This window comes from Streptomyces sp. NPDC052023 (assembly GCF_044548465.1).
Lineage (GTDB): Bacteria > Actinomycetota > Actinomycetes > Streptomycetales > Streptomycetaceae > Streptomyces.
This window is the reverse complement of the sequence record NZ_JBIUBW010000003.1, coordinates 1-223,787: the sequence shown is the minus strand read 5'-3', so window position 1 is coordinate 223,787 and position 223,787 is coordinate 1. Positions and strand designations below refer to the sequence as shown.

At 72.8% G+C, this 223,787-nt stretch carries 201 protein-coding genes, 3 tRNA genes, 4 pseudogenes and 1 riboswitch (1 of these 209 running past the window's edge); of the genes and pseudogenes, 85 read left to right on the top strand and 123 right to left on the bottom strand.

Translation table 11 applies throughout. The features are described from left to right. Positions 1–722, bottom strand: partial view of a CapA family protein gene (locus ACIHCM_RS08545; protein ID WP_399891184.1) — the 5' portion only. Its footprint begins 385 nt before the window's first position; only the first 722 of its 1,107 coding nucleotides appear in the window; its start codon is at positions 720–722; its stop codon lies beyond the left edge, outside the window. Between the two features lie 62 nt (positions 723–784). Here ACIHCM_RS08545 and ACIHCM_RS08540 point away from each other — a divergent pair, with 62 nt between their 5' ends. Further along, positions 785–1,750: a pirin family protein gene (locus tag ACIHCM_RS08540; RefSeq protein ID WP_399891181.1), complete on the top strand. Its 966-nt coding sequence runs from the start codon at positions 785–787 to the stop codon at positions 1,748–1,750. Between the two features lie 49 nt (positions 1,751–1,799). Further along, entirely contained in the window at positions 1,800–2,150 is a 351-nt protein-coding gene (locus ACIHCM_RS08535) for a tetratricopeptide repeat protein (protein ID WP_399891178.1), read from the top strand. Between the two features lie 80 nt (positions 2,151–2,230). Here the strand turns inward: ACIHCM_RS08535 and ACIHCM_RS08530 are convergent, their stop codons facing one another. Then, positions 2,231–3,661, bottom strand: a complete 1,431-nt coding sequence (locus tag ACIHCM_RS08530) for a PepSY-associated TM helix domain-containing protein (protein WP_399891176.1) — start codon at positions 3,659–3,661, stop codon at positions 2,231–2,233. 129 nt (positions 3,662–3,790) lie between these two features. Here ACIHCM_RS08530 and ACIHCM_RS08525 point away from each other — a divergent pair, with 129 nt between their 5' ends. Next, positions 3,791–4,438, top strand: a complete 648-nt coding sequence (locus tag ACIHCM_RS08525; RefSeq protein ID WP_399891173.1) for a peptide deformylase — start codon at positions 3,791–3,793, stop codon at positions 4,436–4,438. 10 nt (positions 4,439–4,448) lie between these two features. Here ACIHCM_RS08525 and ACIHCM_RS08520 read toward each other — a convergent pair whose 3' ends face one another. Continuing rightward, entirely contained in the window at positions 4,449–5,882 is a 1,434-nt protein-coding gene (locus tag ACIHCM_RS08520; RefSeq protein WP_399891170.1) for a dihydrolipoyl dehydrogenase family protein, read from the bottom strand. A 146-nt stretch (positions 5,883–6,028) separates the two neighbouring features. On the opposite strand from ACIHCM_RS08520, the gene trxA reads away from it, so the two are divergent. Beyond that, a complete protein-coding gene (trxA, locus tag ACIHCM_RS08515; RefSeq protein WP_399891167.1) occupies positions 6,029–6,412 on the top strand; it encodes a thioredoxin in 384 nt (127 codons plus the stop codon). A gap of 215 nt (positions 6,413–6,627) precedes the next feature. On the opposite strand, the gene ACIHCM_RS08510 is transcribed toward trxA, so the two are convergent. Beyond that, on the bottom strand, positions 6,628–7,662 hold the full coding sequence (locus ACIHCM_RS08510; protein ID WP_399891164.1) for a LacI family DNA-binding transcriptional regulator: 1,035 nt from the start codon (positions 7,660–7,662) through the stop codon (positions 6,628–6,630). A 136-nt stretch (positions 7,663–7,798) separates the two neighbouring features. Further along, complete coding sequence (locus ACIHCM_RS08505; protein WP_399891162.1) at positions 7,799–8,506, bottom strand: TetR/AcrR family transcriptional regulator; 708 nt, start codon at positions 8,504–8,506, stop codon at positions 7,799–7,801. Between the two features lie 117 nt (positions 8,507–8,623). Between ACIHCM_RS08505 and ACIHCM_RS08500 the strand changes: the two genes are divergently transcribed. The 4 genes from ACIHCM_RS08500 (at position 8,624) to ACIHCM_RS08485 (ending at position 12,775) form a co-directional block, all read left to right on the top strand. Continuing rightward, on the top strand, positions 8,624–9,184 hold the full coding sequence (locus ACIHCM_RS08500) for an NAD(P)H-dependent oxidoreductase (RefSeq protein ID WP_399891159.1): 561 nt from the start codon (positions 8,624–8,626) through the stop codon (positions 9,182–9,184). 341 nt (positions 9,185–9,525) lie between these two features. Beyond that, the gene (locus tag ACIHCM_RS08495) at positions 9,526–10,668 is read left to right on the top strand and encodes a glycoside hydrolase family 19 protein (RefSeq protein WP_399891156.1); all 1,143 of its coding nucleotides are present in this window, start codon (positions 9,526–9,528) and stop codon (positions 10,666–10,668) included. 166 nt (positions 10,669–10,834) lie between these two features. Then, positions 10,835–12,259: an amidase gene (locus ACIHCM_RS08490; protein WP_399891153.1), complete on the top strand. Its 1,425-nt coding sequence runs from the start codon at positions 10,835–10,837 to the stop codon at positions 12,257–12,259. 69 nt (positions 12,260–12,328) lie between these two features. After that, positions 12,329–12,775, top strand: coding sequence for a type II toxin-antitoxin system PemK/MazF family toxin (locus tag ACIHCM_RS08485; RefSeq protein WP_399891150.1), 447 nt, complete (start codon positions 12,329–12,331; stop codon positions 12,773–12,775). Here the strand turns inward: ACIHCM_RS08485 and ACIHCM_RS08480 are convergent. Continuing rightward, a complete protein-coding gene (locus ACIHCM_RS08480; RefSeq protein WP_399891147.1) occupies positions 12,760–13,581 on the bottom strand; it encodes a TIGR02452 family protein in 822 nt (273 codons plus the stop codon). The genes ACIHCM_RS08485 and ACIHCM_RS08480 overlap by 16 nt on opposite strands. Positions 13,582–13,837: 256 nt before the next feature. Here ACIHCM_RS08480 and egtA point away from each other — a divergent pair, with 256 nt between their 5' ends. From egtA to egtD, 4 genes are read left to right on the top strand one after another with little or no spacing between them, the layout of a single operon-like run. After that, positions 13,838–15,139: an ergothioneine biosynthesis glutamate--cysteine ligase EgtA gene (egtA, locus tag ACIHCM_RS08475; RefSeq protein WP_399891144.1), complete on the top strand. Its 1,302-nt coding sequence runs from the start codon at positions 13,838–13,840 to the stop codon at positions 15,137–15,139. Then, entirely contained in the window at positions 15,136–16,476 is a 1,341-nt protein-coding gene (egtB, locus tag ACIHCM_RS08470) for an ergothioneine biosynthesis protein EgtB (protein ID WP_399891141.1), read from the top strand. Before egtA ends, egtB begins: the two co-directional genes overlap by 4 nt. After that, complete coding sequence (egtC, locus tag ACIHCM_RS08465; protein WP_399891138.1) at positions 16,476–17,267, top strand: ergothioneine biosynthesis protein EgtC; 792 nt, start codon at positions 16,476–16,478, stop codon at positions 17,265–17,267. Before egtB ends, egtC begins: the two co-directional genes overlap by 1 nt. Beyond that, on the top strand, positions 17,264–18,229 hold the full coding sequence (gene egtD, locus ACIHCM_RS08460) for an L-histidine N(alpha)-methyltransferase (RefSeq protein WP_399891135.1): 966 nt from the start codon (positions 17,264–17,266) through the stop codon (positions 18,227–18,229). The genes egtC and egtD overlap by 4 nt, the downstream gene beginning before the upstream one ends. Here the strand turns inward: egtD and ACIHCM_RS08455 are convergent, their stop codons facing one another. Further along, a complete protein-coding gene (locus ACIHCM_RS08455) occupies positions 18,230–19,489 on the bottom strand; it encodes an extracellular solute-binding protein (RefSeq protein WP_399891132.1) in 1,260 nt (419 codons plus the stop codon). A gap of 220 nt (positions 19,490–19,709) precedes the next feature. Between ACIHCM_RS08455 and ACIHCM_RS08450 the strand changes: the two genes are divergently transcribed. Beyond that, complete coding sequence (locus ACIHCM_RS08450; protein ID WP_393108189.1) at positions 19,710–19,925, top strand: dodecin; 216 nt, start codon at positions 19,710–19,712, stop codon at positions 19,923–19,925. A 12-nt stretch (positions 19,926–19,937) separates the two neighbouring features. Here the strand turns inward: ACIHCM_RS08450 and ACIHCM_RS08445 are convergent, their stop codons facing one another. Further along, entirely contained in the window at positions 19,938–20,429 is a 492-nt protein-coding gene (locus tag ACIHCM_RS08445; protein WP_399891129.1) for a hypothetical protein, read from the bottom strand. Positions 20,430–20,588: 159 nt separating this feature from the next. On the opposite strand from ACIHCM_RS08445, the gene ACIHCM_RS08440 reads away from it, so the two are divergent. Further along, on the top strand, positions 20,589–21,587 hold the full coding sequence (locus ACIHCM_RS08440) for an LLM class flavin-dependent oxidoreductase (RefSeq protein WP_399891126.1): 999 nt from the start codon (positions 20,589–20,591) through the stop codon (positions 21,585–21,587). On the opposite strand, the gene ACIHCM_RS08435 is transcribed toward ACIHCM_RS08440, so the two are convergent. Then, positions 21,582–24,053 (bottom strand): ATP-dependent Clp protease ATP-binding subunit, encoded by a 2,472-nt coding sequence (locus ACIHCM_RS08435; protein WP_399891122.1) that lies wholly within the window; start codon positions 24,051–24,053, stop codon positions 21,582–21,584. The two genes, ACIHCM_RS08440 and ACIHCM_RS08435, sit on opposite strands and share 6 nt — an antisense overlap. 163 nt (positions 24,054–24,216) lie before the next feature. Here ACIHCM_RS08435 and ACIHCM_RS08430 point away from each other — a divergent pair, with 163 nt between their 5' ends. Beyond that, positions 24,217–26,577 carry an ATP-binding cassette domain-containing protein gene (locus ACIHCM_RS08430; protein WP_399891119.1) on the top strand — a complete coding sequence of 787 codons (2,361 nt, stop codon included), beginning with the start codon at positions 24,217–24,219 and terminating at the stop codon, positions 26,575–26,577. 33 nt (positions 26,578–26,610) lie between these two features. On the opposite strand, the gene ACIHCM_RS08425 is transcribed toward ACIHCM_RS08430, so the two are convergent. From ACIHCM_RS08425 to ACIHCM_RS08405, 5 genes are all read right to left on the bottom strand, one after another. After that, entirely contained in the window at positions 26,611–27,420 is an 810-nt protein-coding gene (locus ACIHCM_RS08425) for a lysophospholipid acyltransferase family protein (RefSeq protein ID WP_399891116.1), read from the bottom strand. After that, the gene (locus ACIHCM_RS08420; RefSeq protein WP_399891113.1) at positions 27,420–28,193 is read right to left on the bottom strand and encodes a GNAT family N-acetyltransferase; all 774 of its coding nucleotides are present in this window, start codon (positions 28,191–28,193) and stop codon (positions 27,420–27,422) included. The genes ACIHCM_RS08425 and ACIHCM_RS08420 overlap by 1 nt, the downstream gene beginning before the upstream one ends. Positions 28,194–28,433: 240 nt before the next feature. Further along, the gene (locus ACIHCM_RS08415; protein WP_399891110.1) at positions 28,434–29,183 is read right to left on the bottom strand and encodes a succinate dehydrogenase/fumarate reductase iron-sulfur subunit; all 750 of its coding nucleotides are present in this window, start codon (positions 29,181–29,183) and stop codon (positions 28,434–28,436) included. Continuing rightward, on the bottom strand, positions 29,180–31,126 hold the full coding sequence (locus tag ACIHCM_RS08410) for a fumarate reductase/succinate dehydrogenase flavoprotein subunit (protein ID WP_399891107.1): 1,947 nt from the start codon (positions 31,124–31,126) through the stop codon (positions 29,180–29,182). The genes ACIHCM_RS08415 and ACIHCM_RS08410 overlap by 4 nt, the downstream gene beginning before the upstream one ends. A gap of 1 nt (position 31,127) precedes the next feature. Next, positions 31,128–31,799: a succinate dehydrogenase gene (locus ACIHCM_RS08405; RefSeq protein ID WP_399892181.1), complete on the bottom strand. Its 672-nt coding sequence runs from the start codon at positions 31,797–31,799 to the stop codon at positions 31,128–31,130. A gap of 119 nt (positions 31,800–31,918) precedes the next feature. On the opposite strand from ACIHCM_RS08405, the gene ACIHCM_RS08400 reads away from it, so the two are divergent. Beyond that, complete coding sequence (locus ACIHCM_RS08400) at positions 31,919–32,803, top strand: LysR family transcriptional regulator (RefSeq protein ID WP_399891104.1); 885 nt, start codon at positions 31,919–31,921, stop codon at positions 32,801–32,803. A gap of 344 nt (positions 32,804–33,147) precedes the next feature. Here ACIHCM_RS08400 and ACIHCM_RS08395 read toward each other — a convergent pair whose 3' ends face one another. The 3 genes from ACIHCM_RS08395 to ACIHCM_RS08385 all read right to left on the bottom strand — a co-directional run bounded on the left by ACIHCM_RS08395 (position 33,148) and on the right by ACIHCM_RS08385 (position 37,392). Then, positions 33,148–35,289, bottom strand: a complete 2,142-nt coding sequence (locus ACIHCM_RS08395) for a putative bifunctional diguanylate cyclase/phosphodiesterase (protein ID WP_399891101.1) — start codon at positions 35,287–35,289, stop codon at positions 33,148–33,150. Continuing rightward, positions 35,286–36,098 (bottom strand): SAM-dependent methyltransferase, encoded by an 813-nt coding sequence (locus ACIHCM_RS08390; RefSeq protein WP_399891098.1) that lies wholly within the window; start codon positions 36,096–36,098, stop codon positions 35,286–35,288. The genes ACIHCM_RS08395 and ACIHCM_RS08390 overlap by 4 nt, the downstream gene beginning before the upstream one ends. 322 nt (positions 36,099–36,420) lie before the next feature. Next, positions 36,421–37,392: an SCO0930 family lipoprotein gene (locus tag ACIHCM_RS08385; protein ID WP_399891095.1), complete on the bottom strand. Its 972-nt coding sequence runs from the start codon at positions 37,390–37,392 to the stop codon at positions 36,421–36,423. A gap of 813 nt (positions 37,393–38,205) precedes the next feature. Between ACIHCM_RS08385 and ACIHCM_RS08380 the strand changes: the two genes are divergently transcribed. Together ACIHCM_RS08380 and ACIHCM_RS08375 are read left to right on the top strand one after the other, a co-directional pair. Continuing rightward, positions 38,206–38,334, top strand: coding sequence for a hypothetical protein (locus ACIHCM_RS08380; protein WP_393108168.1), 129 nt, complete (start codon positions 38,206–38,208; stop codon positions 38,332–38,334). Between the two features lie 16 nt (positions 38,335–38,350). After that, the gene (locus ACIHCM_RS08375) at positions 38,351–39,115 is read left to right on the top strand and encodes a DUF4239 domain-containing protein (protein WP_399891092.1); all 765 of its coding nucleotides are present in this window, start codon (positions 38,351–38,353) and stop codon (positions 39,113–39,115) included. A gap of 424 nt (positions 39,116–39,539) precedes the next feature. Here the strand turns inward: ACIHCM_RS08375 and ACIHCM_RS08370 are convergent, their stop codons facing one another. Beyond that, positions 39,540–40,028 (bottom strand): hypothetical protein, encoded by a 489-nt coding sequence (locus ACIHCM_RS08370; protein ID WP_399891089.1) that lies wholly within the window; start codon positions 40,026–40,028, stop codon positions 39,540–39,542. Positions 40,029–40,362: 334 nt separating this feature from the next. Here ACIHCM_RS08370 and ACIHCM_RS08365 point away from each other — a divergent pair, with 334 nt between their 5' ends. Next, the gene (locus ACIHCM_RS08365; RefSeq protein WP_399891086.1) at positions 40,363–41,031 is read left to right on the top strand and encodes a class F sortase; all 669 of its coding nucleotides are present in this window, start codon (positions 40,363–40,365) and stop codon (positions 41,029–41,031) included. 30 nt (positions 41,032–41,061) lie between these two features. Here ACIHCM_RS08365 and ACIHCM_RS08360 read toward each other — a convergent pair whose 3' ends face one another. Together ACIHCM_RS08360 and lysX are read right to left on the bottom strand one after the other, a co-directional pair. Then, complete coding sequence (locus ACIHCM_RS08360; protein ID WP_399891083.1) at positions 41,062–41,895, bottom strand: polysaccharide deacetylase family protein; 834 nt, start codon at positions 41,893–41,895, stop codon at positions 41,062–41,064. A gap of 104 nt (positions 41,896–41,999) precedes the next feature. Further along, positions 42,000–45,284 carry a bifunctional lysylphosphatidylglycerol synthetase/lysine--tRNA ligase LysX gene (lysX, locus tag ACIHCM_RS08355; RefSeq protein ID WP_399891080.1) on the bottom strand — a complete coding sequence of 1,095 codons (3,285 nt, stop codon included), beginning with the start codon at positions 45,282–45,284 and terminating at the stop codon, positions 42,000–42,002. A gap of 89 nt (positions 45,285–45,373) precedes the next feature. On the opposite strand from lysX, the gene ACIHCM_RS08350 reads away from it, so the two are divergent. Both ACIHCM_RS08350 and ACIHCM_RS08345 read left to right on the top strand, forming a co-directional pair. After that, entirely contained in the window at positions 45,374–45,835 is a 462-nt protein-coding gene (locus ACIHCM_RS08350) for a universal stress protein (RefSeq protein WP_399891077.1), read from the top strand. Between the two features lie 86 nt (positions 45,836–45,921). Then, positions 45,922–47,334, top strand: coding sequence for an amino acid permease (locus ACIHCM_RS08345; protein WP_399891072.1), 1,413 nt, complete (start codon positions 45,922–45,924; stop codon positions 47,332–47,334). Here ACIHCM_RS08345 and ACIHCM_RS08340 read toward each other — a convergent pair. Together ACIHCM_RS08340 and ACIHCM_RS08335 are read right to left on the bottom strand one after the other, a co-directional pair. After that, positions 47,331–47,891: an alpha/beta fold hydrolase gene (locus ACIHCM_RS08340; RefSeq protein WP_399891069.1), complete on the bottom strand. Its 561-nt coding sequence runs from the start codon at positions 47,889–47,891 to the stop codon at positions 47,331–47,333. The two genes, ACIHCM_RS08345 and ACIHCM_RS08340, sit on opposite strands and share 4 nt — an antisense overlap. A 22-nt stretch (positions 47,892–47,913) precedes the next feature. Then, complete coding sequence (locus ACIHCM_RS08335) at positions 47,914–49,074, bottom strand: CapA family protein (protein ID WP_399891066.1); 1,161 nt, start codon at positions 49,072–49,074, stop codon at positions 47,914–47,916. 212 nt (positions 49,075–49,286) lie between these two features. Here ACIHCM_RS08335 and ACIHCM_RS08330 point away from each other — a divergent pair, with 212 nt between their 5' ends. From ACIHCM_RS08330 to ACIHCM_RS08320, 3 genes are all read left to right on the top strand, one after another. Beyond that, the gene (locus ACIHCM_RS08330) at positions 49,287–49,832 is read left to right on the top strand and encodes a sigma-70 family RNA polymerase sigma factor (protein ID WP_399891063.1); all 546 of its coding nucleotides are present in this window, start codon (positions 49,287–49,289) and stop codon (positions 49,830–49,832) included. A 134-nt stretch (positions 49,833–49,966) separates the two neighbouring features. Continuing rightward, a complete protein-coding gene (locus tag ACIHCM_RS08325) occupies positions 49,967–50,482 on the top strand; it encodes a hypothetical protein (RefSeq protein ID WP_399891060.1) in 516 nt (171 codons plus the stop codon). 169 nt (positions 50,483–50,651) lie between these two features. Further along, positions 50,652–51,302, top strand: a complete 651-nt coding sequence (locus tag ACIHCM_RS08320; protein WP_399891058.1) for a zf-HC2 domain-containing protein — start codon at positions 50,652–50,654, stop codon at positions 51,300–51,302. A 3-nt stretch (positions 51,303–51,305) separates the two neighbouring features. On the opposite strand, the gene ACIHCM_RS08315 is transcribed toward ACIHCM_RS08320, so the two are convergent. Then, the gene (locus ACIHCM_RS08315) at positions 51,306–52,169 is read right to left on the bottom strand and encodes a SigB/SigF/SigG family RNA polymerase sigma factor (RefSeq protein WP_399891055.1); all 864 of its coding nucleotides are present in this window, start codon (positions 52,167–52,169) and stop codon (positions 51,306–51,308) included. Between the two features lie 195 nt (positions 52,170–52,364). Here ACIHCM_RS08315 and ACIHCM_RS08310 point away from each other — a divergent pair. Then, positions 52,365–52,758: pseudogene (locus tag ACIHCM_RS08310) on the top strand (PP2C family protein-serine/threonine phosphatase); the annotation flags it as partial. Between the two features lie 3 nt (positions 52,759–52,761). On the opposite strand, the gene ACIHCM_RS08305 reads toward ACIHCM_RS08310, so the two are convergent. The 3 genes from ACIHCM_RS08305 to ACIHCM_RS08295 all read right to left on the bottom strand — a co-directional run bounded on the left by ACIHCM_RS08305 (position 52,762) and on the right by ACIHCM_RS08295 (position 57,110). Beyond that, positions 52,762–53,625 carry an Fpg/Nei family DNA glycosylase gene (locus tag ACIHCM_RS08305; protein ID WP_399891052.1) on the bottom strand — a complete coding sequence of 288 codons (864 nt, stop codon included), beginning with the start codon at positions 53,623–53,625 and terminating at the stop codon, positions 52,762–52,764. A 63-nt stretch (positions 53,626–53,688) separates the two neighbouring features. Then, positions 53,689–55,767: a SpoIIE family protein phosphatase gene (locus ACIHCM_RS08300; RefSeq protein ID WP_399891050.1), complete on the bottom strand. Its 2,079-nt coding sequence runs from the start codon at positions 55,765–55,767 to the stop codon at positions 53,689–53,691. Positions 55,768–55,844: 77 nt separating this feature from the next. Next, entirely contained in the window at positions 55,845–57,110 is a 1,266-nt protein-coding gene (locus ACIHCM_RS08295; RefSeq protein ID WP_399891047.1) for a DUF6777 domain-containing protein, read from the bottom strand. A gap of 148 nt (positions 57,111–57,258) precedes the next feature. On the opposite strand from ACIHCM_RS08295, the gene ACIHCM_RS08290 reads away from it, so the two are divergent. After that, a complete protein-coding gene (locus tag ACIHCM_RS08290; RefSeq protein ID WP_399891045.1) occupies positions 57,259–58,680 on the top strand; it encodes a lipase maturation factor family protein in 1,422 nt (473 codons plus the stop codon). On the opposite strand, the gene ACIHCM_RS08285 is transcribed toward ACIHCM_RS08290, so the two are convergent. The 8 genes and pseudogenes from ACIHCM_RS08285 to ACIHCM_RS08250 all read right to left on the bottom strand — a co-directional run bounded on the left by ACIHCM_RS08285 (position 58,668) and on the right by ACIHCM_RS08250 (position 66,384). After that, positions 58,668–59,522: an amidohydrolase family protein gene (locus ACIHCM_RS08285; RefSeq protein WP_399891042.1), complete on the bottom strand. Its 855-nt coding sequence runs from the start codon at positions 59,520–59,522 to the stop codon at positions 58,668–58,670. The genes ACIHCM_RS08290 and ACIHCM_RS08285 overlap by 13 nt on opposite strands. Before the next feature lie 11 nt (positions 59,523–59,533). Beyond that, positions 59,534–59,716 (bottom strand): annotated as a pseudogene (locus tag ACIHCM_RS08280) (L-rhamnose mutarotase); the annotation flags it as partial. Continuing rightward, positions 59,716–60,660 (bottom strand): aldo/keto reductase, encoded by a 945-nt coding sequence (locus tag ACIHCM_RS08275; RefSeq protein WP_399891039.1) that lies wholly within the window; start codon positions 60,658–60,660, stop codon positions 59,716–59,718. The gene ACIHCM_RS08275 and the pseudogene ACIHCM_RS08280, both read right to left, overlap by 1 nt. Next, positions 60,657–61,406, bottom strand: coding sequence for an SDR family NAD(P)-dependent oxidoreductase (locus ACIHCM_RS08270; protein WP_399891036.1), 750 nt, complete (start codon positions 61,404–61,406; stop codon positions 60,657–60,659). Before ACIHCM_RS08270 ends, ACIHCM_RS08275 begins: the two co-directional genes overlap by 4 nt. Next, the gene (locus ACIHCM_RS08265) at positions 61,403–62,752 is read right to left on the bottom strand and encodes an enolase C-terminal domain-like protein (protein WP_399891033.1); all 1,350 of its coding nucleotides are present in this window, start codon (positions 62,750–62,752) and stop codon (positions 61,403–61,405) included. The genes ACIHCM_RS08270 and ACIHCM_RS08265 overlap by 4 nt, the downstream gene beginning before the upstream one ends. A 38-nt stretch (positions 62,753–62,790) precedes the next feature. After that, the gene (locus ACIHCM_RS08260; protein WP_399891030.1) at positions 62,791–63,822 is read right to left on the bottom strand and encodes an ABC transporter permease; all 1,032 of its coding nucleotides are present in this window, start codon (positions 63,820–63,822) and stop codon (positions 62,791–62,793) included. Beyond that, the gene (locus ACIHCM_RS08255; RefSeq protein ID WP_399891027.1) at positions 63,815–65,311 is read right to left on the bottom strand and encodes a sugar ABC transporter ATP-binding protein; all 1,497 of its coding nucleotides are present in this window, start codon (positions 65,309–65,311) and stop codon (positions 63,815–63,817) included. The genes ACIHCM_RS08260 and ACIHCM_RS08255 overlap by 8 nt, the downstream gene beginning before the upstream one ends. After that, positions 65,308–66,384 carry a sugar ABC transporter substrate-binding protein gene (locus ACIHCM_RS08250; protein ID WP_399891024.1) on the bottom strand — a complete coding sequence of 359 codons (1,077 nt, stop codon included), beginning with the start codon at positions 66,382–66,384 and terminating at the stop codon, positions 65,308–65,310. The genes ACIHCM_RS08255 and ACIHCM_RS08250 overlap by 4 nt, the downstream gene beginning before the upstream one ends. 172 nt (positions 66,385–66,556) lie before the next feature. On the opposite strand from ACIHCM_RS08250, the gene ACIHCM_RS08245 reads away from it, so the two are divergent. Beyond that, positions 66,557–67,315: a FadR/GntR family transcriptional regulator gene (locus tag ACIHCM_RS08245; RefSeq protein ID WP_399891021.1), complete on the top strand. Its 759-nt coding sequence runs from the start codon at positions 66,557–66,559 to the stop codon at positions 67,313–67,315. A 31-nt stretch (positions 67,316–67,346) separates the two neighbouring features. Here ACIHCM_RS08245 and ACIHCM_RS08240 read toward each other — a convergent pair whose 3' ends face one another. Genes ACIHCM_RS08240 through ACIHCM_RS08215 form a run of 6 tightly spaced genes read right to left on the bottom strand, consistent with a single transcriptional unit; the run spans position 67,347 to position 76,812 of the window. Continuing rightward, complete coding sequence (locus ACIHCM_RS08240; RefSeq protein ID WP_399891017.1) at positions 67,347–70,367, bottom strand: alpha-mannosidase; 3,021 nt, start codon at positions 70,365–70,367, stop codon at positions 67,347–67,349. Positions 70,368–70,398: 31 nt separating this feature from the next. Continuing rightward, the gene (locus tag ACIHCM_RS08235; RefSeq protein WP_399891014.1) at positions 70,399–72,414 is read right to left on the bottom strand and encodes an endo-beta-N-acetylglucosaminidase; all 2,016 of its coding nucleotides are present in this window, start codon (positions 72,412–72,414) and stop codon (positions 70,399–70,401) included. Further along, positions 72,411–73,676 carry a glycosyl hydrolase gene (locus tag ACIHCM_RS08230; RefSeq protein ID WP_399891011.1) on the bottom strand — a complete coding sequence of 422 codons (1,266 nt, stop codon included), beginning with the start codon at positions 73,674–73,676 and terminating at the stop codon, positions 72,411–72,413. Before ACIHCM_RS08230 ends, ACIHCM_RS08235 begins: the two co-directional genes overlap by 4 nt. 38 nt (positions 73,677–73,714) lie before the next feature. Next, positions 73,715–74,635: a carbohydrate ABC transporter permease gene (locus ACIHCM_RS08225; protein ID WP_399891008.1), complete on the bottom strand. Its 921-nt coding sequence runs from the start codon at positions 74,633–74,635 to the stop codon at positions 73,715–73,717. Further along, a complete protein-coding gene (locus ACIHCM_RS08220; RefSeq protein WP_399891005.1) occupies positions 74,632–75,519 on the bottom strand; it encodes a carbohydrate ABC transporter permease in 888 nt (295 codons plus the stop codon). The genes ACIHCM_RS08225 and ACIHCM_RS08220 overlap by 4 nt, the downstream gene beginning before the upstream one ends. A 3-nt stretch (positions 75,520–75,522) precedes the next feature. Then, positions 75,523–76,812 carry an ABC transporter substrate-binding protein gene (locus ACIHCM_RS08215; protein WP_399891002.1) on the bottom strand — a complete coding sequence of 430 codons (1,290 nt, stop codon included), beginning with the start codon at positions 76,810–76,812 and terminating at the stop codon, positions 75,523–75,525. A gap of 276 nt (positions 76,813–77,088) precedes the next feature. On the opposite strand from ACIHCM_RS08215, the gene ACIHCM_RS08210 reads away from it, so the two are divergent. Then, the gene (locus ACIHCM_RS08210) at positions 77,089–78,096 is read left to right on the top strand and encodes a LacI family DNA-binding transcriptional regulator (RefSeq protein WP_399890999.1); all 1,008 of its coding nucleotides are present in this window, start codon (positions 77,089–77,091) and stop codon (positions 78,094–78,096) included. A gap of 614 nt (positions 78,097–78,710) precedes the next feature. Next, positions 78,711–80,093, top strand: coding sequence for an amidase (locus tag ACIHCM_RS08205; RefSeq protein WP_399890996.1), 1,383 nt, complete (start codon positions 78,711–78,713; stop codon positions 80,091–80,093). On the opposite strand, the gene ACIHCM_RS08200 is transcribed toward ACIHCM_RS08205, so the two are convergent. Continuing rightward, positions 80,090–80,572, bottom strand: coding sequence for a GNAT family N-acetyltransferase (locus tag ACIHCM_RS08200; protein WP_399890993.1), 483 nt, complete (start codon positions 80,570–80,572; stop codon positions 80,090–80,092). The genes ACIHCM_RS08205 and ACIHCM_RS08200 overlap by 4 nt on opposite strands. 54 nt (positions 80,573–80,626) lie before the next feature. Beyond that, positions 80,627–80,800 carry a hypothetical protein gene (locus tag ACIHCM_RS08195; RefSeq protein WP_103782545.1) on the bottom strand — a complete coding sequence of 58 codons (174 nt, stop codon included), beginning with the start codon at positions 80,798–80,800 and terminating at the stop codon, positions 80,627–80,629. A 476-nt stretch (positions 80,801–81,276) separates the two neighbouring features. Here ACIHCM_RS08195 and ACIHCM_RS08190 point away from each other — a divergent pair, with 476 nt between their 5' ends. Both ACIHCM_RS08190 and ACIHCM_RS08185 read left to right on the top strand, forming a co-directional pair. Beyond that, complete coding sequence (locus ACIHCM_RS08190) at positions 81,277–81,837, top strand: HD domain-containing protein (RefSeq protein ID WP_399890989.1); 561 nt, start codon at positions 81,277–81,279, stop codon at positions 81,835–81,837. Between the two features lie 420 nt (positions 81,838–82,257). Then, positions 82,258–82,428: a lytic transglycosylase domain-containing protein gene (locus ACIHCM_RS08185; protein WP_399890986.1), complete on the top strand. Its 171-nt coding sequence runs from the start codon at positions 82,258–82,260 to the stop codon at positions 82,426–82,428. A 16-nt stretch (positions 82,429–82,444) separates the two neighbouring features. On the opposite strand, the gene ACIHCM_RS08180 is transcribed toward ACIHCM_RS08185, so the two are convergent. The 5 genes from ACIHCM_RS08180 to ACIHCM_RS08160 all read right to left on the bottom strand — a co-directional run bounded on the left by ACIHCM_RS08180 (position 82,445) and on the right by ACIHCM_RS08160 (position 88,946). Beyond that, positions 82,445–83,938: an SDR family NAD(P)-dependent oxidoreductase gene (locus ACIHCM_RS08180; RefSeq protein ID WP_399890983.1), complete on the bottom strand. Its 1,494-nt coding sequence runs from the start codon at positions 83,936–83,938 to the stop codon at positions 82,445–82,447. A gap of 104 nt (positions 83,939–84,042) precedes the next feature. Then, a complete protein-coding gene (locus ACIHCM_RS08175) occupies positions 84,043–85,383 on the bottom strand; it encodes a wax ester/triacylglycerol synthase family O-acyltransferase (RefSeq protein WP_399890980.1) in 1,341 nt (446 codons plus the stop codon). Positions 85,384–85,686: 303 nt separating this feature from the next. Continuing rightward, positions 85,687–86,907 carry a glucose-1-phosphate adenylyltransferase gene (glgC, locus tag ACIHCM_RS08170; protein ID WP_399890977.1) on the bottom strand — a complete coding sequence of 407 codons (1,221 nt, stop codon included), beginning with the start codon at positions 86,905–86,907 and terminating at the stop codon, positions 85,687–85,689. Positions 86,908–86,964: 57 nt separating this feature from the next. Continuing rightward, entirely contained in the window at positions 86,965–88,116 is a 1,152-nt protein-coding gene (gene glgA / locus ACIHCM_RS08165) for a glycogen synthase (RefSeq protein ID WP_399890973.1), read from the bottom strand. An 83-nt stretch (positions 88,117–88,199) separates the two neighbouring features. Next, on the bottom strand, positions 88,200–88,946 hold the full coding sequence (locus tag ACIHCM_RS08160) for a (2Fe-2S)-binding protein (protein ID WP_399890970.1): 747 nt from the start codon (positions 88,944–88,946) through the stop codon (positions 88,200–88,202). Positions 88,947–89,156: 210 nt separating this feature from the next. Here ACIHCM_RS08160 and ACIHCM_RS08155 point away from each other — a divergent pair, with 210 nt between their 5' ends. After that, a complete protein-coding gene (locus tag ACIHCM_RS08155) occupies positions 89,157–90,248 on the top strand; it encodes a DMT family transporter (protein ID WP_399890967.1) in 1,092 nt (363 codons plus the stop codon). Here the strand turns inward: ACIHCM_RS08155 and ACIHCM_RS08150 are convergent. Further along, on the bottom strand, positions 90,238–91,437 hold the full coding sequence (locus tag ACIHCM_RS08150; RefSeq protein WP_399890964.1) for a transglycosylase family protein: 1,200 nt from the start codon (positions 91,435–91,437) through the stop codon (positions 90,238–90,240). The two genes, ACIHCM_RS08155 and ACIHCM_RS08150, sit on opposite strands and share 11 nt — an antisense overlap. Before the next feature lie 330 nt (positions 91,438–91,767). Between ACIHCM_RS08150 and gndA the strand changes: the two genes are divergently transcribed. Further along, positions 91,768–93,207: an NADP-dependent phosphogluconate dehydrogenase gene (gndA, locus tag ACIHCM_RS08145; RefSeq protein WP_399890961.1), complete on the top strand. Its 1,440-nt coding sequence runs from the start codon at positions 91,768–91,770 to the stop codon at positions 93,205–93,207. 410 nt (positions 93,208–93,617) lie between these two features. On the opposite strand, the gene ACIHCM_RS08140 is transcribed toward gndA, so the two are convergent. From ACIHCM_RS08140 to panD, 3 genes are read right to left on the bottom strand one after another with little or no spacing between them, the layout of a single operon-like run. Then, positions 93,618–94,286: an aspartate/glutamate racemase family protein gene (locus ACIHCM_RS08140; RefSeq protein ID WP_399890958.1), complete on the bottom strand. Its 669-nt coding sequence runs from the start codon at positions 94,284–94,286 to the stop codon at positions 93,618–93,620. Positions 94,287–94,288: 2 nt separating this feature from the next. Continuing rightward, positions 94,289–94,633, bottom strand: coding sequence for a GNAT family N-acetyltransferase (locus tag ACIHCM_RS08135; protein WP_399890955.1), 345 nt, complete (start codon positions 94,631–94,633; stop codon positions 94,289–94,291). 21 nt (positions 94,634–94,654) lie between these two features. Then, a complete protein-coding gene (panD, locus tag ACIHCM_RS08130; protein WP_399890952.1) occupies positions 94,655–95,074 on the bottom strand; it encodes an aspartate 1-decarboxylase in 420 nt (139 codons plus the stop codon). A 211-nt stretch (positions 95,075–95,285) separates the two neighbouring features. Between panD and rpmF the strand changes: the two genes are divergently transcribed. Both rpmF and ACIHCM_RS08120 read left to right on the top strand, forming a co-directional pair. Next, positions 95,286–95,456 carry a 50S ribosomal protein L32 gene (gene rpmF, locus ACIHCM_RS08125; RefSeq protein WP_007387878.1) on the top strand — a complete coding sequence of 57 codons (171 nt, stop codon included), beginning with the start codon at positions 95,286–95,288 and terminating at the stop codon, positions 95,454–95,456. A 7-nt stretch (positions 95,457–95,463) separates the two neighbouring features. Continuing rightward, a complete protein-coding gene (locus ACIHCM_RS08120) occupies positions 95,464–96,651 on the top strand; it encodes a GTP-binding protein (protein WP_399890948.1) in 1,188 nt (395 codons plus the stop codon). Between the two features lie 542 nt (positions 96,652–97,193). On the opposite strand, the gene rpsN is transcribed toward ACIHCM_RS08120, so the two are convergent. Further along, positions 97,194–97,499, bottom strand: a complete 306-nt coding sequence (rpsN, locus tag ACIHCM_RS08115) for a 30S ribosomal protein S14 (protein WP_399890944.1) — start codon at positions 97,497–97,499, stop codon at positions 97,194–97,196. Then, positions 97,499–97,735, bottom strand: a complete 237-nt coding sequence (gene rpmB / locus ACIHCM_RS08110; protein ID WP_004936751.1) for a 50S ribosomal protein L28 — start codon at positions 97,733–97,735, stop codon at positions 97,499–97,501. The genes rpsN and rpmB overlap by 1 nt, the downstream gene beginning before the upstream one ends. Positions 97,736–97,802: 67 nt before the next feature. Here rpmB and rpmG point away from each other — a divergent pair, with 67 nt between their 5' ends. Genes rpmG through rpsR form a run of 4 tightly spaced genes read left to right on the top strand, consistent with a single transcriptional unit; the run spans position 97,803 to position 99,696 of the window. Beyond that, positions 97,803–97,967, top strand: coding sequence for a 50S ribosomal protein L33 (rpmG, locus tag ACIHCM_RS08105; RefSeq protein WP_269726976.1), 165 nt, complete (start codon positions 97,803–97,805; stop codon positions 97,965–97,967). A gap of 46 nt (positions 97,968–98,013) precedes the next feature. Further along, on the top strand, positions 98,014–98,268 hold the full coding sequence (locus ACIHCM_RS08100) for a type B 50S ribosomal protein L31 (protein WP_399890939.1): 255 nt from the start codon (positions 98,014–98,016) through the stop codon (positions 98,266–98,268). Continuing rightward, entirely contained in the window at positions 98,268–99,422 is a 1,155-nt protein-coding gene (locus ACIHCM_RS08095; protein WP_399890936.1) for a CobW family GTP-binding protein, read from the top strand. The genes ACIHCM_RS08100 and ACIHCM_RS08095 overlap by 1 nt, the downstream gene beginning before the upstream one ends. Before the next feature lie 37 nt (positions 99,423–99,459). Continuing rightward, positions 99,460–99,696: a 30S ribosomal protein S18 gene (gene rpsR / locus ACIHCM_RS08090; RefSeq protein ID WP_393113168.1), complete on the top strand. Its 237-nt coding sequence runs from the start codon at positions 99,460–99,462 to the stop codon at positions 99,694–99,696. A gap of 193 nt (positions 99,697–99,889) precedes the next feature. On the opposite strand, the gene aztD is transcribed toward rpsR, so the two are convergent. From aztD to aztB, 4 genes are all read right to left on the bottom strand, one after another. Next, positions 99,890–101,089, bottom strand: a complete 1,200-nt coding sequence (aztD, locus tag ACIHCM_RS08085; RefSeq protein ID WP_399890932.1) for a zinc metallochaperone AztD — start codon at positions 101,087–101,089, stop codon at positions 99,890–99,892. An 89-nt stretch (positions 101,090–101,178) separates the two neighbouring features. Next, the gene (gene aztC, locus ACIHCM_RS08080) at positions 101,179–102,138 is read right to left on the bottom strand and encodes a zinc ABC transporter substrate-binding protein AztC (protein ID WP_399890929.1); all 960 of its coding nucleotides are present in this window, start codon (positions 102,136–102,138) and stop codon (positions 101,179–101,181) included. Further along, positions 102,135–103,361 (bottom strand): hypothetical protein, encoded by a 1,227-nt coding sequence (locus ACIHCM_RS08075; protein WP_399890926.1) that lies wholly within the window; start codon positions 103,359–103,361, stop codon positions 102,135–102,137. Before ACIHCM_RS08075 ends, aztC begins: the two co-directional genes overlap by 4 nt. 10 nt (positions 103,362–103,371) lie before the next feature. After that, positions 103,372–104,268 carry a zinc ABC transporter permease AztB gene (gene aztB / locus ACIHCM_RS08070; protein ID WP_399890923.1) on the bottom strand — a complete coding sequence of 299 codons (897 nt, stop codon included), beginning with the start codon at positions 104,266–104,268 and terminating at the stop codon, positions 103,372–103,374. Positions 104,269–104,282: 14 nt separating this feature from the next. On the opposite strand from aztB, the gene aztA reads away from it, so the two are divergent. Further along, positions 104,283–105,071 carry a zinc ABC transporter ATP-binding protein AztA gene (gene aztA, locus ACIHCM_RS08065; RefSeq protein ID WP_399890919.1) on the top strand — a complete coding sequence of 263 codons (789 nt, stop codon included), beginning with the start codon at positions 104,283–104,285 and terminating at the stop codon, positions 105,069–105,071. Positions 105,072–105,189: 118 nt separating this feature from the next. Here the strand turns inward: aztA and ACIHCM_RS08060 are convergent, their stop codons facing one another. Further along, positions 105,190–105,648, bottom strand: coding sequence for a hypothetical protein (locus tag ACIHCM_RS08060; RefSeq protein WP_399890916.1), 459 nt, complete (start codon positions 105,646–105,648; stop codon positions 105,190–105,192). Between the two features lie 355 nt (positions 105,649–106,003). Here ACIHCM_RS08060 and ACIHCM_RS08055 point away from each other — a divergent pair, with 355 nt between their 5' ends. Then, on the top strand, positions 106,004–107,065 hold the full coding sequence (locus tag ACIHCM_RS08055; protein ID WP_399890913.1) for a helix-turn-helix domain-containing protein: 1,062 nt from the start codon (positions 106,004–106,006) through the stop codon (positions 107,063–107,065). 31 nt (positions 107,066–107,096) lie between these two features. Then, complete coding sequence (locus tag ACIHCM_RS08050) at positions 107,097–109,847, top strand: ATP-binding protein (protein WP_399890911.1); 2,751 nt, start codon at positions 107,097–107,099, stop codon at positions 109,845–109,847. Positions 109,848–109,959: 112 nt separating this feature from the next. Here ACIHCM_RS08050 and ACIHCM_RS08045 read toward each other — a convergent pair whose 3' ends face one another. The 4 genes from ACIHCM_RS08045 to ACIHCM_RS08030 all read right to left on the bottom strand — a co-directional run bounded on the left by ACIHCM_RS08045 (position 109,960) and on the right by ACIHCM_RS08030 (position 113,837). Beyond that, positions 109,960–110,802 carry an alpha/beta hydrolase gene (locus tag ACIHCM_RS08045; protein ID WP_399890908.1) on the bottom strand — a complete coding sequence of 281 codons (843 nt, stop codon included), beginning with the start codon at positions 110,800–110,802 and terminating at the stop codon, positions 109,960–109,962. 25 nt (positions 110,803–110,827) lie between these two features. Then, positions 110,828–111,667, bottom strand: a complete 840-nt coding sequence (locus ACIHCM_RS08040) for an alpha/beta hydrolase (RefSeq protein WP_399890906.1) — start codon at positions 111,665–111,667, stop codon at positions 110,828–110,830. A gap of 236 nt (positions 111,668–111,903) precedes the next feature. Continuing rightward, positions 111,904–112,746 carry a helix-turn-helix domain-containing protein gene (locus ACIHCM_RS08035; RefSeq protein ID WP_399890903.1) on the bottom strand — a complete coding sequence of 281 codons (843 nt, stop codon included), beginning with the start codon at positions 112,744–112,746 and terminating at the stop codon, positions 111,904–111,906. Between the two features lie 38 nt (positions 112,747–112,784). Continuing rightward, complete coding sequence (locus ACIHCM_RS08030) at positions 112,785–113,837, bottom strand: helix-turn-helix domain-containing protein (protein WP_399890900.1); 1,053 nt, start codon at positions 113,835–113,837, stop codon at positions 112,785–112,787. Between the two features lie 220 nt (positions 113,838–114,057). Between ACIHCM_RS08030 and ACIHCM_RS08025 the strand changes: the two genes are divergently transcribed. Continuing rightward, entirely contained in the window at positions 114,058–116,808 is a 2,751-nt protein-coding gene (locus ACIHCM_RS08025) for an ATP-binding protein (protein WP_399890897.1), read from the top strand. A 133-nt stretch (positions 116,809–116,941) separates the two neighbouring features. After that, positions 116,942–117,922 carry an AraC family transcriptional regulator gene (locus ACIHCM_RS08020; protein ID WP_399890893.1) on the top strand — a complete coding sequence of 327 codons (981 nt, stop codon included), beginning with the start codon at positions 116,942–116,944 and terminating at the stop codon, positions 117,920–117,922. Between the two features lie 27 nt (positions 117,923–117,949). On the opposite strand, the gene ACIHCM_RS08015 is transcribed toward ACIHCM_RS08020, so the two are convergent. Both ACIHCM_RS08015 and ACIHCM_RS08010 read right to left on the bottom strand, forming a co-directional pair. Continuing rightward, positions 117,950–120,703 carry an AAA family ATPase gene (locus ACIHCM_RS08015; RefSeq protein ID WP_399890890.1) on the bottom strand — a complete coding sequence of 918 codons (2,754 nt, stop codon included), beginning with the start codon at positions 120,701–120,703 and terminating at the stop codon, positions 117,950–117,952. A gap of 211 nt (positions 120,704–120,914) precedes the next feature. Beyond that, positions 120,915–122,807, bottom strand: coding sequence for an ABC transporter ATP-binding protein (locus tag ACIHCM_RS08010; RefSeq protein ID WP_399890888.1), 1,893 nt, complete (start codon positions 122,805–122,807; stop codon positions 120,915–120,917). Positions 122,808–122,957: 150 nt separating this feature from the next. Here ACIHCM_RS08010 and ACIHCM_RS08005 point away from each other — a divergent pair, with 150 nt between their 5' ends. Both ACIHCM_RS08005 and ACIHCM_RS08000 read left to right on the top strand, forming a co-directional pair. Beyond that, positions 122,958–123,923, top strand: a complete 966-nt coding sequence (locus tag ACIHCM_RS08005; RefSeq protein ID WP_399890885.1) for a YbhN family protein — start codon at positions 122,958–122,960, stop codon at positions 123,921–123,923. Between the two features lie 67 nt (positions 123,924–123,990). Continuing rightward, on the top strand, positions 123,991–124,755 hold the full coding sequence (locus ACIHCM_RS08000) for a crotonase/enoyl-CoA hydratase family protein (protein ID WP_399890882.1): 765 nt from the start codon (positions 123,991–123,993) through the stop codon (positions 124,753–124,755). Positions 124,756–125,001: 246 nt separating this feature from the next. On the opposite strand, the pseudogene ACIHCM_RS07995 reads toward ACIHCM_RS08000, so the two are convergent. The 3 genes and pseudogenes from ACIHCM_RS07995 to ACIHCM_RS07985 form a co-directional block, all read right to left on the bottom strand. Then, positions 125,002–125,943: pseudogene (locus ACIHCM_RS07995) on the bottom strand (NAD(P)/FAD-dependent oxidoreductase); the annotation flags it as partial. After that, the gene (locus ACIHCM_RS07990) at positions 125,940–127,319 is read right to left on the bottom strand and encodes an FAD-dependent oxidoreductase (RefSeq protein WP_399890879.1); all 1,380 of its coding nucleotides are present in this window, start codon (positions 127,317–127,319) and stop codon (positions 125,940–125,942) included. The pseudogene ACIHCM_RS07995 and the gene ACIHCM_RS07990, both read right to left, overlap by 4 nt. Further along, positions 127,316–128,755, bottom strand: a complete 1,440-nt coding sequence (locus ACIHCM_RS07985; protein WP_399890876.1) for an FGGY family carbohydrate kinase — start codon at positions 128,753–128,755, stop codon at positions 127,316–127,318. The genes ACIHCM_RS07990 and ACIHCM_RS07985 overlap by 4 nt, the downstream gene beginning before the upstream one ends. 276 nt (positions 128,756–129,031) lie before the next feature. Between ACIHCM_RS07985 and ACIHCM_RS07980 the strand changes: the two genes are divergently transcribed. The 5 genes from ACIHCM_RS07980 (at position 129,032) to ACIHCM_RS07960 (ending at position 136,215) form a co-directional block, all read left to right on the top strand. Continuing rightward, complete coding sequence (locus ACIHCM_RS07980; protein WP_399892178.1) at positions 129,032–130,012, top strand: hypothetical protein; 981 nt, start codon at positions 129,032–129,034, stop codon at positions 130,010–130,012. Positions 130,013–130,037: 25 nt separating this feature from the next. Then, entirely contained in the window at positions 130,038–131,555 is a 1,518-nt protein-coding gene (locus ACIHCM_RS07975; protein WP_399890872.1) for an amino acid permease, read from the top strand. Positions 131,556–131,733: 178 nt separating this feature from the next. Then, positions 131,734–132,828 (top strand): mechanosensitive ion channel family protein, encoded by a 1,095-nt coding sequence (locus tag ACIHCM_RS07970; protein ID WP_399890869.1) that lies wholly within the window; start codon positions 131,734–131,736, stop codon positions 132,826–132,828. Positions 132,829–133,053: 225 nt separating this feature from the next. Further along, on the top strand, positions 133,054–135,273 hold the full coding sequence (locus ACIHCM_RS07965; RefSeq protein WP_399890866.1) for an NADP-dependent isocitrate dehydrogenase: 2,220 nt from the start codon (positions 133,054–133,056) through the stop codon (positions 135,271–135,273). A gap of 141 nt (positions 135,274–135,414) precedes the next feature. Continuing rightward, a complete protein-coding gene (locus ACIHCM_RS07960; RefSeq protein WP_399890864.1) occupies positions 135,415–136,215 on the top strand; it encodes an N-formylglutamate amidohydrolase in 801 nt (266 codons plus the stop codon). Between the two features lie 71 nt (positions 136,216–136,286). On the opposite strand, the gene ACIHCM_RS07955 is transcribed toward ACIHCM_RS07960, so the two are convergent. From ACIHCM_RS07955 to ACIHCM_RS07945, 3 genes are read right to left on the bottom strand one after another with little or no spacing between them, the layout of a single operon-like run. Next, positions 136,287–136,784, bottom strand: a complete 498-nt coding sequence (locus ACIHCM_RS07955) for a hypothetical protein (protein WP_399890861.1) — start codon at positions 136,782–136,784, stop codon at positions 136,287–136,289. Continuing rightward, positions 136,781–137,356: an RNA polymerase sigma factor gene (locus ACIHCM_RS07950; RefSeq protein ID WP_399890858.1), complete on the bottom strand. Its 576-nt coding sequence runs from the start codon at positions 137,354–137,356 to the stop codon at positions 136,781–136,783. The genes ACIHCM_RS07955 and ACIHCM_RS07950 overlap by 4 nt, the downstream gene beginning before the upstream one ends. Positions 137,357–137,415: 59 nt before the next feature. Continuing rightward, the gene (locus ACIHCM_RS07945) at positions 137,416–138,846 is read right to left on the bottom strand and encodes a S8/S53 family peptidase (RefSeq protein ID WP_399890855.1); all 1,431 of its coding nucleotides are present in this window, start codon (positions 138,844–138,846) and stop codon (positions 137,416–137,418) included. A gap of 110 nt (positions 138,847–138,956) precedes the next feature. Between ACIHCM_RS07945 and ACIHCM_RS07940 the strand changes: the two genes are divergently transcribed. Then, the gene (locus tag ACIHCM_RS07940) at positions 138,957–141,560 is read left to right on the top strand and encodes a CHAT domain-containing protein (protein WP_399890852.1); all 2,604 of its coding nucleotides are present in this window, start codon (positions 138,957–138,959) and stop codon (positions 141,558–141,560) included. A 16-nt stretch (positions 141,561–141,576) separates the two neighbouring features. On the opposite strand, the gene ACIHCM_RS07935 is transcribed toward ACIHCM_RS07940, so the two are convergent. Continuing rightward, a complete protein-coding gene (locus tag ACIHCM_RS07935; protein ID WP_399890849.1) occupies positions 141,577–143,382 on the bottom strand; it encodes a LuxR C-terminal-related transcriptional regulator in 1,806 nt (601 codons plus the stop codon). 95 nt (positions 143,383–143,477) lie between these two features. Here ACIHCM_RS07935 and ACIHCM_RS07930 point away from each other — a divergent pair, with 95 nt between their 5' ends. Beyond that, positions 143,478–144,563 (top strand): M12 family metallopeptidase, encoded by a 1,086-nt coding sequence (locus ACIHCM_RS07930; protein WP_399890846.1) that lies wholly within the window; start codon positions 143,478–143,480, stop codon positions 144,561–144,563. A gap of 214 nt (positions 144,564–144,777) precedes the next feature. Then, positions 144,778–145,071: an SCO4225 family membrane protein gene (locus ACIHCM_RS07925; RefSeq protein WP_399890843.1), complete on the top strand. Its 294-nt coding sequence runs from the start codon at positions 144,778–144,780 to the stop codon at positions 145,069–145,071. Between the two features lie 52 nt (positions 145,072–145,123). On the opposite strand, the gene ACIHCM_RS07920 is transcribed toward ACIHCM_RS07925, so the two are convergent. Both ACIHCM_RS07920 and ACIHCM_RS07915 read right to left on the bottom strand, forming a co-directional pair. Further along, positions 145,124–145,197, bottom strand: a tRNA-Pro gene (locus ACIHCM_RS07920). 122 nt (positions 145,198–145,319) lie between these two features. Beyond that, positions 145,320–146,041 (bottom strand): annotated as a pseudogene (locus ACIHCM_RS07915) (LysR substrate-binding domain-containing protein); the annotation flags it as partial. 128 nt (positions 146,042–146,169) lie between these two features. Here ACIHCM_RS07915 and ACIHCM_RS07910 point away from each other — a divergent pair. Further along, on the top strand, positions 146,170–146,970 hold the full coding sequence (locus ACIHCM_RS07910) for an EamA family transporter (protein ID WP_399890840.1): 801 nt from the start codon (positions 146,170–146,172) through the stop codon (positions 146,968–146,970). Positions 146,971–147,098: 128 nt separating this feature from the next. After that, entirely contained in the window at positions 147,099–147,443 is a 345-nt protein-coding gene (locus ACIHCM_RS07905) for a cupin domain-containing protein (protein WP_399890837.1), read from the top strand. Here the strand turns inward: ACIHCM_RS07905 and ACIHCM_RS07900 are convergent. Beyond that, positions 147,433–148,437: a LacI family DNA-binding transcriptional regulator gene (locus ACIHCM_RS07900; protein WP_399890835.1), complete on the bottom strand. Its 1,005-nt coding sequence runs from the start codon at positions 148,435–148,437 to the stop codon at positions 147,433–147,435. The genes ACIHCM_RS07905 and ACIHCM_RS07900 overlap by 11 nt on opposite strands. 114 nt (positions 148,438–148,551) lie before the next feature. Between ACIHCM_RS07900 and ACIHCM_RS07895 the strand changes: the two genes are divergently transcribed. Then, positions 148,552–149,715 carry a Gfo/Idh/MocA family protein gene (locus ACIHCM_RS07895; protein ID WP_399890832.1) on the top strand — a complete coding sequence of 388 codons (1,164 nt, stop codon included), beginning with the start codon at positions 148,552–148,554 and terminating at the stop codon, positions 149,713–149,715. A gap of 10 nt (positions 149,716–149,725) precedes the next feature. Here the strand turns inward: ACIHCM_RS07895 and ACIHCM_RS07890 are convergent, their stop codons facing one another. Further along, positions 149,726–150,337 (bottom strand): TMEM175 family protein, encoded by a 612-nt coding sequence (locus ACIHCM_RS07890; RefSeq protein WP_399890829.1) that lies wholly within the window; start codon positions 150,335–150,337, stop codon positions 149,726–149,728. 74 nt (positions 150,338–150,411) lie between these two features. Beyond that, on the bottom strand, positions 150,412–151,446 hold the full coding sequence (locus ACIHCM_RS07885; protein ID WP_399890825.1) for a LacI family DNA-binding transcriptional regulator: 1,035 nt from the start codon (positions 151,444–151,446) through the stop codon (positions 150,412–150,414). A gap of 153 nt (positions 151,447–151,599) precedes the next feature. Between ACIHCM_RS07885 and ACIHCM_RS07880 the strand changes: the two genes are divergently transcribed. Beyond that, a complete protein-coding gene (locus ACIHCM_RS07880) occupies positions 151,600–152,604 on the top strand; it encodes a Gfo/Idh/MocA family oxidoreductase (protein ID WP_399890822.1) in 1,005 nt (334 codons plus the stop codon). A 139-nt stretch (positions 152,605–152,743) separates the two neighbouring features. On the opposite strand, the gene ACIHCM_RS07875 is transcribed toward ACIHCM_RS07880, so the two are convergent. Further along, positions 152,744–153,286 carry a DapH/DapD/GlmU-related protein gene (locus tag ACIHCM_RS07875; RefSeq protein ID WP_399890819.1) on the bottom strand — a complete coding sequence of 181 codons (543 nt, stop codon included), beginning with the start codon at positions 153,284–153,286 and terminating at the stop codon, positions 152,744–152,746. A gap of 109 nt (positions 153,287–153,395) precedes the next feature. Between ACIHCM_RS07875 and ACIHCM_RS07870 the strand changes: the two genes are divergently transcribed. Then, on the top strand, positions 153,396–154,310 hold the full coding sequence (locus tag ACIHCM_RS07870; protein ID WP_399890815.1) for an IS982 family transposase: 915 nt from the start codon (positions 153,396–153,398) through the stop codon (positions 154,308–154,310). Positions 154,311–154,329: 19 nt separating this feature from the next. Here ACIHCM_RS07870 and ACIHCM_RS07865 read toward each other — a convergent pair whose 3' ends face one another. Beyond that, a complete protein-coding gene (locus ACIHCM_RS07865; RefSeq protein WP_399890812.1) occupies positions 154,330–155,712 on the bottom strand; it encodes a glutamate decarboxylase in 1,383 nt (460 codons plus the stop codon). A 426-nt stretch (positions 155,713–156,138) separates the two neighbouring features. Beyond that, complete coding sequence (locus ACIHCM_RS07860) at positions 156,139–157,071, bottom strand: GNAT family N-acetyltransferase (protein WP_399890809.1); 933 nt, start codon at positions 157,069–157,071, stop codon at positions 156,139–156,141. Positions 157,072–157,215: 144 nt separating this feature from the next. Here ACIHCM_RS07860 and ACIHCM_RS07855 point away from each other — a divergent pair, with 144 nt between their 5' ends. Then, complete coding sequence (locus ACIHCM_RS07855) at positions 157,216–158,169, top strand: DUF3068 domain-containing protein (protein WP_399890806.1); 954 nt, start codon at positions 157,216–157,218, stop codon at positions 158,167–158,169. Positions 158,170–158,203: 34 nt separating this feature from the next. On the opposite strand, the gene ACIHCM_RS07850 is transcribed toward ACIHCM_RS07855, so the two are convergent. The 4 genes from ACIHCM_RS07850 to ACIHCM_RS07835 are packed head-to-tail and all read right to left on the bottom strand — an operon-like array spanning position 158,204 to position 162,135. Next, entirely contained in the window at positions 158,204–159,112 is a 909-nt protein-coding gene (locus ACIHCM_RS07850; RefSeq protein WP_399890803.1) for a sugar phosphate isomerase/epimerase family protein, read from the bottom strand. Position 159,113: 1 nt separating this feature from the next. Beyond that, positions 159,114–160,046, bottom strand: a complete 933-nt coding sequence (locus ACIHCM_RS07845) for an ATP-binding cassette domain-containing protein (RefSeq protein WP_399890800.1) — start codon at positions 160,044–160,046, stop codon at positions 159,114–159,116. 5 nt (positions 160,047–160,051) lie between these two features. Next, positions 160,052–161,131 (bottom strand): ABC transporter permease, encoded by a 1,080-nt coding sequence (locus ACIHCM_RS07840; protein WP_399890797.1) that lies wholly within the window; start codon positions 161,129–161,131, stop codon positions 160,052–160,054. Beyond that, complete coding sequence (locus ACIHCM_RS07835; protein ID WP_399890794.1) at positions 161,131–162,135, bottom strand: sugar ABC transporter substrate-binding protein; 1,005 nt, start codon at positions 162,133–162,135, stop codon at positions 161,131–161,133. The genes ACIHCM_RS07840 and ACIHCM_RS07835 overlap by 1 nt, the downstream gene beginning before the upstream one ends. Before the next feature lie 157 nt (positions 162,136–162,292). Here ACIHCM_RS07835 and ACIHCM_RS07830 point away from each other — a divergent pair, with 157 nt between their 5' ends. Next, complete coding sequence (locus ACIHCM_RS07830; RefSeq protein ID WP_399890790.1) at positions 162,293–163,054, top strand: GntR family transcriptional regulator; 762 nt, start codon at positions 162,293–162,295, stop codon at positions 163,052–163,054. 2 nt (positions 163,055–163,056) lie between these two features. Here the strand turns inward: ACIHCM_RS07830 and ACIHCM_RS07825 are convergent, their stop codons facing one another. The 3 genes from ACIHCM_RS07825 to ACIHCM_RS07815 all read right to left on the bottom strand — a co-directional run bounded on the left by ACIHCM_RS07825 (position 163,057) and on the right by ACIHCM_RS07815 (position 165,016). Beyond that, on the bottom strand, positions 163,057–164,043 hold the full coding sequence (locus tag ACIHCM_RS07825) for an aldo/keto reductase (protein WP_399890787.1): 987 nt from the start codon (positions 164,041–164,043) through the stop codon (positions 163,057–163,059). 87 nt (positions 164,044–164,130) lie between these two features. Next, positions 164,131–164,796, bottom strand: coding sequence for an NUDIX domain-containing protein (locus tag ACIHCM_RS07820; RefSeq protein WP_399890784.1), 666 nt, complete (start codon positions 164,794–164,796; stop codon positions 164,131–164,133). 146 nt (positions 164,797–164,942) lie between these two features. Continuing rightward, a tRNA-Pro gene (locus ACIHCM_RS07815) sits at positions 164,943–165,016 on the bottom strand. 99 nt (positions 165,017–165,115) lie between these two features. Here ACIHCM_RS07815 and ACIHCM_RS07810 point away from each other — a divergent pair. The 3 genes from ACIHCM_RS07810 to ACIHCM_RS07800 all read left to right on the top strand — a co-directional run bounded on the left by ACIHCM_RS07810 (position 165,116) and on the right by ACIHCM_RS07800 (position 167,720). Next, positions 165,116–165,631 (top strand): DUF309 domain-containing protein, encoded by a 516-nt coding sequence (locus ACIHCM_RS07810; RefSeq protein WP_399890781.1) that lies wholly within the window; start codon positions 165,116–165,118, stop codon positions 165,629–165,631. A gap of 77 nt (positions 165,632–165,708) precedes the next feature. Further along, positions 165,709–166,482 carry a precorrin-6A synthase (deacetylating) gene (gene cobF, locus ACIHCM_RS07805; protein ID WP_399890778.1) on the top strand — a complete coding sequence of 258 codons (774 nt, stop codon included), beginning with the start codon at positions 165,709–165,711 and terminating at the stop codon, positions 166,480–166,482. A 224-nt stretch (positions 166,483–166,706) separates the two neighbouring features. Next, positions 166,707–167,720, top strand: coding sequence for a YbhN family protein (locus tag ACIHCM_RS07800; protein ID WP_399890775.1), 1,014 nt, complete (start codon positions 166,707–166,709; stop codon positions 167,718–167,720). A gap of 18 nt (positions 167,721–167,738) precedes the next feature. Here ACIHCM_RS07800 and ACIHCM_RS07795 read toward each other — a convergent pair whose 3' ends face one another. Next, on the bottom strand, positions 167,739–168,473 hold the full coding sequence (locus ACIHCM_RS07795) for a cobalt-precorrin-6A reductase (RefSeq protein WP_399890771.1): 735 nt from the start codon (positions 168,471–168,473) through the stop codon (positions 167,739–167,741). A gap of 72 nt (positions 168,474–168,545) precedes the next feature. After that, positions 168,546–168,902 carry a VOC family protein gene (locus ACIHCM_RS07790; RefSeq protein ID WP_399890768.1) on the bottom strand — a complete coding sequence of 119 codons (357 nt, stop codon included), beginning with the start codon at positions 168,900–168,902 and terminating at the stop codon, positions 168,546–168,548. A 111-nt stretch (positions 168,903–169,013) separates the two neighbouring features. On the opposite strand from ACIHCM_RS07790, the gene ACIHCM_RS07785 reads away from it, so the two are divergent. Further along, entirely contained in the window at positions 169,014–169,820 is an 807-nt protein-coding gene (locus ACIHCM_RS07785) for an HAD-IIA family hydrolase (protein WP_399890764.1), read from the top strand. Here the strand turns inward: ACIHCM_RS07785 and ACIHCM_RS07780 are convergent. The 3 genes from ACIHCM_RS07780 to ACIHCM_RS07770 form a co-directional block, all read right to left on the bottom strand. Continuing rightward, positions 169,817–170,593, bottom strand: coding sequence for a sulfite exporter TauE/SafE family protein (locus ACIHCM_RS07780; RefSeq protein ID WP_399890761.1), 777 nt, complete (start codon positions 170,591–170,593; stop codon positions 169,817–169,819). The genes ACIHCM_RS07785 and ACIHCM_RS07780 overlap by 4 nt on opposite strands. A gap of 90 nt (positions 170,594–170,683) precedes the next feature. After that, on the bottom strand, positions 170,684–172,192 hold the full coding sequence (locus tag ACIHCM_RS07775; protein WP_399890758.1) for a long-chain fatty acid--CoA ligase: 1,509 nt from the start codon (positions 172,190–172,192) through the stop codon (positions 170,684–170,686). Positions 172,193–172,287: 95 nt separating this feature from the next. After that, the gene (locus ACIHCM_RS07770; protein WP_399890755.1) at positions 172,288–173,475 is read right to left on the bottom strand and encodes a thiolase family protein; all 1,188 of its coding nucleotides are present in this window, start codon (positions 173,473–173,475) and stop codon (positions 172,288–172,290) included. 156 nt (positions 173,476–173,631) lie between these two features. On the opposite strand from ACIHCM_RS07770, the gene ACIHCM_RS07765 reads away from it, so the two are divergent. The 5 genes from ACIHCM_RS07765 (at position 173,632) to ACIHCM_RS07745 (ending at position 176,268) form a co-directional block, all read left to right on the top strand. Beyond that, positions 173,632–174,441 (top strand): lysophospholipase, encoded by an 810-nt coding sequence (locus ACIHCM_RS07765; RefSeq protein WP_399890751.1) that lies wholly within the window; start codon positions 173,632–173,634, stop codon positions 174,439–174,441. Between the two features lie 43 nt (positions 174,442–174,484). Next, entirely contained in the window at positions 174,485–174,748 is a 264-nt protein-coding gene (locus ACIHCM_RS07760; protein ID WP_365453377.1) for a WhiB family transcriptional regulator, read from the top strand. Then, positions 174,745–175,224 (top strand): Dps family protein, encoded by a 480-nt coding sequence (locus ACIHCM_RS07755; protein ID WP_399890747.1) that lies wholly within the window; start codon positions 174,745–174,747, stop codon positions 175,222–175,224. Before ACIHCM_RS07760 ends, ACIHCM_RS07755 begins: the two co-directional genes overlap by 4 nt. 64 nt (positions 175,225–175,288) lie before the next feature. Then, positions 175,289–175,621 carry a DUF3140 domain-containing protein gene (locus ACIHCM_RS07750; RefSeq protein ID WP_399890744.1) on the top strand — a complete coding sequence of 111 codons (333 nt, stop codon included), beginning with the start codon at positions 175,289–175,291 and terminating at the stop codon, positions 175,619–175,621. Further along, entirely contained in the window at positions 175,618–176,268 is a 651-nt protein-coding gene (locus tag ACIHCM_RS07745) for an endonuclease (protein WP_399890741.1), read from the top strand. Before ACIHCM_RS07750 ends, ACIHCM_RS07745 begins: the two co-directional genes overlap by 4 nt. A 31-nt stretch (positions 176,269–176,299) precedes the next feature. On the opposite strand, the gene htpG is transcribed toward ACIHCM_RS07745, so the two are convergent. Both htpG and ACIHCM_RS07735 read right to left on the bottom strand, forming a co-directional pair. Beyond that, complete coding sequence (htpG, locus tag ACIHCM_RS07740) at positions 176,300–178,129, bottom strand: molecular chaperone HtpG (protein ID WP_399890737.1); 1,830 nt, start codon at positions 178,127–178,129, stop codon at positions 176,300–176,302. A 93-nt stretch (positions 178,130–178,222) separates the two neighbouring features. Continuing rightward, positions 178,223–179,464: an amidohydrolase gene (locus tag ACIHCM_RS07735; protein ID WP_399890734.1), complete on the bottom strand. Its 1,242-nt coding sequence runs from the start codon at positions 179,462–179,464 to the stop codon at positions 178,223–178,225. Between the two features lie 245 nt (positions 179,465–179,709). Between ACIHCM_RS07735 and ACIHCM_RS07730 the strand changes: the two genes are divergently transcribed. Further along, positions 179,710–181,005, top strand: a complete 1,296-nt coding sequence (locus ACIHCM_RS07730; protein WP_399890731.1) for a serine/threonine-protein kinase — start codon at positions 179,710–179,712, stop codon at positions 181,003–181,005. Between the two features lie 262 nt (positions 181,006–181,267). Beyond that, positions 181,268–182,278 (top strand): PucR family transcriptional regulator, encoded by a 1,011-nt coding sequence (locus ACIHCM_RS07725; protein WP_399892173.1) that lies wholly within the window; start codon positions 181,268–181,270, stop codon positions 182,276–182,278. Positions 182,279–182,306: 28 nt separating this feature from the next. Here the strand turns inward: ACIHCM_RS07725 and ACIHCM_RS07720 are convergent, their stop codons facing one another. The 3 genes from ACIHCM_RS07720 to ACIHCM_RS07710 all read right to left on the bottom strand — a co-directional run bounded on the left by ACIHCM_RS07720 (position 182,307) and on the right by ACIHCM_RS07710 (position 185,331). After that, positions 182,307–183,806, bottom strand: a complete 1,500-nt coding sequence (locus tag ACIHCM_RS07720) for an SPFH domain-containing protein (protein ID WP_399890728.1) — start codon at positions 183,804–183,806, stop codon at positions 182,307–182,309. Positions 183,807–183,863: 57 nt separating this feature from the next. Next, complete coding sequence (locus ACIHCM_RS07715) at positions 183,864–184,346, bottom strand: hypothetical protein (RefSeq protein ID WP_399890725.1); 483 nt, start codon at positions 184,344–184,346, stop codon at positions 183,864–183,866. Between the two features lie 106 nt (positions 184,347–184,452). Next, positions 184,453–185,331, bottom strand: a complete 879-nt coding sequence (locus tag ACIHCM_RS07710) for a Cof-type HAD-IIB family hydrolase (protein ID WP_399890722.1) — start codon at positions 185,329–185,331, stop codon at positions 184,453–184,455. A 220-nt stretch (positions 185,332–185,551) separates the two neighbouring features. Here ACIHCM_RS07710 and ACIHCM_RS07705 point away from each other — a divergent pair, with 220 nt between their 5' ends. From ACIHCM_RS07705 to ACIHCM_RS07690, 4 genes are read left to right on the top strand one after another with little or no spacing between them, the layout of a single operon-like run. After that, entirely contained in the window at positions 185,552–186,364 is an 813-nt protein-coding gene (locus tag ACIHCM_RS07705; protein WP_399890719.1) for an SAM-dependent methyltransferase, read from the top strand. A 36-nt stretch (positions 186,365–186,400) separates the two neighbouring features. Further along, a complete protein-coding gene (locus tag ACIHCM_RS07700) occupies positions 186,401–187,801 on the top strand; it encodes a glutamine synthetase family protein (RefSeq protein ID WP_399890716.1) in 1,401 nt (466 codons plus the stop codon). A gap of 1 nt (position 187,802) precedes the next feature. Then, complete coding sequence (locus ACIHCM_RS07695) at positions 187,803–188,945, top strand: amidohydrolase family protein (protein ID WP_399890713.1); 1,143 nt, start codon at positions 187,803–187,805, stop codon at positions 188,943–188,945. A gap of 15 nt (positions 188,946–188,960) precedes the next feature. Further along, the gene (locus ACIHCM_RS07690; protein ID WP_399890710.1) at positions 188,961–189,497 is read left to right on the top strand and encodes an NUDIX hydrolase family protein; all 537 of its coding nucleotides are present in this window, start codon (positions 188,961–188,963) and stop codon (positions 189,495–189,497) included. 109 nt (positions 189,498–189,606) lie between these two features. Here ACIHCM_RS07690 and ACIHCM_RS07685 read toward each other — a convergent pair whose 3' ends face one another. Beyond that, the gene (locus tag ACIHCM_RS07685) at positions 189,607–190,263 is read right to left on the bottom strand and encodes a sigma-70 family RNA polymerase sigma factor (RefSeq protein WP_399890707.1); all 657 of its coding nucleotides are present in this window, start codon (positions 190,261–190,263) and stop codon (positions 189,607–189,609) included. A 179-nt stretch (positions 190,264–190,442) separates the two neighbouring features. Next, entirely contained in the window at positions 190,443–191,123 is a 681-nt protein-coding gene (locus ACIHCM_RS07680) for a hypothetical protein (protein ID WP_399890704.1), read from the bottom strand. A gap of 191 nt (positions 191,124–191,314) precedes the next feature. Between ACIHCM_RS07680 and ACIHCM_RS07675 the strand changes: the two genes are divergently transcribed. Next, entirely contained in the window at positions 191,315–192,076 is a 762-nt protein-coding gene (locus tag ACIHCM_RS07675; protein WP_399890701.1) for a YqjF family protein, read from the top strand. A 2-nt stretch (positions 192,077–192,078) separates the two neighbouring features. Here ACIHCM_RS07675 and ACIHCM_RS07670 read toward each other — a convergent pair whose 3' ends face one another. From ACIHCM_RS07670 to ACIHCM_RS07660, 3 genes are read right to left on the bottom strand one after another with little or no spacing between them, the layout of a single operon-like run. Beyond that, positions 192,079–192,567: a copper chaperone PCu(A)C gene (locus ACIHCM_RS07670; RefSeq protein ID WP_399890698.1), complete on the bottom strand. Its 489-nt coding sequence runs from the start codon at positions 192,565–192,567 to the stop codon at positions 192,079–192,081. After that, entirely contained in the window at positions 192,564–194,738 is a 2,175-nt protein-coding gene (locus ACIHCM_RS07665; RefSeq protein WP_399892170.1) for a heavy metal translocating P-type ATPase, read from the bottom strand. The genes ACIHCM_RS07670 and ACIHCM_RS07665 overlap by 4 nt, the downstream gene beginning before the upstream one ends. Before the next feature lie 50 nt (positions 194,739–194,788). Next, positions 194,789–195,046 (bottom strand): hypothetical protein, encoded by a 258-nt coding sequence (locus ACIHCM_RS07660; protein ID WP_399890695.1) that lies wholly within the window; start codon positions 195,044–195,046, stop codon positions 194,789–194,791. A gap of 181 nt (positions 195,047–195,227) precedes the next feature. On the opposite strand from ACIHCM_RS07660, the gene ACIHCM_RS07655 reads away from it, so the two are divergent. The 3 genes from ACIHCM_RS07655 (at position 195,228) to katG (ending at position 198,706) form a co-directional block, all read left to right on the top strand. Next, on the top strand, positions 195,228–195,647 hold the full coding sequence (locus ACIHCM_RS07655; RefSeq protein WP_399890692.1) for a molybdopterin-binding protein: 420 nt from the start codon (positions 195,228–195,230) through the stop codon (positions 195,645–195,647). 371 nt (positions 195,648–196,018) lie between these two features. Continuing rightward, complete coding sequence (locus ACIHCM_RS07650; RefSeq protein ID WP_399890689.1) at positions 196,019–196,453, top strand: Fur family transcriptional regulator; 435 nt, start codon at positions 196,019–196,021, stop codon at positions 196,451–196,453. 33 nt (positions 196,454–196,486) lie between these two features. Continuing rightward, positions 196,487–198,706, top strand: coding sequence for a catalase/peroxidase HPI (gene katG / locus ACIHCM_RS07645; RefSeq protein ID WP_399890685.1), 2,220 nt, complete (start codon positions 196,487–196,489; stop codon positions 198,704–198,706). Between the two features lie 154 nt (positions 198,707–198,860). Here katG and ACIHCM_RS07640 read toward each other — a convergent pair. The 14 genes from ACIHCM_RS07640 to ACIHCM_RS07575 form a co-directional block, all read right to left on the bottom strand. Further along, positions 198,861–198,937, bottom strand: a tRNA-Pro gene (locus ACIHCM_RS07640). Positions 198,938–199,017: 80 nt separating this feature from the next. Further along, positions 199,018–200,346, bottom strand: coding sequence for an MFS transporter (locus tag ACIHCM_RS07635; RefSeq protein ID WP_399890682.1), 1,329 nt, complete (start codon positions 200,344–200,346; stop codon positions 199,018–199,020). A 158-nt stretch (positions 200,347–200,504) separates the two neighbouring features. After that, positions 200,505–200,864, bottom strand: coding sequence for an MmcQ/YjbR family DNA-binding protein (locus ACIHCM_RS07630; RefSeq protein WP_399890679.1), 360 nt, complete (start codon positions 200,862–200,864; stop codon positions 200,505–200,507). Between the two features lie 30 nt (positions 200,865–200,894). Next, positions 200,895–201,428 carry a GNAT family N-acetyltransferase gene (locus ACIHCM_RS07625; RefSeq protein WP_399890676.1) on the bottom strand — a complete coding sequence of 178 codons (534 nt, stop codon included), beginning with the start codon at positions 201,426–201,428 and terminating at the stop codon, positions 200,895–200,897. Then, positions 201,425–202,021, bottom strand: coding sequence for a helix-turn-helix domain-containing protein (locus tag ACIHCM_RS07620; protein ID WP_399890672.1), 597 nt, complete (start codon positions 202,019–202,021; stop codon positions 201,425–201,427). The genes ACIHCM_RS07625 and ACIHCM_RS07620 overlap by 4 nt, the downstream gene beginning before the upstream one ends. A 46-nt stretch (positions 202,022–202,067) precedes the next feature. After that, the gene (locus tag ACIHCM_RS07615; protein WP_399890669.1) at positions 202,068–202,970 is read right to left on the bottom strand and encodes a LysR family transcriptional regulator; all 903 of its coding nucleotides are present in this window, start codon (positions 202,968–202,970) and stop codon (positions 202,068–202,070) included. A 17-nt stretch (positions 202,971–202,987) separates the two neighbouring features. Further along, positions 202,988–204,181, bottom strand: a complete 1,194-nt coding sequence (locus ACIHCM_RS07610; RefSeq protein WP_399890666.1) for a glycine C-acetyltransferase — start codon at positions 204,179–204,181, stop codon at positions 202,988–202,990. A 29-nt stretch (positions 204,182–204,210) separates the two neighbouring features. Continuing rightward, positions 204,211–205,239: an L-threonine 3-dehydrogenase gene (gene tdh / locus ACIHCM_RS07605; protein WP_399890663.1), complete on the bottom strand. Its 1,029-nt coding sequence runs from the start codon at positions 205,237–205,239 to the stop codon at positions 204,211–204,213. Positions 205,240–205,413: 174 nt separating this feature from the next. Further along, positions 205,414–205,989, bottom strand: a complete 576-nt coding sequence (locus tag ACIHCM_RS07600) for a GAF domain-containing protein (protein ID WP_399890660.1) — start codon at positions 205,987–205,989, stop codon at positions 205,414–205,416. A 61-nt stretch (positions 205,990–206,050) separates the two neighbouring features. Next, complete coding sequence (locus ACIHCM_RS07595; protein ID WP_399890657.1) at positions 206,051–206,713, bottom strand: GTP-binding protein; 663 nt, start codon at positions 206,711–206,713, stop codon at positions 206,051–206,053. Beyond that, positions 206,691–207,062: a DUF742 domain-containing protein gene (locus ACIHCM_RS07590; protein ID WP_399892167.1), complete on the bottom strand. Its 372-nt coding sequence runs from the start codon at positions 207,060–207,062 to the stop codon at positions 206,691–206,693. Before ACIHCM_RS07590 ends, ACIHCM_RS07595 begins: the two co-directional genes overlap by 23 nt. Positions 207,063–207,064: 2 nt before the next feature. Then, positions 207,065–207,499 (bottom strand): roadblock/LC7 domain-containing protein, encoded by a 435-nt coding sequence (locus ACIHCM_RS07585; protein ID WP_399890654.1) that lies wholly within the window; start codon positions 207,497–207,499, stop codon positions 207,065–207,067. Positions 207,500–207,600: 101 nt separating this feature from the next. Next, positions 207,601–209,844: an ATP-binding protein gene (locus ACIHCM_RS07580; protein ID WP_399890651.1), complete on the bottom strand. Its 2,244-nt coding sequence runs from the start codon at positions 209,842–209,844 to the stop codon at positions 207,601–207,603. Between the two features lie 406 nt (positions 209,845–210,250). Beyond that, positions 210,251–211,222, bottom strand: coding sequence for an alpha/beta hydrolase (locus ACIHCM_RS07575; RefSeq protein WP_399890648.1), 972 nt, complete (start codon positions 211,220–211,222; stop codon positions 210,251–210,253). Positions 211,223–211,569: 347 nt separating this feature from the next. Between ACIHCM_RS07575 and ACIHCM_RS07570 the strand changes: the two genes are divergently transcribed. Next, complete coding sequence (locus ACIHCM_RS07570; protein WP_399890645.1) at positions 211,570–212,007, top strand: DoxX family protein; 438 nt, start codon at positions 211,570–211,572, stop codon at positions 212,005–212,007. Positions 212,008–212,215: 208 nt separating this feature from the next. Further along, entirely contained in the window at positions 212,216–212,425 is a 210-nt protein-coding gene (locus ACIHCM_RS07565) for a hypothetical protein (RefSeq protein ID WP_399890642.1), read from the top strand. Between the two features lie 43 nt (positions 212,426–212,468). Here ACIHCM_RS07565 and ACIHCM_RS07560 read toward each other — a convergent pair whose 3' ends face one another. Continuing rightward, complete coding sequence (locus ACIHCM_RS07560) at positions 212,469–213,662, bottom strand: MBL fold metallo-hydrolase (protein ID WP_399890639.1); 1,194 nt, start codon at positions 213,660–213,662, stop codon at positions 212,469–212,471. Between the two features lie 144 nt (positions 213,663–213,806). On the opposite strand from ACIHCM_RS07560, the gene ACIHCM_RS07555 reads away from it, so the two are divergent. Further along, positions 213,807–214,985: a Glu/Leu/Phe/Val dehydrogenase dimerization domain-containing protein gene (locus ACIHCM_RS07555; RefSeq protein WP_399890636.1), complete on the top strand. Its 1,179-nt coding sequence runs from the start codon at positions 213,807–213,809 to the stop codon at positions 214,983–214,985. 53 nt (positions 214,986–215,038) lie between these two features. Beyond that, entirely contained in the window at positions 215,039–215,656 is a 618-nt protein-coding gene (locus tag ACIHCM_RS07550) for a TetR family transcriptional regulator C-terminal domain-containing protein (protein WP_399890633.1), read from the top strand. A 36-nt stretch (positions 215,657–215,692) separates the two neighbouring features. Here the strand turns inward: ACIHCM_RS07550 and ACIHCM_RS07545 are convergent, their stop codons facing one another. Both ACIHCM_RS07545 and ACIHCM_RS07540 read right to left on the bottom strand, forming a co-directional pair. Next, a complete protein-coding gene (locus ACIHCM_RS07545) occupies positions 215,693–216,478 on the bottom strand; it encodes an SGNH/GDSL hydrolase family protein (protein WP_399892164.1) in 786 nt (261 codons plus the stop codon). A gap of 232 nt (positions 216,479–216,710) precedes the next feature. Further along, entirely contained in the window at positions 216,711–217,685 is a 975-nt protein-coding gene (locus tag ACIHCM_RS07540; RefSeq protein ID WP_399890630.1) for a LysM peptidoglycan-binding domain-containing M23 family metallopeptidase, read from the bottom strand. Between the two features lie 4 nt (positions 217,686–217,689). Next, a riboswitch (cyclic di-AMP (ydaO/yuaA leader) is annotated at positions 217,690–217,845 on the bottom strand. Positions 217,846–218,405: 560 nt separating this feature from the next. Here ACIHCM_RS07540 and ACIHCM_RS07535 point away from each other — a divergent pair. Beyond that, entirely contained in the window at positions 218,406–219,203 is a 798-nt protein-coding gene (locus tag ACIHCM_RS07535) for a tyrosine-protein phosphatase (protein ID WP_399890628.1), read from the top strand. Positions 219,204–219,206: 3 nt separating this feature from the next. Here ACIHCM_RS07535 and ACIHCM_RS07530 read toward each other — a convergent pair whose 3' ends face one another. The 5 genes from ACIHCM_RS07530 to ACIHCM_RS07510 form a co-directional block, all read right to left on the bottom strand. Then, positions 219,207–219,326 (bottom strand): DUF6126 family protein, encoded by a 120-nt coding sequence (locus ACIHCM_RS07530; protein ID WP_399890625.1) that lies wholly within the window; start codon positions 219,324–219,326, stop codon positions 219,207–219,209. Further along, on the bottom strand, positions 219,323–219,943 hold the full coding sequence (locus ACIHCM_RS07525) for a helix-turn-helix domain-containing protein (protein ID WP_399890622.1): 621 nt from the start codon (positions 219,941–219,943) through the stop codon (positions 219,323–219,325). Before ACIHCM_RS07525 ends, ACIHCM_RS07530 begins: the two co-directional genes overlap by 4 nt. A 76-nt stretch (positions 219,944–220,019) precedes the next feature. After that, a complete protein-coding gene (locus tag ACIHCM_RS07520; RefSeq protein ID WP_399890619.1) occupies positions 220,020–221,447 on the bottom strand; it encodes an aspartate aminotransferase family protein in 1,428 nt (475 codons plus the stop codon). Next, positions 221,444–223,456 (bottom strand): 1-deoxy-D-xylulose-5-phosphate synthase, encoded by a 2,013-nt coding sequence (gene dxs, locus ACIHCM_RS07515; protein WP_399890616.1) that lies wholly within the window; start codon positions 223,454–223,456, stop codon positions 221,444–221,446. Before dxs ends, ACIHCM_RS07520 begins: the two co-directional genes overlap by 4 nt. A 31-nt stretch (positions 223,457–223,487) precedes the next feature. Next, the coding region (locus ACIHCM_RS07510; protein WP_399890613.1) for a flavodoxin-dependent (E)-4-hydroxy-3-methylbut-2-enyl-diphosphate synthase at positions 223,488–223,787 on the bottom strand (300 nt) is incomplete at its 5' end.

Sequence of the window (223,787 nt, the reverse complement as noted above, 5' to 3'; positions counted from 1 at the left end):
GGGACGAGATAGCCCCAGTTCGAACCCCAGTGCACGGAGACGACCACGAGGTCGCCGGGCCGCTTGAACCGCCGGACGCGCTGGACGACGGCGTCCGCCGCGCCGGACGAGAGGCCCGGGACGTACGCGACACCGCAGGTCGCGTCGCCGCTCGCCGCCCAGCCCGGCGGGATGCCGCTGGAACGGGTACCGAGGGCGAAGACCAGGACCCGCCCGCCGGTACGGAGCGGCACCACGGCCGGCGCGTACGCACCGGCGGCGTCGTGTCCCGCGCCGGCCGTCCGCAGGCCGGCCGCGCCCAGCACGTCCAGGGTCTGACGCAGACCGGGACGTCCGAAGTCCAGGACGTGGTTGTTGGCGAGCACGCAGACGTCCGGACGGGCCACGGTCAGGGCAGGCAGGTTGGCCGGGTGCATGCGGTAGTGCACCTCCTTGCCGGGCGCGAAGGAACGGCAACTCGTCACGGCCGTCTCCAGGTTCACGATCCTGACGTCCGGCGTGGCCTCGTCCAGCACGCGCAACGCCTCGCCCCACGGCCACGCGGGGCCGACCGGCGCGGGGATCGGGCCGCTGACCGCCTCGGCCAGCGCGACGTAGTCGCGGGCGTCCGTGACGTAGCCCTCCCGCAGCCCCGGATCGGCGGGGTGCGCGAGGATCTGGTCGACGCCGCGCCCGAGCATCACGTCCCCGCACAGGAACAGCGTCACGACACCGCCGCCCACGCCTCCACCCTAGGCCTGAACGACGCGTGATCCGGGCCACGGTCCCCGCTAGGTTGTGCCGCATGAGCAACCTTGACCGCGCGCCCCTGCCCGGCGTGTGCGGCGGACGCGGCTTCGTCGTCGCCGAACCCGTCCGCGAATTGCTGAGTCCCCGGCACGTACGGCTCGGGGAGACGACCGAAGTGCGCCGGCTGCTGCCCAACCTCGGCCGGCGCATGATCGGCGCATGGGCCTTCGTCGACCACTACGGCCCCGACGACATCGCCGGCGAGCCCGGCATGCAGGTGCCACCGCATCCGCACATGGGACTGCAGACGGTCAGCTGGCTGCACGCGGGCGAGGTACTGCACCGCGACTCGACCGGCAGCCTGCAGACCATCGGGCCGAAGGAGCTCGGGCTGATGACCTCGGGCCGGGCCATCAGCCACTCCGAGGAGAGCCCGAGGTCCCACGCCCGGTTCCTGCACGGCGCGCAGCTCTGGGTCGCCCTGCCCGACGCGCACCGTCACACCGACCCGGCGTTCGAGCACCACGCCGAGCTGCCCACGGTCACGGCGCCCGGCCTCACGGCGACCGTGATCCTCGGTGAGGTGGACGGCGTGACCTCGCCCGGCACCACGTACACCCCCCTCGTGGGCGCCGACCTCGCGCTTGCCCGCGGTGCGGACGTGCGGCTGCCGCTCGTACCCGACTTCGAGTACGGGGTGCTGTCGATGTCCGGCGAGGTGCACGTCGACGGCGTGCCGGTGCTGCCGGGTTCCCTGCTCTACCTCGGCTGCGGACGGGACGAACTGCCGCTGCGCGCCGAGTCGGACGCGGGTGTGATGCTGCTCGGCGGCGAGCCGTTCGCGGAGGAGCTGATCATGTGGTGGAACTTCGTCGGGCGTACGCATGCGGAGATCGCGCAGGCCCGTGCCGACTGGACGGCGGGCGACAGGTTCGGCGAGGTGAAGGGGTACGACGGTGCGCCGCTCGCCGCCCCCGAGATGCCGGCGGCACCCCTCAGGCCGCGTGGCCGCGTCAGGTAGTGAAATATTCGATCACTCGTGCCGGTTGACCGGGCAAAGGAGGTCACGAGTGGACACGACGTACTACGACCACGGAACGGCGGCCGAGCGCTGGGACCGCGCGCTGAAGTTCTTCGACGCCAAGGACTACACGGCCGCGGCGCGCGTCCTGGGCGGACTGGTCGAGGAGGTGCCGGAGCAGACGGGCCCGCGGCTGCTGCTGGCCCGCGCCTACTACCACTCGGCCCAGCTGCGGCGCGCGGAGGACGAGTTGCGCGTCATAGTAGAACGCGACCCCGTCGAGCAGTACGCCCGGCTGATGCTCGGCCGTACGCTCGAGCGTCAGGGCCGGCAGGAGGAGGCGGAGCCGCATCTGCGGATCGCCTCCGCCCTCGCCGGTGACTTCGGCGAGCGCGACTGAGACACGCGCCCCAGCGGCGACGGCACCGGCCCGGCCTCCCCCAGGCCTGTCTGACAGGCCCGAGGAGGCCGGGCCGGTGCTCATCCGGCGGTCGTCCCGCCGGCAGCCCCTCCCCCGGTGCCGTACGTCCGCCGCCCCCGGCGGTGCGCGATCTCGCCCAGGATCACGTCCACCACGACGAACGCGGCCAGCGGAATGCCGAGCAGCGGCACGAAGTAGCCGACCACGGCGACCACCGCCATCAGCGGCACCAGGATGTGCGGCGGCACCTGCGCCCACGCGCCGCGCGGGATCGGGCGGCCGAAGGCGGACCCGCGGCCGCGCTGCCACCACATGCGGTAGCCGAGCACGATCAGCACGATCAGGGACAGCGCGAGCAGCATCAGGGCGATCTGGTTCACCAGCCCGAACAGCAGGCCGGTGTGCAGGTCGATGCCCCATCGGGTCAGCTTCGCGAGCAGCGGATGATCGGCGAACCGCAGCACGTCGACGACCTCGCCGGTGCCCGGGTCGACCGCGACCGAGTCGGCCTTCCCGGGCCATTCGCGCTGCACCTGCTTCACCACGTAGGCCGAGCCCGCTTCGGCCGGCGGGACGATCTCCACCGGGTCGCCGAGCCCCTCCGACCGGGCGGAGGCCAGCACCTTGTCGAGGCCGGCACCGTGCTCGCCGGTACCGCCGGGGGCCGCGGCGGCGCCGTGCCCGCCGTGGTCGCCACCCACCGAGGCCGACACGGAGGGTGTGGAGTGGCCGAGCGAGGTGCGCAGTTCGTCGATGTTCGCACCGGCGTACGTCGACCAGGTCAGGCCGGTCGCGGACAGGAAGAAGAAGCCGATGCCGGCCCAGACGCCGATGGTGCCGTGCAGGCCGAGGCTGCGGCGCCGTCCGCTGGTGCCGCGCACCTTGCGCAGGGCGCGACGGCGGGAGAACCACAGCACGAGGCCGCCCCCCGCGATCACCCACAGCCAGCTCGCGGCCAGTTCGCTGTAGAGGCGGCCCGTTTCCCCGAGGTGCAGATCGCGGTGGAACTCGTCGATCCAGGTGCGCAGCGGCAGCGCCCCGCTGGAGCCGTACTGCTCCAGGGCGCCGCGCACCTTCCCGGTGTACGGGTCGACGAACACGGCGAGGGTGTGGTCCTCGTCGATGCCGGGCACGCCGGACAGCATGACGCGCGTGGTGGCGTCGTCCTGCGGGGCGGGCCGCACGGCCGAAACCGATCCCTGGGGATGGGCCTCCCGGGCGGCGGCCACCTGCTGGGATATGGGCAGTTCGGCGTCCCCGACCTCGGGGACGGTCAGCTGCTCGGCGTACACGATCTTCTCGGCCTGGAACGAACCGGCGTACAGAAAACCGGTGGTGGCCGCGACCAGCAGGAACGGGGCGACGAGCAGCCCGGCGTAGAAGTGCAGGCGCAGGACGAGCGGGCGCAGGGGCGCCCACCGGCCGGAGCGCGGCGGCGGCGTGGCGGGTTGTGCTGACGCGTCCGTGCTGGTCGGGGGAGCGGTGGTCATGGGCGGGTCTCCGGGGAGGGGGGCGATTTTCGGCCGTAGTGGTGCAGTAGTCGGGGCGGGCGCGCAGGGAGTTCCCGGAGTTTTCAGTGGCCTGCGTCACATGACAGAGGGTCATGGCATCCTGGCCCCATGTCCGCACCCCGTGACCGTGTGCCGCTTGCCGAGCGTGTCGAGCAACTCCTCGCCACGGACGGCCCGTTGCCGATCGTCGCGGCCGGCGACCCGGTGCTGCGTCAGCCCGCGGAGCCGTTCGACGGCCAGCTGGACGCGGGGCTGCTGGCCCGCTTCGTCGAGGCGCTGCGCGTCACCATGCACGCGGCCCCGGGAGTGGGTCTGGCGGCCCCGCAGGTCGGCGTGGGGCTGCGGATCGCCGTGATCGAGGACCCGGCGCCGGTGCCGCAGGAGGTGCGGCTGGCGCGCGGGCGGGTGCCGCTGCCGTTCCGGGTGCTGGTCAATCCGTCGTACGAGCCGGTGGGCGCCGCGCGTGCGGGGTTCTTCGAGGGCTGCCTGAGCCTGCCGGGCTGGCAGGCGGTGGTGGCCCGGCCCACCCGGGTGCGGCTGACCGGCTCGGACGAGGACGGCCGAGCCGTGGACGAGGTGTTCGCCGGGTGGCCCGCCCGTATCGTGCAGCACGAGACGGACCACCTGGACGGGGTGCTCTACGTCGACCACGCCGAGCTGCGCTCCCTGTCCGCGAACGGGGCCGTGGCGCAGCGGTGGGCGCAGCCGACGCCGGAGGCAGCGGCACGGGAGCTGGGCTTCGAGCTGCCTCAGTGAGCGAGCCGGCTCAGTTGTCCCGGTAGCTCTCCAGCAGCCGCAGCCACACCTCACTGATCGTCGGGTACGACGGCACGGCGTGCCACAGCCTGCTCAGCGGCACCTCACCGGCGATGGCGACGCTCGCCGAGTGGATCAGCTCCGCCACGCCCGGGCCCACGAAGGTGACCCCGCGCAGGATCTCGCGCTCCACGTCGACGACCATCCGGGCGCGTCCCCGGTAGCCCTCGGCGTACAGGCCCGCTCCGGCGACCGAGGAGAACTCGACGTCGACGGCGCGGACGCGGTGACCGGCCTGCTCGGCCTCCGCCAGCGAGAGCCCGGCGGCCGCCGCCTCCGGATCGGCGAAGACGACCTGCGGTACGGCCGAGTGATCGGCGGTGGCGGCGTGCGCGCCCCACGCCCCGGCGTCGAGGAGCGGTTCACCGGAAGCACGGGCGGCGATGGCGGCACCCGCGATCCGGGCCTGGTACTTGCCCTGGTGGGTCAGCAGGGCACGGTGGTTGACGTCGCCGACCGCGTACAGCCAGTCGGTGCCGGTCACCTGGAGGCTGTCGTCGACCGGCAGCCAGGCGCCCGGCTCCAGGCCGACGGTGTCGAGGCCGATGTCGTCGGTGCGCGGGGCGCGTCCGGTGGCGAAGAGGATCTCGTCGGCCTCTATGCGCTCCCCGTGGCCGGTGACGGCGACGACCGTGCCGTTCTGCCGGGTCACCGACTCGACCGAGGTGCCGGTACGGATGTCCGCGCCGGCCTCGGTGAGCGACTCGGCGACCAGTTCGCCGGCGAACGGCTCCATGCGGCTCAGCAGGCCCTTGCCGCGCACCAGGACGGTCACCCGGGAGCCGAGTGCCTGCCAGACGGCGGCCATCTCGGTGGCCACCACGCCACCGCCCACGACGATGAGCCGGCCCGGCACCTCCTGGGCGCTGGTCGCCTCCCGGCTGGTCCAGGGCCGGACGTCGGCGAGTCCGGGCAGGCCGGGCAGCTGGGCGCGGCTGCCGGTGCAGACGGCGACGGCGTGCCGGGCGGTGAGGGTGGTCCGCTCGCCGTCCGGGCCGGTGACGACGACCGTGCGGGGTCCGGCGAGGCGGCCGTGGCCCCGGTGGAGATCGGCCCCGATCCCGTCGAGCCAGGCGACCTGGCCGTCGTCCTTCCAGTGGGAGGTGAAGTAGTCGCGGTGGGCGAGCACCGCGGTCACGTCGAGGTCCCCTTGCACCAGCCCGCGCAGGCCCGGCACCCGGCGGGCGTCGGCGCGGGCGGTCACCGGGCGCAGCAGGGCCTTGCTGGGCATGCAGGCCCAGTAGGAACACTCGCCGCCGACCAGCTCACTCTCGACGACCGCGGTGGTGAGGCCGGCCGCGCGGGTACGGTCGGCGACGTTCTCCCCCACGGGTCCGGCACCGAGCACAACGACGTCGTAGGCGATGGATTGCGATTCCGTCATGGGGGTCAGTCTGGTGGGTGGTGTGGCGTGTGGCCACATGGGTACGCGCGCCGTTGCATGATCGGCAGGGCGCCCGGAATACCCGGCGCTGCGGCCGTGTTTCCGCCGACGGCTTCGCCCCCACACCAGGAAGTAGGGATCACGCCATGAGCCAGACAGTTGAGCTCACCAAGGAGAACTTCGACCAGACGGTCACGGACAACGACTTCGTCCTGATCGACTTCTGGGCATCCTGGTGCGGGCCGTGCCGGCAGTTCGCCCCGGTGTACGAGAAGGCCGCGGAGGAGAATCCGGACCTGGTGTTCGCCAAGGTGGACACCGAGGCGCAGCCGGAGCTGGCCGCCGCCTTCGGTATCCAGTCCATCCCCACGCTGATGATCGTGCGCGACCGGGTCGCCGTCTTCGCCCAGCCCGGCGCCCTGCCCGAGGCCGCCCTCGCCGACGTGATCGGCCAGGCCCGGGGGCTCGACATGGACGAGGTCCGCAAGGCCGTCGCCGAGCAGCAGGCGCAGGAGGGCCAGGCCCAGTAGGCCAGTAGGGCACGGCCCCGGCGGAAGCCAGCCCCAGGGGGTACGTCGCCACGTCCGTGCGTTCCGGTCGTCCGGTGCGCGTCGGTGAACGCCGTCAGGCCCGCGTCACCGCCGCGGGGGACGCGGGAGCGGGACGTGGCGCCCCCGGCCGCCGGCCGGGCGGTGTGCCGGGCGACCCGCACGGGGCCCGGCGGGTGCGCCGTCTGTGCCCGGCGTCAGCTGGAGTCGCGGTGCACGACCGCGGCGCCCAGCACCTCGTGCCGCTCGGGCGCGGCGCCCGGATCGCGCACCGCGCGGTCGACCAGCTCCGCGAGTTCCCGGCCGGACGGCAGCTCGATGTGAACGGTGCTCAGACGGGGCCGCAGCAGCCGGCCCAGCACCAGGTCGTCCGCGCCGATCACCGCGGTGTCCCCGGGAATCCGCACCCCTTCGTCCTGCAGGGCGCGCATCAGGAGCATCGCGTACTCGTCGTTGTACGCGAAGACCGCGTCGAGACCGAGCCCGCGCCAGCGTGCGGCGAGGCGGGCGGCGGCCTCCTCCTCGTAGGCGAGGGGCAGTTCGGTGACGGCGGCGTCCGTGCCGTGCAGGGCCTGCCGTACGCCGTCCAGACGCGGCCGGGAGTAGACCTCCAGGCCGGGTTCCCCGGGCACCACGACGCCGATCCTGCGACGGCCGCGGTCGTAAAGATGCCGGCCGGCCGCCCGGCCGACGGTCGCGTGGTCCATGAGCAGGGCGTGCGCGCCCTCGACGCTCGCGGGGCCGAGGGTCACCACCGCCCGGGCACCCGAGCGCTTGAGCACGGCCACGCCCTGCGGCCCGAGCCCCTGGCCCGGCACCAGCACGGCGACCGGCCGTAACTCCGCCCAGGCGCGGGCGGCTTCGTCGCCGTGCAGCCCGAGCGTGCCGTACTGGACCACCGTGTAGTCGAGGCGGCTCAGTGCCCGCTGGAGTTCGTTGATGAAGTGGCTGTAGAGCGGCCCGGCGGGGATGACCGGTGACGGCATCAGGACCATCCGGCTGTGCCCGGCGCGCAGACTGCGGGCGGCCGCGTGCGGGACGTACCCGAGTTCCTTCGCGGCCTCGTGGACCCGGCGGCGGGTGGGTTCGCTGATCCGTACGGCGCTGGTGTTGTTGAGGACGTACGAGACGGTCGCGCGCGAGACGCCGGCCAGTCGCGCCACATCGGCGCTCGTGGGTACGGAGCGCTGTGCCGGCGGCGCGGACGCGGGCGTGTTCGGTATCTGCACCATGACGTACCGCATCTTGGCAGAGGCGGCGAGCCGGGTGACGGGCGGGGGAACGTGCTCCTCGCTTCAACGAACGCGCGTACGCGGCCGTGGCGAAAAGTGGCCCCTCGTCCACGGCCGGGAGCGGGCGGCCCGCAGCTCAGCAGGGGGGCTCGGCGCCGAGGGACTGCTCGGTCGGCATGCCGGCGGCCGGGCACTCGGTCCGGGTCACCCGCGCCACCAGGTCGATCCACGCGGCTTCCAGCCGGGCCAGCGGCATTCCGCACCGCTGGGTCAGGTGGTGGACCACGGCCGGGTCGAGCGAGCTCATCAGCGTGTGCGCCAGCAGATCACTGTCCGCGTCGGGGACCGCCTGCCGCAGCAGCAGGACCAGGTGGCGGTGGAGCAGCTGCCAGGGGGGCGCGGTGTAGCGGCGGTCGGGGGTCCGCTCGGCGGCGAGCTGGAGGTCCAGCTCCTCCACCGACCGGCGCAGTGAGGCACAGCCGAACGCCCGCAGCCGCTCCACCGGCGGTGCGCCCGGCCCCAGCGGCGGCGGCCCGCCGAGGAAGGCGGCCTGGAACTTCTTCTCGGAGTGGTCGAGCAGTGCCGCCAGCAGGCCGGCACGGTCCCCGAAGCGGCGGAAGACCGTGCCCTTGCCCACCGACGCCGCCGCGGCCACCGCCTCCATGGTCAGCGCCGCCGCACCGTGCTCCGCGACCAGCCGTCCGGCGGCCTCCAGCAGCCGCGCACGGTTGCGCGCGGCGTCCGCGCGCAGGCACTGCTCCTCCGCGGACGGGCCCAGTTCCAGCAACTCGGGTGCGTCCAGAGGCTCGCGGGACTCCGGGAGGGGAGGCAGGGAGGCGGACATGAAGACAGCGTAAAGCACCGGGAAGAAACTGGACCACGGTCCGGTTAGGGTGATAGAAAAATAAACGGACCCCGGTCCGGATCACCCACCCCACATTGCACATCCGATGGAGTCGCCATGTCCGTACGCATCCTCGCCCTCGTCGGCAGCCTCCGCGCCGGTTCGCACAACCGCCAGCTCGCCGAGGCCGCCGTCAAGCTCGCTCCCGAGGGCGTCGACGTCCAGCTGTACGAGGGTCTTGCCGAGATCCCCTTCTACAACGAGGACATCGACGTCGAGGGCACGGTCCCGGCCGCCGCGACCCGGCTCCGTGAGGCCGCCCTGGCGGCGGACGCCCTGCTGCTGTTCACGCCGGAGTACAACGGCACCATCCCGGCCGTGCTGAAGAACGCCATCGACTGGCTGTCCCGCCCCTACGGCGCCGGCGCCCTCGGCGGCAAGCCGGTCGCCGTGGTGGGCACCGCCTTCGGCCAGTACGGCGGCGTCTGGGCGCAGGACGAGGCCCGCAAGGCGCTCGGCATCGCCGGCGCCACGGTGCTGGAGGACATCAAGCTCTCCATCCCCGGCTCCGTGACCCGCTTCGCCGAGACCCACCCGGTGGACGACGCCGAGGTCGCCGCCCAGCTGACGGAGGTCGTGGCGCGCGTGCACGGGCAGGCGGCCCCGCAGGCCGCCTGACCAGCGGCCCCCGGTCCGGCCGGCTCCGACCCGAATGAGCGGGGTCGGGGCCGGCCGTTCATGTTGCGACACCCCTTCTCCCCCACCGGCCCGCACCCCTGAGAGCCCCCGTCGGCCCCCGGTGTGCGACCGTCGACTCAACTCCCTTTTCTCATCTCTTACTTCATGCCTTGACCATATTGGTCCATACCTTTAATTTCACTGGGCGATACCTCTGTCGTCCGCGCACTCGATCCGTCCGCAGGCTGAACTGCCCTGCGGGCGCTGCCACCTGACGCACCCTCCGCAGAGCCGTCGGGCGCGCGACGACGCGAACCCCCACCCGAGGAGCGTCGTCCAGCATGCCCATCTCCCACCTCAGACGGCCCGGTACCCGACGGGGCCTCATCGGCCGGTTCACGGCCTTCGCCGCACTCGGCGCGGTCGTCACCGCGCTGTTCACCGCGACCCCCGCCCAGGCCGCCGACGGCACGATCAGCGGGCTCGCCGGCAAGTGTGTCGACGTGGCGGGCGCGAACAGCGCCAACGGCACCGCCGTACAGCTCTACGACTGCAACGGGACCGGCGCCCAGATCTGGTCCAATCCGGGTGACGGCACCCTGCGCGCGCTCGGCAAGTGCCTGGACGTGGTCGAGCGCAGCACCGCCAACGGTGCGGCGGTCCAGCTGTGGGACTGCTCCGGGGGCGCCAACCAGCAGTGGGTCGTCACCGGGGCGCGGGACATCGTCAACCCGGCGGCGGACAAGTGCCTCGACGTCCGGGACAACAACAGCGCCAACGGCACCCGGCTGCAGATCTGGAGCTGCACCGGCGGGGCGAACCAGAAGTGGAACGCGCCCGCGAGCGGGGGGAACGGCAACCCGTCCGGATTCGTGGTCTCCGAGGCCCAGTTCAACCAGATGTTCCCGGGCCGGAACTCCTTCTACACCTACGGCGGACTGACCGCGGCCCTCAGCGCCTACCCCGGCTTCGCCAAGACCGGCAGCGACACCGTACGCAAGCAGGAGGCCGCCGCCTTCCTCGCCAACGTCAACCACGAGACCGGCGGTCTGGTCCACATCGTCGAGCAGAACCAGGCCAACTACCCGCACTACTGCGACTGGGGCCAGTGGTACGGCTGTCCGGCGGGCCAGGCGGCCTACTACGGGCGCGGTCCCATCCAGCTGAGCTGGAACTTCAACTACAAGGCCGCGGGCGACGCGCTCGGTATCGACCTGCTCAACAATCCCTGGCTGGTGCAGAACGACCCCGCCGTGGCCTGGAAGACCGGCCTGTGGTACTGGAACACCCAGTCCGGCCCCGGCACGATGACCCCGCACAACGCCATGGTCGGCGGCGCCGGATTCGGCCAGACGATCCGCAGCATCAACGGCTCACTGGAATGCGACGGCAGGAACCCGGCCCAGGTGCAGAGCCGCGTGGACGCCTACCACCGGTTCACCTCGATCCTCGGGGTCCCGCCGGGCGGCAACCTCTACTGCTGACGGCGATGCACACGGCCGGCCGGCGCCCGCGCACCACCGCGAGGGCGCCGGCCGGCCACGTCCACTCGCGCACAACGGCGGCAACGGCCTTTCCCCGCCACGCCGTTCCCCTGCGGCCCTCCTGACGTTACCGTTCGGTAGACCACACGCTCCGGAGGTGTCCCGCATGACGCTCGTCCCTTCCGCCGGCCTGGCGGAGACCGCCCGTGCGCTCGCCGGTGGCGGGGTGACCTCACGCGCCCTCGTCGAGGCGGCCCTGGCCCGGATCGAGGCGACGCAGGGCACGCTCAACGCCTTCCGGATCGTCCGGGCCGAGGCGGCGCTCGCCGAGGCCGATGCCGCCGACCGCGAACTGGCCGCCGGGACGCGCCGGCCGCTGCTCGGCGTGCCCGTCGCCGTCAAGGACGACATGGACGTGGCCGGCGAACCCACCGCGTTCGGCTGCCCGGGGACGTTCGCCCCGGCCGCCGAGGACTGCGAGGCGGTACGACGGCTGCGCGCGTCCGGCGCGGTGATCGTCGGCAAGACCAACACGTGCGAGCTCGGCCAGTGGCCGTTCACCGAGGGCCCCGCGTTCGGCGCGACCCGCAACCCGTGGAACACCCAGCACACGCCGGGCGGTTCGTCGGGCGGCTCCGCGGCCGCGGTCGCGGCCGGTCTGGTACCGGCCGCGCTCGGTTCCGACGGGGCGGGTTCAGTGCGCATCCCGGCGTCCTGGACGCATCTGATCGGCATCAAGCCGCAGCGCGGGCGCATCTCGACCTGGCCGCGCGGCGAGGCGTTCCACGGCATCACGGTCAACGGCACCCTGGCCCGTACGGTCGGGGACGCGGCCCTGCTGCTGGACTCGGCCCGCGGCAACCACGAACGGGACCCGCACCGCCCGCCCGCGCTCGACGTGTCCGGGGCGGTCGGCCAGGACCCCGGGCGGCTGCGCGTCGCCCTCGCGCTGAAGCCGCCGTTCACCGCGGTGCCGGCCCGGCTGCACCCGGAGATCCGCGCCCGGGTCGTCGAACTCGCCGAGAAGCTGGCCGCCTTGGGCCACACGGTCGAGGAGGCCGACCCGCCCTACGGCCAGATCGGGCTGACCTTCGTGCCGCGCGCCACGGCCGGTGTCGCCGAGTGGGTGCGTGAGGCCCCCGACCCGGCACTGCTCGATCCGCGCACCCGGGACGCGGCGCGGCTCGGCCGGCTGCTCGGCGGGGCGCCGCTGCGCGCCGCCCGGCGTGCGGAGGCGGCGCTGCACCGCCGTATCGGCGCGTTCTTCTCGTCGTACGACGTGGTCCTCGCGCCGACCACGGCCGCTCCCCCGCTCCGGATCGGCGCGATGCTGCGGCTCGGCGGGCTGGCCACCGACCGCGCGATGATCGCCGCCTGCCCCTACGCCTGGCCGTGGAACGTGCTGGGCTGGCCCGGCGTGAACGTCCCGGCCGGCTTCGTCACCGGCGGCCTGCCGGTCGGCGCCCAGTTGCTGGGCCCCGCGCACAGCGAGCCGCTGCTCGTCTCGCTCGCCGCGCAGCTGGAGGCCGACCTGCGCTGGCACGAGCTGCGCCCGCCGGAGCCGGTCACCTCACAGTCCCCCGCGGCCTGATCCAGACGTGAGGCCGGTGTTCGCCGGGCCGTTGGCCAGGGCTTCACGGCCGCCGGTTACCGTGACCCCGTGACCGCCTTCACGGACGAGAACGTCCCCGGCCGCTTCGGCCCCACCGCCACCACCCAGGCCGATCCGCGCGAGGTGGGCCGGGTGCGCACCGAGTACTCGCCCGCGCACGACGGCGACCCCGACCCCGGGGAGATCGTGTGGACTTGGGTGCCCTTCGAGGAGAACGACGGGCGGGGCAAGGACCGCCCGGTGCTGGTGGTGGCGCGGGAGGCGGCGGGCACGTTCCTCGCCGTGCAACTGTCCAGCAAGCGGCACGACCACGACCGTGAGTGGGTGCCGATCGGGAACGGGCCGTGGGACCGGTCGGGGCGGGACTCCTGGGTGGACGTGGACCGGGTGCTGCGGCTGCACGAGGAGGGGATGCGCCGGGAGGCGTGCGCCCTGGACCGTATGCGCTTCAACCTGGTCAGGCACCGGTTGCGCGAGCGCTACGGCTGGAGCTGACCCTCCAGGAACGCGCGTTCGAAAGCACTCCGGGTGACCGCCCCCGGCGTGCGGTCCAGCACACCGAAGACCACGTGCTCGAAGCGGCTCGCGAATCGCCCGCCGTGACCCAGCAGGTCCCGGAAGACGCCCGCGACCTGCGCCGGATCGTTCCGGAACACTCCGCAGCCCCAGGCACCCAGCACCAGCCGCCGGTATCCGTGGTGGGCCGCGACCTCCAGGACACGCCCGGCGCGGGAGGCGAGCGCGCGCGGCACCTCGGCCAGCCGCTCCGGCACCGTCCGGCGCACCACTGCGGCGTTGGGGGCGGCGGCGGTCAGGAAGCCCGCCGCGTACGGCTCGTCCAGCAGGCGGCCGCGGTCGTCACGGAAGACCGGGACGGCCGGTGAGTGGATCACACGATCGGTGTAGAACGGGTCGCGGTGGGCGCGGTGGTGGCCGTAGAACTCCGGGACCTGGCGCAGGCAGGTGTACAGCGCGGAGGCGCGGCACAGGGCCTCCTCCTGGGCCTGGGCGCCGTTCAGATGACCGCCGCCGGGGTTGCGCGCGGAGGCGAAGTTCAGCACCGCCGCCTCGCGGATCCGGCGGGCCGCCTCCAGACTGCTCTCTCCTGTGACCTCGATGAGGGTGTGCACCGGCGGCGCGGACGCGAAGGGCACCGGCCCGGGGCCGTGCATCCGGGTCCCCTCCCGCGCGGCCGCCACCGCCGAGGCGATCGAAACCGTACGTCCGTTCGATGTCTGATACGCGCCAGCGGCAACGATGTCCTCGGTCTCCCGCGCGAGGCCTCGCAGGCGCGCGCTCATGGCGCCACCCCCGTGGGCGCCACGACCGCGCGGCCCGCGATCTCCCCCGTCGTGCTCATGAACGAATCGTGAGCGATGCTGGTCCTGCGGTGCAACAGAGTTTCCCCGGCCCCAGGGCATGGGCATCCGGTCCGGGAAGTCCGGATGTGCACCCTTGTGCGAAGCGACGCGAGGGGCTTGGGTGGGACGAGTGATGCTGGTCCGACTTGCCCTTTGGCGGACCGGCGGCATGGTGGAATCTCAGGAGGATCCCGACATGTCCGACCCAGTCAGCGGCTGTACGGAACCACGTACCGCCGTCACCGAACCCGAGGTGGAGGCCCTGGTACGGGGCATCTGCTTCAAGACCGGACCGCCGCGCACCGTCGGCGTCGAAGTGGAATGGCTCGTCCACGAGCTGCGCGGTCCGCAGCTTCCCGTGACACCCGAACGACTCGAAGCGGCCTACGCCGCACTGCGCACCGTCCCTCTGAGGTCGGCGCTGACCGTCGAACCCGGCGGCCAGCTGGAGCTGAGTTCTCCGCCCGCCACCTCCCTGATGGAGTGCGTGGACACCGTCTCCGCCGACCTGGACGCCGTCCGCGCGGAACTGCGCGAGCACGACCTCGGCCTCCTCGGCATCGGCCACGACCCGTGGCACGCCCCCCGCCGGTTCCTGCGGGAGCCGCGCTACGAGGCGATGGAGACCTGCCTCGACCGCACCGGCCCGGCCGGCCGCGCCATGATGTGCACCTCGGCATCGGTGCAGGTGTGCCTGGACGCCGGGTACGAGGAACCCGGCCCGCTCGGCCACGTCCGGCGCTGGTGGCTGGCGCACCAGCTGGGCGCGGTCCTGCTGGCCGCGTTCGCCAACTCCCCGCTGGCCGGCCACGAACCCACCGGCTGGCTGTCCACCCGGCAGCTGCGCTGGGTGCAGATCGGCGCGGGCCGGGCGGGCGCGCCCGTCCTGGACGCCGATCCGCGGGGCACCTGGGCCCGGCACGTGCTGGACGCCCCGGTGATGTGCGTACGGCAGGACGGCGGCCCCTGGCACGTTCCGCGAGGGCTGACCTTCCGGGACTGGACCAGATCGGGGGCGCCCAGACCACCGACCCGGGACGACCTCGACTACCACATCAGCACCCTGTTCCCGCCGGTCCGGCCGCGCGGCCACCTCGAACTGCGCATGCTGGACGCGCAGCCCGGCGAGGACGGGTGGATCGTGCCGCTCGCGGTGACGACGGCCCTGTTCGACGACCCGGAGGCCGCGGAGACCGCGTACCGCACGGTCAAGCCGCTGGCCGAGCGCGCCGGGGCACTGCCCGCGCCGCACAACCCGCTGTGGCTCGACGCCGCCCGGTACGGGCTCGCCGACCCGGAGATGCACGAGGTGGCCGTCGCCTGCTTCGCGGCGGCGCTGCGGGCGCTGCCCCGCCTCGGCGCGTCCACCGCCGTCACGGACGCCGTCGCGGCGTTCCGGGACCGTTATGTCATCCGGGGCCGCTGCCCCGCCGACGACCTGCTCGACAGGCAGCGCGGCAACGGCCGCCGCCCGCACGGGAAGGACCCGCGCACATGACCGACCCCGCCATCGGCACCGAGACGGACAGCGAGAGCGACAGCGAGGCCTTCCGGGAGCGCGCCCTCGCATCGCTCGTCACCGCGCGGGACCGCACCACGCTGCTCACCAGCTGCGTCGAGGAACCCGACCTGACCGCCCAGCACTCGCCGTTGATGTCCCCGCTGGTGTGGGACCTCGCGCACATCGGCAACCAGGAGGAACTCTGGCTGCTGCGCGCCGTCGCCGGCCAGGAGGCGATACGGCCGGAGATCGACAGCCTGTACGACGCCTTCGAGCACCCGCGCGCGGAACGGCCCACGCTGCCGCTGCTGGCGCCCGGCGAGGCCCGGCGGTACGCGGCCGAGGTGCGCGGACGGGCCCTGGACGTGCTGGCCGGCACCGCGTTCCACGGCACACGGCTCACGGAGGCGGGCTTCGCCTTCGGGATGATCGCCCAGCACGAACAGCAGCACGACGAGACCATGCTGATCACGCATCAGCTCCGCAAGGGCCCGCAGGCGCTGCACGCCCCCGACCCGGAGCCCGTGCCGCTGTTCACAGGCCCGGCCGAAGTCCTCGTGCCCGGCGGCCCGTTCACCATGGGCACCTCCACCGAGCCCTGGGCGCTGGACAACGAACGGCCCGCGCACCGGCGCGAGGTGGCGCCCTACTGGATCGACACCACACCCGTGACGAACGGCGCCTACCAGGCGTTCATCGAGGACGGCGGCTACGACGACCCGCGCTGGTGGACGGCGGAGGGCTGGGCGCACGTGCGCCGCACGGCCATCAAGGCGCCGCTGTTCTGGCACCGGGACGGCGGGCAGTGGCTGCGGCGCCGGTTCGGCGTCACCGAGGTGGTGCCGCCCGACGAGCCGGTGCTCCACGTGTGCTGGTACGAGGCGGACGCGTACGCCCGCTGGGCCGGGCGCCGGCTGCCCACCGAGGCCGAGTGGGAGAAGGCCGCCCGGTTCGACCCGGCGACCGGCCGCTCGACGCGCTACCCGTGGGGCGACGCCGACCCGGGCCCCGAGCACGCCAACCTCGGCCAGCGCCATCTGCGCCCGGCACCCGCGGGCAGCTACCCCGAGGGGGAGTCGCCCCTGGGCGTACGGCAGTTGATCGGTGACGTGTGGGAGTGGACGGCCAGCGATTTCCAGCCGTACCCCGGCTTCAGGGCCTTCCCGTACAAGGAGTACTCGGAGGTGTTCTTCGGATCCGAGCACAAGGTGCTGCGCGGCGGCTCGTTCGCCGTGGACCAGGTGGCCTGCCGGGGCACGTTCCGCAACTGGGACTATCCGATCCGGCGGCAGATCTTCTCCGGCTTCCGCACGGCCCGCTCGGAGGACGTCTGATGTGCCGTCACCTGGCGTACACCGGGCCCGAGGAGGCCCTCGGCAGGCTGCTGGTGGAGCCCCCGTCGGCGCTGTACCGCCAGTCCTGGGCGCCCCGGAGGCAGCGGTACGGAACGGTCAACGCCGACGGCTTCGGGGTGGGCTGGTACGCGCAGGGTGATCCCCTGCCGGCCCGCTACCGGCGGGCCGGGCCCATCTGGGCGGACCTGTCCTTCGCCGATCTGGCCCGGGTCGTCCGCACCCGGACGCTGCTCGCCGCCGTGCGTGACGCGACGCTGGCAGGTGCCGACGCGGAGGCCGCGGCGGCGCCGTTCGCCGCGGGATCCTGGCTTTTCAGCCACAACGGCGCGGTCCTGGGCTGGCCCCACTCACTGGCCGGGGTGGCCCGGAGCCTGTCCTCCGTGGACCTGCTGTCCCTGGAGGCCCGCAACGACTCCGCGCTCGTGTGGGCACTCGTCCTCGCCCGGCTGCGCGCCGGCGACGACCCGGGCCGGGCGCTGGCCGACACGGTCCCCGAGGTCGCGGCGGCGGCCCCGGGCTCCCGGCTGAACCTGCTGCTGACCGACGGCGCGTCCATCGCCGCGACCACCTGGGGCGACACCCTGTGGTATCTCCGCAGGCCCGACGGCGGCACGGTCGTGGCCTCGGAACCCTACGACGACGATCCCCGCTGGCACGAGGTACCCGACCGCACCCTTGTGGTCGCGAGCGGCACCGACGTGCAGCTGACCCCGCTCAAGGAGCCGAGCGACGCCTCGGCGGCCCCACCCTCGAAGGAGCCCCGCACGTGAGTCCGTTCCTTCTCACCCGCACCCTGCCCGAGGACGCCACCGAGGCCGCCCTGCGCGCCGACGTCCTGCGGGGCCTGACGAGTTCGCCCAAGACACTGCCGCCGAAGTGGTTCTACGACGCCCAGGGCAGCGAACTCTTCGAGCGGATCACCGAACTGCCGGAGTACTACCCGACCCGCGCCGAGCGGGAGATCCTCATCGCCCGTGCCACCGAGATCGCCGCGGCGAGCGGCGCCCGCACGCTGGTCGAACTGGGTTCCGGCTCCTCGGAGAAGACCCGGCACCTGCTCGACGCGCTGACCGGACTGCACACCTACGTCCCGGTCGACGTCAGCGAGAGCGCCCTCACCCAAGCCGGCCAGGCGCTCGTCGCGGAGCGGCCCGGACTGGACGTGCACGCGCTGATCGCCGACTTCACGGTGGCGCTCGAACTGCCGGACACACCGGGCCCGCGGCTGGTGGCATTCCTCGGCGGCACGATCGGCAACCTGCTGCCGGACGAGCGCGCCGCGTTCCTCGCCTCGATCCGCTCCCTGCTCTCCCCCGGCGACGCGCTGCTCCTCGGCACCGACCTGGTCAAGGACGAGCGGGTGCTGGTCCGGGCCTACGACGACGCGGCCGGGGTGACGGCGGCGTTCAACAAGAACGTCCTGTCGGTCGTCAACCGTGAACTGGGCGCCGACTTCGACCCCGGCGCCTTCGACCATGTGGCCCTGTGGGACGCCGGGAACGAGTGGATCGAGATGCGGCTGCGCTCACGTGGCGCGCAGACCGTGAAGATCCCCTCGCTCGACCTCGCCGTCGAGTTCGAGGCGGGCGAGGAACTGCGCACGGAGGTGTCGGCGAAGTTCCGCAAGGACCGGGTGCGCGCGGAACTGGCCACCGCGGGAATGGAGTTGTCCCACTGGTGGACGGACGGCGAGGGCGGCCGTTTCGCGCTCTCGCTGAGCACCGCCGGCTGATCAGCCGAGGGGGACCGCCAGCGCCTCGGTGATCCGCCGTGAGGCGCGGCGGGCCTCCGTCCGCGGGTCCGCCCCGGTGAGCACCCTGGTCATGTACTCCTTGATCGGGTTGTCCGCCTCGACGGCGGCCCACTCGGGCGTACTGGGGGTCGCCCGTCCCCGCGCGGCTCCCGCCGCCATGGCGGCGACCCCCTCCTCACCCGCGACGGCGGCGGCGAGGGTCGTCTTGTTGGGCACGTAGTTCATGGTCCGGGCCAGTTCGGTGTTCCACTTGGCACCGGTGAGCTCCTCGACCACGGCGACGGCGCCGTCGCGCTGGTCGGTTCTCTTCGGTACGACGAGGTCGGAGCCGCCGGTGAAGACCGCCCCGGGCGTGCCGGCGGCCTTGCCGGGCACGGGGAAGAAACCCAGTTCGCCGTCGAGTCCGAGGTTCTGCTGGACGATCGCGGCGGCCTGGCCCGGTACGGCGACGATCTGGGCGATCCTCCCCTTGGCGAACTCCTCGGCCTGCGGCGGGTGTTCCTCGTCGGCGTCGACCGGGCCCTTGCCGAGCGCCTGGAGCCGGCGGTAGAAGTCCATGCCGCGCAGGGCGGCGGGGCTGTCGAGGGTGCCGGTCCAGACACCGCCGCTCTCCTTCGCGAGGTCGCCGCCCTCGTCCCAGATGAAGCCGGAGAGCGTGTACCAGTCCTGTCCGGCGAGGTAGATCCCCTGGTTGCCGCCGGAGTCGAGCTTCTCGGTGGCCGCGAGCCACTCCTCGCGCGTCTTCGGCGGGGCCGCGACGCCGGCCTGCTCGAACAGGTCCTTGCGGTAGATGACGACGCGGTTCGCCGCGTACCAGGGGATGCCGTACTGCGTGGACCGCTGCCGGCCCGGCTCGGCGAGGCCGGGGAGCCAGTCGCGCATGCCCCAGTCCCGCAGCGACTCCAGCGTCAGGTCGAGCAGGCCGCCGCCGTCGACGTACTGCGGGACCTGGGTGTTGCCGACCTCGATCACGTCGGGCCCGCCGGGGGTCTCGGCCTCCAGCGCGGCCTGCACCTTCTCGCCGATCCCGGTCCACTCCTGGATGCGGATGTCGAGGTCGAGGTCGTCGTGCGCGCGCTCGAACTCCTCGGTGAAGCGCTCCAGGAACTGCGCCGAGGCGCTGCCCTTCATCAGCCATACGGTGACCGTGCGCCGTTCGGCCCCACTCGACGGCACGAGTGCGCACCCGCCGAGGAGCGAGGCCAAGACGCAGGCGAGGGTAAGGAGACGAAGCTTCACGGCGGTCCTGTTCTGTCTGGCGGACAGGGGTGGAGGGCCCGGCGTGGGGGGAACGAGCGTGGACTCGTACGGGTGTCTGGATTTTGGTATGGACCAATGCGGAGGTCAAGCGGTTCCGGAAAGGCGGCCGACGCCTCGCGCTCCGCCGCCCCTTGGGGCACGGTGGAGTCACGCGGGACACAACTGACGCCGTCGTCACCGCGCGGAGAGGAGTATCCGCATGTCGAATCACACCTACCGGGTCACGGACATCGTCGGCACCTCGCCCGAGGGCATGGAGCAGGCCGTCCGCAACGGCATCAGCCGCGCCTCGCAGACCCTGCGCAATCTGGACTGGTTCGAGGTGACGGAAGTGCGGGGGCAGCTCGAAGGCGGGCAGATCGCGCACTGGCAGGTGAGCATGAAGGTCGGCTTCCGCCTGGAGGACGCCGACTGAGACCTGGGCCCCTCAGGTCCGCCCCTCGCGCTCCTGCGCCACCTTGAGCTCGGCGGAAGGGGTCGCCCAGCGCGCCCGCACCACGGTGAACCCGGCCCGCTCCGCGTCCTCGCACACGAGTTCGTCATCGTCCACGAGCATCCGGATCTGCCGGGTCCGGGCGATTCTGCGCAGCGTCTCCAGCTTGGTGTGCCGGGCGGGCCTGCGGTCGGCGTCGCGCCGCATGTGGACCCGCCCCTCGGGCAGTTGCTGGGCGGCGAGCCAGTCGAGCGTGTCCTGCCGGCACCGCTCGGGCCGCCCGGTGAGGTACACGACCTCGCACTCCTCGGCACTGGACAGCACCAGCGCGACGCCTTCGGCGAGCGGCGGATCCGCCGGCGCGGCGGCGAAGAACCCGTCCCAGTCCCGCGGCCTGCGCTCCAGGAAGTGCTGGCGGTGGGCCGTGTCGGCGAGGGTGTTGTCGAGGTCGAACACGGCCACCGGCCGTTCGTCACGAGCTGTCACAGCACCACCCTAGACAGCCCCCGCCCGGTCCTCCCACGGTGACCCCCGCGTCGCGGAGCGGGGTCCCGGTCGGTGCCGGGCGGGAACCTCGGGAGCCTCCGGCGTGGATCGCGGCCGGTACATCGGGAATGCCGGGCCCCGGCGGGTGTTGACGGTTGTGTGAACTCCGTGATCGGCTCCGTCCGCTTCTCCGTGCTCGACCGTTCCCGTACCCGCGAGGGGCATACGGCGGCGGAGGCGTTGCGGGACACCGTGGAGCTGGCGCGGCAGGTGGAGGCGTTGGGGTACCACCGCTTCTGGGTGTCCGAGCACCACGGCGTGCCCGGCGTCGCCGGTTCCGCGCCGACCGTGCTGGCGGCCGCCGTGGCCGGTGCGACCCGGGCGATCCGGGTGGGCACCGGCGGGGTGATGCTGCCCAATCACCAGCCCCTGGTCGTCGCGGAGCAGTTCGGTGTGCTGGAGTCGCTCTTCCCGGGCCGGATCGACATGGGGCTCGGCAGGTCGGTGGGGTTCACCGACGGCGTGCGCAAGGCGCTGGGCCGGGACAAGGACGACGCCGAGGACTTCGCCGGCCGGCTCCAGGAACTGCTCGGCTGGTTCCGCGGCACCTCCCCGACGCGGGTCCACGCCCGCCCGGCGGAGGGTCTGCGCGTGCCGCCCTTCGTGCTGGCGATGGGTGAGGGCGCCGCGATCGCGGCAGCCGCGGGCCTGCCGATGGTCATCGGCGACCTGCGCGACCGGGAGAAGATGCGGCGCGGCATCGACCACTACCGCACGCGCTTCCACCCGTCGCAGTGGGCGCGGGAACCGTACGTCGTCATCTCCGGCACCGTCGCCGTGGCCGCGACCCCCGAGGACGCCCGGCGGCTGCTGATCCCGGAGGCCTGGTCGATGGCGTACTCGCGCACGCACGGCACCTTCCCCCCGCTGCCGCCCGCCGAGCGCGTCGGGTCGCTGCGCATGACGGACAAGGAACGCCGCTTCTACGAGGCCGCTCTGGCCGGCCATCTCGCCGGCACCGAGGAGCAGGTCGCGCACGAGCTGGCGAGCGTGCTGAAGGAGACGGGCGCCGACGAGGTGCTCGTCACGACCAGCACCTACGACCGCGAGGCTCTCCTGGACTCCTACCGGCGGCTGGCAGCGGTCGTCCGCTCATAGCTCGGCCGGCTGTTCCGCCCTTACCTCCACCGCACCGTCGACGGCGTCCACCCGGGCCCGGTCGCCCGGCTTCAGCTCGCCGGACAGCAGCAGGTCGGCGAGGCGGTCGTCGACCTCGCGCTGGATGGTGCGGCGCAGCGGGCGGGCCCCGAATGCGGGCTGATGACCGATGTCGGCCAGCAGGTCCTCGGCGGCTTCGGTGACCTCGAAGGTGACGTTCTGGGCGTGCAGGCGGCGCCGGGTGTGCTCCAGCAGGAGCTCCACGATCCGGCGCAGCTGGGCGCGGTCCAGGCCCCGGAAGACGATGATCTCGTCGATGCGATTGAGGAACTCGGGACGGAAGTGCTGGTTCAGCACCTCCATCACGGACTCACGCACCGAGGCGTAGTCCTCGACGCCGGCGGCGAGGATCCGGTCGGCGCCGATGTTCGACGTCATGATGACGACCGTGTTCTTGAAGTCGACCGTGCGGCCCTGGGCGTCGGTCAGCCGCCCGTCGTCCAGCAGCTGCAACAGCGTGTTGAACACGTCCGGGTGCGCCTTCTCCACCTCGTCCAGCAGCAGCACGGCGTACGGCTGCCTGCGCACCGCCTCGGTGAGCTGGCCGGCCTCCTCGTGGCCGACGTATCCGGGAGGCGCGCCGACCAGCCGGGAGACGGTGTGCCGCTCCTGGAACTCGCTCATGTCGAGGCGGATCATCCGGTTCTCGTCGCCGAACAGCGCGGCGGCGAGAGCGCGGGCCAGTTCGGTCTTGCCGACGCCGGTCGGGCCGAGGAAGAGGAAGCTGCCGACGGGGCGGTTCGGGTCGCTCATGCCGGCCCGGGCGCGCCGTACGGCACGCGCCACCGCGGTGATCGCCTCGTCCTGGCCGACGACCCGCTCGTGGAGGTGCTCCTCCAGCTTCATCAGCCGCTCCCGCTCCTCCTCGGTGAGTTCGGCGACGGGGATGCCGGTGGTGCGGGAGACGACCTCGGCGATGTCCTCGGCGGTCACCTTGGGCGTCTGCGCCTCGCCCTTGCCCGCCTCGGCGAGGCGCTCCTCGGCCTCCTTGATCCGGTCGCGCAGGTCCTTGGCGCGCTCGTACTCCTCGTCGGCGACGGCCTGGTCCTTCTCCCGGTTCAGCGCAGCGACCTGTTCCTCGGCCTCGCGGCGCTCCGAGAGCGGGGTCCGGGCGCGCAGCCGGACCCGGGCGGCGGCCTGGTCCATCAGGTCGATCGCCTTGTCGGGCAGGAAGCGGGAGGTGATGTACCGGTCGGACAGCTCCGCCGCCGCGACGACCGCCTCGTCCGTGATGCGCACCTGGTGATGGGCCTCGTAGCGGTCGCGCAGCCCGCGCAGGATCTCCACGGTGTCGTCGACCGACGGCTCGCCGACCAGGATCGGGGCGAAGCGGCGCTCCAGGGCGGCGTCCTTCTCGATGTGCTTGCGGTACTCGTCGACGGTGGTGGCGCCGATGAGGTGCAGTTCGCCCCGGGCCAGCGCGGGCTTGAGCATGTTGCCCGCGTCCAGGGCGCCCTCACCGCCTCCGCCGGCGCCGACGACGGTGTGCATCTCGTCGAGGAAGAGCACCAGTTCGTCGCCGTGCTCGCGGACCTCGTCGAGCAGCTTCTTCAGCCGCTCCTCGAACTCGCCGCGGTACTTGGTGCCGGCCACCATCCCGGCCAGGTCCAGCGAGACCAGCCGCTTGCCCGCCAGTGTCTTCGGCACGTCGTCGGCGGCGATGCGCTGGGCGATGCCCTCGACGACGGCGGTCTTGCCGACGCCGGGGTCGCCGATGAGGACGGGGTTGTTCTTGCTGCGCCGGGAGAGCACCTCGATGGTCTGCTCGACCTCGTCGTCCCGTCCGATGACGGGGTCGAGCCGGCCGGCGCGGGCGTCCTCGGTGAGGTCACGGCCGTACTCGTCGATGGTGGGAGTGCTGCTGGGTCCCTTGCGCTCGCTCTTGCCCTCGCTGGGCATTCTGGCGCCCTCCCAGCCGCCGGCGGCGAGCGCCTCGCCCGCCGTCGACTCCGGGTTGGCGGCGAGGGCGCGCAGCAGGTGCTCGGGGCCGATGTACGAGGAGCCCTCGGCGCGGGATATCCGGTAGGCGTCGAGCAGTGCCCGCTTGGCGGCGGGGGTGAGCGTGGCGGGCTCGGACTTCTCGCCCACGCCGGTCGCGCCGCCGAGGCGCTCGCGCAGCCGGTCGGGATCGGCGCCGGCCTCGGTGAGCAGGCGCCGGGTGGAGTCGTGCTCGGTGGCCGCGGCGAGCAGGTGCCTGGCGTCGAGCTCCTCACTGCCCTCCCCGGCCGCCAGTTCGCGGGCCTGGGCGACCAGCTCACGGGCCCGTTCCGACAGCAGGCTGCCGATGTCGACGCGCTGCACCCGCCGGGCGGACGAGGCCGGTGCCGTGTCGCCGAAGAACCGGGCCATCAGTTCGTCGAACTCTTCGAAGGGGCTGCGTCCGAAACCGAAACCGGGACTTGTCATGGTCACGGACCTTCCGTGTGTACGGCGACAGGCATCAGGTTCCCAAGCTCGCACAAAGCCATGACCCCCGCACCCGCGCCGGTCACCGGGTGTCACCGGGGCGCCTCCCGTAGAATCGCGGGGTTTGTCCCCCTGCCGTCATCCGAGGCCGGAGTGCGTTCCCATGCCCGACTCCCACGATCCCTACGTCCGGGTGCGCGGCGCCCGTGAGCACAACCTCAAGGGCGTCGACGTCGACGTCCCGCGCGACGTGGTGGCCGTGTTCACCGGGGTGTCCGGCTCGGGGAAGTCCTCGCTGGCGTTCGGCACGATCTACGCGGAGGCCCAGCGGCGCTACTTCGAGTCGGTCACGCCGTACGCCCGCCGGCTGATCCACCAGGTCGGCGCGCCGAAGGTCGCCGAGATCACCGGCCTGCCTCCCGCGATCTCCCTGGAACAGCGCCGCTCGGCCCCGACGTCCCGCTCGTCGGTCGGCACGGTCACCAACCTCTCGAACTCGCTGCGGATGCTCTTCTCCCGGGCCGGCGACTACCCGCCGGGCGCCGAGCGGCTCGACTCGGACGCCTTCTCGCCCAACACGGCGGCCGGTGCGTGCCCGCGGTGCCACGGGCTCGGCCGGGTGCACCGTACGACGGAGGACTTGCTGGTCCCCGACCCGTCGCTGTCGATCCGCGAGGGCGCGATCGCCGCGTGGCCCGGTGCCTGGCAGGGCAAGAACCTGCGCGACATCCTCGACGCCCTGGGGTACGACCTGGACCGGCCGTGGCGCGAACTGCCCGCAGGGGCACGGCAGTGGATCCTGTTCACGGACGAGCAGCCGGTGGTCACCGTCCATCCGGTGCGCGACGCGGACCGTATCCAGCGCCCGTACCAGGGAACGTACATGAGCGCCCGGCGCTACGTCATGAAGACGTTCTCCGACTCCAGGAGCCCGGCGCTGCGGGCCAGGGCGGAGCGGTTCCTGACCGGCGCAGCCTGCCCGGACTGCGGCGGCAGCCGGCTGCGGCCCGAGGCGCTGGCGGTGACCTTCGGGGGCCGTACGATCGCGGAGCTGGCCGCGCTGCCCCTGTCCCGCCTGGCCGACTCCCTCGTCGCCACCGGCGAGACGGCCCGGGTCCTCACCGACGACCTCAGGTCCCGTATCGCCCCGGTCGCCGAACTCGGCCTCGGCTACCTCAGCCTCGACCGCGCCACCCCCACCCTCTCGCCGGGCGAGCTGCAACGACTGCGCCTCGCCACCCAGTTGCGCTCCGGCCTGTTCGGCGTGGTGTACGTCCTGGACGAGCCGTCGGCGGGGCTGCACCCGGCGGACACGGAGGCCCTGCTGACGGTGCTGGCGCGGCTGAAGTCGGCCGGGAACTCGGTCTTCGTGGTGGAGCACCACCTCGATGTCGTACGGGACGCCGACTGGATCGTGGACGTCGGCCCGCGCGCCGGGGAGCACGGCGGGCGGGTGCTGTACAGCGGGCCGGTCGCCGGTCTCGCGGAGGTGGCGGACTCGGCGACGGCCCGCCACCTCTTCGACGACTCGCCTCCGCCGCCGCGTGACGTGCGCACGCCCCGGGACTGGCTGACCATCGGCCCGGTCACCCGGCACAACCTGTGCGAGGTGACGGCCACGTTCCCGCTCGGGGTGCTCACGGCGGTGACCGGCGTGTCGGGGTCGGGCAAGTCCACGATCGTCGGTGAGATCACGGACGAGCCGGCGGGTGTGGGCCGCCTGGTCCGCGTCGACCAGCGGCCGATCGGCCGCACCCCGCGTTCCAACCTGGCGACGTACACGGGCCTGTTCGACGTCGTCCGCAAGGCCTTCGCCACCACGGACGCGGCACGTGAACGCCGGTACGGGGCCGGGCGGTTCTCCTTCAACGTGGCGGGAGGACGCTGCGAGACCTGCCAGGGCGAGGGCTTCGTCAGCGTCGAGCTGCTGTTCCTGCCCAGCACGTACACTCCGTGCCCCGACTGCGGCGGCGCCCGCTACAACCCCGAGACGCTCCAGGTGACGTACCGGGGACGGAACATCGCGCAGGTGCTGGACCTGACGGTGGAGGACGCGGCGGAGTTCTTCGCGGACAGCCCCGCGGTCTCCCGCAGCCTCGGCACCCTGCTCGACGTGGGCCTCGGCCATCTGCGGCTCGGGCAGCCCGCGACGGAGCTCTCCGGCGGGGAGGCCCAGCGCATCAAGCTGGCCGGCGAACTCCAGCGCGGTCGCCGCGGTCACACCCTCTACGTCCTCGACGAACCGACGACCGGTCTGCACCCCGCCGACGTCGAGGTCCTGATGCGTCAGTTGCACGGCCTCGTGGACGCGGGGCACACCGTGATCGTCGTCGAGCACGACATGTCCGTCGCCGCCTGCGCGGACTGGGTGATCGACATGGGGCCCGGCGGCGGCGAGGCGGGCGGCCGCGTCGTGGCGGCGGGGCCGCCACAGGACGTGGCGGCGGCGCGGGAGAGCCGGACGGCGCCCTACCTGGCCCGCGTGCTGCCGGGCGGACGGCGAGAGGCCTCCGGGCGCCGGTGAGTGCCCGGCTGCCGGAGGCCTCCGTACGCCCGTCTAGGACGCCAGTACCGCGTGCGTCCAGCCCGGTTCCGGGGTCGCCGCGGGCTGGGCGGCGCGAGCCAGGGACCGGCGGTCGGGGTGGCTTCCCGGCATGATCGGGTCCTCGACATGCACCTCGGCGATCAGGCCGCGAGCCGTCATCACCCGCCACAGGGAGGTGAGCAGGGAGTCCTCGCCCACGAAGGCGGGGGCCGTGCTGGCGTGGCCGTCGGCGAGGCGGTAGTGGATACGGACCGGCTGCACGGGGACCTGGGCGTCCAGCGCCGCCTGGAACACGGCCCGGCGGAACGTGCCCTGGGCGCGGCCGCACCAGGTGCTGCCCTCGGGGAAGACGCCGACCGCGGCGCCCGACCGCAGCAGCTCGGCGATGTGCGCGACCGTGCCCGGAAGGGCTCGCAGGCGGTCGCGCTCGATGAACACGACGCCGGCGCCCGCGGCCAGCGGGCCGGCCACCGGCCACTGCCGTATCTCGGTCTTGGCGATCATCCGGGCCGGGCGGACCGAGGCGAGCAGCGGGATGTCCAGCCAGGAGATGTGGTTGGCGACCAGCAGCACGCCCCCGGTGGGAGCGGCGGAGCCGGTGATACGGACCCGGACCCCCGCGGCCCAGGCGATGGTCCGGGCCCACCGGCGCACCCACGGCGCGGGAATGCGCCGGCCGAGCGGCAGCAGCACGATCCCGCCGAGCAGCAGCACCAGCACCGCGATGAACCGCAGCACGCCCCACAGCGCGACCGCGCCCCGCCCCGCGGGCTCCACGCACGCCCTGGGGGTACAGGGCGCGCTGGGCAGCCAGACGCTCATCAGGCCGGGACGAGCGAGAGGAAGTGCTTCAGATAGCGCGGGTTGACGCGGCGCATCGAAAGCAGCACGTACAGGTCGGCGACGCCGAAGTCGGCGTCGTGCGCGGGCTCGCCGCACACCCAGGCGCCGAGGCGCACATAGCCGCGCAGCAACGGCGGGAGTTCGGTGCGCCCGGCGGGGCGGGCGACGCCCTCCGCGGACCACGGCAGCAGCGGCCGTACCCGGTACTCCTCGGGGGCGAGGTTCTTGGCCTGGACCCGGTCCCAGGCGGCGGCGGCGACGGCACCGCCGTCGGCCAGCGGGATGGAGCAGCAGCCGGCCAGCCACTCGTGGCCGCGGTCGACCATGTAGCGCGCTATGCCCGCCCAGATCAGGCCGATGACGGTGCCGTCCCGGTGGTCCGGGTGCACGCAGGAGCGGCCGACCTCGACGAGGCCGGGGCGGATCGGGTCGAGGCGGGTCAGGTCGAACTCGCCCTCGGAGTAGAGCCGGCCGGCCACCGAGGCGCGCTCGGGTGGCAGCAGGCGGTAGGTGCCGACGACCTCGCCGGTGAGCGTGTCACGGACCAGCAGGTGGTCGCAGTACGCGTCGAAGGGGTCGATGTCGAGCCCCGGCTGCGGGGTGGTGAGCATCGCGCCCATCTCGCCGGCGAAGACGTCGTGCCGCAGCTTCTGCGCCGCGCGCACGTCGTCCTCGTCGCGGGCGAGGGTGACGGTGTAGCGGGTGGGTGCCGCTGGCTGCGGGGGACGGTCGAGGGTGGAAACGCCGGTCATGGCACACTCCTGGTCACGGGCCGGTTCGACGACGGCTGCGGGCGGGCCGGGTCGTTCGGCCTGCCGCCACAGTTCTTCCGATGCCGGTTGGCGTGCGCGTTACCTGTGTCCGGAGCGGGGATGTGCGGATGTTGAATGCCAGGGGTGGGCCGGAAAGCGAGACGGGACCGGGGATGAGCACCACTCCCGGTCCCGCCCGTCCGCACCCAGCCGGCGAACGTCTTCCCTACCTGCGCGGCATCATTTCCTGGCTGCCTTGCGGGTGGCGCGCAGCCATTCCTTGTTCATGCCGGTGATGGACATCAGCGGGATGCCCTTGGGGCAGGCGGTGGCGCACTCGCCGGTGAGGGTGCACCCGCCGAAGCCCTCCTCGTCCATCTGCGCCACCATGTTCAGCACGCGCGTCTCACGCTCCGGCGCGCCCTGCGGCAGCACGTTCAGGTGATTGACCTTGGCGGAGGTGAACAGCATCGCCGCGCCGTTCGGGCAGGCGGCCACGCAGGCGCCGCAGCCGATGCACTCGGCGTGCTCGAAGGCGAAGTCGGCGTCCGGCTTCGGCACGGGCGTGGCGTGCGCCTCGGGCGCGGAGCCGGTCGGGGCGGTGACGTAGCCGCCGGCCTGGATGATCCGGTCGAACGCGGACCGGTCCACGACCAGGTCCTTGATCACCGGGAAGGCGGCCGCCCGCCACGGTTCGATGTCGATCGTGTCGCCGTCCCGGAAGGACCGCATGTGCAGCTGGCAGGTGGTGGTGCGCTCGGGCCCGTGCGCGTCGCCGTTGATGACCAGCGAGCAGGCGCCGCAGATGCCCTCGCGGCAGTCGTGGTCGAAGGCGACCGGGTCCTCGCCCTTGAGGATGAGGTCCTCGTTGAGCGTGTCGAGCATCTCCAGGAAGGACATGTCGGGCGAGACGCCGTCGACCTCGTACGTGGACATGGTGCCGTCGGCGTCGGCGTTCTGCTGGCGCCAGACGCGCAGGGTGAGCTTCATGCGTAGCTCCGCTGGGTGGGGTGGACGTACTCGAAGACGAGGTCTTCCTTGTGCAGGACGGGCGACTCACCGGTGCCGGTGAACTCCCAGGCGGCCGCGTAGGAGAACTCGTCGTCCCGGCGGGCGGCCTCGCCGTCCGGGGTCTGCGACTCCTCGCGGAAGTGGCCGCCGCAGGACTCCGAGCGGTGCAGCGCGTCGAGACACATCAGCTCGGCGAGCTCCAGGTAGTCGACGATCCGGTTGGCCTTCTCCAGCGACTGGTTGAACTCCTCGCCGGTGCCCGGCACCTTGATCCGCCGCCAGAACTCCTCACGGATCTGCGGGATCCGCTCCAGGGCCTTGCGCAGCCCGGTCTCGGTGCGGGCCATGCCGCAGAACTCCCACATCAGCTCACCGACCTCGCGGTGGAAGGAGTCGGGCGTGCGGTCGCCGTCGACGGCGAGGAGCACGTTGATCCGGTCCTCGGTCTCGGCCAGCACCTCCCGGACGGCCGGGTGCTCGTCGGTGACCACGTCCTGGTGCGGGTTGCGGGCGAGGTAGTCGTTGATGGTCGCCGGCAGCACGAAGTAGCCGTCGGCCAGGCCCTGCATCAGCGCCGAGGCGCCGAGCCGGTTCGCGCCGTGGTCGGAGAAGTTCGCCTCGCCGATCGCGAACAGGCCGGGGATGGTCGTCTGGAGGTCGTAGTCGACCCACAGGCCACCCATCGTGTAGTGCACGGCGGGATAGATCCGCATCGGCACCTCGTACGGATCCTCGTCGGTGATCCGCTGGTACATGTCGAAGAGGTTGCCGTACTTGGCCTCGACGGCCTTGCGGCCCATCCGCTTGATCGCGTCCGCGAAGTCCAGGTAGACGCCCTGGCCCCCGGGACCGACGCCACGGCCCTCGTCGCACACGTTCTTCGCGGCGCGGGAGGCGATGTCGCGGGGGACGAGGTTGCCGAAGGAGGGGTAGATCCGCTCCAGGTAGTAGTCGCGCTCGTCCTCGGGGATCTGGTGCGCCGGCCGCTGGTCGCCCCTGGCCTTCGGCACCCAGATACGGCCGTCGTTGCGCAGCGACTCGCTCATGAGGGTGAGCTTCGACTGGTGGTCGCCGGTACGCGGGATGCAGGTGGGGTGGATCTGGGTGAAACAGGGGTTGGCGAAGTACGCGCCACGCCGGTGTGCCCGCCAGACGGCTGTGGCGTTGGAGTTCATCGCGTTGGTCGACAGGTAGAAGACGTTGCCGTAGCCGCCGCTGGCGAGGACGACCGCGTCCGCGAAGTAGGTGTCGATCTTCCCGGTGATCAGGTCCCGCGCCACGATGCCGCGCGCGCGCCCGTCGACCACGATCAGGTCGAGCATCTCGGTCCGCGGGTGCATCTCCACGTTCCCGGCGGCGATCTGCCGGCTGAGCGCCTGGTAGGCGCCGAGCAGCAGTTGCTGGCCGGTCTGGCCACGGGCGTAGAAGGTCCGCGAGACCTGGACGCCGCCGAAGGAGCGGGTGTCGAGCAGACCACCGTACTCCCGGGCGAACGGCACCCCCTGCGCCACGCACTGGTCGATGATCTCGACGGAGATCTGCGCGAGCCGGTGCACGTTGGACTCGCGGGCCCGGAAGTCGCCGCCCTTGACGGTGTCGTAGAACAGCCGGTGCACGGAGTCGCCGTCGTTGCGGTAGTTCTTCGCCGCGTTGATGCCGCCCTGCGCGGCGATGGAGTGGGCCCGGCGCGGGGAGTCCTGGTAGCAGAACTGGACGACGTGGTAACCCTGTTCGGCCAGCGTGGCGCCCGCCGAGCCGCCGGCGAGACCGGTGCCGACGACGATCACGGTGTGCTTGCGCCGGTTGGCGGGGTTGACCAGCTTGGCCTCGAAGCGGCGCCTGTCCCAGCGCTCGTTGACGGGGCCGGTGGGGGCCTTGCTGTCGACGACCGGCTCCCCGGTCACGTACTCGGCGTAACTCATCTCAGCTCACCAATCCGGTCATGACGCCTACGGGCACGGCGAGGAATCCGGCCGTGAGGAGCAGCGCGAGGGCGTTCGCGGTTGCCTTCAGCGCGCGGTCGCGTGTGCGGCTGCCGACGCCCAGGGTCTGTGCGGCGCTCCAGAACCCGTGCCGGATGTGCAGGCCGACGGCGAGCACCGCGACGATGTAGATCACGTTGCCGTACCAGGTGGAGAAGGTGTCCACGACGTTCTGGTAGGGACGGCCGTGCTCGAAGCCGCCGGTGTGCACGGTGCCGGTGGTCAGGTCGAGGATGTGCCAGACGATGAACAGGGCGAGGATGATCCCGCCCCAGCGCATGGTGCGCGTCGCGTAGGAGGCGCGCGGCTTCTTGTGCACGTACTTGCTGGGGCGCGCCTTGATGTCGCGGCGGCTCAGCTGGTACGCGGAGACGGCGTGGGCCACGACCGCGACGACGAGGACGATCCGGACCAGCCACAGCGTCCACTCGTAGTGCATGAACGGTTCACCCACGGTGCGCAGCCAGTGCGCGTAGTGGTTGAACTCGCCTGCGCCGAAGAAGATCTTCAGGTTGCCGATCATGTGGACGACCAGGTACAGCAGCATGGTGAGCCCGCTGACCGCCATCACGGTCTTCTTGCCGACGGAGCTGTCCCACATCGTGCGCGCCATGGACGGCCGTCGGTCCGTCCGCGTTGCCAGAGCCATGTTCCGCACCGTAGGCGTGCGCGGGCTCATCAGTCCAAGACATGGTCCGCCTTGATTCGATAGCTCAGGCCTATGCTTGCTGCATGCAGTTCCAGCAGCTCCAGTACTTCGTGGCGGTGGCCGAGACCCGGCACTTCACCCGGGCCGCGGATCTCGTCCATGTCGCCCAGCCGTCGCTGTCGCAGCAGATCAAGGCGCTGGAGCGGGAGCTGGGTGCCGATCTGTTCCTGCGGGCGCGGGGGAACATCACGCTCACCGACGCGGGCGAGGCACTGCTGCCGCTGGCCCGCCGGATCCTGGCCGACGCGGACACGGCGAGGCACGAGGTGCAGGAGCTGGTGCAGCTGCGGCGGGGGCGGGTGCGGCTGGGGGCCACGCCGAGCGTGTGCACGGGCCTGCTGCCGGATGTGCTGCGCGCGTTCCACGACCGCTATCCGGGCATCCAGCTGCTGATCGAGGAGAGCGGCTCGCACGATCTCGTACGGCATCTCGCGCGCGGCGCCCTCGATCTTGCCCTCGTCGTGCTGCCGCTGCCGACGCCGTCACCGGCGCTGACGACGGTGGAGCTGCTGCGGGAGGACCTGGTGGTGGTGTCGTCGCCGGAGGCGTCACGGCCGGGCGGGGGGCGGCGGACAGTGGGCATCCCCGATCTGGAGGGCGAGCGGCTGGTGATGTTCCGGCACGGGTACGACCTGCGGGAACTGACTGTCGCCGCCTGTCGCTCCGCGGGGTTCGAGCCGGATTTCGCGGTGGAGGGGGGCGAGATGGACGCGGTGCTGGGGTTCGTGCGGGCCGGGCTGGGGGTGGCCGTGGTTCCGCGCATGGTCGCCGCGCGGTCCGGGCGGGGGTTGCGGGTGACGCCGATTGCCCGGCCCGGACTGCATCGGACGATCGCGCTGGCGCACCGCAGCGATGTGGCTCCGCCTCGGGCTGCGCGGGAGTTGCAGCGGATGCTGCTGGAGCGGTGAGGGGCGCTTGCCGCGGGGTCGTGGTGCTTGGGCCTGAGGGTTCGGTGCGGGTTGTGGGGGCTGGTCGCGCAGTTCCCCGCGCCCCTGAGGGCGTGCGGCGGGGGCGCGCCTGCGGGGCGGGCGGAGGCGGAGGGTGGTGCGGCGGGCGCGGGTCGTAGGGGGCTGGTCGCGCAGTTCCCCGCGCCCCTCAGGGCGTGCGGCGGGGGCGCGCCTGCGGGGCGGGCGGAGGCGGAGGGTGGTGCGGCGGGTGCGGGTCGTAGGGGGCTGGTCGCGCAGTTCGCCGCGCCCCTGGGGGCGTGCGGCGGGGGCGCGTGGGGCGGCCCCGCATCCCTGGGCGTCTTGGGTCAGGTTGTCGCGTCGGCCATTGCCAGTTCGTGGAGTCGTTCCGGGGGGCCCGGGCGGGCGTAGTACCAGCCCTGGGCCGTGTCGCAGCCGAGTATGCGCAGTTGTTCGGCCTGGGCCCCGGTTTCCACGCCCTCGACCGTGACCGCGAGGTCGAGGCTGTGGGCGAGGGAGACGATGCCTTCGACGATCTTGAGGTCGACGGGGTCGGCCGGGAACCGCTGCATGCTCTGGGTGAAGGAGCGGTCCAGCTTGAGGATGCTCACCGGGAGGCGGCGGAGGTTGGCGAGGTTGGAGTAGCCGGTGCCGAAGTCGTCCAGGGCGATGTCGACGCCCATCTCGGCCAGCCGCCGCAGCGGCTTGAGCAGGTCGTCGTCGGCGCCGATCAGGGCGGACTCGGTGACCTCCAGGCAGAGCGCGTCGGGAGCGACGCCCTCGGCCTCCAGGATGTCGACCGTGTCCTGGACCAGACCGGGGTGGGTCAGCTGGCACGGGGAGAGGTTGACGTTGATCCGCAGCAGCGCGGAAGGCGTGCCGGCGTGGCGCTCGCGCCAGTCGCGGGCCTGGCGCACCGACTGCTCCAGCACCCAGCGGCCCAGCGGCACGATCAGGCCGGTGTGCTCCGCGAGCGGGATGAACCGGTCGGGTCCGAGGACGCCGTGCTGCGGGTGCAGCCAGCGGACCAGGGCCTCCGCGCCGCGCACGCTGCCGTCACCCAGGTGCACCAGGGGCTGGTACTCGATGAAGAACTCGCCCCGGTCCAGCGCGGCCGGCAACGCCGTGGTGAGGCCGTGCCGGGTGATGGCCCGGGCGTCGGCCTCGGCGTCGGCCACTTCGAAGCGGTTGCCGCCGGCCGACTTGGCCCGGTACATGGTGATGTCGGCGCTGCGCAGCACCTCGGCCGCGCTGCGCTCCCCCGCCGCGCCCTCGACGACGCCGATGCTGCCGCGCACCGTCAGCTGCCGGCCTTCCACGCTGATCGGGGCGGTGAGCGCGTTCATGATCCGGGCGGCGAGCTCGTCGACCTCGCGCTGGGTGTCGGGACCGGTGGTGAGCGCCACGAACTCGTCGCCGCCGAGTCTGGCGACCATCTCACCGGGTGCGGTGGCACAGGCCTGGAGGCGGTCGGCGACCTCGACGAGCAGCCGGTCGCCAGCCGCGTGGCCGAGGCTGTCGTTGATGGTCTTGAAGCCGTCGAGGTCGAGGTAGCACAGGCCGAAGCGCTGGCCTTCGCCCGCGCCGAGGGCCTTCTCCAGCCGCTCGAAGAACAGAGTGCGGTTGGGCAGTCCGGTGAGGGCGTCGTGGGTGGCCTCGTAGCGCAGCCGGAGGTTCAGCAGCCGCCGTTCGGTGGTGTCCTCCATCAGCGCGAGCTGGTACTGCGGGTTGCCGTCGGGGTCGCGCAGCAGGGAGACGGTGAGGTTGGTCCACAGGACCGTTCCGTCCGGCCGGTAGAAGGCCTTCTCCACGTGGTAGTGCTCGCGTTCGCCGCGCACCAGCTCCTCGTAGAGCCGCCAGACCTGGGGGGCGTCGTCGGCGTGGGTCCACTCCTGGACTTTGCGACCGCGCACGTTCTGCTCGGAGCCGCCGAACATGCGCATCAGCGCGCCGTTTACCTCCAGGACGTTGCCGTCGAGGTCCGCGATGCCGATGCCTATGGCCGCGCCCTCGAAGACCGCGCGGAAGCGGGCCTCGCTGGCGTGCAGCGCCTGCGCCACCACACCCTGGGCGCGCAACGCCGCCTGCGCGATGCACTCCTGCTCGGCGAGGGTGCGTTCCCGCAGCGCCTGGGCGAACCCGGCGGCCATGGCGTGCTGCAGCCGGGCGGAACGGGCCCGCAGATCCTCCTGGGGACCGTCGTCGCCACAGTAGAGCACCAGGTAGGCGTCGACGCAGTCCAGGGCGTGGCTGAGCGCCTCCGGGTCGGTGCAGTGCGCGTCGACCAGGGCGGCGCCGACCGCGCGGCCCTCGGCCGCGTCGTAGGTCCGCGCGAGCAGTGCCGCGCGCAGTCTCCGTGCCAGCGGCAGCAGTTGTCCCTCGAACTCCGGTCTGGTCAGCGACGTCGAGGTGGCGGGGTAGACCGCCCGGCTCCAGATCCTCGCGAACCGCCGCAGTCTGTCCTCCGGCCCGTCCGGCTCGGCGATCACGCGGTTCGCCCCACGCCGGCGAAGCCGGAGAAGGCATAGGGATCCTCGTCCTCCGGCGCGGTGTCGGGCCGCCAGACGGGCATCGGCACCAGTCCCGGTTCCACCATGTCGTACCCCTCGAAGAACCGCGCGATCTCCTCGCGCGAGCGCATGATCAGCGGGTTGCGGAGGTCCTTGTATACGTCCACCGCGCCACCCGCCCGCTCGGGTGCCAGCGGGATTCCCTCGTACGAGGCATGCGTCAGCACGAGCATGCTGCCGGGCGCGAGTGCGTCGCTCAGCTGAGCGACCGCTCCGTAGGGGTCGTCCGCGTCCTCCACGAAGTGCAGGACGGCGACGAGCAGCAGCGCCACCGGCCGCGTCAGGTCGAGCAGTTGCTCCACCTCCGGGCTGGACAGGATGTCCTGCGGCTTGCGCAGGTCGGCCGCGACCACGCGCGCGTCGTCGTTGCCTTCGAGAACGGCCTGGCTGTGCGCGACGGCGACCGGGTCGTGGTCGACGTAGACCACCCGCGCGCCGGGACTTGCAGCCTGGGCCACCTCGTGGACGTTGCCGTACGTCGGGATGCCCGAGCCGATGTCCAGGAACTGCGTGATGCCCTCGGCGGCGGCGTGCCGCACCGCGCGGCGCATGAAGGCCCGGTTCGCCCGCATGATCTTCGGCAGCCCCGGCATGAACTCCATGGCCCGGCGGGCCGCTTCCCGGTCGACCTCGAAGTTGTGCGAACCGCCCAGGTAGTAGTCGTAGATCCGCGCGACACTCGGCACCGAGATGTCGATGCTCCGTGGCGCCCAGGCGGGACGCTCCATCTGTCTCTCCATGGCGTAGGCGATCCGGTGTTCGAGCAGAGGCTACTGATCGCCCGCCAATGGAGCGACCTGAAACGGAAATTGACCGTCCGTTCCCGGTCACTGCCTGCGGCGCGTGCCGAATTGACCTGTCGCAGAACGCTTACGAGAAGTATCCGGCAGGTGCCACAGAGTCCTGGAGAAATGGGATGAGTCCAGAAGACTGCCGGTGAATCCGGAAGACTCCGGTGAATGATGCCAAAACGGCCCGCATACCGCGTGGTGCTGCGCGGGATGCGGACCGCTCGGCCGTGCGCCGGGCCCGGCCCGGAAGGGTCCTTCGCTACTGCGCGGGCGCGCCGACCGGCTTGCCGTCGGGCTTCACCGCGAACCAGGTGCCGCCCACGCCCTGGCCGTTGGTGTCACCGGGCTTCTTGTCCCCGGCGAAGGTGTAGATGGGCACACAGTCGATGGTCTGCTGCTTGATGCCGTCGGGCCGGTCGAAGACGACATAGCCCCGGTTGGCGGTGGAGCCCTGCAGGTCGATGCCCTTGGTGTCCTTGGCGTCGACCGGCGCGACGACCGGCCACTTCTCCAGGCACTCGCCGGTGCACGCGGTCTTCATCGGCCACTGCGAGTCCTTCATGAAGCGGTAGACCGTGTGGCCGTTCCCGTCGACGACGATCTCGCCGAGCTTCGGGTCCTTGCGGGTGGACAGTCCGGGCAGGTCCGCCGCGGTGGCCTTCTTGCCGTCCGGCGCCAGCGCGTACCAGGTGCCGCCCACGCCCTGGCCCTTGGTGTCGCCCGGGTTGACGTCCTTCGCATAGCGGTACGCCGGCCAGCCCGCGACGGTGAGCTGCTTGGTGCCGTCGGGGCGGGTGACCTCACCGAGCAGCGCCTCGTCGATGCCCTCGCCCGCGGTGGCGTCATCGGCCGGAACGGGCGGCCAGGCGGTCGCGCAGTCCCCCTCGCAGTTGGTCTTCGGCGGTTCCGCCGTGTCCTGGTCGAAGCGGTAGAGGGTTCGGCCGGCACTGTCGGCGAGCACCTTCCCGAGCTCCCCGTTGTCCGCGACCGACAGCTTGCCCGCGGGCGCGGCCTGGGCGCCGGTGCCCTGCTCGCCCGCCGGGGCACCCACGCCGGTGCCGGTACCGGCGCCGGTGTCGAGCCCCGTGCCGCCGTACCCACCGGCCGGGGCGGTGGCGCCCACGTTCTGGCTGGCCGACTGGGGACCACTTTCCTGACCGCACGCCGTCGTCAGCGCCAGTACGGCCGCGGCGCTCGCCACGAGCGAGGCGCTCCGCCAGGAGGTCTTCATCGTCAACTCCCCATAATGACAAGAATATTGCAGCGCCCTGCTGTGCCGCCGCACGACAATGGGTACGAACGGGGACGCCGGTTGTCTCAACCGGATCGGAGATTTCTTTCCGGGGCCACGGGCGGAACCCGGGGGCCGGGGGCCCGATCGGGCCCTGCTGCGGCGCGCCGGACGCCGACCGCCACTCGTATGCGCGTCCGGACGTCCGGACACACGGTCCCGTGCCGATCAAACCCCTCGCCGCACACTTCCCCCATTCGGGGCAATCCCCCGGCCGCCCGGGCGTGTGGGGACACGGGAAGCCTCATGATCTCGGTCGTGCATGGTTCCGAACCGACCCAATCGCCCGTCCCCGCACGGATGTTGGTCCTGGTGACACTCGCCGTGGCGCTCGTGGGCGCCCCGGCCGGCGTCGTGGCGGCCGACTCCTGTGCGTACGCGTCCACCGGACCGGGCGGCACGGAGGCGGTGGCGGTCGCGGGGAGCCGGACATGGCCCACTCCCCCGATCTGCCCCACCCCCACGCCCACACCCAGCCCGACGCCCACACCGACACCGACACCGACACCGCCGCCCGAACCGACTCCGCCGCCACCGCCACTACCCCCACCTCCCCCGAAGCCCACCCCGCCGCCGAAACCGACGCCCACCCCGCGGCCCGAGGCGCCACCCCGCCCCGCACCGCCACCACCACCGGCCCCCGCACCCCCGCCGGCCCCGGCTGCCAGGCCGACACCACCACCGCCACCACCGCCACCACCGCCGTCACCCTCCCCGTCGGCCAAGCCCGCCCCGCGTCCGACGGTGACGCCGGTGAGCTACCCGCGCTACCGAACCCCGCCGCGCAACCGCCAGACCCGGGGCGGTCAGTCGCCGGTCACCTACGTCCTGCTCATCACCGTGCCGGCGCTGCTCGCCGTCGCCGCGCTGCGTCCGCGCTGATCCCTGGAGGCTTCCGTTGCCGGAATGGCTTGTTCTCACCCTCGCGATGCTGGCCGCCTGCTCCCTGGTGGTCGTCATCACCCTGCTTCGCAACCGTGCGGCGTCCGAGGACGAGGATCCCTCCGAGACGCCGGACGTCATCGAGTACATGACGATGTGGATCGGTGTGGTGTACGCCATCGTGCTCGGCCTTGCCATCGCCGGTGTGTGGGAGGCGCGCAGCGTCGCCCAGGACCACGTGCGGGCGGAGGCGCAGGCACTGCACGAGATCACGGAACGGGTGCGGGTGTACCCGTCCGACGTACGTGAGCGCATTAGGGAGGATGTCAACACCTATGTCGGACACGTCGTCACCACCGAGTGGAAGGCGATGACCGAGGAGGGGAAGGTCACCGCGCGCGGCACCGAACTGCTGGACCAGGTGCGCGCGACCGTCACGGACTACGAGCCGAGGACCGACTTCGAGGCGCAGGCCTACCAGCCGCTCGTGGACCAGGTGGCCGAGGCGGACCGGGCGCGGCATGCGCGGGCGGACTCGACCGAGTCGACGATGCCTGCCGTGGTGTGGTTCGGGCTCATCGCCGGAGCCGTTATCACCATCGGGATGATCTTCGCCCTGCAGATCCGGCGCACCCCGCGCGAACTGGTCCTCGCCGTGCTGTTCTCGGCGCTGATCGCCTTCCTGCTCTTCCTGATCTGGGACTTCGACTCGCCCTACAGCAGGGGTGTCGCGGCCTCGTACCAGCCGTTCCTGGACCTCTTCCCGGACGCCGGGAGCTGACGGGCGGCCGACGGGGCCCGCACCCCGGCCCGGCGCGTGCCGGCGCCCGCGCACCGTGGGCCGCCGTGGGACGTCGGGCACGCCGCCGCCGTCCCCCGGCCGCAGCAGTGCCGGCCCCCGGACGGCCCACCTGTGTGCCCCGTTCGCACCACTGCGATAGCGAACACGCGGTCCTGTTCCTAGCGTTTCAGTCATCGAGGTGCATTTCCGGTGCGGTCGCAACGGTCCGTGCCTGCTCCTCGGGGACCGGAGGATGCACATGGGCGCGATACGGGTCGCAGCGCGCGCCCTCGGCCGCGAGCCGGCACGCCGCCCGCTCTTGACCACGGCACCCCCCGCGCACATGACGTCGGCCCCGGATCCGAGCGGGGTCCGGGGCCGACGCCCTCACGTGCGATCAGTTCTCCCGACGCGGGGCGGCGCGTCAGGCGTGGTTCTCGCAGCGGCGACGCATCCAGAAGACACCACTGCCGATGACGGCCGAGGCGACGAGCCCGCCGCCGATGGCCATGTCGGTCGGCGTGGCCCCGGAGGAGATGCTGCCCCCGAGACCGCCGCGGACACCGCCGATGACGGTGAAGGCGTTCGGGCGCGTCAGCCGCCGGCCGGAGCACTGGACGCTGATGTTGTAGGTGCCGGGGCGTGCGTCGCTGTGGATCGTCGCGTAGCCCCTCGACGTCAGGTTGGCGCCGTTGATCGGTGACAGGGTGGCCATGCCGAAGGCATCGGAGTACACGGCGCCGCCTCTGGGGCAGCCGTCCACGGTGACCGTGATCTGGCCCCCGCGGGCGATGACGCTGGGCAGGGCGACGATGTTGGCCGGGCCGTTGCCCGCGACCGCCGCCGGGGCCGCGGCCCCGAGCAGGAACGCGGCGGCCGCGGCGGAGACCGCCAGGGCACGAGAGTTACGCATGTCATCCTCCGCGGAAGACGCCCCGGGACCCGTTCCCGGTGAATCGGCGAGACAGCGTCTCCCAGCAAAACCCTCAGTTGCCGTGCACAATCCCGCATTTCGGGGATGGGCCGTCCAGGTGAAACAACATGCCGGAGGATAACCGCACAATCGGATATCGCCGCAGGTCACGGACCATGGGAAAAAACCTGCGCGCGGCAACTCGGATGGCGCACCGGTCGTGACCGGTACACCCATTCGTCTCTCTCCCGTCGCCGGTTTTCCGTCAGGGTTCTAGCGTGCTCCCAAGCGCTGAATTGACGTGGCGACGGCCGCGTCGAGAGGGGATGACACCATGTTCCTTTCCGAGTTGGAGGAAGAGGAGGAGCGGCAGAGGAAGCGCGCGCCATGGGGCGTGATAGCGCTTGTTCTGCTGACCGGTCTCGCCCTCATCCGCAATGGCTCGGGGGAGTTCGACGTGGGGCCACCGCAGCCCGCGTCGGCGGCGGCCGCGGACGCGGGCGCTCCCTCCACCCCGGCCACCTTCGGGAAGTCCCCGCCGGCGCTGCCGTACTCGCTGCCCGGCTGGATCCGGATTCCCGCGATCCAGGTCGACGCTCCGGTGATGCCGGTCGGTCTGGACGCCGAGGGGTGGGTGGACGCACCGCCTCCGGAGGATCCCCATCTGGCGGGCTGGTTCACCGGTGCCGTCTCGCCCGGCGAGAAGGGCACCGCGGTGGTGGTCGGCCATGTCGACAACCAGGCCGGTCCCGCGGTGTTCTACGGCCTCGGCGCACTGAAGCGCGGAAACCGGGTCGAGGTGCTCCGGCAGGACAAGAAGACGGCCGTGTTCGAGGTCTACGGCGTCGAGGTCTTCGCGAAGAACAACTTCCCCGGAGACCGCGTCTACGGTTCCAAGGGTGTCCCGGAACTGCGGGTCATCACCTGCGGTGGCGGTTTCTCCAAGCAGAACGGCTACGACGGGAACGTCGTGGCCTTCGCCCGCCTGGTCGAGGTGCGCTGAGCGTGCCCCGACCCGGCGGGCGGGCGCCGGTCACACCTGGTGCCGGCGTGGCACGGTGAGGTGGTAGCCGGCGTCCAGCAGGTGCGGCAGATAGTCGCGCAGTGCCCACACGCTCTGCGAGCGGTCGCCCCCGGCGTCGTGTGCGAGGACGACGACGCCGGGGCCGGCGCCGCTCTCCACCCGGTCGACGATGGTGCGGGTGCCGGGCTCGGTCCAGTCGAGGGTGTCGACGGTCCAGGCGAGGGGTTCCATGCCCAGTTCGGCCCCGAGCTGGAAGGCGGCACGGTTCCAGGCGCCGTACGGGGCGCGGAACCACAGCGGGCGATCCCCGTAGGCCTTCTCGATGATCTCGCTGGTGCGCTCCATCTCGGCGCGGATGCGAGCGCGGGTGAGGGTGGTGAGCAGGGGGTGGGACCAGGTGTGGTTGCCGACGACGTGGCCGTCGTCCGCCATCTCGGCCAGCAGGTCCCGGTGCTCGGCGGCCATCTCGCCGCACACGAAGAACGTCGCCCGTACGTCGTACTCGCGCAGGGTGCGCAGGATCTCGGGGGTGTAGCGCGGGTCGGGGCCGTCGTCGAAGGTCAGGACCATGGTGCGGCCGATCCCGTGCATGCGCAGCAGGGGTTCGCGCCGGACCGGGGTGCGGCCTGAGGCGGCCGGGGGCCCCTGGCCGGCCAGCGGCTGGAGACGGTAGGCGGACGGCTTGAGCGGGCGTCGTGCCGGGGATCCGGGGGCGGGGGCGGCGGACGGGCGGGCCTCGCCGCCCGAGCCCGCCCTCAGCAGACCGGCGGCACCGGCCGCGCCCAGGGCACCGACACCGGCGATCAACGCCCGGCGGCGGGTGAGCAACTGATCCTTCTTCATGAATCATCAGTCGCCCCACCCACCCCCGGCGCACCTCAGCGACACCGGCGCGGCGGCAGGAAAACACCCGGGCGGCGGATCCGGGACCACGGCGTCATCCGCTTTCAGCGGCGCCGCACCAGGGGGAACGGCAGCGTCTCCCGGATCGTCAGGCCCGTGAGGAACATGACCATCCGGTCGACGCCGATGCCGAGGCCGCCCGTGGGCGGCATGGCGTACTCGAGCGCGTCCAGGAAGTCCTCGTCCAGTTCCATGGCCTCGGGGTCGCCGCCCGCGGCGAGCAGGGACTGTGCGGTCAGGCGCCGGCGTTGTTCGACCGGATCGGTCAGCTCGGAGTAGGCGGTGCCGAGTTCGGTGCCGAAGGCGACGAGGTCCCAGCGTTCGGCGAGCCGGGGGTCGGTGCGGTGCTGCCGGGTCAGCGGGGAGACGTCGGTGGGGAAGTCCTTGTAGAACGTCGGCAGCAGGGTCCTCTCCTCGACGAGGCGTTCGTACATCTCCAGGACGACGTCACCGGGGCCGTCGTCGGCGGTGTAGGGGACACCTGCGCGGTCGCACAGCCGTTTGAGTGCCGTCAGGTCCGTGTCCGCGGTCACCTCCTCCCCCAGCGCCTCGGAGATCGCCCCGTGCACCGTCCTCACGGGCCAGGTCCCGGAGATGTCGTGCTCCTGCCCGTCCCGGTGTGCGACCGGGCTGCCGAAGGCGGCGGTCGCCGCGCCCTGGATCAGCTCGCGCGTCAGGTCGAGCATCACGTCGTAGTCGGCGAACGCCTGGTAGGCCTCCAGCATCGTGAACTCGGGGTTGTGCTTGTAGGAGACGCCTTCGTTGCGGAAGGTACGGCCCATCTCGAAGACCTTCTCCATGCCGCCGACGCACAGCCGCTTCAGATACAGCTCGGGCGCGATGCGCAGGTACAGGTCCAGGTCGTAGGCGTTGATGTGGGTGGTGAAGGGCCGGGCGTTGGCGCCGCCGTGGATCTGCTGGAGCATCGGGGTCTCGACCTCCAGGTAGCCCCGGTCCAGCAGGCCCTGCCGCAGCGCCTGGACCGCCGTGGAGCGGGCGCGGATCACCTGGCGCGCTGCGGGGCTCGACACCAGGTCCAGGTAGCGCATCCGCACCTTGGTCTCGGGGTCGGCCAGGCCCCGGCGTTTGTCGGGCAACGGGCGCAGGCACTTGCCGACGAGCCGCCAGGAGCTGACGAAGACGGTGGGCTCGCCCTTGTCGCTGAGGCCCGCGCGGCCGACTGCGGTGATGTGGTCGCCGATGTCGGCGGCGGTCCTGAAGCGTTCCAGTGCCGGGCCCAGGTCCTCGCGCGTCAGGGCGAGTTGGTGGTCGCCCGACCAGTCGCGCAGCCGTACGAAGAGGATGCCGCCGAAGTCGCGCACCAGCATGACGCGTCCGGCGACCGTCACCTGCTCGCCCGCGCGGACGTCGGCGAGGGCACGGGTGGGCGGCGGGACGCCGACCGGGTACGGGTCGCTGCCGGCGGCGCGCAGCCGGTCCAGTTTGTGGTGCCGGACGCGAACCTGGTCCGGCAGCCCGGCGAGCGGGTCACCGGACCCGGCCTCATCCCCTCCGGCGAGGCCGAGCGCGGCCGGCGGCGGCAGGTCCCGCGTGATGGCGGGCGGGCGCCGGCGGTCCGGGTGCCCCTTGTCCCGGAGTCTGCGCAGCGACGGTACGGAGACGAAGCCCTCGGCGACTGCGGAGGCGAGGCCGATCCGGGCGAGGGCGGCGGCGTCGCCGTAACAGAGGAACCGTGGATACCACTCGGGGTGGTACTTGGCGTTGGAGCGGTACAGCGCCTCCAGTTGCCACCAGCGGGAGAGGAACAGCAGCAGGCGCCGCCACAGCCGCAGCACGGGTCCGGCGCCGATCCGGGCGCCCTCCTCGAAGACCGAGCGGAAGACGGCGAAGTTCAGGGAGATCCGCCGTACGCCCAGCTTGGGGGCGGCGGCGCAGAGTTCGGCGACCATGAACTCCATGACGCCGTTCGGCGCGGCCTGCCGGTCCCGGCGCATCAGGTCCAGGGAGATGCCGTCCCTGCCCCACGGTACGAAGGAGAGCAGGGCGAGCAGGCGGCCGTCCGCGCCCAGCGCCTCCACGAGCAGGCAGTCGCCGTCGGCCGGGTCGCCGAGCCGGTCCAGGGCCATGGAGAAGCCGCGTTCGGTCTCGGTGTCGCGCCAGGCGTCGGCCGTGCGGACGACCTTCTCCATCTCCTCGGCGCCGAGGCGAGCGTGCCGGCGGATGCGGGTGGTGGCGCCGGTGCGGCGGACGCGGTGCACGGCCTGCCGGGTGACGCGCATGTCGCGGCCGCCGAGGTCGAACCCGGCCGCGTGCACGACGGCCTCGTCGCCCAGCTGGAGGACGCCGAGCCCGGCGCGGGCGAAGGCCTTGGCGCCCTCCTCGGAGGCGCCCATCACAGCGGGCGCCCAGGCGTGCCGGCGGGCCAGCTCCAGCCAGACCGCGACGGCGTGCGGCCAGGCCTCGGGGTCGCCGACCGGGTCGCCTGCGGCCAGGCAGACGCCGGCCTCGACGCGGTAGGTGACGGCCGCCTTGCCGCTGGGTGAGAAGACCACTGCCTTGTCGCGCCGGGTGGCGAAATAGCCGAGCGAGTCGCGCTCGCCGTACGCCGTGAGGAGGGCGCGGACGCGGGCCTCCTCGTCGCCGTGCAGGGCGGCCTCCATGCGCTGCGAGCGGAAGAGGGTGGCGGCGGCGTTCAGCAGGGCGAGCGCGCCGAACAGGCCGAGCAGGAAGAACAGCGACCGCGGTGGCCGTCCGTCGAAGGCACCGGCGGAGATCAGCCCGCCGCACACCCGGTCGGCGGCCCACACCAGCCGCTGTCCTCGCGGCAGCGTGCCCGGGAACAGCTCCACCAGGCCCCAGCCGGCCAGGATGCCCGCGACCAGCCCGGCCAGCAGGACGCCGACGGCCCGGCGCACGGCGCCGTGGCGGGAGGCGGCGTAGAACTCGCGGCGGGCGAGGACCAGCAGCACCAGCGCGAGGGCACACACGATCAGGGAGGGCAGGGAGCCGGCGTAGTCGCCGAACGCGGCCCCCAGGACGTCGGCGAGGATCAGCAGGCCCAGATAGACGACGACCAGCCACCAGGCGACCTTCTTGCGGGCGGCGGTGGCGCCGGCGAGCAGGAACAGGAAGACGGCGTAGGCGAGGTTGGGGCTGACGGGGACGATCAGCAGTTCGAGGAAGTGGACCACCGGGAACAGCGCGGCGCGCAGCGGCGGGATGAGCGCCAGCAGAGCACAGAGCACCCCGAGGACGCCGAGGAAGGCCGCGAAGATCTCCGGCACCTTGCCCAGGAGACCGGTGCCGGGCCGCCGTATCGCACCACCCGGGGTGTCCCGGGCCCTGGCGGTGTCCACGGTGGCACTCATGCTTCCGACTCTAGGAACAGCGCCGGTGGCCCGCCCGTCGAGCGTGGCCTCCCGGTGGGCGGACCGGGCGCTTCCGATAGCCTCGGGCCGTGACGGAACAGCATGCGCACCAGTTCGAGCGCGGCACGGACGGACCCAAGGTCATCGTGGTCGGGGTGGACGGCTCCGACTCCTCGATGCGGGCCGCGGCCTACGCCACCGGTCTGGCCCGGCGGCAGAACGCGCTGCTGGCACTCGTGTACGTGCAGCCGGTGCTGGCCGCCGGCGCGGCACTCGGGGCGCCCGTCGCGGTGGCCACGGACGAGGTCGCCGAGGACCTGGTGGCACAGATCCGGGCCGCGACCGAGCGGGTCAAGGGGATATTCGACCTGCGCTGGGAGTTCCACACCTTCCGCGGCGACCCGTACAGCGGGCTGGTGAAGGCGGCGGACGAGCTGAAGGCCGACGCCGTCGTGGTGGGCGCCTCCGAACAGGCCGGTCACCGGATCATCGGCTCGGTGGCGATCCGGCTGGTGAAGGCGGGACGATGGCCGGTGACAGTCGTGCCGTAGGGGTGCGTGGCGCCTTTCCTCGGGTGCGCGACTGAGCCATCATGATCCGCCGTCAGCGGTTCGGCGATCGCGAAGAGGTGAGGCGCATGGCCCGGCTCCGAATGGGCGAGGGGATTCTCCGCCGCAAACCCATCGAGCACATCGAAGAGACGGAGATCGCCGAGGGCCCCAAGCTCGAACGATCCCTCGGGCTGTGGCAGCTGACCGCGATCGGCGTCGGCGGCATCATCGGCGCGGGAATCTTCACCCTGGCCGGTGCGGTGGCCAACGGCACGGCCGGGCCCGCGGTGCTGGTGTCGTTCCTGATCGCGGGTGTGGCGAGTGCGGCGGCCGCACTGTCGTACGCCGAGTTCGCGGGGCTGATCCCGAAGGCGGGTTCCGCCTACACCTACGGCTACGCGGTCCTCGGTGAGCTGGTGGGCTGGTTCATCGGCTGGGACCTGCTGCTGGAGTACACGGCGATCGTGGCGGTGGTCGCGATCGGCATCTCGGGCTACTTCAACTTCCTCGTCAACCAGTTGGGCGCCGACCTGCCGAGCTGGATGCTGGGCGCGCCCGGCACCGGCGAGGGCCATCGGGTGGACCTCTTCGCCGCGGTGCTGTGCCTGTTCATCGCCTACCTGCTCAACCTCGGCATCAAGAACGCGGCCCGCTTCGAGATGGTCGTGGTCGTACTGAAGGTGCTGGTGGTGCTGCTGGTCATCGGCGTCGGCGTCTTCCACATCAACACCGCGAACTACAACCCGTTCTTCCCCTACGGCGTCGGCGGCGCCTTCACCGGTGCGGCCACCGTGTTCTTCGCGGTCTTCGGGTACGACGCCATGTCCACCGCGGCCGAGGAGTCGAAGGACGCGCAGCGGCACATGCCGAAGGCGATCATCTACTCGCTGGCGATCTCGATGGTGCTGTACGTGGCCGCGTGCCTGGTGCTGACGGGCATGCAGAAGTACACGGAGATCGACCCGGAGAGCGGCTTCTCCACCGCGTTCGAGTCGGTGGGTCTCGACGCCCTCGCGAGCGTGATCGCGGTCGGTGCGATCATCGGCATCCTCACCGTGATGTTCACCTTCCTGCTGGGCGTCACCCGCGTGTGGTTCTCGATGTCCCGGGACGGGCTGCTGCCCAGGTGGTTCGCGAAGACGCACCCGACCCGCCATGTGCCGACGCGGGTGACATGGATCGCGGGATTCGCGTCGGCCGCCATCGCCGGGTTCCTGCCGATCGGCGAGGCGGCCGAACTGACCAACATCGGGATCCTGCTGGCGTTCGTGGTGGTGTGCATCGCGGTCATCGTGCTGCGCTACCGGCAGCCGGAATTGCCGCGCACCTTCCGTACGCCGTGGATGCCGTTCGTGCCGGCCCTGGGCGTCCTCTTCTCGGTCTGGCTGATCACGTTCCTGCAGTGGCAGACCTGGGCGCGGTTCGCCGTGTGGCTCGCGCTGGGCCTGGTGATCTACTTCACCTACTCGTACCGGAAGTCGAAACTGGCCGGGCGTTAGAGGCCGCGGAGGAAGCCGAGCAGGGTCTCGTCGAAGACCCTCGGTTGCTCCAGGTTGGGGTAGTGGCCGGTGCCCTCGATGGTCACCGAGCGGCCGTTCGCGACGGTGCCGGCCAGCCGTTCGGCGGCGGCGCGCAGGTCGGCGGGTTCCAGGCCGCCGTTGACGGTGAGGACCGGGACGCCGGAGTTCGCGACGCGGTCCCAGGTGCCGGTCACGGGCACGTGCCAGTTCTTCTCGCCCGGCGTGTGCTGGGAGATCGTGGCGAGGGCCATCTCCCGCAGCCTGCGCGGGATGTCCGGGTCGACGTCGGCGGCGGTCCGGTGCGGGCCGGGGACGACCCGCAGGAAGGCGCCCAGCCAGGCCTCGACGTCGCCGGCGGCCAGGGCGCGGGCCTGCTCGGCCTGGTACTCCGGCTCACGGAGGCGGGCCGGGAGGCGATCACCGCCGTCGTCGCCCGCGAGCACCTCGTGCTGCGCGATGTCGGGGGCGACCTGACGGACGCCGACGTGCGGGCGTGTGTGCGCGTACTCGGCGAGATGCTGCGACTGTTCGACCACGTCGACGTCAACTGAGCGCCGGCTACTCCCCCATCACGAGCCCCTGCTGCCCCGCGCCCCGGCTGAGGACGACCGCGTGGATGCGGTCGCGTACGCCGACGAGGTCGGCGCCCTGGGCGAGGGCCGCGTTGAGGTTGACCACCCGGCCGGCGTCGATGTCGTACATCTGCGGGATGAACTCGGCCTTGCTCACCTCCCAGCGGGCACCGGGGGCGGTGGGCGGGGTGAACGTGAAGCGGCCGAGGGTGGACTGGTTGCCACGGGGGTCCAGATCGCCCTGATGGTTGGTCATCTTGCCGGCGATCTGGTCACCCATGCCGTAGATCACCCAGGTGCCGTTGATCTTCTCGTACGCCTGCGGCACATGGGCGTGGGTGCCGAGGATCAGGTCGATGTCGGGGCGGCCGGCGGAGCTGGCCGCGGTGAGGCTGCGCGCCAGGGTCAGCTGGCGCCGGTCCGGCTCCTCCTGCCACTCGGTGCCCCAGTGCACGGAGACCACGACCACGTCGGCGCCCGCCCGCCGGGCGGCCCGGGCGTCGGCCACGATCCGGTTCTCGTCGAGGAGGTTGACGGCCCAGGGACTGCCCGGCGGAAGCGGGTGGCCGTTGGTGCCGAAGGTGTAGGCGAGGTGGGCGACCTTCGCCGTGCCCGCGGGCAGGACGGTGACCGTGCGCGCCTCCTGAGCGGTACGCGCCGTCCCGGCGTGCCGGACGCCGGCCTGGTCGAGGGCGTCCAGGGTGCGCCGGATGCCCTCGGCGCCGTCGTCGAGGCTGTGGTTGGAGGCGGTGGAGCAGCCGTCGTAGCCGGTCTCGGCGAGGCCCTGGGCGATCTCCGGCGGGGACTTGAACTCCGGGTAGCCGGAGTACTTCCCGTCCTCGCCGTACACCGTCTCCATGTGACACAGCGCCAGATCGGCACCGGAGACCACGGGTGCCACGCCGGCGAGCATCGGCCGGAAGTCGTGGCCCGTGCCACCCGCGTCGAAGCGGGCCTGCTCGATCACGGACGTGTGCGGCAGGACGTCGCCGGAGGCCACGAGGGTGAAGGGACGGTGGGCGGCGGCGGCCGGCGGGCCCGTGCGGGCGCCGGGCTCCTCGTCGCGGGCCTGGCAGGCGGCAGCCGCGGCGAGCACAGCCGTCAGGGCCAGGGCCACCTGCCGTCTGCGTGCGATGCGTACGGTCATCAGCTCACCTCAGTGCGGTCGTATTTACGCACAAATAGGTACGAAGCTGGACGACATCGCAAACAACCTCAGGGGTCCCTTTAACCCGTCCGCGTCGCGCGAGTGGGCGAGGCGGACCGTTCGTCGTACCGTTCGCCGACGTGTTCGACCGTCCGTCGCAGCGCCGTGCGCGCTCCCTGTCCAGCGACCGCGCCCTGCGATGCCATACCGCCATGACGGCCGGAACCACGATCACCAGCGGGACGACCGCCGAGCACGAGCTCGCCGCGCTTCAGCGGGAGCACGGCCGACCGCTCTTCGCACTGCTGCTCAGGCTCTGCGACGGCGACCGGCAGCGCGCCGAGGACCTGGTGCAGGAGACCCTCGTCCGCGCCTGGCAGCACCCCGAGGCGCTGCGCGCCGACGCCTTCGAGTCCGTACGGCCCTGGCTGCTCACCGTGGGCCGGCGGCTCGCGATCGACGCCCGGCGGGCCCGGCAGGCGCGCCCGCCCGAGGTCGGCGACGCGATTTTGGAGAACGCTCGGGTGTGCGCCGATCACGCCGAACGCTCGGCCGCCACCGTCGACGTGCGCCAGGCTGTGAAGACACTCACGCCGGAGCACCGTGAAGTCCTGGTGCTCGTGTACTTCCAGGGGGCGAGTGTGGCGGAAGCGGCTCAGACCCTGGGCATTCCGCCCGGTACCGTGAAGTCCCGCGCTTACTACGCCCTGCGCGCCCTGCGCCGGGTGCTTCCGGGATACGCGGCCGACCTGCGATGAAACCGATCGGCGAGTCAAGCCTCCGTAAAGCGCCTTGCTGAGGACCCCGGTTGAGTAATCGGCTGTCCTCATCCGTGTTCCGGACTGGAGAGCCGGGTCGGGCGACGCGCACCACCGGAGGAAGGCAGGAAGGGATGCAGCACAGAGGTCAACAGAGCATGGGCGGCACCGGTGGCGGTGAACTCACCGTCCCCATGGCCTGGTTGTACGCCGAGTACATCGCCGACGAACTGCTGCGGACCGGCGACCTGATGCCGCCGACGTCCTTCGAGTTCCGTGCCGGGCGGGACGCCCTGGCGCTGACGATCTTCCTGTCCGACACCGACGGTGAGCTGTCCGGCATCCGGGTCGTCTCCCAGCTGGAGACCTGGCTGTCGCTGACGGCGTACGACCAGCCGTGGCAGGACTGGGTGCACGAGCGCATGGAACAGGTGGCCACCGAGGCGGTGGAGTCCGGTGGGCCGGCACCCGACCTGGAGCTCGCGGAGGCGGCCTGGCGCTGGCTGCAGGAGACCGAGCTGCTCGCGCCCGACCTGAACGCGGTACCGGGCGGCGGACCGGTGGTGGGCGAGGAGGAGGGCCCGAAGGTGTGGACGCCGGCGTGGCAGCTGGGGCTGCCCCTGGGACATCTGGCCATCCATCTCTTCTAGCCGGCAGCCGCTCACGGGATTCGGCGGGAATCCGACCAATCCTTCGGGCCGGGCGCTCCGAATCCCTTGGTTGCGATTCTGTAGAGGCCTTGAGTGATTCCGGTGCCTGGTCCGTACCGATGGGAGCAAGGAGTAACCCCACCCGCACCCAAAGGCACGAGGATTCGGCATGAGGTCCCTGGAGAGGCATCGCGACGTCGGCGCCTACGCGCTCGGCGTGCTGGACGAGACGGACGCCTTCCGTTTCGAGGACCACCTCATGGAGTGCCCTCAGTGCACCGTACAGGTCACTGAATTCGGGCCCACCGCCCGGCAGCTGATGCTCTACCGGCGGGCCACGCCGCGCGCCGTGCACCCCATGGCGGGGGCCGGGCCCCGGCTGCTGGACCGGCTGCTCGGCGAGGTCGCGGCACGGCACCGGGCCGGCCGCCGGCTGCGGCTGTTCGCCGTGGCCGCCGCGGTGGTGTGCGCCCTGGCCGGCCCCGCGGTCGCGATCGTGGCCGAGCGCGGGGAGCAGGCGGTGCGGGTTTCGGCCACCGACGAACGCTCCGGCGTGTGGGCGCAGATCACGACCGAGGACGTGCCCTGGGGCAGCAAGGTGGTGCTGGAGGTCAAGGACGCGGCCGGGCCCCGGGCCTGCCGGCTGGTCGTGATCGGCGGGGACGGCTCGGAGGAGACGGCGACCAACTGGACCGTGCCCCGGCACGACGCCCGCCCCAACACCATGCGGGGCGCCACCGCCCTGCACCCCGACCAGATCGACCGCTACGAGGTGCGGACGACGGCCGGGGAGCGGCTCGTGACGCTGGACGCCCACTAGGACCTAGGTGGGCTTCTGCGGGTCGCCGGATTCGGCGGGGTGCAGTGTCTCGTCGCGGATCCGGGCGCAGATCTGCGTCAGGAGCCGGGAGACGTGCATCTGGGAGATGCCCAGCCGCTCGGCGATCCGGCTCTGGGTCCAGTCCTCGAAGAAGCGCAGATAGAGGATGGCCCGCTCACGCGGGGGCAGCCGCCTCACCGCGTCCTTGACGCTTTCGCGGTCGACGACCAGCTCGAAGCCGTCGTCGGGTCCGCCCAGCAGTTCCGCGATGCTCGGCCCGCCCGCGTCGGCCCCGGCGTCGGCGTTCGCCGCGTCCAGGGACAGGGCGCTGTAGCTCTCCAGGGCCGCCATGCCTTCGCGCACCTGTTCCTCGCCCAGGCCGGTACGGTCGGCGAGCTGGGTGACGGTGGGCCGCCGGCCGCCGGGGACGTGCGCCAGCTCGGCGTAGGCGGCCCGCACCGTGTTGCGCAGCTCCTGGACCCGGCGGGGCACCCGCACGTCCCACATCCGGTCCCGGAAGTGGCGGCGCAGCTCGCCCCTGATCGTCGGTATCGCGAACGGCTCGAAGGGGCCACGGCCCGGATCGAACCGGCGGATCGCCTTCAGCAGCCCCAGTGCGGCGACCTGCCGCAGGTCCTCCGTGCTCTCCCCCTTGTCGCGGAACCGCCAGGCGATCCGGTGGGCCATGGGCAGCCACGCCCGCAGCAGGTCCTCCTGCACCCGCTCCCTCTCCGGCCCGGCGGGCAGCGCGGCAAGACTGCGGAAGGCGGCCGCGGTGTCGGGGGCGTCGCGGGCCGGGCGGGCGGCGCTTGCGTGGGGGGCCGTGGTGACGGGCTCGGGCGGGGCCGTGGTGACGACGGTCGGCATCGTGGGTCCTCAAAGCCTTTCGTACGGGTGGGGCGGTTGTTCCTCCCGACCGTCTCTGCCCATCTCCCCCTTGTCCGTATTCGGGACTTTGGTCCCTAATCGTGCGAAACCTCGCCGGGCGGGTGCCACACGGCGGTATGAGACTGCTGAACGACGTGACCCGACGCGGCACGATCCCGACGAGGGGAGAGAAGGGGCGTGCTGCGCTGGAGCAACCGCGGTCATCCGGCACCCCTGCTGATCAGGGACCAGCGGCTTCTCGTGGACGCGATGGAACGGGCGGCCGATCCGCCGATGGGGGTGCCGTCGCTGCTGGCCGCGCGGTCGCGGCAGGTGCACGAGATCGCGCTCCAGCCCGGCGACCGGGTCCTGCTGTACACCGACGGGGTCACCGAGGCGCGGACCAGGGACGGCGGCGAGTTCGGTCCGGAGCGGTTCGCCGACTACGTCATCCGGGGCCACCGCCGCCGGCGAACTCGCCCCGGAGACGCTGCGCAAGCTGATCCACTCGATCCTCGACGCCCAGCCCGGCCGGCTGCGCGACGACGCGACGATCCTGCTCGTCGAGTGGTGGCCGCCGTCCCGCTGACGCTCACTTCAGCAGCCGGGACAGCCTGCGGTCGGCCAGCGGCTTGCCGCCGGTCTGGCAGGTCGGGCAGTACTGGAGCGAGGAGTCGCTGAAGGAGACCTCGCGGATGGTGTCGCCGCACACCGGGCAGGGCTCCCCCGTACGGCCGTGCACCCGCAGACCGCTCTTCTTCTCGGCCTTGAGCCGCCCGGCCGCCACGCCCCGCGAGCGCTCGACGGCTTCCGTGAGCGTCGTGCGCAGGGCCTCGTACAGTCTCCTGGTCTCCTCGGGGGTGAGGGACGCGGCCAGTTTGAAGGGGGACATCTTCGCGGCGTGCAGAATCTCGTCGCTGTACGCGTTGCCCACGCCGGCGATCAGGCTCTGGTCGCGCAGGGCGCCCTTGAGCCGGCGGCGCTCGCCCTGGAGCAGGGCGGTCAGACGCGCCTCGTCGAAGTCGCCGGCGAGCGGGTCGGGGCCGAGCCGGGCCACGCCGGGGACCTGCTGCGGGTCGGCCACGACGTACACCGCGAGCCGCTTCTGCGTGCCGGCCTCGGTGAGGTCGAAGCCCGCACCGGTCTCCAGGGCCACGCGCAGGGCGAGGGGTCCCTTTCCGGGGCGGGGCGGGCCGTCCGGGAGGCGGTCCTTCCAGTGCAGCCAGCCGGCCCGGGCCAGGTGGGTCACCAGATGCGGGCCGCCACCGGTCTCGACGTCCAGGAACTTGCCGTACCGGCGCACGGCCACGACCTCGTGGCCCTCGACGGCCGACAGCGGTGGGTCGTACGTCTTCAGCACGCTGATGGCGACCGGCAGTACGCGCACGATCTCGTGACCGACGAGGTTCTCGGTCAGGAAGTCCTTGAGCGCCTCGACCTCGGGCAGTTCCGGCATACGTCAAGAGTGCCATCAGTGACCGGCGGTGCCAGGTGCCCGGCCGCCGACGGCACCCGGCGTTCAGCCGCGGTCCGGCACCACGAACTCGCACCACACGCACTTGCCGCCGCCCCGCGCCTCCACACCCCACACGTCGGTGAGCATGTCGACGAGGAGCAGGCCGCGCCCGGAGACGCCGGAGTCGCCGGCCTCGCGGCGGCGGGGCAGGGCGCTGGAGGAGTCCTCCACCTCGACGCGCAGCCGGCGGTCGGTGTCGGAGATGACCCGCAGGGTGACGATCGCGGCGCCCTCGGTGTGCATCAGGGCATTCGTGATCAGTTCGTCGGCGACGAGTTCGACCTCGTCGGCGCGGTCGGCGGCGCCCCAGGCCCGCACGGCGGCGCGGGTCATGTGCCGGGCCTGGCTGAGGGCCTCCGGGTCGCCGGGCGCGACGTGCTGCTGCAGCCGGCCGCCGCTCTGCGGGGCGTCCGCGCCCCGTCGGCGCAGCAGGAGCAGGGCCACGTCGTCGTCGCCCCCGCGCTCCTCCGCCACCTCGCTGAGCAGGTCGGCGAGTTTCCACACGTCCTGCGGGCCGGAGGCGACGAGCGCGGTGAGCACCTGCATGCCGTCGTCGAGGTCGGCGCCCGGCTGTTCGACCAGGCCGTCGGTGCACAGGATCAGCGTGTGCCCGGGGTCCAGTTCGATGGTGCCGACGGGGTAGGCCAGGCGCCCGAACTCGGCGGACAGGCCGAGCGGCAGGCCGCCCTCCACGGAGGCGCGGCGGCAGCTTCCGTCGGGCGCCCGGATCAGGGGGTCGATATGGCCGGCCCGGACCACCTGGACGACTCCGGTGGCGAGGTCGGCCTCTGCGTACAGGCAGGTCGCGAAACGGTCGGTGTCCAGCTCGTGCAGGAAGACGGAGGCCCGCGCCATCACCGTGGCCGGGGTGTGGCCCTCGGCGGCGTACGCGCGCAGCACGATCCGCAGCTGGCCCATCACGGCGGCCGCGTGCGTGTCGTGACCCTGGACGTCGCCGATGACCGCGCCGACCCGGCCGCCCGGCAGCGGGATCAGGTCGTACCAGTCGCCGCCGATGTCCCGGCCGACGGAGGCCGACCGGTAGCGCACCGCGACGTCGGCGCCCCGCACGCTGGGGATGGTGCGCGGCAGCATGGCCTGCTGGAGTCCACCGGCGAGGTCCTTCTCCTGCTCGTAGAACATCGCGCGTTGCAGGCTCTGGGCGATGCTGCTGCCGAGGGCGACCAGGATGTTGCGTTCCTCCGTCGTGAAGCCCCGCCGGTCGCCGTAGAGCAGGCCCATCGCGCCGATGGGGCGGGCCTGGACGATGAGCGGCAGGTAGGCGGCCGAGGTGATGTCGAGGTCCGTGATGTGCGGCCACAGGATCGGATAGCTCTCGGCGAACTCCTCGGGGGACTCGATGAACCGGGGGGCGAGCGTGCGCACGACCTCGCTCATCGGATACGGCTCGTCGATCCGGGTGACCAGGGTGCCGGGGACGAAGCTGCCCTCGGGGCCCTCGGCGACCAGCCGGATGCGCCCGGCCTCCACCAGGCCCATGACCAGGCTGGTCGCGCCCAGATGGGTGACACCGTGGGTGTCCTTGAGGACGTCGATGACGTCCTGGACGGTCCGGGCGTTGGCGAGGGCGGCCGTGATGAGCTGCACGACGTTGGTCTGGTCACGGCGGGTGGCCAGGTTCCAGGCGGTCTGGTCGCGGCGCGCCGCGTACTCGTTCAGCTCGCGGGTGGCGTCCCGGACGATGCCGATGATGCGGCGCGGCCGGCCGGTGGCGTCGCGGCGGATGTAGCCCTGGGTGTGGGTCCAGCGCAGCGTGCCGTCGCGGCGGCGGATGCGGAAGTACGCACCGTAGTTCTCGCTGCCGTCCTTGATGGCCTGGGCCACCAGGCTGTCCAGCCGCCGTCCCTCGGCCGGCGGGACCCGCAGGTTCAGGGTCTCCGGGCGGCCGTCGTACTCCTCGGGGCGCACGTCGAAGACCTCGTGCGCCTGAGCGTCCATGTGGAACAGGCCGGTGTCCAGGTCCCAGTCGAAGCTGCCCATCTGGTTGAGCGCCAGGATCGGGTCCGGGTGGGCGGGCCAGTCGTCCGGGAGTGACAGGGCGCTCGCTCCCCGATCAACCATGCGCCCACCTTGCCAGGATTTGACCGATTCTTCGACCGGATCGGCTCGGTTGCGCGGTGGGGCCATGTCGCTGCGCTTCAGCCCGCGAAGATGTCCGTCATGCTGCCGAAGATGCTGTCGGCGGTCTCCGGCGCGTCCGCGTCACCGGACCCACCCGCGTCACCGTGTCCGCCCACGTCGCCCGGCTCGCCCACGTCACCCACGTCACCCACGGCGCCCAGGTCGTCGCTCACGTCCGGGTCGTCCGGGATCAGGCCGCCGCCGTCGGGCAGATCGGGGATCTCCGGAACGCTCGGGGGGCCGATCTCCTCGGAGAGATCCCGGGGCCCGGCGGGCTCCTGCGGCAGCGCCTGGCCGGCCGGCTCCCCCTCGGGCAGCGCGGGGGCCGCCCCGTCGCTCTCCGGCGGGAGGAGCGGGGCGTCGCCCTCGGCGGCCGGGGCAGCCGTGCCGGTCGCGGGCTCCCGCGGCAGCGGGGCCGTCCTCGCGCCGCCCTCCGCCAGGACGGTCCCGTCGCCCGGCAGGCCCGTCTCACCGCCCTGCGGCTGCCACTGCGGCCTGGGGACGACCTTGTCGTGGCGGACGTCGTGACCGATCCGGCGCTCGATCCAGGTGTCGTCGACGACGTTGAGCAGCGTGATGTTGGTGATGGTCTCGGGCGCCGGACTCACCATGATGACCTCGGCGGGCTCGTACCCCTCCCACGCCCGGCCGCCGCTGCCCGGCGTGCCCTCCATGGCGACGGGCGCGCCGAGCGGGTTGCCGCAGGCGCAGCGGACGCGGGGCACACCCCGGTTGTCCACGAGGACCGCCGTGCCCGCCTGCAGGACGGCCTGCTGGGCGGTGACGCCCCCGGCGCGGTACCCGTGGCTGGTGACGCGGGTGTCGGCGCGCAGCTCGGCCGAGGTGAGCCCGCGCAGATAGGCCGGTATCGACGCCCGGGAAACGCCCGTGGCGTCGGCGAAGGCGGCGGCCTTGCCGGGGTCGGCGGTGAGCAGGCGGATCTGCCGGTCGACGTCACAGCTGCCTGACTGGGCCCGCCCGCCGTAGAGGCCGGGGGTCCAGCCGGAGAGGGAGCGCACCCCGGTGAGATCGGCGGGGGCGGCGACGCCGGGGCCCGAGCGGCCGACGGGCACCGACTGCGGCGTTCGGGTGACGGGGGCCGGGGTAGCCGGGGAGGTGGCCGTGGACGCCGTGAAGGGGTCCGGGCCCTGGTCCTCGACCGGCTGGAGCAGGAGTTCCCCGCTCGCACTCGTGCTCATCTCGCCGCCCGCGCCGCACCCGGCGGCGCACAGGGCCACCGAGAGCGCGCAGGCCGTGACGAAGGTTCCGGTGGATATGCGCACCACGTTCTCCCGCCTCGTCCTGGGGGTTTTCGCCACCATTGTCTGCTTCACTCACATGGGTCACGCAAACGGAGCGCCTGACTACCAGCAGTGAGTCCCTCCGGAGCCCGGAGGACGGCGCCGGAACGAAGGAGAGGAGCGCTCGACCGTGGAGTGGTTCACCGCATCCGACTACTGGCTGACCCGGCTGGTCTTCCAGCGCGCCCTGGCGGCGGTCTACCTGGTCGCCTTCCTGACGGCTGCCCTCCAGTTCAGGGCGCTGATCGGGGCACGCGGCATGCTCCCGGTCCCGCGCTTCACCGGGGCCGTGCCGTTCAAGCGGGCGCCCAGCCTGTTCCACCTCCACTACTCCGACCGGTTCTTCGCGGGGTGCGCGTGGGCGGGCTGCGCGGTGTCGGCGGCGCTGCTGGCGGGCGTGGACTCGCTGGTGCCGCTGTGGGCCGGGATGCTGCTGTGGGTGGTGCCCTGGCTGCTGTACCTGTCGATCGTGAACGTCGGTCAGACCTGGTACGCGTTCGGCTGGGAGTCCCTGCTCCTGGAGGTCGGCTTCCTCGCGGTGTTCCTCGGCAACGACGAGGTGGCGCCGCCGGTCCTGGTGCTGTTCCTGCTGCGCTGGATCCTGTTCCGGGTGGAGTTCGGCGCGGGCCTGATCAAGCTGCGCGGAGACGCCTGCTGGCGCAAGCTGACCTGTCTGGACTACCACCACGAGACCCAGCCGATGCCGGGCCCGCTGAGCTGGTTCTTCCACCATCTCCCGCGGCCGCTGCACCGCGTGGAGGTGGCCGCCAACCATTTCACCCAACTCGTCGTGCCGGTCCTTCTGTTCACCCCGCAGCCGGTCGCGACGGCCGCCGCGGCGCTGATGATCGTCACCCAGCTGTGGCTGGTCCTGTCCGGCAACTTCTCCTGGCTGAACTGGATCACCATCGTGCTGGCCCTCGCCGCGATCAGGTTCCCGGCCGACGCGCCGCCCGTCCCCGGGGCCCCGCTCTGGTACGTGGTCGTGGTGCTGGCCGTCGCCGCCCTGATCGCGTTCCTCAGCTATCACCCGGTGACCAACATGATCTCCCGCAGCCAGGTCATGAACCGCTCCTTCGACCCGCTTCACCTGGTGAACACCTACGGCGCTTTCGGCAGCGTCGGCCGGGTCCGCTACGAGGTGGTCCTCGAGGGCACCGGCGACGACACGCCACGCGCGGACTCCGACTGGCGGGAGTACGAGTTCAAGGGCAAGCCCGGTGATCCCCGGTACTGGCCACGCCAGTTCGCGCCGTACCATCTGCGGCTGGACTGGCTGATGTGGTTCGCGGCGCTCTCCCCGTCCTACGCCGGTCCGTGGTTCGGGGCCCTGGTGGAGCGGCTCCTGGAGAACGACCGCGACACCCTGAAGCTGCTGCGCCGCTCCCCCTTCCCCGCGGACACTCCCCCGCGTTTCATCCGCGCCCGCCTCTTCCGCTACCGGTACACGACGTGGCGGGAGCTGCGGGAGACGGGGGCGTGCTGGGACCGGACGTTCGTGCGCGAGTACCTGCCGCCGACCCGCCTGACGGGGGCCGCTCAGAGGTCGTAGACGCGGGTCGCGGTCGTCTCGAAGAACTGGGCGCGCTCATCCGGGCTCAGGTCGGCCGCCAGGGCGCCCGCGAGGTACGACACCTGGGCGTAGGTCGCCGCGACCGTGCACACCGGCCAGTCCGAGCCGAACATCAGACGGCCGGGCCCGAAGGCCTCCAGCGCGGTGTCCCACCAGGGGCGCAGCGGAGCGAGCGGCCATGCGGTCCCGCCCCACAGGCCCCGGTCCGTCTCGGTCACCAGGCCCGACACCTTGCAGACGGTGTTGGGCAGTTCGCCCAGCGCCCGGATGTCCGACGCCCAGGGCTCCGGCGGTCCGGCGGCCGGCGGCGGCTTGCCCAGATGGTCGAGGACGAAGGTCAGGCCGGGCAGCGTGGCGGCCGCCTTCACACACGCGGGCAACTGGTGGGGCAGCACGAGAAGGTCGTAGACCAGGCCCGCGTCGGCGACGGCGGCGAGACCGCGGCGTACGTCCGGCCGCAGCAGCCACTCCGGGTCGGGCTCGCCCTGCACCTGGTGGCGGATGCCTTTCAGGTGATGCCCGCCGGGGAGTTCACGCAGCCGGGCCAGTTCGCCTGCGACGTCCGGGCGGGTCAGGTCGGTCCAGCCGACGACGCCCGCGACCAGGTCGTGCCCGGCCGCGAGGGCGAGGAACTCCGGGGTCTCCTCGGGCACGGTGACGGTCTGGACGAGGACGGTACGGTCGACGCCGGCCGCGGCTGCCTCCGGTGCGAGGTCGGCGAGCGTGAAGTCGCGCCGCAGCGGCCGGAGTTCGGGCCCGGTGATCCAGTCCTGGTCCCGGATTGACAGGTCCCATACGTGGTGGTGCGCGTCCACGGTCACGGCAGCTCCCAGAGGCGGGCGTAGTCGTGGCACTCCAGGACGTGGAAGAGGTCCGTCCGGCTGCGCCAGATCGTCCAGGAGGTGGCGCCCGCCGCGCGGATGGCGGCGACGAGTTCCCCGGGGACCTCGCGGTGGGCGGCCTCGTAGTCGGTGACGCGATCCGCGCGCCCCTTGGTGCGCAGGGCCACTTTCATCATGGCTCCTCGGTGACCAGCAGGCCGGTCTCCCGCAATTCCAGCCAGAAGGCGGCGGGGACCGGTGTGGCGAACTGATCGGCGCAGTCGTCGACCTCATCGGCCGAACGGGCGCCCACCAGCACGCTCGACACCGCCGGATGGGCCATGCAGAAGGCCAGTGCCGCGGCGCGCAACGTGATGCCGTGGCGCCGCGCGGCCTCCTCCATGCGCACGGCCTTGTCCAGCAACACGGCGGGAGCCTCGACGTAGTTGTACGTCGCTCCCGGCCTGGGATCCGCGAGCAGGCCCGAGTTGAAGGCACCGCCGACGACCACGCAGACACCTCGCTCGACGGCCGTGGGCAGTAGCGCCGTGCGCGCGCTCTGGTCCAGCAGCGTCCAGCGGCCCGCGCACAGCACCACGTCGACGTCCGTGTCGCGGACGAAGCGGGTGAGCATCTCAGCCTGGTTCATGCCCACGCCGATCGCGCCGACCACGCCCTCCGAGCGGAGCTTCTCCAAGGCCGGGTAGCCGTCCCGGAAGGCCGACTCTGCGTGGTCGTCGGGATCGTGGAGGTAGACGATGTCGACGCGGTCGAGGCCGAGCCGTTCCAGGCTGCCGTCCAGGGTGCGCCGTACCCCGTCCGCGGTGAAATCCCAGACCCGGCGGTGCGTGGCGGGGACGGCGAAGCCGTTCGCCAGGTCGTCGCCGGCGTCGGCCCCTGGCTCCAGGCGGCGGCCCACCTTGGTCGAGACCGTGTACTCCCCGCGCGGGTGCTCGCGCAGCGCGGCGCCGAGGCGGCGTTCGGACAGCCCGAGGCCGTAGTGGGGTGCGGTGTCGTAGTAGCGGATGCCGCGCCGCCAGGCGGCGGACACCGCGTCATGGGCCTGCTCGTCGGTGACCTCGGTGTACAGGCTGGCGATGCCGGCGGCTCCGAAGCCCAGTCCGCGGGGGAGGGTCACCGGGCCTCCGGACGCAGGCGCAGGCCCTGCATGCCGCCGTCGACGGCGAGGGCCGTGCCGGTGGTGGCGCCGGACAGCGGGCCGGCCAGGTAGGCGATGGCACCGGCGACCTCGGCCGGGGTGACGAGCCGGCCGGTGGGCTGGCGGGCCTGGAGCGCGGCGCGTTCGGCGGCCGGATCACCGGCCGCGTCGAGCAGACGGCCGACCCACGGGGTGTCCACCGTGCCGGGGTTGACGCAGTTGACGCGGATGCCCTCGCGGACGTGGTCGGCCGCCATGGCGAGGGTGAGGGAGTACACGGCGCCCTTGGTCGCGCTGTACAGGGCACGGGCCGGCAGGCCCGCGGTGGCGGCGATGGAGCAGGTGTTGACGATCGCGGCGCGGGTCGAGCGGCGCAGATGCGGCAGGCAGGCGCGCGCCGTGCGGACCATGCCGACGACGTTGACGTCCCACACCCGGTGCCACTCGGCGTCGTCGTTGTCCTCCACGGTTCCCTGGGCGCCGACGCCGGCGTTGTTGACCAGCACGTCGAGTCCGCCGAGGCCGGCGACGGCGTCCGCCACCGCCTGCCGTACCGACGCGTCGTCGGTGACGTCGGCCTCGTAGGAGGGGAAGGGCACGTCGGTCTTCGACAGGTCGAGGACGGCGACCAGGGCGCCCCGCTCCGTCAGGAGTTCCGCGGTGGCGCGCCCGATGCCGGAGGCGCCGCCGGTCACCAGGGCCTTCAGGCCCTCGAATTCGGTCATGCCGCTTGCCCCTTCCGGTGCGCTTTTCCGTCGGGTGCGGCGGCCCAGACGGTGCCGCCGGGGAAGGTGTGGCGTGCGAGGGACTCGGGATGCATGGTGGCCGAGAAACCGGGCGCGGTCGGGGCGAGGTAGTGCCCGTCGCGGATGCGGACCGGGTCGAGGAAGTGCTCGTGGAGATGGTCGACGTACTCGATGACCCGGTCCTCGGTGGTGCCGGAGATCGCGAGGTAGTCGAACATCGCGAGGTGCTGGACGAGTTCGCACAGGCCGACGCCGCCGGCGTGCGGGCAGACCGGGACGCCGAACTTGGCGGCGAGCAGCAGGATGGCGAGGTTCTCGTTGACGCCGCCGACGCGGGCCGCGTCGAGCTGGAGGACGTCGACGGCGCCCGCCTGGAGGAGTTGTTTGAAGACGATCCGGTTGTGGGCGTGCTCACCGGTGGCGACCTTGGCCGGGGCGACGGCCCGGCGGATGGCCGCGTGGCCGAGGATGTCGTCGGGGCTGGTGGGTTCCTCGATCCAGTACGGGTGGAACTCGGCGAGGGCCCTGGTCCAGCGGATCGCCTCGGCGACGTCCCAGCGCTGGTTGGCGTCGATCGCCATGCGCACGTGAGGGCCGACGGCCGCGCGGGCGGCCCGGCAGCGGCGGATGTCGTCGTCGAGGTCCGCGCCGACCTTGAGCTTGATCTGCCGGAAGCCGTCGGCGACCGCCCGGGTGGCGAGCCGGGTGAGCTTGGCGTCGTCGTAGCCGAGCCAGCCCGGCGAGGTCGTGTACGCGGGGTAGCCGCGCTCCAGCAGCCGGACCCGGCGCTGCGGCGCTCCCTCCCGCCCGCGCCGCAGGATGTCCAGCGCCTCCTCGGGGGTGAGGGCGTCGGTGAGGTAGCGGAAGTCGATCTGCCGTACCAGCCACTCCGGTTCGGCGTCGGCGAGCAGTCGCCACAGCGGCTTGCGGGCGCGTTTGGCGGCCAGGTCCCAGACGGCGTTGACGACCGCGCCGATCGCCATGTGCATCACGCCTTTCTCGGGTCCGAGCCAGCGGAGCTGGCTGTCGCCGATCAGGGCGCGGTTGAGGGTGCCGGGGTCGGCGCACAGCTCGTCGACCTCACGCCCGGTCACATGCCCGCGCAGCGCCTCGATCGCGGCGACCTGGACCTCGTTGCCCCGCCCGATGGTGAAGGTGAAGCCGTGCCCCTCGTGCGCGTCGGCGGCGTCGGTGCGCAGCACGACGTAGGCCGCCGAGTAGTCGGGGTCCGGGTTCATCGCGTCGGAGCCGTCGAGCTCGCGGGAGGTGGGGAAGCGGATGTCGTAGGTGTCGACGGCGGTGATGCGGGCGGGAGTCGGGGACACGGAAGGCCTTTCGGTCGGTTGCGGGGCGCTGCGGCGGGTCAGTCCTGTGCGCGGCCGGTGGTCACCCGGGCGATCATGAGGGCGACCAGGATGATTCCGCCGTAGATGGCCTGGATCCAGAAGGACGGCACCTGGGCGAGGGTGAGCAGGTTCTGCACGACTCCCAGCAGGAGTACGCCGGTGAGGGCGCCGAGCATGCTGCCCTTGCCGCCGTCGAGGCTGATGCCGCCGATCACCGCGGCCGCGAACACCGTGAAGATCATGTTGTTGCCCTGGTTGGCGCTGATCGCGCCGACGTACCCCGTCTGCATGATGCCGCCGACCGCGGCGAGGATCCCGGCGACCACGAACACGCCGAGCATGACCCGCTCGACACGGATGCCGGCGGCGCGAGCCGCGTCGGCGTTGCCGCCGATGGCGTACAGGGCGCGACCGGCCCGGTGGTACTTGAGCAACAGCCCCGCCGCCGCGAAGGCACCGGCGGCCAGCCACACCGACAGCGGCACGCCGATGAAGGTGGTGGTCGCCAGCGCGTAGAAGGACTCGGGCATGCCGAACAGCGTCTTGCCCTTGGTGGCGCCGACGAGCAGCCCGCGCAGCACGATGAGCATGGCGAGCGTCACGATGAACGCGTTGAGCCGGAACCGCACCACCAGGACGCCGTTGAAGGCGCCGACCACGGCCCCGGCGACGAGGATCGCCGGCAGGGCGAGCGCGGCCGGGAGTTCGCTGCCCCACCCGGACTGGGCGGCGGGCAGCACCAGGAGCGCCCCGACGGCGGGCGCGATGCCGACGACCGACTCCAGGGACAGGTCGAACTTGCCGGTGATGAGCACCAGCGACTCGGCGAGCACGACCATCGCGAGGGCGGCCGAGGCGCCGAGGACGGAGATCAGGTTGCGTTCGGTGAGGAAGGAGTCGTTGAGCACGGCGCCGAGCACCAGCAGCAGCAACAGGGCGGGCAGCAGGGCGAGTTCGCGGGCGCGGCGCAGCAGTACGGTTCTGGCGGACGCGGCGGCGGGGGCGCGCCGTGGCGGCGCGAGCGGCGGGGCCGCCTTGGTGTCAGCCATGGTCCACTCCTTCGATGGAGGCGATCAGGTCGTGGTCGCGCCAGCCGGCGGGGTGCTCCGCGACGAGGCGGCCGTGGAAGAGGACGAGGACGCGGTCGCAGCGGCGCAGGTCGTCGAGTTCGTCGGAGACGACGAGCACGGCGGTACCGTCCTCGCGGGCGCCGTCCACGCGGGACAGCAGGGATTCCTTGGACTTCACGTCGACGCCCGCGGTCGGGTTGATCAGGACCAGCAGCCGCGGGTCGGAGGCGAGGGCGCGGGCCATCACGACCTTCTGCGCGTTGCCGCCGGACAGCTCCGAGACGGGCTGGCCGGGTCCCTCGGCGTGGATGTCGAGGCGGTCGATCAGCTCGGTGGCGAGGCCACGCCGGCGGGCGGTACCGACGAAGCCGAACCGGCCGAGGCGGTTCAGCACGCTGAGGGTGGCGTTGTCGCCGATCGTCATGCCGAACACGAGCCCCTGGTCGTGCCGGTCGCGCGGCACGCAGGCGACGCCTGCCGTGAGCGACGCCCGCACGTCCCCGAACGGCAGCGGCTCGCCTTCCAGCCGGGCCGATCCGCCGCTCGGCGTGCGCAGGCCGGCGAGGGTCTCGGCCAGCTCGGTCTTGCCGCTGCCGCTGATGCCGGCGAGCCCGACGACCTCACCACGGCGCACGGTGAGGCCGATGTTCTCGTACGACGGTGAGGTGAGCCCCCGTACGTCGAGCGCCACGGGGGCGTTCGCGGGCACCGCGTCAGGGGTGGCCCGGTGCCCGCGCTCGGCGACGGTCTCCCCTGCCATGGCCTCCACCAGCGCCCGGCGCGGCAGGTCGGCGACGGGTGCGGTGGTGATCCAGCGGGCGTCGCGCAGCACGGTGACGGTCTGGCACACCTCGTACACCTCCTGGAGGTGGTGGGAGATGAACAGGAAGGTCACGCCGGAGTCCTGGAGCGCCCGCATCCGGGTGAAGAGCCGCTCGATCTCCCGGTTGTCGAGCTGCGCGGTCGGCTCGTCCAGCACGATGAACCGGGCGCCGAAGCTCAACGCCCGTGCGATCTCCACCATTTGGCGGTCCTCGACCCTGAGGTCGGCGGTGCGGGCCTCCGGGTCGACGTGCACGTCCCAGGTGCCGAGGAGTTCGGCGGCCTGTGCCTTGAGGCTGCGCCAGCTGATGAAGCCGCGGCGCAGCGGCTGCCGGTTGATGAGGAGGTTCTCGGCAACCGTCAGCTCCGGTACCACCGTCGGCTTCTGGTAGACGCAGGCCACCTTGCGGCGCCAGGCGTCCCGGTCGGCGAGCGCGGGGGCGGGCTCCCCGTCGAAGCGGATGGTGCCGGCGTCGGGTGCCTGCAGGCCGGTGAGGAGGGTGACGAGAGTGGATTTGCCGGCCCCGTTGCGGCCCACGAGGGCGTGGGACTCGCCCGGCAGGACGGTCAGTCGCCCGTCGGCGAGGGCGGTGGTGGGGCCGTACCGCTTGACGATGCCCCGCGCCTCGGCAAGTGGGGTGCTCATCGGACCGTGTTGCCCCACAGACCCGGGTCGTCGACGTTGTCCTTGGTGACCAGCGGTGCGGGCAGCTGGTCCTCCAGGATGCCGCTGGGCAGCTTCACGATGGTCGAGCCGTGGTCGGTGGGGCCGGGCTCGAAGGTCTTCCCCTCCATCGCCGCCTTGACGTAGTACATGCCGTACTTGGCGTACAGGTCGGCGGGCTGGGAGACGGTCGCGTCGATCTCGCCCTCGCGGATCGCGTCGTACTCCTGCGGGATGCCGTCGTTGGAGACGATCGTGATGTGGCCGGCCTGGCCCGCCTTCTTCAGCATCCCCTTCGACTTCAGGGTCTGCAGCGCGGGAGCGAGGTAGACGCCGCCCGCCTGCAGATAGATGCCCTTGATGTCGGGGTTGGCGTTGAGGAGGGTGTCCAGCTTGGAGGCGGCGGTGTCGGACTCCCACTTGGCGGGGATCTCCAGGACCTTCAGCTTCGGGAACTTCTCCTTGACACAGGAGCGGAACGCCTCGGAACGGTCGCGGCCGTTGACCGAGGCGAGGTCGCCCATGATCTGCACGACCTTGCCGGAGGGGATGTGCTCCCCCAGGTACTGGCACGCCTTCTCGCCGTAGGCCACGTTGTCGGCGCGCACCACCATGGCGACCTCGCCCCTGTCGGGCGCCACGTCCACGGCGACGACCGGCACGCCCTTGCGCTCGGCCTGGTCGAGTCCCGCCTCGATGGCGGCACTGTCCAGCGGGGCGACGACCAGACCCCGCACGCCCTGGTTGAGCTGGTTGTTGATGTCGGTGATCTGCTGCGAGGGGTCGCTGTTGGAGTTGACGGTCTTGCGCGCCGTCACGCCCTCGGACCGCGCCATCTTCGGCACGTAGTCGTTGTACGACTGCCAGAACGGCGAGGTCAGCAGCGGCAGGATCACTCCGACCTCGCCCGTGCCGCCGCCTTCGGCGCCGGCGGCGCCGGTGTCCTTGGTGCTGCCGCAGGCGGTGAGCACGAGGGCGGCGCAGACCGCCGCAGCCGCCGCACGCGGGACTGTTCGCCCGTACCGTCGTCCGTTCCGCTGTGTCCCGTCGGCCATCTGCCGGCTCCTCATCGAGCGTGATCGAGCAGTTGCCCGCATATTTATCAGACCACTTCGCGTGGAGAACACCCTCGGGAGCCGAACTTCTCGCGGTTTCAACGCCGTTTCAGGCGTAGTGGTCGGACCACATGCCTGGTTAGACTGCGGCCACGGCGACGGGAGAAGTGGCGTGAACGAGACGGAGTCGGGGCCGGCCCCGCAGAAGGGCACGGTGACGCAACGCGCCATCGAGCAGATCAAGGCGCTGATCGCCGAAGGGCTCCTCGAACCCGGTGCGCGGCTGCCCACCGAGCGCGAACTCGCGGCCCAGCTGGGCATCTCCCGCAGCTCGATGCGGGAGGCGATCCGCGCCCTGACGGTCATGGGCGTCCTGGAGGCACGGCACGGCTCCGGCATCTACGTCACCCAGCTCCAGGCCGGCGACCTGCTGGAGTCGTTCGGGGTGGTAGCCGACCTGTCCCGGGGCCCGCGTCTGGTGGAGCTGCTGGAGATCCGCCGCATCCTGGAGTCCACGGCGACCGCGCTGGCCGCGGCGCGCATCACGCCCGGCCGGCTGGCCGCGGTCGAGAAGCATCTGGCGGCGATGAACGCCACCGAGGACCCGGAGGAGATCCTCGCCCACGACCTCGCCTTCCACCGGGAGATCGCGCTGGCCGCCGGCAACGAGACCATGGCCGCGATCCTGGAGGGCCTGTCCTCGCGCACCTTCCGCGCCCGCGTCTGGCGCGGTTACCAGGAGGAGGGCGCCTTCACCCGCACCCGCCGCGAACACGCCGCGATCCACCGCGCCCTGGCCGCCCATGACCCGGAGGCGGCGAGGGCGGCGGCGGCCGCGCACGTCGGCGAGGTGGAGCAGTGGCTGCGCGCACAGCTCGGCGACCAGGGCGCGGGCGCCCTCCCGGCGGACGGTCCAGGCGCGGGCGCGTGAGGGCCCGAAGGCCCTCACGACACCGGCCGGGTCAGCCCCGGCGCAGCCGCAGCGTCACCAGCTCGAAGGGACGCAGGCCTACGGTGATCCGCCCGCCGTCGGTCACGGGCGCGGCAGCCTCCGGCAGCGGACGTTCCAGCAGGTCGGTGACCGTGACGGCGCCGACCTCGAAGCCGGCGGTGAGCGTGGCCCGCGCCCGGCCGCCGTGCGCCTCGTGGAAGCGGACCACCACGTCGCCGCTGCCGTCGTCGGCCAGCTTGACGGCCGTGACGACGACGGCCTCCTGATCGACCGTCACCAGCGGCGCGACCTCCGCGGCGCCCGTCACCCGCCGCTCCGGCACGTTGATCCGCCAGCCCTCGCGCACCGCGTCGCCGATCCCGGCGCCCGGCACCAGGGCGTGCCGGAAGCGGTGGACGCCCTGGTCGGTCTCGGGATCCGGGAAGCGCGGGGCGCGCAGCAGGGAGACACGGACCGTGGTGGTCGTACCGCCGTCGCCCTCGGTGCGGACGGTACGGGTCACGTCGTGGCCGTACGTCGAGTCGTTGACGACGGCCACGCCCCAGCCGGGTTCCTCCAGGTGGACGAAGCGGTGGTTGCAGGCCTCGAACTTGGCTGCCTCCCATGAGGTGTTGGTGTGCGTGGGCCGGTGGAAGTGACCGAACTGCGTCTCCGACGCGTACCGTTCGGCGTGCACGTCGAGCGGGAACGCGAGCTTGAGGATCTTCTCCGTCTCGTGCCAGTCCACCTCCGTGTCCAGCACCAGCCGCCGCTCCCCCGGCGGCAGCGACAGCACCTGGGTGACGCGCGAGGCGCCGAAGGACCGCACGATCCGCACCGACTCGCCGTTCTCACCGGCGGTGATCTCGTCGAGGCCGGTCAGGTCGGTGACGGTGTTGCGGTAGAACTCGTCGACGTCCCAGGCGTCCCACATGTTCGGGAAGTCGGGGTGCAGCTGCAGCAGGTTGGCCGCCCGGCCCGGCGCGACGGTCTCGCGGCCGGCCTCGATGTCGTACGCGGAGACGACGAGGCCCCGCTCGTCGATCTCGATCCTCAGCAGGCCGTTGTCCAGGACGTACCCGCCCTCGCCGCGCGGGCTCACCGAGGCCGCGCCCTGCACCGCCGGGGCGCCGGCCCCGCCCGCGGGAACGCCCCGCCTGCCGTGCGGGGCGGCGTTGAAGACCAGCTCCCGCTGCCCCTCCCCCGCCAGCGCGCGCTGCGCCGCGGCGATGATCCCGTCCAGCTCGCCGGCGAGCCGCTCGTAGGTCGCGCGGGCCTCACGGTGCACCCAGGCGATCGACGAGCCGGGCAGGATGTCGTGGAACTGGTGCAGCAGCACCGTCTTCCAGATGCGGTCCAGCTCCTCGTACGGGTAGGGGAATCCCGTCCGCACGGCGGCCGTCGCCGACCACAGCTCGGCCTCCCGGAGCAGGTGCTCGCTGCGCCGGTTGCCCTGCTTGGTCTTCGCCTGGCTGGTGAGGGTGGCACGGTGGAGTTCGAGATAGAGCTCGCCGACCCAGACGGGCGGGTCGGGGTACTCGGCCGCGGCCTTGGCGAAGAAGGCCGCCGGCGTCTCCCAGGCCACGGTCGCGGAGCCTTCCAGGTCGCGCAGCCGGGCCGCCTTGGCGACCATCTCACGGGTGGTGCCGCCGCCGCCGTCGCCCCAGCCGGTGGGTGCGAGGGAGTGGCGGGCGACGCCCTTGTCCTTGAAGTTGCGGGCGGCGTGTGCGATCTCGCTGCCCTTCATGGAGCAGTTGTAGGTGTCGACGGGCGGGAAGTGGGTGAAGATCCGGGAGCCGTCGATGCCTTCCCAGGTGAAGGTGTGATGGGGGAACGTGTTCGTGCGGGACCAGGAGATCTTCTGCGTGAGCAGGTACTTGGATCCCGCCGCCTTGATGATCTGCGGCAGTCCGGCCGCGAAGCCGAAGGTGTCGGGCAGCCAGGCCTCGTCGTTCTCGATGCCGAACTCGTCGAGGAAGAACCGCTTGCCGTGCACGAACTGACGGGCCATCGCCTCCGAGCCCGGCATGTTGGTGTCCGACTCCACCCACATCCCGCCGGCCGGCACGAACCGTCCGTCCGCCACCGCCTTCTTCACCCGCGCCCACACCTCGGGCCGGTGCTCCTTCACCCACGCCCACTGCTGCGCCTGCGACATGGCGAAGACGAAGCCGGGCTCGTCGTCCAGCAGGGCGGTCATGTTGGCGGTGGTGCGCGCGACCTTGCGGACCGTCTCGCGCAGCGGCCACAGCCACGCCGAGTCGATGTGGGCGTGACCGACGGCGCTGATGCGGTGCGCGGAGGGGGCGGCGGGGGCGGCGAGGACGCCGGAGAGGCGGGAGCGGGCCTCGGCCGCCGTGCCGTTCACGTCCTGGAGGTCGACGGCGTCCAGGGCCTTGTCCACCGCCCGCAGGATCTCCGAGCGGCGCGCGGAGTCCGCCGGCAGCTCGGCCATCAGCTCGCCGAGCACCTCGAGGTCGAGCACCAGCTGCCACACCGTCTCGTCGAAGACGGCGAGGTCCATGCGCGTGAGGGTGTACTGCGGCGCGCTGCCCGCGGTCTCCTTGTCACCCAGCTCGGTGGGCCGGAACGGGTGGTGGTCGAGGATGACCGGGTTGGACGCGGCCTCGATGTGCAGGCGCACTTCTTCCCCGCCCTCGACGGGCGCGCCGACGCGCACCCACTGGTTGCGCGGGTTGAGCCCCTTCACCGGGGTGCCGTCGGGGCGGTAGACGAGGCCCTCGCACTGGAATCCGGGCATGTTCTCGTCGAACCCGAGGTCGAGGATCGCCTCCACGGTACGCCCGGCCCAGTGGCCGGGGACGGTCCCGGTGACCCGGAACCAGCTGGTTCCCCACGGAGCACCCCAGCGGGCGCCCACCTCGATCGGCCCGGGCTCGGCAGCGAGCCCCTCGGCGACCGGTACGGGCTCGTCGGGCGCGTGCCAGACGGCGACGTCCAGCGGCACGGACTCGGGGTACACGGCGGGTCGGATGCGTTCGTCGAGGACGCGCCTCAGGCGGGCTTCGACGAGGCTGCGGTCGTCATGCATGGCGGGTGCTCCGTAGCTGTGGTGCGAGTGGTTACCAGGTGTGGTGCACGGTGACGGGGTCCGACGAGGTGTACAGCTCCCCTACGGAGCGCAGTTCGAACCGTGCCACTTGCTCGCCCTGCTCGGGCCGCAGGCCCCCGGCGAACCAGGCCCGCTGGCAGGTGCCGCCGAGGAAGCGCCGGGTGCCGTCGGGCAGGAGGCGGTGCAGGGTGTGGTGGCGGACCTCACCGGGTGCGGGCTGCCAGGCGAAACGCAGGTCGCCTCCGGAGGCGGCGGTGACGCGGAACGCGGTGGGCGCGGCGGGGGTCCGGGGCGGCTGGTCCGCGCGCACGGCGAGGCGTCCGAGGCGCCAGCGCACCGGGGCGCCGGGGGTGGTGGGCGTGAGGCGCACACCGAGGGCCCGGAGGGTGCCGGACAGGCCGGTGAGCCGTACGGCCGAGGTCCGCCAGGCACCGGCCGGGTCCACGGGGAGGAAGGTGTACGGGGGCACCGTCCCCGGCGTGCCCGGTTCGGCGGCGGCGACCGCGAGTTCGACGCTCACCCCGCCGGTGTCGGCCCGGTGCGTCAGCTCGGCGAGCGTGTCTGAGGTGATCGGCAACCGGGTCGCGTACAGGTCGAGGACCACGGGCGCGTCGAGCGCGCCGTCGACGAGCACGCTGCTCCCGCCGGACCACGCCTGCGCGAAGTCGAAGTTCACCGTGGGTCGTACGCCTGCGGTGCGCACGGCCCAGCGTCGCGACGGGAGGCGGTCCTGCAACCCGAGGTGGTTCCACGGCACGTCCGAGGTGACCTCCCCGTGCTCGAACCATCGCAGGCCGTGTCCGGTGTTGAAAACACTCGCGAACGGCAGCGAGGTCACCGTGGACCGGTCCGCCACCGTCACCGCGGGCGCCCGCCACCGGTCCGTGCCGTCGGGCCGCGACGGGTCCAGCGACCGCCCCGTCCAGAAGCGGTCGTCGGCCGCGTGGAAGGCGCCGGGGCTCCGGTCGTCCGCCGGCAGCTGGTGGCGGGTCCACTCGGGCCGGTAGAAGCCGACCGACGTGACGTGCGGTGCGCCCGTCGGTACGACGGCGTCCCAGTCGACGCTCGTGTTCCAGCCGTTCGACTCCACGTCGACGCCCGCCCACAACTCGTACCGGCTACGTCCCAGTCGCTCCGCGCGCGTCCCGGAGGAGGTGAGGCTGCCCGCTGTCCAGCGGAAGTCGAGGAACATGCTGTCGGCGGCCTGGAAGAACGGCTGGTTCCGCGCGTTGAGCGCCCCCTGCCAGCTGACACCGCCGTTCACGGTCATCGAGTCGTACCAGGTCACCCGCTGCCCGCGGGGAGCCGCGAGCGACTTCAGCTCCCGCAGGAATCCCTGCATGTCCGCGCCGAGGGCCGCGTCGCCGCCGCCGGTCTCGGCGTTCACGAACCAGCCGTCGAAGCCGTACGCGGCCGCCACCGCCACCAGTTGCGCGGCGAGCGGGTACCGTCCGGCGCCGTCCTTCTGCACGAGGTCACGCGTCCACCGCAGCTGCCCGCCGTAGGCCACCGGCGGCAGGAAGACATTGCCGAGGACCCGCACCCCGTGCCGGTGGGCGGCGTCCACGATCGGCGCGTTCGGGGCGAGGATCAGCCCCTCGCCGGACGAACCGCCCCAGAAGACCAGTTCGTCGATGTACGCCCAGTGGGTGAGGGCGTAGTAGTCGGCGGTGGCCGAGCCCTGGGACGGATTGCCCGCCGTCGGCCCGAAGGAGACCAGCGACTGGATGCGGGCCTGCCCCGCGCGGGCGGCGGGGTTCGCCGGGGTGGGGGTGAAGCGCGGGGCGAGCGGCACCGAGGCGGCGTTGAAGGCGAGGTCGGCGTCGTCGGCGGCACGCCAGGCCTTGAGGCTGCGCCAGGTGATGCCGGTACCCGGCGTGCCGGAGGGGAGGGAGTCCGGGTACCAGTACGAGGCGTACGGCTGGAGCGCCGCCGCGCTGGGCCGGGGCGCGGCGGTCGCGGGCAGGGCGGGGAGCAGGGCGGCGGTGGCGCCGGCGAGCAGGACGGTGCGTCTGGTGGGGTTCACGAGCTGGTGCCTCCTTGGGTGCCGTGCGGGACGGGGAGTACCTGGTCGGGAGTGACGACCTCGGTGATGCCGCGTGCGGCGAGGTGGTCCTTGTCGTCCACTCGCGTGTCGAGGACGGTGGTGGGGCGGGCGCCGTCGGCGACGAGGCGGAAGAACGCGTCGAAGACCGGGCCGCCGGGTGCGCAGCGGGGGCGGGCGGACGGGTCGGCGGGTACGGCGAGCGCCGTGGTGCGCGCCGCCGGGCTGCCGGTGTGCGCACGGGCGGCGCGGGCCAGCACCAGGGCGGTGTCCTTGGGCCGCCGGTCGTTGGTCAGCAGGCCGAGTCCGTATTCGAGTTCGGGGAAGTCGGCGAGGTCGCGGGAGACGTCGTGGGAGCACCACCACGTGATGCCCCACAGGCCGGGGCAGTCCAGGGCGTGGGTCACCGTCGCCTCGGTGAAGGCGGCGGCGTGCTCGGCCGGGACGAGCGGCGCGGGGGCGCCGACCTCCTGGAGCCAGACGGGCCGGCGCGGATCGTCCGCCCAGGCCTTGCTGAGCTCGATCAGGTACGCGGCGTGGTGCTCGCTCGGCACCGAGGTACGGCCGTGCCGCTGGGCGGTGCCGTTGAACACCCACGAGTGCACGGCCGTCACCGCGCCGCGCCGGGCGGCCTGGGCCGGGGTGAACGGCTGGTCGTCCTGGTACCAGGTGGCGTCGTACTCGGCGTGCAGATGCAGTTTGCCGGGAGCGCCCTGTGCGCAGGCGGCCAGCATCCGCGTCAGCCACGCGTCGATCTGCGCCTCGGTCGCCCGGTCCGGGTCGGGATGCGGGCCCGCGGAGAACTGGTTGACCTCGTTGCCCAGGGTCAGGCCGAGGAAGTTGGGCCGGCCGGCGAGGGCGGCGGCGAGGGTGCGCAGGTAGGCGGCCTGACCGTCGAGCACGTCGGGGTCGGTGAAGAGGTTCCGGCGGTGCCAGGTCCGCGTCCAGGCGGGCAGGAAGTCGAAGCTGCTCAGGTGTCCCTGGAGGGCGTCGACATTGACGTCGAGACCGCGTTCGGCGGCGGCGTCCACGAGCGCGACGAGCTGCTCCACGGCCTTCGGGCGGATCAGGGTGCGGTTGGGCTGGAAGTACGGCCACAGCGGGAAGACCCGTACGTGGTCCAGACCGAGGGCCGCGATCGAGTCGAGGTCGGCGCGCACGGAGTCCAGGTCGAAGTCGAGCCAGTGGTGGAACCACCCTTCGCTCGGGGTGTAGTTGACGCCGAAGCGCACGGCAGCAGACATGGAGGTCCCGGTTGTCGTGGTGCGTACGGGGGAAGTGTTCAGCCCTTGACGGCGCCCTCGCCGACGCCGCGGAAGAAGTACCGCTGGAGGCAGGCGAAGAGGGCGATCAGCGGCGCCACCGCGATGATCGTGCCCGCGGCGACGAGCCGTTCGTCGTTCGCGAAGGTGCCGTGCAGGTAGTTGAGGCCGATGGTCAGCGTGAACTTGGACGGATCGCTGAGCACGATGAGCGGCCACAGGAAGTCGTCCCAGGCGCCCATGAAGGCGAAGATCGCGACGACGGCGAGGGTGCCCTTGACCGACGGCAGCGCGATCCGCCAGAACCGCTGCCAGACGTTGGCGCCGTCGACGAAGGCCGCGTCCTCGATCTCGTAGGGGAGGTTGAGGAAGGCGTTGCGCATCAGCAGCACGTTCAGTGCGCTGACGCAGCCCGGCAGGACCACGCCGACCAGGGTGTTGTTCAGGCCCAGCTCCCGCATGGTGGTGAACTGGGCGATGATGATGCCCTCCACCGGCACGAGCATCGCGAGCACGAAGGCGAGCGTCGCCGCGCGCCGGCCCCGGTAGCGCAGGCGGGCCAGGGCGTAGCCCGCGAGGGCCGCACCGACGCAGTTGGTCACCACGTTGGCGGTGGCGACCTTCAGCGAGTTCAGGGCGTAGTCCCAGACGGGGATGGTCTGCGCGACCCGCTCGTAGTTGTGCAGGGTCGGATCGCCCGGCAGGAACTTCGGCGGGGAACTGAAGATGTCCTCGGTCGGTCCCTTGAGCGAGGTCGACAGCTGCCACAGGAACGGCCCCACGGTCAGCGCCAGCACGCCCAGCAGGAGCAGATAGCGCAGGACCAGCTCCCAGCCGCGGACGCGCCGCCCGTGCTCGTCGGTCACGCGCCGCTCCTTGACCCCAGCCGTGCTCCCGGTCCTCGTGGGCCGGGTGGGCCGCACCTTCTCGAGGACGCTCATGTCTCCTCCCTCCGGTCGGCCCGCAGCACCAGCAGCATCAGCGCCACCGTCACCACGAAGACGACGACGGAGATGGCCGAGGCGTACCCGACCCGGCCGGACAGCCCGGTGCCCGTGCGCTGCACGAGCATGACGAGCGTGGTGTCCTCACCGGCGGGGCCGCCGCTCGGGCCGGCCAGCAGATACACCTCGGAGAACACCTTGAACGCGGCGACCGAGGAGAGCGCCGCGACCAGGACCATCGTGGAGCGGACGGCGGGCACGGTGACCGCGAGGAAGCGGCGCACCGGTCCCGCGCCGTCGACCGCGGCGGCCTCGTGCAGTTCGCGCGGCACGTTGGCGAGTGCGGCCAGGTAAATGATCATGTAGTAGCCGAGGCCCTTCCAGACCGTGACGGTCATGGCGCTCAGCAGGAGCAGCCATTGGTCGCTGAGGAACCCGACCCCGCCGGCCCCGGCCGTCTCCAGCAGCGCGTTCACCAGGCCGCGTTCGTCGAGCAGCCACACCCAGATCAGACCGACCACGACGATCGAGGCGACGACCGGGGTGTAGAAGGCGGAGCGGAAGAAGGTGATGCCGGGAATGTTCTTCTGCACGAGCAGCGCGAGCAGCAGCGGCAGGATCACGAGGGCGGGCACGACCCCGAGGACGTACAGCGTGCTGTTGCGCAGTCCGATCCAGAACATGTCGTCGTGGAGGAGTTCGCGGAAGTTGGCGAGGCCCACGAACTCGCCGGGGATCAGGGTTCGCCGGTCGGTGAAGGCGTTCACGACGGTGGAGACGAACGGGTACAGCACGAAGGCGCCGATCACCAGCAGTCCGGGGGCGGCGAACAGCCACGGGCCGGCCGGTAGCTGACGTCGTACGGGAGAGGATCCGGTCACGGTTCAGCCCTGCTGCTGAAGCAGCCGATCACAGGCCTTGACAGCGTTGTCAAGAGCCTCCTGAGGACTCTCCTTGCCCTGGAGCGCCCTGGCCACGGCGTTGCGCAGCTCGGTCTTCATCTGCTCGCTGAACAGCACCGGCGTGTAGTTGACGGCGGTCTTCAGCGACTGGGCGGCGGCCACCCGCACCCGGGTCTCGTCCGTGCCGTCCTCCTTGGTGAAGTACGGGTCGTCGAGCGAGCCGGCGGTGCTGGGGAAGATGGCGACCTTCTTGGCGAACGACATCTGGTGCGCGGCGTCGGTGACGAAGTGCGCGAAGGCGACGGCGGCGGGCTTGCGCTGGGTCTGCGCGTTGACCATCACGCCCATCACGTACATGTTGACGTGGCCGGTGCTGGTGATCTGGTCGGTGATGCCGATGTTCTTGTACAGGTTCGGCGCCTGCTTCTTGAAGTTGCCGAGGTCCAGCGCGCTGCCGGGGTTCATGGCCACGGCGCCGGTGAGGAACTTCTTGCCGGACGACTCGGGCGTGGCGGTGAGCGCCTGCGGATCGAGGGCCTTGGCGTCGTAGAGCTCCTTGTACTTCGTGAGCAGTTCGACGCCCTTGGCGTCGTCGAAGGTGAAGCCGGTGCCCTCCTTGTCCATGAGGGGGACGCCGTAGCGGCCGAAGTCCTCGATGGTGGGCACATTGGCCAGGGTGGCGACCTCGCCGCCGGTCTTCTCGGCGATCCGGAGGGCGTTCGCGAAGAGGTCGTCGTACGTCTTCGGCGGCTGCTCGGGGTCGAGACCGGCCTCCTCGAAGAGGGACTTGTTGTAGAACAGCGGCCCGGTGTTGAGGTACCAGGGGAAGGCGTACGTGCCGGTCATGCCCGGTATCCGATGTCCGGCCCAGGCTCCCGGCAGGTACTCCTTCTCGTACTGCCCTGCCGCCTTGTCCAGATCGAGCGCCAGGCCGGCCTTCGCGAGCGGGGCGACGAGGTCGGGCGAGACGTTGACGACGTCGGGCAGCGTACCTCCGGCCGCGTCGGCGCTGATCTTGTCGGCGTAACCCTCGGCGGGCTGGTCGACCCACTTCACGTCCGTGCCGGGGTGCTGCTTCTCGAACTCGGCGATCAGGTCCTCGAAGTACGGCTTGAAGTTGGCCCTCAGATTCCAGGTCTGGAAGGTGATGTCGCCCTCGACCTTGCCGGAGGCGTCGGCAGATCCGCCGTCGCCCCCGCCCCCGCACGCACTGAGCGGCAGTACGGCGACGAGGGCGGCAGCGGCGGCGAGGGTTCTGCGGGGGATGCGCACGGTGACCGGGCTCCTTTACGGCGGAGTGAGCGGGAAATGGCGCCGGGGCAGACCTTGCACGGCAACTCCGCGGGAAGTCAATGTATTTCGCTCAGCTAAAGTCATTAGTTGGGTGTAGGCGCAGTTCAGCGGCTTGTACGTGACCTCTTGCGGCAGATCACTAATGCGCTTTAGAGTGCGGCGACTCGGGCAGGTGCTGAAGCGCATTAGTACCCGACGTGATCGCATGCGGAGGCGGGTTTGTCAGGCAAGCGGTCTCCCGCACGCCGGCCGACGATGAAGGACATCGCGCGGCGGGCCGGGGTCTCCGAGAGCGCGGTGTCCTTCGCGCTCAACGGCAGGCCCGGCGTCTCGGAAGCCACCCGGGCGCGGGTGCGGCGGGTGGCGGAACAACTGGGCTGGCGGCCCAGCACGGCGGCGCGTGCGCTGTCCGGCGAGGGAGCGGCGACGGTCGGCCTCGTGCTGGCCCGGCCCGCGCACACGCTCGGCGTGGACTCCTTCTTCCTCCAACTGGTCTCGGGCATCCAGGAGGTGCTGGCGGAGCGTCATCTCGGGCTGCTGTTCCAGGTCGCCGAGGACGTGGCCGACGAGTGCGCGGTGTACCGGCGCTGGTGGGCCGAGCACCGGGTGGACGGCGTCCTGGTCGTCGACCCGCGCACGGACGATCCCCGGCCCGGCCTCCTCGACGAACTCGGCCTGCCCGCCGTGGTGATCGGCGGCGCACCCGACGAACGCCACCCGGGCATGTCCACGGTCTGGGCCGACGACGGGGGCGCCATGGCCGCCGTCGTCGGCGAGCTGTACGCCCTCGGTCACCGGCGCATCGTCCACATCGCCGGTCTCGCGGGGCTCGCGCACACCGAACGCCGGATCCGTACGCTGCGCGCGGAGGCGGGGCGGCGCGGTCTGACCGAGGTGCGGTCCGTGACCACCGACTACTCCGACGCCGAGGGCGCCGCCGTCACCCGACGGGTGCTGTCCGGCGCGGCTCCCCCGACCGCCCTCGTCTACGACAACGACGTGATGGCCGTCGCCGGTGTGGCGGCCGCGGCGGAACTGGGCTTCCGGGTGCCGGGGGACGTCTCGGTCGTGGCCTGGGAGGACTCCGCGCTGTGCCGCATGGTCAAGCCGTGGCTGTCCGCCCTCTCCCGCGACACGGTGGAGTTCGGCCGGACCGCCGCGCAGGAGCTGACATCCCTCCTGGACGGCGGCCCGGCCCGCACGGTACGGGTCCCGGTCCCCCAGCTGATCGACCGCGACAGCACCGGTCCCTGCGGGGCCTGACACACGCGGGGCCGACCCCCCACCGCCCGTCGGAGGGCCCGTGCGATGAGGCGGGGTTGGGTGACTGGAGTTGCGCCGGGGGCGGGGGCTGCGTGCGGGGCTGAGGGCGCTGCGTGGGTGACCGAGGGGAGCTGCGTGCGGGGCTGAGGGGAGCTGCGTGGGTGACCGAGGGGGCTGCGTGGGTGGCTGATCGGCCCCTCGTGGATGCCTGAACGGCCCTGCGCGATGGGCGATCGGCACTGCGCGAGATGGTTGGACGGACCTGCGCCGGATAGTTGAGCGGCCCGGCGTGATGGCGGCCTTGTGGGCACGGCGGGGCGGACTCAGCGGGAGGGGCGATCCGCCCTGCGTGGAGGGTGGAGCCGTCGCTCGCGGAGGTGGAGCGGCTCGCGGTCGGCGGACGGCTCGCCCAAGGTGAGGCGGGATGACCGAGCAGCCCTGCGTGGAGGGTGGAGCCGCCGTTCGCGAAGGGGGAGCGGCTCGGGACTGCGTGCGGCACGCCCGGTGAGGCCGTCCTGGCGCGAAGGCCGGTCCAGCCCTCGTGGAAGCCGGGGCTGTCCTGCGAGGATGGCGGCGCAGAGCACGCAGCCTGGCCCCAGGACAAAGGAGCGCCCGTGACCGATCGGGTCGGACGGACCGCCGTCGAGATCGCCGCAGCCGTGCGGGAGAAGCAGGTTGCGCCGCGGGAGGTGGTGGCCGCGCACCTGGCGCGGATCGAGCGGCTGGACGGACGGATCGGGGCGTTCCGTGTCGTCCGGGCCGAGCGGGCGCTCGCCGAGGCCGACGAGGTGGGGGCGCGTACCGATCTGGCCGAACTGCCGCTCGCGGGCGTGCCCGTGGCCGTGAAGGACAACCTCGCGGTGCGCGGCGAGAGCATGCGGATCGGCTCGGCGGCGACACCGGACGTGCCGGCCGAGCAGGACCACGTCACCGTCGCCCGGCTGCGCGCCGCCGGAGCGGTCGTGGTGGGGCTGACCAATGTGCCGGAACTGTGCGTCTTCGGTACGACCGAGGGGGTGCACGGCACCACCCGCAACCCCTGGGACCCGACGCGTACGGCGGGCGGCTCCTCGGGGGGCAGCGCGGCAGCCGTGGCGGCGGGCATGGTGCCGATCGCGCTCGGCAACGACGGCATGGGTTCCTTGCGCATACCGGCCGCCAACTGCGGCGTCGTCACCATCAAACCGGGCCACGGGGTGGTACCGGCCGGCATCAGCGACGGCGACTGGTTCGGCATGTCGGAGAACGGCCCGCTCGCGACGACTGTCGAGGACGCCCGGCTGGTGCTGTCCCTCCTCGCCGGCACCGACGCCTCGGTCCAGTGCGCGCCCGCCACCCGAAAGGTCGCCGTCTCGCTGCGCAGCCCCGTCGCCGGCGTCATGGTCGCCAAGCCGTACGCGACCGCCGCGCGGGAGGCCGCCGGGCTGCTCATCAAGGCCGGTCATCAGGTGCGGCGCGCTGACCCGCCCTATCCGGCGTCGCTCAGCTTCACGTCCCTCGCCCACTGGACCGCGGGCACCTGCGTCGACACCCAGGGGCTCGACGCACGGCTGCTGGCACGGCGCACCCGAGTGCACGCCGCCGTGGGGCGGCGGTTCTTGCGGACCGTGCGCACCGGCACGAGCCGGGAGGCACTACGGCGGCGGCTCGAGCCGTTCTTCGCCGAGTACGACGTGCTGCTCACGCCCGCGCTGGCGCGCCGCTCGCCCAAGGCGGGGCCCTGGCACGAGCGGGGCTGGCTGCGCAACGTGGCCGCCAACACCGGCTACTCGCCCATGACGCCCCCGTGGAACCTCACCGGCTGGCCGGCAATGGCCGTGCCGTTCGGCACCCTGCCGTCGGGCGCGCCCTGCGCCGTACAGCTCGTGGGGCGGCCCGGGGCGGAGGGGGAACTGCTGGAGCTGGCACGTCAGTTGGAAGCCGCACGGCCGTGGCGGCGGACCGCGCCCTTGGACGACATGGACGACCCCAGGGACCAAGGGGCTCCGATGGGCTAGAGGGTCTTGTGCATGATGTGGAGCCCGACCCTGCCGTGCTGGGGGTGGTCGAACGCGTCCGGCACCGTACCCAGGATCGTGAAGCCGAGGGACGTCCACAGCTGTACGGCCGGGTTGGTCTCCACGACCGCGTTGAACACCATGGCCCGGTAGCCGTGGGCCTTGGCCTCGGTCAGGATGTGCTCGGCGAGGGCCCGGCCGATACCCCGTCCGGCCTGGTCGGGATCGACCATGAAGCCGGCGTTGGCGATCCGTGCGGCGGGGCCGCTGTAGTTCGCGGTGAGGTAGGCGGAGCCGATGACGGTTCCGTCGTCGTCCTGCGCGACGTACACGCGTTTGGCCGGGTTCATCCACAGGGTTCGGGCCGCGTCCTCGGTGGTGTCCGGGTCCCAGGCGTAGGTCTCGGCGGCGGCGACGATGCGGTGCCAGAACGGCCAGATGTGTGGCCAGTCCGCGGCGGTGGCTTCCCTGATCAGCATGGGCGTGAGTCTCGCACGCCCATGCGGTCGGCGATCGCGAAGGACTCCTGCCCGTCAGTCCACGCTGGGCAGGATGTGCGGCTCGGCAAGGTCTTCCTCGTAGCCCGCCAGGCGGATGGGGGCGGACCGGGCCCACACGTCGAGGCTGCCGATCTCGCCCGGCCGGCGGCCCGCGCGCTCCGTGCGTTCCTTGGGGCGCTGTTCGCGATTCGTCTTCTCCGGTGTCACCGCGCACTCCTTATGTGTCGGGTCACCCTCGGGGCGCGCCGGCGGCCTGCGGTCCACTGCCCGACGCCCGTTCGGGACTGCCATGGATGCTGTTGGACGCGGTGGCGTCGGTAACTCGCGTGAGAGCAGGCCGTTGTGCACCGGCTTGTCCCGGGACGGACGGTGGGTGTGGGTAGGGACCCGTTGCTGCTGTCCGTCCGGACCAGATTAACCAAATGAGCGGGGCACTGCTCGATGGGGCTGAAAACTGCGGGTAACGTTCCCGCGTCATCCCGTGCTCGATCAGGCGAATTTCGCGGCTGTTTGTCACGAGATGGACCCATAGTGACTCACCCGACCGGCCTACTCGGGCGAACAGGCCCGCGACCGGCGGCCCTCGTGGGGTCACGCAGTTCAAGTCCCGTTGGCCGATTCGCAAGTCGGCCATGATCTGCTGACGCACGGCAACGGCTTGACCGGCGGGAGGACTGACGCATATGGAACTGCGCAGTGTCGAAGAGCTGATGGATCTGCTGCACGCCTGCCGCGGCGCCTGGGACACCCCGGACCGCACCGGCGACCCGGTCGACCTGCACGACCACGCGCTGCAGACGGCCGCCTTGCTGCGCCGAAGTCGCCCCGCCGACAAGGAGCTCCAGGTCGCCGGCCTCGTGCACGACATCGGCCATCTGCTGCGGCCCGGCGACGACGCGGGGCACGCGGACCACGCGGCGGACGCCGTCCGGCCCCTGCTCGGCGAACGGGTCGCCCGTCTCGTACACCTGCATGTCCCGGCAAAGCGCTACCTCGCCGCGGTCTCCCCCGAGCGCGGCCTGTCCCCGCAGAGCGCGCTGACCCTGACCCGGCAGGGCGGCACGATGAGCCCGGCCGAGGCCGCCGCCTTCGCCGAGGACCCTCTCGCCGAGGACGCCGTGACCCTGCGCCAGGCCGACGACGCGGGCAAGGTCATAGGCCTGGACGCGGGCGTCATGGAGGACTGGCGCACGGTACTGGAACTGGTCGCGTCCCGAAACTCGCGACTCGGCGCGATGGACTGACCGAAGCACAGGGGCGACTCCGGGCGCCGCCTGATCGCGACGGCCGATGGTGCGCGCCCGGGTGCCGTCCGGCGACCGTGAGCGACGGGCGCCGGTGGGCGCCGGTGGGCGCCGTCCACCGACGGCAAGCGGCGGGCGGGGGTCCGGCCACCTCTGATCATCACGCCGGTGACCGGAGCGGGCGTCGCCACCAGCCGGGCACCGGTACCGCCCACGGGCGCGGCCCAGCCGCCGTCGGCTCGGCGGGGCGGGCGGCGGGCGGCGGGCGGCGGGCGGCGGGCGGCGGGCTCAGCTTCGCGGTGGACACGGCGGGCGGTGTGCGGTGGCCGGTGGGATCATGGAGGTGGAGCCTGTCGGGCGGTGTGTCCCGGCTGTGGGGCCGGGTCGCTTCGGCAAGGTGCCGTGAGGAAGGTGACCCGCATGAGCGACGTCACGCCACCCCCGCGCCCCCGGCGCACCCCGGATGTCGGGGGCCTGTCCCGTACCGTCCTGTACTTCGCCCTCGCGCTGAGTGCCCTGCTGGTCGGCGTGGCCGCCCTGCTCATGGGCATCGCCTGGATGGACCTGGTCGAGAACACCCGTCACTACTGACCGGACGGCGCGCCCCTCACCACTTGCCGGGCGCGTAGTCCTTGAGGAAGACGCCGTACAGATCCTCGCCCGCCTCGCCGCGCACGACCGGGTCGTAGACGCGGGCCGCGCCGTCGACGAGGTCGAGCGGGGCGTGGAAGCCTGCCTCGGCGAGGCGCAGCTTGTCGTAGTGGGGGCGTTCGTCGGTGATCCAGCCGGTGTCGACCGAGGTCATCAGGATGCCGTCGGACTGGAACATCTCCTGGGCGCTGGTGCGCGTCACCATGTTCATCGCGGCCTTGGCGGCGTTGGTGTTCGGGTGGCCCGCCCCCTTGTAGCCACGGCCGAAGACGCCTTCCATCGCGGAGACGTTCACCACATACGCGCGTCCGCTCGCCGCCTTCCTCGCGGCGTCGGCCATGGCCGACCGGAGCTTGCTGATCAGGATGAACGGCGCCGTGTAGTTGCAGAGCTGGGTCTCCAGGAGCTCCACCGGGGAGATCTGCTCGATGGTCTGCACCCAGGTGTTGGTCTCCACGACGTCGGGGACGAGCCCGCCCGCGTCGATGGCGGTGCCGGCCAGGTGCCGCTCCACGCTGGCGTTGCCCGCGACCAGGGCGAGGTCGGCGACCTTCTGGGCGTCGAGGCCGCTGATGCCGACGGGCAGCGCGGCGATGCCGTCGACCGCCCCGGAGTTGAAGGCGCCGATCACATGGTGGGCGGGGAGCTCACCGGCGGGCAGCGGGGCGCTCTCGCCGTCGACCAGCGCGGCGTAGGCGGAGGGCAGGCGGCGCACGGTCTGGGTCGCGTTGTTGATCAGGATGTCGAGGGGGCCCGCCTCGGCGACCCGGTCGGCCAGGGCGACGGCCTGGGCCGGGTCGCGCAGGTCGATGCCGACGACCTCCAGGCGGTGCATCCACTCCCCCGAATCGTCCATCGCCTTGAAGCGGCGGATGGCGTCCTTGGGGAAGCGGGTGGTGATCGTCGTGTGCGCGCCGTCGCGCAGCAGCCGCAGCGCGATGTACATGCCGATCTTGGCGCGGCCGCCGGTGAGCAGGGCGCGCTTGCCGGTGAGGTCGGCGCGGACGTCACGCTTGGCCCGGTTCAGCTCGGCACAGCCGGGACAGAGCTGGTGGTAGAAGTAGTCGACCTCGACGTACCGGCTCTTGCAGGTGTAGCAGGAACGCGGGCGCTGGAGTATCCCCGCGATCCTGCCCTCCTCGGTGCGTGACGACGGCAGCAGGCCCTCCGTCTCGTCGTCGATCCGCTCGGCGGAGCCGGTCGCCGTGGCCTCCGTGACCGCCTTGTCATGGGCGGTCTTGGCGGCCCGGCGCTCCTGGCGGCGGCGTTGCTTGACGGTCCGGTAGATACCGGCGGTGGCCCGGCGCACGGCGATCGCGTCGGGGTGGTCGACCTCCAGCTTGTCGAGCTCCTCCAGCACGCTCAGGCAGACGGCGAGCCGCTCCGGGTCGATGCCGGGCCCGTACACGATCTCGTCCGTGATCGCCGAGCCGTCCTGTGTCACCGTCATCGCCGCTGCCGTTTCCTGGTCTGCCCTCGCGGCGCTCCGGTCGCGACCGCATTCGAACGGCAGATTTTACGGAGCGCCGGGCCGCACCGCCAAACCCGTCATGATCACGGCGCACATGCCTTGATCAGCGTCTCCACCTCGTCTGCCACCGCCTGGGCGAACCGGTCCAGGTCCGGCACGGCCGTCGCGTCGGCCACCAGCCCGTAGTGGACCTGGCCCCGGTAGGTCGAGACGGCGACGGCGAGGGACTGCCCGGCGGCCAGCGGCGCGAAGGGAAACACCTCCGTGAGCGGGTTGCCGCCCAGCTTCAGGCCGAGGCCGGGCAGGGGCACGCTGGTGACGAGGATGTCGAACCAGAGCCGTGCCGCCTGGCTCACCAGCGGTCCGCCGAGGCGGTGGCCGAGCGCCGGGACGTGGTCGGCGAGCAGCGCGACCGCGCCCGCGCCCCGGTTGGGGCCGGCGTCCTTGTTGCGGTCCATGGCCGTGCGGACCGTCTCCAGGCGGCCGCGCGGGTCGGGATCGTCGACCGGAAGCCGTATCAAGTACCCCGACAACCGGTTGCCCTGCGGGTGCGCGGTGCGCGGGCGGCGCTTGGAGACCGGGATCAGGGCGCGGGGAGCGACGCCGTCACTGCCGTCGCCGCGTTCGTCGAGCCAGCGGCGCAGGGCGCCCGCGACGACGGCGATCAGGACGTCGTTGACGGTGCCGCCGGCGGCCTTGCGGATGCGGTGCACGTCGTCGAGGTCGAGGACCACTCCGGCGGTGCGGCGGGTCCCGGAGGGCTCGCAGCTGAGCGCGGGCGAGGAACGCACGCCGAGGGTGGACAGGGCGACGGAGGCGCCGATGTCGAGGGCGCGGCCCACGTCGGACAGGGCGCCGCGCACCACGTCGGGCAGTTTGCGCGCGTCGGGCAGCAGGCGGCGGGGCGGCTGAGCCGGGCGGGGACGGGACGCGTGCAGATCCGTGGGGTCCAGGATCGCCGCCGCCAGGGTCAGCGCGCGCAGGCCGTCGGCGAGGGCGTGGTGGAACTTGAAGAGCACGGCGAACGACACACCGTCCGCCCCCGGCAGCACGTGTGCCTCCCACGGCGGCCGGCCGCGCTCCAGCGGACGCTCCATCAGCCGTCCCGCCACCGCCTGGAAATCGGCCGTCGGGGCATGCAGCCGGACGTGGTCCAGCGGGTCGAAGTCCGGCGCGGGCTCCCGTGCCGCGCCACCGAAGGCCAGCGGGCGCCGCAGGGCCGGCGGCCGCCATACGTTGCGGATCCGCATCCGCAGTCCGGGCACGGCGGCGGCGCGCGCGGCGAGCAGGTCGGCGGCATGGGCACCCGCGGCGGGCGAATGGGAGGTGAACACGCCCAGCGCCCCGAGGTGCATGGGGTGCCGGTCGGACTCGATGTTCCAGAACGCCAGGTCGAGGGGAGCGAGCAGGTCGTCAGAAGTCAATGAAGTGCCTCGCGTCGACGACGGGTGGGCCAGCAGTCAATCGCCCACGCGCGATTACGGTCAAGTACGATCAGGCTACGCACAGTTAACAACAGACTAAGTCCCGCTGCCCGAGACGAGGCGCGGGACTCACGGGACACATGTGACGTAAGAGGTCGCGAAAGGGGTGACGGGCGGCTCGGAGATGTAGCGAGCGTCACACGAAGACACCGCGCGCGCCACACGAGACGTCCGCGCGCCGCACCGGGTCACCCCGCCCGGAGCACGACGCCGAACAAGCACTCGACCCGCCCCCTCACGTCCTCACGGCACCCGCTGCCCCTTCCCCAACGCGATCACCCCGCCCTTGGACACCGTGTACAGCTCGGCGTCCCGCTCCGGGTTGACCCCGATCGTCGCGCCCGGGGGCACCTCGACGTTCTTGTCCAGCACCGCGCCCCGCACCACCGCGCCCCGCCCCACGTGCACGTTGTCGTGCAGCACCGAGCCCTGCACGACCGCCCCCGGGTCGACCACCACCCCGGGCGACAGCACGGACCGGGTGACCTGCCCCCGGATCAGGCAGCCGGCACTGATGATCGACTCGCCGGCGATGCCGCCGGCGTTGAACCGGGCCGGCGAGAGCTGGTTGGAGTGGGTGTAGACGGGCCAGCTGCGGTTGTAGAGGTTGAAGGCGGGCCGCTCGGCGATGAGGTCCATATGGGCGTCGTAGTACGCGTCGAGGGTGCCGACGTCGCGCCAGTAGCCCTGGTCGCGGGTGGTCTCGCCCGGCACGTGGTTGCCGCTGAAGTCGTACAGGTGGGCCTCGCCGCGCGCGGTGAGCTGGGGCAGGATCGAACCGCCCATGTCGTGCACGGAGTTCTGGTCCTCCGCGTCCCGCTGGAGGGCCTCGACGAGGACCTTGGTGGTGAAGATGTAGTTGCCCATCGAGGCGAGCACGCAGTCGGGGTCGTCCGGGAGGCCCGGCGGGTCCGTGGGCTTCTCCAGGAACCGCTCGACGCTGCTGCCGTCCGACCCCGGCGTGATCACCCCGAAGGAGGACGACTCCGAACGTGGCACGCGGATACCGGCCACGGTCACACCGGCGCCGGAGTCGATGTGCTGCGCGAGCATCTGCCGCGGGTCCATGCGGTAGACGTGGTCGGCGCCGAACACCGCGACGTACTCCGGCTGTTCGTCGTGGATCAGGTTCAGGGACTGCAGTATCGCGTCCGCGCTGCCCAGGTACCAGCGCGGGCCGAGACGCTGCTGGGCCGGTACCGGGGTGACGTAGTTGCCGAGCAGACTGGACATCCGCCAGGTGGTCGTGATGTGCCGGTCCAGCGAGTGCGACTTGTACTGCGTGAGGACGCAGATGCGCAGGATGTCGCCGTTGACGAGGTTGGACAGGACGAAGTCGACGAGGCGGTACGTCCCGCCGAAGGTCACCGCGGGTTTCGCCCGGTCCGCGGTCAGGGGCATCAGGCGCTTGCCTTCTCCGCCCGCCAATACGATTCCCAGCACCGAAGGTCCACCGCGCCGCATCCCGCCGCCCCTCTAGCCCGATTGTGCGCCGTGCTCTGCTTGTCGACTACCCCGGATCTACCGCGGCCCGAGGACTTCCGCGTAAAGACCGGCCGTGCGCCGGGCGACCGTGTCCCAGCCGAACTCCCCCACCGCGCGCTCCCGCCCTGCCTCACCCATCCGCCGGGCACCCTCCGGGTCGGCGAGCACCGCGTCCAGCGCGCGGGCGAGGCCGGCTTCGAAGTCGTCGTCCACGGGCACCAGCAGGCCCATCTTGCCGTCGGCGACCACCTCGGGGATGCCCCCGACCCGCGAGGCCACCACGGCGGTGCCGCAGGCCATCGCCTCCAGGTTGACGATGCCCAGGGGCTCGTAGACGGAAGGACACACGAAGACGGCCGCGTGCGTGAGGAGTTGGATCACCTCCGGACGGGGCAGCATGCGGCGGATCCAGTGCACGCCGTCGCGGACCCGGCTCAGCTCCCGGTACAGCTCGCGGAACTCGCGGTCGATCTCAGGGGTGTCGGGCGCGCCCGCGCACAGCACGACCTGCGCCGACGGCTCGATGACGCGCACCGCGCGCAGCAGCTGGGGCACGCCCTTCTGCCGGGTGATGCGGCCGACGAACAGCACGTAGGGGCGGGCCGGGTCGACGCCGAGACGGCGCAGGACGTCGGTGTCCGGGTCCGGCCGGTACATCGCGGTGTCGATGCCGTTGTGCACGACATGGACGCGGGCCGGGTCCAGCGCCGGGTAGCAGGCGAGGATGTCCTCGCGCATCGCTGCGGAGACGGCGATCACCGCGTCGGCGGCCTCGGCCGCGGTGCGCTCGGCCCAGCTCGACAGGGCGTATCCGCCGCCGAGTTGCTCGGCCTTCCAGGGCCGCAGCGGCTCCAGGGAGTGGGCGGTCATCACGTGCGGGATGCCGTACAGGAGCTTGGCGAGGTGGCCGGCGAGGTTGGCGTACCAGGTGTGGGAGTGGACGAGTTCGCGGCCCTGGAGGGCGGCGGCGACGGAGAGGTCCACGGAGAAGGTGCGCAGGGCGTCGTTGGCGCCGTCGAGGGTGGGCCACGGGCGGTGGCGGACCACGCCCTCGCTGCGGCCCTCGCCCCAGCAGTGCACGTCGAGGTCGACCAGGGGCCGCAACTCCCGTGCGAGGAACTCGACATGGACGCCCGCGCCGCCGTACACGTCCGGCGGGTACTCCCGGGTCAGCAGTCCCACACGCACCCGGAACCCCCTGTCTCAGCGGCTGGTGCCTTCATGGTCACCCAGATGCGCCGCGGGCGGAAGACCACGGGATGGCCACCGGGTTAAGCCGTGGGCGGCCGGGTGAAACAACAGTCGCCGCACAGGCCTCCGCCGGGCACGCGGTAGTACAGACAGCAGCTGCGGCGCCGGAACGCGGTGCCGGTGAGGATGCCGGTGCCGCGCAGCAGGGGATGCGTGAACAGCTCGGCGGTCAGCGCCCGGGCCCGGGTGGCGGTGTCCGTACGGCCCTCGGCCCGGGCCCAGCGGTCCAGTTCCCGGGCGGCACCCGCCAGCGCGGATCCGGCGTTGCCCCACAGCAGTCCCTTCGCGAGCCGGTGACGGGCGCGCAGGGTGGCCGCCAGGGGCTCGAGGTGGCCGTGCAGCACGGTGTCCCCGAGGGTGACGGCGTCTCCCGGCAGCGGGCGCACCTCGGTGAGCCACAGGTCGTCGGGGGCACTCGCGTCGGCGTCCCAGCGCAGCAGCCGCGCATCGAGGTCGGGGATCCGGCCGCACAGGACGGCGCAGCCGAGGGCGGCCGACCAGAGGCGGGCGGCGAGGCCCAGGTGGGCCACCGAAGCGGCGATCCGGGCCTCCGGGGCGCGCAGGGCCGTCGCCACCTTCTGGACACGGAAGCTCAGAGGGTCCTGGGAGACGTCCCGTGCCGTGCTGTCGTACACCTGTCCCAGAGTCGGCAATGCGCCGGCCCGGCTGCGCGGGGTGTCCCCGACCGTGCGCAGGACGAAGAAGCCGCCGAGCGGTGCCAGGGCGGTGAGATCGGGGTCGAGGTCCACGAGGACCAGTAGTACCAAGCCCTCCCAGGGGCCGGCCCCTAGGGTGTCCCTCTCCGGTAGCCCACCTTGGGGATGACGGGCGGCCGGTCGTACTCCATCGGCAGTAGGTCTTATTGCGTGCTCAGGTACGACGACGGGAACAGTACGACAAGGCATCGTGTTGGTCATGAAATCCGACCGTTCGCCGCGCCGGGCCCGGTGCCCCCGCCGCCCGCAGAGGAGCAGGCCATGAGCGCCCTCGCGCTGTCCGTGCTGCTGTCGCTCGTCTCTGCCGTGGCCTACGCGGGCGGGGCGATCGTGCAGGAGCGCGTGGCGGAGGCGGACGGGCAGTACGCGCCGTTGCGCAGGCCCGGCTGGTGGGCCGCGGTCGCGCTGAACGGACTGGGTGGCCTGCTGCACGTGGCGGCCCTCGCCTACGGCCCGCTGAGCCTGGTGCAGCCGCTGGGCGCGCTGACCATCGTGTTCGCGCTCCCCATGGCGGCGTTGTTCGTGGGGCGCAGGGCCGGGTCGACGGCCTGGCGGGGCGCCCTCATGGCGACCGTCGGCCTCGCGGGCCTGCTGGCCCTGGTCGGCACCTCCGGCTCGCGGTCGCTGGACGGGCCCGCGCAGCTGGGCGTGTTCGCGGTGACCACCGCTGTGGTCGGCACGCTGATGGTCATGGGCCGCGCGGCGCACCGGCATCCGACGGTGCGCGCGACGGTGCTCGCCACCGCGTCCGGGATTGCGTTCGGCATGTCCTCGGTCTTCACGAAGTCCGTCGCGGTCGACTGGACCGGCGGTCCGACGGCGGCGCTGCTGCCGTCGCTGGCCGCGATCGGGGTGTTCGCCGTCGCCGGTCTGCTGCTCTCCCAGGCCGCCTACCGCGGCGCCGGACTGGCAGCCCCGCTCGCCACGCTGACCGTCGTGAACCCCGTCGTGGCGGCCGCCGTCGGCATCACCATGTTCGGCGAGGCCTTCCGGTACGGCACCACGGGCACGATGCTCGCGCTGGGCTGCGGCGTGGTGGCGGCGGGCGGGCTGATCCTGCTGACGGCGGAGCGGGTCGAGCGCGCCGAGGGCGTGACGCCGCTGCCCGAGCAGGACCTCGTTTTCACCGGCGAGCCGGCCGCCATCACCGTGCCGGACGGTGTCTTCCTGCCGAGCCCCCTCGCGGCGGGCACCTACGCCGCCGACGCGCACACCGGCGCCGGCACCGCCGACACGCACGCCGTGGCGGCGGCCGTGGTCCCGGACACCACGCCGCCGTACTACGCCCTGTACGGTGCGCCGTACGTCCCCTTCCCGGCCCTGGACCGCAGTCGCGTCCGGGTCAGATCCTGACGCCCCCGGCCCGCAGGTACGCCAGCGGGTCGACGTCGGAGCCGAATCCGGGCCCGGTCCGCACCTCGAAGTGCAGATGCGGGCCCGTGCTGTTGCCGGTGGAACCGACCCGCCCGATGCGCTGGCCCGCGCTCACCGACTGCCCCGGCCTCACGGAGATGGCCGACAGGTGCGCGTACTGGCTGTAGCGGCCGTCGGAGTGCCGGATCACCACCTGGTAGCCGAACGAGCCGCCCCACCCGGCGTCGACGACCTGCCCCGCCCCGACGGCCTTCACCGAGGTGCCGGTGGGCGCGGGGAAGTCGACGCCGGTGTGGTAGCCCTTGGACCAGCTGGAGCCCGTCGCGTGGTAGGCGGTGCCCAGCGGGCCGCTGACCGGGGCGACCAGGGAGCCGCCACGCCGGACGGTGCCGCCGTCGTCGGAGGCGGACCTCTTCGGCGCTGATTTCGGCGCGGACTTGGGCTTGGGCGCGGGCCTGGGCTGCGCCTTGGGTGCCTTCTGGGTCGTGCGCGGGGCCGCCGGGGCGGCCGGGGTGGCCGTGGCCTTGGCTCGCAGGTTCAGCCGCTGGCCCGGCAGGATCAGGTCGGGATCGGCCCCGATGGTCGCGCGGTTGCCGGCGTAGAGACGCTGCCAGCCGCCGTGGACGTCCCGCTCGTCGGCGATGGTGGAGAGCGTGTCGCCGCGGACGACGGTGTACATCTCGGCGGTACCGGCACGCGACTGGGGTGTGGTCTGCGGCTGGACGTCCGCCGCCGCGGACCTCGGGGTGCGCGTCACGGTGCCGGCGGGTCTGATGTCGGGGCTCTCACCGCCCCGCGTCAGCCCGGCGCGCTGCGAGCACACCGGCCAGGCACCGGGCCCCTGCCCGTCCAGGACCTTCTCCGCGACGGCGATCTGCTGGTCCTTGGTGGCCAGATCCGCGCGTGCCGCGTACGCCGCGCCGCCGTAGGCCTCCCAGGTGGACTGGCTGAACTGCAGTCCGCCGTAGTACCCGTTGCCGCTGTTGATGTTCCAGTCGTTGGTCGACTCGCAGGCGGCCACCTTGTCCCAGGTGGCCACGTCGGCCGCGTGCGCGGCACCGGTGCCGACGAACGGGAGGGCCATGCCGGCGCCGCCCGCCGTGACGGTGAGCGAGGCGCGGTTGATCCTGTTCGGCTGATACCGGCGGTGCCGGCCGCGTACGGCCATGGGGAGCCCCCTCGACAAGCGTCAGGAGGGCCAAAAGTATGCGCCGCGAACAGGCCATGACAAGACGGCAATCGGCCGCCTGGGGCTTCAAATGGCTGGGATCGGGCTGTCGTTGTGCGACCCGTGCGACGGACGTGCACCGCGCACGGCCACCTGTGCGGCGCCCTGGGGCGCGCGTCGGCTGAGTGCGGCACGGGCCTTCGCGCGTATGTGCCTGCGCGGCGTCGAACGACCCGCCCGTGCGGACGGAGGATCTGCACGTCAGGATGGTGGTGGCCATACTGGCGGGCACGACCGGCAGCACCATAACCAGGTCACTAGGAGTTACCGATGAGCACTTCAGCCCAGATCGGCGTCACGGGTCTCGCGGTCATGGGCCGCAACCTCGCCCGCAACTTCGCCCGCAACGGCTACACGGTCGCGGTGCACAACCGGACGGCGTCGCGGACGCACGCGCTGGTGGAGGAGTTCGGCAGTGAGGGCGACTTCGTCGCGGCCGAGACCGCGAAGGACTTCGTCGCGGCACTGGAACGTCCACGCCGCCTCGTCATCATGGTCAAGGCCGGTGAGCCGACGGACGCGGTGATCCAGGAGTTCGCCCCGCTGCTGGAGCCCGGCGACATGATCATCGACGGTGGCAACGCGCACTTCGCGGACACCCGCCGCCGGGAGCGCGAGCTGCGCGAGCACGGCATCCACTTCGTCGGCACCGGCATCTCCGGCGGCGAGGAGGGCGCCCTGCACGGCCCGAGCATCATGCCCGGCGGCTCGAAGGAGTCGTACGGGTCGCTCGGCCCGATGCTGGAGAAGATCTCGGCCAAGGCGGACGACGGGGCGCCCTGTGTGACGCACGTGGGTCCGGACGGGGCCGGGCACTTCGTGAAGATGGTGCACAACGGCATCGAGTACGCCGACATGCAGCTGATCGGCGAGGCGTACCAGCTGCTGCGCGATGTCGCCGGGTACTCCCCCGCGGAGATCGCGGACATCTTCCGCACCTGGAACACGGGACGGCTGGACTCCTACCTGATCGAGATCACCGCCGAGGTGCTCTCCCATGTGGACGAGGCGACGGGCAAGCCGTTCGTGGACGTGGTGGTGGACCAGGCGGAGCAGAAGGGCACCGGCCGCTGGACCGTCCAGATCGCGCTGGACCTCGGCGTTCCGGTCTCCGGGATCGCGGAGGCGGTCTTCGCGCGCTCGCTGTCCGGGCACGCGGCGCTGCGGGAGGCCTCGCGGGGGCTGGCGGGCCCGAAGGCGGCTCCCCTGGACAAGGCCGAGGCAGGGGCGTTCGCGGACCGGGTCGAGCAGGCGCTGTACGCGTCGAAGATCGTGTCGTACACCCAGGGCTTCCACGAGATCGCCGCGGGCAGCGAGGAGTACGACTGGGACATCGACCTCGGGCAGGTCGCCTCGATCTGGCGGGGCGGCTGCATCATCCGCGCGGCCTTCCTGGACCGGATCCGCGCCGCGTACGACGCCCGGGCGGACCTGCCGAGCCTGCTGTCCGACGAGACGTTCGCACGGGAGATCGCCGAGGCGCAGGACGACTGGCGCGAGGTGCTGGTCGCCGCGACGCGGCAGGGCGTGCCGACGCCGGGGTTCGCGGCGGCGCTGGCGTACTACGACGCGCTGCGTGCCGAGCGGTTGCCCGCCGCGCTCACCCAGGGGCAGCGGGACTTCTTCGGGGCGCACACGTACCGGCGTACCGACCGGGACGGGGCGTTCCACACGCTGTGGGGCGGGGACCGCTCGGAAGTTTCCGCCTGAAGGTGCCCGCCTGGAGGTGCCCGCCCGCAGGTCTCCCTTCCGGGCTCCATGGCGGTCAGGCCACGGCACGGCGGTGGGCGGCGCTTCCCGCGTCGCCCACCGTCTTCGTTCAGGTCAGGGGCGGGCCCGGTTCAGGAGACGGGACGGGTTCGGGGCCGGGGGGAATCGGGGACGGGCTCGGGTCCGGGGCCGGATGCGGGTGCGGGGACGGCGGTGGCTCCGGTGCCGGAGGCGGTGGCGGAGCCGGCGGTGGTTCCGGAGGCGGCACCGGGTGCGGCTGCGGGCCGGGCGGCGGTGGTACCGGTTCGGGCTGCGGGGTGGTCATGATGTCCTCCGGCCAGTCGGTGGGCGTCGGCTCTGGACTACTCCCCCGCGTACCCGGCGCCCCCGCCACCAGTCACCCCCTGGAGTCACTTCGTGGCCCAGGTGGGCTCCCCGCCCTCCGCCGCGCCGGCCGCACGCGCCCCCGCCGCCAGTCCCGGCCCGGGGCTGGACAGCACCAGCGCGGTGGCCGACGTCAGCCCCCGGGCGGGAGTCATGGAGGCCTGGGCGAGGACGATCACGTCGGCGCCGGTGACCTCGTCGGCCGCCCTGGCCACCAGGCGGGCGTACTCCCGGGTGTCGCCCGCGGTGAAGCACTCCCAGGCGTCCTCGACCAGCAGGGTGCGCACCGCGACGGGGCGGCCCGCGCGGCGGGCCTCCTCCTCGACCAGCGCCACGGTGGGGCCGAGCGTGCTCGCGACCGTGGCGAGGACGACGATCCGGGGTCCGGCGGCCACCGCGGCGGCCGCCATCGGACGGTCCACACGCAGTACCGGCACCCCGGCGTCGGCGGCGGCCGCCTCCGCGACGCCGCCGATGCTCGAACAGGTGCACAGCACGGCCCGGGCGCCGTCGGCGACGGCCCGGTCCAGTACGGCCCGTACGTCACCGGCGACCGCCTCGGGTCCCTCCTGCCCGGCACGGGTCAGCAGGTCCTCGCGGACGACGTGCCGCAACTCCAGGCCCGGGTGGTCCTCGTCGCGCAGGGCGTCGAAGACCGGGACGTGGAGCGGCGAGGTGTGCAGCAGCGCCAGCACGCTCAGAAACGTCCGGGGTGCGCCACCAGCCAGTCCTTCGCGGCGTCGAGCAACTCGGGGTCGGCCGCGGGCGCCTCGTCCGGGTGCCGTTCGGCCCACTTGCTGACGTACGGGCAGAGCGGGGCGACGGGGACGCCCTCACGTGCGGCGGTGGCGTACAGCTCACGCGCCAGGGAACCCGCGATGCCCTTGCCCTCGTGGGCCGGCTCGACGATGGTGTGCACCGGCACGAGTGCGCGCCGCGGGGCCTCCAGCACGAAGTACTCGATGTGGCCGACGACTTCGCCGTCGCCGACGGCCTCCAGGCGGCCCGCCGCCCGGTCGTCGCGGATCTCGGTCTCGCTCATGGGGCACTCCTCCTCAACGGTTCACACCCTGACGGACTGCGGGCTGCGTTGCGGGCCTGAGCCCGGCACCGGCTCTCCCGGGTCGGCGGCCAGGCGCACGATCCGGTTGTCCCCGTCCACGTGGACGACGCGAGGCTCGAGCGCCCGCGCCTCGGAGTCCGTCACCTGAGCGTAACCGATGATGATCACAAGATCCCCGGGGTGGACCAGGTGGGCGGCCGCCCCGTTGATCCCGACGACACCGGAGCCTCGCTCACCCTCGATGACGTACGTCTCCAGCCGGGCGCCGTTGGTGACGTCCACGATGTGCACGAGCTCACCGGGCAGCAGATCGGCGGCGTCCAGCAGTTCGGCGTCGATGGTCACCGAGCCGACGTAGTGCAGGTCGGCCTGGGTGACGGTGGCGCGGTGGATCTTGGATTTGAGCATGGTGCGCAGCATTCAGTGCTCCTACGAGACGGCTCCCTGCCCGCTTTGTGCAGGTCAAGGGCGGCCTTCACTGTACAACGCCACGCCCGCACCGGCGCCTTGGAAGAACACCCCTTGCCGGAGTGGGGACGCTCCGCTCTGCGCCCACCCGAACCGACTGTCGTAATGAAATCCATTTTCATGTATCGTCTGCCTCGCTCATCGCTCGAACCCGGAGGTCCTCATGGCCGTGCCCAAACGCAAGATGTCGCGCAGCAACACCCGGCACCGCCGCGCGCAGTGGAAGGCCACGACGCCTCAGCTGGTGACGGTCACGGTGGACGGCGTGCCGTACTTGGTGCCCCAGCGGCTGGCCAAGGCGTACGAGCGTGGCCTGCTGCGCCCTGAAGGCTGATTCCCGCATGACCCACGCCCCCTCGCCGCGCCTTCCCGTCACCGTCCTGTCGGGCTTCCTCGGTGCCGGAAAGACCACCCTGCTCAACCACGTCCTCACCAACCGCGAGGGCCTGCGCGTCGCCGTCATCGTCAACGACATGAGCGAGGTCAACATCGACGCCGCCCTGGTGCGCGGCGGCGAGGCGGCGCTGTCGCGCACCGAGGAACGCCTGGTCGAGATGACCAACGGGTGCATCTGCTGCACCCTGCGCGACGATCTGCTGGAAGAAGTGGAACGGCTGGCGCGCGAGGGGCGCTTCGACTACCTCCTCATCGAGTCCTCCGGCATCTCCGAGCCCATGCCGGTGGCCGCCACCTTCGCCTTCACCCGCGACGACGGCGCCACCCTCGGCGACCTGGCCCGCCTCGACACGATGGTCACGGTCGTGGACGCCGCGGGTTTCCTGCCCGAACTGGCCGGCGGCGACGAACTGACCGAACGGGGCCTGGACCAGTACGAGAACGACGAACGCACCGTCAGCGACCTGCTGATGGACCAGATCGAGTTCGCCGACGTCATCGTCCTCAACAAGCTCGACCTCGTCGACGCCGAATCCGCAGACCGGCTGCGGGCCACCCTGGCCCGCCTCAACCCCGCCGCCCACGTCGTGCCGGCCGTGCGGGGCCGCGTACCGATCGGTGAACTCCTGGGCACCGGCCGCTTCGACCTGGAACGGGCCCAGCAGGCTCCGGGCTGGGTCAGGGAACTCAACGGCGACCATGTCCCCGAGACGGAGGAGTACGGCATCTCCTCCACCGTCTTCCGCTCCTCGGCGCCCTTCCACCCCGGACGACTGTGGGCCTTCGTGACGGAGGCGCTGGACAGCGGCGCCCACGGACAGGTTCTCCGTTCCAAGGGCTTCTTCACCCTCGCGAGCCGCCCCCACGTGACGGGACTGTGGTCCCAGGCCGGCTCGGTCGCGCGCTTCGAGCCCTCCTCCGCACGGGACACCGACAGCCCTCACGCCCAGGAACTCGTCTTCATCGGCACCCACCTGAACGCGGAATCCCTGCGCGCGGCCCTGGCCGACTGCCTCCTGCGGGACGACGACGGCCCGCCCGCCACCGATCCCTTCCCCGCGTGGGACACCTACGGCTTCGACGAGAGCTGCACGCACGAGCACGAGCCCCTCACCACCGTGACGGGGCACTGAGACTCCGGGCCGGACGGTGGTCGCAGCCACGGCACCGTCCGGCCCGGTGCACACCTGGGTCACGGAGAGCGCTCGGGTCGGGGAAAGCCGCGCCTGCGGAGGGTGCAGGAGACACTCCTCATCCCGCTGTACGCCCGCGCGGTGGAGAACCGCCAGGAACGAACCCTGCTGCGGGACGCGCGTGCCGGACAGATCGTCGCCCGATGGATTACGCCTTCAGACGCTTCGACAACCTTCCCGGCCTCAGCACGCGTTACGAACGCATCGGCAACGGCCAGGAACAATACGACGTCCCCAGCAAGGCCGACGCGCCCGCATGCGCCGGTGCTGCCCCGACCCGGCCGGGCCGACTGAGGGCCCAGGGTCGGCGTACTCGCACCGCACACCCTCGCGATCTCCGCAGCTGCTCCCCAGGCCGAGGACTACCGGCTCGGCCTCCGGCGCCTGCCCTGACACCCGGGTCGACTGCCCGAGGGCGGAGCCGCCGGCCGTGACCCCGCCGAGTCACGGCGGCCACTCCGCCCGTCACGCGAGCGGCACGGCTACCAGGACGACTTGGTGACTCCTGGAAGGAAACCGGCATGGGCCTGCTCGCGTACCCGCACCCGTGACAGGCCGAACTTGCGCAGATGGCCCCGCGGCCGCCCGTCGACGCTGTCCCGGTTTCGCACCCGCGTCGCACTGGCGTTGCGGGGCTGACGGCGCAACTCTTCCGCTGCGGCCAGACGTTCGGCGTCGGTGGACGACGGGCGGCGGATGATCTCCTTCAGCTCCGCACGCCGGGCCGCGTACCGCTCGACGGTCGCCTTGCGCTTCTCGTTCTGCGCGATCTTGCTCTTCTTGGCCATCAGACCTTCCCCCCTCGCGCGCGGATACGGGCCACGGCGGCCTCGATGCCGATGCTGTCGACGGTCTTGATCGCCTTGGCGCTCAGCGTCAGCCGGACATGCCGCCCCTCACTGGGCAGCCAGTAGCGCTTGCGCTGGATGTTGGGATCGAAACGGCGCGAAGTGCGCCGGTGCGAGTGGGAGATGGTGTTGCCGAAGCCCGGCTGGGCGCCGGTCAGTTGGCAGTGGGCGGACAAGGTCTTACCTACCTCTCGTCGGACACCTTGTTATTGGTAATGGAAACCATTGCCATATACTACCCGCATGGCACGCAACGAGGTACGCCCGATCATCAAGCTCCGCTCCACCGCCGGAACCGGCTACACCTACGTCACCCGCAAGAACCGCCGCAACGACCCCGACCGCATGGTCCTGCGCAAGTACGACCCCGTCGCCCGGCGCCACGTCGACTTCCGCGAGGAACGCTGACCACCCGCGCGCCCACCACCGCCGACCCCGACCTCAAGGACACCCCATGAAGCCCGGAATCCACCCCGCGTACGGTCCCGTCGTCTTCCGCGACCGGGCCGCCGACTACGCGTTCCTCACCCGCTCCACCATGACCAGCGACAAGACCATCGACTGGGAGGACGGCAACACCTACCCCGTCGTCGACGTCGAGATCTCCGACGCGAGCCACCCCTTCTACACGGGAACCGCCCGCGTCCTGGACACCGCCGGACGCGTCGAGCGCTTCGAGCGCCGCTACGGCCGGCACGGAGCCAACTGATGCAGTCCGAGGCCCCCCTGCCTGTCGTCCTCGTCGCCGGGCTCCACGCAGAGGCACGCCGGAAGGCCGTGGACCACCTCCTGCACACCGTCCCCGGCAGCGTCGCCCTCCACCACGACCTCGCCACAGCGGCCGACGGCACCGTCCTGCGCCACGTACGCGACGCCTCGGGCGAGCTGTCCAGCGGCGAAACCCCACTGGTCAACGACTGCGCGTGCTGCGCGCTGCGCGAAGACCTCGTCCCCGAGCTGGAACGACTCGCCCACTCCGGCCTCACCCGGCTCGCCGTCGTCGAGCTGTGGGACTCCGTCGAACCCAAGGGCATGGCCGAGGTCATCGTCCACCACGGTGCCGAGACGCTACGGCTCACCAACGTGATCACCGCGGTCGACCCCGCCCTCGTACTCCCCTGCCTCGGCAACGGCGACGACCTGGCCGAGGCCGGCCTCGCGGCCGCCGCCCGTGACCAGCGCACCATCGGCGACACCTGGGCCAGACAGCTGGAGTACGCCCCCGTCCTCGCCGTCGTGGAGAGCGAGGAGGCCGACGACGAGGACCGCGCGCTCCTCACCCAACTCCACCCCACCGCCCTGCAGGTGGCAGCCGACTCCGCGGAACTCGCACGGCTGGCGTTCGCCGGCTTCGACGTGGACGCGGCCGCGGCGGCCCAGCACCCGGCCTGCGCCCTGCTCCCCCAGGAGGCCGACGAGGCGGGCGTCAGCACCTTCGTCTGGCGCCGGCACCGCCCCTTCCACCCCGAACGCCTCTACCAAGCCCTGGAGGACCTCTGCTGCGCAGCCGCCCGCAGCCGCGGACGGTTCTGGCTCGCCGACCGCCCCGACACCCTGCTCGCCTGGGACGCCGCCGGCGGAGCCCTGTGCGTGGAGAGCGCCGGGCCGTGGCTCGCCTCCCTGCCGGACGCGGCCTGGGAGATGGTCCCGCCCGTACGCCGGGCCGCCGCCGCACTGGACTGGCATCCCGAGCACGGGGACCGCTGCCAGCACCTCGTCTTCACGTCACCCGGCCTCGACCGCGACGGGCTGGCACGCGTGCTGGAGTCCTGCCTGCTCACCGACGCCGAGTACGCCGCGGGACCCGAAGCGTGGAAACACCTCCCGGCCGCGTTCGACTCCCTCCTCGACCCCGTCACATGACCCGGCCTCATCCACCCCGTCACAGAAGGAGCCGCCCATGACCCCACGCAAAGGCCCCCGCAAGCCGCTGAAGTCCCGCCCCAACCCGCTCGACGCGGCCGGCATCACCTACATCGACTACAAGGACACCGACCTGCTGCGGAAGTTCCTCTCCGACCGCGGCAAGATCCGCAGCCGCCGCGTCACCCGCGTCACCGCCCAGCAGCAACGACAGCTCACCACAGCGATCAAGAACGCCCGCGAGATGGCACTACTGCCGTACTCGAGCCGGTAGGGCTGAACACAGCACCGTGCGGGGAGGCGCCCCCGTCCTCCTGTCACCGGTGATTCAGCACAAGGAAATGCACCCCCACGTGGGGGTGCATTTCCTTTACGGCCGGCACGGCATGCCATGCCATGCGGGCATCGCGGAACGCCCGCCGACACACGGTCGGCGGGCGCCACGACAACCTCGCGAGGGGGGCCGATCAGTGACCGGCCACCGTGCCGGACAGTTCGTTGGTGGCCTTCGGGAGGGTCACCGACGTCAGCTTCTCGCCCGAGTCCAGGTCGAAGGCGTGCAGTCGGCGCTTGCCCGGCTCGGAGACGTACGCCGTGTGGTCACGGACGAAGAGCGTGGGCCTCGGCTGCTGCCAGTCCAGCGGCTCCGTCCAGTCGCCGACCGCTTCGATCTCCTTCTCCACCTTCCCGGTCTCCGGGTCGATGACGTGGAGGACACCGTTGGTGCCGAGCACGAGGGCCTCGCCGTGCGGGCCGCGGCCCAGCGAGCGGAAGGAGTAGCTGGTGCCGAGGTCGACCAGGCGCAGCTTCGCCGTCCGGGTGTCGATCAGCGATATGCGCGTGGGCCGTTCCAGTTCCGCCTCGGGGTCGGTCTTGTAGTCGCCCAGGAGGATCGGGGAGACGTCGCTGCCCGCCTGGTTGCCGATGCGTCCGTAGTCGTCAGGCGCGTCGATCTTGGTGAACTCGCCGTCCTTGTACAGCAGGACGCCGTCCTCGCAGCCGACGGCTATCACCTCGTCCTTCACGGCGGCCTCGCCGTGCACTCCCGGGCAGTTCTCGGCGCGCTTGATCTCTTTGTTGTTCTTGTCCAGGACCAGGGCACCGGTGCGCTTCTCCTCGGTGCCCAGGGTGCTGACGAGTTCGCCGTTGCTCAGCTCGATGGCGACACCGTGGTGGGGCTTCGCGGACGTGTAGGTGCGGGTCTGCGGCTTGGCGCCGTCGCCGAGTTCGGCGGGGTCGAAGACGTTCACCTCGCCGGTGCCGTCGGTGAACAGCACGGTCCTGCCGGCGTGCCGCACCACGTGACCAGGCTTGGCACCCTTGAACTCGGTGCCTGTGAAGGTCTGCCGGGCGGCGTCGAGCACGCGGAAGCCGCTGTCGGTGGAGATGACGACGTGGTCCTCGTCGCCCGCGGGGTTGACCCGGTTGAAGCCGGGCAGCTCGATCGTCTTCGCCGGCTTCAGGGTCTCGCCGTCGAGGACGTACAGTCCCCCGTCGAAGGAGGCGACCAGCGGGTTCTTGACCACGGCGGCGTCGCTGCTCTTCGTCTGCTTCGGCTTGGCGGCGGACGAGGCGTCGTCGTTCCCGCCGCAGGCGGTCAGTGCCATGGAGGCCGTCAGGGCGAGGGCCGTGCCCGCGAGTGTTCTGGCGCGTGTCGGCTTGTTCATGGTGTGTGTTTCCTCTCCGGCCCTGTGTGGGGCGGGGTTGGGGGTGGAGCGGTCGGCGTTCGGTCCGCCGGGCCGCGGGGTAAGTGGGTTCAGTCGCCGGTGAGGCCCTCGGCCATGGCCGAGGTGTTGGCGCGCATCATCTCCAGGTAGGTTCCGGCGCCCTTGCCCTTCTCGGTGAGCGACTCGGAGTACAGGGCGACGACGTCCACGTCGCCGCCCATCTCCTGGCGGAGAACCTCGGCCAGCCGGGTGGGCTGCGAGGAGTCGGCGAAGACCGTGCGTACTTTGGCCTTCTCCATGGCCTGGGTGAGGGAGCGCAGGTCGGAGGAGCTGGGCGAGGCGAGTGTCGTGCCGCTGGGGATGACCGCGCCGATCACGCGGAATCCGAAGCGGTCGGCCAGGTATCCGAAGACGTGGTGGTTGGTGACCAGCGCGCGGCGGTCCTCGGGGATGGCCGCGAAGGACTTCTCCATCCAGGCGGTGAGCTCGGTGAGTTGTCCGTCGTAACGGTCCGCGTTGTCCCGGACGTCCTTGACGCTCACGCCCTCGACGTGCTCGACGACCTGGTCGGCGATGAGGCCGGCGGCCTTGCGCACCCTGTCGGGGTCGGTCCAGAAGTGCGGGTCGGGCTCGCCTGCCTCCTCCGCCGGACCGCCCTCGTCCCCGATGTGGAAGGTGAGGGGGTCCGCCGCCTCGCCTGCCGCGAAGGTGGCCACGCCCGACTCGCGGGCGGCCTCCACGTGCCGCAGTACGTTCTCCTCCAGCCCGAGCCCGTTGTAGACGACGAGGTCGGCGTTCTCCAGTTCGGCGGCCTGTACGGCCGACAGGCCGAAGGAGTGCGGGTCGGCGTTGGGCTGCATGAGAACACTGACGTCCGCCTCCTTCCCGACGATCTCCCGGGTGATGTCACCGAGGATGTTGGTCGTCACGACGACCCGGGGCCGGTCGTGGCCGCTCGCGCAGCCGGTCACCGTACCGGCGAGGACGAAGAAGGCGACCAGGGTCAGCAGCAGGGCGCGGATCCGCGCGGTCCGTGCGCGCACGCTCATCGGCCCGTCTCCACCATCAGGGACGGCCGGACGTCCAGGTCGAACGTGCGGGCGACACGGAGGTTGTCGTTGTAGTCGATCTCGTACACGCGCTTGCCTGACGGGTCGTTGAGGTAGGCCCGGCTCCGGTCGACCTCGATCACCGGCGCCGCGGTCCCGCCGGTCGCGTTCCTGAGCAGGGGCTGGGTGACGGCGGTCTCCTTGCCGCCGGCGATGTCGTAGCCGTGGAGGGCTCCGTCGGTCTCCAGGACGACCAGCGGCGAACCCTCGCCCGCGGTGTTGGCGGCGACCACGGGGCCGGTCTCCACCCGGGTCCAGGCACGCCTGGTCACGTCCAGGACCCAGACGGCGCTCTTCCCCGCGGGTGCGGTCAGCGTGGTACTGCCCGCGCGGTGCCGGAACTCCATGGCCCGCTCCGCCTTCGGCACGTCCTCGCCGTACGGGATCTTCTCGGCGGTGAAGGCACCGTCGTCCTCGTGGACGAGCAGGGCGCCGTCGGCGCAGCCGAGGACGACCCCGCGCCGGGTGACGGCGTCACCGCGCGGGTCCTCGCACCCGGCCTCCGGTGAGGCGATGCGCCTGCCCGCGCGGTCGAGCACGGCGACCTTCGCCGGGCCGTCCCCGTCCCGCGCGAGCGCGATCAGGTGTTCCGCGTACGGCACCACCGCCCCGGCGTAGGAGCCGGGCAGTTCGACGGGGGTACCGATCGCGCCCTTCTCCAGCTCGGCGCGCGTATAGACGTCCGCATCGCCGTCCGGTTCCGTCACCACGGTCACGCCGGTGTCGCTGCGGATGCCGGTACCGGCGCCGCCCGGAAGTTCGCCGGCGTCCTGGATCTTCGCGCGGTAGTAGTGCACGTGGTCACCGTGGTCGACCATCCACGCACCGCTGTCGAGGACGTGGGTGCGGTCCGGGCCGTGGAAGTAGCCGAAGCGGCCGTCCGTGGTGAGCTCCGTGACCCCTGCCCGGCGCGAAGTGGTGTGCACCTTGCCGGATATCAGGTCCAGGACCCGGGTTTCGCCGCTGCCGGGGTCGCCGAGCAGCAGCCGGGACTGCTGCTCGGCCGTCTCGGTGGCTCCTTCGACGTAACCGTGGGGGGTGGCGGAGGGAGAAGGGCCCCCGGAGGTGGACTTGGCGTCGTCCTCGCCCGCGCAACCCGTGGTCGTCAGGACCACTGCCAGAAGCGCGGGCGCCAGGGATGTGACGTTTCTTCGGACGAACAAGGAGATCGCCTCAGGTTTCGTTCGGTCGGGTCGTGGGGGCGTTCGCCGTGAAGGGGGCGGCACTCGCGAGGAGGCCGGCGCGGCGCGCGCGGCGTCGGTGCCGGAGCCCGGACGCCAGGTGGGACAGGAAGAAGAGGCTGACCGCGAGGGCCGAGACGGTCGCTCCGGCCGCGGTGCTCAGATGCCAGGAGAGCAGCAGACCGCCGAAGGTGGCGGTCGCGCCGAGGGCCGCCGCGAGGAGCATGACGCCGCGCACGCCGCGCGCCCAGGGCAGGGCCGCCGCCGGCGGGGCGATGAGCAGGCCGAGCACGAGCAGTGTTCCCACGATGTGGAACGAGGCGACGATGGCCAGCGCCAGCAGCCCCAGCAGTACGGCATGCGCCAGCCGGGGACGCAGACCGAGCGTCCGGGCCTTGCGCGCGTCGAACGCCAGGGCCAGGAAGGCACGGTGACCGAGCACCGAGACGGCCAGCGCCAGCAGCAGCGCCGCTCCCAGGAGGACCAGGTCGCTCTCGCGTACGGCGAGGACGTCGCCGAAGAGGAACCCGGTGAGGTCCACCGCGAAGGACTGCGAACGCGACACGATGATGACGCCGAGGGACAGCATCCCGACGAAGAGCAGGCCGATGCCGGTGTCCTGGGACAGCCTCGGGGTGCGCCCGAGAGCGGTGACGCCGGCTGTCATGACGGCCGCGCTCACCACCGCCCCCACCAGCAGATTGCCCCCGAGCAGCGCGGCGACCGCGACGCCCGGCAGCAGCCCGTGGGACATGGCGTCGCCGAGGAAGGCCATGCCCCTGAGCACCACCCACGTACCCGCGAGGGCGCATATCGCCGACACCAGAATCCCGGCCCACAGGGCCCGTTGCACAAAGGCCACCTCGAAAGGGGCCGTCAACCACTCCATACGATGACCTTACAATGACAACCATGTTCAAAAAACACCGCCCCCAGTCGCCGGCCGGCGAGATGGGGAACCAGCGCGTCCGGTTCACCGACCTGGACGCGGGCTACCCGGGCAGGCCCGTGCTCCGCCAACTCAGCGCGGACATACCGGCATTGGCAATGACGGCGCTCGTCGGACCGAACGGGAGCGGGAAGTCCACCCTGCTCGGCGTCCTCGCCGGAGTGATCGATGCCACAGCGGGACGGCTCCGGTACTCCGAGGGGCGCCCGCCGGCGTTCGTGCCGCAGCGCGGCGCCGTCGGCGACGCCCTCCCGCTCACGGTGCGACAGACCGTGGAGATGGGGCGCTGGAGCGACCGCGGTCCGTGGCGGCGGCTCACCTCGCACGACCGGACGATGGTCGATTCCGCCATGGAACGGCTGGGCGTCACCGACCTGGGCGGCCGCCAGCTCGGGGAGTTGTCGGGCGGGCAGCGCCAGCGCGTCCTGATCGCGCAGGGCCTGGCCCAGGGGTCGGATCTGCTGCTGCTGGACGAACCGACCACCGGTCTGGACCCCGAGGCCCGGGATCGGATCACCGCCCTGCTCACGGACCTGGTCGCCGACGGCACAACCGTCGTCCAGGCGACACACGATCTGGAGGCCGCCCGATCGGCGGACGCCTGCCTGCTGCTCAGCGACGGACGGCTGGCCGGGCAGGGCCCGCCCGGCCAGGTGCTCACTCCGACGGCCCTCGCCCGGATCTGGCAGCCGGCGCTGGACGCCGGGGCCGTCCGCCGGATCGCGGAGCCGTCGGTTCCGTAAGGGAAGCGCTGACGCTCCGGCGGCTCGCTCCCCACCAGGCACGGCACGGGAACAGGGTCCCCCCGCGTCGCCGGCTGTCGGAGGATCCCCGCCTCGGGAGCGGGCGCGCCGTTCCCGCTCATGCGCGACCAGGGCAGTGGGACTGGGCGCCGTCCGGCAGGGCGTCAATGAGGTAGCTCAGGGCGGGACGGAAGGCGGTGTCCGGGTGCTCGCCGGCGAGGCGCCGGTAGTGACGGGTGGCGGCGGCCACGCTCTCGGGGTGGACGTCGCGCGCGTGGATCTCCCGGGCGCCGCGGGTGGCCGCGGCCACGGCCTCGACGCCGAGGCCGGCGCCCATCGCGGCACAGCGGCGGCCGCGGGTCTCGATGCGTCCGTCGGGCAGCCGCTCGTGGATCAAGCGGCTGGTCCAGCCAGGTAGGAAGACGCCGGGCGGCACGTCGAAGGTCCAGCCGTTCCACTCGTAGGAGCGGGTGGAGTGCGGGTCGCCCTTCGGCTGGTTGAGGACGGTGATCCGGTCGGCGGGCAGGGGTGGCGGCAACTGCCCGACAAGGGCGGGGCCGGTGCTCTTCGGGTCCACACGAGTCCTTTCCTTCTGCCTGACAGGACGTCAGATGCACGGCGGATGAGGGCCGGTACGCGGCCCGGCGGCGGCCGACGGGCGCCGGGGGCGCGGGCGGACGTGCTGTGGGGTCTTCGCGTCGGCGCATGGACCTTCCGGTGGACAGCGCAGCGGAACGGCGCACGCCGTGGGGAGATGACGGCGGCGGCCGGTCCCCTGAAGGTGAGCGGCATCACCTGCCGGACGACTGCCGTCACCCGCCAGATGACCTAGTCGCGGCCCGCCGGTGACACGCAGGCTCGGGTCCGGGGCTCCCGCATGCGTCGCGAGCGGGCGCCCACGAGTACGAGCAGGCCGGAGCAGAGGAGTTGGTGTGCGTCCCGTTGCGAGTACGGCGTCGCTGCCCGAGGCGAGCCGGGCCACCGCGTGGCAGTGCGCCATGCGCAGATGGCTGGCGCCGGTGGAGGTCACGCCACGGGCGGCGGAGCCCTTCGAGGGAAGTATCGAAGCGCTGGAGCTCGGCTACGTCCGCCTGTTGACGGTGGAGGCCGATCCCATGCGGGTGAGCCGCACCGCGCGCACGGCCGCCGGCGCACCGGCCGATCAGCTCGCGCTGCTCATCCAGATGTCCGGGCGCACGGCCCTCCACCAGGACGGCCGCGGCACGGAAGCCGGGCCGGGGGAAATGGCGTTGCTCGCCCTCGGCCGGCCCTTCGTCCTGGAGCAGCGGGAGCGGTCCCGGGTGCGGCTGCTCCGGGTGCCCGCGCAGGCGCTGGGCCACTCGGGCGCCGGCGTGCCACGGCTGACCGGACGCGTCATCCCGCCCGGCGCGGGAGTCGCCGCGCTGCTCGGCCCGTTCGTGGCGGGGCTCGCCGCGAGTGCCGGTGGGACCACGGCGCCGCTGGGCGAGCGTCTCGGGGGCCACGTGGCCGATCTGCTGGCCACTCTCGTCGACGAGTTCGCCGTGCACCACGGTGCCGACCACACCCGGGCCGACGGGCATCCTCTGCTCCGGTCGATCCGTCGGTACATCGACGCCCACCTCAGGGATCCGGGCCTCTCCCCCGAACGCGTCGCGCGGGCCCACGGCATCTCGGTCCGGTATCTGCATCGGCTCTTCGAAAGTGAGGACACCACCGTGCGCAGGCTGATCCAGCGGCGGCGGGTGGAGGAGTGCGGGCGCGAGCTGCTGCGCCGGGCCCGGGCCGAGCCGAGCATCTCGGCGGTCGCGCACGGCTGGGGGTTCCAGAACCCCGCGCACTTCAGCCGGGCCTTCAAGGCCGTGTACGGGCATTCGCCGCGCCGCTGGCTGCGGGCCGGCCCGGATGCGCCCGGCGGTGACGGCGATGTGCGGGCACAGGCCACAGGTCTGCACGTACAGGACAGAACTGCCCCCGCCTCCCGGCACAGGATGGAGTCCCGGTTTCCGGGGTGACCGCACCGCACACGGAGCGGTCGACCAGGTGATGGGGGCGCGTATGCCGATGGACGGCACCAGGGAACTCATGGGCAGGCAGCGGGAGACGGCGCTGCTCGGCCGTGCGCTCGACGAAGCGCGCAACGGGCCCGGCAGGGGCTCGGCGACCCACCTGCGCGGCGAGGCCGGGATCGGCAAGACCGCGCTGCTGGAGTGGACGGCGGCGCAGGCGCGCGAGCGCGGCTTCTCCGTGCTGCGCGCGGTGGGTTCCGAGGCCGAGGCCGAGCTGGCGTTCGGTGCGCTGCACCAGGTCTTCCGGCCCCTCATGGGATACGCCGAACTACTTGCCCCATGTCAGCGTGAGGCCCTGGAGTCGGCGCTCGGTCTGTGCGAGGGACGAGCTCTCGGCGGCCTCGTCGTGGGCGCCGCTGCCCTGTCGCTGCTCCTGGAGGCGACGCGGCGCCGCCCGCTGCTGATCCTCGTCGACGACCTGCACTGGGTGGACTCCTCCAGCGCGGCGGTCTTCACCTTCCTGCACCGCAGGATCTCCGAGCTGCCCCTGGTGATCGTGAGCGCCGGGCGGCCGGACGGCACGGCCCCCGACGGCACCAGCTCCGACGGCCGTCCGGCCCGGCCGGTGACCCTGGAGGCGCTGGCGCCCGACGACGCGGCCCGCCTGCTCCGCCGGCGCCATCCCGAGCTGGGGACGCCCGCCGTCCGGCGCATCGTCAGGGAAGCCGCGGGAAACCCTCTGGCCCTGGTCGAACTGCCCCTCCAGCTGAGCCCCGAGCAGTGGAACGGCGACCTGCCGGACCGGGTCCCTCTCGGGCGGCGGCTGGAGCGGCTGTTCGCCCACCGCCTCGACGCCCTGGCCCCCGAGGCGATCCGGGTGCTGCTGCTGGTGGCCCTGGGCGGCGGGCCGGCGGCCTGGAGCGCCGGGAAGTGGCTCCGCGTCCACGCGGGCGAACGGGCGGTGGAGGTGCTGGACGAGATCGAGGCCGGCGGCCTGGCGCGGCTGGACTCCTCCGGCCGGCTGGCCTTCCGGCACCCACTGGTCGGCAGCGCGGTCGTCTCCCGGGCGACGAGCGCCGACAAGCGCGAAGCGCACCGCGAGCTCGCCGAGGCCCTTCCGGCGGACGACCCGCGCCGGCTGGTGCACGAGGCCGCCGCATCGCTGTTCCCGGACGAGGAACTCGCCGCGCGGCTGGACGCGGCCGGCCGTCGCCTCTCCCGGCGCGGCGGCGACTCGGAGGCGGCGCTGCTGCTCGACCGCGCCGCCGTCCTCAGCACCGACCCCGGCTCCCGGGCGCGCCGCTTGACCTGGGCGGCCGTGATGGCGGCCCGCGGCGGACGCCTGCCGTACACGGCGCGCATCGTGGCGGAGCTCCGGCGCTCCCCCGTACCGGACGACATCGCGCCGCTGTTCGCCTATGCCGCGGTCTACGTCGACCAGAGCCACCGCATCGACTTCGCCTCCTCGTTCACCTTGCTGCCCGAGGCCCTCGACGCGCTGGCCGAGCCGGGCGCGCAGTCGTTCGCGGGCCTCGCCGAGCAGGTGTACTTCAAGCTGCTGCTCGCCTCGGCGTACACGAACGACCCACGGGGCTGGCGGGCCCTGGAGAGGCACCGGCACCGTGTCTCCCCGCTGGCCCGGCTGTGTCACCGCGTCTGGTCGGATCCGGCGAGGACGGCCCACGGCGCGGTCGAGGAACTGCGCTCGCTCGCCTCCGCCCTGAGCGAGGAGCAGGAGGCCGGCGCGGCCTGGCTGCTGCTGTGGACCGCCGCGGCCGTCGACGCGGCCGACAGCACCCTGTGGCGCCGGTTCACGGGCCAGCACGCGTACGCCACCCAGGGCACGATCGCGAAGGCCCGGAGCTACCAGGACTATCTGCACGGCCGCTGGGACCAGGCGGAGGCCTGTCTGCGCGAGGCCCAGGCCGCGGAGGACCTCGGATACCACTGCAACGCCCTGCTGTTCCGGCACCACTACGCCCACTTCCTGGCCGGGCGCGGGGACGAGGAGGGGCTGCTTCAGGCCGAGCGGAGCATCCGTCCACTCGCGGCCCGCGCCCGTATGAAGTTCGTCGAGGACCACCTGACGCACCTGCGCGCCCTGGCCGCGCTCGGGCACGGCCGGTACGAGGAGGCCTACGTCCGCCTGGCGGAGCTCACCCCGCCCGGCGTGCTGCCGCAGGGCCTGCCCTGGTTCCACCTGCCCTTCTTCGACTTCGTGTCGGCCGCCACCCACACCGGGCGTCACGAAGCCGCCCGCGCCCACCTGGCCGCGGCGCGCGCGGCACGGATGGCTGACATCTCCCCGCATCACGCCTTTCTCCTCGCCGCCGCCTCGGCGCTCGCCGCGGGCGACGACGAGGCCGACGGCCGCTACGAGGCGGCCTACGCCGTTCCCGGAGCCGGACAGTGGGTCTTCGAAGGGGCCCGGCTGCGGCTCGCGCACGGCGTCCGGCTGCGCCGGCAGCAGCGTGCGGGGGCACGCGACGCGCTGGGCGAGGCGCGCCGGACGTTCGTCGCGCTGGGCGCCGTGCCCTGGGCGCGGCAGGCGGAGCGCGAACTGCGCGCCGCCGGGCAGGCGGCGGGGGAACCGCACGGCGGGCGGGAGTTGCTGACGGCGCATGAGCTGCGGGTCGCCCAGCTCGCGGCGGACGGGCTCACGAACAAGGACATAGGACAGCGGCTGCGGGTGTCGCCGCGGACCGTCGCCGACCATCTGTACCGGATCTACCCGAAGCTGGGGATCACCTCCCGCGCGGCGCTCGCCCGGGCCCTGGGCGGTGAGTGACCCGCGCCGCGGTGCCCGGCGGGACACGGAGGAGGGTGCCGGACATGCACCGGCACCCTCTCGTCGTACGGCCCGCCGGCGCCCGGCCGTACGGCTTCCCGGTGAGCGGTTGTCAGCCCGCGAACCGGCGGACGAAGGCGAGCGCGGTGTCGGCCACCTCGCGCCAGCCGCTGTCGATGGTGAGGGCGTGCCCACGGCCCTTGATCTCGGTGATCTCGGTGACCGCGTGCTCGTTGCGGGCCTGCTTCTTGTACGAGGCGTCGGCGATGGCCCACGGCACGGTGTGGTCCTTCTCGCCGGAGATGATCAGCAGCGGGCCGCGTTCGGGCGTGCGGGTGTCGACCTTCACCTCGGTCCACGGATTGATGTTGGCGACGGCGGCCTGGAACAGCGGCTCGCCCGGCGCGGGCACGGCGAACTGCGCGTAGAGCTCCTTGGCCTCCTCCTCGCTGACCGCGTTGGCGAAGGAGTAGCGGAACTGCTCGTAGGTGAGAGGCACCGCGCGGTGGTAGTTGGCCGGGTTGCCGAGGACGGCGCTCGCCGCGCGCAGCGAGGAGAACGGCAGCGGCAGCACACCGCGGAAGGGTGCCGGGTCGATGGCGACGGAGGCGGCGGACAGACCGCGTCCGGCGATCATCTGCGTGATGAGGCCGCCGAAGGAGTGGCCGATGACGACCGGCTTGCGCTCCAGCCGGCCCACGAGGCCGGCGAAGTGGTCGGCGACCTGGCCGACGCTCTTGCCGGCGAACACCTCGGGATGGGCGTTGGCCTCGGCCACGGTGTCGGGGTCGTCGGGCCAGCCAGGGGTCAACGGGGCGTATCCGGCGGCCTCGAAGACCGTCGCCCAGCGGTCCCAGCTGCTGGGCAGCAGCCACAGGCCGTGCACGAAGACGACGGGGGTACGGCCTCCCGCGTTGATGCGGTCGATCTGCTCGAGGTCGTGGGGTGTGGACATGGTGGTCTCCTGCGGGGACGGGGGCTCAGGACGAGGTGACGGTGCGGGCGGCGGCCTTGATCAGGGCGGCGACCGCGTCGGGGCGGCTGTACAGCGGCAGATGGGAGCTGGTGATCTCGACGGTGCGGGAACCGGCCCGGCGTGCCTGGAAGCGCTGGAGTTCGGGGACGATGCCCCGGTCACGGGTGGCGACCAGGTTCCAGGAGGGGATGGTCCGCCAGGCGGCGACGGTGGCCCTGTCCCCGAAGGCGGTGGCACTCAGGGGCCGTTGCGCCGCCCCGAGCATCCGGGCGGTGCTGCCGGGCACGTCCCCGGCGAAGACGTGCCGGAAGCGGTCCGGTCGGATGTAGAGGTCGAGGCCGGGCCTCCCGTCGGGGCCTGTCACAGGTACGGCCGACAGGGCGGGCTCGAGTTCGGAGCCGGGGAACCTCGCGGAGAGTTCGCCCAGCACCTCGCCGGCGTCCGGGACGAAGGCGGCCACGTACACGAGGGCCTCGACGTTGGCGGCGCCGGCGGCGGCCTCGGTGATCACCGCACCGCCGTAGGAGTGCCCCACGAGTACGACGGGGCCGGGGACGGAGTCCAGCACGGCCCGCACCTGGGCGGCGTCGAAGGCGAGCCCGCGCAGCGGGTTGGCGACGGCCTTCACCTCGTACCCGAGGCGCTGGAGCCGGCCGGTCACCGGAGCCCAGCTGGATCCGTCGGCGAACGCCCCGTGCACCAGGACGACCGTGGGTACGGGCTCCTCGTGGTGCCGCTCGTTCTGTCCGCTGGCGTGTGCCGGTACGGCGGCGAGGCTCGCGGCGGCGACGGCGGCGCCCGCCGCCATGATCCTGCGGCGGTTGACGGGGTGCGGCTCGGTCATGTCGTCTCCCTCGTTCGGTGGTGGTGCGCCGCCGGTTCTCCGGCGTACGGCGGGCAGGTGTGCGGGCCGGGAGCGTTCCGGGGTCCGGCGGGTGTCCGGCGGTCGGCGGTGGCCCGGCATCCGGCCCCCGCCTTCGGCGGCCGGCGTCCGTCCCCCGCAAGCTAGGCCGCCCCGGTCGGCCCGGAGCGCCCGCGCGTGCACCGCGCTGTGCCGTGGGCGCACGGGCCGGACGCCCGTCAGGCCAGGTTCCGGATGCGGTGCCACTCGCCCGGCGAGATCCCGTACGCGGCGCGGAAACTGCGGCTGAAGTGCGCGGCGTTGACGAAACCCCAGCGCCGGGCCACGGCCGAGAAGACGGCACCGGTGTCACCGCCCACGGGCCGGGCCAGTTCGCGCCGGCACTCCTCGAGGCGCCGCTGCCGGATCCAGCGGCTGAGGGTCGTTGCCTCCCCGGCGAACACCTTGTGCAAGTAGCGCACCGACACGCGGTGGTGGGCGGCGATCAGCTCCGGGCCGAGGGCGGGGTCGGCCAGGTTGTCGTTCACGAACTGGCGGATCCGGCGGGCCATCCCGTCCCCCTCGCCGGAGCCGGCCGTGGCCTCGGAGGTACCCGCCGCGGCGATGGTGCCGAGCAGGTCGGCCACGCTCCCGGCGACACCGCGCGCGACGGATCCGCGGTAGGACGGCGCTGCCTCGGCGACGGTGGCAAGGAGGGGGGCGAGCAGCCCTGCCACGCCGCCGGAGGGCCCGTGCACGCCCCACAGTGCGCCGAGTTCACGGTCCTGGGCACCGATCACGTCGCGGGGCAGAAGGAAGAGGTGCAGGCGGAAGTCGCCGAGTTCCCGCAGCGTCCACGGCCGTGCCATGTCCACCACGAAGGCCTCGCCCGGCGCGCACGTCCCGTGGTCCGTCAGCACCGCCCTGCCCACGGTCTGGGTGCCGGCGCCCACGAACCCGGGGCCCGGGCGCGGTGATCGCAGGACATGGGGGGCCGCACCTCGGTACGTGACCACGTGCAGCGGGCCGAGGCGGTGGGAGGCCGCCTGCTCGTCGGGGAGGAAACCGGTCGGCTGGCTCATACCTCCACCCTGCGTGGGTCCCCGCGCGGTCCGTTAGGTCATCTGACGGTGCTCCGGTCCGCGGGGGTCTCGCGCAGCCGCGGCTGCCGGATGATGTGACGGGGCCCGCCGGGCGGCAGGGCGGCCTGCCCGCCGGTGCGGCGCCACCGGCTGGGGGTCGTGCCGTACACGGATCGGAACAGGCGGCTGAAGTGGGCGGGGTTGGCGAAACCCCAGGAGCGGGCCACGGCCGCGATGGTCTGCTGGGCCGTGCCCGCCCTGAGGAGGTCCTTGGCGCACTCCTCCAGACGCCGTCCCCGGATCAGCCCGCCCACGGTGACGCCCTCCCCCTCGAAGAGCTTGTGCAGGGACCGGACGGACATGTGATGGGCGGTGGCGATGGCCTCGGGGCTGAGGCCGGCGTCCGCGAGGTTGCGGTCCACGTACGTGCGTATCTCCTGGGCGAGTGCCTGACGAGGGCTCGTCCCGGAACCCGGTGACCCGCCGGTGTGGTCGGCGACGAGCGAGGCGACGAGGTCGGTGACGCCGCCCGCCAGCTGACGGGCGACGTGGTCGGGGCAGTGGGCGGCGGAGCCGGCCAGTGCCGTCACCAGTGGCCCGAGCACGGCCGCCGCGGCACTGTCCGGGTCCACCGTGACAGGGGTGACCGCCGCGAAGGCCTCGGCCCGGGCGCCCAGTGCGTCGCGCGGGACGAGACATGCCGTCATGCGTACGCCGCGTGGGAAGTCGAACTCGTGCGCGGACTCGGTGTCCCACAGGAGCAGGTCGCCGTCGCGCAGGTGCAGGGTCCGGCCGCGCTGCCGCAGCGACCCGCCGGTGGACCCGACCACGGCCGCACCCACGTAGCCGGGCTTCCCGTCCGCGCCCCGGGCGATCCGGCGTCCGCTGCGCACGAACCGCTGCGGCTCCGCCTCCGTGACGACGAACAGCAGGTGCCCGAGGGCCTGGGTGGTCATCCGGCCTTCCGGTGGCCGCTCGCCGTGGGACACGATCGTCACCGGCAGGGTGTCCCGGGAGACCGCCTGGCGCCAGCGGCGCAGTTTGTCCCCCCGCTCGGGGAATCCCGAGGTGTCGATCACGGTCTTCGTCATGGGCCCTCCTGCCGGCGGCACGGGCGCGGCTGCGCCGCCGGTCGCCCCGTGTCCCGTCCAGCCTGGTCCCCGGCCGCGCCCCAGGCATCCGCACGCCGACCACGAAGTGACTGTCGCCGTCGGGCCTTCGGGGTCTTTGCAGCGCGCGCACATCTCGTTCTCCAGCCGTGCACATAGAATGCTCCATCTGCACAGAAACACAGGTCCGAGGGGGTGCCGGGTGCCGGGCGACGAGCTCTTCGGCCGGGCGGGGGAACTGGCCGCTCTCGACGCGCTCGTGGACGGGCTGCCGGACACGGGCGCGGCACTCGTGGTCCGTGGCGCGCCGGGCATCGGCAAGTCGGCGCTGCTGTCGCGCACCGGGCGGCGGGCCCGCGCCGCCGGTCTCACCGTGCTCACCGCCTCCGGTGTGGAGGCCGAGACGCATCTGCCGTACGCGGGGCTGCACCAGCTGACGCACGGGCTGCTGGACCGTGTCGGGCACCTGCCGCCCGTGCAGGCGCGGGCGCTGCTCGGGGCGTTCGGGATGGCCGAGCCGTCGGCGACGGAGGGCGCCCCGCAGTTCTTCATGATCGCCCTGGCGACGCTCAGCCTGCTCGGCGACGCCGCCGACGAGGCACCCGTGCTGCTGGTCGCCGACGACGCGCAGTGGCTGGACGCGCCGACGCTGGACGTGCTCGCGTTCGTGGCCCGGCGGCTCGGCGCCGAACCGCTGGGGATGCTGCTCGGCGTCCGCGAGGGGTGCGTGACGCCTCTGGACGCCTCCGCCGTGCCCGAGTTGCGGCTCGAACCGCTCACCGCGACCGCCGCGCGCGACCTCCTGGACACCGTGCGGCCCGGGCTCGAACCGCCGCTGCGCCGCCAGGTGCTGGACGGGGCCGCCGGCAATCCGCTGGCCCTCATCGAACTGCCGGCCGCCCTGCGCGGCCGGGCCACGTCCGCGGACGCCCTGACCTCCCCGGCCGTCCCCCTCACGTCAAGACTCGAACAGGCGTTCAGCTCCCGGCTGGCCGATCTGCCGCCGGACACGCGGACGGCGCTGCTCGTCGCCGCCTCCGACGAGGAGGGGCTGCTGGGGGACGTTCTCGCGGCGGCTTCCGGGCTGGCGCGCACAGCGCTCGACGCCGACGCCCTTCGTCCCGCCGTGGCGAGCGGCCTCGTCACGGCGGACGCGCAGCGCGTCCTCTTCTCCCACCCGCTGGTGCGGTCGGCGGTGCTGCACACCGCCCCGCTCGCCGAACGCCTCGCCGCGCACGGCGCCCTTGCCGCCGTACTGGAGGGCCGCCCCGACCGCCAGGCCTGGCACCGGGCCGCGGCCAGCGGCCGGCCCGACGAGTCCGTCGCCGAGGCGCTGGAGAGGACGGCGGCCCGCGCCGAGGCGCGCGGCGCACCGGCCGTCGCCCTCGCCGCCCTGGAGCGCGCCGTGGCCCTCGGCGAGCGTCCGTCGCGCCGGGCCGGCCGGCTGCTGCACGCGGCGGAGCTGACACTCGAACTCGGCGACGCCGAGCGGGCCGAGACCCTGCTGCACCTGGCCGCGCCGCTCGACCTCGACGAACGGGAACGGGCCCGGCTCGTGCTGCTGCGTGAGCGGCTCGAGACCGATGTGTCGGCGAGCGTGCCGCGACTGCGCCTGCTCATCGCCACCGCGGAGTCGGCGGCGGACGCGGGGCACCCCGGACTGGCGCTCACACTGCTGCGGGCGGCGGCGCGCCGCTGCTGGTGGGCCGACCCGGGGCGCGAGACACGCGAGCGGGTGGTCGCCGCGGCCGAGCGGCTGCCGGTGCCGGAACTGCACGCCGAACTGGTGTACGTACTGGCCGCTGCGACGCCGCTGGAGAACGGCAGCACGGTGGTCGAGCGCCTCGAACGGCTCGAGTCCGAGGGCGGTTACGACGTCATCGCCGCCGGCACGCTCGGTGCGGCGGCCACCATGGCGGGCGCCTACGACCTGGCGGGAGGCTTCCTGCGCCACGCGGCCGCCGGCCTGCGGGCGCAGGGCCGGCTCGGCCTGCTGACCCAGACCCTGGTGTCGCTGTCCTTCACCTCGGCCCATGTCGTGGACTGGGAGGCGGGCGTGCCGAGCGTGGCCGAGGCCGTCCGGCTGGCGCAGGAGAGCGGGCAGCGCCGGTGGCTCACCGGCGCGCTCATCGCGAAGGCGCAACTGACGGCCGTGCTCGGCGACGTGGCGGCCGCGCAGGGCGCCATCGCGGAGGCCGAGCGGCAGGGCCTGGCCGTGGCCAACCCGTCCAACCTCGCCTTCATCCAGATCACGCGGGGTCTGATCGGGCTGGCGGCGGGCCGGCAGGCGGAGGCGTTCGCCTGTGTGTGGCGGGTCTTCGACCCCACGGACCCGGCGCACCATCCGTACCTGCAGACCCTCGCCCTCCCCGTCCTCGCCGAGTCCGCGGTGAGCGACGAGCATCTGGCCCAGGCCCGGCAGGCGCTGAGCGGACTTCAGGAGCGGGCCGCACCGGCCACGGCCCGGACGGTCCGGGCCGGCCTGGGCTTCGCACAGGCGCTGCTGGCGGACGACGACAGCGCCGAGGCACGGTTCCGGGCGGCGCTCGATCTGGACATGTCGCAGGAACCCTTCACCCGGGCACGCCTGTTGCTCGCGTACGGGGCGTGGCTGCGGCGCAGACGACGGGTGACGGAGTCCCGTACGCCGCTGCGGATCGCGCGGGAGTCCTTCGCCTCGCTGCGCGCCGAGCCGTGGCACGAGCGCGCCCGCCAGGAACTGCGCTCCGCCGGTGAGGGAGGCGGGCAGCGCAGCCCCACGGACTGGGAGCTGCTCACACCGCAGGAGCTGCAGATCGCCCAACTGGCCGCGACGGGGCTGTCGAACCGGGACATCGGTCAGCAGCTCTATCTCTCCCCGCGCACCGTGGGAGCCCACCTGTACCGGATCTATCCGAAGCTCGGCATCACCTCGCGCGGGCAGTTGCGGGAGCGGCTGGGGCAGCGGGGGTGACGACCCGGTGCCGGTATCCGCGCGGGGGCGGGTTTTGCCTCCCGTGCACAGGCCTTGACCGAGGACGAACGCCGCCCGCTCCGTGCCCGGTCGCGTGCGGGGGCCGCCGCACACTGCGGGTCAGATCCTATGGATGGGGGACAATGTGCTGCTGCTGGACCTCGACACCGTGGCGCCGGGAGAGCGGGCGGACGCCTTCCACCACGCCCTGACGGACGACTCGGTACCCAACGACGTCGTGCACGAGGTCAGCGCGACGGGCATGCACGCGCGTATGGAGCTGTGGCGGCTCGACGACATCATGCTCTTCCGGTCCCGCAGTTCGGGTTTCACGGTGCACCGGACGGAGCGGCACGTGCGCGGGCACCGCAGCAACCCCGTCGTCTCCGTCTCGCTCCAGACCGAGGGCGCCGGCCGGGGCGAGGTGGCGGGACGGCGGGAGCTGTACGGCGCGGACGACATCACCGTCTTCCACGAACTGGTGCCACGCGTGTACGGCTGGTCCGGCGACGGCGCCTCGCAGGCCATGACGTTCGACGTCGAGCGGCTCGGTCTGCCGCTGGAGACCGTGCTGGAGGCGTCCGGCCGGTTGCGGGCCAGCCCGATGTACGACCTGGTGCTCGGGCACCTGCGCGGACTGTGGCGGGACCCGGACCGTCTGGTGGCCGACCCGGGAGCGGCCGCCGTGGCCAGCGCCACCGCACAACTGGTCCGCGCCCTGCTGGTCTCGGCCGCGCACGGCGAGCGGACGCCGCGGGCCGGCACCGTTCTGGAGGAGACCCTGCTGACCCGCGTCCTGGCCTACGCCCGCCGGTATCTCACCGATCACGATCTGACGCCGGAACGGATCGCCGCCGCGCACGCCGTCTCGTTGCGCCATCTCTACCTCGTCCTGAGCGGCGCCGGCGTCAGCCTCGAGCAGTGGCTCATCACCGAACGGCTGGAAGCGGCGCGCCGGCTGCTGCGCTCGCCCGGTCATGCCCACCTCACGATCGGTGCCGTCGCCGCACGGTGCGGATTCTCCAGCCCGAGCCACTTCACCCGGCGGTTCCGGGCGGCGTACGGGATGACGCCGCGCGAGTGGCGGCTGCCGCGGGGCGACGCGCCCGTCTGAGCCCACTCCCCTCCGGGCCCGTCGTCCTCACTGTTCCGCCCGCCCGTTCAGGGCCCGGGCCACGGCGGCGCGCGTGGTCACGCCCAGCTTCGGGTAGAGCCGGTAGAGGTGGCTGGCGACCGTCTTCGGGGAGAGTTGCAGGCGCGTACCGATGTCCCGATTGGTCAGCCCCTCCGCGACCAGTGCGGCGATCCGCAGCTCCTGCGGCGTCAGCCGGTCGACGGCGTCCGCCGCCCTCGCCTCGTCGCAGACGCGCAACTCCTCCTCGGCCCGGTCCCGCCACGGGCCGGCACCGAGGCCTGCGAAGGCGTCCCTGGCCGCGGCCAGCCGCTCCCGCGCCTGCGCCCTGCGGCCGCGCCGGCGCAGCCAGGCCCCGTGGTGGAACCGGACCCGGGCCAGCTCGAAGGGCCAGTCCCCGGCGTGGGCGCAGCCGTACACCGCGGCGCAGGCGGTGTCGGCGTCGTCGCTCACGAGCGCCTGCGCGGCGAGCAGGACGAACTCGTGGTGGGGCGAGATCAGGTCCATCCGGGCGGCCCGGCCCGCAGCCACGTGCCGGCGGGCCTCTTCGGTACGGCCGGAGCGCACGGCCGCCTCCACCAGGTCCAGGAAGACCAGATGGAACTGGGCGACGTCGGCCGGCAGCGTGCCGGGCGGGGTGAGCGAGGAGGCGTGCGCGTAGGCCGTCCCGGCGTCGCCGAGGGCGAGCGCGCACAGGGCCTGCATCGCGCGCAGGCGGTGGGTGACGAAGGTGAGGCCGTGGGCGGCGGCCCAGGGGCCGAGGACGGCGACGAGGTCCTCCACTGCCTGCCGCTGCCCCCGGGCCGCCGTGACATAGCCCTCCTTGTACCGAAACGTCCGCTCGTTGAAGAGGAACCCGCGCGCCCGTGCCTCGTCCGCGCCGGCCCGGGCCCGCTCGACGCAGCGGTCCCAGTGCCCGTGCAGGTAGTCGTCGTAGGCGGACACGGACGCGATCAGTGCCTGGGTGGTGTACGAGTGGCGGTGGGCGAGCCGCTCCCAGAGCGCGCTCCGGTCCCCCACGGCGTCGAGGCCGACGGCGGCCCACAGCAACAGCCAGACCTGGGCGGTGTCGCCCTCGTCCGCCCCCGAGAAGGCCCCGAGGGCGGCCTCCAGGCGTTCCCGGCCGCCCTGCGCACGGCGGGCGGGGTCGTGCCACACGTCATGGCCGAGCCACGCCAGGTCGGGCGCGCCGCCCAGCCGGGCCCGGGCCGCCTGCCAGACCTGCGGGTCGGCGGTGTAGCCGGCGCAGAGGTACAGCAGGAACAGGCACTGCAGGCGCAGCGGGCCGGTGACGCCGTCGAGGATCCGGGGCAGCAGCGAGACGGCGGGCCCGAAGTCGCCGTCCCTCTGCATGCGGACCTGGGCGCGCGTGAAGTCCAGCGTGTCGCGGCTGTCCTCGGGCACCCCGCCCGCGACGGCCTGGCCGAGCAGACGGGACGCCATGTCGATCCGCCCGCCGCGCAGCGCGGCGGACGCCGCCGCCGTGAGCCGGCGTCCCCGCCCCTCGGCGTCGCCGCTCAGGGCGGCGGCGCGGGCGAGGAGCCGGGCGGCCTCGGCGTCGCCGCCCCGGCACGCCGTGAGCCGGGCGGCCTCGTCCAGCGCCCGCGCCACTGCCTCGTCGGGCACGGCCGTGGCGGCGGCGAGGTGGGTGACCTGGCGCAGGCCTCCCGAGGGCAGCACCCGCGCCCAGGCGGCGTGCGCCCGGCGCCGTTCGGCCCCGGTCGCGCCGCCGGCCAGGGACGACCGTACGAGGGGATGCCGGAAGCGGACGAGCGCGGTCGGTTCGTCGATGTGCACGAGCCCGCCGCGTTCGGCTCCGGCCAGGTCCTCCGCCACCGCGTCGGCGCCGGCCGCCCGGGCGGCTGCCGCGACGAGGTGCAGGCTCTGACCGTCGTGACCGGCGAGGGCGCACAGCAGCAGGGTGAAGCGCACCGACGGCGCGAGTGCCGCCACCCGCCGCGCGAACATGCCCTCCAGGCGCTCCCCCAGCGGCAGCCGGTCCGGCAGGGGCAGGCTGCCGGTTCGGTGCGGTGCGCCGAGCCGGCCGGGAAGTTCGACCAGCGCCAGCGGATTGCCGGCCGCCTCCCGGACGATCCGGCGGAGCGCGGGGTCCGAGAGATCGGGGTGCAGCTCGCGCAGCAGTCCCTCGGCGTGCGCGTCGGTCAGCGGGGTGAGGTCGAGGACGCGCCCGCCGGAGGCGTCGAGGGCGGGCAGCGCCTCCTCGCGTACGGTGCCGACCAGCACCACCGGTAGACCGGCGAGGCGGCGCCGCACGAAATGCAGCACCTCGGCGCTGGAGGTGTCGGTCCAGTGCAGGTCGTCGACGAGCAGGGCCAGGGGGCGACGCCGGGAGGCGGCGTCGAGAAGTTCCAGGGCCGCCGCGGAGACCGTGTACGAACCGGCCGCGCCGTCCGCCGAGATGCCGAGGGCCCGCTCCAGTGCCGTGCGGCCGGCCGGTGTCAGCTGCCGTGTCTCGTCCCGGAGCGTCCACAGCAGCTGGTGCAGGACGGCGAAGGGCAGGTCCTTCTCGCTCTCGGCTCCGGCGGCCCGCAGCAGCCGCAGTCCGCGATCCGCGGCGAACTGCCCTGCCTGTTCCAGGAGAACCGTCTTCCCGATGCCCGCCTCTCCGCACAGCAGCAGGGCGCGGCCCTCGTCCCGCACCGATGCGATCGCCTCGCGCAGGGCCGTCCACTGCAAGTGCCGTCCGAGCCGCTCCGCCGCGAGCGGGTACCGCCGGCTTCCTTTCGGGTCCGGGTACGACATCGGGCGCCTTCCTTCCGTGCCCCCGCCGATCGCCTGGTCGTCGGGGCACGGCCATCCTGCCCCGGCCCGAAGCACGGCCGGGGCGTGCGCCCCTGGCTGTGCGCGGTGAGGCAAGTACCCATCGCTCCAGGTCAACCGGGCGCGGTCCCGGTCGTGCCGCGTCACCTTCCCGTGCGCCGGAGGACCGCGGGCACGCCTGCACCACCGCTGCCTACACCACCGCCGCCTCCGCCACCTCCTCGGTGCCCTCCTCGAACTGCGTCCGGTACAGCTCCGCGTACCGTCCGCCCGCCGCCAGCAGCCCCTCGTGCGTGCCCTGTTCGACGACGCGGCCGCCTTCGAGGACGAGGATCAGGTCGGCGGCCCGCACGGTGGACAGGCGGTGGGCGATGACGAGGGCCGTGCGGCCCTGGAGTGCCTCGGTGAGGGCCTCCTGCACGGCCGCCTCCGAGGTGTTGTCCAGGTGGGCCGTGGCCTCGTCGAGGATCACCACCCGCTGGCGGGCGAGGAGCAGGCGGGCGATGGTCATGCGCTGGCGCTCGCCGCCGGAGAGGCGGTAGCCGCGTTCGCCGACCACGGTGTCGAGACCGTCGGGGAGGGAGCGGACGAGGGTGTCCAGGCGGGCCCGGCGCAGGGCGTCCCACAGTTCGCCGTCGCTGGCGGCGGGGCGGGCCAGCAGCAGGTTGGCACGAACCGTGTCGTGGAACAGGTGACCGTCCTGGGTGACCATGCCGACGGTGGCGCGCAGCGAGCCGGCGCTCAGGTCGCGGACGTCGACGCCGCCGACGCGGACGGTGCCCCCGTCGACGTCGTACAGGCGCGGCAGCAGTTGGGCGATCGTCGACTTTCCGGCGCCTGAGGAGCCGACGAGGGCGACGGTACGTCCGGGTTCGGCGCGGAAGGAGACGCCGTGCAGGACCTCGGCGCCGCCCCGGCCGTCGAGGGCGGCCACCTCCTCCAGGGAGGCGAGCGAGACCTTGTCGGCGGCAGGGTAGCCGAAGCGGACGTCCGCGAACTCGACCGCCACCGGCCCCTCGGGCACGTCGACGGCGTCCGGCTTGTCCTCGATGAGCGGCCTGAGGTCGAGCACCTCGAAGACCCGCTCGAAGCTGACGAGGGCGCTCATCACCTCGACGCGCGCCCCGGCGAGTGCCGTCAGCGGCGCGTACAGGCGGGTCAGCAGCAGGGCAAGGGCCACCACGGCGCCGGGCTCCATGCTGCCGCGCAGCGCGAACCAGCCGCCGAGGCCGTAGACCAGGGCCAGCGCGAGGGCCGACACCAGGGTCAGCGCGGTGATGAACGCGGACTGCGCGGTCGCCGTACGGACGCCGATGTCCGCGACCCGGCGGGCCCGGACGGCGAACTCCGCCGACTCCTCCTCGGGCCGGCCGAAGAGTTTGACAAGGGTGGCTCCGGGCGCCGAGAAGCGCTCGGTCATCCGGGTGCCCATCGCCGCGTTCAGCGTCGCGGCCTCCCGCTGCATCCCGGCCATCCGGCTGCCCATCCGCCGGGCCGGGATCACGAACACCGGCAGCAGCATCAGCGCAAGCAGCGTGACCTGCCAGGACAGGGTGAGCATGACGGCGAGGGTGAGCACCAGCGTCACGAGGTTGCTGACCACGCCGGACAGCGTGTTGCTGAACGCCCGCTGGGCGCCGATCACGTCGTTGTTGAGCCGGCTGACGAGCGCTCCGGTGCGGGTGCGGGTGAAGAAGGCGACCGGCATCCGCTGCACATGGTCGAACACGGCCGTCCGCAGATCGAGGATGAGTCCCTCCCCCAGCGCCGCCGAGATCCTGCGGGCGAGGATGCCGAGGGCCGCCTCCACGACCGCGATCAGCGCGATCAGCAGCGCGAGCCGCACGACGGTCCGCTCGTCGCCGCCGCTGACGATCGCGTCGACGACGCGTCCGGCCAGGACGGGGGTCGCGACGGCGAGCAGCGCGGTCACCACCCCGAGCAGCACGAACAGCACGATCCGCGGGCGGTGCGGGCGGGCGAACGCGGCGATGCGGCGCAGGGTGGCGCGGGCGAAGGCGCGGCGTTCCTGTGTGGCGTTCATGACGCTGTACAACTGCGTCCACGCCGTGGTCTCCATGCTCATGCGACCGACCGTAGAACCTCGACCAAACTTGAGGTCAAGTCTCCCGCACATACCCTCATGGAGATCGTTGTCCGTCCGCTCCCCGCACGTCATCCCCCGTCCCCGCTTCCGCAACCCGCAGTTGAGGCGGTGCGGAAAACCTCTCGAAGTGTGACAGCGGCAGAACGACAACGCGCGGGACGGCGACCTGGACGCATTCCCTTCCGGCTGCTCCTCGGCCTGATCCCGCTCGCCTTCGTGGCCTACCTCGCGGTGCGGCACCGCGACGTGCTCGCCGACGGCTTCCACCACCTGGCGACGGCCAAGTGGCCGTGGCTGCTGGCCGCGGGCGGCGCCACCTGTCTGACCTGGGTCGCGATGGCGGTGACCCGGCAGGGCGCGGTCGTCGAACGGCTCCCGGGCTTCCGGCTGCTCGCCACTCAGGTCGCGGCGATGGCCGCCAACCACATGCTTCCGACCGGGCTGGGCTCCAGCGCGGTCAACCTGCGGTTCATGACGGTGTGCGGGCTGCCGCTGGCCCGCTCCTCGGCCGCGGTGGCGCTCTATCTGCTCGCCGAGAGCATCGCCCGGGTCGGCATGCTGGCCGTCCTGCTGATCGCCTTCCCCGGCGCGCTGCGGCTCGGCACGCTGCTGCCGGAGAACGCGGCCGGTCCGCTGCTGCTCGTGCTGGCCGCGCTCACCCTGGCGGCGGCGGTGCTGCTGCTCGTACGGCGGCTGCGCACGGCCGTGTTCTCCTTCCTGCGCACGGCGCTGGGCGAGGCCCGCTCGGTGCACACCCGCCCGGCACGGGCGCTGGCCCTGTGGGGCGGTTCGCTGGCGTTCCCCGCGTTGCAGGCGGCCGGGCTGGTCGCGGTGGGGCTGGCACTGGGTCTTGAGATACCGCTGTGGCACATCGTCGTCGCGTATCTGGCCGCGACGGTCGCCGTCGCCGTGGTGCCCACGCCGGGCGGGCTGGGCTCGGTCGAGGCGGCGCTGATCGTGGCCCTGGTCGCGGCGGGCAGCCCGGCCGCGGTGGCCACCGCTGTCGTCCTGGCGTACCGCGTCATCACCGTCTGGCTGCCGCTGCTGCCGGGGGCGCTGACACTGGGCGCGCTGGTGCGGCTGAAGGTGATCTGAAGCCGGCCCGGACCAGTAGCGTGCTGCCCTTCGACGAACACGAGGACGAAACGAAGGGGGCTCCACCATGCCGGTCCGCGTCGAGCGTCAGCGGCACGTCACCACCGTCATCCTGTCCCGCCCCGAGGCCCGCAACGCGGTGGACGGCCCGACGGCGGCCGAGCTCGCCGCCGCCTTCCGCGCGTTCGAGGCGGACGACGAGGCACGCGTGGCGGTGCTGTGGGGTGAGGGCGGCACGTTCTGCGCGGGGGCAGATCTCAAGGCGATCGGCACCGAACGCGGCAACCGGGTCGCCGAGGACGGCGACGGGCCGATGGGCCCGACCCGTATGCGGCTGACGAAGCCGGTGATCGCCGCCGTGGCGGGTCATGCCGTCGCGGGCGGCCTGGAACTGGCGCTCTGGTGCGATCTGCGCGTCGCCGAGGACGACGCCGTCTTCGGGGTGTTCTGCCGCCGCTGGGGCGTCCCCCTGATCGACGGCGGCACGGTACGGCTGCCCCGGCTGATCGGCACCAGCCGCGCCCTGGACATGATCCTCACCGGGCGGCCGGTACCCGCCCGGGAGGCCTACGACATCGGGCTGGCCAACCGCCTCGTCCCCACCGGCCGTGCCCGCGCCGAGGCCGAGGCACTCGCGGCCGGCATCGCCCACTTCCCGCAGGCCTGCCTGCGCGCCGACCGCGCCTCGGTCCTGGAGCAGGACGGCCTGGACGAACCTGCGGCGCTGCGCGGCGAACTGCGCCACGGCACGGGTGTGCTGGCGGAGAGCCTGCAGGGCGCCGCCCGCTTCGCCGCGGGGGCCGGGCGGCACGGCTCGTTCACGGACGGCTGAGCCCGGGCCTCCGGCGCCGCGGCGGTACGGCGGGCGCACCCGGGCGGGCCGCGCGACATCCGCCCCCTTCACCCCCGGTCACGGCACTCGCCACGGCTCGCTCACCGGCCGGGGACGCCGCGACCCGGCAACGGCGTCCCCGGGCGCCACCGACGACGAAACGCCGGGACCGAGGCGCACGCATGCCGCCCGCTTCACCGTCCGGCGCCGGCAGCCGGCACGACTCGTTCACGGATGCATGACGCCGAGCCCCGACAGCACCGCACCAGCCGCCCGCACACCCTCCCGCACCACCGCAGGCGCCCGCTCCACCGCGTGCACGGCGTTTCCGGCCGCGTACACCCCCGGGCGTGAGGTGCGCAGGGCGCCGTCCACGGACGGGCCGCGGGTGGCGGGGTCCAGGGCGATGCCGCCGCGCCGGGCCAGTTCGCTGTCGGGGACGAAGTCGCCGGTGAACACCACGGTGTCGCAGCGCAGGACCGTCGTACGGCCGTCGCGGTGGCGCACGCGGACGCCGGACAGGCGGCCGTTGCCGAGGAGTTCGGTGACTGCGGTGCGGGTGAGGAGCGGGATGCCCTTGCGCAGGCGGGCGTCGAGGGCCCGGGCGGGCGCGGTGCCGGGGCCGGGCAGGTCCGTGACCATGGCGACGACCCGGGCGCCGGCCGCCCGTACGGTGCCGGCGGCGGCGTAGGAGACGTCCTCCGCGCCGACCACCACGGCCCGGCTGCCGATCGGCTGTCCGTAGAGGTGGACCGCCTGCTGGAGTTCGCCCGTCGTCCAGACGCCGGCCGGGCGGGTACCCGGCACCAGGCGGGCGGCGCGGGGGCGTTCACGGGCGCCCGTCGCCAGCACGATCGCCCGCGCGGTGATCTCCTCGAGGCCGTGCGGGCCGACCGTCGTCAAAGTCAGCGGGCCCGCCCAGTCCAACGCGGTCACGCCGGGGCGGACGACCGCTCCGGCGCGTACGCAGGCGGCGGTGAGCAGGCGGGCGTACCGAGGGCCGGTCAGCGGGTGCAGCCAGGTGCCGAAGCCGCCGTGCGCGCAGTGCCGCGGCACCCCGCCGGCCTGCCGCTCACGGTCGAGCACCTCCACCCGTCCCACCCCGGCGGCGGCCAGCGTGGCGGCGGTGGCGAGTCCCGCGGGGCCCGCGCCGACGACCAGCACGTCGACCTGCCGTGCGTCCGTCATCGCCGGGCCTCCTCGAACAGCTGCCGTACCGCGGCCCCGCAGTAGAAACCCTGGCAGCGGCCCGCCCGGGCCCGGGTGCGGCGGCGCAGTCCGTCGAGGGTGCGCGGCGGGATCGTACTGCCGAGGGCGTCGCGGATCTCGCCCTGGGAGACGCGCTCGCAGTGGCAGACGAGGGTGCCGTACTGCGGGTCGGCAGCGATGAGTTCGGGGCGCATGCAGGGGCGCGGGACGGCCTCGCCGAGGTTCGGCATGCGCACCGGCTCCAGCTCGCGGGCGGGGCCCGCATCGAGGCCCGCCCCGGTGAGCAGGCCGGTGACATGGGCCGCGATCGCGAGGGACGCCGTCAGGCCGGTGGAGCGGATGCCGCCGACGGTGACGTACGCCTGGCCGGGGTGGGCGCGGATGCGGTAGTCGTCCTGCCCGGTGGCGGCGCGCAGGCCGGCGTAGACGGCGGTGACCTCCTCGTCGAGCAGCCCGGGCAGGATCCGGCGGCCCTGGTGGCGCAGGGCGGCGAGTCCGTCGGCGGTGGAGCCGGTGGCCCGTTTGTCGTCCAGGTCCTCGGCGGTGGGGCCGAGCAGGACGTTGCCGTGGACGGTGGGGGCGACCAGGACGCCCTTGCCGAGCGCGGTGGGGACCGGCAGCAGGATGTGGCGGACCAGCGCGCGGGCGAACTTGTCGAAGACGATGAGCTGGCCGCGGCGCGGCGTGACCGTGAAGTCGCGGTGCCCGAGCCGGGCGTCGAGCGTGTCGGCGTGCAGCCCGGCCGCGTTGACCAGCCAGCGGGTCCGCAGGGTGGTGCCCGCGCCGGTCGTCAGGACGTGCATCCCGTCGCGCCGGTCGACGTCCGTCACCCGGGTGTCCAGGTGCAGCTCGGCCCCGTGCCGGACCGCCTGGGTGGCGTACGCCAGGGTCGTCGTCCAGGGGCAGATGACGGACTCGCCGGGCACGTGCAGGGCGCCGAGCGCGCCGGGGCCGAGGTGGGGTTCACGCGCGTACAGTTCGGCCGGGCCGAGCAGCCGGGTCGCGTGGTACTCGTTGGCCTCGGCCTTCTCGGCGAGGCGGGGCAGCGCGGCGAGCTGTTCCTCGTCCCAGGCGACGAGCAGGGCACCGACGGTTTCGACGGGGATGCCGGACTCGGCGGCGTACGCGGCGAGCAGGCGGGCGCCCTCGCGCACCAGCCGGGCCTCCAGCGAACCGGGCACCGCGTCGAACCCGGTGTGCAGGATCGCGGTGTTGGCCTTGGAGCTGCCCTGTCCGACGTCGTCCTGGGCCTCGACGAGGGCGACGCGCAGCCGTGGGTACCGGGCGAGTTCACGGGCGATCGCGCTGCCGACGACTCCGGCCCCGACGACCGCCACGTCGTACGCCGGGGTCATCCGGGCGTCCGCTCGAGCAGGGCGGCGACGGCCCCGCGGAAGGTGGCGAGGCGCTCGGCGGCCTCGTCGGCGCCGATCCGGGGCTCGTGCACGGCGGCGGGCTTCTGGTCGGGCACCGCGTCCGCCAGGGTCAGCCCCGGCTCCACGCCCAGCCGGGCCAGCGCGCCGGCGCCGAGGGCGGTGGCGTCGGGCAGCGCCGACACCTCCACCGGGCGTTGCAGCAGGTCGGCCTGGGTCTGCATGAGGAGCGCCGAGCGGGTCAGGCCGCCGTCGACGCGCAGGGCGTCCAGCGGTGCGCCGAGGTCCTGGGCCGCCGCGTCGGCGAGTGCGACCACCTGGGCGGCGATTCCCTCGCACAGGGCGTGCACCAGATGGCCGGGGCCGGTGTCGAGGCCGAGCCCGGTGAGCGAGCCGCGCAGGTCGCCGCGCCACCAGGGGGCGGCGAGACCGGCGAGGGCGGGCACGAAGGTGACCCCGCCGCTGTCGGGGACCGTGGCACCGACGGCGTCGAGGTCGGCGGCGCTCCCCAGCACGCCGAGACCGGTGAGCCAGCGGACCGCGGAGGCGGCCGTGTAGACCTGCCCGTCGAGGCAGTACGCGGCGTCTCCGGCGAGCCGCCAGGCCACACAGCTGACCAGGCCGGAGCTGCCGCGCCGGGGCGTGTCCCCGGTGTGCGCGAGGAGGAACGCGCCGGTGCCGTACGTGCACTTGGCGCCGCCCGGCCCGGTGACGCGCCGGGCGAGGAGCGCGGCCTGCTGGTCGACGGCCAGGCCGGTGAGCGGGATCTCGGGGCCGAAGGCGGTGGTGGTGCCGAAGTGGCCTGCGTTGTCGACGACTTCGGGGAGCCGCTCGCCCGACATGCCGTACAGGTCGAGGGCGCGTGGCGACCAGCGGGTGCGGTCGAGGTCGAGCAGCTGGGTGCGGCCGGCGGTGGCGGCGTCGGTGACGTAGGCGCCGGTGAGCCGGTGCACGAGCCAGGCGTCGCTGGTGGTGACGACTCCCTCACGGGTCAGGTGCCGCCGTATCCAGGCCATCTTCGGCGCGGCGAAGTACGGGTCGAGCGGCAGTCCGGTGAGCAGCCGCAACTCGTCGTCGTGGGCCGCGAGTTCCGCGCACACGGTCTCGGCGCGGCGGTCCTGCCAGACGAGCGCGTCGGTCAGCGGGCGGCCGGTCACCGGGTCCCAGGCGAGCACGGTCTCGCCCTGGTTGGCCAGGCCGAGCGCGACGACGGGTTCACCGGCCTCGGCGAGGGCGTGGCGGCCCGCCTCGACCACCGAGCCGTACAGCTCGGCGGGGTCGGCCTCGACCAGGCCGCCGGGCAGCGGGCGGGGGTGCACGGCGGCGAACCCGGTTCCGAGGACCCCGCGTTCGGGGCAGACCACCAGCGCCTTGGTGCCGGAGGTGCCTTGATCGACGGCGAGCACGGGACCTGTCATCGAGCCCCCTTTCGGCTCCATCAGACGATCACGGTGCGACAGCCTGCCGTCGGCCGCCGCACGGAGTCAAGCGCCACTGACGGGCAGTCAGCTCACATGGTGAACAGGTGACACGAGGAAGCCCGCGGGGATCGGCGATCCATGAGGAGAATGCGGAAGCTCCGCCTCTATAGTGACGGCCGACCGGACGTGACCTTGTCAACCGCCGCTCGGGGGAGCCCTGTTGTTACTCCAGCCAGCCGTTCCCGTCCACCCGCTGAAGGGGACGGGCGGATGATGGCCAGAGACGGAGCACGACCCGCCTACGACCCGGCGGGACCCGACGCCGCGCTGCGCACGGCCCTGCAGGAGGTACGCACCGGACGCTGGATGTCGATGCGCACGCTGCTCGCCGAGACCTCCTCGTGGTGGCAGTGGACGCAGCGCACCCAGGTCCTGGCGGCCGCGGCCGCCGGCACGGACGTGGTGCGGGCCTGGCTCGCCGAGGAGCCGGACAGCGTCCCGGCCGTGGTGATGCACGCCCGGGTGGTGGTGGAGCGCGCGCTGCGCGCCGCCCGCGGGGACCACCGCCGAACGCAGGAGCTGTGGCACGAGGCCTGGCTGGCCGCCGACACCGCCACCCGCGCGAGCCCGCAGGACCCGGTGCCGTGGGTGTGCCTGCTGGCGCTGGCCCGGCTGGACGGGGAGCAGCGCTGGGACGAGCACCGGGTCGCGGCGCCCGAGCCGATGCTGCCGCCCGGCCCCTGGGGACTGCTCGCGGAGGCCGGCAAGCGCGATCCGTACAACCGCGAGGCCCATCACCGCATGCTCCAGTTCCTGTTCGGACGGGCCACCTCGGGGCGGCTCGCGGAGGCGGTCGGGTTCGCGCAGTGGGCGGCCGACGGGGCGCCGCCGGGCTCCGCGCTGCACGTCCTGCCGCTGTACGTGCGGGTCGAGCGCTACCGGCGGGCGGGCGGCAACGACGCCGCCCTCGATCTGCACTGGGTCGCCGAGGACGCGACCCGGGAGGCCCGGCGGGCGTTCCACTCCTGGTTCGAGCTCACCGTCGCCGCCGAGCGCTCCCCGCTCGACCTCAACCATCTCGCCCACGCGCTGTGGGGCGCCCTTCAGTTCCCGGAGGCGGCCCGGGTGTTCGACGCGATCGGCCCGTACTACGCGCCCCTGCCCTGGGCGCACCGCACCACGGACCCGTCGGGCCAAGCCGCCGTGGACGTCTTCCTCCAGGCCCGCAGCCGCTCCACCGCTCGCCGCCCCTGACTGTCCCGTTCCGCCTAACCGAAGGATGCGCATGTCCAGCAACGCCCTCCCGCCGCAGGACGAGGAACAGCGCCTGCGCGAACTCGGCTACAAGCCGGTGCTCGCCCGCCGTATGGGCGGGTTCGGCAACTTCGCGATCAGTTTCTCGGTGATCTCCATCCTGTCCGGCTGCATGACCCTCTACGGGTTCGGCATGGGCGCGGGCGGACCCGCGGTGATGCTGTGGGGCTGGGCCGGGGTCGGCCTGTTCGTGCTGTGCGTGGGCCTCGCGCTGGCCGAGGTGACCAGCGCCTATCCCACGTCCGGGGCCCTGTACTACATGGCCGACCGGCTCGGTGGCCGCCGCTGGGGCTGGTACACGGGCTGGCTGAATCTGCTCGGTCTGCTCGGCGCGATCGCCGGCATCGACTACGGGGCCGCGCTGTTCACGGGCGCCTTCCTGAACCTCCAGTGGGGCTTCGAGCCGACACCGGAGAAGACCTTCGTCATCTTCATGGTGATCCTGCTGCTGCACGCCACCCTGAACCTCTTCGGCGTCCGCCTGGTCAGCGTGCTCAACTCGATCAGCGTGTGGTGGCACCTCGCCGGTGTCGCGCTCATCGTCGGCGCCCTGGCGATCGTCCCCGACCACCACCAGTCGCCGTCCTTCGTCTTCACCGAGTTCGTCAACGAGACCGGCTGGGAGAACCCGGTCTACGTCGCCGCGATCGGCCTGCTGCTCGCGCAGTACACGTTCTCCGGCTACGACGCCTCGGCCCACCTCTCCGAGGAGACCGCCAACGCGTCGGTGTCGGCGGCGCGCGGCATCGTCCGGGCCATCTGGGCGTCCTGGATAGCCGGTTTCGTGCTGCTCGCCGGCCTGACCTTCGCGATCCAGGACTACGCCGCCACGCGGGCCAGCGAGACGGGCGTGCCGCCCGCCCAGATCCTGCTCGACGGCCTCGGCACGGACGGCGCGAGCGCGCTGCTGCTCGTCGTGATCGTGGCCCAGCTGTTCTGCGGCAACGCCGAGGTCGCGGCGGCCAGCCGGATGGTCTTCGCGTTCAGCCGGGACCGGGCCCTGCCCGGCTCGGCGCTGTGGCGCAAGGTCAGCAGCCGCACCCAGACCCCCGTTCCCGCCGTCTGGCTGGCGGTGGGCGTCGCCTGCCTGCTCGCCCTGCCGTCCCTGTACTCCGCGACGGCGTACGGGGCGGTCACCGCCATCAACGTGATCGGCATCACGCCCGCCTACGTCATCCCCGTGTACCTGCGGCTGCGCGCCGGGGACCGGTTCACGCCGGGACCGTGGAACCTCGGCCGCTGGAGCAGGCCGATCGGCTGGATCGCGGTCGTGTGGGTGGCCTGCGTGACCGTCCTGTTCTGTCTGCCGCAGTCCTCGCCGGTGACGGTCGACACGATGAACTACGCGTCCGTCGCCCTGGTCGTCGTACTCGTCCTCGCCACCGCGTGGTGGTACGTCGCCCGCCGTTCGTACGGAACGCCCACCAGCGCCGCGTACGGAACGGACCGGGAACAGGCGGAAATGGCCGAGGGAATCGTCTGAGCCGCGCGATCCGGCCGCCGGACCAGGTACGAACTGGCGTGCCTGATACGGCAGGATGAGCGATCGCGCCGCCCCGCACTCCGGGACGGCGCGCTCGCACATCCCGTCTTCGAGCAGGTGACAACGTGACGCGACTTCACATCCGGTATGCCGCAGCTTGTTTCCCCGGAGGTGACCGATGACCCGCGCGCTGACCCTGGACGACCTCATGCTCGCCGGGATCGCCCTCGCGGCCGGTCTGCTGGCGGCGTTCCTGCTGCGCACGCTGCTGCGCTGGCTGGGCAAGCACGCCCTGCGGACCCGCTGGGGCGGCGACGACGTCATCGTGGACGCCCTGCGGACCGTGGTGCCGTGGGGGGCGGTCGTGGGCGGCGCGGCGGCGGCCGGAGGCGTGCTGCCGCTGACCCGGACGGTCCAGCACCACGTCAACCAGTCCCTGACGGTGCTGTTCATCCTCGTCGTGTCGGTGTCCGCGGCACGGGCGGTCGCCGCGCTGGTGCGTTCGGTCGCCCAGTCCCGATCCGGGGTCGCCGCGTCGGCGTCGATCTTCGTGAACATCACCCGGGTCGTGGTGCTGGCGATCGGTTTCCTGGTGATGCTCCAGACCCTGGGCATCTCCATAGCGCCGTTGCTGACCGCCCTCGGTGTCGGCGGCCTGGCCGTCGCCCTCGCCCTCCAGGACACCCTCGCGAACCTCTTCGCGGGCATCCACATCCTCGCCTCCAAGACCGTCCAGCCCGGCGACTACATCCGGCTGAGCAGCGGCGAGGAGGGCTACGTCACCGACATCAACTGGCGGCAGACCACCATCCGCAACCTCTCCAACAACCTGGTCATCATCCCCAACGGGCAGCTCGCGGGGACCAACATGACCAACTACAACCGGCCCGAGGAGCAGCTGACGATCCTCCTCCAGGCGGGCGTGGCGTACGACAGCGACCTGGAGCAGGTCGAGCGGGTGACCATGGACGTCATCGCCGAGGTGATGAACGAGATCGACGGGGCCGTCCCGGAGCACGAGCCGGCGGTCCGCTTCCACACCTTCGGCGACTCCCGGATCGGGTTCACGATCATCCTGGGTGTCGGCGAGTTCAGCGACCAGTACCGGATCAAGCACGAGTTCATCAAGCGGCTGCACCGGCGGTACCGGGCCGAGGGCATCCGTATCCCGGCCCCGACCCGGCGGGTTTCGCTGGAGCAGGGCCCGGTGTCGATACCACAGCAGCGGGGAGCCGGGGAGACGGAGGACATGGCGGCCTTCCGCATCGACTGAGCGGCCGACCGCCGAAGGGGCGCCGGGCGTCCGCGACACGCCCGGTGACCTGCCGCTTCTTACGGTGTCAGGCCGCCCCGGGCGGAGCCGGCCGGCAGTGCTCGGCCACCGGGGCGGCGGGCGGGGATCCGGATGCCCGGATTCACGCGGACCCCGTTCGAGTGGGGGCCCGGCACGAGATATCTTGATGTCGAGCAATGTTGCAGACGTGGAGCGGAGCACCCGGTGACTGACTCGACCATCATCTATACGCACACTGACGAGGCCCCCGCCCTGGCGACGTATTCCTTCCTGCCGGTGGTCCGGGCGTACGCCTCGCAGGCGGGTGTCGCCGTGGAGACGCGGGACATCTCGCTGGCCGGCCGCATCATCGCGGTGTTCCCGGAGTACCTCACCGAGGACCAGCGCATCCCGGACGCCCTGTCCGAGCTGGGCGAACTGGCCAAGACGCCCGCGGCCAACATCATCAAGCTGCCCAACATCTCGGCGTCCATCCCGCAGCTGAAGGCCGCGGTCGCCGAGCTCCAGGGCCAGGGCTACGCGCTTCCGGACTACCCGGACGACCCGAAGACCGACGAGGAGCGCGAGATCCGCGCCCGCTACGACAAGGTCAAGGGCTCCGCGGTCAACCCGGTCCTGCGTGAGGGCAACTCCGACCGCCGCGCCCCCGCCTCGGTCAAGAACTACGCCAAGACCCACCCCCACCGCATGGGCGCCTGGACCGGCGAGTCCAAGACGAACGTGGCGACCATGGGCGTGGACGACTTCCGCTCCACCGAGAAGTCCGTCGTGATCCCCGAGGACGGCACCCTGCGGATCGAGCTCAAGGGCGACGACGGCTCCACCACCGTCCTGCGCGAGTCGGTACCGGTCCTCGCCGGTGAGGTCGTCGACGCCTCCGTGATGCGTGTCGCCGCACTGCGCGAGTTCCTGACCACGCAGGTCGCCAGGGCGAAGGCGGAGGGCGTGCTGTTCTCCGTGCACCTGAAGGCCACGATGATGAAGGTCTCGGACCCGATCGTCTTCGGTCACGTGGTGCGCGCCTTCTTCCCGAAGACCTTCGCCCGGTACGGCGACAAGCTCGCCGCGGCCGGCCTCACCCCGAACGACGGCCTGGGCGGCATCTACAAGGGCCTGGAGGCCCTGCCCGAGGGCGCCGAGATCAAGGCCTCCTTCGACGCCGAGCTCGCCGAGGGCCCGGAGCTGGCGATGGTCGACTCCGACAAGGGCATCACCAACCTGCACGTGCCGTCCGACGTGATCGTCGACGCCTCGATGCCGGCCATGATCCGCACCTCCGGCCACATGTGGGGCCCCGACGGGCAGGAGCACGACACCCTCGCGGTGCTGCCGGACTCCTCGTACGCCGGTGTCTACCAGGCCGTGATCGACGACTGCCGCGCCAACGGCGCCTACGACCCGTCGACGATGGGCTCCGTCCCGAACGTGGGCCTCATGGCGCAGAAGGCCGAGGAGTACGGCAGCCACGACAAGACCTTCGAGATCCCGGTCACGGGCACGGTCCGCCTGGTCGACGGCAACGGCGACGCGGTCATCGAGCAGACCGTCTCCGCCGGTGACATCTTCCGCGCCTGCCAGACCAAGGACGCCCCGATCAAGGACTGGGTGAAGCTGGCCGTCACCCGCGCCCGCGCCACCGGCGACCCGGCCGTCTTCTGGCTGGACGCCACCCGCGCCCACGACGCCAACCTCATCGAGAAGGTCGACGCCTACCTGGCGGAGCACGACACCGAGGGCCTGGACATCCGCATCCTGGCTCCCGTCGAGGCCACCAAGCTGTCGGTGGAGCGCATCCGCCGCGGCGAGAACACCATCTCGGTCACCGGCAACGTGCTGCGCGACTACCTGACCGACCTGTTCCCGATCCTGGAGCTGGGCACCAGCGCCAAGATGCTGTCGGTCGTCCCGCTGATGGCCGGCGGCGGCCTGTTCGAGACCGGCGCCGGCGGCTCCGCGCCGAAGCACGTCCAGCAACTGGTCAAGGAGAACTACCTGCGCTGGGACTCGCTCGGTGAGTTCTTCGCGCTGGTCCCCTCCCTCGAGCAGTACGCGCAGGTCACCGGCAACGCCCGCGCCCAGGTCCTCGCGGACACCCTGGACCGCGCCACGGCGACCTTCCTCAACGAGGACAAGTCCCCGACCCGTCGCGTCGGTGGCATCGACAACCGCGGCAGCCACTTCTACCTGTCCCTCTACTGGGCGCAGGAGCTTGCGAAGCAGACCGACGACGCCGACCTGGCGAAGGCCTTCGCGCCGCTCGCCGAGACGCTCGCCGCGAACGAGCGGAAGATCGTGGATGAGCTGATCGCCGCGCAGGGCAAGCCCGCCGAGATCGGCGGCTACTACCAGCCCGACCCGGCCAAGGCCGCGACGGTCATGCGCCCGTCGGCCACCTGGAACGAGGCGCTCGCCTCCCTGAGCTGACGCCCAGGACCGAAGAGCCGCCCCTTCCGTCTCCGCCCCGACCGGTGCACCGTCCGGCCGGGGCGGAGCCGTGTCCGGCGGACGCGACGGCGATGTGACACCTTGATCGTGATCACCCCGCCGACGACCCCGGAGCCGCCCATGACCAGCCCCACGCCGTCCTCCTTCGAGCTGCTGCCCGGAGCCGGCGACTCACCCGTGATCCTGCACGTGCCGCACGCCGCCCGTCGGATACCGGCGGACGTGCGGGCGGGGATCCTGCTGGACGACGGGGCTCTGGAGCGCGAGCTGGACCACATCGTGGACGCGTACACGGACCGGATCGCCGAGGGTGCGGCGGAGCAGGCCGGGGTGACGCCCTTCAGATTCGTCAACCGGCTGTCGCGGCTGGTCGTCGACCCGGAGCGGTTCCCCGACGAGCGGGAGGAGATGCTCGCCGCCGGCATGGGTGCCGTGTACACGCGGACCACGCACGGGGATGCGCTGCGGGGCACGGACTTCGATCCGGAGCCGCTGGTCGAGCGGTACTTCCGGCCCTATGCGCGCGCCATGACCGACGCCGTCTCCGGACGGCTGGCCGCCGCCGGACGGGCCGTGGTCGTCGACGTGCACTCATATCCGAGCGTCCGGCTGCCGTACGAGCTGCACGGGGACGGAGCACGGCCGGCCGTGTGCCTGGGGACCGACCCCTTCCACACCCCACCCGCGCTGCTCGACGCGGCCCGGGAGGCGTTCGCGGGGATCGGGGAGACGGGGCTCGACAGCCCCTTCAGCGGGACGTACGTACCGCTGCGGTACCACGGGAGCGAAACCCGGGTCTCCGCGCTGATGGTGGAGATCCGACGGGACACGTACATGAGCGAGCCCGGAGGGCCGGCCGGACCGGGGCTGTCCCGGCTCGCCTCGGCGCTGGCAGACCTGGTGGACGCCCTCACGCGGTGACCACATGGGCAGGGGGGCCGGTGGACCTCCCCTGCACCTGGTGAGACGCCTGGGCCGGGCCCGGCCGCTGCTCAGGCCCGCAGCCACTCCGTCACGACCACCTCCCCGCCGGCCCGCAGGCGCAGCGCGAACGGGCCGGAGGGCGCCACGTTGCCGGCGAAGCGGCCCATGGCGTCGGCGGTCAGCGTGTCCGGCACCGCGGGCTGCGGGCCGCCCAGCACCTCGATCCGGGCCGGCTGCGGCGGCAGCAGCTGCCCCATCAGGCCCTGGGCGGTCACCTCGACGTCGACGGTCAGGTCACCGCTGCGGAAGGTCAGCATCCGCGGCGCGTCCGTCACACCCCGGACGGGGATGGCGTCGACCAGCGAGTCGAAGGTCAGCTCGGCGAGCCGGGCGTCCAGGTCGTGCAGTGCGAAGGCGTCGACGGCGAGACGGCGCAGCTGAGCCGGCACCGGGTCCAGGACGGCGGCGGCGCCACGGAGCTCCTCCTCCAGCGGTCCGCCGTCGAACTCGTCCTCGTGCAGGGCGTCCTCGTTCTCGTCGAAGCCGTCCCGGTCGGTGGCGTTCACGATGCTCCCCGTGCGTCGAGTCGGGCCCGCAGACGGCGCAGGCAGCGCTGGCGCAGTGGCCCGATGCTGCCGACGGCGATCCCCAGAGCGGCGGACACCTCCTGGTAGCTGGGCGGCGGCGAGGCCATCAGGACCCGCAGCAACTGCCGGCAGCGCTCCCCCAGTTCCTCGAACTCCTGCCACAGCCGCCGGACGCGCTCGCTCTCGGCGGCCGCCTCCTCGGAGTCGATCACCGTCTGCTCGGGCGTACGGTCCTCGCTGACCCGGTCCAGCAGCTGCGGATCGTCGGTCGGTGTCATCCGCCGCAGGCTCTTGAGCACCTTCAGGCTCTCGTGCCGCGCGGTGCTGGCGAGCCATGCGCCCGCCTTCTGCGGTTCCCGGATCCGCCCCAGGTGCTGGGCGAAGCGGAACCAGACGGTCTGGTAGACCTCGTGCGCGTCGGCATCGGAGAGCCGGTGGGCGCGCACCACCGACCACACCAGTGGGCTCAGCCCTTCCACCAGCGCTTTCCAGGCCGCCGCGTCACCGTCGACGGCGGACTGGACGAGCGCGCCGACATCTGCACGGTCCACGGCCCCACCCCTCGTGTACGGCAAGTCATCGTACGCCGTGGCGGGGACCGTCAGGACACTCATGCCGCGGCACCGGACGTACCGGCCGGACCGGGGCGCCAGGTCGGCGGAAGCAGGGCCGGTACGATGGCGCCGCGCACCTCCGCGAACTCGGTGTTGCCCGCGAGCAGTTGCTGCCGGGCGGCACGCGGGTCGGTCTCCTTGTGGGCGACCATGTGCGAGGCGATCAGCCCGGCCACCACGGGGGTGGCGAAGGAGGTGCCGCTCCAGTTCGCGAGCCCCGCGAACATCACCTGGTCCGGCTCGCCCTGGCCGGCCTGCCCGCCGCTGAGCACGCCGGTGTGCCGGGGGGACTGGCAGGTGCAGGCGTAGCTGAAGCCGTAGCGGCAGGACTCGTACGTGGAGTGCTGGTAGACGTACGGGACGGGCTTGGCGAAGCCGGTCAGGGCGCTGGTGAGGCGCTCCCCGGGGGCGTAGACCTTCACCCAGGCGCCGTGGTTGCTGAAGCAGGCGCCGAACTCGCCGTCGCTGCGCAGCGCTCCGACCGACAGCACGGAGCTCGCGTACTCGGGCAGGTCGGCGTAGGCCGCGGGCCAGAAGGGGGTGGCGCTGCCGTTGTTGCCGGCGGCGGCGACGAGCAGGGTGTCCCGGGTGCGCAGTTCCTCCATGAAGGCCTGGACGCCGAGCAGGCCGTCGGTGCGGCCGTTGGAGGTGCCGGCGGAGAGGCTGATGATGTCGGGCCAGCCGCCGTCGACGGCCTCGAAGAGCTTGTCGCCGAACTCGGACTCCAGGATGGCGCCCGCGTCGTTCAGGGTGTTGCGCACGGTGAGGTCGGTGTTGGGCGCGACGGCGGCGACGAGTCCGCCGATGAACGTGCCGTGCCCGACGTACTGCTGGAGCACGCCGTCGTCGTCGCACTCCTGGATCTGGAGGTCGCCCTGGGCGCGGGCCAGCAGCGGGTACGCCCGGTGGTCCTGCATCAGGCCGGTGTCGATCACCAGCACGCCGACCGCGGTGTCCGGGTCGTGGAGTCCCTCGGCCGGCGCAGGGTTGGGCTGCTCGGTGGGCTGGGCGGGCACGGGCTCGTCGCCGGGGCAGGCGTTGACCGCGATGTGCACCACGTGGTTGCGGCTGACCAGCCGGCGGCCCGCGCGACCCTCCGCGGTGCGCAGCGCGCGCAGGGCGCCCGCCACGTCACGGTCGCCGCGGCGGTCGCCCTGCCCGGGGTCGCCGACCTGGATACGGGTGATTCCGGAGCGGTTGGTCTCGGGGCTCGCCCGGCGCACGCTCTCCCCGACGAGGCCTGCGGTCTCGGTGAAGTGCGCGCGTACGGTGTCCTCCACCATGCGGGCCTCCTCGCCGTCCCGGGCGAGGACGACACCCCTCTCGTACATGAACTCGGCGGAGTCGTCCGGTCCCATCGCCAGGGGGACGTCCGGCATCGACCGCTGGATCTGGTCGAACTGCTCGCGGAATCGCTGTGGTGCCATGGCGGGTCCTCCCACTGGAGCGTTGCGTCGACAACTAGAGCGGACGAGCCGCTGATTGATACAGAGACAAACCCGTGTGACATGGTTCCGGGGCCACTACCATCCGAGGGGTGACAGCGGGAAGCGACACGGTTCTCGAACTGCTGCCGATGGTGTTCGCCGCTCCGAACGACGCGCTGGCGGGGGCGGAACGGGTGCTCGGCACCGACCCGCCGCCGTTGCACGCCTCCGTCGCCCATCAGGTGATCGGCATCTGGCAGCGGGACTTCGGCGATCTGCGGATCGCCCTGGACCATCTGCGCCGCGCCCGCGATCTGGCGGCGCGCGCCGAGTCGGCCGAGCGGGAGGCGGACGTCCTCGCCACGCTCGGCGTGGCGCTGGTGCACGCGGGCCGCACCCGGCAGGGCCTGGCCGCGTTCGAGCGGGGCGTGCTGCGCGGTTCGGGTCACACGCGCGCGCGGGTGCTGTACCGCCGGGCCTACGTGTGGTGGGTGCTGGGGCACCACCGGGAGGCGCTGGAGGACGTTCGCCGGGCGATTCCCGTGCTGCGCCAGGCGGACGACGTGATCTGGACGGCGCGGGCGCTGACGTTGCGGGCGACCGTGCATCTGGCGCTGGGCTCGGTGGAGCGCGCCGACGCGGACTTCACGGCGGCCGAGAGGTTGTGGGACACCACGGGGCAGGAGCACGACAAGGCCGACGCGGTGGAGAGCCGGGGGCTGGCCGCGTTCCGTTCCGGTGACATCCCGGCGGCGCTGCGGCTGCTGGACGAGGCGCAGGAGCGCTACGCCAAGCTCGGCACGCCCTCCTTCATGCTCGACATCCGGCGCTGCGAGGTCCTGATGGCGGCCGGACTGGCCAAGGAGGCGCTGGCCGAGGCGGACGCGGCGACAGGGGTGCTGGACGGCATCGGCGGGCAGTCGACGCGCAAGGCGGAGCTGCTGCTCGTCGCCGCCCGCGCGGCCCGGCTGGCCGGCGATCCGCACACCGCGATCGCCCGGGCGGCGCTCGCGGTGCGGCTGTTCGCGGCGCAGCGGCGCACCTGGTGGGAGACACACGCCCGGCTGGTGCTGATCGACGCCCGGGTGGCCGCCGGGCGCCGTTCCGGCCGGCTGGTCGCGGACGCGGCCGCGGTGGCGGACCGGCTGGCCGCCTTCGGGGCGCCGGCGGCACCCGAGGCGTCGCTGCTCGCGGGCCGGATCGCGCTGGGCCTGGGCTGGCGCACGGACGCGGAACGGCACCTCGCGGTCGCCGCCCGCAGCAGGCACACGGGTCCGCCGCACGCACGCATGACGGGCTGGGCGGCACAGGCCCTGCGCGCGCGTGCCGCCGGTTCGAGCCGCGGGGTGCTGGAGGCCTGCCGACGCGGGCTGGACGTGCTGGACGACCACCGGATGACGCTCGGTGCCTCGGAGTTGCGGGCACGCGCCACCGAGCAGGGCGCGGAGCTGGCCGCGCTGGCCCAGCAGGCCAGTCTCACCGGAGGGGGCCCGCGGCGGCTGCTGGTGTGGAGCGAGCGCTGGCGGGCCACGGTGCTTTCCGCGCCGCCCACCCGGCCGCCCGCCGACCCCGCCCTGGTGCGCTCGCTGACCGCGTTCCGGGAGATCGCCGCCCGCGCGGAGGCCGCCCGCATGGAGGGGCGGCCGGTGCCGGCGCTGGAGCGTGAACAGCGGCGCCTGGAGCGGGAGGTGCGCTCGCGGACCCTGCACATGCGGGGTGAGTCGCCGGGTGACGGTGACCTGTTCGACGTGGGGCGGCTGCTGGCGCGGCTGGGCGGGACGCGGCTGGTGGAACTCGCTGTGCTCGACGGGCGCGTGCAGGTACTGCTGTGCGGTCAGGGGCGGGTGCGGCGGTACGAGGCGGGGCTGCTCGCGGAGGCGGAGGCGGAGGCCGAGCACGTGCAGGCCGGGCTGCGGCGGCTCGCCCACCCGGGCGCCGAGGGGCGGCTGCCGGTGGTGGAGGCGGCGGGGCGGCGGCTGGAGGAGCTGCTGCTCGGGCCGGCGGCCGCGCTCCTGGGGCCCGGGCCGGTCGTGGTGGTGCCGCCTGCCCGGCTGCACCGGGTGCCGTGGGCGCTGCTGCCGTCGCTGCGGGAGCGGGTGCTCAGCGTGTCGCCGTCGGCCGGCAGCTGGCTGCGGGCGCGGGAGACCGAGCCGCCACCGGGCGGGCGGCACGTCCTGGTGCGGGGGCCCGGACTCGCCACGGGGGGTGCGGAGGTGCCCGAGGTCGCGGACGGGTACGGCAGGCCGACCGTCCTGGAGCACGACGAGGCCCGCGTCCCGCGGGTCCTTGAGGAACTCGACGGAGCGGCCCTCGCGCACATCGCCGCGCACGGCACGTTCCGCGCGGACAGCCCGCTGTTCTCCGCGCTGCGGATGGCCGACGGGCCGCTCATCGTGCACGACTTCGAACGCCTGGACCGCAGCCCGTACCGCATCATCCTCTCCAGCTGCGACACCGCCCGCCTCGCCACGGTCGGCGCCGACGAACTCCTCGGCCTGGTCACCGCGCTGCTTCCGCTGGGCACGGCGGGCGTCGTCGCGAGCAGCGCGCCCGTCAACGACGCCGCCGTGGTCCCCCTGATGCTCGCCCTCCACAAGGGCCTCGCCACCGGCCTCTCCCTGGCGGAGGCCCTCCGTGACGCCCGCGCCGCGCTGCCGGCCGACGCGGTCCACCAGGCGACGGGGTGGGCGTTCACGGCGTTCGGGGCCGCGTGACACGGCGTCCCCGCGTCTACGCGGGCCGCGCGTCCGGCAGTTCCACCAGCCAGGGCAGGGCCGCGCGGTCTCCGGTGCCGAGGCGGGCGTAGGCGCTGTAGAGGTGGTTTCCGACCGTGCGGACGGAGAGGGTCAGCTGCTCGGCGATCTGGCGGTTGCTGAGGCCGGCCGCCGCCAGGGTGACGATCTGGCGCTGGCGGGCCGTGAGTTCGCCGAGGGCGAAGCCGGACAGGGCGGGGGTGCGGGCGCCCTGACACCGCCGGGCGAGGGCGGCCGCCCGGCTGCGTGAGGTGCGGGCGGCACGTGGGTCGCGGTGCGCCCGTACCGCCTGCGCGTGCGCCTCGGCGGCGAACAGCAGGAAGCCGCGCTCCTCCAGCCGCCGCGCCGCCCGGTCCAGGGCCGGCCCGTCGCCGCGGGCGAGCGCGTCGGCGTGCTCGGCGAAGACACCGTGCAGGCGGCCGGCGGCGTGCTCCGGCGCACCGAGACGTACCCCGTCGTAGGCACTGTCCGCGCCGGCCGCCGCCAGCGCCCGGTCCAGGTCGCCGCGCGCCGCCGCGGTCCAGACGGCCACGGCTCCGCTCCCGGCGGCCTCCCCACCGTCGGTCAACTCGCCCGACTGCGCCGCGGCCAGGGCGAGTTCGGCACGGCAGGCGGCATCCCCGGCCGTACCGCGCAGCCCTTCCCTGGCCCACGCCCCGGCCTCCCGCAGCTCTCCGCGCAGCCGCGCGAGGCGGGCCCGCACGGCGGCGTACCCGGCGGGCACGGTGGCCCCCTCGGCCACGAGCCACTCCCCCACGGGCGCGGCCTGCGGCCGTACGTCGCACTGCTCGATGTGCCGCAGCAGCGTGGCCTGTTCCGCGGCGAGGGCGGCGGCGCACCGGTCCGGCGTGCCCGCCAGGCGCCGGGTGCGCAGGCTGCCGGCCGTGGCGCGCAGTGTGGGGCCGAGGAGGGGGTGGGCGAGCCGGACGGCGCCGTCGTCGTCGATGTGGATCAGGGCGTCGTGTTCGAGCTGTTCGAGGATGCCGAGGTCGAGGGTCTCCATGGGCAGCGGGAGCGGTTCGGCGAAGGCGAGGCGGTCCAGGGTCTCGCGCTCGTCGGGGGCGGTGCGCTCCAGGGCGGGGGCGATCCGGGCGAGCACGGTCGCGGTGACCGGCACCGGCCCGCGCCACGCCCGCTCGTCCGTGCCCTCGACGCGAGTGAGCAGGCCGCCGTCGCGGAGGGCGCCGACCAGGTCACGCAGGAGCCGCAGGTCACCGCGGCACAGCCGGTGCAGGCGGTTCACGGTGAGCGGCTCCACCGGGCCGCCCGCGCCCGCGGTGATCAACTGCGCCGCCTCCCGCGCGGGCAGCGGTTCCAGGGCGAGCCGGGGCAGCAGTTCCCCGGTCCACAGCCGGGACACCGCCGCGGGCACCGGTGCGCTCTCGGTGACGACGACCAGCAGGCGGGTGCGCCCGTGCACGGCGAGCTGGTGGACCAGGGCGGCGGAGGCGTCGTCGAGCAGGTGCGCGTCGTCCACCAGCAACAGCCGGGTGCCGGAGAGCAGCTGCACCGCACGGTGCAGCGTGACTTGCTCGGGCAGCAGATGGGCGAACGCGGCGAAGGGGATGTCCCGGGTCTCGGGCGTCCCGGCCACCCTGGAGCAGTCGGCACCCCGGACGGCCTCGGTGGCCAGGCGGGTCCTGCCGCACCCGGCGGGGCCGGTGACCACGATGCCAGGCCGGCCGGCGGTCAGCGAGCGGCGCACGAGCTCCAGTTCGTCCTCCCGGCCGGTGAGGGGCCAGGGCAGTTCCAGGGTCTTCGCGTCCTGTTCGTAAGTCGTCACATGAACAGGAGCGTCCCTACTCAGTCCTGATACAGGGCGACTTGAGTAGCCCCCGACTCAGGCGCCCGGGGTGAGCCCGACGGCAGGCTGTGCGCATGCCCGGACGCTACTGCTCCCTCGCGCAGGCGTCGGCCCCCATGTTCATACCGGGGCTGACCGCCGAGCGGCTCGGTGCGCTCGCAGGGGGCAGCCGGATGTGGGTCAACGGCACCGTGCTGCATTACTGCTTCTTCGCCGGCGACGGCGACGGCTCCGTGATCCCCGTGCCGGGGACCGCGGAGACGCGGCGGGTGTCGTGGGGCGGCGCAAAGGAACAGCAGGACGTCGTCCGCGAGTGCCTGGCGCAGTGGCAGGGCCTGGGCATCGGCGTCACCTTCGCCGAGGTCGACGACCGGACGGAGGCCGAACTGCGGATCGGCTTCCAGCTGGGCGGCGGCTCGTGGTCGGCGGTGGGCAGGGACGCGCTCCGGGCCGGCCTGCACGAACGCACGATGAACTTCGGCTGGGACCTGACCGGGCCCGGGGAGCGTGGGACGGCCCTGCACGAGATCGGGCACGCGCTCGGGATGCTGCACGAGCACCAGAGCCCGTTCGCCGGCATCCACTGGGACGACGAGGCCGTCTACGACGAGCTGGCGGGCCCGCCGAACTTCTGGAACCGCGACCGTACCTTCCACAACATCTTGCGCAAGCTCGATCCGGACGAGGTCAACGGCTCCGTCTGGGACCCGCACTCGATCATGGAGTACGCGTTCCCGTCGGGGCTGATCCTGGAGCCCGAGCAGTTCCGGGCGGGGCTGAACCCGCCCGGCACGCTCTCCGCCCTCGACAAGGAGTTCGTCCTGCGCTGGTACCCGCCGGCCGGCCCGTCCGGGCCGCCCGCGCTGGTGCCGTTCCGTTCGGCGCCGCTCGGTCTGGGGCCGGGCGAGCAGGCCGACTTCACCGTCGAGCCGCCGGAGACCCGCACGTACACCGTGGGCACCTTCGGCGACAGCGACACCGTCGTCGTGGTCTTCGAGGAGCGGGACGGCGAACCCCGCTACCTCGCCGGACAGGACGACGGGGGCACCTCCGGAAACGCCACTGTGCGGGCCCGGCTCGTCAAGGGCCGCCGCTACTTCGTCCGTGTGCGCCTGTACTCCTCCTGGGGTCCGGGCGAGACGGCGGTCATGTGCTGGTGACCGCAACTCCCCACGCCACACGGACGCCTGGACCACAGTCCGGCACCGGGGGAGCGGTCGGGGTCCGTCACCTTCGGGGGAGGGTGACGGGCTCCGACCACGCCATGCCGGGCGCGGACGCGCCCAGCCCCGTTCGAGCAGGGGCACGGGTGCCTCAGGGCACCCGGGAGGGGGTACCCGGGTGGGGACACAGTCCCGTACCCGAGGAGACCCCATGCGTTCGCCCCGGCAGACCGCCGGTCTGTACACCCGCGGAGACACCGCCCTGCTGCTGGCCGGGGGCTACGCCACACTCGTCGTCGGCGTCGCCGCCTGGCTGGGCACGCTGGTCGCGGTGGGCGACCCCGGCTTCGGCGGGATCTGGCTCATCGCCCTGACCCTGCCCGTGTCCATTCCCCTGGTCGCGATACCCGCCTCACCGGCGGCCCACGTCGTGCTGCTGGCCGCCGGAGGCCTGGCCCAGGCCTGGGTGCTGTGGCGGCTGCTGCGCGGCAGGCGCGCCGCGTGAACGCCAAGAGGGCCTTCGCCGGCTCCCACCGGCGAAGGCCCTCTCCGCACCGTCGGGACGACAGGATTTGAACCTGCGACCCCTTGACCCCCAGTCAAGTGCGCTACCAAGCTGCGCCACGTCCCGGTGCGTCGGCACCCGGATCTCCGGGTGAACACGCAGGTAAACCCTACCCCATACGACGCGGGGGCTCGTTCATGCGCCGGGCCTCCCCCACCACGGGCGCCACTGCCGGTGGGCGCGCGGGATCAGGTCCGGTACAGGCCCGAGAGCAGTTCGATCACCGCCTGGGCGGCCGGGTGCGGGTCGTCACGCCACCAGGCCACACGTACGGCGACGGGTTCGGCGTCCCGGACCGGCCGGTAGACGACGCCGGGACGCCGGTACTGGTGGGCGGTGGACTCCGCGGTGACGCCGACGCACCGGCCCGTGGCGGTCACGGTGAGCCAGTCGTCGACGCCGTGGGTCTCGCCGGTCTCCGGCCGCGCGTCGGGCGGCCACAGCTCGGGGTGGTGGTGCCGGTACGGCGGTCGATCAGCAGCCTGCGCCCGGCCAGCTCCGCGAGCCGCACGGAGCGGCTGCGGGCCAGCGGGTCGTCGGCGGCCGGCGCGCACAACCGCCGCTCCAGTCCCACGATGGCGGAGTCGAAGCGCCGTTCGTCCACCGCCCACCGCACCACCGCGAGATCGCAGCTGCCCTCCCGCAGCCCGGCCGTGGGCGAGTTGGCCCGCACCAGGTGCAGTTCGGTGTCCCGACGGGCGGCGCTCCAGCGTCGCTGGAAGGGCAGCGTGTGCCGGCCCAGGGCCGCCCAGACGTAGCCGATCCGCAGCCGGTCGTGCCCCGAGGCGGCCTCGCCGACCACGCCGTCGACCTCGGCGAGCACGCGCCGGGCGTGTGCCACCACCCGCAGCCCGGTGGCCGTCGGTGTCACTTCGCGGGAGGTACGCCGCAGCATCCTCACGCCCAGGGCGTGCGGTTCATTCATGTTGCGCAACCACCGGCCCGGGCCCACGATCGGCGCATGCGAACTGCTCCCGCCCGCGCGTCCCCGCCCCCGCGAGCCGGCTCCGGGACGGCCGGCCGGCCGGGATCGTCGCCATGGCCGGCAGCGGACTGTCCAACCAGCTCGGCGCGGCCGTCGGCGCGCTCGCCTTCCCGGTGGTCGGACTCGTCGGTGTCGTGGTGGTGCGCCAGTACCTGGCCGCCGCCGTGCTGCTCGCCGTGGGCAGGCCGCGCACAAGGGAGTTCACCTGGCACGAGTGGTGGCCGGTGCTGCTGCTCGCGGTGGTCTTCGGCACCATGAACCTCAGCCTGTACACCGCCGTCGACCGGGTCGGGCTGGGGCTCGCCGTGACCCTGGAGTTCCCCGGTCCGCTGGCCGTCGCACTGGGCGCGGCCCGGCGCCCGCTGGACGCCTGCTGCACGCTGATCGCGGCGGCGGGCGTGGGGGTCCTGATGCGTCCTCAGCCGTCGGCGGACTACGCCGGAATGGGCTTCGGCCTGCCGGCGGCCGGCTGCTGGGCGTCGTACATCCTGCTGAACCGCACCGTCGGCCGGTGGCAGCCCGGGGCGCAGGGGCCCGCGGCGGCGGCCGGGGTGTCCGCACTGCTGTTCCTGCCCGTGGGCGTGGTGCTGGCGGTCCGCAGCCCGCCGACACCGCAGGCCCGGGCGTGCGCCGTGGCGGCCGGGCTGCTCGCGTCCGCGGTGCCCTACCTGGCGGACGTGTTCACCCTGCGCCGGGTCCCCGCCCAGACGTTCGGCCTGTTCATGAGCGTCAATCCGGTGCTCGCGGCGGTGGCCGGACAGGTGGTCCTCGATCAGGGGCTGGGCCCGGCGGAATGGGCGGGGATCGGCGCCGTCGTGGCGGCCAACGCGCTCGGCATGCTCGTACGGCGGTGAGCGCCCCGGCGGGGCCGGTGCGTGTCGCCGGCTCGTCCCGCCGTCGCGACGAAGTGTCCGCCGGCGGGTGCGGATACCGCACAGCTTGTCGGCACCGGGTGGGCGTTCGCGCTGGTTAGGGTCCTGGCATGAACCACAGCTTCGCTCTGCACATCCCCGACGCCGAGCTCGAACCGGAGCCGCTCGACCCGGCGCAGATCGTCTCCGGGACGCCCGAGGTGACGGGGAAGGTGGTCTGGGAGTCGGCGGACGGACGACAGGTCCGTGGCATCTGGCAGATCACACCCGGCGTCGTGACCGACACCGAGGCCGACGAGCTGTTCGTGGTGGTCAGCGGGTCGGCGACGATCGAGGTGGCGGACGGTCCCACGCTGCGGGTCGGCCCGGGCGACATGGCGGTACTGCGGGCGGGCGACCGCACGACCTGGACGGTGCACGAGACGCTGCGCAAGGCGTACGCGATCAACCTTTGACGGCGGCGGTGGTGCCGCGGATCTCCAGGGTCGGCACCGCCAGCTGGAGCCGTCCCTCTCCCCCGGGCGCCTCCAGCCGGTCCAGCAGGCAGCGGGCGGCACGGCGGCCGACCTCGTGCCCCGCGTGGTCGACGGTGGTCAGCCACAGATGCCGCAGCCGGGAGATGCTGGTGTTGTCGTAGCCGGTGACGGAGAGGTCCCCCGGCACGCTCAGGCCCAGATCCTCGGCCGCCGACAGGGCGCCGACGGCGGCGATGTCGTTGACGGCGAGGACGGCGGTCGGCCGGTCCGGGCGGGCGAGCAGCCGGACGGCGGCACGGTGGCCGCCCTCCTCGGTCTGGTCGCAGGGTTCGACCACGGCGTACCCGGCGAGGCCGTGCGCGCGCATGGCCGCCTCGAAGCTGCGCCGGCGCAGCACGCCGACCGCACCGTATCCGGCGAGATGCGCGATGCGCCGGTGCCCGAGCCCGATGAGGTGCTCGGTGACCAGCCGCGTGCCCTGCTCGTCGTCGCCGGCCACGACGTCGACGCCGGGCGGCACCGGTTCGCGGGCGCCCGCCACGACGACCGGGATCCGGGCGGCGACCGTACCGAGCGCGGCCGGGTCGGGCAGGGTGCCGACGACGACCAGGCCGTCGGTCCCGAGGTCCAGGAAGGGTCCGGTCAGGTCGTGACCGGTACGCCGGCTGAGACGGGCGTCGGCGAGCAGCATGTGCAGACCGGCCGTGTGCAGCAGGGAGTTCAGGCCGTCGAGCAGGTCCACGAACCAAGGGTTGCGCAGGTCGTTCAGGAGCACGCCGACGGTGCGGCTGCGCCGTTCGCTGAGGGTGCGGGCGGCGGCGTTCGGCCGGTAGCCCAGCTCGCGCACGGCGCGCAGCACCGCCTCGCGCTTCTCCGGGCGGACCTGGTCCGAGCCGCGCAGCACCAGGGAGACCAGCGACTTGGAGACACCGGCGTGCTCCGCCACGTCGCGGATGGTCGGCGGTCTTCGCATGTCCTGGACCGTTCCACGGGCCGCACCGGGTTGTCAAAGGGGTTGACAGCGGGGCGAGAGGCCACTGATCGTGGGGCTCGACGGGAATGGACCGGTCCAATAGGGGGTGCTGTCATGGTGAGCACGCTCGGTGTCGCCGTCGTCGGGTTCGGCTGGATGGGCCGCGTGCACACCCAGGCCTACGCCCGCCTGCCGCACCACTATCCGCACCTCGCCCTGCGTCCGCAGCTGGTGACCGTCGCCGAGGAGGTGCCGGGCCGGGCGGAGCAGGCCGCCGGGCAGTTCGGGTTCGCGTCGGCGACCCGCGACTGGCGCGAGGTGGCCGCCGACCCGCGCGTGCGGGCGGTCAGCGTCACCGCGCCCAACTTCCTGCACCGCGAGATCGGCGTGGCGATGGCCGAGGCCGGCAAGCACATCTGGATCGAGAAGCCGGTCGGCCTCACGGCCGGCGACGCCCGCGCGGTCGCCGACGCGGTGGCCGGGGCCGGGCTGCAGGGCGCGGTCGGCTTCAACTACCGCAACGCGCCCGCCGTGGAGACCGCCCGCGAGCTCATCGCCGCCGGTGAGCTCGGGACCGTCACCCATGCCCGGTTCCGTCTGTTCAGCGACTACGCGGCGCATCCCGAGGGCGCACTGACCTGGCGGTACGAGCGGGAGCGCGGCGGCAGCGGAGTGCTGGGCGACCTGGCCTCGCACGGGGCCGACCTGGCCTGCTTCCTGCTCGGCGACATCGCGTCGCTGACCGCCGACACCGCGATCTTCGTCCCGGAACGCGCCCGCCCCAGCGGCGCCACCGCCGGCCACTCCCGCGCCACGGGAGGCGAACTCGGCCCGGTCGAGAACGAGGACTACGTGAACTGCCTGCTGCGCTTCGCCTCCGGCGCCCGGGGCGTCCTGGAGGCCTGCCGGGTCTCGGTCGGCGAGCAGAACAACTACGGGTTCGAGGTGCACGGCACCAAGGGCGCGGTGTTCTGGGACTTCCGGCGCATGAACGAGCTGGCCGTCGGGCGGGGCACCGCTTACCAGGACCAGCCGGTGAGCACGGTGTACGTCGGCCCTGGCCAGGGCGAGTTCGCCGCCTTCCAGCCGGGCGCCGCCAACGCCATGGGCTACGACGACCTGAAGGTCATCGAGGCGTACCGCTTCCTGCGCTCGATCACCGAGGGCACCCCGTACGGGGCCACGCTCCGGGACGCCGTGCGCAGTGCCGTCGTCCTGGACGCGATGGCACGGTCCGCCGCGAGCGGCGCCTGGGTGGCCGTCGACGCGCCCGGCTGATCCGCGGCGGTCAGCGGGCCCGCCGGGACGCCCGGCTGATCCCGACCTTGGCCGGGATCAGGACCAGCCACCACAGCATCGCGCCCGGCCCGATCAGCGCGGCCAGCGGGACGGTGAGAAGGAAGACGATCACCGTCACGGCGGAGTCGAGCAGGTCGCGCCCGGTGCCGACGTCCTTCGGCTCGTCGCCGCGCAGCCAGGGTCGCCTGGCCACCAGGACGGCCATGGCGAGGTGGGTGGCGCCGAGGGCGGCGACCGCCGCGCCGTAGATCGCGGGCGAGGCCGGCTCCCCGCCGTAGTCGGAGACCAGCCGGGTGGGGAAGGGCAGCAGGGCGGCGAGGCCCAGCCCGAGCAGGGACAGGGAGATGAGGTGGCCGTCGACCTGCCGGACCGTGCGGAAGATCCTGCGGTGGTCGCGCCAGAAGCCGCCCAGCACCACCACGCTGAGCGCGTAGGCCCCGAGGTCGGGCAGCAGTTCGTACAACGCCTCCTCGTACTGCGCGGAGTCGAGGTCGCGTGGCACGGAGAGGTCCAGCACGAGCAGGGTGATGGCGATGGCGAACACGCCGTCGGCGAGCGCCACCACCCGCTCGGGCCCGCCCTCCGGGATCGGTTTCCGCATGCGCAGGACGGTAGGGAGCCACGGCCCGGCGAGCGGGGATACACGCCCGGCCGGGGCCCCGGGCCGTGCCGATGTCACACGGCCGCCGCCTGGGGCGGCATGTTGTAGGGCGTCACCACCTGGATCGCGGACGGCAGGGTGGGACCGGCGGGGGGCAGCGCGCCGTGCGCGCGCATCACCTGGTGGCACGCCTCGCGCAGGTCCTGGCGCAGGTCGTGGTGGAGCACGGCCGACAGCCGGTGCTCGCGCAGCAGGCGGATGTTGTCGTGGTCGAGGTCGTGCGCGACGAACACCGCGCACTCGCGGCCCAGGTCCGCGAAGGCACGCAGGGTGGCGTTGTTGCCACCGCCGATGGAGTAGACGGCGCGGATGTCCGGGTCGCGTTCCAGGGCGGCGCGGACGAGGTCGTACTGCGTGGCGTCCAGGCCCTGGCCCTCGGCGATCTCGACCAGGGAACGTTCCGGCTGCCGGGCGCGCATCGCGCTGCGGAAGCCCATCTCGCGTTCCTCCTCGTTACGGAAGAAGCCGCTGCTGAGGCTGGTGAGGACGTTGCCGGGCCGGTCGCCGAGCCATTGGCCCATGAGGTACGCGGCGGTCGCGCCCGCCGCCCGGTTGTCGATGCCCACGTAGCCGAGACGGGCGCCGGCCGGCAGGTCGGTGACCAGGGTGACGACCGGGATGCCCGCCGCGTGGAGCCGGGCCGCGGCGGCCGTGACCTCGGGGACGTCCGGGGCCTTGAGGACCACGCCCTGGGAGCCCCGCCGGGCTATCCGGTCCAGGGTGCGCACCTGCTCCGCCACCGGCCCGGTCTCACGGAAGTGGAACCGCGAGCGCACCACGGCGGGGTGCAGGGACGGCAGCTCCGCCTCCAGGGCTGCGCGTACGGCGGTGCTGAACCGCTCCGGCGCCTGCATCACGATGTCGATCATGAAGGTGCGACCCGCCAGCCGGACCTGGCCGCGCTGCCGGTCCAGGTCGGCGATGGCACGGCGCACCTCTTCGGCGGTGCTCTCGCGCACGCCGCCCCGCCCGTTGAGGACCCGGTCGACGGTGGCCTCGCTCAGACCGGCCTGACGTGCGATCTCCCGGATCGGGAAAGGGTGTCCCACGGACGGCTCCCTGAGGGGTTTTTGATGGGCTGCTGCTGGTTGTTCGAGGGGTTTGTACTGACAACAATGACAGCGGTGTGCCGTTCCGTCACCTGAGGACCGCAAGGTCCCCAAGGACCCCCAGACCAAAGGACCCCAAGGAGCAACGCCCCTATGCGTATCGGAATTCTGGGCCTCGGCCGCATCGGTGCCTTCCACGCCGAAACCCTGTCCGGCCTCGACGCGGTCGCGTCGCTCGTCGTCGCCGACCCGTTCGCGGAGGCCGCCAAGGCCGCCGCCGAGCGGTTCGGCGCCGAGGTCTGCGACTCGCCCGAGGCGGTGCTGGCCGCCGGGGTCGACGGGGTGGTGATCGCCGCCGCGACCGACGCCCACCCCGGCCTCGTCCTGGCCGCGGTGGACGCGGGCGTGCCGGTGTTCTGCGAGAAGCCCGTCGCCCGCACCATGGCCGAGGGCGTGGCGGTACTGAGGGCGGTCGAGGGCCGGGACGTGCCGGTGCAGATCGGCTACAACCGGCGCTTCGACGCCGCGTTCACCGCGGCGCGGGACGCCGTGCTCGCCGGTGCGCTGGGCAAGCTGCACACCGTGCGGTCGACGACCCTGGACCCGGCGCCGCCGCCGGCCGCGTACGTCGCCGCCTCCGGCGGCATCTTCCGCGACTGCTCGGTGCACGACTTCGACATCGTCCGCTGGGTGACGGGCCGCGAGGTGACCGAGGTGTACGCCGTCGGCGGGAACCGTGGTGCGCGGTACATCGCGGAGGCGGGCGACGCCGACACCACGGGCGCGCTGCTCACGCTGGACGACGGCACGATCGCGGTGATCTCCAACAGCCGCCACAACGGGCGGGGTTACGACGTCCGCATGGAGCTGCACGGCTTCGAGGACTCCATCGCCGTCGGACTGGAGGACAAGCTGCCGCTGCGGTCGGTGGAGCCCGGGGTGACCTTCCCCGCGGGCACCCCGCACGACTTCTTCATGGACCGCTTCGCCGCCGCCTACCGTGCCGAACTCACCGCGTTCACCGAGGTCGTCGCGGGCACCCGGTCCTCGCCGTGCACGGTCGCGGACGCGCTCGAGGCGGGCTGGATCGCGGAGGCCTGCACACTGTCGCTGCGGGAGCACCGGCCCGTGCGGGTCGAGGAGGTCCGTACCGTCTGACTCAGATGATCAATTCCAAGGGGTCGGTGAGCGAGCGGAGGGTCTGCCCCCTGGAGTGGAGCCTGTGGCTTCGGCTCCAGGCTTCCGATGTGGCTTATGGCTGCCCGCAGTCGGGCTCGGCGTGGCCCCGAAGAGGCCGTCACCACTTTCGGTGCACGGTTGCCTTGCTGCCGGTCACCAGGCTGGCCGGCGGAACGTCATCGGCCACGACCGCGCCAGCGGCAACCACGGCGTCACGTCCAATGCTGACGCCGGGCAGGATCGTGGCACCGGCACCGATCCACACATTCTCCGCCACGTCGATGGGTGCGCCGGTGAGGTACAGCCGCCGCTCCTCGGGATCAACCGGGTGGCCGCTGGTGATGAACGTGACCTTCGGTCCGATCATCACGCGCTCGCCGAGTCGGATGCCGGCATAGTCCAGGAACGTGCAGTTCTGGTTGATGAAGACGCGCTCGGCGAGGTCGAGGTTCAGGCCGTGGTCCGTGTAGAAGGGCGGATAGATCGTGACTCTCGGCGGCAGTGGCTTGCCAAGGATCTGTTCGAACAGTTCGACCTTGCCCGCTTCGTCGTCGAAAGGCAGGAAGTTCAGGCGGGAGGTGAGCTCGGTGACCCGCAGGACCCTCTCGGCCATGGCCTGGAACTCGGCGCTGTGGATGCGCATGAGACGGTCGCTGGACATGCCACGATCCTTTCTGTGAACCGGTGGCTGTGGCTGGGCAAGACTCACCGGACGATCGAAGTCAAGGGGTGCCGGCGGAGACGAAGACGAGGGCGCCCAAGATCGTTTTGTGACGAACAACCTGGACACCCTCGCGACGGCACTCTATGTGAAGACCGACGACCTGCTGAAGGCGTCTCCGCATCTGGCGCCGTGGCGTCCGACCGTGGGGATCGCCCCGCAGCTCACCGACGCCGAACTCGTCACACTGGCAATGATGCAAGCCATGCTCGGCTTCACCTCGGAAGCCACGTGGCTCCGCCACGCCCGCTCCCACCTGCGACACCTCTTCCCCTACCTGCCCCAGCAGCCCGGCTACAACAAGCGGTTGCGCAAGGCCGCCGAACTGCTCCGCCGGGTCACCCGGTTACTGGCCGCGGACAGTTCGGTGTGGAGCGACGACGTGTGGATCGCGGACTCCGCGCCGGTGGAATGCGGCCGCTCCCGCGAGACCGTCAAACGCTCCGACCTGGCCGGATGGGCCGAACACGGCTACTGCGCCAGCCACAGCCGCTTCTTCTGGGGCCTGCGGCTACACCTGGTGTGCACCCTCCAGGGCCTGCCCATCGCCTTTGCCCTGACCGGGGCCAAGGCCGACGAGCGCGAGACCCTGCTGGACCTCCTCGCCGCCGAACCCGGCCTCGTCACCGCCCGGCCCGGACAGACACTGATCGGCGACAAGAACTACTTCGGCCAGAACTTCGAACGCGAGCTCGCCGAACAGGACATCCGGCTCCTGCGGCCAGCCCGCAAAGGCGAACCGGAACGGCCCGGAGCACCCCTACTCAAACCCCTGCGGCAGGTCATCGAGCCCGTCAACGAGACCTTCAAGGGCCAACTCGATCTCGAACAGCACCGAGGACGCACACCCGTCGGTGTCGTCGCCCGCGTCATGCAGCGCATCCTCGCGCTCACCGCAGCGATCTGGCACAACGACCACACCGGTAAGCCCGTTCTACGATCACTGACCGCCTACGATCACTAACCCCTTGGAATCGATCATCTCAGTGGTGGAACCCCGGCTGCGGCGTCACATGGGCCGCCGGTCCCGCGCCGAGGTCCCCGACGGCGGTGCGCAGGTCGTTCGCGAGGAGCGAGATCTTGTCGTAGCTGGTCCCGTGCCGGACCAGTACGCGCTGTACGACGGTGTCCTCCCGGCCGAGGGCGAGGGGGTACGCCGGGACCTGCCAGCCGCGGCGGCGCAGCTGGTCGGTGACGTCGTACAGCGTGAAGGGGGCCGTGCCGGTTTCGCTCAGCGTCCAGGTCACCGCCGGAAGAGCGCCCTGGCCGTCGTGGAGGACCGTGAAGGGGCCCATGCCGGCGACCTCTTCGGCCAGCATCTTGGCGGTGGCGGCACAGGCACCGTGCACCTTGGTGTAACCCGCACGGCCGAGGCGCAGCATGTTGTAGTACTGGGCGATCACCTCGCCGCCGGGACGGGAGAAGTTCAGGGCGAAGGTGGGCATGTCGCCGCCGAGGTAGGCGACGCGGAAGACCAGGTCCTCGGGGAGAAGTTCGGGCGAGCGCCAGACCACCCAGCCGACGCCCAGCGGAGCCATGCCGTACTTGTGCCCCGAGACGTTGATGGAGGCCACGCGGGGCAACCGGAAGTCCCAGGCCAGATCGGGCTGGAGGAACGGGGCGACGAAGCCGCCGCTGGCCGCGTCGACGTGCACCGGGACGTCGAGGCCGGTGTCCGCCTGGATCCGGTCGAGTTCAGCGGCGATCTCGGCGACCGGCTCGTACACGCAGGTGTAGGTGACGCCGAGGATGGCCACCACGCCGATGGTGTTCTCGTCGACGTACTCCCGCAGCTGGTGCGCGCGCAGCCCCAGCGCGTCCTTCTCCAGCGGGACCTGGCGCAGCTCCACGTCGAAGTAGCGGGCGAACTTCTCCCAGCACACCTGGACCGGCCCGACGACCAGGTTGGGGCGGTCGGTGGGCCTGCCCTCGGCGCGGCGGCGTTCGCGCCAGCGCCACTTCAGGGCGAGTCCGCCGAGCATGCCGGCCTCGCTGGAGCCGGTGGTGGAGCAGCCGACGGTGGTGGCGCCGTCCGGGGAGTTCCACAGGTCGGCGAGCATGTGGACGCAGCGGTTCTCGATCGCGGCGGTCTGCGGGTACTCGTCCTTGTCGACCATGTTCTTGCCGAGGCACTCGTCCATGAGCTGGTGCACCTCCGGCTCCGCCCACGTGGTGCAGAAGGTCGCCAGGTTCTGCGAGGCGTTGCCGTCCAGGCTCAGCTCGTCGTGGATCAGGGCCCGGACGGCGCGGGCGTCGGACACGCCCTCGGGCATCCGGTACTTCGGCAGCGCCCGCTCGCTGATGGGCAGGGCGTACACGTCGTCTTCGGGACCCGGTTCCGGGCGGCTGGTCTTGTGCAGGGCCATCGGGTCGAACCCCCGGGTCGGTGGGACATCACGGCGGGCGGGGCCGGGCGGGTACCCGATCGGCACAGGTGAGGGACAGCGACCCGCGCCCGGCCTCCCTCAGTCGGCAATCTCGCACAGGGTCCGGGCCCGCGCCCGTGGAGCGCACCCGGATGACGGGCCGAGGGCCCTCGGGGGCCACCACGCACGCCGGGCGACCGCGGTGCGTGGCGGCGCGCCCGCCACGCAGGGACCTGGACAGGCCCTCCCCGGGAGCTGTCCGGAGGCGCCGGCACCACACCACACCTGAACCGCACCGGCCCCGGAGGGGCCCGACCGGCATCCGGGATCCGCGCCGCCGCGCCCCGCGTCCGCGGACCCGGGCAGATGCTCACGCCCTCGGCGGGCCCGGACCGAAGCGTCACCGCACCCGGGCACGGCCCGTCCTCAGGGCGCCGACAGCACCATCCGGCGGGCGAAGTTGCGGTACCCGAGGCGGTCGAAGGCGGCGGCCATCGGGCGGTTGGTGAGGTCGGTGTCGGCCCGCACGACGTCCGCGCCCGCCTCCTGCGCGAGGATGCGGGTGATCTCGGCGAGCAAGTCGTCGACGTAGCCGTGACCACGCTGCTCGGGCAGGACGCCCAGGTAGCCGACGACATGCGAGCCGGTGTTGCGGGAGGGCAGGGCGAAACCCGCCGTGCGGCCGTCGGCGTCCTCGGCCACCCGCCACCAGGAGCGCTCGCCGGGCATCACGTCACGGTAGAAGGCCACGTCGGCGCGCGCCTGCGCCTCCGGGCCCACTGCCGCGGCCTCGGCGCGGGACGCGGCGTCGAGCGTGCCGTCGAGCACCCGGCGGAACAGCCCGGCGAAGACCTCGTCGTCGGGCTCGGGGCGGAAGCGCAGCCGGCGGGGTGGCGCGGGGACGCCGCTGTCGCGGGTCCACTCGTAGCGCAGGCGTTCCACCGCCGTGGTGAGGCCTGCGCGCCGGGCCGCCTCCTGCCGCCAGCCGAGTGCGGCGACGACGTCCGGCCGCTCCCGCCAGTCGGCGGGCAGCAGGATGTGGAACTCCGGCGGAGTCCCCTCGAAGGACGCGTGGGCCGTGGCGAGGAGGCCCGCGGCCACGTCCGTGCGGGCGGCGGACGCCACGGCGTTCAGGGTGTCGAGCGCGCCGGGCCGCTCGTCACCGGGGTTGCCCCACCACACCGCCACGGCGTGCAGCTCACCCGCCTCCTCCGCGACCCACGTCCACTCCGGACGGTACTCGCCCCGGGCGAGCCGCTCCCGGAACAGGTCCGCGTCGGCCCAGACGCCGGGCCGGCCGGCGGGCAGCAACGCGAGGACACGGTCGAGGTCCGGCTCGGCCAGGGTGCGGTGGATCACGGGGCCTCCGAGGGTGGGCGCGGGGTGTGCGCCATTTTGGCGTGCCCATGAGCGGTGGCCGCAACCGGTTTGTCACGCCGGTGCGTAGACGCGGCGCGGCGCCAGGGCCTACGGTCCCGGGGCAGCCAAGCCCTGGAGTGCCGGATGCGCCGTAGCGCCTCGCCCCTCTCCCTGGTCCTGCTGGGCCTGGGTGTCTTCCTGCTCGTCCTCGCGCCGATGCTCGCGTGGTACGTCACGCCACGCGCGGCCGTGACCCCGGTCGACATCGACGTGACCGCCGTCTACAAGGGCACGGGCAGCTATTTCGACGTCGCGGAGACCGAGACGGTCCACGACCGGCCCGTCACCGTCACCCAGCGGGTGCGCGGGGACGTCGCCGACAGCGAACGCAGCGGCCGCGCGGTGTGGGACGTGGTGACCACGGTCGACACCGAGAAGTCGCTGCCCGCCGCCGACCCGCACGACGCGCTGGACTTCTCGACCGCCCGCTGGGTCACCGACCGCAGGAGCAACCGGCCCGCCCACTGCTGCCAGGAGCAGCCGTACCACGAGGGCGAGGCATACCTGAAGTTCCCCTTCGACGTGCAAAAACGCGCGTACCGCTGGTGGGACAGCCAGCTCGGCTCGACGGTCACCCTCTCCTACCGGGGCACCGAGGAGATCCGCGGCCACCGGGGATACGTCTTCACGGGCACCGTCCCGCCCACGAAGATCGGCACCCGTCAGGTCCCGGGAGCCCTGGTCGGGCGGCCCGGCGCCGCGCAGGTGTTCGCGGAGGAGTGGTACTCCAACCACGGCATCAAGCTGGTCGTCGACCAGCCCACGGGCCGTGTCCTGTTCGCCCGGCTGGGCCCCCGCCAGACGCTGCGCGCCCCCGGCGCCGAGAAGGACGCCGTGGTCCTGCTGGACGTGGAGAAGCTCAGCCACACACCCGCCACGCAGGAGTTCGCGGTCGACAAGGCGAAGGCAGACGGGGCGCAGCTGCGCGCGGTCGGCCGGACGGTCCCGATCGGCGCGGCCACCGCCGGGTTCGTGCTCGCCGTCGTGGGCGGGGTGCTCGTGGTACGGGGCCGGAGGCGGCCCGCGGACAAGCGGTGACCCGCCGGCCGCACGGACCGGCCCCGGCGGGCCGTCAGGCTCCGCAGGACCGCAGGAACTTGCGGGTGCGCACCGCGATCGGCAGCGGCTTGCCGGGCTCGCAGGGGTACATGTCCTGCTCGACGATCGCGAACAGGTCCACGCCCAGCCCCTGAGCGGCCGCCAGGACCGGGCCCAGCTCCGGCACGCCGGCCGGCGGTTCGCACATCACCCCGCGCTGCACGGCCGGCCCGAACGGCACCTCGTTCGCGACGACGTCGGCGAGGATCTCCGGGTCGACCTGCTTGAGGTGCAGATAGCCGATGCGCTCGCCGTACGTCTCGATGAGCTTGACGCTGTCGCCGCCGCAGTAGGCGTAGTGCCCGGTGTCCAGGCAGAGCTGGACCAGCTCGGAGTCGGTCGAGTCGAGGAAGCGCTCGACGTGGTCCTCGGTGTCGATGTGGGTGTCGGCGTGCGGGTGCACGACGATGTCCAGGCCGAACCTCTCCTTGACCTCGTGCCCGAGGCGCTCCATGCCCTTGGTCAGGTGCGCCCACTGCTCGCCGGTCAGCTCCGGCGGCTCCAGGATCTCGGCGGTCCTGTCGTCGCGCCAGAACGACGGGATGACCACGAGGTGCCCGGCGCCCATCGCCTGGGTGAGGGCGGCGACCTGGCTGACGTGCTCCCAGGTGGCGTCCCAGACGGACGGGCCGCGGTGCAGGCCGGTGAAGATGGTGCCGGCCGAGACCTTCAGGCCGCGCCTTTCCACCTCGTCGGTGAGCCGGGCCGGGTCGGTCGGCAGATAGCCGTAGGGGCCGAGCTCGATCCAGGAGTACCCGGCCTCGGCGACCTCATCCAGGAAGCGTTCCCAGGGCACCTGCTGGGGGTCGTCGGGAAACCAGACGCCCCAGGAGTCCGGCGCCGAGCCGACCCGGATGCGGTCGAGGGCGGGGGTGTCGGCCATGTCAGGTGGTCCCTTCGGAAGAGGCGGCCGGAGAGGCGGCGGGCGCGGGAGAGTCCTTGGAGGGCGGCCCGGCGAGGTCCTCCGCCTCGGGAAGCTCCTCCACCTCGACGCCCCGCACCTGTGACAGCTCGTGCTTGAGGGCGGCGAGTTCCGCGCCGCCGGCCATGTGGTTGGTCAGCTCCTCCAGGCTCACCTCGCTGCGGTCGGCGCTCAGTTCGAGGGTGCCGAGGCGCAGCACGCTGAAGTGGTCGCCGACCATGTAGGCGTGGTGGGGATTGTGCGTGATGAAGATGACGCCGAGCCCACGGTCGCGGGCGGCGGCGATGTACCTCAGGACGACACCGGACTGCTTGACGCCCAGGGCCGCCGTCGGCTCGTCCAGGATGAGGACGCGGGCGCCGAAGTGGACGGCGCGCGCGATGGCCACGCACTGGCGCTGGCCGCCGGAGAGCGTGCCGATCGGCTGTTCCAGGTCGTCGAGGACGATGCCCATGTTGCGCAGTTCCTCGTCGGCGGTCCGCTTCATGCGGGCGATGTCGAGGCGGCGCAGTGGCCAGGGTCCCTTGGTGAGCTCGGAGCCGAGGAAGAAGTTCCGCCAGACCGGCATCAGCGGGACCGTCGCGAGGTCCTGGTAGACGGCGGCGATGCCCCTGTCGAGGGCCTCGCGCGGGGTCGAGAAGCGCACCGGATCGCCGTCCACGAGGAACTCGCCCTCGGTGTGCCGGTGCAGCCCGGAGATGATCTTGATGAGGGTGGACTTGCCGGCGCCGTTGTCGCCCAGGACGCAGGTCACCTTGCCGGGGTGAACGGCGAGGTCGACACCGTGCAGGGCGCGGATGTTCCCGTAGGACTTGCCGGCGCCGCGCAGTGCGACGAGGGCTCCGGCGCCCTGGGGCGTGGCGTCCTGGGGCGCTGCTCCGTGGGTCGTGGTCATGGCGGTCACCTCCGGGTCGCGGTGCGCTGCACCCACAGATTGATGAGGACGGCACCGAGCAGCATCACACCCAGGAAGGCCTTGAACCAGTCGGGGTTCCAACCGGCGTAGACGATGCCCTGCTGGACCATGCCGAACATGAACGCGCCGAAGACCGGCCCGATGGCGGAGCCGTGGCCGCCGGTCAGCAGACAGCCGCCGATGACGGCCGCGGCGATGTAGATCAGCTCCTGCCCGACGCCCTCGCCGGACTGCACGGTGTTGAAGGAGAACAGCTGGTGCATGCCGACGAACCAGGCGCCGAAGCCGACCAGCATGAACAGCGTGATCTTGGTGAAGGTCACCGGGACACCGACCGCCCGGGCGCTCTCCTTGTTCCCGCCGACGGCGAAGATCCAGTTGCCGTACTTGGTGCGCAGCAGCACCCAGGTGGCCAGGGCCGCGAACACGAGCCACCACAACACGGTGATCTTCACCTGGACGCCCCCGACGTCGAAGGACGAGGCGAACAGCGCCCTGGCCTGCTCGAAGCCGTCCATGGTGCTGATGTCGTCGGTGGCGACGTTGCCGGTGACCGTCTTGGTGACGGCGAGGTTCACGCCCTGCAGGATCAGGAAGGTGCCGAGGGTGACCAGGAAGCTCGGCAATCCCGTCTTCACCAGCACCCAGCCGTTGAACGCGCCGACGCCGACCGACACCACGAGCGCGACGACCACGCCCGTCCAGACGTTCAGGGTCAGTTGATAGCTCAGCATGGCCGCGGTGAGCGCCGAGGTGACCACGGCGACGCCGGCCGACAGGTCGAACTCACCGCCGATCATCAGCAGGGCCACGGGCAGCGCCATGATCCCGATGGTGGACGCCTGGTAGAGGACCGTGGCCATCGAGCCGCCCTGGCGGAGCGAGGGCGCGGCGATCAGGAAGAAGACGAACACGGCGACGGCGCCGAGGAAGACGCCGACCTCGGGCCGGGCGAGCAGTCTCAGCGCCAGGGGCCGCTGCCGGGTGCGTCCGTCGGGCGGCGGCTCGGCGCCCGGGTCCGGCGGTGCGCTCACCGCCGGCACGGCCTGCTCGGTCATACCCATCACCGGGTCCCCTTCGCGGCGAACGCGGAAATCCGCTCGACGTTGGACTTGTCGACGAACGCCGGGCCGGTCAGCACGGGCTGTTCACCGCCACCGCTGTAGTTGCCGTTGTTCTTGTAGAGCCACAGCCCGTCGATCGCCAGATACCCCTGGAGATAGGGCTGCTGGTCGACGGCGAACTGGATGTCGCCGCGCTCGATGGCCCCGGTCAGGTCCTTGTTGAGGTCGAAGGTGGCGACCTCGGCCTCGCTGCCCGCCTCGGACACCGACTGCACGGCGGTCATCGCGAACGGGGCTCCGAGGGCCACGACGTAGTCGATGGCGCTGTCCTGCTTGAGCTTGGCGGTGATCGTCGACTTCACCGAGGGCATGTCGGTGCCGTTGACGTTGAGGGTCTCCGTGGTGCCCTCGAACGTCTGCTTCACCCCGTCGCAGCGCTGTGTGAGGCCGACGTTGCCCTGCTCCTGGATCACACAGACGGCCTTCTTCGCGCCTTCCGCGTTGAGCCGCTTGCCGAGCGCCTCGCCGGCCACGTTCTCGTCCTGCCCGAAGAACTCCATCAGGCCGAGCTCTTTCCAGTCGCTCACACCGGAGTTGAGGCCGACGACCGGGATCCCGGCCTGTTCGGCGTTGCCGAGGACCCCCTTCAGGGCGTCCGGCTTGGCGAGGGTGACGGCGATGCCGTCGACCTTCTGGTCGATGGCGTTCTGGACCAGGTTGGCCTGGTTGCCGGCGTTGGGGTCGGCGGAGTAGACGAGCTTGATGTTGTCCTTGGCGGCGGCGGCCTCGGCGCCCTTGCGCACGATGTCCCAGAAGGTGTCGCCCGGCGCCTGGTGGGTGACCAGGGCGACCGTCATCCGGGGCGTGCCGGCCTTGCCCGCCGAGGCGCCGTCCGCTCCCTCCTCGGCCTTCTTGCCTCCGGAGCTGCTGGAGCAGCCGGCCAGGGCCAGGGCCGCCGCCGCTGCCACGGCCAGGGCGGAAGTGATTCTGCGAGAGCGGTCCATCTTTCCTGCACCTCACTGTGCGATGGGGGAAAGGCTGTTGTTGGGACGGGATCAAAGTCCCTGGCGCGCTCACTGTCAATACTTTGTTAAGACATCATTTCACAAGCAGGTCCTAATGTTAGAACAAACTGCTACGGTGGGGGCTGGGAGGGACGCCATGACCAGTACCGCACCGGGGCTCGCCGCCATCCGCTTCGCCCTCGACCGCACCAGTCCCGTGCCGCTCTACCACCAGCTCGCCCAGCAACTGGAGGCAGCCGTCGAGAGCGGCCTCCTCACCCCGGGCGACCAACTGGGCAACGAGATCGACCTGTCGGTCCGCCTCGGCCTGTCCCGGCCCACGGTCCGCCAGGCCATCCGGTCCCTGGTCGACAAGGGCCTGCTGGTCCGCCGCCGGGGCGTGGGCACCCAGGTCGTGCACCGGCAGGTCAGACGCCCGCTGGAGCTCAGCAGTCTCTACGACGACCTGGACGCCGCCGGGCAGCGGCCCACCACGCGGTTGCTCCGCAACGAGACGGTGCCGGCCGGCGCCGGCGTCGCGGCCGCCCTCGCCGTGCCCGAGGGCGGCGAGGTCACCGTGCTGGAGCGGCTGCGCTTCACCCACGGCCGCCCGGTGGCGTTGCTGTGCAACTACCTGCCCGCGGGCCTGCTCCCCCTGGACACCGGCCGGCTGGAGACGACCGGCCTGTACCGCATGCTGCGGTCCACCGGCGTCACCCTGCACAGCGCCCACCAGAGCGTCGGCGCCCGCGGCGCCACCGCCGAGGAGGCCGCCCGCCTCGAGGAGACGACGGGCGCCGCACTCCTGACCATGCGGCGCACGGCCTACGACGACACCGGCCGCGCCGTGGAGTACGGGACGCACCTCTACCGCGCGTCCCGGTACGCCTTCGACTTCCAGCTCCTGGTACGGCCCTGACGTCAGTGCGCGGCGTCCAGCCGGGCCCGCTGATCCGCCGTCAGCTCCAGCTCCAGCGCCGCGAGGTTCTCCTCCAGCTGCGCCACCGACGAGGCCCCGGCCAGCGGGATCACCGGCAGCTCCGCCCCGAGCTGCCAGGCCAGCACCACCTGCCCCACGGTGGCACCGGTCTCGCGCGCGACCTCGCGCAGTACCGCGAGCCGGGCGGGCGTGCCGGGGTGGTCGTAGTCGGGGGGCAGCGGCTTGTCCTCGCGGGCGTACGCCCCGCCCAGCAGCGGCGAGTAGGCGACCAGCGTCAGCGCCGGCTCGGCCCGCAGATAGCCGAGGAGCTCGGCCCCCGCGTGACCGAGGCTGCCGTCGGGGAAGAGGTCGCTCGGGACGTCGAACCTGGGGCGCAGGTGGCTGTGCTGGTACTGGAGGACCTCGTAGCCGGGCAGCCCTGCCGCGGCGGCGAGCGCGCGGGCCCGCTCCACCCGCCATATCGCCTGGTTGCTGACCCCGAGCAGCCCGGCCGTGCCGTCCTCGACCAGGGCGGCGAACCCCTCGACGGTCTCCTGCTGGGGGACGGTGGGGTCGTCGATGTGGGCGTACAGCAGGTCCAGCCGGTCCATGCCGAGCCGCTCGCGGCTGCGCTCCGCCGCCTCGCGGATCACTTTCGCCGACAGGCCCTCCGGGTTGTCGATGTAGCTGGTGCCGGGGGCGAGGGGGCGGGCGCCCAGCTTGGTGGCGATCACCACCTCGTCGCCGATGCCGCGGCTGCGCCGCCAGCGGCCGAGGAGTTCCTCGCTCTGGCCGCCCTGCCCGCCGTCGGCCCAGAAGGCGTAGTTGTCCGAGGTGTCGATGAAGTTGCCGCCGGCCTCGACGTAGCGGTCGAGGACGGCGAAGGAGGTTCGCTCGTCCGTGAGCGAGCCGAAGAGCATGGCGCCGAGGGCGAGCACGCTGACCTCGCGGCGGTGCCGCGGATCGGTGCCGATGGTGCGGTACTTCATGGTGATCCCTCCCGTTCGCGCCCGGTTGTCCGGCGCACGAACGGGAGTCTTCAGGCTGAAGCGCACTTCAAGTCAAGGAAGTGCGGGCTACCGCTTGGCGAACGGCCCTTCGAGCGCCGCCCATTGCAGCAGCATGATGGTCTTGGCGTCGGCGATCTCGCCGGTGCGGATCATCTCCAGGGCCCTGCGGAAGGGAAGTTCGAGGATCTCGATGTCCTCGCCCTCCTCACCGAGGCCGCCGCCCTCGTGGGTGCGGGTCGCCGGCCCGTATGCGGCGGCGTAGAAGCTGACGCGTTCGGTGACCGAGCCGGGGCTCATGTAGATGTCGAAGACGTGCTCGACGGCGTCGATGGTGTGCCCGGTCTCCTCGATCACCTCACGCCGCACGGCCTGCTCCGGGTGCTCGTCACCGTCGTCGAGCAGTCCGCCGGGCGTCTCGATCAGCATGCCGTCGGGGTGCCCGTTCACATACACCGGGAACCGGAACTGGCGGGTGAGCAGCACGGTCTCGCGGGCGGCGTCGTAGAGCAGCATCGTGGCGCCGTTGCCGCGGTCGTGCGTCTCGCGCTCCTGGGTGCTCCAGGTGCCGTCGGCGTGCCGGAAGTCGAAGGTGGTCGTCCGCTCCACGTACCAGTGGCTGGACAGCAGCTTCACGTCCCGCACCTTGACGCGCGGGTTGCCGGTCAGATCGCGGCCGGTCCGGTCGAGCCCGGTGCGGCCGCGCCGGTCCGGGGTGTCGATACCCGCGGTCATCGCGCACCGCCCGGACGGAAGGAGATCGAGCACAAGGAGAGGAAACGGAAGGAGATGAATTCGTCGCTCATGCTCCCGCTTGTACCATCCGGCCCCACGGATCCATGGAAAAGGGGCCACCGAAATGATGGCCCCTCGCCGAACTGTCGGGACGACAGGATTTGAACCTGCGACCCCTTGACCCCCAGTCAAGTGCGCTACCAAGCTGCGCCACGTCCCGATACACCTCGTCGCGGAGAACCGCGTGAGCGCGCGCTGGGTACTTTACCCCACGCCCCCGGACACGCCGAAGCGGGACCGCGGGCGGCACAATCACGGTATGGGCAGCACACCGGAAGGACGTCAGACCGGCGCAAGGGACCGCGACAGCGAGGGCCGCGCGCGCAACGCACGACCACGCGACGGGCTCGGACGGCCCCTGCCGTACGACGCCCAGGGCGTGGCACGGCAGCCCGAGGGGCTCGTACGGACGCCTGGGGAGACGGTCGACGAGGCACAGGCCCTGCTGGACGCGGGCAAGCCCTTCCACGCGCACGAGGTCTTCGAGGACGCCTGGAAGTCCGGTCCCGACGAGGAACGCGCCCTGTGGCGCGGCCTCGCCCAGCTGGCGGTCGGGCTCACCCACGCGGCCCGCGGCAACACGACGGGCGGGGCCCGGCTGCTGCGCCGCGGGGCGGGCGCGATCGAGGAGTGGGCGGCGCGGACGGGACGCAAGCGGCCGTACGACCTGGATCTGCCGGGTCTGGCACAGTGGGCACGAGCCCTGGCGGGCGACGTGGAGCGCGGGACCGTGGTGGAGGCGGCGGCGCGCGCGCCGGGTCTGCGGGGCGCGTGAGGGACGTCAGACGCGGTCCGGGCCGTCGTGCACGAGGCGGTGGGACCGCTGCCGCCGGAGTGGGGCAGACTCGGCGCGTGCGAAAAATCCATGTCATCGGTATCGGCGCGGGCGACCCCGACCAGCTGACCCTGCAGGCGGTCCGGGCGTTGCGGAGCACGGACGTCTTCTTCCTGCTCGACAAGGGCGAGATGAAGGCCGACCTCACCCGGCTGCGCAGACAGATGCTCGACACGCATCTGCCGGAGGGGACGTATCGCCTGGTCGAGGCGCGTGACCCGGACCGGGACCGGAGCGCGGGCGGGGCCGCGTACTCACCGGCCGTCGGAGACTGGCGCAGCGCCCGCGCCGGCATCTACGAGCGGCTGATCGCCGAGGAGCTGGGCGAAGGAGAGACCGGCGCCTTCCTGGTCTGGGGCGACCCGGCGCTGTACGACAGCACGCTCGGGATCCTGGAGGAGGTTCTCAGGCGCGGCACGGTGGACTTCGAGTACGACGTCGTGCCGGGCATCAGCAGCGTCTCGGCGCTGGTCGCCCGGCATCGCACGGGGCTGAACCGGGTCGCCCGGCCGGTGCAGATCACCACCGGCAGGCGGCTCTCCGAGGGCTTCCCCGAGGGCGTGGACGACGTGGTCGTGATGCTCGACGCCCACCAGGTCTTCCGGCGGTTCGCCGACCAGGACATCGACATCTACTGGGGCGCCTACATCGGCACGCCGGACGAGGTCCTCGCCTCGGGCCCGATCGCCGAGGCGGCGCCCCGCATCGAGCGGCTGCGTGCCGAGGCGCGGGAGCGCAAGGGCTGGATCATGGACACGTATCTGCTGCGCAGGAACCCCCAGGACCGCTAGGGCCGCCCGGGCCGGCCACGCCGGAGGGCGACCCGGCGAGCGGCCCGGCGCCCCGGCCCGGCGCTGTCACCGCCGCTTTCTTGCGCTGCCCGCTGGCGCCACTTCGGCTGCTGGACACCGGAGCGTCATGCCGGCCGGGCACGTTTCGGCCGTCCCCACCTGTCTCGCCTTGCATCCGTCCACCCCGCTCCTTCCGGGCGCGATGCGGAAGGACGACGTACGCCGTGACCCTGGTTCCGCCGGCCGCCGCTCTCCCCAGCGCGCTCGCCACCGCCGCCCCCGTCCGCTCCCCCTCCGCCGCACGCCTCTCCCGTCTCACCCGGCACGGCCTCACCGCGCTGCCGCTGCTGCTGATCGGCGGCTGGGCCGTCGTCGACTGGCCCTCCGTGCGGGGCGGCGCCGCCCGGCTGGCCGCCGCCGACGCCGGCTGGCTGCTCGCCGCCCTGTTCTTCACCTGCCTCGGCTGGCTGGCCGCCGCGCTGACACGCCAGGGCGCCATCCCCGAGCGGCTGCCGCCGGGACTGCTCATCGCCTCGCAGTTCGCCGCCGGCGCCGCCAACCACGTCCTGCCGGCCAGCATCGGCGCCCACGCGGTGACCCTGCGCTTCCTCCAGAGCCAGGGCATACCCCTGGCCCGCGGCACCGCCTCCCTCGCCCTGTACTCGCTGGTCAAGCCGGTGGCGAAGACAGCCGTACTGATCGTGTTCCTGGTGGCCCTCCCCGGCATGCTGCACCTCGGCGAACTCGTCCCCGACGACAGCACCCTGCTGCTGGCCGCCGCGGGCGTGGGCGTCGCCCTCGTGGTGGCCGGCTGCCTGCTGGCCGTCGTCCCCGCCCTGCGCCGCCCGGCCGTCGGCTTCCTGCGCACCGCCCTGACCGACGCCCGCCTGCTGCACACCCGGCCCAGCCGCGTCCTCGCGCTCTGGGGCGGCGCGGCCGCCACGCCGCTGCTCCAGGGCAGCGTGATCGCCACCGTCGGCTTCTCCCTCGGGCTTCAGCTGTCCTGGGCGCAGGTCGTCTTCGCCCTGCTCATCGCCAGCACGGCGGTCGGCGCCGTACCCGCGCCCGGCGGGATCGGGCCGGTGGACGCGGCGCTGGTCTTCACCATGGCCGCGTTCGGGGCACCGGTGGGGCTGGCGACGGCGACCGTGATCGCCTACCGGGTGCTCACCGTGTGGGTGCCGCTGCTGCCTGGAGCGCTGGTGCTGTCGGCACTGGTGCACCGCAAGATCCTCTGAGTCGGGACAGCCCTGGCCTCACCCGAGCCACGCCAGGGCGCCCGGCACGTCCGGTACGGCCGCCGCGCCCGGCGGCAGCGGCGGACGGCGTACGACGACGACGGGGATGCCCAGGTCACGGGCCGCCGTGAGCTTGGCGGCCGTCGCCGCTCCCCCGCTGTCCTTGGTGACGATCACGTCGATGCGGTGCTCCCGCAGCAGCGCCGCCTCGCCGGCGACGGTGAACGGGCCTCGGGCCAGGACCACATCGGTGTGCGGCGGCATCGGCGGCCCGGGCGGCTCCACGGACCGGACGACGAAGTGCGGCTCCGCGAGATGGGCGAAGGCGGCGAGGCCCAGGCGGCCGGTGGTGAGGAACGCCCGGCGGCCGAGCCGCGGCAGCAGCTCCGCGGCCGCGCCCAGGGAGGCGACCGGGTGCCAGTCGTCCCCGGGCACGGGCCGCCAGCCGGGACGGCGCAGCACGACGGCCGGGACGCCGGACAGGGCGGCGGCCCGGACCGTGTGCGCGGTGATCGCCTCGGCGAAGGGATGTGTGGCGTCGACGACGGCCGCGACCTCGTGCGCGCGCAGCCACCCGGCCAGTCCCTCGGCGCCGCCGAACCCGCCGGTGCGCACCGCTCCGCCGACCGCCCCCGGCCGCGACACCCGCCCCGCCAGTGACGTGGTGACCCGCACGTCGGGGCGGGTGGCCAGCACGGCGGCGAGTTCGCGGGCCTCGGTGGTGCCGCCGAGGATCAGGACGTGACGGGGCATGGCGTCGAGGGTACGGGGCGCGGCGGGGGCCTTCCGTCCGGCCGGGAGCGGGGCGGGACCGAGCTCGCCCGGTCATGCCCGCGGCGGCTGGTGCAGGCCGAAGGGCGAGCCCTGGTCGTCGCGGCACAGGGTGAAGCGGCCGAACCGGGCGTCGGAGTCCGGGTCCTGCTGACCGATGTCCTCGACGCTGCCGCCGAGTTCCCGCACCCGGGCGATCGCGGCGTCGATGTCGTCGACCCGGAAGAAGAGGTACGGGGACGCGTGCTCGTCGCCGCCGTGCATGCCGCCCGGCAGCCCGCCGGTGCCGATGGTGAACCCACGGCCGCTCGGCCCGGGTTCGAGGCTCCAGCCGAAGAGGGCTCCGTAAAAGGCGCGACCGCGCTCGGGGTCGGCCACACCGATCTCGAAGAAGGACGGTTCGCCTGCCATCACGTGTCTCCCGTCGCGGGCTTCGCGCGGTGCGGCCGATCGGCCCACAGAGCCGTCCCCGTCATCGGCCGGGACCCCGCCCCGGCGCACCCGAATGGCTATCGTCCAGGCATGGACCAGGTCCGTGCCGTGCTCATCGACATCGACGGCGTTCTCACCGTCTCGTGGCGGCCCCTGCCCGGTGCGGTGGACGCGCTGCGGGCGATCCGGGACGCCGGGCTGCCGGTCGCCCTGGTGACCAACACGACGTCCCGCACACGCGCGTCCCTCGCCGCGACGCTCGCGGAGGCCGGCTTCCCGGTGACGCCGGACGACATCCTGACCGCACCGGCGGTGACCGCCGCGTATCTCACCGCGCACTTCCCGGGGGCGCGGTGCCTGCTGCTGAACAGCGGGGACATCGGCGAGGACCTGGAGGGAGTGCGGCTGGTGTCCGCCGACGTGGCCGCCGCGGACGAGGCGGTCGACGTCGTGGTCGTCGGAGGCGCCGGGCCCGAGTTCACGTACCCGGCGCTCAACCGGGCGTTCGGGCACCTGGAGCGCGGGGCGCGGCTCGTGGCCATGCACCGCAACCTGTACTGGCGTACCAGGGACGGCCTTCAGCTCGACACCGGGGCGTTCCTGGCCGGGCTGGAGCGGGCCGCCGGTACCGAGGCAGTGGTGACAGGGAAGCCGTCGGCAGCGTTCTTCGAGGCCGCGCTGGGCCGGCTCGGCGTGCGGGCGGGCGACGCCGTGATGGTGGGCGACGACATCGAGTCCGACGTCCTCGCGGCCCAGCGGGCCGGGGTCACGGGGGTGCTGGTGAGGACCGGGAAGTATCGGCCCGAGACACACCGGGCGGCCGACGGCACGCCCGATCACGTGATCGACTCGTTCGCCGGCCTCCCGTCGCTCCTGGGGCTGGACGGGCGGCGCTAGCGCAGCAGCAGCTGCAGGCCGCCCACCACCGTCGCCGCGATCACCAGCTGCTCGAACAGCCGCTGGTTGATCCGGTTCACGGCCCATTTGCCGAGGATCGCGCCGGGCACCACGAACACCACGAGCGCCGCGTCCAGCAGCAGCGACCGGCCGTCGATCAGCCCGAGCCCCGCGCTGAAGGGCACCTTGGAAACGTTGACGATCAGGAAGAAGAACGCGGAGGTGCCCAGGAAGCCCAGCTTCCGGAAGCCCGCCGACAGCAGGTACATCGACATCACCGGGCCGCCCGCGTTGGCGACCATCGTGGTGAAGCCGCCGAGGACGCCGTACGAGCGGGCCTTGATCCGGCCCGGCCTGCTGGTCACCGCCTCCGGCTCCGCCTCCGTCGCCTCCGCCGACCTGCGGCGCCAGATCGTCACTCCCGCCATCAGCAGCAGGATCGCCCCGATCGAGGTCCGCACGGCCCCGTCGTCGGCCCATACCAGGAACAGCGTGCCGAGCACGACGCCCGCCGCGACCGCCGGGAACAGCCGCCACAGCGTGGGCCAGTGGGCGTGCCGCCGGTAGGTGAGGACCGCCAGCACGTCGCCGGCGATGAGTACCGGCAGCAGCACCCCGGTGGAGGCGCGGGCCGGCAGTACGGCCGCGAAGACGGCGAGGCTGACCGTGTTGGCCCCGCTCACGGCCGTCTTGGAGAAGCCGACCAGGAGCGCGGCGAAGGCGAGGGCGGCGAACTCCCAGCCGGTGATGTGCCAGAGTGTCATCGTGTCCATGCGGACACCGATGCTATGCCCATGCATCTGGTCGCCGTAAGGAGCGTCTCGCCAGGTGGCCCCTGCGCGGCTCGCGCGTCCTCGGCGCGGCTAGCGCGTGAAGCGCGTGCGCAGCTCCCGCTTGAGCACCTTCATGCTGGGCCCCAGCGGCAGGGCGTCCGCGAACTCCACGCGCCTCGGGTACTTGTGCCGGCCCAGGTGCTGCTTGGACCACTCGCTGACCCCGGCGGCGTCGAGGTCGGCGCCCGGCGCCGGTACGACGACCGCGCAGACCTCCTCGCCGTGCAGGTCGTCCGGCAGGCCGATCACGGCGACCTGGGCGATGCCGGGGTGGCGCATGAGCACCTCCTCGACCTCCCGCGGATAGACGTTGTAGCCGCCGCGGATGACGACGTCCTTCTGGCGGTCGACGATCCTGAGGAAGCCGTCCTCGTCCTTGGTGCCGAGGTCGCCGGTGCGGAACCAGCCGTCGACGAGCACCTCGGCGGTGGCCTCGGGGCGGCCCAGGTACCCGGAGAAGACGTTGTGGCCCCGGACGACCACCTCGCCCAGCTCACCGGCCGGCAGCAGCTCGATCCTTCCCCCGACCTCGGCGCGGGCGATCTCCACCTCCACGCCCCACAGCGCATGCCCGATGGTGCCGGGCCGGGTGCCGAACACGGGCTGGTTCACGGTCGCCGCAGGCGAGGTCTCCGACAGGCCGTATCCCTCGTACACGGTCGACCCGAACGCCTTCTCGAACCGCTCCAGCACGGCCACCGGCAGCGAGGCACCGCCGGAGACGCACATCTTCAGCTCGGGCAGCACGTCCGCCTCGGCGGCCGCGGCCAGCAGGGAGACGTACATCGTCGGCACCCCGTGGAAGGTGTTCACCTTCTCCTTCACCATCAGCTCGATCGCCCGCCCCGCGTCGAAGCGCGGCAGCAGCACGAGCGTCGCACCCGCCCGCCAGGTGGAGTTCAGGGACACGGTCTGCCCGAACGCGTGGAACAGCGGGAGCGCGCCGAGCGCGATGTCGTCGGGCCGGGTGTCGTTGGCGTCGAAGGCATTGACGGTCGCGTTCATCACCAGGTTGAAGTGGCTGAGCACGGCCCCCTTGGGGACGCCGGTGGTGCCGCTCGTGTACAGGACGACGGCCGGGTCGTCCGCCTCGAGGCTCACGTACGACGGCAGCGGCTCGGCGGCCGCCGCGAGCCGTTCGAAGTCGGCGTCCAGGGTGACGGCCCGGACCCCGGCGGCCAGCGCGGCGGCGGTACCGGTCTCCGCCTGCGCCGGGTGGACGAGCAGCAGCGTCGCGCCGCTGTCGCGCAGGACGTGCTCGACCTCGCCGGGCGACAGCAGCAGATGCACGGGCACGATGACTGCGCCCGCGGCCGCGACGGCGTAGTACGCGATCGGGAACTCTGCCGTGTTGGGCGCCATCAGCGCCACCCGGTCCCCCGGCCGGACACCGAGTCCGGCGAGGGCGCCGGCCTGGGCGAGCGCCCGTTGCCAGACCTGCCCGAAGCTCAGCCGCAGGTCACCCTCGACGAGGGCGGTGCGGTCCGGGCGGCGCCGGGCATTCTCGGCGAGGATGACGGCGAGGTTGAGGGTGGCCATGTCCGACTGCTCCATCTCCTGACTGCGGCTTTCGGCTTTCGGCTTCGGCTCCGGCTCCGGCTCCGGCTCCGGCTCCGGCTGCTGCCGTACCGCTGCTAATGCCTCTCCACCAGCACCGCGCTCCCCTGCCCCACGCCCACGCACATCGTGGCCAGCCCCCGCCCGGCGCCCGTGCGCCGCATGCGGTGCAGCAGGGTGGTCAGGATGCGGGCGCCGGAGCAGCCGAGCGGGTGGCCGAGGGCGATCGCGCCGCCGGTCGGGTTGACCACGTCGGGATCGATGCCGAGCCGGTCGACGCAGGCGAGGGCCTGGGCCGCGAACGCCTCGTTGAATTCGGCCTCCTCGATGTCGCCGACGCTCCAGCCGGCGCGCCCCAGCACCTTCTGCGTGGCCGGGACGGGGCCGATGCCCATCACGTCCGGATGGACTCCGGCCGAGGCACCCGCGACGTACCGGCCCATGGACTCCAGCCCCAGGTCGTTCAGCGCCTCCTCGCTGACCAGCAGGAGTCCCGCCGCCCCGTCGTTCATCGGGGACGCGTTGCCCGCGGTCACCGTGCCGCCCTCGCGGAAGACGGGCTTGAGCCGGGCGAGCTTCTCGTACGAGGTGTCCTCACGGACGCATTCGTCGCTGTCGACCACCACGCCGTCGGGGCGCCGCACCGGCAGGAGTTCGTCGTCGAAGTGGCCGTTGTTCCGGGCGTCGGCGGCCAGCCGGTGGCTGCGCAGCGCGAACTCGTCCTGTCGTTCACGCGGGACGCCGTAGCGCTCGGCGACCTCCTCCGCGGTCTCCCCCATGGACAGCAGGCCGTGCAGTTCCTTCATCGCCGGGTTGACCAGCCGCCAGCCGAGGCGGGTGTCGGCGGTCTCGATGCGGTGCGGCAGCGCCTCGTCGGGGCGGGGCAGTACGAAGGGGGCGCGGCTCATCGACTCGGAGCCCCCCGCGAGCACGATGTCGGCCTCGCCCGCGGCGACGGTACGGGCCGCGAGGGTGACCGCTTCGAGGCCGGAGGCGCACAGGCGGTTGACGGTGGCGCCCGGGACGGTCTCGGGGAGGCCGGCGAGCAGGGCGGCCATCCGGGCGACGTTGCGGTTGTCCTCGCCGGCCTGGTTGGCGGCGCCCCAGTAGACGTCGTCGATGCGGGCCGGGTCGAGGGCGGGCACATCGGCGACCAGCCCGCGGACGACCGCGGCGGCGAGGTCGTCGGGCCGTACCGAGGAGAGGGCTCCGCGCAGCTTGCCGATGGGGGTGCGGCGGGCGGCCGCGAAGTGGACGGGACGCACGACTGACTCCTGACCGGGAGCTGGATCATCAGCCCCGAGAGTTAATTAGCACTGCTAGTTTTCGACTATAGCTCTCCGGGGCCCGGCCTGGGAAGCCATCCCGGCTCCGCCCTGGGAAGATCCCGGGAAGCCTTCACCGACGCAGCTGGGGAAACCATGACCGACACCCGCGAGCACGTCCTCACCGGCACCCGGGGCACGATCACCGCACGCGAGTGGCCGCACCCCGGGCCGTCCTTCCTTGCCCTCGTCTCGCACGGCTACGGCGAGCACATCGGCCGGTACGAAGGGGTCGCCGGGACGCTGCTGGCACGGGGGGCCGCCGTGTTCGGCCCGGACCACATGGGGCACGGCAGGTCCGCGGGCGAGCGGGTGCTGATCGCGGACTTCGAGGAGGTCGTCACCGACCTGCACGCGGTCGCCGAGCGGGCCAGGACGGCGTACCCGGGCCTGCCGCTCGTCCTGATCGGGCACTCCATGGGCGGACTGGTCGCGGCCCGCCACGCGCAGCGCCACGGGGAGGTACTGTCCGCGCTCGTCCTGTCCGGGCCCGTGATCGGCACCTGGGACACACCAGGCCGGCTGCTCGCCCACGACGTGATCCCCGAGGTGCCCGTCAGCCCCTCGGCGCTGTCCCGCGACCCCGCCGTGGGGGCCGCCTACGCCGCCGACCCGCTGGTCTGGCACGGCCCGATGAAGCGCCCGACCCTGGAGGCGTTCGCCCGGACCCTTCAGGTCGTGGCCAGGGGCGGGGATGCCGGCGGCCTGCCGGTGCTGTGGCTGCACGGCGGCGACGACCGGCTGGTGCCGCTCGCCGGGAGCCGGGCCGGCGTGGAGCGGCTGAGCGGGGGCGACCTGACCGAGCGGATCTACCCGGGAGCGCGCCACGAGGTCTTCCACGAGACGAACAAGGCCGAGGTCTTCATGGACATGACCCGGTTTCTCGACAAGGTGCTCGCGAGCTGAGACATGCCGTTTGCACCGGTTCGCCCGGGGCACCCGCGCCGGCATGGAGTGGTTGCGGAGAGCCGCCTGCGTGGACGAGGACCCCGAGTTGTTCTTCCCCGTGGGCACGACCGGACCGGCGCTGAGGGACATCGCGGCCGCCAAGCGCGTCTGCGCCCGGTGCACGGTGATCAGCCAGTGTCTGCATTACGCGCTGAACAGCGGGCAGACGTCGGGCGTGTGGGGCGGGACCGGCGAGAACGAACGCGCCGAGCTGCTCCGTACATCGAGGACCAGGGACGACATGAGAGGGAGAAACGCACCATGACCGTCGTGAGGAGCACCCTTCCCGACGACGCCCGGCAGATCGCGACCGACGCGCTCCAGGAGACCCTGGTGGACCTGCTCGGACTGTCACTGACCGGCAAGCAGGCGCACTGGAACATCGTGGGACCCCGGTTCCGCTCGATCCACCTCCAGCTCGACGAGGTGGTCTCGTCCGCCCGTGACTTCGCCGACACGGTGGCGGAGCGCGCCGCGGCCCTGGGCACCCCGCCCGACGGCCGCCCGGAGACCGTCGCCGCCCGTTTCTCGCTGCCCGGCCCCAAGGACGGCTGGCTGCGCGACGACGAGGTCGTCCAGGTGATGGTGGAGGCCCTGGAGGCGGCGATCGGCGGGCTGCGGTCGCGGATCGAGGCGACCGAGAAGGCCGACCCGGTCACGCAGGACCTGCTCATCTCCATCACCGCGGAGCTGGAGAAGCAGCGGTGGATGTTCCAGGCGGAGAACGCCCCGCGCGACTGACCGCGGGACGGCAACCCCGCACGAAGTCCGTACAGCACCCCCCCCGTACGAAGGGAGGGCACCCATGACCGACGCCCTCGAACTCGACGCGCTGTGGGAGGACTTCCACCGCGCGGTGAACATGACCTCGCAGGAACTGGCGGCCTGGCTGCGGGTCCGCGACGCCGACGAGGACGCGGAGCCACTGCCGGAGCGGGCAGGCACCCCCACCGGGCAGGACGTGATCGCGATCCTCCAGAAGCGGCGCACCGACCTCACCGACGAGGACATCCAGGTGATGTACGACGTGGTGGACACGGTCGACGCGCAGGCGGACGTGGAGAACGAGCCCGAGCCCGAACAGACCCGCCACCGGCACCGGCTGATGACGCTGGGCCACGACCCGCTCAGGCCATGAGCGGCAACGAGCGGCGCGTCGTGGGCGAACTGCTGAAGGCGCACGGGCGGACGTACGCCGAGGAAGCGGGCATCCGGCTGCGCGACACCCCGCAGCCGCTGTACCGCCTCCAGGTGCTGTCACTGCTGCTCAGCGCCAGGATCCGGGCCTCGGTCGCCGTCGCGACCGCGCGTGCCCTGCACGAGGCGGGGCTGCGCGACCCGCGGCGGATGGCCGGGGCGAGCTGGCAGGACCGGGTGGACGCCCTGGGCCGGGGCGGCTACCGGCGCTACGACGAGCGCACGGCCACCCAGCTCGGCGACGGCGCGGAACTGCTCACCGAGCGGTGGGGCGGCGATCTGCGGCGGCTGCGCGAGGAGGCCGGCGGCGAGGTTCCCGAACTGCGCCGGCTGCTCCAGGAGATCCCCGGGGTGGGACCCGCGGGCGCCGACATCTTCCTGCGCGAGGCCCAGCGCGTATGGCCCGAAGCCGCTCCGTACCTGGACGCCAAGGCGCTGTCCGGGGCGGAGCGGCTCGGCCTGCCGAAGGAAGCGGACCGGCTGGTGGAACTCGCGGGTGACGCCGAACCCGCCGCGCTGGCCGCGGCGCTGGTGCGGGCGGCCCTGGACAAGGAGGTGGCCGAGGACAGCCTCCGCCGCGCCGCCTGACCCGTCCGGGGGGCCGGCGGCGCGGCGCCCGTCACATGGTGCGGGCGAGGCGGTCGGAGAGCAGCCGGGCGAAGCGTGCCGGGTCGGCCAGGTCACCGCCCTCCGCGAGCAGGGCCGTGCCGTACAGCAGCTCGGCCGTCCCGGCCAGCTCCGCGTCCGCTCCGCGCTCCTCGTACGCCGTCCTGAGCCCGCTGACCAGCGGGTGCTCGGCGTTGAGCTCCAGGATGCGCTTCACCGGGGGGAGTTCCTGCCCCATCGCCCGGTACATCCTCTCCAGCGCCGGGGTGATGCCGTCGGCGTCATTGACCAGGCAGGCCGGCGAGTCCGTCAGGCGGGTCGTCAGCCGTACGTCCTTGACCTCGTCGAGCGTCTCGTTGAGCCAGGTCAGCAGCGTCGCGTACGCGCCCGACCTCTCCTCGGACAGCTTTTCCTGCGACGGCAGGTCGACCGAGCCACGCGCGACGGACTGGAACTCCTTGCCGTCGTGCTCACGCACCGCCTCGACCCAGATCTCGTCCACCGGGTCCGTGAGCAGCAGGACCTCGTACTCCTTGGCCCTGAAGGCCTCCAGGTGCGGGGAGTTCTCGATCTGCGCCCGGCTGTCGCCGGTCATGAAGTAGATCTTGTCCTGGCCGTCCTTCATCCGGGCGGCGTACTCGGCCAGGGTCGTGGGTTCCTCGCCGGCGGTGGAGGCGAACGACGCGATGCCGAGGATCGCCTTGTGGTCCTCGGCCGGGTCGAGCAGGCCTTCCTTGACCACGGCGCCGAACTCGCGCCAGAACGTGCGGTACTTCTCGGCGTCGTTGCGCATGAGGTCCTTGACGGACGACAGCACCTTCTTCGCGAGGCGGCGCCGGATCAGCTGGATGTGCCGGTCCTGCTGGAGGATCTCGCGGGAGACGTTCAGCGACAGGTCGGCGGCGTCCACGACGCCCTTGACGAAGCGGAGGTGGCCCGGCAGCAGCTCGCGGGTGTCGTCCAAGATGAACACGCGCTTGACGTACAGCTGGACGCCGTGGCGGGCATCGCGCTGGAAGAGGTCGTGCGGGGCGCGCGAGGGGACGAAGAGCAGGGCCTCGTACTCGAAGGTGCCCTCGGCGCGCATCTGGATGATGTCCAGGGGCTCCGACCAGTCGTGGCTGATGTGCCGGTAGAACTCCTGGTATTCCTCGTCCTCGACCTCGGACCGCGGCCGGGCCCAGAGCGCCTTCATCGAGTTGAGGGTCTCGTTCCCCATCCGGATGGGGAAGGAGATGAAGTCCGAGTACCGCTTGACGATCTGCCGGATCCTCCCCTCGTCGGCGTAGTCGTGGAGGGCGTCCTCCTCGTCCGCGGGACGCAGGTGGACGGTCACCGACGTGCCCTCCGGCACGTCCTCGGCGGTCTCGATCGTGTACGTGCCGTCGCCGTCCGACTCCCAGCGCACGCCGGTCTCCTCCCCGGCCTTGCGGGTGAGCAGGACGACCCGGTCGGCGACCATGAAGACGGAGTAGAAGCCGACTCCGAACTGACCGATCAGCTCGGCGGACTCCTTGCTCTCCTTGAGCCGGCGCAGGGTCTCGGCCGTGCCGGACCGGGCGATGGTGCCGATGAGCCCCACCACGTCGTCGCGCGACATGCCGATGCCGTTGTCCCGCACGGTCAGGGTGCGGGCGTCCTTGTCCGCCTCGACGGCGATGTGCAGGTCGTCGGTCCGCAGGCTGTCGTCCGTGAGACCGGCGAGGCGCCGTTTGTCCAGGGCGTCGGAGGCGTTGGAGATCAGCTCGCGCAGGAAGATGTCCTTGTTCGAATAGATCGAGTGGACCATCAACTGCAGGAGTTGGCGCGCTTCGGCCTGGAACTCCAGCGTCTCGGTGCTCATTGCGTCCCTTCTTCCAGGTGGTGCGGGGTGCGGGCGAGGGAAATCTGACACACCGGCGACAGAGCACACAAGCGTGCCCGGCGGGACGCGCTGCTAGCCGAGCCGGCTGAGCGCCGCCGACACGAGGGTGCGCACCCCGGGGACGAGCACCGACAGGTCCGGGGCGAAGAGCGGGCTGTGGTTGCCGGGGACGTTGCCCAGCCGCTCCAGCAGCGCCTCGCCCTCCGCCGCCTCCCACACCTCGGCCGGCGTGGTCGTGACGTACCAGTAGTCGTACGGCACCCCCTTCGGCGCCAGCAGCGAGAAGTCCTCGCTGCCCATCGCCGGGCCGAGAGCGAACACCGTGTGCGCACCGAACAGTTCGCGGTGCACGGCGGCGATCTCCTCATCGAGGGACGCGTCGTTGACGGTGTTCGGATAGCCGGGGGTGACGGTGACCACGGGCGGCCGCGGACAGCCGGCGGCCCGGCACTCACCGTCCACGATGCGGTGCACGGCGGCCAGCACGCGCTCGCGCACCTGGGGTTCCTGGGTGCGCAGGTTCAGCGCGAGCCGGGCCTCGGCGGGGATGATGTTCGCCTGTGTGCCTGCGTGGAACTGCCCCACCGTCAGCACCGCCGAGTGCGCCGCCGCGACCTCCCGGGAGACCACCGACTGCAGCCGGGTGACGATGTACGCGCCGGTCACCAACGGGTCGACGGTGGACTCGGGGCGTGAGCCGTGGCCGCCGATGCCGTGCACGACGACGTCGATGTCGTCGGAGGCCGACATGATCAGGCCCGGTGTGTGCGGGTAGAGCCCGGCGGGACCGGGGGCGGCATGCTGGCCGAACAGCACGTCGGGGCGCGGGAAGCGCTCGTGCACCCCGTCGGCGACCATCGCCGACGCTCCCCCACCGGACTCCTCCGCCGGCTGCCCGACCACCACGAGCGTGCCCGACCAGCTCTCCCGGCCTGCCGCGAGTGCTTCGGCGGCGCCGATCAGCCAGGTGACGTGGAGATCGTGCCCGCAGGCGTGCATCACACCGTCCACGATGGAGGCGTAGGCGAGGCCCGTCGCCTCGGGCACGGGCAGCGCGTCCATGTCGCCGCGCAGCCACACGACGGGCCCCCGCCCGTTGGCGAGCACTGCGACGACGCCGGTACCGCCGACGCCCTCCGTCACCTCGTAGCCCGCCGCGCGCAGCCGGCCGGCCAGCCGCGCGGCGGTGCGGTGCTCCTGGAAGGCGAGTTCGGGGTGGCGGTGCAGATCGCGGTAGAGATCCTCCAGGCCGTCGGGTTTGAGGCCGGTGGTCAGGGCGAGGGCGAGGCGTGCTGTGGCGGCGGGTTCGCTCATGGCTGCTTCGTTCTCCTCCGACAGGGGGCACGCTCACCGAGGGGCACCGCGTGCGGGAATGCTGGGGCCTGTGGTGGCCATCCTGCCGCCTGCCGGGGGGCCGGGCCATCCGTAGGTGTGATCATGGGCACCACCCCGCTGCCGGTACGCTGTGCCAGCTGCGGCAACCCTCCACCTCACCCGCACCGGCGGTGAGTTACGGCCTGCGGCGCCGGGACTTCACACAGCATGAGGATGAATCACAGGTGCTCATAGCGGGCCGGTACCAGCTGCAGGAACCGATCGGGCGCGGCGCGATGGGAGAGGTCTGGCGGGCGTACGACGAGACGCTCGGCAGACGGGTCGCCGTCAAACTGCTGCTGCCCCAGGACTCCGACCCCACGGCCGCCTCACGCTTCCGGCTGGAGGCGCAGACCGCCGGACGTCTGCACCACCCGTACGTGGTGGGCGTGCTGGACTTCGGTACGTTCGAGGACCGGCTGTTCCTGGTGATGGAGCTGGTCGACGGCGACAGCCTCGCCGGGGTGCTCGCCCACGCGGGTCCGCAGCCCGCCGGCCGGGTGGCCCGGATCGCCGCGCAGGCGGCCGCCGGGCTGGCCGCCGCCCACCAGCAGGGCATCGTGCACCGTGACATCAAACCGGCCAACCTGCTGCTCGACGCCGACGGCACCCTGAAGATCGGCGACTTCGGCATCGCCCGCTTCCTCGACGACCCGGCCGCCGCGCTCACCGCCACCGGCCAGATCGTCGGCACCAGCCTCTACCTCGCTCCGGAACGCGCGCTCGGCCGGCCGGCGGGACCTGCCAGCGACGTGTACTCGCTGGGCTGCGTGCTGTACCAACTCCTCACCGGGCGCCCGCCGTTCCAGGCCGACACCCCGATCGCCATCCTGCACCAGCACCTGGACGCCGCCCCGGTACCGCCCCGGCAGCTCGGCGCCGACCTCCCGCCCGCCTTCGAGAGCTATCTGCTGGGCCTGCTGGGCAAGCAGCCCGAGCACCGGCCCGCCGCCGCCCAGGTCGCCGACTGGTTCGCGGCCGGCGCCTGGCAGGGCCGCCCCGAGCCGCTGCCCGCCACTACACCGGCACCGGCACCCGCACCGTCGGTGAGCCCGCCGCCGGCCGGCGGGACGGGGCCCGCGACGACGTACATGCTGCCGTCCTCCCCGAGGACGACGTCCCGGCGCCGCAGCCGCCCGGGGGCGCGGGCCGTCGTCCTGCGGCCCCGCGTGCTGGGGTCCGCCGCGGCGGTGGCGCTGTTCCTGGCGGCGGTGGCCGCCGGGATGCTGTGGTTCTCGCCCGACAACACGGCGACGGAGGGCTCACGCACGGACTCCCCCGGCTCCACGCCCACCGCCTCCACCGCGCCCACCGCGCCGGGGTCCCCGGCGGTCGTGTCCGCCGCCCCGGCCGCCGGAACGTCGCCGGCGCCCGCCGCGACGAAGACGCATGAGAAACACGAGGACCGGGACCGGGAACGGCGGCGTCACACGGACGACGGCGGCGACCAGGGAGACGACAGGGGCGACGGGGAGGACTGAGTCCCGCCCCGCGCTCCTCCCGATGCGGCGTGCGGGGCCCGGTACCCCCGCCCGTCCCGGGTCCGCGGCACCGGAGCCCCGCGGCTCCCCACCGCCATGATGGCCGGGCCGAGGCGCCCCGCGCATTGCCGTGTTCCGGCAAGGTTGACTACGCTCCCGGTGCCGTAGGCCGTCAGGAAGGCGTCAAGACGGCATCAGGAAAGGCGGGGGCACTGTGAGCGTGACGGCGACCGAGGAGACGTACCTGCGGGGGTACGCCGACATGCTGACGGACGTCTCGGCCACCGGGCGCCGTCCGACCCGCGACGAGCTTCAGGAGCGCCGCGCCCTCGGCGAACGGGCCGCGGAGGCCGGGCACAGTCTGCGCGCGCTCGTGCGCCGGCACCTCGACGCCACCCGCGCCTGGTGGCCCGGGACGCCGGGCGCGGCGGACAGTGTGCTGGCCGCGGTCTCCCAGGCCGTGGACGCCTTCGCCGAGGGCTACGAGCGGGCACAGCACCTGTCGGTGCGTCAGGAGGAGGCGGCCCGCCGGGAGTTCATCGACGACCTGCTGTACGGGCGCAGCGACCTGGGGCGGCTGGCGGAACGGGCCGAGCGCTTCGGGCTGGTCCTGTCCAGCGCGCACGCGGTCGCGGTCGCCGAGGGCCCGGAGGCGTACGCGGACACCCACCCCGTGACCCGCCGTGTGGAGACCGCCCTGATAGCGCGCTTCGGCAACCGGCGCATCCTGCTGGCCACCAAGAACGGGCAGCTGATCTGCATCGCGCCCGGCGACCAGGACGAGGTGCTCGCGTTCTTCGCCCAGCAGGCCCACACGGCGACCGAGTCCGGGCGGGTCGCCATCGGGCGGCCGCAGCCCGGAGCGGGAGGCGTGGTCCATTCCTACGAAGAGGCTCTCAACGCCCTGCAACTGGCGCAGCGGCTGGCGCTCCACGAGCCGGTGGTGCGCGCCGCCGAGCTGCTGGTCTATCCCGTCCTGACCCGTGACCGGCAGGCGATGGCGGACCTGGTGCTGAGCGCCCTGGGGCCGCTGCGCGAGGCCCGGGGCGGCGCCGAGCCGCTGCTGCGGACGCTGGAGGTGTACTTCGACTCGGGGTGCGTCGCGGCCGAGGCGGCCCGGCGGCTCGCGCTGAGCGTGCGCGCCCTGACCTACCGTCTGGAACGCATCCACGAGCTCACCGGCGCCAATCCGGCCGAGCCGATGCACCGCTACACCCTGCAGACGGCCGTGATCGGCGCGCGGCTGCTGGACTGGCCCGCCCAGGAGCTCTGACTCCGGGCGGGCCCGCTGCCCGTGGGCTTCAGCCGGTGATCTCGGCCTTCTCGGCCGCACCGCCCCGCCGCGTGACGCCCTTCAGCAGCTCGGCGAGGTCGACGCCCGTGGTGGCACCGAGGAGTTCGATGCCCTGGGTGACGTTGTCGGCGACCGCGCGGGGGATCCGGCCTGCCCCGTCGGTGGAGATGACGGTCATCTTGTCCACCGCCGCGAGCGGTTCGGACGCCTTGGCGACGACCTGCGGCAGCACCTCGACCAGCATCTGGAGCACGGCCGCGTCGCCGTACCGGCCGAAGGCGTCGGCCTTCTGCCGCATGGCCTCCGCCTCGGCCGCGCCCTTGGCGCCGATCGACGCCGCCTCGGCCTCGCCCTCCAGCCGCACCGCCTCCGCGACCGCCGCCCGCCGGGCCCGCTCGGCCTCGCCCTGCTTGAGGCCCTCGACGGCCTCCGCCTCGGCCAGGGCGCTGCGCCGCTGCTTCTCTCCCTCACCGGTCAGCCGGGACCGCTCGGCCTCCGCCTGCGCCGCCGCGATGCCGGCCAGCCGCTCGGCCTCGGCCTGCTTGACCCGCGCCACCCGCCTGGCCTCGGCCTCCTGCTCGGCGGCGTACCGCTGGGCGTCGGCGGGCTTGCGCACCTCGGTGTCGAGCTGGCGGTCCTTCAGCGCGGCCTGCCGCTCGGCGACCTTCTCCTGCTGGGTGAGGATGTCCTGCTGCCGGGCCGCCTCGGCGAGGGGTCCGGCGGCGTCCGCCTGTGCGGCCGCGGCGTCCGTCTCGGCCTTGATCTCGGCCTGCTTCAGCGCGAACGTCCGCTGGGCGACGGCGATCTCCTCCTCGGCCTTCAGCCGGGCCTGCTCGGCCGCCCGCCGGGCCTCGGCCTCGGCGATGTCGGCCTCCTGCTTGGCGCGGGCCGCCTCGGGCCGGCCGAGGTCCTCCAGGTAGGAGCCCTCGGTGGAGATGTCCTGGATCTGGAAGGCGTCCAGCACCAGGCCCTGCCCGGACAGGCTGGCCTCGGCCTCCTCCGCGACCTGGCCGGCGAAGGCGGCCCGGTCACGGATGACGTCCTCGACGGACATCCGCCCGACGATCGCCCGCAGCGCGCCGGACAGCACCTCCTGGGTGAAGCCGACGATCCCGTCCTGCTGCATCAGGAACCGCTGCGCGGCCGCCCGGATCGAGTCCTCCGTCCCGCCGACCTTGACGATGGCGACACCTTCGAGGTGGGCCTTGATCCCGCGCAGGGTGACCGCGCCGCGCACCGCGACCGGAATGTGCCGCGAGGACAGGTCGAGCGTGAACCGCTGCTGCACGAACGGCACGACGAACACGCCGCCGCCGACCACGACCTTCTGGCCGCTGTTGTCGGTGAACACCCGGCCGGTCGCCGGATCGGTGGCCTGCTTGCCACGCCGCCCGGTGACGATGAACGCCTCGCTCGGGCCTGCCACCTTGTAGCGGCTGACCACCACCAGGGCGAGCAGCACGAACAGTACGACGACTCCCACCACGGCGATGACGACAGGACTCATGACAATGCCCCCGTTCCAAGAGCTGAACTTCCACGAAAAGGACAGGCGGCCCGGCCGTCAGCCGACCGGGCGCACCACGACGGAGGTCGCGGACGGTGCCGCCTCCACCCACACCTCGGCGCCCCTCGCCACCGGCACGGCGCTGCGCGCGGCGAACTTGACCGGCTGGCCGCCGAGTTGCAGCAGCACCTCGCCGAAGCCACCGGCGGGGATGGCCGTCACGACGTTGCCGGACGTGCCCACGAGGTCCTCGCCCCGGGGTGCGACGGATCCGTGATCACGCATCAGGGCCCGGCTCAGACGGTACGTCAGCCAGGCCGTGCCCAGGCCGCAGGCGCCGCCCAATCCGGTGGCGAGCGCGGGGCCGGCGTCCGTCGTCCCCAGGGCGAGCGCTCCGCCGAAGCCGGTCATCGCCAGGAAGCCGGCGACGACCGGCAACGACAGCCACCCGTCGAGGACACCGTCCAGCACCCCGTCGAGCACCAGCGTCAGGGCGAGCAGCACGACCCCCGTGACGCCCAGTCCCAGGAACCAGGCCATGCGTGCAGCCCCCTCTCGCCCCTCGCCGGTCTCCCCCCTTGACGAGATCCTGACATGCAGAGCTGCCGGGTTTCACTGCCGGGTTCCGGCAATCTTTACGCGCTATTTATGCCGACGTCCGGATCTCCGGCAGGCCCAGCAGCCGCGTGATCGTGCGGAGCACGCCGTTGTCCGTGTTGGCGGGAGCCAGGTGGCGGGCGCGCTGGACGACGTCGGGGTGGGCGTTCGCCATGGCGAAGGACCACTCGGCGGTGTCCAGCATCTCCAGGTCGTTGAGGTAGTCGCCGAACACCATGGTCTGCGCGGGTGTGATGCCCAGTTCGCGCTGGAGACGGCGGACGGCGGCGCCCTTGTCGGCGGTGCGGTTCATGACGTCGACCCAGTGCTCGCCGGAGACGACGACCTGGTGGGTGGCGGCGAAGCGGGCGAGGGCCGGCGCGGTGCCGCGTTCCGCGGGACCGAAGTCGTAGAGGGCGACCTTGAGGATGTCGTCGTCGACCTCGGTGACGTCGCCGACGACGCGGTGCTCGACGTAGTACTTGCGCACCTCCGTCAGGAACGGCTCGTCGGCGCGTTCGACATAGGCGGACCGCTTGCCGCAGACGACGGCGCCCAGGTCGGTGCCGCCCGCCGCCAGCCCCCGTACCGCCTCGACGACGTCCGTGACGACGGCCGGGGCGAGCGGGTCGGAGCTGAGTTCCACCCCGTCCCGGACGACGTACGTGCCGTTCTCGGCGATGAACACCATGCCCTCGGCCGCCCGCGCGAACTCCCGTGCCAGCGTGGCGTACTGGCGGCCGCTCGCCGGGCAGAACAGCACCCCGCGCTCCCTGAGCTGCTCCAGCACCTCCCACAGCCCGGCGGGGACGCGTTTGTCGTCGTCCAGCAGCGTGCCGTCCATGTCGGTCACGACGAGGCGGATGCCGGGGATGCCGGGCTCCGGGGAGGCGGACGGGGTGGGCAGGGTCGCACGGGAGTGGGGCATGTCCTGTTTCCTTGGGGCTCGGGCCGTGTTGCCGGGCCGCTCGGCCGCTGTCCCGCAGTGCCCGCTCACGCGCCGCTCGTCGTTCCGGTCGCGGCCGTCAACCCTACCTGGACCACTCCCCCGTACGAGTGAGTCCCCGGTCTCCCGGTTCCCGCCCCGGGCCGATCTTGAACGCGGCACAATGGCGGCAACTGCGGTACGGGCGAGGAGAGGAAGAGACGTGAGCGAGGCTCCCACCCCGGCGGAGGGGTCGGCACGCCTGAACACCGGTGTGGCGCACAACGCACGGGTCTGGAACTACTGGATCGGCGGCAAGGACAACTACGAGGTCGACCACCAGGTCGGCGACCACGTCGCCTCGATGTTCCCGCTGATCCGGGACATCGCCCGGGCGGACCGCGAGTTCCTGCACCGGGCGGTGTCACTCCTGGCCGGTGAGCACGGGGTACGGCAGTTCCTGGACATCGGCACCGGGCTCCCGACGGCGGACAACACCCACGAGATCGCGCAGCGCATCGCGCCCGAGTCGCGGATCGTGTACGTCGACAACGACCCCATCGTGCTGATCCACGCCCGGACCCTGCTGACCGGCACGCCCGAGGGCGTCACCGACTACGTCGACGCCGACGTGCGCGATCCGCAGGGCATCCTCGACCGCGCCGCGCGCACCCTGGACCTCACGCGCCCCGTCGCGGTGATGATGCTGGGCATCCTCAACTTCGTGCTGGACACCGGCGAGGCCCGGGAGATCGTGCGCCGGGTCATGGCCGCCGTCCCCTCGGGCAGCTTCCTGGTCATGACGCACCCCACGCACGACGCGGAACTGGGCGGCGAGGGCCAGATCCCGGCCATGAAGTTCTGGAACGAGAACGCCACGCCGCCGGTCACCGCCCGCAGTGGCGCCGAGATCGCATCGTTCTTCGAGGGTCTGGACATGATGGAACCGGGCCTGGTGTCGTGCTCGGCCTGGCATGCGGAACTGCACGCCCCCGTCGTGGTACCGCAGTACGGCGCGGTGGCCGTGAAACCCTGACACCGGCACCGACCCGGCCGCCGAGGAGGACGACGTATGACGACCCTTGCCGACCCGGTCCCCGGCGGCCGCCCCGGTGAGACCGAACGGGCCGGCGCGCTCAGCGGCGAACTCGCCGCGCGCGGTGTGCACGGCATCGTCCTGTCGTACGTCGACACGGCCGGCATCGGCCGGGTGAAGACGATCCCGACGGCGCGGCTCCCGGCGGCCGTGGCGTGGGGTGTGGGGATGTCGCCGGTGTTCGACACGTTCCTGGCGGACGACTCCATCGTCGGCACCGACGTGCTCGGCTCACCGGACGGCGATCTGCGGCTCTACCCCGACCTGGACCACGTGGCCGTGCTGGCCGCCCAGCCCGGCTGGGCCTGGGCGCCCGTCGACCGGATCACGCAGGACGGTGAGCCGCACCCGGCCTGTTCCCGCACCTTCCTGCGCCGGGTCGTCGCCCGCGCGGCCCGGGAGCACGGGGTCACCTTCCGGGCAGCCGTGGAGATCGAGTTCGCGGCCGGGCTGGCGTCGGCGCCGGGCGGGGCGTTCGTACCGGCGGTGTCGGGACCCGCCTACGGCGCCACCCGGCAGGTGGAGCTGAGCGACTGCACGGCCGAACTGCTGGCGGCCTGCGCGGCGCAGGGCGTGGACGTCGAGCAGGTCCACCCCGAGTACGCGGCCGGGCAGTTCGAGGTGTCGGTGGGCGCGCTCGACCCGGTCGCGGCGGCGGACCGGAGCGTGCTGCTGCGCCAGACCGTCCGCGCGGTGGCCCAGCGGCACGGCCTGCGGGTCTCCTTCGCCCCCGCCGTGTCCGGCGAGGGCGTCGGCAACGGCGGCCATCTGCACCTCTCCGCCTGGCGCGACGGCGTCAACCTGCACTCCGGCGGCACCGGCCGGCACGGCATGACACCGGACGCCGAGTCCTTCGCCGCCGGGATCCTCGGCCATCTGCCGGGCCTGCTGGCGGTCACCGCGCCGAGCCCGGCGAGCTATCTGCGGCTCAGACCGGCGCAGTGGGCCGGCGTGTTCACGGCGTGGGGCCTGGAGACCCGGGAGACCGCGGTGCGGGTCATCACGGGCACCGCCGGACTCCGTGACCAGGCCGCCAACCTGGAGGTGAAGCCCGTGGACCTGGCCGCCAACCCCTATCTCGCCCTCGGCAGTGTCATCGCCGCCGGACTGGACGGCCTGGCGGCGGGAGCACCACTGCCCGAGGCCACCACCGGCGACCCGGCGCGGCTGGGGGCCGAGGCGGCGCGGCGGGGGGTGCACCGGCTGCCGGTGTCGCTGGAGGCGGCCGTCGCCGCGTTCCGCCGGGACGACGTGGTGCGGGCCGCGCTGGGCACGGTGCTGGCCGACGCGGTGATCGCCGTACGGCTCGGGGAGATCGCCGCCGTGGCCGGTCTGGACGACGACCAGGTGGCGGCGGCGTACCGCTGGGTGTACTGACGTGGGCGCCGCCGGACCGGTCGCGCGGGCGCTGGACGCGCTGCCCCTCGTGGACCATCACTGTCACGGCGTCGTCACCGCCGGCCTGGACATGCCGGGCTTCGCGTCGCTGCTCACCGAGGGCGAGGCGTGGCCGGGCATCTCGCCGTTCGACAGCCCCGTCGGTGTCGCCGTCCGGCGGCACTGCGCGCCCCTGCTGGACCTGCCCCGCCACGCCCCGGCCGAGGAGTACGTGGCCCGCCGGGCCGGGCTCGGGGCACGGGAGGTGAACCGGCGCTTCCTGTCCGCCGCGGGGACCGAGGTGTTCTGCGTCGACACCGGGTACGGCCCACCGGAGCTGACCACACCCGGGCAGCTGGCCGAGGCGGCGGGGCCGGGTGCGGTCGCGCACGAGGTGGTGCGGCTGGAGAACGTCGCCGAGGCGGTGGCCGCGGCGGGGGTCGAACCGGACGCGTACGCGCCGACGTTCGAGGCTGCCGCGGCGGAGGCGGTACGGCGGCCCGGTGTGGTGGCGGTGAAGTCGGTGGCCGCCTATCGCACGGGCTTCGTCCTGGACCCGGCCCGCCCCACCGGGGCCGAGGTGACCGGTGCCGCCGCGCGGTGGCTGGCGCACGGCGGCCGGCTGGACGATCCCGTGCTGGTACGGCACCTCCTGTGGACGGCCGTCGGCCTCGGGCTCCCCCTCCAACTGCACACGGGCTTCGGCGACAACGACGTCCGGCTGCACCGCTGCGACCCGACCCACCTGACCGACTGGCTGCACCTGACGTCCGGCACGATCCCGGTGATGCTGCTGCACTGCTGGCCGTACCAGCGCCAGGCCGCCTATCTCGCGGCCGTGTTCGAGCAGGTGTACCTCGATGTCGGCCTCACCCTGCACCACGTGGGTCCGGGCCGGGCCCGGGCGGTGCTGGCCGAAGCGACGGAGATCACGCCGTTCCGCAAGCTGCTGTACAGCTCCGACGCCTACGGTGTGGCCGAGTTCCACCTGCTGGGTGCCCTGGCCTTCCGGCGGGGGCTGGCCGAGTTGCTCCAGGAACGGGTCGACTCGGACGAGCTGAGCCTGCCCGACGCGCTGCGCATCGTGCGGTGGGCGGGACGGGACAACGCCCACCGGGTCTACCGGTTTTCCGACGACACCTGAAAGTATGATCACGCAATGTCTGACATGACCGAGACCACGCCCGGTTGGCTGTCCTCCGACGAGCTGGAGATGGCGCGCGCCCGCATGCCGATCCTGTACGTCGAGGCGGTGCCGGTCCGCGTCGACGACAGCGGTGAAGTCACCAGCATCGGCCTGCTGCTGCGCATCGGACCGGAGGGGACGGTCAGTCGGACCCTCGTCTCCGGCCGGGTCCTGCATCACGAGCGGGTCCGGGACGCCCTGCTGCGGCATCTGGAGAAGGACCTCGGCCCGGTGGCGCTGCCCCGGATCCCGGCCTCCCTCCAGCCCTTCACGGTCGCCGAGTACTTCCCGACCCAGGGCATCACGCCGTACCACGACCCGCGGCAGCACGCGGTGTCCCTCGCCTACGTGGTGCCGGTCACCGGCGACTGCCGGCCCCGCCAGGACGCGCTGGACCTAGAGTGGTTCGACCCGCACGAGGCGGCCTCGCCGGCGTTGCAGAGCGAGATGCCGGGCGGGCACGGGGTGCTGCTGAAGCAGGCGCTGGCGCACGTCGGGCTGGCGTTCTGAACCGGCCGCGCCGGATGACGCCGTAGCCGCGGCGACCGGGCGGCACGCACGCGGTGCGACAGGCCGGACGGACGGAGGGTGCCGGTGGAAGCCGGCACCCTCCCGTCGGTCAGGCGACCAGCACCGCCGGCTCGTCCGCCGCCGCCAGCAGGCCGGCCAGCGTGGCGCGAGCCCGGTTCACCCGGGAACGGACGGTGCCGACCGGGCAGCCGCTGAGCACGGCGGCCTCCGCGTACGGCAGCCCCAGCAGCTGGGTGAGCACGAACGCCTCCCGGCGCTCCTGCGGCAGCGCGGCCAGCAGATCGAGCAGCGCGACGCCGTCGTCGAAGCCGGGCAGGTCGCGGGGCTGGGCCAGTTCCACGGCCAGCCGCCAGTCCGGCATGTCGCACAGGCGCGGCCGGGTGGCCGCGTAGCGATAGCTGTCGATCACCGCGCGCCGTGCGATCGACAGCAGCCAGGCCCGCGCGGAGGAGCGGCCCTCGAACCGGTGCAGGCTGCCGAGCGCCCGCAGGAACGTGTCCTGCGCCAGGTCGTCGACGGCCTGCGGGTCGCCACACAGATGGGCGACGTAGCGCAGGACGTCGCGGTGCAGGGCCCGCACGAAACGGTCCACGGCCGCCGGGTCACCGGTCCGGGCGGCCAGTGCCCATGCCGTTATCGAGTCGTCGGCGGATCCGGCGCCGTGGGGACCGGTTCGGTCGTGGTCGTCGGTTGTGTGGTGGTCCTCGGTTCTCTCGAGTGCGTCGGGCAGGGCAGAAGTGATCACCTGGTGTCCTTGTCGGCCGTCCGGAGTCCCGGCCGGTGGCGCGCGGGCGCGCGGGGCGGTACGGGATCCGGTGAGTGGGGAGCCGGCCGTACGGCGAGCCGCGCGGCGTCGAAAGACCCGCGCGGGCGTACGACCGTGGCCCGAGGCGCGTACGGCTGCCTCGGGTTACCGGCTGTCGTTCAGACAGCGGTCCCCAGGGGTGGACCCCGAGAGGTGATCGCATGGACGAGGAGAAGCCGCCGGGGTGTCCGGGCCGGCGCCCGGCGCCACAGACGCGGGCGGGGGTGCCGCGGCGGGGCGGGCACGGCAGGCGGCAGCCGCAGCGGTGCCGCGAGCCATCCGGCCACGGCCCGCAGCAGGCGGAACGCGGCGCGCTCACCGTGCGCGAGCCACAGCCCGCACAGCAGCGCGGCCAGCAGGTGCGCGGCGAGCATGCCGAACGAGGACGAGCCGTCCATGACGTGGCTCATGTCCCCGCCGTGGCCCATGTCGACGGCGTCCGGGGCATGGGTGTGGGCGGCGGCCATGTGCGTCGCCGGCATGCCGGCGTCGCCCCTGGGCGACGCGGGCATCGCGTGCCCCATGGCCCCGGCGCGCGCGGGGGCCGCCGACTGGGCGACGGAGAACGCGGAGTGCAGCGCCGTCTGGGCGGTGACGACGACGGTCACGATCAGCGCCAGCCCACGTTCCCGGCCGGCCAGCCCCCAGCCCGCGGCACCGGTCGCGGCGCCCCCGGCGGCCAGCGCCCACCAGGGCACATGACTGCCGGACATCAGCACGTGACCCAGGGCGGCGAGCAGCACGCAGACGGCCGCGAACACCGCGGCCCGAACCGTGCGAGAACACCACCCAGCAGTCATGACGGCCCTCATCCTTGCATCCGGTGCGCGGTCGTCAACGATGGGTACGGAATTGGGTGGTGCCGGTGACTCATTCCGAGACGCGTGAGACAGACCACACACATATGCCGGAACCTGAACGGCACCGGGGCCGACTTCTGAGGGAGACGACATACTCCCTGGCCCCACCGCCCCTCTGGCATCCTCGACACGTGCCCCTTCCCCCGCCTTCCGCCGATCCCGAGCCGATATCGGCTGATCCGCCCGGTTCCACACCCCGCCCGCTGCTCACCCAGTCGTGGCTGGATCTGGCCTTCCTGCACTGGGCCGCGGACCCCGGCGACGTGGCACCGCTGCTACCGGCCGGGTGTGTACCGGACACCCTGCACGGAGAGACGTACGTCGGTCTCGTCGCGTTCCGGATGCACCGGGTCGGCTGGCTGCGGCTGCCCGGTCTGCCCTACTTGGGCAGCTTTCCGGAGACCAACGTCCGGCTCTACTCGGTCGACAGCCACGGCCGTCGCGGGGTGGTCTTCCGCTCGCTGGACGCCTCCCGGCTGCTGCCGGTGGCGATCGGCCGCGCGGCGTTCCGGCTCCCCTATATGTGGTCGAGGATGACCGTCTCGCGGGACGCCGACGTCCTCACCTGCACCAGCACGCGGCGGCTGCCCGGCCCCAGAGGCGCCCGCAGCAGGATCGCGCTGCGCGTCGGTGAGCCGGTGGCCGAACCCACCGAGCTCGAGCACTTCCTGACCGCCCGCTGGGGCATGCACACCTCTCTCCTCGGCCGCCCCGTGCACCTGCCGAACACCCACCCCCGCTGGCCCCTGCGCCGCGCCGAACTCCTCAAGTGCGAGGAGGACCTGGTCGCCGCCGCAGGCTTGCCCGCGCCGTGCGGCGAACCGGTGAGCGTGCTGTACTCACCGGGGGTGCCGGTGCGTTTCGGACGTCCCGCCGGCCGGCGAGGCCGGTGATCCTAGCCGCCCGGCAGCACCACCACCGCCGACGTCTCGACCTGGCCGCTGTGCTCGAAGTACAGCGTGAACGGCACCACGTCGCCCACCCGCCAGTCCGCGCCGGCCCGCAGGACCACGTCCAGGCCGAGCGGTGTCATCGACAGGTCGCCGCCCGCGGGGACGGAGGCGGAGCCGACGGCGGCACGGTAGGCCGCTCCGCCGTCGGTCATACGGTGGAGGCTGAGCGTGGGTTCCCGGCCGGCGGCGCCCGACCTCACCGCGACCAGCCGGTCCTCCGCTCCACCCGAGTTGGTGATGTCGAAGAACGCGGCCGTGTCCTCGGTGTCGCCGAAGGGCAGGAAGACCCGCCCCGGCGCGACCTCGATCCGGGGCGGGCTGCCCGCCCGTCCGGCCCCCACCCACGCGCTCAGCGCGCCGAGGGCGACCGCACAGGCCGCCACCGGGGCGAGGGCGTTGATCAGTGCGTCGGCGGCACGCGGCCGGCTCATCGCGCGGACCCCCGTCCACGCGCCGGCTGCCAGGTGCGCAGCCGCAGGCTGTTCCCGACGACCAGCAGTGAGCTGACGGACATCGCCGCCGCCGCGAGCATGGGGGTCAGCAGCCCCACCATGGCGAGCGGCAGTGTCACCACGTTGTAGCCGAAGGCCCACACGAGATTGGCGCGGATCGTGGCCAGGGTCCGGCGGGCCAGCCGCACCGCGTCCGCGAGCGCCTCGATGTCCCCCCGGACGAGTGTCACGTCCGCCGCCCCGACGGCCACGTCCGTGCCGCCGCCCATCGCGATGCCGAGGTCGGCGCCGGCCAGCGCGGCGGCGTCGTTCACCCCGTCGCCCACCACCGCGACCCGGCGTCCGTCCGCCTTCAGCCGCCGGACCAGCTCGGTCTTGCCCTCCGGGGTGCGGCGGGCGTGCACCTCGGTGATGCCGAGGCCCGCCGCCACCGCCCGCGCGGGCGCGTCGGCGTCGCCGGTCGCGAGGACGGGCTCGATTCCGAGGCGGCGCAGCCGGTCGACGGCGCGGTAGCTGCCCGGCCGTACGACGTCCCCGATCTCGACGACCGCCTCGGCGGTCCCGTCCACCCGGACCAGCACCGGCGTCCGCGCCGCGGCGTCGGCCGCCTGCCGCGCCCCGGCCAGCTCACCGGGCAACTCGCCCTCGCAGGCCCCGACTTCGACCAGCCGGCCCTCGACGAGGCCCCGCACTCCCCGTCCGGCCTCTGCGGTGAAGTCCCGCACGCCGGGCAGTGGCCGCCCCGCGTAGGCGGTGATCGCACGCCCCAGCGGATGCTCGGACCCCTGTTCCACGGCCCCGGCCAGCCGCAGTACGGCGTCCCGGCCCAGCCCGCCGGGCGGCGTGGTGACCCGGGCGACGGTCATGTGCCCGGAGGTGAGCGTGCCGGTCTTGTCCAGGACGACGGTGTCGATGTGCCGCAGCCCCTCCAGCGCCTGCGGCCCGGTGACCAGCACACCCAGCTGCGCGCCGCGTCCGGTGGCGGCCATCAGGGCGGTGGGGGTCGCGAGCCCCAGCGCGCACGGGCAGGCCACGACCAGGACCGCCACGGACGCGGTGATCGCGGCCTGCGGCGCGGCGCCGGCCCCCAGCCAGAAGCCGAGCACGGTCACGGCGAGTGTCAGCACCACCGGTACGAACACCCCGGCCACCGTGTCCGCCAGCCGCTGCGCCTTCGCCTTGCCCGCCTGAGCCTCCGTCACCATCGCGGTGATCCGCGCGAGTCGGGTGTCCGCCCCGACGGCCGTGGCCCGGACGATCAGCAGCCCACCGGCGTTGACCGCCCCGCCGGCCACCACCGAGCCGGGCCCGACCTCGACGGGTTCGCTCTCGCCGGTGACGAGGGCGAGGTCCACGGCGGAACTGCCCTCCAGCACCTCACCATCGGTCGCGACCCGCTCCCCGGGGCGCACGACGAAGTCCTGCCCGGCCGTCAACCGCTCGACGGGGACGAGCCGTTCACCTCCGTCCGCCTCCCGTACGGACACCTCCTTGACGGCGAGCCGTGCCAGTGAGCGCAGCGCCGCGCCGGTGCCGTGCCGGGCACGCGCCTCCAGGCAGCGGCCCGCCAGCACGAACAGCGGTACGGCGACGGCCGCTTCGAGATAGACGTGCGCGACGCCCTCCGTGGCGGACGGCACCAGGCTGAACGGCATCCGCATCCCGGGCGCGCCCGCCCCGCCGAGGAAGAGCGCGTACGCCGACCAGGCGAAGGAGGCCAGTACGCCGAGCGAGACCAGGGTGTCCATGGTCGACGCGGCATGCCGCAGCCCACGCGCCGCCCGTACGTGGAACGGCCAGGCTCCCCAGACGACGACCGGTGCGGCGAGGAGGAAGCAGAGCCACTGCCAGTTGCGGAACTGCAGCGCGGGCGCCATCGACAGCACCAGCACGGGCGCCGCGAGCAGGGCCGTCACCGTCAGCCTGCCGAGTTCAAAGGCGTGCGCGGCGCCGGGCTCCCCGGCTCGGGACGGTGTGGGCAGGGCGGCCGTGTAGCCGGCCCGCTCGATCGTGGCGATCAGTTCGGCGGGGCTGATGCCCGGCGGGTGGGTCACGCGGGCCCTGCCGGTGGCCAGGTTGACGCCGGCGGTGACTCCGTCGAGTCGGGCCAGCCGCTTCTCGACCCGGGTCACGCAGGCCGCACAGGTCATTCCGCCCACGGTGAGGTCGGTCGTCGTCAGGACGGGAGCCGGTCCGGTCGTCACGGGGCGTGGCCCCCGTGGTTCCCGGTGTGGTTTCCGGCGGGATCGCCGTGCGTGCCGGTGTGGGGGGCCGTCTCGCTCGTGCCGGTACCGGGGCGCTGCATGCCGGGGGCGACCGGGCCGACGGCGGATCCGACGGCGTACGCCACCACGAAGACAGCGGCGAGCAGCAGGAGGAATCCGCCGAGGGCGGGCGGGGGCAGCAGGTCCCGCAGCGCCCTCGGGGCGCGGCGGGCGGTTGGTGGGGAGTCGTGCATCACCGGTCTCCAGATCGCGTCGCACGGCGTCACTCGGTTCGCACCGTGCCGGTACAGGAGTCGGGGACGGGGCAGGCGGAGTTCCACGCCACCGGTGTGGGGTAGGTCACACTGCGCGTTCGCCCGATTACGGTGGGGTGCGCAGGGAGCATCGTTACTTCCCCTTTTGAGGTGTTTCACCATGGTCCTGAGTATCCGCAACCAACTGCCCGGCACCGTCACCGCCGTCACCCCCGGCGAGGTGATGGCGACCGTCGCGGTCCGTCTGGACGGCGGACAGGACGTCACCGCGGCGATCACCGTGGACGCGGTGCGGGACCTGGCGCTGGCCGAGGGAGCTGCCGTACGCGTTCTCGTGAAGTCCACGGAGATCTCCCTCGCCACCGGCCCGGTGACCGGACTGTCCATCCGCAACAGGTTCCCCGGCACGGTGCTGGCGGTCGGCACGGGCGGCGCGATGGCCTCGGTGCGGATCGCGGTGGACGGCGGTGAGCTGACCTCGGCGATCACCAAGGAGGCGGTCGACGACCTCGGCCTGGCGCCGGGCTCCCCCGTCGTCGCTCTGGTCAAGGCGACGGAGGTGTCCCTCGCGGCAGGGTGACGCCGGGCTCGGCGCCGTACCCCCCGCGCCGTCCGGACCCTCGACGGTGCACGGCGTGCCGACGCGGACCATCGGCGGCCACCGGCGCCGGGCGCCGACCCGGTCGCGGGCCCGGGTGAACACCTACTGCGTGGTCGGCGGTTCCGTGCGCGCGGCCTGCCACTCCTCGCGGGAGACCACCTCGGGCAGATCGGTCATGACCGTCACCTCTCCGCGGTCCGGAACGACGGCACCGGCGCCCGCACTTCTCCCCCATGCCCACGCCCGCCACCGCGACCCGTCCTGGGCGGACGGGCGCCGTGCGACACGACTCTCGATTTAACCCTTCGTTTTCTTGAACCGTTCGTCTTTACCGCGATAGGTTCGCCGGCATGACCGCATCCGGGAACCCGACCACCGCCGAAGAGCTGCGCGGGGCCGGCCTGCGGGTGACGGCCGCCCGCGTCGCACTGCTCGAGACCGTCCGGGCCGGCGACCACCTCGGCGTCGAGGCGATCGCCTCCGGGGTGCGTGATCGCGTGGGCCACATATCCCTGCAGGCGGTGTACGAGGCCCTGCACGCGCTGACCGCGGCGGGGCTCGTGCGCCGGATCGAGCCCGCGGGCAGCCCGGCCCGCTACGAGGGGCGTGTCGGAGACAACCACCACCACCTCGTGTGCCGTTCCTGCGGCACGGTCACCGATGTCGAGTGCGCGACGGGCGAGGCTCCCTGCCTGACCGCCTCGGACGACCACGGCTTCTCGGTCGACGAGGCCGAGGTCATCTACTGGGGCCTGTGCCCCGGGTGTTCCACCCGCAGTTCCTGAGCACCGTGATCCACATCCGGAAGAAGGATTCAAATGGCTGAGAACCCTGACGCAATCGTCACCGAACCCAAGACGGAGGGCACAGGTGGCTGCCCTGTCGCGCACGGGCGCGCCGCGCACCCCACGCAGGGCGGTGGCAACCGTCAGTGGTGGCCCGAGCGCCTCAACCTGAAGATCCTGGCCAAGAACCCCGCCGTGTCCAACCCGCTCGGTGAGGAGTTCGACTACGCCAAGGCCTTCCAGGCCCTCGACCTTGCGGCCGTCAAACGGGACCTGGCCGAGGTGCTCACGACCTCGCAGGACTGGTGGCCCGCCGACTTCGGCCACTACGGTCCGCTGATCATCCGGATGGCGTGGCACAGCGCGGGTACCTACCGCATCAGCGACGGCCGGGGCGGCGCCGGCGCCGGCCAGCAGCGCTTCGCGCCGCTGAACAGCTGGCCGGACAACGCCAACCTGGACAAGGCCCGCCGTCTGCTGTGGCCGGTGAAGAAGAAGTACGGCCAGAGCATCTCCTGGGCCGACCTGATGATCCTCGCCGGCAACGTCGCACTGGAGACGATGGGCTTCGAGACCTTCGGCTTCGCCGGTGGCCGCGAGGACGTCTGGGAGCCGGAGGAGGACGTCTACTGGGGCCCCGAGACCACCTGGCTCGACGACCAGCGCTACAGCGGCGACCGCGAGCTGGAGAACCCGCTCGGCGCGGTCCAGATGGGCCTCATCTACGTCAACCCGGAGGGCCCGAACGGCAACCCGGACCCGCTGGCCGCGGCCCGCGACATCCGTGAGACGTTCCGCCGGATGGCGATGAACGACGAGGAGACCGTCGCTCTCATCGCCGGTGGCCACACCTTCGGCAAGACCCACGGTGCCGGCCCCGCCGACCACGTGGGCAACGACCCCGAGGCCGCCTCCATGGAGGAGCAGGGCTTCGGCTGGCGCAGCACCTACGGCACGGGCAAGGGCGGGGACGCCATCACCTCCGGCCTGGAGGTCACCTGGACCACCACGCCGATCCAGTGGAGCAACAACTTCTTCGAGAACCTGTTCGGCTACGAGTGGGAGCTGTCCGAGTCCCCCGCCGGTGCCAAGCAGTGGGTGGCGAAGGACGCCGAGGCCGTCATCCCCGACGCGCACGACCCGTCGCAGAAGCGCCTCCCGACGATGCTCACCACCGACCTGTCGCTGCGCTTCGACCCGATCTACGAGCCGATCTCGCGCCGCTTCTACGAGAACCCGCAGGAGTTCGCGGACGCCTTCGCGCGCGCCTGGTACAAGCTGACCCACCGCGACATGGGCCCGAAGTCGCAGTACCTCGGCCCCGAGGTACCCGCCGAGACCCTGCTGTGGCAGGACCCGCTGCCCGAGGCCGAGGGCGCGGTCATCGGCGCCGAGGAGATCGCGGTCCTCAAGGGCAAGCTCCTCGACTCCGGCCTGACCGTCCCGCAGCTGGTCGGCACCGCGTGGGCGTCGGCCTCGACGTTCCGTGGCAGCGACAAGCGCGGTGGCGCCAACGGCGCCCGGATCCGCCTGGAGCCGCAGCGCGGCTGGGAGGCCAACGACCCCGACCAGCTCGCTTCGGTCCTGCGCACCCTGGAGAACGTCCAGCAGGAGTTCAACGCGGGCTCCGCCAAGAAGGTCTCCCTGGCCGACCTGATCGTCCTCGGTGGCTGCGTGGGCGTGGAGAAGGCCGCCAAGGACGCGGGCCACGACATCGAGGTGCCCTTCACCCCCGGCCGGGTCGACGCGACCGACGAGCACACCGACGCCGAGTCGTTCGCCGCCCTGGAGCCGACCTCGGACGGCTTCCGCAACTACCTCGGCAAGGGCAACCGGCTGCCGGCCGAGTACCTGCTGCTCGACCGGGCGAACCTGCTGACGCTGAGCGCCCCCGAGATGACGGCCCTCGTCGGTGGCCTGCGTGTCCTGGGCGCCAACCAGGGAGGGTCCAAGCACGGCGTCCTCACCGAGAACCCGGGCACGCTGACGAACGACTTCTTCGTCAACCTGCTCGATCTGGGTGTGACGTGGCGGTCGACGTCCGAGGACCAGACCACGTTCGAGGGCCTCGACGCCGCGACGGGCGAGATCAAGTGGACCGGCACCCGTGCCGACCTCGTCTTCGGCTCCAACTCCGAGCTGCGCGCGGTCGCGGAGGTCTACGCGAGCGACGACGCGAAGGGCAAGTTCGTGACGGACTTCGTCGCCGCATGGGACAAGGTCATGAACCTGGACCGGTTCGACCTGGTCTGAGACCGGTGCTGAGCTGAGTCAGCCACGAGGCCGTCCAGGCCGGCGCCCGCAAGGGCCGGCCTGGACGGCCTCGGTGCTTCCGGGGAAGGACACCGCACACGAGAAAGGCCGCCTTCTCATCTCTGAGAAGACGGCCTCCGACCTGCGATGAAGCTGGTCGGGACGACAGGATTTGAACCTGCGACCCCTTGACCCCCAGTCAAGTGCGCTACCAAGCTGCGCCACGTCCCGGTGCGGTCTGACCTGGGGTTTCCCCCGGGTGAACGCGCAGGGAAACAATACCGCACTCGGGTCGGTGGTCGCGCACCCGTTTACGACCGCCGCGGCGGTCGCGACGGGGACGCGCAGGCCCGTGCGGCCCTGCCGTGGGCGTCGACGCGCACCAGCCCGCGTATCGCGGGCACCGCGAGCAGCGCGACCACGACGACGAAGCTCATGGCACCGGCCACGAGCAGGACCCGGTCGGCGCCGAGGGCCGCGGCGGCGGGACCGGCGAGTGCCTGGCCGACGGGCAGCATCGCGAGGGATCCGGCCACGTCGTAGGCGTGGATGCGGTTGAGTACGGCGGGCTGGACCTGGGTCTGCACGCTGGTCGCCCACATGACGCCCCAGAACGACATTCCGGCCCCGGCGACGGCCGCGCCGGCCGCCATCGCGGGCACGTCGAGTCCGAGCCCGACGGTCGCCGGGAACCCGGCGAATCCGGACAGGGCGATCGCCCCGGCCCGCAGCATCCGGCGCGGGCGCAGTCGCAGGGCGAGGAGCCCGCCGACGATGGTGCCGGCGCCGAGGGCGGAATTGACCAGGCCGTAGGTGCCCGGGCCGTGCTCCCGCACCACCTCCGTAGCCACCAGCGGCACGGTGGGACCGAAGACCGCGATCATGTACAGGCACCAGACCGCGATGACGCCCCACAGCCAGGTCCGCGCCCTGAACTCGCGCCAGCCCTCCGCGAGATCGGCCCTGAAGGCCCTCGCCCCGCGCCCGGCGGCATGACTGCCCGGCTTCGGCGGCGGCAGCCGGAGCAACAGCAGGCACAGGGCGCTGACCGCGTACGTGGCGGCGTGCGCGGCGAAGACGCCGCCCGCGGAGGCGAGACCGACCAGGACGCCCGCGACGGCGGGTCCGGCCAGCTGGGCCGAGGACTCGGCGATGCGTATCGCGCCGTTGGCGCCCTGGATGTCGGAGGCGAGCCGGGGGATCATGCCGGCGACGCCGGGCTGGAACACGGCGCTCGCGACGCCGTTGACCACGCCGATCGCGCAGATCTCCCACAGCACCACCCGGTCCGCGAGGAACAGGGCGGCGGTGACGGCCTGCGTCCCGAGCCGCACCACGTCCGCCCAGATCATCAGCTTGCGGGTGCTGAACCGGTCGGCGAGGACCCCGCCGAAGACGACCAGCGCGGCGAACGCCCCGGCCGTCGCGGCCATGGCGAGGCCCACGGCGCCGGCGCCGTACCCGTGCTGGAGCAGGCCGGCGGCGAGTGCCACCGGGAGCATGGTGTCGCCGAGCCGGGCGACCGCTCGGGCGACGAAGAAGAGCCCGAAGTCACGCGACCACACCGGCCGCGCACCCGGGCCCGCCGCTCCCCCGCCCGATCTGCCCCTGACGCGCACTCTGGCAACGTTGTCCGCCATCCCGCCCCTCCCCTCCCCCGCGGCTCGCACGCGAACCCCGGCCGCCCCGCCGGCCGTGAGCTCACCCCCGGATCATGCCACCCGGCGCGGGCGGCGCCGGAGGGATTTCCATCCCCGGGCACGCTGGAGGATCACCTTCCGGCTATCCCGAGGGCGTCTCACCCCCCGGCAGGCAGCCCCAGCTCCGGGTGCGCCTCCAGCAGCCTGGCCGGGGCGGCCTGCCGCCAGGAGTCGGCGAGGATGTCCCGCAGCTCGTCCTCGTCCTCGAGCGCGGAGAGCCGCGCCCGCACCCAGGCGAACTGCGCCTCGTGGTCGGCGACCCAGAACTTCCCCGGCTCGGCCAGGACCAGTTCCTCGCGCTCCTCCTTGGGACAGCGCACGGCGACGGAGGTCTCCTCTTCCGGCAGCGTGGCGAACATCTTCCCCGCCACCCGGAACGTGGGCATGCTCCAGGCGATCTTCTCCGTCGTGTCCGGCAGGGACAGGGCGATACGGCGTACGTCTTCGGCATCCGGCATGAGAGGCAAGGTAGCGCCTGCCACCGACAGTCACCCTGCGGCGGCCTGCGCTCCGACCTGCTTGTAGTAGACGGTCGTCGGCCGCAGCACCCCGGCCGGGTTCGCCGCGTAGCCGGGAATCGCACCGAGCGGTGTCCAGCCCGCCGCGCGGTAGAGGCGCTCGGCCGGGCTGCCGGTCTCGGTGTCCAGGTGGAGGAGCGTGACACCGGCCGCGACGGCCGCCCGCTCGGCGGTGTCCAGCAGGAGCCGGCCCCAGCCCCGCCCGCGGGCCCCGCGGTGCACCATGAGTTTCACCAGTTCCGCCCGGTGCCGGCTGTTGGGCTTGTCCGGGAAGGCCAGGCTCACCGTGCCGGCCACCCGCGTCCCCTCGTACCCCGCCCAGACCGCCAGCGCACCGGCGGCGACGCCGGTCGCCCGCGTCCGCCACCAGGCCAGGGCCTCGGCCGGGTCGAGCGGAGCGAGGAAGCCCACCGACGCGCCACCACCGACCGTGTCGACCAGCAGTTCGGCCAACTCCCCGGCCCGGTCGAGCACCTGTGCCTCGTCCAGCGTCTCCACGATCACGGCAGCACCACCGCCAGCACGTACCGCACGTCCTCGTCCCCCGCGCACCGGAACCGCGTCGCGCCCCACACCCGCAACCGCAGACAGTCCCCCGCCGCGAGCCGGTGCTCGACGTCCCCGACGGTCACCGCGAGGGCGCCTTCCAGCACCCAGACGTGCTGCTCCAGACCGGGCACGGGCGGCCGGTCGTACGCGATGTCCGCGCCCATCGCGAGCCGCCCCTCGACGAGTTCGCCGCGCAGCCCGGTGTGCGGCGGCGAGACGGACCGCCGTACGAAACCGGAGGTCCGGTCCGCCCAGACCTGCTGGTCCGCCTCCCGCACCAGCAGCGCGGACTCCCCCTCCACCTCGCTCAGCAACTGCGACATCGTGCGCCCGAACACGGCGCACAGACGGTTCAGCATCGCGGCCGTGGGGCTGATCTCCGCACGTTCGGCGCGGGACAAGGTCGACCTGCTCACCCCGCTGCGCTCCGCCAACTCTCCCAGCGACCAGCCGCGTTCGGCCCGCAGCTGGGCGAGTCGAGCACCGAGCCGGGTGTCGACGTCGTGCGAGGCACCGTCATGGGTGGCGCCTGGTTCCTCGTGTCTCATATCCGGGACGTTATCCCTGATATGAGACGACGGCGTTAACGAATCCTCACTCCTGCGCCGCCTCGCCGAGCGCCTCCAGCACCGGCCGGATCAGGGGATGGCCTTCCGCGCCCCGGCGAACGGCGGCGAAGACCCGGCGGGTGGGCGCCACCCCGTCCACGGGCCGGACGACGACACCGGTGAGGTCCGTCCCGCGCAGCGCGGAGCGCGGCACGAGAGCCACGCCCGCATCCGCCGAGGCAAGTGCCACGACCGCGCGGAAATCGTCCGAGGAGTGTTCGAGGCGGGGCTGGAACCCGGCGCTCTCGCAGGCCAGCACCACCACGTCATGACAGGGGTTGCCTGGATAGGGGCCGATCCACGGATCCTTGGCCAGTTCCGCCAGCGCCACCTCGCCCGCCTCCGCGAGCCGGTGACTGACGGGCACCACCGCGTCGAAGGGCTCGGCGTACAGCGGGACGTGCGCGAGCCGTGGATCGTCGGCCGACGGCGCCCCGCGGTACTCCACGGCGACCGCCACGTCGACCTGCCGGTCCAGCACCATGGGCAGGCTGGCGTCCCCCTCGGCGTCCCGGACACGGAGGCGGATGCCGGGCGCGGTCCGCGCGAGCCGGGTCACGGCCGGGGCGACGACCTGCACGATGCCGGTCGCGAAGGACGCGACGGTCACGGTACCCGCGGCGCCCGAGCCGTATGCGGCGAGCTCCGCCTCCGCCCGCTCCAGCTGGGCGAGGACCGCGTTGGTGTGGCCGAGCAGGATCTCGCCCGCCGCGGTGAGCCGTACCCCCTTGGCGCCGCGCTCGACCAGCCGGTGCCCCGTCTCCTGCTCCAGGGCCGTGAGCTGCTGGGACACCGCGGAGGGTGTGAGATACAGCGCGGCGGCAGCCGCCGTCACGGTGCGGTGGTCGGCCACCGCACGGAGGATGTGGAGCCGCCGCGCTTCGATCACGACCCGATTGTCTCAGGTCAGGCGCCCAGCTCCGCCCGCGCGGCGACGAAGGCGTCCACGGCCCGGTTCACGTCGTCCGTCGAGTGTGCCGCGGACAGCTGGACGCGGATCCGCGCCTGGCCCTGGGGCACCACCGGGTACGAGAAGCCGATCACGTACACGCCCCGCTCCAGCAGCAGCTCGGCCATCCGGCCGGCCCGTGACGCGTCGCCGATCATCACCGGTGCGATCGCGTGGTCGCCGGGCAGGATGTCGAAGCCCTCCTCGGCCATCCGGCGCCGGAACAGCGCGGTGTTCTCCGCGAGCCGCTCCCGCAGGTCGCCCGCCGACTCCAGCAGGTCGAGCACCTTCAGCGAGGCGGCGGCGATCACGGGGGCCAGCGTGTTCGAGAAGAGGTACGGCCGGGAACGCTGCCGCAGCAGCGCGACGATCTCGGCGCGGGCCGCGACATAGCCGCCGGACGCGCCGCCGAGGGCCTTGCCCAGTGTGCCGGTGATGATGTCGACCCGGTCCATCACGCCGTGCAGCTCGGGGGTGCCGCGGCCGCCGGGCCCGACGAAGCCGACGGCGTGCGAGTCGTCCACCATGACCATGGCGTCGTAGCGGTCGGCGAGGTCGCAGATCTCCCGCAGCGGCGCCACGTAGCCGTCCATGGAGAAGACGCCGTCGGTGACGATCAGCCGCCGCCGCGCGGACTGCGCGTCCTTCAGCTGGCGCTCCAGGTCGTCCAGATCACGGTTGGCGTACCGGAAGCGGCGGGCCTTGGACAGCCGGATGCCGTCGATGATCGAGGCGTGGTTCAGGGCGTCGGAGATCACCGCGTCCTCGGGGCCGAGCAGAGTCTCGAAGACACCGCCGTTGGCGTCGAAGCAGGAGGAGTACAGGATCGTGTCCTCCTGCCCGAGGAAGGCCGACAGCCGCGCCTCCAGCTCCTTGTGCACCTCCTGGGTGCCGCAGATGAAGCGCACGGAGGCCATGCCGTAGCCCCAGCGGTCCAGGGCCTCGTGGGCGGCGGCGATCACCTCGGGGTGGTCGGCGAGGCCGAGGTAGTTGTTGGCGCAGAAGTTGAGCACCTCGCCGGGGCGGCCGCCCGCGGAGACGTTGACGGTCGCGGACTGCGGGGTGTCGATGACGCGTTCGGGCTTGTGCAGGCCGGCGGCGCGGATCTCGTCGAGGGTGGCGCGCAGGTCGTCGCGCACGGAGTCGAACATGACGGGGTCTCCTTAAGGTGCTGTCGGGGTTACGCGGTCCAGTCGAGGATGACCTTGCCGCCGCGGCCGCTCGCCGCGTCGGCGAACGCCGTCTCGAAGTCGCGGTAGCCGTACCGGCCGGTGATCACGGGCGCGAGGTCCAGGCCGGCCTCCAGCAGCACCGACATGGCGTACCAGGTCTCGAACATCTCCCGGCCGTAGATGCCCTTGATGGTGATCATCGAGGTGACGATCCGGGCCCAGTCGACCGGGAACTCCTGGGCGGGCAGTCCGAGCATCGCGATCCGCCCGCCGTGCGTCATGTTCGCGATCATGTCCTGGAGGGCCTCCGGGCGGCCCGACATCTCCAGCCCGATGTCGAAACCCTCCCGCAGGCCGAGGGCCCGCTGGCCGTCCTCGATCCGCCCGTCCCGCACGTTCAGGGCGAGGCTGACGCCTATCTTGCGGGCGATGTCCAGGCGTTCCTCGCTGACGTCCGTGATGACGACGTTGCGGGCGCCCGCGTGCCTGGCCACGGCCGCCGCCATCAGCCCGATCGGGCCGGCCCCGGTGATCAGTACGTCCTCGCCGACGAGCGGGAACGACAGCGCGGTGTGCACGGCGTTGCCGAACGGGTCGAAGATCGCCGCCACGTCGAGGTCCACGGGCACCCGGTGCACCCAGACATTGGTCGCGGGCAGCACGACGTACTCGGCGAAGGCGCCGTCCCGTCCGACCCCGAGCCCGACGGTCGCCCGGCACAGGTGGCGGCGGCCGGCCAGGCAGTTGCGGCACTTGCCGCACACCAGATGGCCCTCGCCGCTGACCCGGTCGCCGGACTTGATCTCGGTGACGTCCCGGCCGGTTCCGGCGACCTCGCCGACGAACTCGTGCCCGAGCACCAGCGGGGTGCGGATGGTCTGCTGCGCCCAGCCGTCCCAGGCGTGGATGTGCAGGTCGGTGCCGCAGATACCGGTGCGCAGCACCTTGATCAGTACGTCGCCGGGGCCGACGTCGGGTTCCGGGACGTCCATGAGCCGCAGCCCTGGTGCCGCCTTGTCCTTGACCAGTGCCTTCACCGCTACGGCTCCTGAGGGTGAGATCCCTGCCGCGGGCATGGCGAAGAAGCCCCCGGACGGGGAGAGAAGTGGAATCGCACAGCAATCTGCCGTACGCCGCCGTCCTGGTCCATCGAGGATTTCTTAACCGCCGCCGCAGCTTTCCTTCACGCCTCAGGCGCCACGTTCACCTGGTCAGAGCAGAGATCCGCCGCTCAGGGGCCCGTCGAGCCGTCCGGTGAGGTCCACGGCCGCAGCCTTGATGGTCTCCAGACCGGAACGCCCCCAGGCCCGCGGGGAGACATCGGCGGCGCAGACGGTGCCGAGCACCATGCCCGTGGTGTCGATGAGCGGCGCGCCGAGGTAGGAGTGGATGCCGAACTCGTCGACGACCGGGTTTCCCGCGAAGCGCGGGTAGTCGCGGACGTCCTCGAGCACCAGCGCCTTGTGCCGGACCGCCACATGGGGGCAGAACCCGTGGTCGCGGGGCAGGAAGCGGCCCATCACCGGCCGGGTCCCGTCCTCCTTCACGACCAGCCCGACGTCGGGCGCGTGCAGGCCGGCGAAGAACTGGCCCCCCTCACCGAGGAAGTTGACCATCGCGTACGGCGCACCGGTCAGCGACGCCAGATGGCCCGCGAAGGCGTCGAGGCCGGGCTCCGGACGTTCCCCCAGGCCCAGTTGGCGCAGCCGCCGCGTTCTCGCGGGTGCCTCCTTGTCCTCGGGGGTGAGCAGCAGCCGACCGGCCGGGCGCGGCGGGTCGTACCTCATGTCCGGGTCCCGTCGCTGTGGGCGTACGTCATATGCGGCTCCGGTGCGGTGTGTGCGGTTGTCACATGTGCGCGCCGTGGCTGGGCGCGGGGGTGACGGGTGCGTGGGCGATGAGATGGCGTACGAGGGTGAGCAGGGTCTGGACTCCGGAGGCGGAGATCCGGGCGTCGCAGCACACGACGGGGATCTCCGGGTCGAGGTCGATGGCGGCGCGTACCTCCTCGGGGTCGTAGCGGTGGCCGCCGTCGAACTCGTTGACGGCGACGATGAACCCGAGTCCGCGTTCCTCGAAGAAGTCGACGGCCGCGAAGCAGTCCTCCAGTCGCCGGGTGTCGGCGAGGATCACCGCACCGAGGGCGCCCTCGCACAGCTCGTCCCACATGAACCAGAACCGCTCCTGCCCCGGCGTGCCGAAGAGGTACAGGACGTGTTCCGGGTCGAGGGTGATGCGGCCGAAGTCCATCGCCACCGTCGTCTCGACCTTGTTCTCGATGCCGTCGAGGTTGTCGGTGGCGGCGCTGACGGTGGTGAGCAGTTCCTCCGTACTGAGCGGCGCGATCTCACTGACGGCACCGACGAAGGTGGTCTTGCCGACCCCGAACCCGCCCGCGATCAGGATCTTGAGCGCGGTGGGGAACGGGTCGGCGTCGTAGCCGTCCGCGTAGCCGGGTCCGTCGTCGTGGCCGGAGTCGTAGTCGTGGTCAGAGCTGTCGTCGTAGTCCATCGAGCACTGCCTCCAGAAGGGCCCGGTCCGTGGGGTTGTGGTGGAACTCGGGGGGTTTGGTGGTGAGCACCCCGCAGTCGACGAGGTCCGACAGGAGCACCTTGGTGACCACCGCCGGCAGCATGAGGTGCGCGGCGACCTCGGCGACCGACACCGGCGCCCGGCACAGGTCGAGCGCCTGGGTGTGTTCGGGGCCGAGATAGCCGAGGGGGGTGGCTCCGGTGGCCATCACCTGCGAGATGAGGTCGAGGGCGACGCTGGGGCGGGTGCGGCCGTTGCTGACCGTGAAGGGGCGCACCAGCCGTCCGGCCGCCTCGTCGAGCCACGGCCCGTCGCCGGCCGCCGTCACGCTCAAGGCCTCATCGCCGGGGGTTCGACGGACTGCTGCCGGGGAGCGGTCACCAGGTACGGGCGGACGCTCTTGACCAGCATGGCCATCTCGTAACCGAGCACCGCGGCGTCCGCCTCGCGGCCGGCCAGCACGGCCAGGCAGGTGCCCGAGCCGGCGGTGGTGACGAACAGCAGTGTCGAGTCGAGTTCGACGACGACCTGCCGGACGTCACCGCCGTCGCCGAACCGCACCCCGGCGCTGCGGCCGAGGGAGTACAGGCCGGAGGCCAGGGCCGCCATGTGGTCGGCGCTGTCGGGGTCGAGGCCGTGGACCGACTTCACGAGCCCGTCGCAGGAGAGGAGCACCGCGCTGCTGGTGTGCGGTACGCGCTGCACGAGGCCGCTCATCAGCCAGTCGAGATCGGATACATGGCCGGTGGGGGCATCGGTCGCCATGGTGGATCGACTCCTTGGGATACGAAGGTCTGCGGGCGCGCCCGTGGGTGCGCCGGCGGTCATTGCGGTGGGGGTGGCGACGGCGGCGGCAGCAGCGGCGGTCATCCGGCTGGCCCGCTCCCGTCGTGCCGGGCGGGGTGGTCCGGGGTCATGCGGGGTGCTTGGGGCCCGTGGGACCCGTCCATGTGCCGTACGCCCGTGGGGTGTGCGTCCCTGTGCGAGGCGTCCGTGTGCGGTACGCCTGTGTGGTGTGCGTTCATGTGCGGTACGACCATGGGGAGTTGCGCCGGCCTGGGGGGAACGTCCGTGCGGCGGGCGTCCGGCGGTGAGGCCGACGGCGTGGCGGGGCGACCCAGGTGCTGGGGCTCCGGGGAGGGGCGCCCGGGATGGGAGGCCCCCAGGTGGGAGGCCCCCGGATGGGAGGTCTCCGCACGAGACGGCTCCGGTGACGGCGGCTCCAGGTGCGAATGCCCCCCGCGGGAAGGCTCCGGAGGCGACGGCTCCAGGTGGGAGGGCGCCAGGCGGGAAGGCTCCGGAGGCGACGGCTCCGGAGCGGAGAAGTCCGCGTACGGGGGCTCCGGATGCGCGGACGCCGAGTCGTCGGACCGGACCTGCTGCTGGGCCTCGGCGAGGCCGATGCCGCGCTGGAACGCCGCCATCAGACCGGGGTCGTGGCCGACGAGCTGCTCGTCCTCCTGGCGGGGCGCCGGGCCGCCGCGCAACTGCGGCACGATGTGCTGCTGGGCGCGCCGCCGGGGCAGCTGGGGCTTGCCCATGGTGCCGCGGACGGTGCCCGTGCGCGGGGCGAGTGGGGCGGCGGCGTGTCCCTCGACGGCCGGCCGGTCCTCGGGCCGGATGCCGGGCACGGCCTCGGCCGGGTTGGGCCGCTCCTCGTGGGCGCCGCGGACCGGCAGGGGCGAGGGGCTCGTGCCGGTGGGAGCGGGCGCCGACGGGGCGTCGGGCGCGGGCTGGTGATGCCGCGGGGGCGGAGGCGGAGCGGGGCGGGCGGCCTCGGGGGCGGGGGGCTGCTGCGGTGGCGCGGGGCGGGAGGTATCGGGTGCGGGGGGCTGCTGGGGCGGCGCGGGGCGGGAGGTAGCAGGGGCGGGGTGCTGCGGCGCGGGGCGGGCGGCCTCGGGCTGCTGGCTGCCGAGCAGCGCCTGCGGCACGACGAGGACCGCCTGGACGCCGCCGTAGATGTTGGTCTGCAGGCGGACGGTGATGCCGTGCCGCCGGGCCAGCTGGGAGACGACGAACAGCCCGATCCGGCCGTCCGCGAGCAGGCGGGCGACATTGACCTGGTCGGGGTCGGTGAGCAGGGCGTTCATCTTGTTCTGCTCGGCGACGGGCATCCCCAGCCCGCGGTCCTCGACCTCGACGGCGAGGCCGGAGGTGACGAGGTTGGCGCGCAGCAGCACCTGGGTGTGCGGGGCGGAGAAGACCGTGGCGTTCTCGACGAGTTCGGCCAGCAGATGGATCACGTCGGCGACGGCGTGGCCGCGCAGGGTGCCGTCGATCGGCGGCACGAGCCGCACGCGCGAGTACTGCTCGACCTCGGCGATCGCCGAGCGCAGTACCTCGGTCATGGAGACGGGGTTGCTCCACTGGCGCCGGGAGACGGCGCCGCCGAGGACGGCGAGGTTCTCGGCGTGACGGCGGATGCGGGTCGCGAGGTGGTCGACGTGGAAGAGGCCCTTGAGCAGGTCGGGGTCCTCGATCTCGTTCTCCAGGTCGTCCAGGATCGCGATCTCGCGGTGCACCAGCGACTGGAGGCGCCGGGCGAGGTTGACGAAGACCTCGAGCTTCTGTTCGCTGCCGGCCTGGCTGGAGAGCTGGGCGGCCTGCACGACGGCGGTGACGGCGCCGTCGTGCGCGCGGGCCAGATCGGCGGCGAGCAGTTCGAAGTCGTCGGCGTCCTCGGGCGGACCGCCGCGCGGCTTGCGCTGCGGTGGCGGCTCGCCTCGGCGCAACGCCTCGACGAGGGTGCGCAGATCGGCCTCCCGTCGGGCACTGCTGCGGCGCAGCGCGCCGACCCGTTCGTGCACGGCGCGCGCGGCCCGGCCGGCGGCGATCGCGGCGATCCCGATGCCGGCGAGCGTCACACAGACCGCGCAGGCGAGCACGGCCCACAGGGTGAGGCCGGTGCGGGCGCCGGTGGAGCGGACGGTGAACAGCACCGCCGCGCAGGCGCTGAGGGCGACCGCGACCGGGGGCAGTACGGCCAGTCGCAGCAACTGGGGCCGTATGTGGGCCTCGGGCAGCGAGGGAGCGGGGCGGGCGACCGGCCGTCCGTGCCGCCCGCCCTCGCGGCGGTCTGCGCGTGCGGCCGGTGCGCGGAGGTGTGACATCGGGCGTCCTCGTACTGGTCCGGCGGTCGGAAGCCGGGGCGGGGCCCGGTCTGCTCGACCCGGGCATGCGGCGGCTCGGTGCCGGCCGACGACGCCGACGAATTTCGGCCCTGCGTCGCCCGGCGGACACTCACAGTAGTCGGCAACGCATCATGTGCGGTGGGCAGTTGACAAAGTCCTACGGCAATCGTCCCGCTCTGGTATGAGGCCTCGTACGACAGACCGATAAGCGCGCCGAGGTGATGACACCCGTGTCGCACCCGATCGATCTCACCTGGTCAGATGCGGTCATGAAGCGCCCGTTCACGACATGGCCCTCCTCGCGCGCGACGAGGAGGGCCACGAGAAAGCCGGCGGCGGGCCGTCCGGCCGGCGGGAGTCCTCGGCCTGCTTCCTCTGCCGGGTCTCAGGCGGCGTGCAGCGCGGCGCGCAGGGTCGTGACGGCCATCGTGATCGCACCCTCGGCGGCGTGTGTGCCGCGCAGCGCGTTGAGCATCACGAAGTCGTGGATGGCGCCCTGGAAGCGCACAGCCGTGACCGGGACACCCGCCTCGCGGAGCTTGCTGGCGTACGCCTCGCCCTCGTCGCGCAGGACGTCCGCCTCGGCCGTGATGACCAGGGCCTTGGGCAGACCGGCGAGCTGGCCGGTGGTGGCCCGCAGCGGCGACGCGGTGATCTGCGCGCGCTCGGCCTCCTCGGTCGTGTACTGGTCCCAGAACCACTGCATGGCGTCCCGGCGCAGGAAGTAGCCGGTGGCGAACTGCCGGTAGGAACCTGTGTCGAAGCGCGCGTCCGTGACCGGGTAGAACAGCACCTGCTGCACCAACGGGACGTCACCGCGCTCCTTGGCCATCAGGGTGAGCGCCGCGGTCATGTTGCCGCCGACGGAGTCACCGGCCACCGCCAGCCGGGAACCGTCCAGCCCCTTGCTCGCGCCCTGCTGCACGACCCACTGGGCGACGGTGTAGTTCTGCTCGACGGCGACCGGGTAGCGGGCCTCGGGCGAGAGGTCGTACTCGGGGAAGACGACGGCGGCGCCGGCCCCGACGGCGAGTTCGCGGACCAGCCGGTCGTGGGTGTGGGCGTTGCCGAAGACCCAGCCGGCGCCGTGGATGTAGAGAATGACCGGCAGGGTGCCCGCGGCTCCGGCGGGCTTGACGACGCGGGCCCGGACACTGCCCGTCGGACCGCCCGCAACGGTGATCCACTCCTCGTCGATCCGCGGCTTGTCGATCTCACCGGACTGCACCTCGTCGACGGCCTTGCGCCCCTCGGCGGGAGCGAGGTCGAAGAGGTAGGGCGGATGGGCGGTGGCCTCCGCGAACGCGGCCGCCGCGGGTTCCAGTACCGGCTGCACCGGCTCGACAGCGTCGGACATGTGTGACTCCTGGAGTGTCGTGCGCCCCGCCGGTCCTTCCGGCGGGACGGCCCGGACGCCCGCGGGACGACTCCGGTGCCGTGCCTCAGCACGTTAGGACGGGCGAACGGCCGGCAATTGCCCGTGCGTGCACCGCCCGTGGCTTCACGGCGCACCGAGATGCGGCACCTGTGCGCTGTGAGGACGATTCCGGTGCACGCGGAGGAAACCGCGGTGTCCCGGCCGCCCCTAATGTTCAGGGCGTCGGCCGGGGGTCCGCGAAAAGCCTGCCGGCCCTTTCCCATGGCGCACCGGAAAGCCCACTCCGGGGTGATTCCCGGCTTCTTCTCCAGCCCACACCGTCACCCATGGCCGAATTCCCAGGCGGGACCGAGGAGTTCCGCCGGGACGGATTCCGGGGCGGCACGCTGACCGCGCTCGTCGCGGGCGGCAGTCAGATCGGCGCCGGCCTGTTCCTGGCCGCGGGGCTGCTGACGCCCCTGGCGGCCATGGCCGCGACGGGGGTGATGACGGTCGCGGCCACCGTCAAGTGGCACAAGGGGCTGTGGGTGCAGAACGACGGCTACGAGTACCCCCTGGTCCTCGTCGTGGTCTCGGCGGCGCTGGCCCTCACGGGGCCGGGCGGATGGTCCGCCGACGAGGCGCTGGGGATCTCGCCCTGGCCGGTGTGGGTCGTCGTCGTGGCGATCGTGGCCGGCCCGTCGAGCGGCCTGCTCACCCGCGTGGTGCTGCACCGTCCGTCCGCCGTACCGGAGGGCGGTCGCCGTGCGCGTCTTGCTGACTGACGCACTGCGCACGCTGGTTCCGCGCCGGGGGACCGGCACGGGCCGCTGCCTCCGCTGCTGCTGACCCTGACGGTCGTCACCGGCCTTGTCGACGCCGTGAGCTACCTCGCCCTCGGGCATGTCTTCGTGGCCAACATGACCGGCAACGTGGTCTTCCTGGGGTTTCGCGCTGGCGGGCTCGGGGGAGCTGTCGGCGCTCGCCTCCGTCGTGTCGCTCGGGGCGTTCCTCGCCGGGGCGCTGGCGGGCGGCCGGCTGGGCACGCGCTTCGCCGGCCACCGCGGCCGGCTGCTCGGCGCGGCGACGGCGGTGCAGTCGGCGCGGGTCGCGGTCACCGCGGTGGTCGCCGCGGTGACCGGCGGCCGGGTGGGCACCGGCGTCCAGTACACGCTGATCGTGTTCTTGGTCTCCGGATCGTGAGCCGCCCGTCCGTCAGGCGGGCGCCCCCGCCACCGGTCACCCGCTACCGGTCACCCGCGAAGTCGAGGTCGCCCTCGGCGGACGGTGTGGCGCCGGGGGCGGGGGTGCGCAGCCAGTGGCGGGCCACAGGTGCCGTGACCGAGCGCCACCAGGGCGCCACCGGGAGCGTGCCGCCCGGCTCGAAGGGCTCGCCGGGCCGGGGCAGCGCCACCGCCACCCCGGCCGCTCCGGCCGCGTCCTTCGTCCACTCGCCTGGCTCGGCGAAGGGGTGCGGGGCGAGATTGAAGGTCCCCCAGTGGATCGGCAGCAGCACACCCGGGCCCACGTCCCCGCCTTGCAGGTCCAGGTGCGACCTGACGCCCTCCTGGGGGGTCATGTGGATGTCCGGCCAGAACTCGCTGTAGGCGCCGATCTGGATCATCGTCGCGTCGAACGGGCCGTGGTCGGCGCCGATGTCACGGAAGCCCTCGAAGTACCCGGTGTCACCGCTGTGGAATATCCGGTGCTTCTCACCGGCCACGACCCAGGACGCCCACAGGGTGTGCTGGGTGTTGCGCAGGCCGCGGCCGCAGAAGTGGCGGGCCGGCGTGGCGGTGAGGGTGAGCCCGCCGACCTTGGCCGACTCGTGCCAGTCGAGCTCCCGCAGCCGGTCCGCGGAGACCCCCCAGTGCTCCAGGTGGGCGCCGACGCCGAGCGGCACGGCGAACAGCGTGTCCATGCCCGCCAGCGCCTTGATCGTGGGCAGGTCCAGGTGGTCGTAGTGGTCGTGCGAGATGACCACGACGTCGACCGGGCCGAGGGCCGCCAGGGGCAGCGGCGCCGGATGCAGCCGCTTGGGCCCGGCGAAGGCGAACGGGGAGCAGCGCTCGCCCCAGACGGGGTCGAAGAGCACCCGCTGTCCGTCGATCTCCGCGAGGACGCTGGAGTGGCCCAGCCAGGTCAGCCGCAGGCCGGTGGCGGGCGGCCGGGCGAGGTCGGCGGCCGTGGTGGGGTGCACCGGCACCGCACCGTGAGGCGTGCGGCGGTTGCGCGCGTCCTTGTCGAAGTAGGTCTTGGCGAACTCGAGCGTGGAACCCGAGGGCCGGATCCGCGAGGGCCCGCCGGGGTTCTGGAACACTCCGTCCTTGAAGTGCGGCGATCTGCGGATGCGCGCCATGCGCTCGCCGCTCGGCTCCACGCCGAAGGCCGCGGGCTGCAGCGCGCGGAGCCCGGAGCTCAGGGAACGGGAACCGGCCACGGTACCTCCAGGTGGAATCGGTGAGAGCTCCATTATGGTCCGCCCCACCGACACCACTCGCCGCCCGGCCCCATACTGACTCGTGATTCAGTACGTAGGCCTGCGCGCGAGCCGGGAGACACCTGCTGCCACAAGGAGCTTTCCGTGACCACCCCCCTGCTGTCGCTCACCTGGACCGACCACGTCACCGGCCGCCAGGGCTTCCTGGTCGTCGACCGCCTGGTGCGCGGCGTCGCCAGCGGCGGGCTCCGGATGCGCGCGGGCTGCACGCTGGACGAGGTCGCCGGGCTCGCCCGCGGCATGACGGTGAAGGAGGCCCTGCACTACGACCCCGAGGCCCGCTACGTCCCCCTCGGCGGCGCCAAGGGCGGCATCGACTGCGACCCCCGGGACCCGGGAGCGTACGGGTTGCTGGTGCGGTACCTGCGGGCCGTGCGGCCGTACATCGAGACGTTCTGGACCACCGGCGAGGACCTCGGTGTCACCCAGGACCTGGTGGACCGGGCCGCCGCCGAGGCAGGGCTCGTCTCGTCGATCCAGGCCGTGTATCCGCTGCTGGACGACGAGGTGGCGGCCCGCAGACGGCTCGCCGACGCCTTCGCGGTGCGGGTGGACGGGATCGGGCTGGGCGAGCTGGTCGGCGGCTGCGGGGTCGCGGAGTCCGTGCTGGCGGCCCTGGACCGGGCAGGCGTGCCGTACGCGGGCACCCGGGTCGCCGTGCAGGGCCTGGGCACCATGGGCGGCGCAACGGCACGTTTCCTCACGCGCGCGGGCCTGACCGTCGTGGCCGTCGCCGACGTCAGGGGCACGATCGCCAACCCGGCGGGGCTCGACGTCGACGCGCTGCTCGCCGCGCGGGACGCCTACGGCACGGTCGCCCGCTCGGCGCTGCGCCCCGGGGACCGCGAACTTCCCGGCGACGCCTGGCTGGCCGCCGACGCGGAGGTGCTGGTGCCGGCCGCCGTCTCCTACGCGGTCGGTGTCGCGGACCAGGAGCGCATCACCGCCCGCTGGATCGTCGAGGCCGCCAACATGCCCGTCGTCCCGGAGGCGGAGGCGCTGCTCACCGCGCGCGGGGTGGCGGTGCTGCCCGACGTGGTGGTCAACTCCGGAACGAACGCGTGGTGGTGGTGGACGTTGTTCGGCGACATCGGCGCGGACGCGGACGAGGCGTTCGCGTACACGCGGCGCTCGATGCGCGCCCTGACCGATGTGGTGCTGGCACGCGCGGAGGCCGACGGGAGCACGCCGCGTGCCGCCGCGCACGCCGTGGCCGCGGACCGGCTGCCACTGCTCGCGGAGCGCTTCGGGTCGTACCGCTGAGGGGAAGGTCACCGCCCGGCCACCGGCCGGACGTGGCCCGTTAGGGTGACGGGGTGGCGAGAGTGCGGTTGAGCGTGGCGGAGCGGCGCGAGGAGTTGTTGCGCGCCGCCGTGGAGCAGATCGAGACACGGGGCGTGGCGGCGGTGCGGATCGCCGATGTGGCCTCCGCGCTCGGTGTGAGCAACGCGCTGGTGCTGTACCACTTCTCGACGAAGGAGAGGCTGGTCGCCGCCGCGTTCGCGTACGCGGCGGAGGACGATCTCGCCCATCTGGGCAAGTTGCTCGGGCGGCGGACGACGGCACTGCGCCGGCTGCGGTCGGCGGTGCGCTGGTACGCGCCGACAGGCCCGGCCAAGGGCTGGCGGCTGTGGATCGAGGGCTGGGCGGCGGCGCTGCGCGAGCCCGCGCTGCGGGAGGTCACCCGGGACCTCGACAAGCGGTGGAAGGCGGCGATCGCCGAGGTCATCGCCGAGGGTGTGGCGGCCGGCGAGTTCCACTGCCCGGACCCCATGGGCTCGGCCCTGCGCCTGACCGCCCTGCTCGACGGGCTGGCCGTGCAGATCACGTCCTACGCGGGAGCGGTCTCCCGCGCGCGTGCCCAGGAGTGGGTGGACGAGGCGCTGGCCCGGGAGCTGGGGCTGACGGAGGTGCCGGCGGCCGGGCGGCGCTGAGCCGCCGGCGATCCGTCGCCCTGTGCACCGAACGCCTCAAGCCACCGACGCGATCCGCATCTTGATGTCGTCCGGCGACAGCATGCCCTTGGCCGTGACGTGGTCGCCGGAGGACTGACCGCGCAGCCGCCGGCCGATCCACGGCACCAGGTACTCACGCGCCCAGTACACGTCGTCCCGGCGCACGTCGAGGGTGCCCCGCGGCGGAAGCGGCGGCCAGGGCTGCTCCGGGTCGGCGGGGACGGCGAGGCGTAGGGCCTGACCGGCGCGCAGCGCCACCCGCGTGTGCCCCTCGGGAGACAGGTGCAGCCGGTCGTGGTCCCACGCTCGGCGGTCCTGGACGGACTTGAGCGACCACAGGTCGAGCACCGGGCAGCCGTACCGGTCGGCGATGGCCCGCACATGGCCGTTGTAGGTGGCGATCTTGCCGCGCAGATGCCTGAGCACGGGGACGCCCCGGGTGTCGAAACCGGTCGTCACCAGGACGGTGCCGACGGCGGCGGTCAGCGCGGCGACCGCCGTCTCGAAGCGCTCGGCCACGTCGTCGGGGTCGGTGCCCGGGCGGATGATGTCGTTGCCGCCGGCGCAGAACGACACCAGGTCCGGCCTGAGTTCGACGGCCCTCGGGATCTGTTCCGCCACGATCTGGTCGAGCAGCCTGCCGCGCACGGCGAGATTGGTGTACTGGAAGTCGCCCTCGGGACGGCGGTCCGCGAGCAGTACGGCGAACCGGTCGGCCCAGCCGACGAACGCCCCGTCGGGGCCGGGGTCGCCGACGCCCTCGGTGAAGCTGTCCCCCACCGCCACGTACGACCCGATCACTGATCTGCTGTCACTCTTCGAATCGTCTGCCACGTCGGGACATGATTCCCCTTCGAATGTGACCTACGCGACCGTAGGAAGGGGTTGACGGACGGTGAGAAAGGCCACGGCCAAAGGATTGGTCAACTGCGGAATAACGCCGTAGGCCCGCAACGACCGCAGGCACCGAACGCACCGAAGGCCGGACCCGGGGATCGGGGTCCGGCCTTCGGTGGCGTGAGCGGCGCGTGCGTCAGCCGATCGAGACGCCCTTGGAGGCGAGGTAGGCGACCGGGTCGACGTCCGAGCCGTAGTCCGGCGTGGTGCGGATCTCGAAGTGCAGGTGCGGGCCCGTGGAGTTGCCGGTCGAACCGGAGAGGCCGATCTGCTGGCCCGCGGTCACGCTCTGGCCGCTGGCGACGGAGAGCGAGGACAGGTGGGCGTACTGGGCGTAGTAGCCGTCGGCGAGCTTGATGACGACCTGGTTTCCGTACGCGCCGGCCCAGCCCGCGGAGACGACCGTGCCCGCGCCGACGGCCTTCAGCGGGGTGCCGGTCGCGGCGGCGAAGTCGACGCCCGTGTGGTAGCCGCTGGACCACATGCTGCCTGCCACGCGGTAGGCGGTACCGACGCCGGCGCCGTCCACGGGGGCGGAGAAGCCGGTGGAGGTGGCGGTCTCCGCGGCCTGGGTGGAGGCCGGGGCCTCGGACGTGTTCGCCGCGGCTTCGGACGCGTTCGAGGACTGCGACGCCTCGGTCGTGGCCGGCGATGCGGCCGGGGCGGAGGGAGCGGCGGCGGACGGCGCGGTCGGCTGCTTACCGCCGCTCGCCGCTGCCTTCGCGCCGATCGTGAGCTTCAGACCGGGGTGGATGAGCGACGGGTCCTGACCCACCGCCTCACGGTTGTCCTCGTAGAGCCGCTGCCAGCCACCGCTGACGTTCTGCTCGTCGGCGATCTTCGAGAGGTAGTCGCCGACCTTCACCGAATACGTCCGCACACCGGCCTTCTTGGCGGTGGACTGCTTTTCGGCGGACTGCTGCTGCACTGCCGTCTTTTGGACCGGGACCGACTGAACGGCCTTCTCCGCGGCGGACTGGGGGGTGGCGGCGTGGGCGCCGGCGGCCCCCATCAGCGGGAGGGCGAGTGCGGCGCCACCGGTTCCGGCGACGGCGATGGAACGGGTGAAGCGCTGGGTCTTCGGACGGCGGTGCTTACCCTTCGCGGGCATGGCGAATTCCTCTCCGGCGCCTGCGAGGTGAGCTGTCGGGTGCGGACTGGAGATGTCCGGCCGCGTCGGGACGAGGCTTTACCCCGAGCCGTTCCGGGAACCGGAACAGGCAACTACCTGTGGGTCCCCCGCTCCTGCCGAACACGGGTGGGTTTGCGCGGGCACCGGGCGGCGGCAGGATTAGGCGTCCGCCCGGATCGGTGTGGAACGTAAGCGACCGCGACGCAACGGGACAAGCAAGAGGTTCCGCCGGAACGCCGTTTTCGTGATCCGTTCACCCGAATTCCGGTCACACTCCGTGCATCGGAGAGCGTGTGATTTCCGTAAACGCCCTTAAAAGGCACGTGAATTACACATGCATGACAAACGACGCTCGGTCACGGATATGACGCTGCTCACGTGACCCTGCTCCAGGTTTCCTTATTTGAGAGAGAGTTGGAAAGAAGGGCCTAATTCGGACAGACAGCCTAGATGGGATTCTTGGAGGAAAAACAGTCACACCCGGTTCAGGATGCGGCCCCCGTCGCACCATGAAGACATCCCGCGCATTTCGCCCGATTCGCCACATTGGTACAGCGCTGTCGGGTGTACGGCTCGCGGGCGCAGTTCGTGCTCCCCTGACCGCCTCAGGACAACTCATGGCCGGGGAAATCCGTGTCGTATCGTCAAGACGTGCCCGTCGACGAGCCGCGCCGACGGGGCCGATGGGAGGGAGCCCCCGTGACGCAGCACGTGCCGTCGACCGAGCCCGAACTGGCCGGAGTGCGCAACTTCCGTGACGTGGGCGGACTGCCGACGGTGGACGGGCGCAGGGTGCGGCAGGGAGTGCTGTTCCGCAGCGGCCACCTCGCCCACGCGACCGCGCAGGACGCCACGTTCCTCGCCTCACTGGGGCTGCACACGATCTTCGACTTCCGTAACGCCGCGGACCAGAGGCTGGAGGGCCCGGACATCGAGCTGCCGGGTGTGCGCAACGTCAACCTGCCGCTGTCCGACCCGGCGGACGGCGCGGAGTTCTGGAAGATGGTCCGGGACGGCGACGTGGAGCAGCTGCGGGAGGTCCTGGCCGACGGCAGGGCCGCGGACCGGATGGTCACCTCGTACCGCATGATCGTCAAGGAGCGCACCGCCGAGCACTCCCAGGTGCTGCACGCGATCGCCGAGGACAGCGTCCCCGCGCTGATGCACTGCGCGGCGGGCAAGGACCGCGCCGGGCTGTCGATCGCCGTCACGCTGCTCGCGCTGGGTGTGGAGCGCGAGGCGATCCTCGCCGACTACCTGGAGTCCAACGCCAAGCACCGCCGCTACAAGGTGCACCGGGGCGGCAGCTCCGCCTCGGCGTACTCCCCGGAGGTCATGGAGCTGCTCAGCCCGCTCTTCGACGCGCGCGCCGAGTATCTGACGGCGGCGTTCGAGACCGTCGAGGAGACCTGGGGCGACGTCGACACCTACCTGGCGCAGGGGCTCGGCGTAGCCCCCGGGACCCGGGAACGACTGCGCGAGCGCCTGCTCGACTGACCTCTACTTGGCGCCGACCTCGAAAAGCAGATAGAGGAAGCCGGCGAAGAGGTGTCCCGCCACGAGGTAGATGACGAACCGGACCCAGATACCCCGGGGAATCTTCCCCTCGGTGTCTCTCATGGCATGTCTCCCGTGGTAGGGCCGAGGCAGAGCGCGGCCGTGGGGCTCTGCAGCAGGGTGTGGACGAAGAGGAGGTCGACCCCGCCCGGGTCCTCGGCGGCGATGCGGTGCGGGGTCAGGGAGTCGAAGTGGGCGCTGTCGCCCGGGCCGAGCCGGTGCGCGGCATCCCCGAGGCGCAGCCGCAGCCGTCCCTGGAGGACGTACAGCCACTCCTCACCGGCGTGCACCCGCACGATGTCGCCCTGCGAGCCGTAGGGCACATGCACCCGCAGGGCCTGCATGCCCCGCCCGGAGGCGCCCGCCTGCCAGTACGTCCAGCCGCCGGCGCCGCTCGGCTCCATGTCGGCGGCCCGCACGACGGCGTCCCGGTCGGCGACCGTCTCGCCGAGCAGCTCCGAGACGGTCGTACCGTAGATACGGGCGAGGGCCAGCAGCATCGGCAGCGACGGCTGGCGCTGCCCGGTCTCCAGCCGGGACAGATGGGCGGGCGAGAGCCCGGCCGAGCGAGCGGCGGCCTCCAGGGTGAGGGAGGCGCGCCGGCGCAGTTCGCGGAGTTGCGGGGCGACGGCCGGCAGCGACACGGCCGGCTCGGCCCCGGGCTCGGAAGAGGAGCTCATGGCTCCATTCAGCCGGACGATTGCCTCAGGGGCAAATTGTTTGCCTCAGAGGCAAGGCCCGCCGAACCCCCCGGCGTCAGCGGTGGGCCACCGCCTGCTTCACGAGCGTCCTGCCGAAGTCCCACATCAGTCCGCCGCCGCTGTGCGCCTCGTCCATCACGGCCGTGAAGGCCTCCACGAACCGGTCCACCTCCCGCTCCCCGATGATCAGCGGTGGGATCAGCTTGATCACCTCCAGGTGGTCGCCGGAGACCTGGGTGAGGATCCGGTGCCGCTGGAGCAGCGGGACGACGACCATCTGCGCGAAGAGCCCCTTGCGTGCGGCCTGGAGCATGGCCCAGCGGCTGCGCAGCTTCAGCGACCGGGGCCGGCCGAACTCGATGCCGATCATCAGTCCACGGCCACGCACGTCCGCGAGCAGTTCGTACTTGCCGACCAGCGCGGCCAGCCGGGACCTGAGCAGGTCGCCCGTGGCACGGGCGCCCGCGACGACCCGCTCGCTCTCCATGACGGACAGCACCGCGAGACCGGCCGCCATGGCCTGGGCGTTGGAGCCGAAGCTGGCCGAGTGGACCAGCACCCGGTCCATCGACGAGTAGACCTTCTTGAAGATCCAGTCCTTGCCGAGCGTGGCACCCACCGGCACATATCCGCCGGAGAGTGCCTTCGCGACGCAGACCAGGTCGGGCTCGACGCCCTCCTCGTGCTGGTACGCGTAGAAGTCGCCGGTGCGGCCCAGGCCCGTCTGCACCTCGTCCGCGATGAGCAGCGCCTTGTGCCGGTGCAGCAGCTCCTGCGCGGCCCGCAGGTAGCCGGGCGGGGCCTCGTGCACGCCCTTGCCCTGGATCGGTTCCACGATCAGCGCGGCGACGTCGCCCTTCTTCAGCTCCCGTGCCAGCGCGTCGAGATCGCCGAGCGCCACCGCGGTGTCCGGCAGCAGGGGGGCGAAACCGTCCCGGAAGCCCGACTCGCCGTTCACGGACAGTGAGCCGGTGGTCAGGCCGTGGAAGGCGTGCGCGCAGTACAGGACCCTGGGCCGGCCGGTGACGAACCGGGCGAACTTCAGCGCGGTCTCCACCGCCTCCGTGCCGCTGTTGCCGAAGAACACCCGGTCCAGGTGCGGGCTGTGGGCGAGCAGCCGCTCGGCGAGCAGTCCGGGCAGCGGCTGGCAGTCGAACCGGGTGAGGTCGGCGAGCTGCGCGTCCAGGACGTCGTGCAGGGCCTTGCGGACGACGGGGTGATGGCGCCCCAGGCCCATCACCCCGAAGCCGGCCAGCATGTCCAGGTAGTCGCCGCCGTCCGCGTCCCAGAAGTAGGCGCCCTCGGCCCGCACGTAGACCTTGTCGAAGCCGATGGTGTGCAGCATGCGCGGCAGCTGGTGGTTGAGGTGCCGGGCGTGCAGTTCGTAGCGCTCGGCCCCGCGCTCGGCGAGCAGCGCGCCGAGGTCGAAGGCGCCGCCGGGCACCGGCTCCGGCGCTGGGGTGGCGGGTTCCGCGGTGGTCATGGGTGGGTCTCCTTGGACAGCGGTTCCCCGGCGGCGGTCGCCCTGGTGGGCTGCTCCGGCACCGGTACGACGGCCCCCCTGGAGGGCTGCTGCGGTGCGGCGCGCTCCCGGCCGGCACCGGCGCCCTGCCGGGACCGCTCCTGGCGTACGGCAAGGCTCGCGCCGATCCGCCCGGCGATCTCGACCGGTGTGAGACCGATGTCGGCGAGTACCTCACCCCGCTTGGCGTGCGCCAGGAACTGCTCCGGGATGCCGAACCTCCGGACCGGCACATCCACGTCGGCGTCGCCCAGCGCCAGCGCCACGGCGGCACCGACCCCCGCCGCCCGGCTGTTGTCCTCGACCACGGCCACCAGCCGGTGCTCGGCGGCCAGGCCGGGCAGCGCGGGGTCCACGGGCTTGACCCACCGTGGGTCCACCACCGTGCAGCCGATCCCCCGGGCCTGGAGCAGCTCGGCGGCCTGCAGGCACACCGGCGCCATCACGCCCACCGCGACGAACAGCACCTCGGGTGCCCCGGCCCGGTGCAGTACGTCGATGCCGCCCACCCGGTCGACCGCCGGGACGCGCGGCCCCACGGACTCCTTGGGGAACCGCACCAGCGTGGGCGCGTCGTCGACGGCGACCGCCTCCCGTAGCTGCGCCCGCAGCTGGTCGGCGTCACGCGGCGCCGCGATCCGCAGCCCGGGCACGACCTGGAGGATCGACATGTCCCACATGCCGTTGTGCGAGGCCCCGTCGACTCCGGTCACCCCGGCCCGGTCCAGGACGAAGGTCACCCCGCAGCGGTGCAGCGCCACGTCCATCAGGAGCTGGTCGAAGGCGCGGTTGAGGAAGGTGGCGTAGACGGCGACGACCGGGTGCAGTCCGCCGGTGGCGAGACCGGCCGCGGAGACGGCGGCGTGCTGCTCGGCGATCCCGACGTCCCACACGCGGTCCGGGAAGCGCTCCGCGAACCTGCCCAGTCCCACCGGGTGCAGCATGGCCGCCGTGATCGCCACGACGTCCTCCCGCTCCTCCCCGATCCTCACGATCTCGTCCCCGAACACCGAGGTCCAGGACGGCGCGCCCGCGGGAGCCAGCGGCTCGCAGGTCAGCGGGTCCATCACACCGACGGTGTGGAAGTGGTCCTCCTCGTGCGCGAGGGCGGGTTCGTAGCCACGCCCCTTCTCGGTGAGGCAGTGCACCAGCACCGGCCCGTGGAAGCGCTTCGCGCGCCGCAGCGCCGACTCGACGGCCTTCACGTCGTGTCCGTCGATCGGCCCGACGTACTTCAGGCCGAGGTCCTCGAACATCCCCTGCGGCGCGAAGGCGTCCTTGAAGCCCTTCTTGGCGCCGTGCAGCGCCTCGTAGAGGGTGTGCCCGACCAGGGGCGTGCCCTGGAGCACGTCCTTGCCCCAGGCCAGCACCCTCTCGTACGAGTCGGTGGTGCGCAGCGCCGCGAGGTGGTTGGCGAGGCCGCCGATGGTGGGGGCGTACGAGCGCTCGTTGTCGTTGACGACGATGATCAGCGGCCGGTTCCTGGCGGCCGCGATGTTGTTCAGCGCCTCCCAGGCCATTCCGCCGGTCAGCGCGCCGTCACCGATCACCGCGACGACATGGCCCTGCTCCCCCTGCACCTGGCGCGCCTTGGCGAGCCCGTCGGCCCAGCCGAGCGCGGTGGAGGCGTGGGAGTTCTCGATGACGTCGTGCTCGGACTCCTCGCGCGAGGGATAGCCGGACAGTCCGCCCTTGCCGCGCAGCTTGGAGAAGTCCTGACGCCCTGTCAGCAGTTTGTGTACGTAGCTCTGGTGGCCGGTGTCCCACAGGATGCGGTCGACCGGGGACTCGAAGACCCGGTGGAGCGCGAGGGACAGTTCGACCACGCCCAGATTCGGCCCGAGGTGGCCGCCGGTTCTGGCGACCGCGTGCACCAGGAATTCCCTGATCTCTTCGGACAGTTCGCCAAGTTGCGCCTCGGACAGCGCCTTCAGGTCACGTGGTCCCCGGATGTTCTCCAGAATCGTCACGCTCGGGCCCCCTCTCGGTCCGTGCCTCGTGTCAGCTCACAGTCACTGCCGGCTTCCCCGTGCCGGCGGGGGCGTCCGTCGCCGCCCCGTCCGCCTCCATCTGCTCGGCCAGCTTCATGGCCTCTTCGATCAGCGTCTCGACGATCTTGGACTCGGGAACGGTCTTGATGACCTCGCCCTTGACGAAGATCTGCCCCTTGCCGTTGCCGGAGGCCACGCCGAGGTCCGCCTCGCGGGCCTCACCGGGACCGTTCACCACGCAGCCCATGACCGCCACCCGCAGCGGGACCTCCATGCCGGTCAGACCCGCCGTGACCTCCTCGGCCAGCTT

Excerpts from the sequence above, each read along its gene's own strand:
- ACIHCM_RS07580 (WP_399890651.1), bottom strand. The coding sequence starts at position 209,844 with ATGTCACACCTCCGCGCACCGGCCGCACGCGCAGACCGCCGCGAGGGC.
- ACIHCM_RS07835 (WP_399890794.1), bottom strand. The coding sequence starts at position 162,135 with ATGGACCGCTCTCGCAGAATCACTTCCGCCCTGGCCGTGGCAGCGGCG.
- ACIHCM_RS07850 (WP_399890803.1), bottom strand. The coding sequence starts at position 159,112 with ATGGCCGACACCCCCGCCCTCGACCGCATCCGGGTCGGCTCGGCGCCG.
- ACIHCM_RS07715 (WP_399890725.1), bottom strand. The coding sequence starts at position 184,346 with ATGGCCTGGTTCCTGGGACTGGGCGTCACGGGGGTCGTGCTGCTCGCC.
- ACIHCM_RS07635 (WP_399890682.1), bottom strand. The coding sequence starts at position 200,346 with ATGGCGGACAACGTTGCCAGAGTGCGCGTCAGGGGCAGATCGGGCGGG.
- ACIHCM_RS07945 (WP_399890855.1), bottom strand. The coding sequence starts at position 138,846 with ATGGCACCACAGCGATTCCGCGAGCAGTTCGACCAGATCCAGCGGTCG.
- ACIHCM_RS07890 (WP_399890829.1), bottom strand. The coding sequence starts at position 150,337 with ATGCGGAAACCGATCCCGGAGGGCGGGCCCGAGCGGGTGGTGGCGCTC.
- ACIHCM_RS08320 (WP_399891058.1), top strand. The coding sequence starts at position 50,652 with ATGAGGTCCCTGGAGAGGCATCGCGACGTCGGCGCCTACGCGCTCGGC.
- trxA (WP_399891167.1), top strand. The coding sequence starts at position 6,029 with ATGAGCCAGACAGTTGAGCTCACCAAGGAGAACTTCGACCAGACGGTC.
- ACIHCM_RS07600 (WP_399890660.1), bottom strand. The coding sequence starts at position 205,989 with ATGAGGTACGACCCGCCGCGCCCGGCCGGTCGGCTGCTGCTCACCCCC.
- katG (WP_399890685.1), top strand. The coding sequence starts at position 196,487 with ATGGCTGAGAACCCTGACGCAATCGTCACCGAACCCAAGACGGAGGGC.
- ACIHCM_RS08180 (WP_399890983.1), bottom strand. The coding sequence starts at position 83,938 with ATGACGGTGACACAGGACGGCTCGGCGATCACGGACGAGATCGTGTAC.
- htpG (WP_399890737.1), bottom strand. The coding sequence starts at position 178,129 with ATGAGCACCGAGACGCTGGAGTTCCAGGCCGAAGCGCGCCAACTCCTG.
- ACIHCM_RS08000 (WP_399890882.1), top strand. The coding sequence starts at position 123,991 with ATGCCGGTCCGCGTCGAGCGTCAGCGGCACGTCACCACCGTCATCCTG.
- ACIHCM_RS07540 (WP_399890630.1), bottom strand. The coding sequence starts at position 217,685 with ATGCCCGCGAAGGGTAAGCACCGCCGTCCGAAGACCCAGCGCTTCACC.
- ACIHCM_RS08330 (WP_399891063.1), top strand. The coding sequence starts at position 49,287 with ATGACGGCCGGAACCACGATCACCAGCGGGACGACCGCCGAGCACGAG.
- ACIHCM_RS07910 (WP_399890840.1), top strand. The coding sequence starts at position 146,170 with ATGGCCGGCAGCGGACTGTCCAACCAGCTCGGCGCGGCCGTCGGCGCG.
- ACIHCM_RS08385 (WP_399891095.1), bottom strand. The coding sequence starts at position 37,392 with ATGAAGACCTCCTGGCGGAGCGCCTCGCTCGTGGCGAGCGCCGCGGCC.
- ACIHCM_RS07905 (WP_399890837.1), top strand. The coding sequence starts at position 147,099 with ATGAACCACAGCTTCGCTCTGCACATCCCCGACGCCGAGCTCGAACCG.
- ACIHCM_RS08100 (WP_399890939.1), top strand. The coding sequence starts at position 98,014 with ATGAAGCCCGGAATCCACCCCGCGTACGGTCCCGTCGTCTTCCGCGAC.
- ACIHCM_RS07610 (WP_399890666.1), bottom strand. The coding sequence starts at position 204,181 with ATGTTCGACTCCGTGCGCGACGACCTGCGCGCCACCCTCGACGAGATC.
- ACIHCM_RS08135 (WP_399890955.1), bottom strand. The coding sequence starts at position 94,633 with ATGAGCGAGACCGAGATCCGCGACGACCGGGCGGCGGGCCGCCTGGAG.
- rpsR (WP_393113168.1), top strand. The coding sequence starts at position 99,460 with ATGACCCCACGCAAAGGCCCCCGCAAGCCGCTGAAGTCCCGCCCCAAC.
- ACIHCM_RS07900 (WP_399890835.1), bottom strand. The coding sequence starts at position 148,437 with ATGCGAAGACCGCCGACCATCCGCGACGTGGCGGAGCACGCCGGTGTC.
- lysX (WP_399891080.1), bottom strand. The coding sequence starts at position 45,284 with ATGAGTGCCACCGTGGACACCGCCAGGGCCCGGGACACCCCGGGTGGT.
- ACIHCM_RS07665 (WP_399892170.1), bottom strand. The coding sequence starts at position 194,738 with ATGACCTGTGCGGCCTGCGTGACCCGGGTCGAGAAGCGGCTGGCCCGA.
- ACIHCM_RS08030 (WP_399890900.1), bottom strand. The coding sequence starts at position 113,837 with ATGACGAAGACCGTGATCGACACCTCGGGATTCCCCGAGCGGGGGGAC.
- ACIHCM_RS07650 (WP_399890689.1), top strand. The coding sequence starts at position 196,019 with ATGACCGCATCCGGGAACCCGACCACCGCCGAAGAGCTGCGCGGGGCC.
- ACIHCM_RS07930 (WP_399890846.1), top strand. The coding sequence starts at position 143,478 with ATGCCCGGACGCTACTGCTCCCTCGCGCAGGCGTCGGCCCCCATGTTC.
- ACIHCM_RS08270 (WP_399891036.1), bottom strand. The coding sequence starts at position 61,406 with ATGACCGAATTCGAGGGCCTGAAGGCCCTGGTGACCGGCGGCGCCTCC.
- ACIHCM_RS08035 (WP_399890903.1), bottom strand. The coding sequence starts at position 112,746 with ATGAGCCAGCCGACCGGTTTCCTCCCCGACGAGCAGGCGGCCTCCCAC.
- ACIHCM_RS08425 (WP_399891116.1), bottom strand. The coding sequence starts at position 27,420 with ATGAGCGTCTGGCTGCCCAGCGCGCCCTGTACCCCCAGGGCGTGCGTG.
- ACIHCM_RS08240 (WP_399891017.1), bottom strand. The coding sequence starts at position 70,367 with ATGCATGACGACCGCAGCCTCGTCGAAGCCCGCCTGAGGCGCGTCCTC.
- glgC (WP_399890977.1), bottom strand. The coding sequence starts at position 86,907 with ATGCGGCGCGGTGGACCTTCGGTGCTGGGAATCGTATTGGCGGGCGGA.
- egtC (WP_399891138.1), top strand. The coding sequence starts at position 16,476 with ATGTGCCGTCACCTGGCGTACACCGGGCCCGAGGAGGCCCTCGGCAGG.
- ACIHCM_RS07970 (WP_399890869.1), top strand. The coding sequence starts at position 131,734 with ATGACCCGCGCGCTGACCCTGGACGACCTCATGCTCGCCGGGATCGCC.
- ACIHCM_RS07925 (WP_399890843.1), top strand. The coding sequence starts at position 144,778 with ATGCGTTCGCCCCGGCAGACCGCCGGTCTGTACACCCGCGGAGACACC.
- ACIHCM_RS08255 (WP_399891027.1), bottom strand. The coding sequence starts at position 65,311 with ATGAGCACCCCACTTGCCGAGGCGCGGGGCATCGTCAAGCGGTACGGC.
- egtB (WP_399891141.1), top strand. The coding sequence starts at position 15,136 with ATGACCGACCCCGCCATCGGCACCGAGACGGACAGCGAGAGCGACAGC.
- ACIHCM_RS07755 (WP_399890747.1), top strand. The coding sequence starts at position 174,745 with ATGACCGTCGTGAGGAGCACCCTTCCCGACGACGCCCGGCAGATCGCG.
- ACIHCM_RS07810 (WP_399890781.1), top strand. The coding sequence starts at position 165,116 with ATGGGCAGCACACCGGAAGGACGTCAGACCGGCGCAAGGGACCGCGAC.
- ACIHCM_RS08400 (WP_399891104.1), top strand. The coding sequence starts at position 31,919 with ATGCAGTTCCAGCAGCTCCAGTACTTCGTGGCGGTGGCCGAGACCCGG.
- ACIHCM_RS08410 (WP_399891107.1), bottom strand. The coding sequence starts at position 31,126 with ATGAGTTACGCCGAGTACGTGACCGGGGAGCCGGTCGTCGACAGCAAG.
- gndA (WP_399890961.1), top strand. The coding sequence starts at position 91,768 with ATGAGCACTTCAGCCCAGATCGGCGTCACGGGTCTCGCGGTCATGGGC.
- ACIHCM_RS07855 (WP_399890806.1), top strand. The coding sequence starts at position 157,216 with ATGCGCCGTAGCGCCTCGCCCCTCTCCCTGGTCCTGCTGGGCCTGGGT.
- ACIHCM_RS08040 (WP_399890906.1), bottom strand. The coding sequence starts at position 111,667 with ATGACCGAGCCGCACCCCGTCAACCGCCGCAGGATCATGGCGGCGGGC.
- ACIHCM_RS07575 (WP_399890648.1), bottom strand. The coding sequence starts at position 211,222 with ATGTCCGACGCTGTCGAGCCGGTGCAGCCGGTACTGGAACCCGCGGCG.
- ACIHCM_RS07985 (WP_399890876.1), bottom strand. The coding sequence starts at position 128,755 with ATGACAGGTCCCGTGCTCGCCGTCGATCAAGGCACCTCCGGCACCAAG.
- ACIHCM_RS08250 (WP_399891024.1), bottom strand. The coding sequence starts at position 66,384 with ATGGCCGACGGGACACAGCGGAACGGACGACGGTACGGGCGAACAGTC.
- ACIHCM_RS08495 (WP_399891156.1), top strand. The coding sequence starts at position 9,526 with ATGCCCATCTCCCACCTCAGACGGCCCGGTACCCGACGGGGCCTCATC.
- ACIHCM_RS07780 (WP_399890761.1), bottom strand. The coding sequence starts at position 170,593 with ATGGACACGATGACACTCTGGCACATCACCGGCTGGGAGTTCGCCGCC.
- ACIHCM_RS08500 (WP_399891159.1), top strand. The coding sequence starts at position 8,624 with ATGTCCGTACGCATCCTCGCCCTCGTCGGCAGCCTCCGCGCCGGTTCG.
- ACIHCM_RS08510 (WP_399891164.1), bottom strand. The coding sequence starts at position 7,662 with ATGGTGCAGATACCGAACACGCCCGCGTCCGCGCCGCCGGCACAGCGC.
- ACIHCM_RS07690 (WP_399890710.1), top strand. The coding sequence starts at position 188,961 with ATGTCTGACATGACCGAGACCACGCCCGGTTGGCTGTCCTCCGACGAG.
- ACIHCM_RS07570 (WP_399890645.1), top strand. The coding sequence starts at position 211,570 with ATGGCCGAATTCCCAGGCGGGACCGAGGAGTTCCGCCGGGACGGATTC.
- ACIHCM_RS08530 (WP_399891176.1), bottom strand. The coding sequence starts at position 3,661 with ATGACCACCGCTCCCCCGACCAGCACGGACGCGTCAGCACAACCCGCC.
- ACIHCM_RS07990 (WP_399890879.1), bottom strand. The coding sequence starts at position 127,319 with ATGACCCCGGCGTACGACGTGGCGGTCGTCGGGGCCGGAGTCGTCGGC.
- ACIHCM_RS08540 (WP_399891181.1), top strand. The coding sequence starts at position 785 with ATGAGCAACCTTGACCGCGCGCCCCTGCCCGGCGTGTGCGGCGGACGC.
- ACIHCM_RS08260 (WP_399891030.1), bottom strand. The coding sequence starts at position 63,822 with ATGGCTGACACCAAGGCGGCCCCGCCGCTCGCGCCGCCACGGCGCGCC.
- ACIHCM_RS07700 (WP_399890716.1), top strand. The coding sequence starts at position 186,401 with ATGACGACCCTTGCCGACCCGGTCCCCGGCGGCCGCCCCGGTGAGACC.
- ACIHCM_RS07745 (WP_399890741.1), top strand. The coding sequence starts at position 175,618 with ATGAGCGGCAACGAGCGGCGCGTCGTGGGCGAACTGCTGAAGGCGCAC.
- ACIHCM_RS07845 (WP_399890800.1), bottom strand. The coding sequence starts at position 160,046 with ATGACCACGACCCACGGAGCAGCGCCCCAGGACGCCACGCCCCAGGGC.
- ACIHCM_RS07620 (WP_399890672.1), bottom strand. The coding sequence starts at position 202,021 with ATGAGACACGAGGAACCAGGCGCCACCCATGACGGTGCCTCGCACGAC.
- ACIHCM_RS08415 (WP_399891110.1), bottom strand. The coding sequence starts at position 29,183 with ATGAAGCTCACCCTGCGCGTCTGGCGCCAGCAGAACGCCGACGCCGAC.
- ACIHCM_RS08155 (WP_399890967.1), top strand. The coding sequence starts at position 89,157 with ATGAGCGCCCTCGCGCTGTCCGTGCTGCTGTCGCTCGTCTCTGCCGTG.
- ACIHCM_RS08185 (WP_399890986.1), top strand. The coding sequence starts at position 82,258 with ATGAGCGACGTCACGCCACCCCCGCGCCCCCGGCGCACCCCGGATGTC.
- rpmF (WP_007387878.1), top strand. The coding sequence starts at position 95,286 with ATGGCCGTGCCCAAACGCAAGATGTCGCGCAGCAACACCCGGCACCGC.
- ACIHCM_RS07655 (WP_399890692.1), top strand. The coding sequence starts at position 195,228 with ATGGTCCTGAGTATCCGCAACCAACTGCCCGGCACCGTCACCGCCGTC.
- ACIHCM_RS08525 (WP_399891173.1), top strand. The coding sequence starts at position 3,791 with ATGTCCGCACCCCGTGACCGTGTGCCGCTTGCCGAGCGTGTCGAGCAA.
- ACIHCM_RS07750 (WP_399890744.1), top strand. The coding sequence starts at position 175,289 with ATGACCGACGCCCTCGAACTCGACGCGCTGTGGGAGGACTTCCACCGC.
- ACIHCM_RS08010 (WP_399890888.1), bottom strand. The coding sequence starts at position 122,807 with ATGAGCATGGAGACCACGGCGTGGACGCAGTTGTACAGCGTCATGAAC.
- ACIHCM_RS07825 (WP_399890787.1), bottom strand. The coding sequence starts at position 164,043 with ATGAAGTACCGCACCATCGGCACCGATCCGCGGCACCGCCGCGAGGTC.
- ACIHCM_RS08315 (WP_399891055.1), bottom strand. The coding sequence starts at position 52,169 with ATGCCGACCGTCGTCACCACGGCCCCGCCCGAGCCCGTCACCACGGCC.
- ACIHCM_RS07710 (WP_399890722.1), bottom strand. The coding sequence starts at position 185,331 with ATGCCCCACTCCCGTGCGACCCTGCCCACCCCGTCCGCCTCCCCGGAG.
- ACIHCM_RS07795 (WP_399890771.1), bottom strand. The coding sequence starts at position 168,473 with ATGCCCCGTCACGTCCTGATCCTCGGCGGCACCACCGAGGCCCGCGAA.
- ACIHCM_RS07660 (WP_399890695.1), bottom strand. The coding sequence starts at position 195,046 with ATGCACGACTCCCCACCAACCGCCCGCCGCGCCCCGAGGGCGCTGCGG.
- ACIHCM_RS08020 (WP_399890893.1), top strand. The coding sequence starts at position 116,942 with ATGGGGGACAATGTGCTGCTGCTGGACCTCGACACCGTGGCGCCGGGA.
- ACIHCM_RS07875 (WP_399890819.1), bottom strand. The coding sequence starts at position 153,286 with ATGTCCAGCGACCGTCTCATGCGCATCCACAGCGCCGAGTTCCAGGCC.
- ACIHCM_RS07790 (WP_399890768.1), bottom strand. The coding sequence starts at position 168,902 with ATGGCAGGCGAACCGTCCTTCTTCGAGATCGGTGTGGCCGACCCCGAG.
- ACIHCM_RS08360 (WP_399891083.1), bottom strand. The coding sequence starts at position 41,895 with ATGAAGAAGGATCAGTTGCTCACCCGCCGCCGGGCGTTGATCGCCGGT.
- ACIHCM_RS08150 (WP_399890964.1), bottom strand. The coding sequence starts at position 91,437 with ATGGCCGTACGCGGCCGGCACCGCCGGTATCAGCCGAACAGGATCAAC.
- ACIHCM_RS08120 (WP_399890948.1), top strand. The coding sequence starts at position 95,464 with ATGACCCACGCCCCCTCGCCGCGCCTTCCCGTCACCGTCCTGTCGGGC.
- ACIHCM_RS08420 (WP_399891113.1), bottom strand. The coding sequence starts at position 28,193 with ATGACCGGCGTTTCCACCCTCGACCGTCCCCCGCAGCCAGCGGCACCC.
- aztC (WP_399890929.1), bottom strand. The coding sequence starts at position 102,138 with ATGAGCGTGCGCGCACGGACCGCGCGGATCCGCGCCCTGCTGCTGACC.
- ACIHCM_RS07820 (WP_399890784.1), bottom strand. The coding sequence starts at position 164,796 with ATGACCGCGGGTATCGACACCCCGGACCGGCGCGGCCGCACCGGGCTC.
- ACIHCM_RS08300 (WP_399891050.1), bottom strand. The coding sequence starts at position 55,767 with ATGGTTGATCGGGGAGCGAGCGCCCTGTCACTCCCGGACGACTGGCCC.
- ACIHCM_RS08095 (WP_399890936.1), top strand. The coding sequence starts at position 98,268 with ATGCAGTCCGAGGCCCCCCTGCCTGTCGTCCTCGTCGCCGGGCTCCAC.
- ACIHCM_RS08190 (WP_399890989.1), top strand. The coding sequence starts at position 81,277 with ATGGAACTGCGCAGTGTCGAAGAGCTGATGGATCTGCTGCACGCCTGC.
- ACIHCM_RS08505 (WP_399891162.1), bottom strand. The coding sequence starts at position 8,506 with ATGTCCGCCTCCCTGCCTCCCCTCCCGGAGTCCCGCGAGCCTCTGGAC.
- ACIHCM_RS08365 (WP_399891086.1), top strand. The coding sequence starts at position 40,363 with ATGTTCCTTTCCGAGTTGGAGGAAGAGGAGGAGCGGCAGAGGAAGCGC.
- ACIHCM_RS08430 (WP_399891119.1), top strand. The coding sequence starts at position 24,217 with ATGCCCGACTCCCACGATCCCTACGTCCGGGTGCGCGGCGCCCGTGAG.
- ACIHCM_RS07520 (WP_399890619.1), bottom strand. The coding sequence starts at position 221,447 with ATGACCACCGCGGAACCCGCCACCCCAGCGCCGGAGCCGGTGCCCGGC.
- ACIHCM_RS08370 (WP_399891089.1), bottom strand. The coding sequence starts at position 40,028 with ATGCGTAACTCTCGTGCCCTGGCGGTCTCCGCCGCGGCCGCCGCGTTC.
- ACIHCM_RS08305 (WP_399891052.1), bottom strand. The coding sequence starts at position 53,625 with ATGCCGGAACTGCCCGAGGTCGAGGCGCTCAAGGACTTCCTGACCGAG.
- ACIHCM_RS07670 (WP_399890698.1), bottom strand. The coding sequence starts at position 192,567 with ATGAGCCGGCCGCGTGCCGCCGACGCACTGATCAACGCCCTCGCCCCG.
- ACIHCM_RS07760 (WP_365453377.1), top strand. The coding sequence starts at position 174,485 with ATGGAGTGGTTGCGGAGAGCCGCCTGCGTGGACGAGGACCCCGAGTTG.
- ACIHCM_RS07525 (WP_399890622.1), bottom strand. The coding sequence starts at position 219,943 with ATGAGCTCCTCTTCCGAGCCCGGGGCCGAGCCGGCCGTGTCGCTGCCG.
- ACIHCM_RS08490 (WP_399891153.1), top strand. The coding sequence starts at position 10,835 with ATGACGCTCGTCCCTTCCGCCGGCCTGGCGGAGACCGCCCGTGCGCTC.
- ACIHCM_RS08390 (WP_399891098.1), bottom strand. The coding sequence starts at position 36,098 with ATGGAGCGTCCCGCCTGGGCGCCACGGAGCATCGACATCTCGGTGCCG.
- ACIHCM_RS07785 (WP_399890764.1), top strand. The coding sequence starts at position 169,014 with ATGGACCAGGTCCGTGCCGTGCTCATCGACATCGACGGCGTTCTCACC.
- ACIHCM_RS08015 (WP_399890890.1), bottom strand. The coding sequence starts at position 120,703 with ATGTCGTACCCGGACCCGAAAGGAAGCCGGCGGTACCCGCTCGCGGCG.
- rpmG (WP_269726976.1), top strand. The coding sequence starts at position 97,803 with ATGGCACGCAACGAGGTACGCCCGATCATCAAGCTCCGCTCCACCGCC.
- ACIHCM_RS07530 (WP_399890625.1), bottom strand. The coding sequence starts at position 219,326 with ATGAGAGACACCGAGGGGAAGATTCCCCGGGGTATCTGGGTCCGGTTC.
- ACIHCM_RS07840 (WP_399890797.1), bottom strand. The coding sequence starts at position 161,131 with ATGGGTATGACCGAGCAGGCCGTGCCGGCGGTGAGCGCACCGCCGGAC.
- ACIHCM_RS08230 (WP_399891011.1), bottom strand. The coding sequence starts at position 73,676 with ATGTCTGCTGCCGTGCGCTTCGGCGTCAACTACACCCCGAGCGAAGGG.
- ACIHCM_RS08520 (WP_399891170.1), bottom strand. The coding sequence starts at position 5,882 with ATGACGGAATCGCAATCCATCGCCTACGACGTCGTTGTGCTCGGTGCC.
- ACIHCM_RS08405 (WP_399892181.1), bottom strand. The coding sequence starts at position 31,799 with ATGGCGCGCACGATGTGGGACAGCTCCGTCGGCAAGAAGACCGTGATG.
- ACIHCM_RS07725 (WP_399892173.1), top strand. The coding sequence starts at position 181,268 with ATGCTGACGGACGTCTCGGCCACCGGGCGCCGTCCGACCCGCGACGAG.
- aztB (WP_399890923.1), bottom strand. The coding sequence starts at position 104,268 with ATGGAGTGGTTGACGGCCCCTTTCGAGGTGGCCTTTGTGCAACGGGCC.
- aztA (WP_399890919.1), top strand. The coding sequence starts at position 104,283 with ATGACAACCATGTTCAAAAAACACCGCCCCCAGTCGCCGGCCGGCGAG.
- ACIHCM_RS07895 (WP_399890832.1), top strand. The coding sequence starts at position 148,552 with ATGGTGAGCACGCTCGGTGTCGCCGTCGTCGGGTTCGGCTGGATGGGC.
- ACIHCM_RS08045 (WP_399890908.1), bottom strand. The coding sequence starts at position 110,802 with ATGTCCACACCCCACGACCTCGAGCAGATCGACCGCATCAACGCGGGA.
- ACIHCM_RS08225 (WP_399891008.1), bottom strand. The coding sequence starts at position 74,635 with ATGAGCGTCCTCGAGAAGGTGCGGCCCACCCGGCCCACGAGGACCGGG.
- ACIHCM_RS08335 (WP_399891066.1), bottom strand. The coding sequence starts at position 49,074 with ATGACCGTACGCATCGCACGCAGACGGCAGGTGGCCCTGGCCCTGACG.
- ACIHCM_RS07775 (WP_399890758.1), bottom strand. The coding sequence starts at position 172,192 with ATGGCCACCCTCAACCTCGCCGTCATCCTCGCCGAGAATGCCCGGCGC.
- ACIHCM_RS07630 (WP_399890679.1), bottom strand. The coding sequence starts at position 200,864 with ATGCCGGATGCCGAAGACGTACGCCGTATCGCCCTGTCCCTGCCGGAC.
- ACIHCM_RS07585 (WP_399890654.1), bottom strand. The coding sequence starts at position 207,499 with ATGGCGACCGATGCCCCCACCGGCCATGTATCCGATCTCGACTGGCTG.
- ACIHCM_RS07595 (WP_399890657.1), bottom strand. The coding sequence starts at position 206,713 with ATGGACTACGACGACAGCTCTGACCACGACTACGACTCCGGCCACGAC.
- ACIHCM_RS08325 (WP_399891060.1), top strand. The coding sequence starts at position 49,967 with ATGCAGCACAGAGGTCAACAGAGCATGGGCGGCACCGGTGGCGGTGAA.
- ACIHCM_RS07865 (WP_399890812.1), bottom strand. The coding sequence starts at position 155,712 with ATGGCCCTGCACAAGACCAGCCGCCCGGAACCGGGTCCCGAAGACGAC.
- ACIHCM_RS07830 (WP_399890790.1), top strand. The coding sequence starts at position 162,293 with ATGACCAGTACCGCACCGGGGCTCGCCGCCATCCGCTTCGCCCTCGAC.
- panD (WP_399890952.1), bottom strand. The coding sequence starts at position 95,074 with ATGCTGCGCACCATGCTCAAATCCAAGATCCACCGCGCCACCGTCACC.
- ACIHCM_RS08210 (WP_399890999.1), top strand. The coding sequence starts at position 77,089 with ATGAAGGACATCGCGCGGCGGGCCGGGGTCTCCGAGAGCGCGGTGTCC.
- ACIHCM_RS07765 (WP_399890751.1), top strand. The coding sequence starts at position 173,632 with ATGACCGACACCCGCGAGCACGTCCTCACCGGCACCCGGGGCACGATC.
- ACIHCM_RS08050 (WP_399890911.1), top strand. The coding sequence starts at position 107,097 with ATGGGGGCGCGTATGCCGATGGACGGCACCAGGGAACTCATGGGCAGG.
- ACIHCM_RS07975 (WP_399890872.1), top strand. The coding sequence starts at position 130,038 with ATGCGCATGTCCAGCAACGCCCTCCCGCCGCAGGACGAGGAACAGCGC.
- ACIHCM_RS07980 (WP_399892178.1), top strand. The coding sequence starts at position 129,032 with ATGGCCAGAGACGGAGCACGACCCGCCTACGACCCGGCGGGACCCGAC.
- ACIHCM_RS08435 (WP_399891122.1), bottom strand. The coding sequence starts at position 24,053 with ATGACAAGTCCCGGTTTCGGTTTCGGACGCAGCCCCTTCGAAGAGTTC.
- ACIHCM_RS07680 (WP_399890704.1), bottom strand. The coding sequence starts at position 191,123 with ATGACTGCTGGGTGGTGTTCTCGCACGGTTCGGGCCGCGGTGTTCGCG.
- aztD (WP_399890932.1), bottom strand. The coding sequence starts at position 101,089 with ATGAACAAGCCGACACGCGCCAGAACACTCGCGGGCACGGCCCTCGCC.
- ACIHCM_RS08200 (WP_399890993.1), bottom strand. The coding sequence starts at position 80,572 with ATGCTGATCAGGGAAGCCACCGCCGCGGACTGGCCACACATCTGGCCG.
- ACIHCM_RS08345 (WP_399891072.1), top strand. The coding sequence starts at position 45,922 with ATGGCCCGGCTCCGAATGGGCGAGGGGATTCTCCGCCGCAAACCCATC.
- rpsN (WP_399890944.1), bottom strand. The coding sequence starts at position 97,499 with ATGGCCAAGAAGAGCAAGATCGCGCAGAACGAGAAGCGCAAGGCGACC.
- ACIHCM_RS08480 (WP_399891147.1), bottom strand. The coding sequence starts at position 13,581 with ATGAGCGCGCGCCTGCGAGGCCTCGCGCGGGAGACCGAGGACATCGTT.
- ACIHCM_RS07735 (WP_399890734.1), bottom strand. The coding sequence starts at position 179,464 with ATGAGCGAACCCGCCGCCACAGCACGCCTCGCCCTCGCCCTGACCACC.
- ACIHCM_RS07720 (WP_399890728.1), bottom strand. The coding sequence starts at position 183,806 with ATGAGTCCTGTCGTCATCGCCGTGGTGGGAGTCGTCGTACTGTTCGTG.
- ACIHCM_RS08450 (WP_393108189.1), top strand. The coding sequence starts at position 19,710 with ATGTCGAATCACACCTACCGGGTCACGGACATCGTCGGCACCTCGCCC.
- egtA (WP_399891144.1), top strand. The coding sequence starts at position 13,838 with ATGTCCGACCCAGTCAGCGGCTGTACGGAACCACGTACCGCCGTCACC.
- ACIHCM_RS07880 (WP_399890822.1), top strand. The coding sequence starts at position 151,600 with ATGCGTATCGGAATTCTGGGCCTCGGCCGCATCGGTGCCTTCCACGCC.
- ACIHCM_RS07960 (WP_399890864.1), top strand. The coding sequence starts at position 135,415 with ATGACCAGCCCCACGCCGTCCTCCTTCGAGCTGCTGCCCGGAGCCGGC.